Here is a 230,686-nt window from a genome sequence, read left to right on the forward strand (position 1 = left end):
TCGTCCTGAGCCAGGATCAAACTCTCAATTTAAAGTTTAATCATAGCTTACTTACTTAGTAAGTCTTTTTTCAAAAGAATTGCTGGTTTAGTTTAAGTCTAGTTTTAGACTTTGTTTATCTTCTCTGTTTAATTTTCAAAGACCAAGTTTATCTTTGCTGTTTTTCTGACAGCTTTTATATCTTACCACCGTAAGATTTTCTTGTCAACACATTTTTTTGAACTTTTTTAATTTATTTAAAAATCTTTATTCAAAAGTTTGTGTTCATCACTACAACCTTGTCGCAGCGACGTGTTTTATAATAACATGTGTCTTATCTTGTATATATCTCAATTTCAGCCAAATATGTGTATTAGACTTAATTTCCTATGTAATACTTAAAAATAATAAGTATTTCTTATATTGATACACCAGGCACTGTTTCTAAGTATACAGATCAAATATGCCTCATATACTGAATAGTTAATATAACTTTTCCTCGATAATTTCTATATTATAGATGAATATATCCTACCTTCATTATTTAAAAAACATAATAATAATCATTTTTATTATTAAATATACCTTGATTCATAGATATTTTTATAATTTAACGTTATATATTTTAAACAGCTTATCCAATTCTTAAGATTTTCTTAAACATTGTTCAGTACCTTGCATTATACAATACCGTTTCATATACTATAGATATAAAGAAGCTATCCAATAATTAGAAAACCAATTTCTTAATGAATATAGCCTATTCATTAAGTACATTAGATAAAAAAGTTGTTTTTAAGATATTTAAAATTAATAAAGAGGTGATTTAGTGAATATACAGTTAAAGAAAGGTGTTTTGGAACTATGCGTACTTTCTGTATTGGCCAGGAAAGATTGTTATGGGTATGAATTAGTAAACGAAATATCAAAAAACATTCAAATATCAGATGGAACTATATATCCAATACTAAGAAGACTTACAGAGGAAGGTTACTTCACAACTTATCTACAAGAATCTCAAGAAGGTCCGCCAAGAAAGTATTACAGACTAACAGAACTCGGGTACAAGACAAAGCTAGAATTAGAAACAGAATGGTTTAGCTTCTCAAAAAGTGTAAATATGATTATTAAGGGGGAAAATCCTGATGGACAAAAATCAATTTCTTAATATACTTTCAAACGGATTACTTGATTTTCCTGATAAGGAACGCAAGGACATACTTTATGACTACGAAGAACATTTTGACGTAGGCTTAGCACAGGGAAAAACTGAAGATCAAATAATAAACGAATTAGGAGATCCTCACGCTATCGTAAATCAATATAGAAGTAGTACAAATCGAAACTATTATAACGACACCCAAAGCAGCCAAACTTACAATAATAGCAATGTTAATTCTAATAACAAGGCCTTGGCTATAATACTGATAGTATTATTATTACTTTTTAGTCCAGGAATACTAGGAATAATAATTGGAATCCTTGGAGGAATGATTGGTTTAGTTGCTGGAGCTTTTGGAATAGCTATAGCTGGTCTTGCTGTTGCCCTAGGCACTACTTTCGGTTCAGTTTTCGGTATATTTACCATTCCTACAGGTATTGCCGCTTTACCTGCAACTGCTTCTTTATTAATCGGTATAGGAACTTTAGCTCTAGGTATATTGTGCACTATAGGATGCTTCTACCTAATCAAAGCATTTGTAATGCTCATAATTAAATTTGTAAAATGGATAATATCCGTTTTCAGATAGGGATGGTGATAAAATGAAAAATACATTTATGAAAAGATTTTGTATAATGTTAGCAGCTATAATGTTAATATGTTACGGTTCAGCAGCTATAATACTGAAGTTATCTAATTTTAGTATTTCACAATTAATTAATAACGGTAATGACTTTTCTTTTAATATTAACAAAGGGTTCAATTTTAGCACCGGCTTTAATAAATATAATTATGATCTTAATGACGAAATCAATGAAAGTTTAGACGGTGTAGACAACATTCAATTATCTTTTGTAAGTGGTGATATAGTATTTCACGAAAATAATGAAAATAAAATTAAAGTTACTTTGTCAGGTAGTCTGCGAAGTAGCTCTGAATTAACTGCCCCAAAACTTCAATACTCTAAAAATGGATCTACTATAAAAGTTTCCATTCAAAAAAGTTCTTTTTTCGGAAGCTATTCATTAAATTCAAAGGTAGATATATATCTTCCTAAAGATTACTCGAAAAATCTTTCTGTATTATCAGTATCTGCAGATATACTTCTGTCTGATAAAAAGTTTACTAATCTCGAAGCTGTAACTACATCTGGAGATATTAAACTATCTAATATCACAGTAGATTCTCTTAATGTAAAAACAGTTTCTGGTGATATGTCTGGAGCTAATATAACAAGCAACAAGTTTGTAGCAGATGCTGTTTCAGGCAAAGTAGATTTTGATAATTTTGAAGGAGTTACTAAAGCTTCAACTATATCAGGGGATATAACTATAAAGTACGCTAATTTGATAGGTGATATCGATGCTCATTCAACCTCTGGAGATATGAGATTAGGTTTACCTGATAGTAGCTCGTTTACTCTTGATTCCTCATCTACTTCAGGTGATATAAATAGCAGATTTTCTCTAAACAACACCTCTTCCGGTAAGAGAAGCCTAAGCGGTTCTTATGGTAATGGAACTAACAAGTTATCTCTTCATACAACTTCTGGAGATATAACATTAAATAAAAATTAGTATTTTTATAAATTTTAAAGATTGCATATATGAATGTACCATTTCGTAATGAATTTCGGATCGAAGTGGTACATCTTTATTTATGCAGTCTTTTTATTGTATAGGAAAACGATTTTTTTATGCAGGCTAAACCTGAAGGTTTTAATAGCTTTACAAGCCTTTTAAGAATATATAGTAAAAACCAAAACTTATTCTCCTACTAGACTTTCCTTGCATATAATTATTTTTTAGAAGAAAAATAAAAAATATATAGATTTTTTAACAAACTCTTGTTAAAATATACACAAGCAATAATAATTATTTGTAGATAATTTATATTTATTATATGGAGGAAAATAAAATGAAGGTTGCAGTTATAGGTTGTACTCACGCAGGTACCGCAGCAATAGTAAATACAGCAAAGAAATATCCTGATGCAGAAATAACAGTGTATGAAAGAAATGATAATATATCATTTTTATCTTGTGGGATCGCATTGTATGTTGGAGGAGTAGTTAAGGATCCTCAGGGATTATTCTATAGTTCTCCTGAAGCATTAGCAGAACTTGGAGTTAAGACAAAGATGTCCCATGATGTTTTAGATATTGATTTTGATGCTAAAAAGTTAAAAGTTAAAGATTTAAATTCTGGTGAAGAATTCGAAGATTCTTTTGATAAACTAATCATTACTTCTGGTTCATGGCCAATAGTTCCTAAAATTGAAGGTATTGATTTATATAACATACTTCTTTCAAAGAACTTCTATCATTCAAACACAATCATAGAAAAAGCTAAGAAAGCAGATAGAATTGTAGTAGTTGGCGCTGGTTACATAGGTGTTGAACTTGTTGAAGCTTTTGAAGCTAACGGAAAGAAAGTTACTCTAATAGATAGTATGGATAGAATTTTAAGTAAATATTTAGATAAAGAATTTACTGATACTGCTGAGATGGCTTTTGCTAATCGTGGAGTTAAGCTTGCTTTAGGTGAAACTGTAAGTAAATTTGAAGGTGAAGATGGAAAAGTTACTAAGGTTATAACAAATAAAGGTGAGTATGAAGCTGATCTTGTTATCTTATGCATAGGCTTTAGACCAAGTACTGATTTATTCAAAGGAAAATTAGATACGCTTCCAAATGGAGCAATTATAGTAGACGAATATATGAGAACAAGCAAAGAAGATGTTTTCGCTGCTGGTGACTGCTGCTCAGTAATCTATAACCCAACTGGAAAAAGAGAATATATCCCTCTAGCTACAAATGCAGTTAGAATGGGTACATTAATTGCAAGAAACTTAGTTAAACCAACAACTAAACACCTTGGAACTCAAGGAACTTCAGGCATAAAGATTTATGAATACAATATTGCATCAACAGGTCTTACAGAAGAATCCGCAAATGCTGCAGGCTTTAATATAAAAACAACATCAGTCACTGATAATTACAGACCTGAATTCATGCCAACTTTTGATTCCGTGACAATAAAAGTTGTTTATGAAGCTGATTCAGAAGTAATACTAGGTGCTCAACTTATTTCAAAGACAGACTTAACTCAATTAATGAATACTATGTCTGTTGTAATTCAAAATAAAATGACTATTGATGAACTTGCATTCGTAGATTTCTTCTTCCAACCACATTTTAATAAACCTTGGAGTTTGTTAAACATAGTAGCATTAAATGCTAAATAACCGTTAACTAGTATCACAATACTTGTTCTTAATTACTGTGTTGAAATTCAGTGGTCACGCATCCGATGCTTTAATGAGCTTATGCATAACCACTGAATTTCAATAATAAATATTATAACAATAAGAAAACAGGTATCTCATTTCTGAGATACCTGTTTTTTTATTAGCTTAATCTTTTTCTTCTTATAATAACAGCACCACCAGCTATTGCTAAGATTCCAAATACTATAAGTATGTTAGAATCAATAACTGAGCCAGTTTTTGGTATTGTTGCTGGAGTACTAGTCGAAGTTGTTGTACTTCCACTATTAGTGGTTGAACTACTTGTAGTTCCAGTATTAGTTGATCCTGTATTAGTATTACCAGTGTTTGAACCTGTTCCTGTGTTTGGCTTAGTTGGATTTGTAGCCGCTACCTTAACTTCACCATTTAATGAAAGGAAGTAATCACTACAATGAGTTATTGTTATATCTACATAATATAATGAACCCTTCTTATATGCAGTTAATGCATCCCCCACTTTATCCACACTCTTAGCATCAGGATTATAATGATATAAATATATAGGTTTTGATATATCAATTTTTGAAGTATCAACCGGTAATGAAACCACTGCTTTACCTGGTAGATTTCCTTCAAACTTAAATGAGAATATCTGAGAATTACCATCTAATTTCTTAATTGCATCCGCACTTGGTGCAGTAGCATTAAGGCCTAAATCTACACTAGTTTCTGTATTAGTTATATCCTTACCATTAAATGTCCAAGTTACAGCTCCTAATGGAGAGCTAGTATTAAAGCTTGCAAGTACATCTGCACCCTTTAATGCTTTAAATATTGAACTTGAAACTGTTGGTACATTTGTTGAATCTACAGTGATCTTATCTCCTGGTTTTGATTGATCAATCAAACTATCTATATACTTAACTAATGAAGTTGTATCAGCAGTAGTTTGAGCAGTAAGAACGAAACTAATATCTTTTACCGTTGCATTGCCAGTTTTATCAGTTGCAGTGATAGTCAACTTATGATTTCCTAGTGATGAAATAGCAGTAGTTCCATCATAACTCTTTCCATCAAGTTCTAACGCAATGGCAGCATCCTTATCAGTTGTTACCTTTGGAGTAATTACTGTATTAATATAAGTCTTACCATCCTCTACTCCTGAAACAGTTATTACAGGTGATGTTTTATCTATATTTGATATATCTATTGAAGATATAGTAGAATTTCCTGCATAATCTGTTACTTTAGCATATACTTTTCCATTACTTACAATCTTTATAGCATCGCTATAAGGTAAGTAAACATTATTATCAAAACTATATTCAACTTTATCAATATCTTTATCAGAAGAATCAGTTGCTATAGTCACATTAACATCCTTATTAGTTAGCTGAGTATTACTTACCTTCAATGTAGCAGCCTTTGGTGCTACCTTGTCCTTAACTACATTAATGATATCTTGTGTTGTATTTCCAAACTCATCAACAAGTTCAACTTTTATGATACTCTTGTCACTTGTTAATGGTACCGCGTAGCTGAATGGCTTATCTGGTGCTTCACCTGTCGCTGGGTATCTATCATAGGATAAAACTGCATTTCCATTTACAAATAAGCTGTATCCAAAAGTATTATCGTTAACTAATCCTTTTAATGTAATACTGTCTTGATTAGTATACACATTTCCATCAGCTCTAGCCACTGGATTACTTACTACAAGTTTTGGCGCAGTTGAATCATATAATATTTTATATGAATAATTAAATACTACTGTACCAGTATTGTCCTCAGCGTAAACTTTAACTATATTATTCCCTTGGGCTAGTTTAACATCTGCACTAAATGTTAAATCATCTTTTACAGTAACATTTTGATCATTAATCTTGAACACAGGAACTTTATGGTTTACCTTACCTGTTACCGTATATATATCCTTATTTGCATCCTTTGGTGTAAGAACAGCGAATGATGCTAAATTGTCAAAGCTTAATTCAAAAGGATCAGAGTTAACTGAAGATATAACCGTTAAATCCTTTTCTGATACATTTTGATAAGAATCTTCTGCCAATATTTGAACTAAAGTATTTCCATCAACACCAACATTAGCCGTGAAAGTTCCGTCTCCGTTTATTTTAACTGGAACATCATTTGCTGTTAATTTTATTGTTGATGCATCATTTACCTTACCGCTTATTGCAATATTATGCTTATCAGTGTAAATATAGCCATCACTTGATGGAGTTGGTGAAGTAATGCTTATAACTGGTTTTATAGTATCTACAGAAACACTATAATTTTGATTATAAACTTCAGTTCCATTCTTATCTTTTGCAACTATATTTATAGTATTATTACCTTCCTTAAGAGTTACTTCTTCATCGAATAATCCATCAGTATCTAAAGTTACTTCTGAACCATTAATAGTTAAAGTTTTTACATCTGTCTGAACTTCTCCTGCTATTTTAATTTTATTTGTGTTAAATTTATCGCCATTTTGTAGATTAGCTAGATAAACTTCAGGCACTGCACCTGTTTTTACATCTATTCCGTTTATCCCAACATTAGATGCATAATCTGTACCTGCTATCATTATTGAATTAATAGTATTATCCTTTAATTGTAGATCAATTGAAAAGGTATCTTTATCCAAAGCAACCTCTGCCATTTGCTCATCACTTAATACTTCTCCATTAACAGCTATTGCAAATATTCCATTAGCTCCAGTATCATTATCTTTTACTTTCCATTGAAGCTTATAAGTTCCAGTAGGAGCCACCTTAGCTGATGTAATTTCAATTCCAGGTGCTTCACTATCAATTTTTACTGGTAAATCTACAGATTGAGTTGTTGAATTTGCAATATCTGTAGTAGTATTAGCCCTTATATAGTACTGTCCATCTGGTGCAGTATCATATTTACCAGTCTCTGAATTGTATAATGTTCCATCCCAAGTCCCTTGATTATCTATAGTCCCTAGAACACTCTTCGCTAACTCATCTTCTAAAGTATTTTTGACTATTTTATTTTCAGAAGATATTGTTCTTAATACCTTTTTATCTTTATCTAATACTTGTACCTGCAAGGTTTTAGCATTTCTAAGCATGTACAGGTTAGGAGTAACAACATGGTTTTGCCCTGAATCACCTTGTGAGAATGCTGCATTTTTCTTATCCATATTGCCATATCCATCTAATGCATATGCAATAAAGCCTGAAGCTGAATTTATTCCAAGACTTGTTGCTGGTATTCCAAAATGTCCTAAAATACTAGTTGAATCTCCAAATGGATCATCTATAGTTTTTAACGCTGACCAATCTCCATAGAAGCCCATATAAGGAACAACTAATTCTGGTGCATTAGAAGAAGCAAATTTTATGAAGCCTTCTACATAGTTTTGTTTAGTAAAGTTATTAGGTAAGGTTATTGTAACTGTAACTTTTGCAGTTCCACTTGCAGGAACTGTTACTTTACTTACACTATATTTTATACTTGCACCACTAATAGCTTTTTCTGATGGTACTGCAGTTTTAGAGTTAGTAACTTCTGTAAGCACCCCAGTATCGCTTAAATCATAAGTGTAAGCGTCCTTGCCATAATTAGTTAGAGTAAGGTCAAAAGAAGCAGTTTGTCCAATTTGTCTTAAGGCAACTGCTGCGTTACCATTATCATCTGTGATAGTAACTTTATTCTTTATAGCTGACTCTATTTGAATTAAACCTGCTCCTTGTCTTCTAGGAGAATAAGGAACCTTATTATTATACTTATCATACTGAACTTTTGCTGTATTTATAGTAGTCTTTTTAGCTAATTCAACTAAAGCTCTTCCTGTAATATCAGGATTATTTGCCTTAATAGCTTCTACTATCAATGCTTCTGAACCTGCTACATGCGGTGAAGCCATTGATGTTCCACTCATTGATTGATACTTATTATCATTAGCCAAAGACCATATATTTCCTCCAGGTGCTGAAATCTCAGGCTTAAAATCTAATTCTGGTGTTGGTCCCCAGGATGTAAATGCTGATAAATCATTTGCATTTGGATTAACTACTGTTGTATATTTGTCATTAAAGTTTACCAAAAGTCCTTTAGCTATAAGATCTTTTAGCTTTGCTCCAGAAGAGTAAGATACATTTATACATGGAATAGTAACTCCTGGTTTTGCTGCAGTAGTAGGAATAGAATCATCACCTTCTGCATTATAGAAAATAACTCCTATTGCTCCTGCTTTTTGAGCTGCAAGTTTTTTATTTCCAAAAGTACCGCTAACTTTTTGAACTAAAGCAATTTTCCCATCTAATCCTTTGCCAGAGAAATCATCTCCTGTTTCCTCTATAGTATTATTGCCTTGTCCACAATCCACTAGCTGATATCCTGCTTTACTTGTTAATACAGTTATTGGATCAAATTCACTCTTAGAATAAAGCATAAGTCCGGAATCGCTTCCAGCATTAAAATCAAAAGCTGGTCCTGTAATATTTGTATTCTCATAAGAAGCTACAGTAATCGCATCTTTCGATACTCCTGGACTTCCTACAGTTGCCGTGTCAGGTGTTCCAAATAAATTTAAAGGTGGCACATTGTTTGCCGAATCACCTGTAGATGTAGCGGAATTTCCTGCTGATATTACTACAACAGTTCCATTATCAGTTGCATTTTTTACTGCTATTTGGGTTGGATCATTTGCATCTTGAAATCCTGCCACTGAGCCTAAACTCATATTTATTATATCTGCACCATGAAGAACTGAATCTTCTATGGCTGCTATAATATCATCATCATATGCACTTTTACTTCCAGGATTGTTTGTAAATACTTTCATAGCTAAAAGCTGAGCTTCAGGTGCTACACCTCGTACAGTGCTAAATGTATCAACTCCTGACTCTTTACCATTAGAAGCTACAATTCCTGCAACGTGCATTCCATGCATTTCAGTATTTGGATTTTTATCAATAACATCCTCTGTACCATCTGCAAAATTGTATCCATAAGGAACTTTTACAGAATAGAACTTTCCTGGTCCTTTAGGAGTTGTAGATGTTATTTTTGCTTTTGAAGGATCTGTTATAGTAAGATCTTTGTGAGTATAGTCAATACCTGTATCCACAATTGCAACTACCATTCCTTCACCTTTATACCCCAAGTCTTGCCATGTGCTATATGCTTGTGTCAATGTATCAGCAAACTTCATATCTGGATAATATGTTTTTGACTCTGTGACACTCTTAACACCTGAAATAGAACTGATCTTAGAAATATTAGATCTCTTAGTTTCAATACTAAATCCATTAACTAAGTAACCATAAGTTCTTCTTACCTTGGTACCAGTGATACCTTGGACCTTGTTTATGATTGCTGATTGAGAATCCTCAACCTTTTGAATCGCCCCTGTTACTGTCTTATTATTTATTGGGCTAGCTGAAGAAATTCCCTTAGCATCTCCCTCACTTGCTGCCTTACCATCTAGCTGCACTATAACCCTTACTACTTCATTAGGATCTTTACCGTTAATTTTTTTGGTATCATCCTCTTTAGTGTTTGCTAACTTGTCCACTACATTGCTAGAAGTATTAACTTTAAGCTTCTTCTCTGCATTCTGCTTTTTAATACTTTCAATCAATTGCTGCTTAACTTTATTAGCATCTGGCTGATCTGCTGCTTTAGCTTGGATACTACCTATGTTGGTAAAGAAAGATGCAAAAAGTAAAAAAGCAACCAACAAAGAAAGTATCTTCTTATTAGTTTTTCTCAATATATTACCCCCTTTTAATTTATAATAGACTATTATAAAACCTCATAATAACTTGTATTAAAGGTCTTAATCTGCACTTCAAAATGTAAGTTATAACCCTCGCAAACTTTCTATTTCTATGTATAAAAGGTTGCTTTATGGAAATAAAGAACATTTATAGTACATTACAACATTTTATTCCATATTTTACTAATTATCAATACTTATTTCTTTTCTAGGTTATTTTTATTAATTAATCAATGAAATCGATACAATTTTAATACTTTTTACAGTATTATTGTTTTTTATAAAATTATTTTATTTAGACAACCATAAAAAAACTGCTGATGAGCCTTTCATTTGTTAACTTTTTTTGCCAGATCCCTTCCCTAAGCGTATGTAATGAAACCATTGCAGTTAATAAAGAATAAAAAAGCAACCTCATAAAGGTTGCTTTTTTACTAGTAAGTCCATAATGTTGCTTTATTTAGTTGCACTTTGTTGTCTTTAGCTATAAATCTTATATTCTTACTTTCTATACTTGGGAATATTCTTAAAGTAAACACTTCTTCTCCATCATTTATAAATATCTCTAGAGAAGACCTATCTGAAAAAATTTGAAGTTTTAACTTATTACTGATATTTAACTTACACTGCCTTTTACCCCCAAGATACTTTCCTGAACTAGTTCTATCTACAGTAAATAAATTAGTTTTAGAGCTGAAGTTAAGTAGAGTGTATTCCGAATCATCAGCGGAGCATCTTAATTTAATTCCTATATCTTGAGATTCTTCTATATCAAACTCCAAAATTAGTTCATAAACATCACCGTAAAAATTCTCTAAAGTCATTTCACAATTGTTAATATCTACATTTTCCACTGAAACTTTTTCTTTTCTTAGTTTTTCTAATTCTTTTGGAACTCTCTGGTATAGCTTTTCTTCCTTAAGCTCAAGTATTCTAGGTAGTGTAAGCATATGCATCCATCCAAAATCCTTAGTTGGTTGTTCCTCTTCTTCTGGCATCCCCATCCAACCATACATTACTCTTCTTGAAGAGTAGTCTTCACAACTCTGCGGCGCATAAAACTCAAAACCTCTGTCTAACTCATTAAAGCTTCCATGCTCCATAGCTCCTGTCCTATAATCTAACTTACCTGTAAAGTATCCTGCTTGATATCTATTGTTGTATAATATATCTTGCTCTTTAATACCTTGAGGACAAGTTATTAATACGTCCTTATCACCAATAGAAAATAAATCAGGACATTCCCACATATATCCCATAGCTTTGTTTCCATTTATGTTACTGCCCGAAACTACTCCAACTAACTCCCAATCCCTGAGATTCTCTGATCTATATAATAACACTCTTCCTTCTAAATCATCAGTTTGAGCGCCTAAAAGCATATAAAACAAGTTATTTTCTTTCCACACCTTAGGATCTCTAAAATGTGCTGTATATCCTTTAGGCTGAGATTTTATTATTGGATTTTGCATATTCTTTTCTATGTTAATACCATCTTTAGAGCTGGCCATACACTGATAGGATTCTCTATTCCCTTCAGAGTTCTTTACATTTCCAGTATAAAAAATCCTCATTTCATCGTTATATTCTATTGCACTTCCGGAATAGCATCCATGGGATTCATACCAGTTTGCCGGTACCAATCCAACTCTTAAATCTTCCCAATTCACTAAATCTTTAGATCTTAAATGGTACCAGTATTTTAAGCCATGGTTTGTTGAAAAAGGATGCCATTGATAAAACAAATGGTAGTACCCATTAAAGAATACAAATCCATTAGGATCATTAAGTAGTCCTACTTTTGGAGCTATATGAAATACAGGTCTATAATAATCACTTTCAACTACACCTATTTTTTTATCAATTTCTTCTAAGGCGCTGTCTATTAATTTCTTTTCTTCAATCAATATGGATCACCTACCTAAAATCATTAACTTCTTGTAATGTTGGTAAAGCTGCTATTGCTCCAAGCTTAGTGCATACTATTGCCCCTACTTTATTTGCGAAAGCTATTACCTCTTTCATCGTATCAAGGTCTCTCACACTAACCTTAGGCTCTTCTACAGTCGCTAATCTATATAAAACCGCTCCTACAAAGGCGTCTCCTGCTCCAGTTGAATCTATAGATTTTATATTAATGCTCCTTATAATATCAACAAGACTTCCATCTGTAATCATAGTTCCTTCTTTTCCTAGGGTAACTGCTACAATACTATTTCCAATTAAAGCGATTTCTTTTGCAGCCTCTTCTACATTACTTTTCCCTGATATAAGTAATGCTTCTTCATCGCTTACCTTTACAAAATCCGCATGCTTCATGCACCATCTAGATACTTCAACAAACTCTTTAGTTCTTCCACGCCAAAGGTCAGTTCTGAAGTTAGGATCAAAGGAGATAAACGTACCTTTAACCTTAGCTTTTTCCATTAGTTCAGTATAAGTTGCTTTTAAGCTGCCTCCTAATAAAGCTGTTGCGGAGCCAAAATGAATTATCTTACCATTAATAACTTCTATTTGTTCTAACTCACTTAGCTCATAATTTTCATCTGCTCCCCTATTAAATATGAAGTCTCTTTCCCCATTGTCTTTTAAAGAAACAAATGCCAAGGTTGTATTTTGCTTTTCTATAAACTTCATGTAGGATGTATTAACTCCAACAGCTTTAATCGTGTCCTTTAAGAACACACCAAAGGAATCAGCTCCTACACTTCCTCCAAAATAAGCACTTCCCCCTAGCTTTGCAATGGAAGCAGTTACGTTTGCAGGAGCACCTCCTGCTTTCTTGATAAAATTGCTCCCCTCAATCAAACTGCTATTTATATCAGAGCTAATAAAATCTATAAGCAATTCCCCTATGCAAAAAATGTTATTCATAAAATCATACTCCTTATTAAACAAAAGATTAGTTACAGTAATTTACATTTAATTTTATTATATCATAATTGAATTTGTAAACGTACGTCAATTATCATTGAGGTTTATTGCCCCATATCTCAATAATACAATCTTAAAATACATACGATGTTTTAAAATGAAGGTTATATATCATAATTAAGCATGCACCAATTTTAGTGCATGCTTAATCAATACTAAATTGTTATCTTTATAATCTCTTCTAAACTATTTTTATAGCCTTCGTTTGTAACATTAATAGAAGAAAAATCATCAGAATTTGTTATGATTACTGGAGTAATTGGTGAAAAGTTATTTTTCTTTATAAAGTCTACATCAACTTCTGCAAGTAGATCTCCTTGCCTTACTATATCTCCACTCTCTACATAAACCTTAAAGCCTTCTCCATTTAACTTAACTGTATTGATACCTATGTGAATTAGAACTTCTGTGCCTTTTGATGAAGTTATTGCAATAGCATGCTTTGTATCAAATACTGCTGATACTGTACCACTTACTGGTGCTACAACTTTTCCTTCCTTAGGATATATAGCAATACCCTTTCCTATAACTCCTGAAGAGAATGTTGCATCTGGAACATCCTTCAGTTGAACAACATCTCCAGTCATTGGGCTTTTTACAACTTCTATCACTGACTTCTCAATGTTATCTTTTTCGTTTTTACTGCTTTCATCTTCTTCTTTAAAGCCTAGTATAAAAGTCACTATAAATGCTCCCCCAAAAGCTATTAGCATCCCAATGATATAATTAATCATTGTAGAACCTGTTACTAAAGCTATTCCCGGTATGCCAGTTACCCCTATTCCACTCATTCCAACTTTCATTAAAGCAACATAGCCACCACCTAAGGCACCACCAATTGCCGCTGCTATAAATGGTCTTACTAACTTTAAGTTAACTCCAAATATAGCTGCCTCTGTAATTCCTAGTAAACATGAAACTGATGCGGGCATAGCAATGGCTTTCAGCTTCTCATTTTTAGTCTTAAAATATACTGCAAGCGCTGCACCTCCTTGAGCAACATTTGCCATTGCCCATATTGGTAGTAAGAAGTTAACCCCTATAGCCTTGTTTGCTATTAGTCCAGCTTCTACTGCATGGAAGCTATGATGAACTCCTGTAATTACTATGGTTGAGTACAATCCACCAAAAATTAATCCTGCAATCGGTCCTGCTGTGTTATATAAGCCTTGTAATCCAAAAGATATTCCATCACCTAAAAATCTTCCTAACGGTCCTATTATCATAAATGAGAAGAATCCAGTTATCATCAAAGTTAAGAAAGGAGTAAGTAATATATCTAGTACATTTGGTACTACTTTTCTAAGTCCTCTTTCTATATATGACATAATCCAAACCGCAATAAGTATTGGGAGAACTGTGCCTTGATAACCTACCATCCCTATATTAAATCCAAGTATATTTATATACTTTTCGATTCCGCCTCCAACATTCCAAGCATTTTGGAGATTTGGATGTATTAATATTCCGCCTAGCGCTGCAGCTAAAAATGGATTAGCCCCAAACTCCTTAGCCGCTGAAAATGCTATAAGCACAGGTAAGAAAACAAAGGCAGCATTTGAGAACATATCAAGAAGCTGGAATACTCCACTCTTTCCTTCTAGCCAGCCAAATTTTGTACACATACCAAGAACCCCCATAAGAAGTCCTGATGCAACTATTGCTGGTATAATTGGTACAAATATATTGGATAACATTCTTGCAAATCTTTGTAGAGGATTCATCTTCTTTGTAGCAGCTTTTTTCTGATCATTGATTGTTGATTGTTGAATTGATGTTCCTTTTATAAGCTCTTCATAAACTTTATTAACTGCTCCTTGCCCTATTATAACTTGGTATTGTCCAGAGCTTAAAAAGGCTCCTTTTACTCCATCTAAATCTTCCAATTCTTTTGTCTTTGCTAAAGAATCATTATTCAGAACAAATCTTAATCTAGTAGCACAGTGTGTAACACTTTCTATATTCTTCTCTCCTCCTAAAAGAGGTACGATATCTAAGGCTAATCTTTTATAATCCATTGATTCATCCACCTTCCTACATAAGTAATGTAAGCTTAAATTTTAATTTTTAAACAAAAAAAATAACCTAAACTGAAGCAATTTATAGATACTAGATTTATCAGAGCATCTAGTCTACTATTGCTACAATTTAGGTTTTGCCTGCAGTTGTATATTTTTTCTTTACCTTATTATGTGATAGCTTTTTAAGTTCTTTCTTTGCTATCAACACTATAAGGTAAATCTGAATTTAAACTCAGTAACAATCCTAAAGCTTCTATTTAATTTTAGACCTAATTATTCTTAAATTTTCTAAAGAATACAGTTAGCTTAATGAACCTGAAACATATCAACTACTATTTCAATAATAGTTTACGTATTACTTGCAACTGATTTGTCTTTAGTAAGTCTTTGCACATGAAGTACTAGATATACCATTTCTTCACTTGTTAGCTCGTAATCATAAGTAATTTTTATATAATCCCTTATCTTTTTTACGCAAAGATATGATTCATTATATTTATCCTTTACCACTTCATACAGGCTATCGTCTCCTGACAATTCTTGCTTCTTGCTAAACATTCTTTGTGCAAAAAACTTAAGGTGGGTTACAAATCTATGAAAACTCAAAGCTTCCTCATCAACATCTATCTTATAATGATACTTTACTATGCTCAAAATATCTTGTATAAGCTTTGTTATATTCATAGTGTTTGGCATACTTTCACCAAGTGTTGCATTAATTATGTGTAATGCAATGAATCCCGCCTCATCTTCTGGCAAATCAACTCCAAGCTTATATTTAATATAATTAATAGACCATATGCCTATAGAATATTCTTTTCTATATATTCTTTTTATCTCCCATAACATTTCATTTTTTATCGGTAAACCCTTTTTCATTCTTTTCATTGCAAAGTTTAAATGATCTGTTAGAGCTAAAAAGATTACATCTTCAAATTTTTTCTCCAATGTCTTTTCTGCGTATTTTATAATGTTCCTTGATATCTCCACATATTCCATAGGTGTTTCATTTAAGAGACTTTTAAAGCGTTCAGATGCATTTTTACTATCTAGTTTAAATATCTTTTCAATCTTTTTTTCTTCAATTTTATCACCAAACACTTTTTTAAATGCAATTCCCTTACCCATTATTACTTGCTCAATACCATCTTCATCAATAATTGTAACAACATTATTATTTAAAATCTTTTCTATTTTCATGTTATCACTCCGGAGATTGTATTTTATCAACTCATACCCTATTAAGATTGATAATAATAGCATCTTTTATATTCCGCGGAAATATAAAAGACCTAAATTAAAATATGCTGGAAAAACATACTTTAATTTAGGTCTTGCCTACTATGTAGTAACAATCCTAATTAGTTTATTTGATTATGATTTAATTATATCATCGCTGTAAACATTGTCAAGCTATTTTTAAAACTCTCATGGCTTCTGGTGAGAGAATTTAAAAATAATATATTTTATTACGAAGTGGTACATCCATAAACGTATATTTTTCTATTTATATATTTTTATATTTATAAAACTACAATAATATCCATTTAGTTGCAATATCGTAGTACTTTATGTAGACTTATCTCGCATTATAAATATTAAATATTAGTGAATGTAACACACTAAGGGTTTAAATTTTTGTCGTACAAGCCTATACTGAAATTAGGAAACATATTATAAGATGTTATTTATATAGTTCATAACTGGATCATTAAGTTAAAGTATAATGACTCTAGTCCTTACTATTTTCAAAATTAACAATAGTTTGAGACTACACTAATGCATCTTTATATATAAAAAAACAATGTTACTAATAATACTACCATTCGCTGGTATAATAAGTAACTAGGAGGTCTAATAAATGAAAGCTAATCCTATTATAATAATTTCTCTAGATGGTCTTGGAAGAAAAGATTTTGAGTTTTTAAAAACTCTTCCTAACTTTAGTAAATTGCTTAGTTCAAGTTCTTATTCCTATAAGGTTAACAGCATATATCCATCACTAACTTATCCAGCCCATGTGTCAATTGTAACAGGTAAAAAGCCTGCTAATCATGGTGTAATTAACAATATATTATTGCAACCAGGCGTGGAATCCCCTGATTGGTTTTGGTTTAAATCTCAGGTTAACTGTGATACTATTTATGATCTAGCTAAAAAGGAAGGCTATACTACCGGATCAATTTTATGGCCTGTAACAGGTAAGGCAACAATAGATTATAATATGCCTGAAATTTTTGCAAATCGTTGGTGGTTAACTCAACCTATGATATCTTTATACAGTGGAACACCGTCTTATCAGCTTTTAATGAATTTTAAATATGGTTATCTCAGAGAAGGGAAGAAGCAGCCTCACCTAGATAATTTTTCTACTGAGTGTGCACTTTATCTATTACAAAAAGAGAAAGTTGATTTTCTAATGGTTCATCTTACTGATGTGGACACTAATAAACATCATTATGGCACAGAAAATGATGAGGTAACTAATGCTTTAAGAAGACATGATGTAAGACTAGGGAAGATTATGGAGATTCTAAACACTCATGATTGTTATAAACAATCTACTATAGTTGTTTTAGGCGACCACTCTCTTATGGATACAAATAAGGTTATAAAGTTAAATACTTTATTTTTAAAAGAAGGTTATATAACTAAGGACGAAAAAGGAAAACTTCAAGAACCTAAAGTTTACCTAAATAACTGTGATGGTTCAGCCTATATTTATATAAAAGATAATGATATGGAATTGAAAGATAAAGTCATCAAGTTACTTAAAGACTACTCAAGTAACAACGATAATTGTTTAGAAGAAATTCTAAGCGGAGATGATTTAAAAAACTTAGGAATAGACAACAATTGTGCAATTATGTTAGAAGCTAAAAACGGCTATTATTTTTCAAATGATTTAAATGGTGAAACTATAGAAGAAGTTGGAGAAAAGTACGACAAAGCAACTCACGGTTACTCACCTTTTAAAGATGATTATCAAACTTTCTTCTTAATAAGCGGAGAGAATATTAAGAAAGATTTTGATATTGGAGAAATGAGCTTACTAGATGAAGCTCCAACTTTATCAAAGATAATGGGTACTGAACTTCCTTCTCCAGATGGAAGAGTACTCAGTAACATCTTTAAGACTAAGAAGTAATTAATTCAACCTATGTTTAGTGTTATTGCTGAAATTAAGTGGTTATGCAGGAGATGCTATATGAGCGAGCTATTAGAATTAAATGATTTTCTCAGATGGAATGGCTCTAAAAAATCGCTAATCGTTCTTTATTAGTGATTTTTTTACGCATCTGCCTTTTCTGAACGTATGTGAAGAAATTCTGGCAGGCGATATATTTCTACTTTTTACTTTTTAATCAGATAGCATTTTTATTTTATTAAATATAAGATATGAAATATTTATAGAATGCATGGATTATTAAAAAGTAAAACTGTACTGTTCGAACGTAGTGAGTTTACAGTTTTAGCCATGGAATATGATAAAATCATATTAATTCTTTGCGTAAGCTCATTAAAGCATTGGATGCGTGACCACTTAATTTCGCTTCATTAAACATAAAGAAATTAAAAAGCACCACTGCAAAGCCTCCTGCTAAGTAGTGATGCCTTTTCCTTTTTATAATTATTAATAATTCATGTGTGTCATAAAATCATAAAGAATAAAATAGGTTTTATGACACGTATAAATTATTATAATTTCAAGGTTATCTAGAGGTGTATCAGTTCGAACCGAAATGTATTTTTAAAACTCTCACGGTTTCAGGTGAGATAATTTAAAAATAATAAATTTTATTACGAAGTGGTACATCTATATTCTAGTAAATATTATATGTTTTACGCCTTCAATTGATACTAATTTACAGCTTACTCCATAAACTTCTTCTATATTCTTAACATTTATAACATCTTCTGTATTTCCATAATCGAATATTTTGCCGTCTTTCATTATCACTGTATTATCAGTGTAGGTCAAGGCCAAGTTTATATCATGAAGTACAGCAATTATGGTTTTTCCTGAAGCTCTCAGCTTGTTTAGAATATCAATAATTTCTAACTGATGCTTTATATCCAAATTAGATAATGGTTCATCAAGTATTATGCACCTACTATCCTGTGCTATTGCTCTAGCAAGCAGTACTCTTTGTCTTTCGCCTCCACTTATTTCTGTAATCAGCTTATCTTTTAACTCAAAAACTTCAGTTGCTTCCATTGCCTCTTTAACTTTTTTTATATCTTCATTTGTCTCAGTTCCAAGAAAGCTTATCTTATTGTTTCTCCCCATCATTACTACATCATAACAAGAAAACTCCATTTCAAGCACTGTATCTTGAGGCACATAACTTATTATGTCAGCAAATTCTTTAGCTCTTATCTTATTAACATCTTTATTTTCAACAAGAACTTTCCCTTCAGAAGGACTTAGATATTTTATAATGTTTTTTATTAGAGTTGTTTTACCACTTCCATTTGGCCCAACAATAGAATAAAACTTTCCTGCTTCAAAGGTTAAATCTATATCTTTTAATATAGTTGCCTTATTTACATCATATTGTAATTGTATGATATCTATTATAGACATATTCACGCTCTCTTTCTTTTCCAAAGAAGATATATAAAAAATGGAGCTCCAAAAAGGCTTGTAATTGCTCCAACAGGTAATTCTGTTGGAGATAGTAGTATTCTAGCTAAGGTATCACAACCAAGTGAAAATATACCTCCTAAAACAAAAGAAAAAGGAAACAGTTCTCTATGATTTGCTCCAACAATAAGCCTTGCAATATGAGGTATCATAAGTCCTATAAAACCTATTACCCCACTTACAGAAACTATCACAGCAATCATAATTGAACTTACCACAATAATCAGTTTTTTAATCTTATCTACTTCTACCCCCAAAGAATATGCACCTTCATCTCCAGAAGCTATTATATTAAATTGTCTATAAAGTAACTGAAAACTAACTGATATAATTATAACAACAGGCGCAATAATCAATATTTGGCTGTATGATGCTTCATTAAAACTCCCCATAGTCCAATATATTATTCTTTCCATGGCTTCTCTATGTAAAATCATTGAAAGTGATATAATTGAAGAAAACAGGAAGTTTATAGCAACACCTGCAAGTAATAGTGTGTTTGTTGGAAGCTTCTTCCCCACCTTTGCTATGTTATAAACTAAAAGTAGCGAAATAAAAGCTCCTAAAAAAGCAAGAATTGTGGTAAAAGCCATACCGTAAGTTTCTAATCTAAAAACAATGGAAATGGTAGCACCTACCGCTGCTCCAGAAGATACTCCAAGAACATAAGGATCCGCCATTGGATTTTTAAATATCCCCTGAAAAGCAGCTCCACTTACCCCAAGTCCTGCCCCCACTAGAGCTGCCAATATTATTCTTGGCAATCTTATATTAAATATTATCTTTTCATATATTGAATCTATCTTAACACCAATTATTTTTAACCATATTAATCTAACAGCATCACTGGATTTTAACGATGATGAACCTACTGTGATAGAAGCTACTACTAAAACTAGCAGTAATATAAAAAATACTGCTAGTAGTCTTTTTTTCTTCATTCAAATACCTCTTAAAAAGCTTCTGGATGTAATATTTTTGCAAGTGCCTCTAAGCCGTCTGCTTGTCTTGGCCCTTGTCTAACCAACATATTATCGTCTATTTCAAAAACTTTGTTAGCTTTAACTGCAGAAAGATCTTTATATCTATCTGCTTGTATAAATCTCTTTTTAGCATCATATTTATCAGATAATATTATGACATCTGGATTATTCTCAACTATTTTTTCAAAGCTGTAGTTCCATCCCTTAACATCCTTAGCTATATTATCTCCACCTGCTTTTTCTATAAGCTGGCCAACAAAAGTATCTCCACCTGCTGTGAAGTCTTGTTTACCAAAGTCTACAACATAATAAAGTTTAACCTTCTTAGAATCCTTTATTTTTTCTTCAACCTGTGAAACTTTTTTCTTCATTCCATCTACTATCTTTTGTCCATCATTTTTAACTCCTAGAACTTCTGCTGTATCTAAAATATTCTTATATGCTCCATCGAAATTATCTTCTCCATAAAGCACTGCAACCTTAATTCCAAGATCCTCAAGCTTTTTAAGCACTTCCTTAGAAAAATGAGCTCCAGCTATTACTAAATCTGGTTTAAGCTCAGTTATTTTTTCAATATTAGGATTTTCTAACCCTCCGACTTTTTCTATCTTAGAAACTTCAGCTGGGTAATCATCATAGTCTGATCTTCCTACTAAAACGCTTTCCTTCTTTAAGGCAAATATGGTTTCTGTAGCACCTGGTGATAAAGTTACTACCCTTTGTGGTACCTTATCTAAGGAAACCTCTCTATTATATGAATCAGTTATTTTTATACCTTTAACTTCTTCTTTTTTCGTTTCACTCTTTGTGCATGCCATTAGTGAGAACGTAAATACTAACGCAATTATTATGATTGATAACTTCTTTATATTTTTCAAATCTTGTTCCTCCTGAAATTCGATTTATTTATTTAAAAATTCCAAAATAGCGCTGTCTTCGTATACAGTGAGCATACTATAACAACCATGATTAATATTGAATTTATAGAAACCTTCATAATTAAATCCTAAAAGCTCACATAATATTACTTTTATAGTACCACCATGAGCTACTATTGCTATATTGTCCTCTTCATCTGATACTTTTATAATTTCCTTAATTTCTTCACTTACCCTATTATAAAAATCCTTGAAGCTTTCTCCTTCAGGAAATTTAAAAATTCTAAAATCATCTATGAAGCTTTGAAACTGTTCACTATAATTTGTGCTTATATATTTATAATCTTTACCATCCCAAACCCCAAAGTTTATCTCATTGAAGCTCAAGTTTTCTTCAAAGTAAATTTTACTACTTGAAAAATCAAAAATTGCTTCAGCTGTTTTTTTTGCTCTTTCCATTGTAGAATAGTAAACCTTATTTACATTCATATTTTCTAGCTTACTCTTTAGCTTTAGATTCTGTAGTTTTCCTTCCTCACTTAAGGGATAATCCTTAACTCCTTGATATACGCCCTTATGATTACCCTCTGTCTCTCCATGTCTTATTAAAATAAGCTTCATAACATCTCCTTTATGACCACTTAATTTCAATGCTACTCTTAAACATGATCTAATATATATATTTAAATTAAACTTTGTAATAAACAAAAAACTATCAATACAAGCACTTCATTTAACTCAACGCTTGCTCCTAAGATATCTCCTGTTATGCCATCTAACCTCTTTTCGATATACAACCTGAATAATATTGTAAAAATATAGCCTACTATTATAACTATAAGTCCATAAGTTCTTCCCACAGCTAAAGTTATGATTAAGCCCAAGGCCAATGCTATACTAAAGGTTAGTGTAGAAATCTTACCTATAAACAAATCTCCTAAGCCTTCTTTCTGCCTTGCATATCTTCTTTTATACATCAAAAGTGTAGCTAAAGTTCTGCTAATTACTGGAGAAATCAAAAGTACTGAGTATATGTTAACCTTTGAAAGCTCTTGAATTGCTGCAAATTTTAAAAGCATCAGTGCAATAAGCGCCAGCACTCCAAAAGTCCCAACCCTGCTATCTTTCATAATTTCAAGAATTTTATCCTTACTTCTACCTGAAAATATCCCATCAGCAGTATCACTTAACCCGTCTAGATGCAGACCTCCGGTAACAATAATGTGTGATATCATAGCAAATACTGCTGGCAGCATACCATGAAATACCTTGCTTGTAATTATATATACAAATAAATCTATTGCCCCTATTATGAGCCCTACTAAAGGAAAGTATCTTACCGCATCCGCAAAATCCTCTCTTTTCACTTCTAAACTTAAATTTATAGGTATTCTAGTCATAAATTGTATGATCAAAATAAACTTCTTCAATTTATTCCCCCTTAATCCTTACAGGTATACCTGACACCACTAGATAAACTTCATCTGCTTCTTTTGCCAATCTTTGATTTACTCGTCCAGCTATATCTCTAAATTCTCTAGATAGCTTGTTTTCTGGTACTATTCCACTTCCAACCTCATTAGTGACTACAACAACCTTACAATTAAAACTTCTTAGCCCTTTTATTAAGTTATCAATCTCAAAGATAACTTTCTGTTCAATTAAATCATAGTCATCATTACCATCGTCACTTAAACTTTCTAGTAATATATTAGAAATCATTATGGTTATGCAATCAATAATTACTCCATTATAGGCTATATTTTTACCTGATATCTTTTCAAATTCAGCTTGAAAATCTTTATAACTTTCTAGGGTATGCCAATGGCTTGGTCTGTGATCTCTGTGTTTCTTAACCCTAGCTTTCATTTCCTGATCAAAAGGTATTGAGGTTGCAATATATAAAACTTCTGATTCATTTTCAAGTATTGACTCTCCAAAAGAAGACTTTCCACTTCTTGCACCACCGGTTACTAACGTAATCATATTTTTTCCTCCCAAAGCCCTTTATAATCATCTAAATCTACATTACCTTCTTCAAAGGTTGACATTTCATTCATTATTTTTGTAGAAGCTTCTAATATATTGAAAGCTAATGGGCATCCAGATCCTTCACCTAATCTCATGGATAAATCTAATATGGGTTCTAAGCCTAACTCTGATAGAACTAAGTTATATCCTTTTTCCATTGATATATGAGACGGAAACATAAAATCTTTAGTGATATTGTTTATTCTATAAGCTATTAATGCTGCAATTGCAGAAATGAATCCATCTATAACTACCGGTATCCTATACTTTGCTGCACCTAGATATACTCCTACAAGCCCAGCAATATCAAAGCCTCCAACCTTATGTAAAACCTCTATTGGGTCTTTAGAATTAGGGGTATTTACTTCTAAAACTTTTTTTATAACCTTCTTTTTCTTTTCAAAGGCTTCATCAATAAGTCCTGCTCCCCTGCCTACAGCTTCCTCAATAGAGCAACCGGTTAAGGCTATTAGTATTGAAGAGCTAGAAGTGGTGTTTCCTATCCCCATCTCCCCCGTGCCTATAAGGTTATAACCTTCTTTTTTAAGGGTTAAAACTAAATCAATGCCTACTCTAATAGCCGTAAGAGCTTCTTCTCTCGTCATTGCTTCGCCTTTAGCAATATTTGATGTACCCTTCCTTATCTTACGGTTTATTAGTTCACTATGCTTTATTTCTTCATTAACACCTATATCTACAACCTTTAAATCGCAATTGTTATGTCTTGCTAAAACCCCTACTCCTGTTACCCCTTTTATGAAATTTACTGTTTGAGTTGCGGTAACTATTTGCGGAGCTGAGGCTACACCCTCTTCACATACTCCATTATCTGAACACATTATAATTACTGCTTTTTTTGTGATATGGTTATATAATTCACCTGTTATTCCTGATAACTTTATAGCCATTTTCTCAAGCTTTCCAAGACTACCTATAGGCTTTACCAGATTATCCATTCTTTCTTTGGCTTCAATCATAGATTTTTCATATAGTGGCTTTATACCTTCTAATAAACACGATTCCTGCATATTAATCCTCCCCCAGCTAAGACTATTTATCCATGGACTTTACTTTCCTTTACAGCAAAAATAAAAGACCTCCCTAAGGAGGCCTTTATAATTACTCTTCGAATCACTATATCTATATTAAAATAAATAGATAAAACTACTCTCAATATTAATAAAGCTATGTTTACATGAAGTATCTTCATATCCGCATACAAAATGTTCTTGTCTTGTTAACAATATAAATATTATTAGCGTTGTATTGAAGTCTAAATATATGCAAACCTCCTCAACGAAATAACTTTATATCAGTAAACAATTGCTCTATTAACAGTAATTCTTCCACCCCGGAAAATTAGCTTTTCTTATGGCAGGTTTTCTGGCTTTGAATCATCCTACTTTCTGCTCCTTCCCAAGCTCCTTATATAGATATATCAGTTCGAACTAAAAACTATTTTCAAAACTCCTCTGGGTTCTTAGAGAAAAATTTGAAAATATAAATTTTATTACGAAGTTGTACATCCATAGACATCTAAACTTCAACTACAAACTATACCTGCTAAAAGTATAAGCACTGGTATACTTTGAATCTATTAGATAAACATCCTTAACTCAGTGGATTAAAACTTAAATATCATAAGTTTTAGTGCAGATTTTGTCATCATCACAGTAACGGGGGCTGCAAAGGTCTTTCACCTTTTTCCCTTTTAACTTTTATTGAACAAATGTATTTGCCCAACTAAAGCACCAATAAGAACTTATTAAATTGTCAACTAAATTATAGTATTCATATTTATTATAGTCAAGTTTATAGCTTCTTAACTTTTCTTTTCTTAGTATATTGTTTTATTAAGTATACAGCTATTCTTATTATCAAGTAAATTATGAATATATATAAGAATCCCCATATACCGGCTACTATATCTGCAAACTCCATATTTCCCCGTTTAGTTATTTTTTGTTCTATTTCAATACCAAAAACTATTACAAGTAGTACTGTAAAAGTATATATAAAGGATATGGCTGTAATGCTATATTTTGCAAGCCATTTAAATAGCATTTGAGTTCCTGCGAAGATTAAGATACCTATAATTCCTATAATTATAAAATGAAGTTGTTTATCTGTAAGGTTAAATCCAGAGCCCTGTGATTTTTGTATAAAAACATCATGAATATCATTCACTGCTCTCATTAGTGCTTTTATTATTGCTACCATTGATTAACACCCCCTATGTTTAGTCTTATGTTATAGCTAATCCTTAAAATGTTCAAGTAGAAAATTATTGATAAATTATAAATACTATACTACAAAATTTTATACATTTCATATTGAGATATAGGCATCTTCTTAAATCCATTCTTAACTAAGAATCCAAAAGCTTGACTATTATTAACAAAACTAGTAGTAATCATATTTATCCCCAGTTCTTTAACGGCATAATTAATTAAAGATGACCCAACTCCACTGAATCTGTGGTTCTTAGCTACATAAATAAAACTTATCTTGCCTGATTTATTTATACTTATACCACTAACAAGAACATCATCAATAAAGCCTCCATAATAGTATGTATCCTTTGATAAACTTAGAAATTCATAATCATTTTGCCAACTAATATGTCCATCATATTCATCACATATTTCTCTATACTTATCTAAAGTTATATCTTTAATAACCAATTTTTTATTATGATATCTTTTCAAGTTACTCACATTATCATTAGAATAAAAGGATATATCATAGATTTTACTATATCCCACTTTATTATAAAAAGAGATTGCTCTATCATTTCCAACAATAACTTCCAGAAACAATTGACTACACCCTCTGCTTTTTGCAATTTCTTGATGTAATTGAAAAAGTCTTTTACTTATCCAGCCCCCCCTATAACTTGGATGAATTGCTAAGGCCCCACATCTCAAAGTTTTTACTCCATCATATACTTTTATGCCGCCTAGCATTAATCCTACAGGTTTATTACTATCATATACTACAAAAGAATATTCTTTTGAGTTCCCTTCAGCACCAAAGAATCTTCCTTCAAAATCTTCCTTATTAACATTAAGTTTTATTATATAGTCCGAGAATCCATCCTGAAACGCCTTAAATATATCATCAATAGTTACATCTAAACAATTTTTATATTTTATCATATAATTCCCCCTAAGCTGCAAACAAAATTGTATACATAGTATAATTTTAATACTTCTTATAATACTACTACCTAACCATAACTTATTACAAGCAAAAGGCAGAAATTTAAAAATATGTTAATATAAAACAACAAAACCTACCTAAAGTAATACCGATTATTTAAAATAATCAGTAACACATTTAGAGAGGTTTTAAATTTTTTTATTATAAAGTACCATGTTAAAATTAAGTGGGCATGCTCCGATGCTTTGATGAGCTTATGCAAAGAATTAATAGGATTTTTTAATAATTAAGCGTCCTTTTTAAGAACTTCTCTTTCAATTACTTCTATAACTCCATTATCATCATTGCTTTTAGCCATAAATCTTCCATACTTCTTTAACTCCTCAGGTGCATTTACCATAACATAGCTATGATAAGCATTTTGAAGCATTTGAATATCATTAAAGTAGTCTCCAAATACCATGGTTTCCTCATGAGTTATGTTAAATTTTTGCTGAAGATAGTTAATAGCAACTCCCTTATCTATATCTTTTCTGAAGATATCAACCCAGTCTTGTCCTGAAACTGTAACTTGAAGTTCTTCTTTCCACCTCTTATCAATCTTTTTGTATGAGTTCTCGCTTGATCCTTCTAAATCAAAAATTGCTACCTTTAAGAAATCATCTTCTATATCCTCAAAATTATCTACTTGCTTTCTATTATAATAATATTTTTGCAATTCTTTTAAGAATCTAGGATTTGTATCTTTATAATATCCGTACTTCTTGCCACATACTACTGGAAAACAGTTAGGTATTTTATTTACTTCTTTCAAAATTTCCATAATAGTTTCTTTAGGTAATATCTTGGAAAAAAGTTCTTTTCCGTTATGAACAACAAAAGAACCATTTTCTGCTACAAAAAGCATCTTATCCTTAGCCTTGCCAAAGTTATCAGCTAGGGTATAATACTGTCTGCCACTGGCTGCCACAAATATTACACCTCTATCTATTAATTCATCTAAAGTATCAAAGAACCCTTCCGGAAGTTCCCCCTTGCTATTTAGTAATGTTCCATCCATATCTGTTGCGATTAATTTTATCATTAAACAACCTCCATCTCTAAACCCATATATATAGACGATGTTAAATCACCATGTTGAAATTAAGTAGTTAGCCATCTGAAAAAATCATTTAGTTTCCTGCATAGCCAACCAATTTCAACACTATTCTTAAACATAGGCAAAATCTAAATCATATTAATATAAATATGTATTTATACTATGATTTGAAACATCTAATAGTTATTATTTATGAGTATATTTTATCACATATTAAAGGATAAATCTATGGAGGTCCATAAATGCTAGTTCTTCTTCCACTAAAACTTAGTTTCTAGGAATTAATTCTATATTTCCATCTGATAACTTTATTAATTTATTAAAAATATCTTCAAGTGATTTCAGTATATGTATAGCAGAGTTCTTATCTAATAGTTCATGGAAATGCTTATTAATAAATTTTTGTATTCCTCTTAAAAGTATTTCAACAACCTCTTCCGGAAAATCCACCTCAAGGCTTCCTTTTTCAATTCCCTCTTTTATTACACCTAAAATAAGTGGATAACATCTATTAAAAAACTCTTCTTCTAAAGCATTATTTAACTTTAAGTTGCTACTATCTCTCTCAGTATTTGCAAACACAAGGTTACTATTAGTTCCTAAAAACATTGCTTTTAAAATTGCTTCAAGTTTAGGATTAGGATCTAAATTTGAATTATAGATAGTTATTAATGGTACTATATATTCATCTAACCGCCTTTTCAAAAGCTCACCTAGTATTTCTTCTTTTGAAGTAAAATAGTGGTAGAAGGTTCCTTTTGCTATAGATAGGCTATTAACTATTTCATTGATTGAGGTATTGTCATACCCTTTCTCAATAAACAATTCTAGAGACCTATCCATTATTTCGTTTTTTCTTTCCAATGGATCTTTTACAATTCTCTTCATTTTATTTCTAAGACCTTTCTATCTACTCTATCTTTTCCGCAAATTCTATTTACAGCGCCAAACTTACATGCTTTACTACATTCGCCGCAAAGTATACAATCTGAGGATTGCATATTATTATGCTGAACCTTTTCCATAACATTAATACTCATTGGGCAACTTTTATTACAAGCACCACATTTCTTACAATTGCTTGATTCTGTATCTAATTTTAAAGAAGGAATATTAAATTTATTTTTTATCTTATTTCCTGTTATATTCAAAATTGACATTGGACATAAGTAATGGCAAGTAGCTCTCTTACCTAAGATAATAGGCAAAACCGCGAGTAATGTTAATATAGTAAAATACCCTATAACATTCGATATCTTATCTACACTTACATAGCCTTCTGTAAGGTAAAACAAATTCAACTTGTACCCACTATTAGAAATTAAGGCAAAGGCTATTATTGAGATCCAAGTAGCCCCTAGTATATATTTTAAAACCTTCAAACCCTTTATTTTCTTAAGAGGCTTTTCAATACATCTATCTATTATCATCTGCCAAGCACCATATGGACATACGTAAGCACAAAAGGCTCTACCTATAAAAAGTGACGATATTGCCATAACTGACCAAACTAAAAATGCTCCTGATATAAACTTATTAAATAAACCATCAATTATTATGTATGGAGAAAAAAAGTTAAGCGTAATTGGTAATGTAAAGAACATGATTAATAATACTAGCCTTCTTTTATTTTTCATAGTTAATCCCCCTTATATAGATGTGAAGAGTTTTTATATCAAAACTTAATTTATACCTGCTCAAAAATCGCGGTTTCTGTGGATCTTCGTACATGTATAAACTAATAGCTGAGCTAGGAACTTTATATAATATTATACTTCGTTGACCGACCGCCGGTCAATAAGGTGATATAAATTTCTTTTATGCTCACTGAAAATTTTGAAAATTGTTAGAATTAAACTAGTTTATATTCGCTTAACTATGATACAATATTGTTAATTAAAGGATAACTCATATAAAAATAAAGAAAGGTTGATTCAATGAAAATTGCACATTTAGCACTATGGACTAGAGACTTGGAGAGGACAAAAAACTTCTACTCAAAGTATTTCAATGCTGTCCCTAATGAAAAGTATCATAATGAAAAGACAAAATTCAGCTCATACTTTCTATCTTTTGATGATGGTTCTAAGCTAGAAATTATGGAGAAACCCACTGTTCTTTCAATAAATGTTTCTGAAGATTATGAGTGCTTTGGTTATGCTCATGTAGCCTTTTCTGTTGGAAGTGTAGAAAAGGTAGATGAATTGACAAAATTACTGGTAGATGACGGATATACTGTTGTCAGTGGACCAAGAACCACTGGAGATGGCTATTATGAAAGTTGTATACTAGATCATGAAGGCAATAGAATCGAGATAACCGTATAACAAATTAACTGATAGTTATACTTTATTTCTCTCTATTTATAACAATAACTTATTATACGAACAATAAGGTTAAAATATAGAAAACCCCTATATTTTAACCTTTTATTTTATGCACTGTTGAAATTAAGTGGTTAGTCATCCGATTCTTTAATGAGCTTCTCCTACATAACCACTTAATTTCAATAATATTTTTAAACTTAACCCTATTTTATGGTTATAAATTTTAATGCTGCACTATAAAAATTATTTTTCATTACTAAGTTCGATAAATCTTTCTATGTCTTCTTCCACTATCTTTAATGAGCTTCTCCAGAAGTCAACTGAGTGTATATCCACTCCTATAATCTTAGTAACATCAGCTATTTTTCTATCACCTGTAGATGCTAATAAGTCATCATATACCTTTACAAACTCTTCGCCTCTCTTTAGATACTCTGCATAAAGACCTTTTGCAAATAATAATCCGAAAGCATATGGGAAGTTGTAGAAATTATATTCTGCATCATAGTAATGTGGCTTGCATGCCCACATATAAGGATGTAGGTATTCAGGATCTAACCCATCTCCATATGAATCTTTTTGTGCTTGTAACATTATTTCATTTAAATCTTCTGCACTTAATGCACTTTCTTCTCTTCTATTAAATAGCTCACTTTCAAATAAGAATCTTGAATAGATATCTACTATTACTTGAGTACAATCCCCTATTTCTGATTCTAAGATTGAGAAAGCTTCTTCTTTTGTCGCAGTCTTAACCGCAGCTTTTTTAACAATAGTTTCACAGAAAGTTGATGCTGTTTCCGCTATAGGCATTGGATAGTCAGAATTTAATACACTCTTATCCTTAACACATTCGTCATGATATCCATGACCTAATTCATGAGCTAAAGTTACTACATCGCCAAAGTTATTTCCGTAGTTTAAAAGGAATCTACTTTGTTTTATAAAGTGAAGATTAGAGCAAAAGGCACCTCCAACTTTCCCTTCCTTTGGCATAACATCTATCCAATCACTATCAAAAGCTTTCCTAGCAAAATCAGCAAGATTGTCACTAAAGGTTCTGAAGTTATCCTCAACAAACTTTTGACCCTTTTCATATGGGAATTCCATATCTACATCTCCCATAGGTGCAAAAAGTTCATAGAATGGCAATCCATTTTTATAACCTAAAAGCTCAGCTTTTCTTCTCAAATATTTTCTAAAAGCAGGCAAGCTCTCTTTCATAGCAGTTAGCATAGCTTCTAGAGATTCTTCATCCATTCTTGACTTAAGCAAAGTTTCTTCTAATGGAGATTTATAGCCTCTTAGCTTAGCTAAGGTTATAACTTCTCCTTTTATGCCGTTTAAGGCTGCTGCAATACCGTCATCTACTTTTTTATACGACTTCAATTCAGCTTCATATGCATTTTTTCTTACTTTTGCATCTTTATCATATGCCATATTCCTAACAACAGTAAGAGGTAGCGCCTTTACTTCACCATCCACTTCAATATCCACAAGTACAGTTGAAGTTAGAAGATCTCTAAGTTTTGACCATGAATTTGAACCAGTATTTCTAAGTTTAGCTATAAGTGATTCTTCTTTATCACTTAATAAATATTTACTTCCTGCTACTATTTCTCTTAAAAAAAACTCATGTTCCTTCAAAAGACTTGAGGAATTAATTAATTTATCAATATCTTTGACTTCGCCTATCCATTTTTCTATTTTAGCATTTGGCTCAGCAAATCCACTGTTTTTTTCCTGTAAAATATCTGAATACTTAAGTGCTGCTTTATTTTTTGTATCAACACTCAATGTAAGATTAACAAAAGAAAATAGTCTGCTGAACAAACTTTCAACTTCACTAGCTTTGTTTATAAATTCTTCAAGCTTATTTTTCTCATCGTCATGAGACTCACATATACTTCCAGCTAATTTTTCATATAATCCTGATAATTCATCAGCTCTTTTTAAATCATTTAAGAAATCTTCACCTTGAAAAGAACTGTATATTTCCTTTAAACTCCAATTTAACCCCATCATAATCCTCCATTCGCATATCTACCTAAGGTTACTCTATAGATATACCACTTGATAATAAAGTTTATATTTTTAAATTCTCTCACCAGAACCCATAAGAGTTTTAAAAATAGATTTCGAATCGAAGTGGCACATCTTTAGTAACCTTTTCTCTAATAGACAGAATTTTCTTATTTAAATTATAGCATTTCTTTTATATTAATCTAGAGTTTTATTAAATATAATAAATTATTTTTATCGTTATATTTTATTTTTTAAAGGTAAAAAAACAGTATAAAAATTATCCTTCTATACTGTTTCATTATAAAAACTTAAATTATTTCTTCAAATAATTCTTTTAAATTAATTACTTCTATTAAATCAGCGACCTTAGCATATGCTCTTTTTACATGTTCCTCTGAAGGTTCTACTAAATCTGGTACCAGTATACATCTCATTCCACCAGCTACAGCTGCTTCTAAGCCTCTTTCTGAGTCTTCTAGTACTATGGCATTTTCAGGCGCAACATCTAACTTTTTGCAAACTGTTAAGAATATTTCTGGATCTGGCTTACCTTTTGTTACTTCATCGCCACAAATAATTCTATCAAACTTATCAAACACACCTGCTATTTTTAAAAGTTTAGAAGCCCTTTCTCTACTACTTGAAGTAGCTACTGCTTTTTTTATGTTATTTTCTTGTAGATATTCTAGAAGTTCTATAAGACCTTTCTTTATGCCAAGTCCTTCCTCTTCAATTATTCTAGCTACGCATTTACCTTGCTCTGCATACATACTATCAAAAGGAAAGTCTTGTCCAAATACTGTTTTAAACTGATTTGATATAGAAACGCTGTTCATTCCTAGAAGTCCAAGAAGAAATTGCATCGGAATATCATAATTATGTAACTTGCCTACCTCCTGCCATGCTCTCTTAGTAAGTGCCTCTGTATCAAACATTAATCCATCCATATCGAAGATAACTAGTTCTATTCTACCCATATATAAATCCTCCAAATAGCATTTTTATTAAATTGCGTTGAGTGCTGTGTTCAGATCAGTGTATCCTTATAATCCATTACTTTTAGTAATAATAACAAGGAGATTCTTCTTTAATTATATCACTGTTAAAAGATTTAATATTTTCTTATTTTGAAAGTATTATGATTATATGGATTCCTTATAGCTAAATTTATATCTTTATCTAATGTTCTATTTAATAGCATAACTGAAATTAAGTGTTTATACAGGAGATGCTATATGAGCGAGCTATTAGAATTAAATGATTTTTTCAGATGGAGTGGATCTAAAAAATCACTAATCGTTCTTTATTAGCGATTTTTTTACGCATCTGCCTTTTCTGAACGTATGTGAAGAAATTCTGGCAGGCGATATATTCTCACTTTTTACTCTTTAGATAAACAACCTTTTTAGTTTTATAATATATAAAATATGAAATAATTATGAAAAATATGGATTTGTAAAGAGTAAAACTGTACTGTTCGAATGTAGTGAGTTTACAGTTTTAGCCATGGAATATGAAAAAATCATATTAATTCTTTGCGTAAGCTCATTAAAGCATCGGATGAATAAACACTTAATTTCAACAGCACCTTATTTAATATACCTTAACTATCTTAAAGCCTTTTCTTTCTAATTCATCAGTAATTAACTGAACATGTTCGTGCCCATTGGTTTCTACTGTAACCTCCAGTTGAACCTGCATGAAGGCATCGAAGGTTTTAAATTTATTATGATCTAGCTTAATTATATTAGCATTTAAATCTCCTAATATCTGGGACACTTTTTGTAATTGTCCTGGCTTGTCTAAAAGTTCAACAGTAAAGCAGAACTTTCTTCCACGAGATACAAGTCCACGGTCTATCATTGATGCAATTGTTAAAACATCTATGTTTCCCCCACTAATTACACATGCTATCTTTTTGTTTTTTTCATTTATCTTTCTTAAGGCGGCTAAAGGCAATACACCAGAAGTTTCACCTATTAGTTTATGCTTTTCAAGTAATATAAGAAAAGCTTCCATAACCTCTAGATCAGAAACCGTTACTATCTCATCTACATACTTTTTAATAAGTTTAAAATTCAAATCGCCAGGAGTTTTTACTGCTACACCATCAGCTATTGTCTTTAAATTATCTAGAGAAATAACTTTATCATTCTCGATTGACAACTTTACTGCATTTGCACCTTCTGGTTCAACTCCTATTATTTTAATTTTAGGATTGATTAATTTAGCTGCAACAGCTATCCCACTAATAAGTCCGCCGCCACCAACGGGTACTATTATACAATCCACATCTTTTAGTTCATTCAAAATTTCAATTGCTATAGTTCCTTGACCTTCTATAACATCTATATCATTAAAAGGATGCACAAATGTATATCCATTCTTTTCTTCTAATCTCTTTGCTTCTTCATAAGCCTCATCATAGCAATCACCATGAAGCACAACATTTGCGCCAAAGTTTTTTGTAGCTTCAACCTTTATAAGTGGAGTAGCTTTTGGCATAACGATAGTTGCTTTTACTCCTAATCTTTGAGCAGCTAGAGCCACTCCCTGAGCATGATTTCCTGCCGAAGATGTTATTAACCCCTTTTTCTTTTCTTCTTCAGTAAGCTTACTTATTTTGTTATAGGCTCCTCTTATCTTAAAAGCTCCTGTCACTTGAAGATTTTCTGGCTTTATATATATATCATTTCCTGATTCTTTACTAAAAATATTACTATAAACAAGCTTTGTCTCTTTCAATACATCCTTTATCCTATTCGTTGCCTCTAAAAATTGCTCTTTTGTAAATTCATTACACTCCACCATCATTATTTGCCCCCTATTTTGTCTTGTTAAAAAAATTCTAAATTATTAGCAGTAATCTTTATATCTATTAGCCCAACTGTATTCGTATAAAACTACCTGAAAAATAAGCTCGCTCCAATACTTATTGAAGACGAGCTTTGTCTAACTAATTTAAAATTATTATATAAATATTCTATCAAATTTAGAATATTTTGTGAAGTGGAGGATAAAAAAATAAGCCCAATACAATTTGAGCTTATTTTAAGATAACCATCTATTAAATTTTAATTATTCTTTTTATCCATATCTTCAATTATAGTTTCTATGTCAGATAGTACCTCTTCTAACTCTCTGTTAGAATCAACAACATAATCACATCTTATAACTTTAAATGCATTTTTATCATGTTTTATTCTCATATATATTTGTTCATCATAAAGGTTATCCTCATTATACTTTCTTCTACACATCCTGTTATAACGAACCTTTTCATCTGCATTTAAATATATAACTATTATTTCAGCATCCTTTACTTCTTCTTTTAGTTCACGAACACCAACTGGATCAACTATATAAATTGATGCACCTTTACCTCTATATTGTTGCCTGTTTGCCCAGTAATGATTCCCATCAAAATATGTATAAGCTATTATATTAGATTTCTGTTCACTAGTTATAGTACTTTCTATATAAGCCTCATAGTCAACAAATATATGTCCTTTTTCCTCTTCATATCTCTGTTTTCTTGTAGTATAACTTTGTATATAATTATAATCTTTTTTTGAAAGTTCTTCTGCTATAGTCGATTTTCCACTTCCACTTTCACCAACTATACAAATTATCCTATCCATAATTCAGCTTTCCTCTTCTTTCTTAGTGTTATATATTTAACTTTATATGACTCCAGCTTCTATCTATAGATATCGCAAAAATCCTTTAGATCAATTCTTCAAAATCGTTATGTATCTCTAACATTTAATATATATATTATCATAAAAAAGTCGCTGAAGCGACCTTCTTAAGTGAGCTTTTTTAACAGATCTGCCTTTCCGAATGCAGATGAGAAAACTTACAGGCGACACATTGATATTTTAACATGAGGTATTTTTCTTACATAGCACTATTTATTTTTATGTTCATGTTTTCTTTATCAACTACTACTTTATCCACAAAATCACCTATACTATTTGAAAAATCATTTTCAAGTATAAAATCTGCCTTGCTAATTACTGCACTAGCAGACTTCTTTGCTATATTGTTGCCTACATTTTTAATCATAACAAAACTTCCTGGAACTATAATATTTCTTAAACTATTGGACTCACATATAATTAAAGAATTCTTAGGTATAACTGACATAAAATACTCCATACCTTCATCTAAATGACTCTGTAAACATTTTAGCCAATACACTTTCTCTGCACCTGCTTTAAGTAAAAGAGAAGTATCTTTATTGCTGCTAGTACTAACCTCTTCTATGAGTTCAAAATTGTCTTGTATATTTGTGCAAACTCCACAACCATCCCCACCCCTTGGACACTTTCCATCTTTATGTTCAATTGTTGTTATCTTCAATGCGATTATCAAGAACTCTTTTTTAAACTTTTCAATTAGGGCTGTTGCTAGAGTAGTCTTTCCACTATTTCTTCCAGTTGAACCTATAAGAAACATTTGATTAATAGTACTTAGTTGGCTTTCCACTTGAAACACTTCCTTTAAACTAGGATTTCAAATTTCTTAGTTCTCAAATAAAATTCTATCTCCTATAGGTATAAAAATCAAATTTGAACTTCTATAGATAAAGCATCTATAGTAATCTTCTTCAAGAAAATTATTATAGATGCTTGTATTATACGTTTTTAAATTTTTTGATACTTAATAATCACAACCTCTAAACCTTAAACTGATTTGCCAGTTCAGTTAAAGCTTGAGCTGTTCCAGCCTGGCTTTGAGAGGATGTTGATACTTCTGATACTGAATGAGTAACTTCATTAATGCTTATTAATATATCCTCAGAGCTTATTGCTGATTCCGTAGCAGTAGATGATAAATTTTCTAGAGCAAAAGCTACCTGCTCTATAACTTCCTTCATCTGATTTGATGCTGATGCAATATCGCTAGCCATCATATTTACAAACTCAGCATCTTTTTCATATTGTATACCTGTATCCATAAACAATTTATAGGTTGGCTTAACATCATCTTCAAGGTATTTAAGAACATCTTGTCCACTTTTAGATAAGTTTAGGAAAGCCTGTTGAACTCTCTCTATAAGTGAATTTATATTTGCAACAGCTTGAGATGATTGTTCTGCAAGTCCTCTAACCTCATCTGCTACTACTGCAAAACCTTTGCCCATTTCTCCAGCTCTTGCAGCTTCAATTGCTGCATTTAAAGCTAAAAGATTAGTTTGTTCTGCAATTTCTCCTATTGATTTTGCCATAATTCCTATTTCACTTACTACTTTTCCGTCTTCAATTGCTTTTATGATATTGTTTCTATTACTTATGTATATCTTTGTTCCTTCTTCAAGGCTGTTTGTAGCCTTTGCCTTAACCTCTTCTGCTCTCTTCTTTATTTCTACAGCAGATTTAAAGCTCTTTTCTGCCTTATTTGCTAAATCACTTGTTGTATTTCCTATCTCTTGAGTTGACGCACTAATCTCTTCAGTAGTTGCACTTAAATCTTGTATTCCTCTTGTTATCTGTTCAGTAGATTCATTTACCACTTGCATCTTTGATGCAACTTCCTGAGAAGTTGCAGATAGCTGCTCACTTGCAGAACTTATATCGCTACACCCATATATAATTTCAGATATAAGTACCTTCATATTATCCTTAGCTCTATTTAAATCTTTAGCAAGATTTCCTATTTCATCTTTCGAATCAATATCTATATCTGCATCCAATATTCCTTTCCCTAAATCTTCTGCAAAAACTACTACCTTCTTTAGTTTATTTGAAATCATAGTTGCTATAATCAATCCTAATGATAGTGCAATAAGAAATGCAAATGCAGATATAACTATTATCTGGATTTTTGAACTGCTGTATGTATCATTATTTGAGGCATAAATCTGATCTGCTTCATTTATAGAAACAGCACTTAAGTCATTTAAGCTATTAAATAAGCTTTCTCTAATTTTAGATGCTCCCGAGATTTGTGTCATGGCTGACGTATAATCTCCTGCTAAAGCATACTCACTAATCTTTTTTCCTGCCTCCAAATATTGTCTAGAGGAACTTTCTATGTTACCTAATATTTGCTTATCCTTTTCACCATCTTCTTTACTTTTATATTGCCTTATACTTTCACTGCTGACCTTTATTGCTGCAAACATATCATTGCTCTGCTTAGTTAAATCATCAATCTCTTTTACAATTTCATCAGCCTCGCCTGGATCTTTTTTTTCCTTATAAGCCATCTTTAATAAGTCTGTTCTTATATCCGAATAAGCTTGTCTAAACTTATTGATTTGGTTAATATTTTTTAAACTATAATCGTGCATTACAGTAGCGTTAGAATTTATCTTATTCATATCTCTAAGCCCTAAATATCCTATCGCTGCTATAAAAATTGAAATAATAACAACTAAATTCACTATTTTTGTTGAAAGTTTTAAGTTTCCTAACCATTTTTTCATACTGCTTCCCCCAATTCTTGATAAATTAATGCAAACGAATAATCGTTCGTTTTAAAGTAATTTTTTATTTTTCTATACTTTTCCAAAATCCCTCCCAAAGTCTATCTGCAAACTTTTTATCTAAAGGGATATTGTAAATTACGCTCTGCTCAAGATAAGCTAGCATTGCGGCAATATATGTATAAAATAAATTTTCATTACTTTCATTAATTATTCTATTTTCACTTTTCAATTTTGAAAAAAATCTTTCGTAAAACTCTATACTTTTAGAATTGATCATAAAGTTAGAGTATCTATCATTGTTCATAGTTTCTTTAGCATTGGCAAATAATGATGCCTGCTTTAGAAAAAGATAATCTTCTCTATTCTTAGTAAAATGAGAAATTATAGCATTATAGTGCTTGTTAAGAACTTCTTTAGCATCAAAGTCTTCAGTAGCTTCTACATAGCCTGTTACTGGCTTTATTGACATTGAGGCCTTTTTCATACATTCCTCCCATATAATCATAAATAACTCTTCTTTACTAGAAAAATGAGAGTATATAGACGATGGTTTTAGCCCTGATTCAGCTGCTATTTCTTTTACAGTTGTTCCATCAAATCCTTTTTTAGCAAACACTTTTAATGCTGCTTCTTTTATATTTATGTATCCCATAGAAGTCACTTCCTATTATGTATAGTATAATTATTTATCGTGCACTTTTCCCTGAACTTAACAAACGATGAATATTTATTGTGTGGTTATGTTACATAAAATCAATATTATTAACTTACCTATATCTATTACTTAATATAATTTAAATAAATATAAACATGCAACACTAAGAACTTTCATTTCTATTATAATGTCACAAGTAATATATTCTAACTTTAGACATACTACTCTTATTAAAATCTATAAAAACAATTTTTCACCGATTTATCGAAGGTATTGTTTTAAATCCAAATATTTAAGTAGTATGTCCGTCAATAGTAATATGGATGTACCACTTCGTAATGAAACTTATTATTTTTAAATTCTCTCACCAGAAGCCGTGAGAGTTTTAAAAATAGATTTCGGTTCGAAGTGGTACATCTATAGTTATTACATCTTCATTACTTAGATCATACAATTTACAAGGCTAATATAGTAAAGCTTTATTGAATTATCACCCATATATCGCTCTTAATTTTCTCAAAAACCTCATAAGGAAGATACATGTAACCTTTATCGCCAAAATCAGTTCCCCATGAATTTCTTAGAATAAAATACCCTTGTGAGCTTGTTTTCTTCCTTATTAAATCGCATAGTTTTTGCGGAGTACTGTTTGTTGTTGTTGCACCATCAACATATCCTACCAAGAGTACAGCATGACCTCCTAAAATCGTTTCAAAACCTCCAGGCATTGGCACAACTCCATCTTTGCCAACTTTTTCAAAGCTTTCATAAATATTTATTCCAAGCAATACTGGAAGTAAATTAGCTAAAGCTTGCTTAACTTCTTCCATAGTAGTAATTCTATGATATGAGTTTATAGTATATTGGAGTGCATTTTGGTCAGCTATTACTGAAGGCATATCTGTAAATCTTGCAATGTTATAAGGAAATAGATTCTCCTCACACACACCGTATTTTGTTAAAGCTGCACATATATCTCTTATTGAAGCACCACTATCTCCATATATGGTTCCTTCAATCAATCTTTCTTTATAGTAAAGAAACAATCTCGAGAGCTCCACTCTGTTGTTTATAAAATAGGATTTGTTAGCGCATCCTGCATTTGCAGTACATGATCCAAGTTCCCCTTGATCATATATAGACGGCATCTTTTCTCTTAGATCTATTGATTTAGGCAATTGTACAGCCTTTGAAAGAGGGTGATTCTTAAAATAGTAATCTCTTTCATCAACTTTATCTTCTTTTAAGTTATACTTTCTAATTGGTTTATTTTCTTTATTTCTATTTACTTTATCATCTTTAAAACCGTTTGTTTCAGTTGTAGGATTATTCAATATACCTAAAAGTACAAGAATGCTTAAAATTGCAGTTGCAATTTCACTATAATTATTAGGCAATATATTTAATCCAAAGCCCTTACAAACCATAGGAACTAATGCTATTACTGAAATCCATAATCCATAATTTTTCAATCTCGACTTAATATCCATACTTATCCTCCGTTTTCTAACAATGCAGATACTCAATTAATTGTTTATTTAAAATCAATTTAACTTCCCTTACAAAGCTAGTACTTAAAAATCTTATCTACATCAATATTTATCTATAGTTTTTTATCTAAGCTTGTACAAAATATTTTATTGCCCCTCTATATATAATAGTTTTTATAATCTATCTTGCTACACCTTATCTAAGGATTTTATATTTTCGCATTGTATATAGGTAAAAGTCACATATTATAATAACTGTGATTTGGCATTTCAATATTTATCTTTTTCTTATAATAAAAATTAGTTATCTACATCATCTCAGTTAGTATAATTTGCTAAAGAATAAAAAAAATAATTAAGGAAATCAATAATTATGTGCACTTAAATTAGCTAAAAAAATTCTCAAATTTAGTATTATTAATCGACCTAAAGGAGATATTTTTATGAGAGAAAAAGTGAATAAATTAGATACAAAATCAGAACAGGCTAAAGAATTAGGAATAGAGGTTCCAGGGGATGGATATTGGGGCAATACTAGTTCTAAAGTATGTGGAGCAATAGGTGGAGCCGAAGGCGGTAATTTTACTAAAAATGCCGTTCAATCCTTTGAAGAAATGTTGACCAAAAAGAATAAATAATGACTAAATATTAAAAGCACTAATCAATAAAAATTAGTGCTTTTAATATTTAGTCATTATATTATATCTTCTAAAGCTTCGTCTATATAAGGTATTACAATCGTAAATGTAGTTCCTTTCCCTACTTTACTTTGAATTTCTATTTTTCCATTGTGCTCTTTTATTATGTTAAAGCATGCATTTAGTCCTAATCCAGTACCATTTTTCTTTGTAGAATAAAAAGGTGTTCCTATTCTTTTAATCATATCTTTTGGCATTCCATTGCCATTGTCAGATATTTTTATAAATATCTCATTGGAATCTATTCTAAGACCACTGCTAATACGTAAAAGTGGAGATTTAACTTCAGACATAGCTTCCACTGCATTCTTACATATATTCAGCATCACTTGTCTAATCTGAGTTTCATCGCAAAGTATATATCTTTCATCGTAATCAAGATCAAGAACTAAGTCTATTCCTTTTAATAGAGATGATGTTTCAATTATACCTCTCATTGATAATATCAAGTCATTAAAAGAGACTTCTAAAAGCTCTGTTTCTCTTGGTTTAGATAAACTTAAAAAATCAGTTATTATCCTATTGACTTCATCAGTACTAGCATTTATTCTTTTTGCATATTCTTTTATTCTTAAATCTTCAGAATAAATACCTATCAATTGACTACTACCTTTTATAGTTGTTAGAAAGTTCCGAGTTTCATGAACTATAGTAGCTCCAAGTTGTCCTAGAAGCGCTAGCTTTTCTTGGTTAATTAATTTCTGCTGCTTTTCCTTCTTCTCTGTTAAATCTTGTACCATAGAAATTGCACCAATTACCTCATTATCAATATTAAGTATAGGTGAATATGTGCCTGATATTTGCTTATTTACCCCATCTCTAGTTGTCAAGTATCCTTCATACTCTTTGTTAACATCTTTATCTTTATTTACCACTAAAGAACCTTTGGTTTCTATAAAACCAATATCTTTCCTTAACTCATCATAGCTCATTCCAATTAAATCTATATCACATCTATCTATAATCTCTAAGTAAGAATTGTTACAAGCAGTAACTTTATTATCTCCATCTAAAATCATTATTGGAACCGTTATTGAATTTAATATTGCCTTAGTTTGTAAATGTAAATTATCTATTTCTTGTTCCTTTTTTATATCATTAATTAAAGCAAGTGCACCATTTTTTATCTTATACATATTTACAAGTACCTTTACAGCATTTCCAGTTCCATCTATATAAGTGCTTACCATATTTTTGGTTTCTTCTTCATTTTTGTATGCTTTTTCAAGTAATGTTTCTTCTTCTTCATTACCTAATTTAGGTATAACCTTCGATAATTCCTTATTGTTTAGCCCTATTATTGAACTTTTTGCATGCCTAGACAATTCTTCAAACTTGTCATTTACAAAGTCTACTTTATCATTAGCATTGTATGTGTATATAGCAATAGGAATATCATTAAGAATATCTTCTAATCTCTGTCTACTCTCTGCAAGTTTAGTATATGGATATCTTATCATATTTGAGAACACTGCTCTATAAAGAAAATAATAGCTTCCTATTTTAAACACATAAGCTAACACTACATAAAATGAATCTCTATAATTAAATAATATATAACAAAACTCTGAAGGAATTATCATAATAACTGAGAGAAATATATACGTAAATCTTACAAAATGATTTTCTTCAATTCTAAACTTTAGCTTATTTAATGTCACAATAACCAAGGTTATTATTAAAGATTCCAACACAAGTCTAAAACCAGTATTACCTTTTTCATTATATAACTGCGGAATCCATTTATATGTTAAGTTTGATAAATAGGATACAGCTACTATTATGATAATAGTTAAACTAAGTATCTTATATTTATTAATTTTTCTAGAAAAAGGTTTAAATGAAAATATCATTAGAGTTAGTATTTGAATTAATCGAGCCAATAGCCCAAGCAGCACAGATAACTGCCCATTAGCTATATCATATAAAACTATATATTTATAGTAATGTACATGTAATAAATCCAAAATAGAAACAGTTAAAAAGCCAAAACCTAAGATTTTATTTACTTCATTGTCTACTTCACTTTGATACCAAACAATTAAAAATGTAGCGACTCCGATAATAATACTTATTAACTCTAATACTGAATGTATTAATTCTTCATAAGTATTCCAATACCACCTGCATATTATAAATGATACAATTAATGCAGATAATACTGAGTATATACATGTAAAAAATATCCTCTTATATGGTAAATAATTTTTAGTATTATATGTTTTTTCCCTGTTAGCCTCCATAATCAATACCCCTTTAAATACCGCAAAATATTATGAATTTATATGAATCTATTGAAAATTATACCATATTTTTCATCATAATATATGTGATTTTTATAAAAATGTTACTTTTGTAACATAATTCTTTAGTATTTTGTCTTCATTATTTGCTATGATCTTTGTAAATTCTTCAATCAGTAAAAGAAGATCTATGTCTTAATTACGAAAACTTAAGTTTTATCCATGTTCAAAAGTCATGCACCTATGAATTTTAGACATGCATGGCTTAATAATTAAATTTGGAATCCTATATCTCGGTTTGTTACAATCTACCTACAGCAAAATCATAACTTTGTTACATGTAAAAACTCGCTGAAGTGAACTTCTTCAGCGAGTTTTTTTGGCATCTGCCTTTCCGAATTCAGGCAAAGATTTTTTTACTTTATGCTTAAAAATCTATGCTAAACAATTGAACTTACTAGATTTAAGGTTGTCCACAATTATTATCTTCCTGCAGTAATTCAAGAAATTCTGCTACAATATGTGGGTCAAACTGGGTAGAAGAACATCTTTTAAGTTCTTCAATTGCATAATTCATATCTTTCGCCAACTTGTACTCTCTTTTATGAGTCATAACATCAAAAGAATCTACTACATTAATAATCCTAGCAAGTAATGGTATATCTTCTCCCTTTAATCCATTAGGATAGCCAGTTCCATCATATCTTTCATGATGGGATAAAACCTCATCAGCTATATGTGATAGTTCAGGCGTCGATTTAGCTATTCTATATCCAATCTCTGTATGAGACTTCATGATAACCCATTCTTCAGCAGTAAGCTTTGCTGGTTTCAATAAAATTTGCTCTGGTATGCCTATCTTGCCAATATCGTGTAATAGACCTAAAAGCTCCAATTCATCTAGCTTATCTTGAGGCAATCCCATCCTCTTACCTAACTTAAAGCTCATGTTCTTAATTCTCATAGTATGTTCTTCTGTTTCACTATGTTTTTCATGCAAGGTTCTAAGTAAAGAACTAGTAATAGCATTTCTTGTGCTTTTCTTTTCTATAAGTTTATTTCTATACATCCTTTTTTCTGCTATACTCATAACTACTTCAGACTTTTTGTTTTCATCATCCTTTTCAGCATAACCTAAGGCAATACTAATACTTATAGGAAAATCTTTTATATTATCACAAGCCTCTTTAATCTTTGTAATCAAGTTCTCTACGTAATCTTTTTCTCTATCTTTGATTAATATTATAAATTCATCCCCACTCCATCTGGAAACCACATCTTTATAATCACAAATCTTCCTCATCTCATTACTTACATTATATATTAGCTTGTCACCCATTCTATGTCCTAAAGCATCATTGATTAACTTTAATCCATTCACATCACCCATGATTATAAAATATGAACTATGTTTATCTTTATCAATCTCTTCAAATTGCTTTTCCATGTATGCTCTATTACTCAATCCAGTTAGTTTATCAGAATAACTCAAGAACAGAATTTTTTCCTCATATCTTTTTCTCTCTGTTACATCCATTACTATACTTAAAATTCTAGTTGGCTTTCCACAATCATCTTTGCTTACTATCTTACCTCTTTCTGAAACCCATATTATTTCTCCAGTATCTTTAATCATCTTGTAGGTTATATCAAAAAGCTCATCATTATTATCAATATTGGTATATTTATTATTCAAGTACTCAATAAACTCTGGATGAATTTTCGAAAAATGTTCATAAAATAATCCACTTTCATCCTTTGAAATATATCCCAATTCTTGTTTCCACTCTTTATTTAAATATAATTTATTAGCTACCAAATCCAAATCTAAATATCCATCTTTAGTAGCCTCCATTATAAGTCTAAATCTTTCATCCATCTCTTTAACATCATTATTAGCAACTGCTAATTCAGCTACCATATTACTAGTAGAATCAGCTATTTTACTTAATTCATCGTCACCTGCTAATATAAGCCTTAGACTTGTGTCTTTCGTCTTTCTAACCCTTTCAATAAAATCATCTAACAATTTTAATCTTTTTAAAACATATTTATCTAAAATGCGGTTATTTAGAACTAAAATCATAAACAAGGCTGCTATATATAGTAAACCAAATATTTTAAGATACTTTATTGCAAGTGTATGTGCATATCTTTCAACGGACATAGATACGAGTATACTGCTTTCTTCATTTATATCTTTTGTGTTTCTGGATGTATTTATATTATCATAACTTCTACTAATTGAAATTTCACTTAATGAATGACTATTTCCAGGTAAGCCTTCAAATGCTATATTAGCTTTGCAAGTTTTGTTTATATAGCTCATCAAGCCTTTGTCCACATAGCGTCCCATTACTAAGGTTCCATTACTTCTAGCTTTCTCATCAGAAGTAGTGATTGGAGCTTCAGATACTATAAATAACTTATCATAAGCATAGATTGTCCCTGAATCTGCTTCTATCTTATCTGGATTAAAAAACTTCTTGTATCTTATATTGGTTATTTTATCTATTAAGATATCCCTTTCGCTATCCTTAATATCACCATCTAATTCATAGAAAATTTTATTATTTTTATCAAGAAGTATTATAAAACTCAAATTAAGTTGTTGCAGCGACTGATCTACCAGATTGCTCTTAATGTACCCTTCATTCTTATCAACCATAAAGTTATACGTATCATCCCAATGTGCCCAGTCTAAAGATGTCCTCTTAAGCCCTTGCTCTTCTCTATCGAGTATTGAGTCAAAAATACGAAAAGAGTTATTTATACCTGTATCTTCTATATTAACTATAAATTTTAAAAAGACTAAATAAGATATGCAAATTGTAACAGTAACGAAAAGTAAAAAGCTTACTGTGAATATAAATAACGTTTTCATTTTTACGCTCATATGTATCTTCTCCTACTACAGCCTATACTCATGGCAACTTCATCTGTTATTAAAATTGGTATTATATTAACATTATATATCATTTATTAGATAAAGTCTTTTGTTTATAGTAAATAATGCCTCTAATTAATGTCATATACATTATTTAATAATATTTTTTCTAAAATAATTGCATAAAATTTCCTTGAACTATAAAAGGCTGTTTATTAAATTAGCATTATTTAAACAGCCTCAAAGTGTATATGTTTATATGAGTTCATAAATAACTTTGATAAAGTACTTATGAATCAAATCTATCAACATCAAATAATTTTAAATCTTCATTTACTTTACCCAAATATAGCTCACTAAGCATTATTCCTCCTAATATTGCAAATAAGATACCATTTGCCCCATATCCTAAGCAATACCATAATCTAGAGCGATCTGGGTCCTTTCCAATAAACCCTAAATTATCTTGTGTAGATGCAAACGCCCCACAATATCTATATTCTATTTCCACTTTGTGTTGCTTAAATAGATTCTTTATTCTCTGCTCTAACTTATCATAGCTTTTAATACATAGCTGTTCATTAAATATATCAGGCAAAAAATTTATATCCTCTCCCCCTATAATAATTCTATTATCATTAGTGGTCCTAAAATAATTATATGGTACTTCAGTGTCTCTAAAAACTATGCTTTTATATCTCTCTTCTAGGTTGTTAATAGGTTTAGTTGCAAGATTGAACGCAGTAGTTTTAGTACCAAATTCTCTTTTAGTAAATAACTGTGTATTATACCCAGTGGCTGCTATAATGATTTCCCCTCTAACTTTATGCCCATATACAGTTTCAGCGATAACATCATTTTCATTATAGGTAATACTTACGACCTCTGTATTCTCGTATACTTTTAGACTACTCTCGCAGCTTACCCTGAGCAATTCATGCGTGAATCTAAATGGATCAAATTGAGCTCCACCATCTTTACTTAATAAACCAGCCTTCACATCAAATGTAAATGGATTACTTGATTGATCAATAAACTCTACTTTAAAACCATTATCTTTTCTAATTTGATATTCCTCTTCAACTTTATTTTTATCAATTTCTTTAGAAGTATATAAGAAACTATCTACTCTCTTAAAATCACAATTATTACCATACTTCTCTATAAAGTCTTGAATTTCATTAAGAGCCTTTACTCCTAACCTATATGATTTAATTATATTTTCTATGGTTGTATATTGTTTCAATCCCATTATTGTGCTATCAAGTTCGTACTGAAGAAGAGAAGTAGTTATACTAGTACTACCATGACCTACTCTTGACTTTTCTAAGATTACACATTTGATATTATTTTTTGTGAGGTAATATCCTAAAATTGCTCCTGTAACTCCACCTCCAACTATTATTACATCTGTATCTATATCTTCAGTCAAATATTCATATTGCTTAGTTATCTTATTTACTCTAGTAAAGATACAATCTCCTTGAACATACTGTACATTCATAATTCTGCTACTCCTTTTAAATAAAACTTATGTCTCCTATATGTAGTTCCTAGCTCAACTATTAAGTTATACATGCTAAAAGTCATAGGTGCATAATTTTCGAACATGTATAACTTAAGTTTTCGTAATGGAACCCTTTATATACTTCCAATTTTGCATATAAATTTATACATATTCACAGCATAACACCTACCTACTTTTTTCTTCCGATAGATTTTATCCTAAAATAATTCCTATATAATAAACTTATATTATAATGAACTTACTAATAAGTTTTTACTGGATCGTTGGAGGGAACATAAAAATGATTTACCTAAGACCACATCACGGACTTTGTATACAGCACTTTATAGGAAAAGGGTATAGTGATGACTTTATTTCCAATATGAAAAATATAATAAATATACTAGAGGATAGCAGCAACCCTAAAATCACCTTAGTATCTGGTGTAGATGATATCTGTAGCTTTTGTCCTAATAATAAAAATAATAGCTGTTTATCTGGCCAAAAACCTGATTACTATGACATGGCTTGCCTTGAACTATGTGGTTTAAATTTTGGTGACACTATATATTGGAAAGATTTTAAGAAAAAGATACAAGCTTCTATATTTAAAACTAATAAACTTAAAGAAGTTTGCATAAATTGCGAATGGCTTGATATTTGTGAAAACCTTCCTAAGAGGGTTTGAATCCTTACTAAAGGCTCTGTTAAATCACCGTGTTTAATTAAATAGTTAATCATCCGACGCTTTAATGAGCTTACGCAAAGAATTAATATGATTTTGTCATATTCCATGGCTAAAACTGTAAACTCACTACGTTCGAACAGTACAGTTTTACTTTTTAAAAATCCATGCATTCTATAAATATTTTATATCTTAAATTCAATAAAGTAAAAAAAACATCTGATTAAAAAGTAAAAATATATCCTTACCAAAAAATAGAAAAGACACTAAAATAACCCTTAGTGTCTTTTCTAATGTATATATCTAAACTTACTGAAGAATAAGTTTTATTTTCTCACCTTATAGACTAAAAATATTCCATAGCATACTAATATCAGTGCTATTAAAATTCTTATATCAAATATATTTTCACCTAGGAACAACGCTGATAACAAAGTTCCAAACACAGGTATTAAAAAATTAAATACAGATATTAGTCCTACCTTATTATAAGTTAATAGTTGAGTCCATAGTGCGAAAGCCACTGAAGATAGTAACGCCATATATATTAGAAGGGCAGTAGACTTAAGAGTGAACCCTTGCAGCTTTCCGCCTAAAATAAATCCTAATATCGTTAATATAATTCCACCTATGAATAGCTGATAACCAGTAACTATGGATGGATCTGACTTTTGTGTTATTTTCTTTCCGTAAATTGCAGATATGGCAAAAATAAATGTAGAGATAAGTATAAATCCTTCTCCTCTAAAGGAAAAAGAAGCTCCACTACTTGATTGACCATTGAGATTTACAATTATGACCCCAGCAAACCCAACAATACAACCAACTACTTTATTAGCATTTAATCTATCATTTTTATAAATGAAATGAGCCATCAAAATGCTTATAAAAGTGCCTGTACCATTTATAATAGCTCCTCTAACTCCTGTAGTATACGACATTCCAATATAGAAAAAAATATATTGAAGAGCCGTTTGCAAAAACCCAAGTGAAGCTACTTGTCCAAATTGTTTCTTAGTAAAATCAAATATATTTTTCTTCATTATTATACTTAATAACAAAACAAAGGCTCCTGCCATTGTAAATCTATAGCCTGCAAATGTTAGTTTTGATCCTACATCATTAGCGTCTACATTAAATAAACTGTATCCAATCTTTATTGATGGATATGCACTTCCCCATAAAATACAGCATAAAGTCGCTAGCAATATTATGTTTTTTCTATTTGTATAAAACCTACTTTTATCCATTTTGCTTCTCCTATTATATATGGATGCACCACTTCGTAATAAATTTGTATTTTTAAATTCTCCTCTCAGAACCCAGAGGAGTTTTAAAAATAGATTTCTAATTGGACTGGTACATCTCTAATTAAATTCCTTTTATTACTTAAGTATATTCAACCATCAACTTTCTCAGCTAAAGTACTAAAAAGACTATAATAATTATATTATTAAATGTTCGAGAAAAAAACAATAATGACTCAATTTATAATCTATAAAGTATAGAATTGAATGATTGACTATAGTTTATTATAATATAATCTATAATCATTCCATATAGATAAACTACATTGTTATATATAACTACAGTTATAGGAGATTAATATGTCAGAATCATTGATAACCAAAAAAGCTCTTGCTGTTTCTATTAAGGATTTAATGAAAACTATTCCACTATCTAAAATATCTATACAAGAAATTGCAGACAACTGCGGGTTAAATAGACAAACCTTCTATTATCATTTTAGAGATAAATTCGACCTTGTAAATTGGATCTATTATACTGAAGTCACAGAAAGTATATCAAACTGCAGACATTATGATAACTGGACTGACGGTATGTATAGAACTTTATGTTATCTATCTAAAAATAAATCTTTTTATATTAATGCGCTTAATACTCCTGGTCAAAATGCTTTCGATAGTTATTTCTTCGAATTTAGTTATGAATTAATCATGGGGGTTGTTAACGATCTATCCATAGGAATGAAAGTCCCTGATACCAGCAAAAAGTTTATCTGTGATTTTTATACCCATGCTTTTGTTGGAATAATAGTTCAATGGATTAAAGCTGGGATGAAGGAATCCTGCCAAACCTTAGTAGATCAAGTTAAAAATATAGTTGAAGGTAGTATGCTGGGGGCATTGTCTAGATATTAGAGTTTTTAAGTGAATAAATAATTTCACAATAAGTAGAACATACTCTTGAATTTAACAATAAAGGTTTCCAAGCTTTCTTTTTACAGATCACTTGGAAACCTTAAAATTAAACTATTTCATAATCATTGATTTAAGTGCCATAATCTCTTCTCGCAAGTTATCATCTTTCATCATAACCATAGCTGAATTTAGAAGTACTCTAGCATCGTATTGCCCTTTATATATAGGGGTAACTTCCTTATCTAAATCCAGGAATTTATAAACAGCCATTTGTGCAGATCTTGCTGAGTAATCTACTGTAAATACAACATCATCTGGTATTTCAGCAAATTGTCCAAGGAAAGCTAAGTTAGTTGAAGATTCTGGTACTACTTGTGGTCTATCCCCTTTTGATCTTGTTAAAAACTGACTAGTTATAAATGGCATTATACAAGGAATACAGATCGATGTACTCATAATCTTTTCCATATCTTCTTTAAAATTAAGATGATATAAAAGTTCAGTTAATATTTCTTCCCCAGTGCAGTCTATCATTCTCTTCTTTACAAAGTCACCTTCATTATATGGGAATAAAGCATAACCCCAGAAAGCTTGCACATTATCCGGCTGATTTATAAAATGAGGTTGATTGTGTAGCACTATTGACATAAACCAACCTGAGTCCTTAAAGGTCATAAGAGCACCTGTTCCTGGCTGATTTCCTGTATATTCTACTATTTTATCCACCATTGTAGGATCCTTAAGGGTAACTGTGAATGATTCCCACATTGATTCTTCTACTCTTTGGTTGAAGACCTGTGGTCTTCCAAACTCCGGTGATTCCTTAGCAATCTTTTCCCAAAGCTCCCAATCACCACCGACAGTTTTGTCATTTAATGTTGGAGCATTTGTCATAGAACCAAGACTAGCTCCTGCTGTTAAAGAACCAATTGTTACAAAAACAAAATCGCTATCTTCAACTATTATTCTATCTTCTTTATTACCTTTTTTGTAATCAATCCCTACAACAGTCTTTTTATCTTCTTGTGTTTTAAACTCTAAGTTAGTAACTAAGCACTCATACTGAAAATCTACACCTTGAGCTTTCAGCCACTGAGTCATAGGTAGTATTATTGAATCATATTGATTGTATGGTGTACGTCGCACTCCGGATAAATCACTAATTCTTGGTAGCTCATGGAAAAATCTATGAAGATATCTCTTAAATTCTACTGCACTGTGCCAAGGTTCAAACGCAAAGGTTGTAGTCCATTGATACCAGAAATTAGTTTCGAAAAATGATTTTGGAAAACATGATGTAATATCTTTAGTACCCAAGGAATCTTCTGATTGCATTAATATATCTATTAACGCTAATCTATCCTCACGATTAAATCCAAGCTTTGATGATTCTAATATTTTCGCATCATTATCTATTAATCTGGCTTTTGATGATGTATGAATTTTTTTATTAAATGCTCTGAACTCATCCATTATTGAAACGTTAGGATCAGTTAGTGAAGGAATACATTCCATTATTCCAAAGATACATTCATATGCTTCTTCATCAAACATTCTTCCACCACGAATTATATAACCAGTTTCAGGATTGCCATTACCATCCATGCTTCCGCCTGTTATACTACTTTGTTCAAGTATATGAATATTCTTTGCTGGAACGTGACCATCTCTAATTAGATATACAGCTGCAGAAAGAGATGCAATTCCTCCTCCAACTAAATAAGCCTGTACTTTATCTACCTCTAAATTCCTATCAAAATTAAACCTCATCTTTTATCAACCTCTCTTTATCCCATTTTTTATAAGTGCACTTAACTTACTTTTTAGATTTATATATGTACCATTTCTCTTAGAAAAATCTGTGAGAATTCTGAAAAGCACTTCAGCTTCAGTTGGTACATCTTTAATATAATTCTTATTAAAAAGATGTTGAATAATCAATTTTTAAGGTTTGTCTAAAAAACATACACAATATTAAAAGTGTCTGTTTTTTTGACGTTAACCATAAAACGTAAAACAATATACTCCTATCCACTTTTTCTTAGTTAAGTTTATTTGAATATATATTACATTTTAATCTATACTTAATAGTTTACTTTGTAAGATTATTGATTTAGTGCTATAATTGCTTATTGTTATTTAAGATATATATAAGTTTGATTATAGACAACTAGAGCTTTATAAATAGTTTTAGTTTCAGATTTGTCCTTCCTTATGTGAAAATCAAAATAACAACCAAATAAAAAAAGTAAAGTGAGAACACTAATATGAGAAATGAAAAACTAGAAAAATCAATAATTAGAATAGACAATGATATATTATCTATAAATGTAGCTAAAAAGTATCTATCAAATACAGATGAAATAAATGAAGTAATTGCTAGCTTAAATAACAAGAGACAGTTATTGGCTAACGAGATATACTCTGAAGACCATCTATCCTATTCAGAATGTCGCGAGATTATCAAAGAAATGTTAGGTAAGGAATTAGCTCAAGAGGAACAATCTGAATTACTTGAAATGATTAAAGAAAAGTTTGGAAGACAATCTCCAAATGTAAGCAAGAAGAGTAACGGACTTAATGCATGGCTTAAGGAACTTAATATTGAGTTCAGATGGATTGACGATGAGGTAACTGGTTGGAATAAATTAATCATCACTGGCTTTGGTGTATATAAGCAGAAGTAACATTTTTTCTCATACAAATTTTGAAAAGCAGATACGCAAAAAACTCGCTGAAGAAGACTCAGTGAGTTTTTTATTATACCCTATATTGAGTTTTTATAATGAATCCTTAACATTATAAAGCCTCTTTATTTACACTTTTATTTTAAAAATATATAATTATATCATTATCTATTAATTTCCATAAAAACAACTAGCTTCAATTAATTATAATCTATAAAATTAATAAGGTGGTATTAATAATGTATAAAAATATTATATTTGACATAGGAAATGTACTACTGAGCTTCAATCCCATTGAGTACCTAAGTTCAAAAATTCCACATCATGACAAGGTTTTAGAAGTTTACAAAGAATTATTTCAGAGTGAAGAATGGATAATGCTTGATAGAGGTACCATTACTGAAGAAGATGCAAAAAATGCTATAGCAAATAGAAGCATTGATAATGGTGACTTAATAAGACTTTCCTTCGAAAATTGGTATGACCTTCTTACTCCTATTGAACCATCAGTGGAAGTGTTAAAATTACTAAAGGATTCAAATTATAAGGTTTACTTTTTATCCAATTTCCACTTACTTGCCTTTGAGCATATAATCGAAAAATATGACTTTTTTAAACTCTTTGATGGTGGAATTGTATCTTATAAAGAAAAACTTATAAAACCTGAGGAAGCTATCTATAGAAGATTAATAGAAAAATATGACCTCAACCCTGAAGAGTCAATTTTTATAGATGATGTTGAAGAAAATGTTGAAGGAGCTAAAAGTCTTGGAATCAATACCATCCTACTTAAAGATCCAACTCTTCTAAAAGACCATTTAAAAACTTATAATATCCACATATAAACATATATTAAAATAGTGCTGTTAAAGCGCTTCATTGAAGTTAACTGGTTAGCTATAAAAAAACCTCTAAAACTATTGAAATATATCGGTTCAATAAACTAAAGAATAAAAAAGATACTTAATAAGCTAGGATATATCTTAGCTTATTAAGTATCTTTTTTAGGTTTAATACTATTTTATATCTATGATTTTGAATTTTTGTAGTCATCGAATCTACTGATCACATCTGGATTATCTTTTATAAAACAAATATATTTTTCAAAACATCTAGTGGTTTCATCACTCAATGTATGTTCAACTTTTTCTGTTTCTTTTAATATTTTCTCTTCATTTATACCAAGTACTCTTAAGAAAGCTTCTATGGTTTTATGCCTTTTCAATAAAAACTCTCCTAATTTCTTACCTTCATCTTTCAGTATTATTACTCCATACTTTTCATATAATAACAGATTCAATTCACCTAACCTCTGAACCATTCTGGTGGCAGATGGTGGATGCACATTGAGAGCTTCAGATAATTCATTTATTCTAGTAAACCCCTTATCTATGGATAATCTATATATCATTTCTAAGTAATCTTCCATAGAAGCTGTAAGCAAATTTTCTTCATTTTTCATATATTCACTAAAGGTATGAAAAGAGTTATTGTCCAAAATTACTCACCTACTTTTAAGGTTTAAAAAGCCTTAGTAAATTATATGCACTAGATGGTAAAAAAATTACACTAGAGTAACATTTTTATATAATCCTTCATAACTTAAATTAGGTTAAAAATTTTAGCATAGGCTAATTTTTATAATCAATACATTTTTTAAATCATTATTTATCATATTTCATACAGAAGGTGAATTAAATATGAACAAAGAATACTTCATAAAAAACCCTAGTAGTATTGAAGCTACAAGGCCTAGAATAAATAATTTCTTGATCATACTAAAAAAACTTAGAGGAGTCTTAAAGTTTTTTGGTCCTGCTTTTATTGTTAGTGTTGCATATATTGATCCAGGTAACTTTGCTACCAATATTAGTGGTGGATCGATCTTTAATTATAACCTTTTATGGGTTATTCTATGGAGTAACCTAATGGCAATATTTCTTCAAATCATGTCAGCGAAATTAGGTATTGCAACAGGTAAAAATCTAACAGAAATGTGTAGAGACGTATTCTCTAAAAAGGCGAATTGGTTCTTTTTTATAATATCAACCCTTGCAGCAATGGCCACAACCATGGCTGAATTCATTGGTGGTGTGCTAGGCCTCTATCTACTGTTTAGAATACCCCTAAGCTATTCGGTACTATTGACAGCAATAATTACCTTACTGATAGCTTACCTCCAAAAATACGGTCAGCGAGTTGTTGAGATTGTAATAACAATACTTGTAGCTATTATTTGCGTTTCATACACCATTGAATTATTCCTTGCAAAGCCTGAGTGGAATCAGGTAGCTATGCATACTTTACTTCCTTCTATTCCAAATAGCCAAGCGCTTTTAATTGCAGTAGGCATGTTAGGAGCTACTGTCATGCCGCATGTTATATATCTTCATTCCGAATTAGTTCAAAGTCGTAATAGTGAAACCCTTGGAGAAAAAAAGACTCATTTAAAGATGGAAAAAATTGATGTTTTCGTTGCAATGAACATTGCTTTTATCGTAAATGCAGCCATGGTTATAGTATCTGCTTCAGTTTTCTATAGTAGAGGTATAACTGTTGATTCTATAGAGCAAGCTCATAGATCTTTAGAACCACTTTTAGGTACACTTTCAAGTGGTGCCTTTGGTGCAGCATTACTTGCTTCTGGTTTTTCATCATCTTCTGTAGGAGCAATGGCAGGTGAAACAATCATGGATGGCTTTGTAGACGTAAAAATGCCTGCAATCATACGCAGAATAATTACCATGCTTCCAGGAATCCTTGTGATATTAATTGGAGTAAACCCTATGAAAGCCTTATTGATGAGTCAGGTATGCCTAAGTTTTGTACTACCAGTGACAATCATCTGTATGCTAATAATCACCAGTAGAAAAGACTTAATGGGTGCCTTTGTTAATAAACCTATTGTTAAATATCTAGGATGGCTAATAGCAGCAGTTATTATAGTGTTAAATGCTGTTTTAATATATTCTTTACTTATATGATATTAATAAAAAAGATTGCTGAAGCAACTTTCTTCAGTAATTTTTTTGTGCACCTGCCTTTCCTAATATATACGAAAAAAACTTGGCAAGCGAACAAGTTTTATTCTTTACTGTATTCTTTAAAAGGTTATGCACTCACTTGAAACTTCTAGATTTAGACGGCATAAAGATTTTATGTTTTCCTTCACAATAAAAAAAGAGCTTACAACTACACTGAGTTATAAGCTCTTTCACTATAAATTAATTATATTTACTTACCCTATCTCTTCAAGCTTGTTCCGTTAGTAGCTATAACTTCTTTATACCAATCGAAACTCTTTTTCTTGTATCTTTCTAGAGTACCACTTCCATCATCATGTCTGTCTACATATATAAAGCCGTATCTCTTTTTAAGCTGAGCAGTTGACGCACTTACTAAATCTATGCATCCCCAAGTGGTGTATCCCATAAGCTCAACACCATCTTCGATTGCTTCTGCTACTTGAACTAAATGATCATTTAAGTAATTGATTCTATAATCATCATTTACAGTCTTATTTCCATTTTCATCAGTTATTAATTCATCCACTGCACCTAAGCCGTTTTCAACTATAAATAATGGTTTTTGATATCTATCATATAATTGATTTAAGATATATCTTAATCCTTCTGGATCTATCTGCCATCCCCATTCTGAAGCTTTTAGATATGGATTTGGAACTCCTGAAAGAATATTTCCTTCTCCCTTTTTATTCATCTCTGGATCTGCAGTTGCACAAGAACTCATGTAATAGCTGAAAGAAATAAAGTCTACTGTATTCTTTAATATCTCTTTATCGCCTGGTTCCATTTTAATTTCTATGTTGTTTTCCTTGAATATTCTATTCATGTATCTTGGATATTCTCCTCTTACATGTATATCTGCAAAGAAAAGATTTTCTCTATCTTGTTCCATAGCCTTAAGTACATCACTTGGCTTTGAAGTTAATGGATAGTTAGGAACTCCAAGAATCATACATCCAATCTTAAATTCTGGATTTATCTCGTGTCCAACTTTTACTGCTAATGCACTAGCAACTAGTTCATGATGCATTGCTTGATATAAGTCTTGCTTACTCAACTCTTCCTTTGGAGTCCATATTCCAGCACTCATGTAAGGTGCATGAAGTGCTGAGTTTATTTCATTGAAAGTAAGCCAATACTTTACCTTGTCCCTATATCTTGTGAAGATAGTTCTTACATAGTTTTCGAAGAAACCTATAAGCTTCCTATTAACCCATCCATTATAGTTTTTAGCTAGAGCTAGTGGAGTTTCATAATGAGATATAGTAACAAGTGGCTCAATTCCATACTTAGCTAATTCATCAAAAACATTATCATAAAATTGTAATCCTTTTTCATTAGGTTCTTTATCATCACCATTTGGGAATATTCTTGACCATGCAATGGATAACCTAAAAGTCTTAAAGCCCATCTCAGCAAATAGCTTTATATCTTCTTTATATCTATGGTAGAAGTCAATACCAATAAGCTTCATGTTATCTTCTGTAGGTTCTTCAGTAAGAGGTCCCATAATTCCTCTTGGTGCTATATCTTGTGTTGATAAACCTTTACCGTCTTCAATGTATGCACCTTCAAGTTGGTTTGCAGCAGTAGCTCCGCCCCATAAAAATCCTTCTGGGAACTTAATTTTGTTTTCCATATTATATTCCTCCTGTTTTCTATGTATGAGTTTTACATTAACACTCTATATTGTTTGAAAATATCTTTGTTGCTAGCTTATAACTTAAGATCTTTGATTCAAGATTAAGTTTAATGCTTTAACCATAAATACAATCATATATCTATATAAATACGCTTCTAATTTAGGATATAAAAAAACCTAAACTAATATCAGATTTCTTAATAAGACACCTCATATCAATTTAGGTTTTGCCTGCCTAGCAGTTACAATCCTACAACAATGTTCTATTTGTATATATGCTATCATAGTTGTCCAAATGAAGTCAACGGATTTTCAAATTGAGAAAATTATTGTAGTACCTTACTTACAATAATATAGAAAAATCAATCCTCGATACAATAACAACTTATTAAGTAACTTAATATTTTATGAACTTGCACTTTTATTAAAATTACCTACCTTTTTTAAAATTACTAGCTACAAACACAACAAGAAACAATTGTGTAATCGAAAGTATCATCATCGAAAATCCAATTTGGATATGATACTTTATTGTCAACAATGTGATTAAAAACAAAGCTAGTAATATTGAAATTTGTGCGATAATATATATTATAATTTTAATCTTCTTATTCATAATTCTCCTTAAAAATCATTTAATCATTTGCTAACTTTACAATTGTTACATATTATGTAATTACTTTATTCTTAAAATTATTTTCTCATCTCTTTAATGTCTGGATAATGTTAGATTTTATTTTTTAAACTATTTAAAAGATTAGAATTGATATCTACTACTAAAACGCCCAAAAATAGTCCTATAGAATTTATTATATTTCTATCTATAATATTTAATTTAAACAAAAAACTAGTAGCAATTATGAGAACTATAATTAAGAAAACACATACAGTATTAGCTTGTCTTTTAAATTTAATTTTAAAAACTATCTTTAATACAGAAAGAAAATCTATAAATTTGCAAACAAAATTAGAAATTAAATAACTCATTATTATCACTGTTATTGGTAAAAAGTAATTCATTATTTCCACTCCCCTATTCTCATTTTATAGCTTCCCCTTCATGCTTTCTATTGAATAAAATTAGTGACAATACTCTCTTTCATGTATAAAGCTTAATACATCATTTCTGATTCTACTTTTATTTAGTACAATGCCAGAGTGACCGCACTTGTATACATATCTCTTTGGCTTGTCCCAGTTAGTCCATAATATATCACTATCTTTATTCATTATGTATTTATCATAATATCCTGAAACAAGAAGTATTTTATCACGATCAATCAAAGGTTTCTTCAAACTTGGATTTATAATACTCCAACTTCTTTTTAACTGTTCTTTATCAAAACCATTTTTCATAAAATCTTCTTTCACAAACTTCCCTACTATAGTTTCATAGGCAGTAAAATGTAAGTCATTGGCATAAAATAATGAAATTAATATATCAATATTTTCTTCTACTTCGCATAGTAGATTAGATATCATACCACCTAAGCTTAGACCAATGATAATTACTTTGCCGCATTTTTCTTCTTTTATGCATCTTATTAAAGCTCTAATATCACTAACGGACTGCTGTACTGATTTAAGCGTTCTATTTACGTTAGCACTAAAAAAGTATTCCCCGCTATACACAGCTTCAGCAGGGCATCTTTCCATATGGAAAGGCAATATATAACTATAAATATCATAGCTTTCTTCAATAAAACTGCTTAGAAACACATTTTCTAATCTATTTAGCTCTTCAGATCTCCAGCCATGTATCAATATAACACTTGTATTTTTAGGCTCATCTTTACACAAGTTATAATAAAAGATAGAATCAGCATTGATATCTCCATTATCTATTTCACTTGAAAACTTTAATTTTCCCTTTGAATATCCACTTTCAATTTTATTTTGCTGAAAATGAATTTCTGGCAAATTGGGTCTAGTATAAAATTTCTTGTAATCACCATCAATTAACGAAAACTCTTCTTCATTAAAGTAAAATTGATCTGTTTTACTGTATTCTTTATGCAAACAACTTAATCCGTAGCTATCTGCTATCTTTGCTATTATACCCCTCAAAGTTTACTTCTCCTTTATGTTCCTTAAACTGTATTAGTAATTTGTGCATATCAATAAATGCACCACTTTATCCTGTTTATTTTCTTAAGCTTTCCTCTTATGATTCAGAGTAGTTTTTAAAAAAAGTTTTTCAATTGATTAGGCGCATCTTTATATAATTTTACCATAAATAACAAAAATGGTCGTATATTTTTTATACAACCACCTTTAAGGTTTATAGCTCAATGTTTAACTTACCTTTTACTTATCAGCTTCCTGCAACTGTGGCAATTTTCCCATCTGACTAATAACCATATCATAATATCGTCCTTTTTTCTCCATAAGGCTTCTGTGATCGCCTCTTTCTAGTATAGTTCCACCACCAATAACCATTATATGATCTGCATCTCTAATAGTAGATAGACGATGGGCTATTAAAAAGCTAGTACGGTTTTTCATAAGCTTCGTTAAAGCTCTTTGAATATCTTTTTCAGTCTTTGTATCAACGCTGCTTGTTGCTTCATCAAGTATAAGTATAGGACTATCACATAACACTGCTCTTGCTATGGAGATAAGCTGCCGTTGTCCTTGGCTTAGGTTATCAGTAGCACCAGACACCATAGTTTGATAGCCTTTTGGAAGCTTATCAATAAAATCATGAGCATGTGCTATTTTTGATGCTTCTATAACTTGCTCATCCGTTGCATCTTTTTGTGAATATCTTATGTTATCCATTATAGTACCAGTAAATAAACAAGTATCTTGAAGTACTACTGAAAAACAGTTTCTTAAACTATCTCTTTTTAAATTAGTTATTGATTCACCATCAATTAAGATATTTCCACTATCTGCATCGTAAAAGCGAGTAAGAAGGTTAACAATTGTAGTTTTTCCTGCTCCAGTTTCACCAACCAGTGCTACTGTCTCTCCAGCTTTAACATTAAAGCTAATATCTTTTAAAATAGGAGTATTTTTGTTGTATGAAAAACATACATTTTCAAAAGAAACTTCCCCTTCTGGATTTGCAATTTCAATAGCATTTTCTATATCTGCTGTTTCTTCTTCATGATCCAAAATCTCAAAAACACGTTCAGCTCCTGCAAGTGCTGATTGAATTGTGTTAAACATACCAGCAACAGAGTTAAGAGGCTGAGCAAATTGCTTTGAATAACTCAAAAAGCTAACAACTGTACCAACAGCTAACCCATACCCTACTGACAATATTCCGCCGACGATAGCTACTATTGCAAAAATAAAATTGTTGATAACATTCATAAGAGGCATCATATAACCAGCCCATGTTTGAGCTTTACTGCTGCTTTCAAATAACTTTTCATTTATTTCTTTAAACTGTTCCAATACGTCTTGCTGCTTGCCAAAGGCTTTTACCATCTTTAACCCAAGTATATTTTCTTCAATAACTCCATTAAGTGAGCCAAGACTTCTCTGTTGAGCTAAGAAGTATGAGCGGCTTCTCGATGCAATTAGACGAGTCAAAAGCACTACTAGCGGAATACATAACAAAACTACAAAGGTTAGTGGAACATTTAGTGTAATCATAACCACAAAGGAGCCTGTAAGGGTTAAAACACTTGAGATTAACTGAGTGGTTGTCTGCGCGATAGTAGAACTGATATTATCCACATCATTTGTAATTCTACTCATTGTATCCCCATGAGAACGTGTATCGTAAAACTTAAGCGGTAGCTTTTGCATCTTCTCAAAAAATTCTGTACGTAGTACAAGTACTAACCTTTGTGAAACCTTAAGCATTATGACTCCATTGACCCAAGATATAATACAATTGGTTATATACAAAGCTATAATTATCCATAAAAATCCTACAAGTGTTTTTGTATCTACTGTTCTATTAGAAATCTTGAAGGTATTAAAGGTTTTTCCTATAAAATAAGGTATCGCTACTGAAATTACTGATGAGAATACAGTAAGCACCATAGCTACAAAAATTGTCTTAGCCCATCTCATATATATCTTTATGATTCTACTTAAGGTACCTTTTGCATTTTTAGGCTTTGCAGTAGGTGCAAATCTATTAGGTCCACCACCACCTGGTCTTCCTCCAATAGATGGCGCCTTTACTTCAGGTCTGGAAATTTGTTGTGCCATAGCTTACACCTCCTTGCTGCTTTCTATTTGTGTCTTATAAATATCTTGGTATATCTCACAAGTCTGCATAAGTTCAGCATGAGTTCCATATCCAACTTTAACACCATTGTCCATAACCAAAATCTTATCAGCAAACATAGCTGTTCCACAGCGTTGAGTAATAGTAATTACAGTCTTTTTAGTTATCTTAGGGTTAAGATTTTCTCTGACCTTAGCTTCAGTTACTGCATCTAATGCACTTGTTGCATCATCTAATATAATTACTGAGGAATCTTTAAGTATTCCACGAGCTATTGAAAGACGCTGCTTTTGTCCACCAGAAATGTTAACACCAGCGCTTCCTAAAATACTTTCATAACCATTTTGCATATTTTCAATAAAGTTTGCCTGTGCCTTATCTACAGACTCATGTATTAATTCATCACTAGCTTCTTTATTTCCCCATCTGATATTCTCAGTTACAGATCCTGAGAAAAGCATTGGTTTTTGAGGCACTATAGAAATATTGTCTCTAACAGAATCAATATCTAACTTCTTTATATCTTGTCCATTAACTAATATGGAACCACTATTTATATCATAGAATCTCAAAAGCAACCAAGCTATAGTAGACTTACCACTACCAGTTGGACCAATTATAGCCAAACTTTGCCCATCTTTAATTGAAAAAGATAAATCCTTTATAGCTGGCACTCCACTACCACTAGGGTATGCAAAGGTAACATTTTTAAACTCTATATCACCATTTAGTTCTTTCTTTTCTCCACTATGATTGAAATCTTCCTCACTATCAAGAACTTCTTTTATACGTACAGTAGATGCTTTAGTTCTTACGAAGGTATTAAATATATTTGTTATCATAATTAAAGATGTAAGAATTTGTGCCATATAAATAGTAAAGGCTGCAATATCTCCAGGATTAGCAAGTTTTGAAACAAACATTCTGCTCCCCATTAAGATCACAATCACCGTACCAATTCCAACGGTAAGTGTAATTAGTGGCGAAGTTAAAGTTACAATCATCTGTGAAGCTACGCCTTTTTTCATGAGATTTGTGTTTGCAACTTCAAACTTCTCTGTTTCCTTATCATAAGTTCCAAAAGCCTTAACTAAACGTACTCCAATAAGATATTCCTGAACTACTGAGTTAACTTTATCCATGGCTTGTTGCAATTTATAAAAACGTGGATAGCTTAATTGCATGCTTACTATAATAAGTATGGCTACCACTGCAACCACACTATAAATAATAAGACTGAGCTTAAAATTAAGTAAACTTGCAAGCACAATACTTCCAATACAGGTTATAGGCGCTTTTAGAAAAATTCTCATGATTCCATTTACAAATTGAGTAATTTGTGAGGTATCATTTGTCATACGTGTTATAAGTGATCCACTTTCAAGCTTATCTGCACTTAATTCAGAGAAATGAACAATCTTCTCAAATAGATCATATCTTAAATCTGCTCCCATACGTTGCGATACCTTACTTGCCAAAATATTTCGTGTAACAGCAAAGCATGCACCTATCATAGTTACTAAAACCATAAGTGCTCCCCAATAATAAACCTTTGAAAGAGATCCTTGCTCTATACCCGTATTAACTATATTAGACATAAGGGTTGGACCAAGCAAATCACATACTGCCTCAAGGGCAACGCAAAAAACAGCAGTCAAAAAAGGAATCTTGTACTTTTTAAAATACTTGCTGTATAAATTCATTAAATATATACCTTCTTTCATCTATAGAGTTCAAACTTAAATAGTTAATTTGTACATATTCAAAGATATTTGTACACTCTTTAAACAAATCTAAATTCCACACATTATTATACTCCTTGTTATTAGTGATAAAAACAGCTTGTATCTATAGTTATAGGTTTTCATATGTTAATTTTTTGTTTCTAAAATTATTTTATTAGCTACTGAAGTAATATATGGATGTACCACTTCGTAATAAAATATATTATTTTTAAATTCTCTCACCAGAAGCCGTGAGAGTTTTAAAAATAGATTTCGGTTCGAAGTGGTACATCTATATTATCCGCATTACTAACTTTGGCAGATCTATTATGAATTCCTAATCCAGTTATTGTAAGACTATAGAAAATAAAAATGAAGGACTCTCTCAAAATATATAAAAGCAAAAGCCATGCATATTAAAGAAAATCAATTTTCTTATATACATGGCTTTTATTCATAAAAATCTATAAACGTCTGTTTTGTAATATCTTCTTATCTCGCTTTTCAATTTTAATATATATTTAATATTATTAAAATTAAGTGGTTATGCAGGAGATGTTCTATGAGCGAGCAACTAGAATTAAATGATTTTTTCCGATGGAATGGCTCTAAAAAATCGCTAATCGTTCTTTATTAGTGATTTTTTTACGCATCTGCCTTTTCTGAACGTATGTGAAGAAATTCTGGCAGGCGATATATTTTCACTTTTTACTTTTTAATCATATAGCATTTTTATTTTTTTAAATTTAAGTCATAAAATATTTATAAAAAGTATGGATTATTAAAAAGTAAAACTGTACTGTTCGAACGTAGTGAGTTTACAGTTTTAGCCATGGAATATGAAAAAATCATATTAATTCTTTGCGCAAGCTCATTAAAGCATTGGATGCATAACCACTTAATTACAGTTAATATTAATAACTCTATTCTTGTTTCATTGTATTTCTTAAATTCTCGCTTGAAGTATTAATTTTATTCATTAAATTAAATATATTATCTATATTTGAGTCGTTTTCCTCTATAGTCGCAAGCATTTCTTCAGTAGCTGCGGAATGCTCTTCTGCAATAGCTGCCATACTTTCAGATTCTTTGCTTACTTTATCAAATATAGCCTTTGTGTTTTCAATAGCTTTAAGTTCTGTTGATATATTCTTATCAATTTCTATAAAGGCTTGTTGAATCTTTTTAAAACTTTCATTTACTTCTTTTGTGATTGTTTCTCCAATCTTAGCAGCATCATTTCCATTTTGTACTGATTCTAAAACCTTTTTAGTCTTATTATTTATTGTGTTTATAACTTCATTAATTTGCTTAACTGTATCTGCACTTTCCTCTGCAAGTTTTCTTACTTCATCTGCCACTACTGCGAAGCCCTTACCTGACTCTCCTGCTCTAGCTGCTTCTATTGCAGCATTTAGTGCTAGTAAGTTAGTTTGTTCTGCAATTTGCACAATTGATGATAAAAAGTTATTTATAATATCCATATTGTCCTGCAACTCAGTTACTGTAGAAACAGATTCAGTTACAGCAGTACTTATTATATTCATCTGTTTGTCCATTTGTATTATCTTTTCAGAACCCTTAGATACTAGCTCACTTGTCTTATGTGAAATATTTCCCAATTGCTTTGAAATCTCTTGGGTTTCTAAAACCTTTGAATCTGCAGTATTCATCATATTGCTTATCTCATTTATAGCTGTGGCTTGTCCAGTCACTCCTGTAACTACTTCATTAACAGTGTCAACCATTGTTTCACTTATTTCTTTAACGGATTGTAAATTAGTAAAACAGCTTGATATGTCTTCTCCTAGAGCTACTGTATTAGTATTTATTACTCCCATAGTATCTTTTAAATCTTCTAGAGAACTCCCTGCCTTTCTGGCTTCCTCCCCAGCTAATTTGATCATATCTTTTCCCCATTTAGTCATGAAATAAATTATTAAAGCTATAAAGTTTACAATTACTAATTGTATAATAGTATTAACATTAAACTGTCCTATAAATGCTAACTTACCAATTACAGATAAATTTGCTAGAAGTGCACTTATTATAAATATAGTTGAATTTAAATACAATGCAGAAATACTTATCGGTAACAGAATTAGATATATAGAATTTACATCTGATGTAGAGTTAGCTGTAGATAAACTCATAATAATAATTGTTATGTATGCAACGAGAATCTCGTATTTCTTTTTAATGATTGAAAAAACAGAAAATGCCAAAATTATTGCTATCACTCCTGCAGTAGCAAAAAGCGCAGGAGTTTTTAAAAATATACCCAAAAATACTAAAAGTGCAAATAGCAAGGTTATAATCCCTGTTACTACCTTATTTACTTTTTTCAGATGCTCTTTCATAAATCCTTGTCCTTTATTGACCATCAAACCCTTTTCCATTCCGTTCATCTCCTTAATTATCATGTGTTATATTGTTTATATTGTTTATATAAAGCGGTTTTCTAACCTCTATATATTACTAAACATATTTGCTACATTTCCACTTATTTTGTCATTAATATGTATATTATATCAAAATATATCATAAAATGCCTTATTTAAAATAATTTTTTATACTTACTTCAGTAAAAATGTTATTACATAAAAAGAGAGGGAGAATCTTCTTCCCTCTCTTATAAGACTAATATCAAAGTTTAAATAAAATTAATTTCCTCTAAATACAACTTACCTTTATTTACAATAATCTTAATTTTAGATTCACTAGCTTCTTCAATTGAAATTGGCTCTATTGCCTTCTTATCCTTAATTGTGTCTAGATTTAGCATACATAATTCTCTGTCATCTTGAATTATAGATATATTTACAGGTTCATCACAGCTATACACAAACGACATACTACTTTCACTAGAAGTATCGTTTATAGAGTATGTCACAAATTCACCACTTTGTAACTCCAATACAAATCTGTCCCACAAGCAGTCAAAAACAAATCTTCTTTCAAGCTGTTCTACAGGTATTGCCTCTATTATTTTCATTCCGGTGTTATATCTGTACTTATACATATTTCCTTCTTCATTTAGCCCACTATATGACTTTCCCTTGCCAGGAAGCTCATCAAAATCAGTTGCACGAACTGTACACCCTGGAGTTCTAAATACATGGCTTCTGACTTCGGAATTATATTTACAGTTCTCTACCTTTATATTTTCTAAATAGGCATTTAATATTTCAGTAGCTTCTTCGTAGCCTGGATGTGCTTCCCCCTCAATGTATCCTATAATCTTGTCCCAGCCCTCAGGCAATTCTACGGAATATGGAGAGTTAGTGCAGCTCATCTTTTTCCATGGCCATAGATTATAGCCAATATTTAATTCTGCAGCTAGTGGATATAAAGCTGTATACCATTGATTTATATTTTCTCCTGTTTCACCAAGCCATAATGGCACATTCAGTTTATTTGATACTTCTATGAATTCCTTCAATGAATCTATTTGTGGTAAGCAAGCATATCTATGGAAATGTATCACCATGTTATCATCATATTTCTTATAAAATATACTTGTATCAGTTGACCAATGATGGCCTTCAATTGAAAGTATGTGTCTTGTATCAATTTCTCTAATTGCTGAAATAACTTCCTCGTAGAACTTAACAAGCTTTGGTAGCAAATAGTCTACACTTTTAACTTGTGGAGATCCTGGTCTTATTGGTTCATTTAATAAATCATAACCTCCAACAATCCATCTATCCTTATATCTCTCGGCTAACTTCTTCCATAAACTAATTGCCTTATCCCAGCTATCTTTGTCTGTAAATAGTCTAGGTATATCATCAATACAATCATCTATATTTGCACCAGTTTGTCCACCAGGGGCACCATGCAAATCTAGAAAAACATATATTTTATATTCTTCACACCAATCTATGCATTGATCTAAAAGTTTGAAACCCTCTTCTTTCCATACTATCCCTGGCTCATCTTCCATTAGCACTCTCCAGTTAAAAGGAATTCTTACAGAATTATATCCTTGTTCTGCCATAAGCCTTATATCTTCTCTAGTTATGTAATGTTCTCTAAACTTTTCCCAAAATTCTTCTGAATATTTACTTCCAGTTAACTCTCTTATTACACCTTCTATACGGTGTGGTCTATCGAATCTTATATTTTTAGCCTTCCACATATATCCTTCTTGAAGAAGCCAATTTCCAAGTCCCCATCCAGCCAGTATGATTTCTTCTCCATCTTCATTTACTATCGATTTTCCTTCTGCTCTCAAAAAGCCTTTTACTCTGCTATTGCTAAATTTTTCGTTCATATTTATTTCTCCTTTTATTCTGAATTTATTACTAGTAAATATCATTAGTATTTATAAATTCAATTATTAATTGTAATTGTTTTCACAGAATCCAATAATCAAGTCTCCAATTTAAGCTCTTTAATTTATGTCTCAAAAACTATTTTTCACACTAATGTATGGACCTCAACAACATAATTATATTAATAATCTTCTGCAAACCAAAGTAGCTTTTATTTGGATTAGGGGGCTTTTTTTAGTTAAATATAATAAGCTTCATTAACTTTACTCTTTTTAGAATAAAACAAATGAAATAAGCAAGTAATATTACCTTAAAAACTTTGTAATTCTATATAAAAAAGGATATGTGAAGTAATTATTCACATATCCTTTCTATTAATACATATATAGTTTATTTTACTGTTAGAACAAATCCATTTTGAACTAGATAAGGATCAGTTGCTTCAATATTTCTCATAGTTAGATTAGTAAAGGTAGCTGCTCCATTATTTGTATAAGTATAGATAGCTTCACCTAAATGTGGTTGTGAGAATCTTGAAGTTGTAATATTGTCTTTTCCTGTTCCATCTATAGTGATATTGTTGAAGTTAATATTAGAGAAACCACCACTATATCCAAATTGTATTGCATCTCTTTGAGCATTTATTATATCTATATTTGAGAAAGTAATGTTCTTAATACCTGTATTTGAAGCTTCTAAATCTATAGCTCCTCTTTCTCCATTGTAGCAATCCTTACTTGTACCTGAGTTTATTATTGTAGTATCTGAGAAAGTAATTCCTGTATTATTTTCAAAGTGATATCCAGGGAATACTGTGTTTAATCTGATACCTGATCCCATAAAGCAATCCTTAATATAATTGTTAGTTGCTTTGTGTCCTGAACCTCCGAAGATAGCTATTGCAGCTGCACGCCAGTTATTTTCGATTGTATTGTAGCTGAAAGTGTTGTTTACTTCCATTGGAGCATTCATAGTGCTGTCTGGCCACATAGCTAATCCATCATCACCATTATTTCTTACGCTGCAGTTTTGAACTGTAGAGTTTTTAGTACCTTGACAGAAGTTAATACCATCAGCTAAATTATTTCGAACACGTCCATTGGATATTATTAATCCATCTGCAGGTATAGCTGGAGTATGAGCATAATCTGCTACCCAGAAACCGCACTCAAAATGTTCTTCCCAGAAGTCATGTATACGAGAGTTAGTGCCGAAGTTATCCATAAATGCTTTGTAGATTGCATTTTGGTTATATCTAGTTCTAAGCATAGAATTCATATATACATTGCTGAAATCAATTGTTCCAGTAACTCTTAAAGATATACCACCACTTGCTGAGTTTGGTGATGTGAATTGAATATTGGTATACCACATTCCAGCACCTGTGATAGTTATATTATTTGCATTTATAGTCCACATACCACCTAAATTGAATTTACCTTCAGGGATATATACGGTCTTTCCTGAAGAAGCTGCTGCACTTACACAAGAATTAAAAGCAGTAAGGTCATCAGTAGAATCATTTGGTGTTGCACCATAGTCTGTTACTGAAAGTGCATTAGCTGGTTTTGAAATTGCTACTGGAACTGGCTCGATTTCTAAGAAGTCAACTCCATATTCAATGCTATCACCATTTGTCTTTTGGATCCTTATCTTGTCTCCAGCTTTAAGAGCTGTAGGAAGCTTAAAGTGAGTTTCATCAAAACGGAACGCAGCTTGGCCACCATTTGGTGCATCTGCTGGCTGGTCACTTGTGAAGTACTGCCATGAATAGTATGAAGTTAGTGATATAGTACTAACCTTTGTTCCATTTACATAACAATCTAATGACCCATTTAGTCCCATTCCATCTGCTGTGTCAGGCATTGTAAATCTCATATCAACTCCTGCACCGCCTTGGTTTACTGTCCATTCAACATAAGAACCATTGGTTGGTAGAGCTACATACTTCTGATTTGAAGCCTCTGAAGCAGTAAGTGAATAATCAAAGGTTGGAGCTGTACGTAATACTGCACCGCCTCCTAAAGTACCATCTTCAGATTCATATCTTGTATAAGGTACTGTTGCCCCACGACTTCCTGGTGCTGGTGGAGTTGTTACAACCATTTGAGTTCCGCTAGTATATGAATTGTTTGTTTCATAGATTTCTGCAAAAGCATTTGTATCATCAGCATTTGCTGAAACTGCATAGGTTCCTGCTACTGCGGTATAGCTTGCAGTTACTGTAGCTGTGGCACCGGTTGCTATAGATGCTGTAGTTGAACCAGTAACTTTTGTACTTCCTATATTAAAGCCAACAACATTTGTTACTCCTGCAGTTGTTGCTGCACCTTGATTCTTAACGGTTGCTGTTAATGTAACTGTGTTTCCAGCTTGAGGGTTTGTTGGGCTCCATGATACGTTGGTTACCACTAAATCTGGTTTAGTTGGTGCTGTAACCACTAATTGTGTAGCACTTGTATAAGAATTATTTGTTTCATCGCTTTCAATTATTACATTTGTATCATCTACGTTTGCAGTAGGCGTAAAGGTTCCTGCTACTGATGTCCAAGTTCCAGTAACTGTAGCTGTTCCTCCTACTGGAATTGATGAAGTAGTTGAACCTGTCACCTTTGTACTTCCAATATTGAAACCAACAACATTGTTTACTCCTGCTGTAGTCGCCGCAGCGCCTTGATTCTTAACATTTGCAGTAAAGGCAACCGTTTGTCCAGCTGTTGGATTAGTTGGCGCAAAAGTTAAGCCTGTTACTACTAAATCTGCTTTAGCTGCAGTTGAAGTATTTACAGTAATATAATCTATATTTACATTACCTGTATCTGTTGAATCGTATTTATAAGCTACTGTATTATTTCCTGCATTTAAGGATAAGGTTTCTATTTTATCTCCCCAAGTGTTCCAATCAGCTAATGCTGGTAATGAGGTTTGTCTTACTTTACTTCCATTAACATAAACACTTAAAGTCATAGGATTACCATTGTATGCATTTGCATATCTTAAATCTACATCATAATAACCTGCGGTTGCTGTATTAACAGTAAATAATGCCTGTGAAGATCCTGATGTTTGAATTCCATCTACAAATCCACTTCCTGAATATCCAGTATGATCAGAATTTATTTTTGCTCCACCTGAAAGCACAGCAGTTTCACCTTCATACTTATTTCCACTTGGTGGTGGTGTAGTAGAGGATACGGTTATACTTTTATCTAAAGTATTATTGCTTTCATTTGATTCGGCTATTAGGCTTACATCATCTATGAAAGCTCTAACAGTATGAGTTCCACTTGTAGCAGTCCAAGTTGATTTTCCAGATGGACCTCCATTTGCTGTTAAGGTAGCAGTTCCTCCTGCTGGTATTGATGAACTAAAACTATCACACCAGTTAACTTGGGTTCCATCTACAAGCAAGCTAAGTCCATGCTTAACTCCAGATGGTGTTGCTGCAGTTCCCTGATTTTTGATTACTGCACTAAAAGTAACTTCATTATTTGTTGCAGGGCTTGCAGGATTCCAAGTTATATCTGTAACAACTAAATCAGGATTACCTGTTGTTGTTTCAGGACCATAAACTTCAAATTCAGCTACTTGTCCTCCAGTAGCACCACTATTAGCAGTAATATTTAATCTAACATATCTCTGGCTTGTACTAGAGAAATTTATTGTTACAGAATTACCTGTTGCAGGGTCAAAGGTATAAGTAGTTGATGCAACTAGAGTATTATAAGTTGAATTGTCTGAGCTTCCTAGAACTGATAGAGTTTGAGTTCTCTTTGCCCAAGCACTGTCAGGATTCAGTTTTAATACAACCTTGTTTACAGACTGAACTGCTCCAAGGTCAACTGTTAAAGTACTTGGATATGAAGCCCCCTCCCAATAAGTATTTACATTTCCGTCATTAGCATTGGTAGCTACATAGGTTTGAGTATAATTGTTCGCAACCATGGATTTGCCAATTGCTAAGTTCGCTGCATCTGCAGCATAAGATGTCTTTGAAAGTACTAAACTTTGCGCAAACACTACAGTGGTTGCCAAAAAGATAGTCGCTAACTTTTTAAAGACTCTTCTCATTTTTTTACCTCCATTTTAAATTTTTAATCTTAATAATTAAACTTATAATTATATGAACTTCGCTCAATTAACTATAAATTTAAAAATTAGCATTTTAATATTTGTTTGAATTCATGAAATTTAATCCAAGCCTCTTAATTTATCAGATTGAACAGGTATATCCATAGATGTACCACCTCGAACCGAAATCTATTTTTAAAACTCTCACGGGTTCTGGTGAGAGAATTTAAAAACAATAAATTTTATTAGGAAGTGGTACATCAATATAAAGCTGCGAACATATATGATTTGTCATTTAATATAGAGAGCGTTAGAGGTATTGTAGAATTGTAACTTTTATATTTAAAATATAATTAGATATAAGCTATGATTATTGAATAAATGTATTAAATTCTCGTAAACGATTTAATAACATAACTATACTATTTTATATATTCTAAAGAAAGTAGACTATTATGCTAATTGGTTTGCAATACTACACACTTTTTCAAACTATATGAAACCATTTGTTTTTTTATTAGACTTATCATATCAGTTACCATATAATTACGATTCAATTATCAGACTTTTTTAACAATATATAGATAAACATGTTAAACTACAATTAAGAGTTTTATGATCTATTTATAATTGACTATGTTTAATATTTTGCAATAGTTTTTCATTTTCTGAAACTTTTAACATAAGCCCCCTAATCTGCTATATACTTTTCTCATCAGTAAATAAACTAAATTATATTATTATAAAAAAGATATCAACACTATATAAATACTTAATTTATAAGGAGGCCAACATGAACAAGAGATTTCCAAAGAACTTTTTGTGGGGTGGCGCTACTGCAGCTAACCAATATGAAGGTGGCTATAATGAAGGTGGAAGAGGTCTAGCTTTAAGTGATTTAATAACTAATGGTAGCAACTCTTCACCTAGAAAAATCTACTATATCGATAAGCAAGGAAATGAAAACAGCATTATTTTAGGAATGTCCTTGCCTAAAGGTGCTAAAAGCATATTAAAAGAGAATCAATACTACCCTAGTCATAAGGCAACTGATTTTTATCACCATTATAAGGAAGATATTAAATTAATGGCTGAAATGGGGCTGAAATGTTACAGGATGTCCATCTCTTGGACTAGAATATTCCCTAATGGTGACGATGCTTTACCCAATGATGAAGGACTAAAATTTTATGATAGCGTATTTGATGAATTATTAAAATATGATATTGAGCCAATTGTAACTCTCCTTCATTTTGATATGCCTAAGCACTTAGCAGATGTTTACGGTGGTTGGGCTAATCGTAGATTAATTGATTTTTATACAAAATATTGCGAAACAGTTTTCACAAGATATAAAGATAAGGTTAAGTACTGGATTACAATCAATGAAATTAATGTTCTTGGTGGTTATTGGACATTAGGTCTGACTTCAACAAGTGAAGATTTGACAGAAGTTAATGTTGAAAAAGGAGCAGGAATACATATAAAACTACCTGACGAAGAAGCTCGTACTAAATTCCAAGCCTTACATCATTTAATGGTGGCTAGTAGTTATGCAAATAAAATCGGACATGAGATTAATGCTGATTTCAAAATAGGCTGTATGTTAGCTTTGAGCGGAATCTACCCTGCAACCTGCCATCCAGACGATGTATTTGGTTCCTATGACTTTAGAAGAAGAGCTTATTTATACGCAGATGTGATGCTAAGGGGTTATTATCCTAGTTACAGTCAGGCTATCTTTGATGAATATAACTTTACTTTACAAAAATCTGCCGGAGATGATGAAATTCTTAGAGATTTCCCTAGCGACTACTTTGCATTTTCTTATTACCGTACTACAACCTACAATAGAAATGGTGCTAAAACAGTTACCACCGGAGGACAGCAAGGTGACTCTAATCCTTATTTAGAGGAAACTCCTTGGGGCTGGCCAATAGATGCTAAAGGTCTTCGATTTGTTCTAAATGAGCTGTATGATCGTTATCAAAAGCCATTATTTATAGTCGAAAATGGTATGGGCAATATTGATGCGATTGAAGATGATAATTCCATCAACGATGATTACAGAATAGACTATCTCGAAAAGCATATTAAAGAAATGTATGATGCTGTAACTATCGATGGCGTAGATCTGATGGGCTATACCTGGTGGGGTCCAATAGATATCGTCTCAGCTGGTACTGGAGAAATGAAAAAAAGATATGGCTTCATTTATGTAGATATGGATGACTTAGGAAACGGCTCTTTAGAACGTAAAAAGAAAAAATCCTTCTATGCTTATAAAAATATCATTGACACTAATGGTGAATGCTTGCATTGAAAATGCATTTAGAATTAACCTATATATTCAAGAGAAAACTTAATTAGCCTTCTATTAATAGTATTCAAAACAAACTCTTTTTTACACCTAGCTAAATATGCACATTGAGTCAAAATATATGATATTCATATACTGATTCAATGTGCATATTTGTTATGATTTTTTACTGTGTACATATAAACATCTAATCAAATTAACTTTAACAAATAAAAATCCTGTTTATTTACAACTTTTTTAAAGAAGTATATTCCATTATATCCATAATAATGGTACAATGTTTATAGATAGTTAACTAAACAGTCACACTTTTGAGATTTTACTATATCAATATTATACTAAACCAACTATATATAGTAAAACTTCATACACACTAACTTCCGTATCATTATGATACCTTTCTAGATATTTCAATCATAAATCCTATTTTCATTCTTTAATAAAATACAGACTAATTTTATAAAAGTCATTAAGTTTCTACTTTCTCTAATAAAATAGAAATCTTCTACTATTTAATCACGGCATTAATTAAAACAGTGTATTCATTCAAGGCATGTAATCTTAAAGGAATAGAGGTGATGTAAAAATTAATTTTTGCAACATGCCATTATAGGGTTCCAGCTCAATTATTAATTTATTCATGTCAGAAAATCATCAAATAGCAGGATTTTCAAACAAGTATAAATTAAATTTCCGTAGAGTGACCCTATTGAATGCACCATGAAATATAAAAATTTACAAAATTAATGTAACTATATAAACAACATCCCTTAGAAAACGTTTTCTAAAATATTAAAATTTGGAGGTATATTTATGTTTAAAAAACTCTTAATAGCATTCTCTATGTTAGCTATGCTTATTTGTCCACTATCTACCGTTAAGGTTTTAGCAGCTGACTTTACCAACGGAGTAGATGTGTCTGGAAGTACAGCAACCATATGGCTTAAATCTTCTGTAAATACTACTTGGGCAGATGTCCACTATACAGTAAATTCAGGAGCTCAACAAAATTTAAGAACAACCTACAACAGTTCTTCAGGCAGATATGAACAAAATGTTACTATAGCCCCTGGTGATGTCATTAAATACTCATTTACATACAATAATGGCACACCTGCATATGATACTGCATGGTTTAGTTATACTGTTGGTTCTACCAATCCTACACCTACTACTGCAGCTGTGTTTTATCAAGATATTAATTATGGCGGAGCTTCTGTCTCTTTACAACCAGGTAATTATACCCTAGCACAAATGAACGCAGCAGGAATTCCAGATAACTGGATGTCATCGCTTAAAGTACCTAGTGGTTGGACAGTTGAAGCTTATGATAACGACAATTTTACAGGAACTAAATGGACTTATACTGCAAGTTCTACTTGGGTTGGTACTGATGTTAATGATAAGATGACTTCAGTTAAAATTTACATCGGTTCACCTACTAACCCTACAACACCACCACTTAAATCTGGCTTTGTTACTTTACAAGTAAACAATCAAACAAATGGTAAATATTCAAATGATCAAGTTTACTGGGCTATAGTAGGACAAGATCCTATAACTAAAAAGTTCGTCCATGTAGACTCAGCTGGAAATCTTATTCCTATGCAACTTTCAGATAACGATGCTGCTGGTCACCTAACTAAAACAACTCCTGATGGTACTTTCAATTATACAAATTACTTCTATAAAGCTAGTCAACAAAGTTATGCTTATATTCCAAGAATAATAGGTGCAAGAATGTATATAAGCTACGGAGAGCCTCTATATATAAAAATAAATCAAGCAGCAGATGGCTTAATAGGTTATGCTGGACCAAATCTCGCAAACACTTCAGATCCTAATACTGGTATCATGTTTGAATGGGCTGAGTTTGCATGGACTGACTCTGGATTATGGATAAATACAACAAGAGTAGACCAATTCTGCTTCCCATATAATATACAATTAGTAGGAAACAGCGGATATAACAGAACAGGTGGAGATATAGGTACACGTGCTGATTTAATGACTGCTTTCCAAAATTCTGTACCTACTGAATTCAAATCATTAGTTAAGTCAGATAGAATTTATGCACCAGCATCTGGACTTGGTACCTTTACTGCAGATAGAGCTAATGCTCATTACTTCGATAACTATATAAATGATGTTTACAGCTATTATACAAGTCATGAATTAACCTTTACATGTGATCGTGGAACTTATAGCGGTCACGTAGTAGGCACCGACTTTGTCTTCAAAAAAGATAATGGAGCATATAATCTTTATATACACGGAAAACCAACTACACAAGAAGTTTTATTAGGCAATGGCATATTTGATGGTGGAAATGATGATGAAAAAGCTATCAAAGCTCAAGTTTGCGCAGCCTTCAATAGACATGTAATGCTTGATCCTGCACATTGGAATAACTCAAGCTACTTCTATCAAGCTGCACCTGCAAACTACTTTGCGAAATTCTGGCATGAGCATGCTTATGAAAACAGAGCATATGGATTCTGCTATGATGACGTTTTTGACTTCAGTAGCACATTACAAGCTCCAGATCCTAAGTATGCAATAATCAACGTGGGCTGGTAATGAAAAACTTCTGAAAACATTGAAATATCAAAGTTCAATAGACATAAAAACTTTATAATTTCTATACAGTAAATAAAGGATATCGCATTAGTATTTTTTAACTGCTAATGCGATATCCTCTTTTATTATATTGATTATTATTTTTAAAATATTATTGTAAAAGTTGATCCCTCCCCTAATTCGCTATTAACAGAGACTTTCCATCCATGTTTTTCAACAATTGTTTTTACAATCGATAGGCCAAGTCCTGCTCCTCCAGTTTTACGAGAACGGGATTTGCTAACCCGATAAAAAGGTTCAAAAATGTGCTGCAACTCATAAGCAGGGATTCCATTACCTGTATCTTTTATTGTAATCTTTCCTACTTCCCCTTCACGCTTTGCTTCTATGACAATCTTTCCTCCATCTTTATTATACTTTGCTGCATTTTCTATAAGATTGAAGAAAGCTCTATATACTAAAATTTGATTTCCCTTAACAGTTTTAAGACCGCAGATGAGTTCTGTCTCAATATTCTGATTCTCTATCACCGGAATGAGCTCGCATATAATTGCTTCAAACATACTCTTCAAATCAATAGGAACAATCTCAAGTTGATCATTCTCATCATAAAGCTTCATAAGATCATCTACTACCATTATTAATCGCTTCACATTTCTTTCGATCGTTTCAAAAGTTTCTTCATAATCTGAAGCCGCTGGATTTTTATCTAAATGAAGTACCTGAATACTAGCATTGATTGTAGAAAGAGGAGTTTTGAGTTCATGAGCAGCATTAGCAGAAAAACGTTTTTGTTTTACAAAGGACTCTTCTAACCTATCAAGCATAGCATTGAAAGAATTACTTAGCATTCCTACCTCATCCTTTGTGTAAAGGTTTGGAATACGTTTCTGTAAATTCTCCTCACCAATTGTTGAAGCTGTTTTACTAAGTTCATGAATTGGTCTGAGTGATTTACCTGCTACAACATATACTAGAACCATTCCAAATACAGAAACACCTGCAAGTATAAGCACATTTACAATATCGAACTGTTTCTTAGCAGCTGTTAAAACTGCCACCTTTGCAGAAGGTACTGCTATAGCCACGTCACTTGGATGCAATTCAATATCTCCACTTATAGGTGCTTTCTCTACAACTCCATATGGACTCGCTAGTGTTACATTATTTAATTGAGTATGAGCATTATAAGATGCCCCCAGTGTTAGGATTATAGAGCAGAGTAATAAGATGGCGCCTGCTAGTAGTGTAATTCTCATTCTTAAAGATATCCTACTAAAAACTTTCATTCCTCTCCCTCCGTAATCTTGTATCCTATACCACGAATATTTCTAATAAGATTCTGATTACAATTTACATCTACCAGTTTCTTTTTTATTGAATGGATATGATACTTCAATGTGTCAGGATATAAATCTGCCTCACTGTCCCACACATGATCAATAAGTTGTTTTGTACTAATCACCTGTCCTTTCTTTAACATCATATATTCTAGTATGGAGTATTCCTTTTTGGTCAAATTTAGTTTAATCGATTGGAATGAAACCACCTTTGTGGACATATTTAAATATACTCCTCCACAATAAAGTTCATTTTCCTGCTGGATATATGCCATACGAGATAAATTTCGTATTCTCGCCTCTAATTCCAAGAAATCAAAAGGTTTTGTCAAATAATCATTAGCTCCCATATCTAGACCTTTTACTTTATCATCAATTGCACTTCTTGCAGAAAGAATTAATATTTTAGCCTTTTTATCCTTTTGCCTTATCCTCTTTAATACTTCTAATCCTTCAATTTTCGGTATATTTAAATCAAGTACTATCACATCATATTCATTTATTTCATAGTAATCCAGTGCTTCTTCTCCATCATAAGCTGAATCAACAGCATATCCACACTTTAATAGTCCTCTTGCGACAATTTTGGATAACTCTTCTTCATCTTCTATAAGTAATATTTTCATTTGCTTCCTTTCTTAACACATAAGGTGAACAGCCTATGACCATTCACCCTATTTATATATTTTATATTATTTTGCAGCTGTAGTGTTGTTCCCAGAGAATTTAGCAATTTCCTCTGGTGTTAACTGTCTAACAACTGTAGCTGTACCTTTTTCAACATGTGTCAAATCTAAATTTCCTGGAACAGCGGTTAAGGATACATTTGCTTCTGTTTTAGCATTCTCTCCTCCACTGATATTAATGGTAGCACCATCAACAACCTTATAAGTACCTAGTTTAGCATCTATTTTAGAAATATCCACATGTGCTGCCGGAGTAAGAGTTACACCATTAGAAGCTGCAAACGCTGTAACACCTCCTAGAGACATTACTGTTGCAGCAGTTAACCCTATAATAATCTTTTTTTGCTTTGTAAATAACATAATTATTTTCTCCTTTCTATTGTGTATTTATTTTATTAAGATTGCAATCTGTAAACTTAGTATATCAACCCAATAGTTGAGAAATAGTTAGTTTTTACACTATTATCAATTTAATTTATGAATTAAGAAACCCTTAGTAACACTAATCTTCAAAGCTTAGCCAAACTTCCATAATTTTATCAAGCTACACCTGCAAATTACTTTGCAAAATTCTGGCATGATCATTCTTATGAAAACAGAGCATATGGCTTCTGCTACGATGATGTTTTTTACTTCAGTAGCACATTCCAATCTTCATATCCTAAATATGCAATAATTAATGTAGGCTGGTAATAAAAATCTTATGTTTTTTATACAGTAAACAAAGGATATTAGGGGCAAAGCTCTTCTAACACTGGTAAATTTACACAAATTTCAAGCATCTTATCTTGTAAAAATGCCTCTACACTCCCATCCATCTGTTCAGCTAGGAGTTTTACAATCGCTAGTCCAAGTCCTGTACTTTTACCTCTTGCTTCATCTACACTATAAAATCGATCAAAGAGTTTTTTCACATCAATTTGTTCAGTATTCCTTACAAGATTTTTAAAAGATATACTTACAGTTTTTTCACTTACTATTTTTACTTGTATATTACTAGCTGAATGTTGAATACAATTTTTAATCAAGTTTCGTATAATCCTTACAATCATTTCTTTGTCCGCAAAAATAAATATTGGATGCTTTTCTTCAAACTGGACTTCCAACTTGTTTTCTTCAAAAAGATTTATAGATTCTACAAGACACTCTGACATTAGGTTCGTAACATTTATCTTCTCCATTTTAAAAATCGGTTCCGTATTCACAAGATAGCTATATTCAAAGAAGTTTTCAATTAATCTCCCTAGTTCATCTGCATGCTTTTGTGCGATTTGAAGCTTTTGAAATTGTTCTTTTGATAGAGTCCCTCTACCTATAAGCTGTTGATAACCTTTAATAGCAGTAAGTGGTGTCCTCAAATCATGTGATATATTTGCAATCATATCTTTAAAATACTTCTCTTTCCTAATCAAATCAACGCGACGAGTCTCATCTTCTTTTAGACATCTATTGATATTAGAAACCAATGTATTTAATTCTTTATTAATTAGCTCTAAGCTAATACTTTGATGTGTATCCTCTTTTAGTCGCTTGATCAACTGCTGGTTAATATTTTTTAATTGCAGTTGCAAAAATACTATATATAAAACTAATAACAGGACCACCATGCTCAATACTACAACTGCAATTATCAATATTTTCACCACCAATTTAATCTATGGATGAACCACTTCATAATTGAAGTGCTTCATCTTTACTTAATTTCTGATTTTCTAAAACCAATGTGTGCAATAGTAAATATCACAGCCATAAACATAACACTGGCACCAATAGCCTTAAAAAGCACACCATATGCTGTACTTGATACAACAAAAGAGTAATTCCCTCCATACGGCGTGCATGCTAAAATGTTGTGGAAGACCTGAGAATTATCACCTAATCTTATAAGCTGTGCAGACAAGATCGTAAAGCCATAATAAATAACAACTACTAAAACAGGCTTCTTAATCACAAGTGCAAGTGGTATACATATGCTTAGTTGCGATAAATATACGATTACCAACGTTACTATAGCAGCAATTAGCTTCCATAAAACTACTTCAGAAAGACTTTTACCAGACTCTACTGTTAGCAAGTTCAAGAACCCTACTCCTACTGACCCCATACTGAATTTATAACCTGTACCCATAGCAATAAGCACAGCAATTATATATGGAAGTAAAATAAACACCAAGGAACCACAAAAAACAATTATCTTTCCAAACAATACAGAAATCCTACTATTTCCAGTTGCGATTGCTTCATGTATTATTTTATTATCAAAATCTCCACAGATAAAAATTGCTGCTATAGTTGCTCCAAGAATACTCATCATATTTACGTCAGAAAACAAGAATCCTATTCCGTTCATACTTTTATCAATTTTGCCTTGTTGTATTAAATATGCCATGGTAATCATCGTCACAGCACTTAATGTTGTTATACCAAATAAAACTTTTATTGCCTTGGACCTACTTATCTTAAATAAATCAGCTATGATTAGATTATACATTTCTGCCACCCCCTACAATAGAGATAAAGTAATCTTCAAGAGTATCTCCTCCACTTGAAAAGTTTGTAATTATCATTCCATTTTCAAATAGGACTCTTGCAACCTTTTCTTTTTGATCTATATACTCATAAAGCTTAACAGATTTGTCAGGCATTACTTTATAGTTCTGAGTATTTAGTTTCATCTCTAAAATACTTACTAACTTTTCTGGCTCTAAAGTACTTATAAGAAGATGATGCCTACAACACTCTTCAAGTTGTGTTAGGGTTAAAGTCTGTTTAATCTCACCTTGGTGTATAATAATATAATTTGTTGCTGTTTGGTATAATTCAGGAAGATTATGACTTGAAATCAATATAGTCATTTGTCTATCTTCACATAGCTTTTTTATCAGATTTCGTATCTCAACAACTCCTATCGGATCAAGCCCATTTATCGGTTCATCCAGAATAAGTAATTCAGGTTGTCCTAGAAGTGCTATAGCAATTCCTAGTCTTTGCTTCATCCCAAGAGAAAAGTCTTTAGCCTTCTTTTTTTTAGTATCACTAATCCCCACCAGTGATAGCAGTTCATCTTCTACTTCCTTGTTAGGAATACCTCTCATGATTCTATGAAGTCTTAAATTCTCTTTTGCTGTCATATTTTCAGAAAGGCTTGGATATTCTATCATACTTCCAATCCTTTTTCGTTCCTTTTGCAAAGATTTTTCTCCAGTGTGCCCAAAAAGCTCAACACTTCCTTTAGTAGGAAAAGCTAGTCCTGTAATAAGTCTCATAAGGGTAGATTTTCCGGCACCATTTTGTCCAATTAGACCATATATTTTTCCTGTTTCTAAGGTTATCGATACATCTTGTAAGGCTTTAACGCCATTATATTCTTTTGTCAGGTTATTTGTTTTTAAAACAAATTGTTTCATATTTATTCACACGTCCTTTCTAAAGGGTTCCTGTGTTGAAACTTAATTTATACTTGTTAGAAAATCTCTGCTTCTGGAGATTTTCAGGCATGTATAAATTAATAGTTGCGCTAGGACCCCTACATCTTCAAGTCTAAGGCTCAAAGGTTTAGAAAAGGTTAAGAATCCTCATTTAATTATAAAGAAATAGATAATTTATTCTTTATACAATCGATATCCTAGTCCCCACACCGTTTCAATATACTTCTCTTCACAATCTGCTTTACTTAACTTATTGCGCAAGTTACTAATGTGAGTTTTAACCGCATTATCATCACCTAGATATTCTTCCTGCCAAATTGATTCATATAAATTTGCTTTTGTAAAAACCTTGCCTTGATGCTTTATGAGCATTTCTAATATCATATATTCTTTTGCAGTAAGTTCAATTTCAGCACCATTTACACAAACACGCTTTGCACTATCATCAAGCGATATCCCTTTATATTTAAACACTTTAGCTTCATGAATCTGCTTACTATAGCGCCTCAAATTAGATTCTATCCTAGCCACTACCTCACCTAAATCAAAAGGCTTGGTGATATAGTCATCTGCTCCTAGTCTCAAAAAATCTATCTTAGTACCAATCATATCCTTTGCAGAAATAATGATAACAGGAACATCAGAAAACTTTCGTATTTCTTTTAGTATTTCGTCTCCACTTTTGTAAGGCAACATAATATCAAGCAGTATTAAATCAAAGTTACAATCTTTAATTTTATTAAGTCCCTCTATACCAGTATAAGCTGATTGTGCTTCATAACCTTCATCTACTAGAGATTCAACCAGCATATGATTTACATCTTCATTATCCTCAATAACAAGAATAGAATTCATCAAATATTTCTCCTATCTTCACAATCATCTTGTCTTTTTGAATATTAACCATATTATACCATAGAATTTATCATTTACTTCACTTCTTTCCATTAACCTTCAAAACTTAACCATACCTCCATAACCTCATCTAATTCTCTATTTAATCCTTCTTTTCTCAAATAAAGCTTATTGAGATCATCATAGTGTAACCCTGAATTACTCATCTCTAAATCAATATCATTTATTTCTTTTTCAAGGTTTTCAAGCTTTCTTAGAGTTTTCTCTTTTTCAACTTCTCTTTTCTTGTTTTCATCTATACTTTTTACCTTCTTTGGCTTCTCGGTTTTTACCACCACTTCTTCAACCGCCTGTTGCTTAAACTTTTCTCTTTCGGTTTTATAATAATCATAATTTCCAAGATAGCTCCTAAATCCATTATTCTCAACAGAAATTACTCTTTCTCCAATCTTATTTATAAAATATCTATCATGGGATATAAAGAATATAGTTCCTTTGAAATCTTCTAGAGCTTCCTCAAAAGTTTCTATAGAATCAATATCCAGATGATTAGTGGGTTCATCTAATATTAGAAGATTTATATCTTCGTAAAGCAGTTTAGCAAGCTTTAACCTAATTTTTTCTCCACCAGATAAATGTTTAACCTTTTTAAATACGCTACTACCATAAAACATAAATTTCGAGAGATATTCTCTTGCTTTTCCCTCTAGTATATAGATATCATCCCTAAAGCATTCAAGTATTGTTAGTTCTTCATTATCAAAAATAATGTTTTGAGGTAGGTATGCTGCCATTACACTAGCCCCCAGTTCCACCTTACCAGAATCCGCTAACTCTTCTCCTAACAAAAGCTTTAGTAAAGTAGTTTTTCCGCATCCATTAGGTCCTATAAGCGCTACTCTTTCACCATAGTTAATCAGTAACTCTGCATCATTAAAAATCACTTTATCTTCGTAACTTTTAGACAACCTTTCAGCCTTTATAGTTTCATTACCTGATCTTCCAGTAGCCTTAAAGCTTAACTTCATATTTTGCTTATCAAGCACTGGCTTATCAATTTTCTCTAGCTTATCCAATCTTTTTTGTATACTTTCAGCCCTTCTAAAGAATTTGTTATTATCAGCCCTCATTGCCCAGTCTCTCAAATCCTTCACTTGTTTTTCCATAGCATTTATCTGTTTTTGCTGTTCTCTAAACTGCTCAAACTGTATTCTCATATTCTCTTCTTTTTGTCTTACATAGGATGAATAATTGCCCTTGTAGGTCATGGATTCCATATCTTCAATCTCTACAATCTTATTTACTACATTGTCTAAGAAATACCTATCATGAGACACAATTATTACAATTCCCTTATATACATTAAGATAGCCTTCTAGCCATTCAATAGAGTCCATATCTAAATGATTTGTAGGCTCATCCAAGAGCAATATATCTGGGTTATCTATTAGAAGCTTTCCAAGTACCACAGTGGTCTTCTCTCCGCCACTCAACAAACTAAAATCCTTGTTTAAGAAGCTCTCATTTAATTTTAATCCTGTGCATACCTTTCCTAGCTTTTCCTCTATCTCATATCCTCCTTTCACTTCAAACTGCTGCACTAAAGTACTATATTTTTTCAACGCTCTTTCAAGCTCGTCATCACTGAGCACTTTCATTTCTTCCTCGAGCTTACGCATTTTTCCCTCTATATCATGAACTTCTTCAAAGGCTAAGTTCAATACATCAATAACCCTCAACCCCTTATCATATTGAGGAATTTGTTCAAGATACGCAACGGTAGCTTCTCTTGGTAAATTAATAAACCCTTCATCATATCCGTAACTTGAAGTTTGAGGATAACCTGGATAGTAGTTCATTGGTTCTATTCCAGCTATTAATTTTAATATAGTGCTCTTTCCACTTCCATTTGCTCCTACTATACCAACCTTTTCTCCTGAATAAACTTCAAAGGTTATATTTTCAGTTACTTGAGTAGCTTCCATATATTTTTTTACACCATTTAACGATAATTCAAACATAAATATTCCTTCTTTCATCTATAATCTAGACTACTCTTTCTATGAATAGGCATATACAATAGCTCTTTTTAGGTTAAAACACTGTGTTAAAATTAAGTGGTTATTCATACGATGCTTTAACAATATTCTTAAACACAACTGAAGCTAAAAAGAGTTATAATTATAAAAACTATTTTTTACTAAACGCTAAAAAGGACCATAAGAAGATTGTTCTTCTTACAGTCCGAAATTTGCTTTTATTATAATTTATCTAGATTAGATTCATATTGAGCTATACAGTTATGCTAGTTTTCCAAGATCCAAGCTCAAAGCTTATACTATAAAAACCGCTATAAACATAAATCAATACATATACTAAGCAAAATAAAATTCATATTAGATCAATATCATCACAAACATTATCTTATTAAGCTTATATATCTAATCATCAACTCCCTAAAGAAGCTCATATAAATATCTCAAAACATTATTGAAATATTAGACAAATAAATTAAAATATCTATTTCAGTAAAGTAAGTTACCTTCCAAATGCCTTATTCCATAAAGAGTACAACAACAAGACCTAACTATAATTAGGTAAATTAAAACTCATTACAAAATAACTATTAATTTTTAATCAAATTAATATTAGCAATTAGCTGGTGTCATAACTTACTTTCCCCTTTCAATAACTTTTTTCTTTATAATATCATATTTTGAAATTTGTGTAAATAGATTTTCAGTATATGCTTCTTATTATCCAAAGGACCATTCCACAATACTTATTTCATCTTTCCCTAAGGGCCTTATTCCGTCAATTACGCATTCTTCTATATCATCAATAATTTCATCACAACTAGCTATTTCATCAATGTTCTCAGCTCTTGAAGTACCTTTTTTCTTTTTATTCCGCTTTATCCGCTTTCTACTTTCCGTAGTATTTACATTATATTCTAGTAAATTACCTCTATCAGTACTATCCTCTATGCCACCATTGACAGCCACAATATCTTTATTATTATTCTCTAATATTTCTACATTATCATTTTCATAATCTTCTGTATCAGCAGTTATATTTTCACTGTCTTTATAATCATATTTCCCCTTGTTTTTCTCTTCACTATCCACTGCTTGTCCATCAAATCCTTCAGGTTTGATTACTTGTACTTCATCACTGCAACCTTCATTTAACTGAACAGCAGCATTCTTTACTTCAGCGGTTTCGCTGCTCTTAGATATTTCTTTCTTCTTTGCCTTGATATTTTGATGCTTAGCAAAATTTTTCACTCTGTATATATTACTATCACTCAATTCTATCATTTCTAACTCAATAAATACCTCTAACGCAAGCTTGATTTGAGAAGCATCCCTGTTAAATTCTATTGCCAATGTTTCTATTGTATATGGAATATTTTTTGAAAGAAACATATCCCCTTCTAAATTAACTTTTCCTGCAAGCAAAACTAGCCTATTCCATATATAATGAATAACATCTCTTTCTGGCTTCATGTCTATTATTTTAAATTTAGTATCCTCATACATATCAACTCTGAACTTTACATATTTTCTTTCTCTCATAAATCTCATTCTCCTTAAAACTTTATTTTTATTTATTGCCATCAGATATCTTGTTATATCTTTTAATTGGTATATATGCTTTAGGAGAAGAGATTACAGTATTATTTAAAATTTTTGTTGGTGGAAAAAGGCTGTAGAGAAAAATAAATTTTCTCTACAGCCTTTCAATGTTGACCTATAAATATTTTTTTAATTTTTTTATATTATTTATAATTAAGTCTGCTTCATCTAATTCACCTTCAAGGGGAAATCCATAGCTACAGCCAATGGTATATATATCATTTTTCTTTCCGGCTTCTATGTCCTGCATTCTATCTCCTATAATGACCATTTCTTCAGGATATCTGTCTTTGATCTTACTTAATATCTCATACTTTGGTATGAAATTATATTCCTCTGAGCAAGCTAGCTCTTCAAAGAAGTCTCCAAGACAAAATAATTCTCTGTGACAATCCCTATAGATTATTCTACAATTGCTTATAAACACTAATCTGTATCCTCTACCCTTAAGGTATTTAAGAGTTTCGATAGCTCCTTCATAAAGTTCTGGCGCACCACTCTCAGTCAAAGCTCTCATTTCTTCACGAATCATTGTACTGCATTTATTCCTTATATCATCATCAAGTCCTGGCATGAAGGTTTTCCACATCTCTTGAGGATTAAACCCGAGCCAATAACTTATTTCTCTATCAGACCAATCCCTCTGCTCCGCAGCCCCCAATCTAACAAGATATGCGTACGCTTTTCTAAATGCAGGTCCATATATCTTTATACTATTATGCAAAGTACCATCATAGTCAAAGAAGATAGTCTTGATGTTCTTAAAAGGTATCAAATTTAACACTCCCTGATACTAAAACTGTTTAAGCAGGTTTGCCATTTCAATTGCTGTAACTGCTGCGTCGTATCCCTTATTTCCTGCCTTTGTTCCAGCTCTCTCAATTGCTTGCTCTATTGTGTCAGTAGTTATTACACCGAATATCACTGGAACTTCTGTTTCCAAAGATACACTTGCAATACCCTTTGATACTTCACCGGCTACATAATCAAAGTGAGGAGTTGCCCCTCTTATTACGGCACCAAGACAGATAACTGCATCATAATTATTTGATTTAGCCATTTTCTTTGCTGCAAGTGGAATTTCAAATGCTCCTGGAACCCATGCTACTTCAATTTCGTTTTCTTCCACACCATGTCTCTTTAAGGCATCAAAAGCTCCTACTAAAAGCTTTCCTCCGATGAATTCATTAAATCTGCCTACTATAATACCGAACTTTAATCCCTCTGCTACTAATTTTCCTTCATATATTTTCATTTTAAATTCCTCCATTTTTTTGAATTTTATTATTAAATTTATAGCTTTTTAACTTTTATAGGTTTATTACTTAATATTTTTATCTTCATTGAAACTTAATATATGTCCAAGCTTTTTCTTTTTAGTTTTTAAGTAATACTCATTTCTTTCATTGTGGTTCATTTGTATTGGGACCCTATCCACAATTTCTATTCCATATCCGATAAGCCCTGAGATTTTCTTCGGATTATTGGTCATAAGTTTTACCTTTTTCACTCCAAGATCTGAAAGAATCTGAGCTCCAATACCATACTCTCTTAAGTCAGCTGGAAACCCCAAGGCAAGATTTGCTTCTACAGTATCCATCCCCAAATCTTGTAATGCATAAGCCTTGATCTTATTTATAAGACCTATCCCTCTTCCTTCTTGTCTCATGTAAAGGAGTATTCCGCGGCCTCTTTTTTCTATTTCTTTCATAGCTTCAGCAAACTGTTCTCCACAATCGCATCTTAAGGACCCAAAAGTATCGCCAGTGAGACATTCAGAGTGAACTCTTATAAGAACTGGTTCGTCGCCCGAAATATCACCTTTTACTAGAGCTACATGATGTTCCCCATTTAAAGTATTTTCGTAGCCTACCATTTTAAACTCACCATATTTTGTAGGCATCTTTGCCTCTGTTTCTCGCTTTACATATGCATCATTTTTTCTTCTATAATTGATTAGATCCGCAATTGTAATTATCTTAAGGTCATGTTCCTTTACATATTCCATAAGCTGCGGAAGTCTAGCCATAGTTCCGTCTTCATTCATTATTTCACATATAACTCCTGCTGGACAAAAGCCTGCCATTCTTGCTAAATCAACAGCCGCCTCTGTATGTCCAGCTCTTTTTAACACTCCGCCCTCTTTAGCTTCTAATGGAAACATATGCCCAGGCCTCTTAAAATCCTTTTCTGATGAATTCGGATCTATAACTTTCAATACTGTAGCAGCTCTTTCATAAGCAGATATTCCAGTAGAAGTTTCAGCAGCATCTATGGATACCGTGAAAGCAGTTCCATGCGAATCTGTATTTTTCTCCACCATAGGAAGAATGTTAAGCTCCCTTAATCTTTCTCCAATAACTGGCATGCAGATAAGGCCTCTACCAAACCTCGCCATAAAGTTTATAGCCTCTGGTGTCACTTTTTCTGCCGCTATAATAAGGTCTCCTTCATTTTCTCTATCTTCATCATCAACTACAACAATCATTTTTCCTGCCTTGATATCTTCAATAGCTTCCTCAATAGAATTAAATTTCATTATTTCCAATCCTCCTTTAATCTTTATGCAAATCCATTTTCACTTAAAAAGTTAAGATCTATATCTTTTTTTACTGGTGCATTCCCTTTAGCTCCAAGGAACTTCTCAATATATTTTCCTATCATGTCGCACTCAAGGTTTACCTTATCCCCAATTTTCTTACGAAGCAATGTAGTCACGTCCTTAGTGTGGGGAATAATAGAAACCTTAAATACTGAATCATCTACATATGCCACTGTAAGGCTTACGCCATCTATTGCAATAGAGCCTTTTTGGACAATATATCTTAAAATATCTGGTGAAGTACCAACTGTAATCCAGACTGCATTGTCTTCTCTCTCGTAATCTTCTATAGTTCCCATTCCATCAATGTGCCCGCTTACAATATGTCCTCCAAGTCTGTCTCCTACACTTAAAGCCCTTTCAAGATTAACTTCATCACCGGGTGAAAGATTTTTCAAATTACTTCGTCTCATGGTTTCTGCCATTGCATCTATTGTGAATCTAGAACTGTCAAAGGATGTTACAGTAAGACATACACCATTGGTACAGATGCTATCACCTAACTTTACTCCTTCTAGAACAGTTTTAGCTTTAATAATTATACTTGCTGATTTTGCAGACTTAACAACTGACTCAACTCTACCTATTTCCTCTACTAATCCAGTGAACATTAAAAACTAAACCTCCTTTTAAATATCCCCCTCTATCAAAAGGGGAGCTTTGTGGTTATATATTTAATAAATACTTCATTTAGCTTTCTTCCTTCATCTTCAAGAATACCAGTAACTACTTCTATACCAGCCTCTTTAAGAATTTTTATTCCTCTCCCAGATACTAACGGATTAGGGTCTTCCACTGCTATAATTACCTTCTTTATCCCCTTTTCCACTATCGCATTGGCACAAGGCGGGGTCTTGCCATAGTGAGAGCAAGGTTCAAGAGTAACATACATAGTTGCACCTTTAACATCCTCTGTAGCATTTAAAAAGGCATTAATCTCCGCATGATGACTTCCATAAACCTCATGATACCCCTCACCAATTACTCTGCCATCCTTTACTATCACTGCACCTACCATCGGGTTAGGACTTGTGTATCCTTCCCCTTTTTTAGCCAATTCAAGCGCTCTCTTCATGTACTTAATATCCATATCATCACTCCAATCAGTTACTAAAAATTAAAAAGGTCGCTGAAGTAATTTTCTTCAGCGACCTTTTAATGCATTTGCATTTACAAATTTATATATGGAAGAACCGACAGGTGAATAAACTTTATTTTTTACTGTATAGGCATAAAAATGCTTCTAAAACCATTAAAATATCTAATCTTAGCTAAGTTAAAAACTTTATACTATGCTTGATTATCAAATTACCTGCACTATACATTAAAAAAGCCCTGAGAAATAATTCTCAGGGCGCTAACAATCCACAAAATATCCTGATTACAAAATGCTATGTCAAAAAGGCATAGACTTATGCATCAAGAGTATACTACTCATCTTCTTCCATCCAGACTTTACTGTCGGCCTCGGAGTTTCACCGAATCAACCTTACGGCTCGCGGGCTATACCGCCGGTAGGGAATTACACCCTGCCCTGAAGATATATTTAATTTTTACAGCCTAACTTTATCACAATGAAATAAATATGTCAATATAACTATTCTTTTCTTACTTCATCAATATAATCCATTATCAATTCTAAATATCAAGTTTTTTATAAGTATCTCAAGTGAGAATACCATAACGTAACATGGAAATTTATTCGCTTTAAAAAGCTTCAAGGATTTTAATTTATACTTAGTATAAAGATATATTATAATTTTTTATAACTCCTCATTGCAAAGATATAAGCAACAACTATTATTCCTACACACCAAGCTAGGGCAACCCATATATCATTTCCTACTGGTTTGTTTGCTAATAAATTACGAATAGCTTCTACTATAGGAGTTACAGGCTGATTTTCTGCAAAAGCACGTACTGCTGAAGGCATAGTATCTGTTGGTACAAAGGCAGAACTAATAAATGGCAAGAAGATAATTGGGTAGGCGAATGCCCCTGCACCATCTGGTGTTTTAGCAGCAAGTCCTGCAATTACAGCAATCCAAGTTAAAGCAAGTGTAAATATCCCAAGAATACCAAATACCGCGAGCCATCCTAAGATTCCTGCTGAAGAACGGAAACCTATTAATAACGCAACAATTATAATCACTACTATAGAAATTCCATTAGAAATTAATGAGGTTAATACGTGTCCCCATAATACTGTAGACCTAGCAATAGGCATAGAGTGAAAACGTTCAAAGATACCATGTTGCTTATCTATAAACAAACGGTAAGCTACATATGCAATACCACTACCAATAGTCATTAACATTATACCTGGTAATAGATAATCAACATAATTTTCTGTGCCAGTTTTAATCGCACCACCAAATACATAGACGAATAATAGCATCATAGCAATTGGCGTAATACATACTGTAATAATTGTATCCATACTTCTAAAAATATGACGCATAGAACGTCCAAACATGACACTTATATCTTTTAAAAAATACTTATTTGTAGATTCCATTTATTTCTCCTCCTTCTTCCCAATGATTGTTAGAAATATTTCTTCTAATGTAGGTTGTTTCTCAACATATTCAACTTTTGCAGGCGGAAACAACTTTTTTAATCCCTCTAATGTATCTAGAGCAATTATTTTTCCACCATGAAGGATAGCTATTTTATCTGCAAGTTGCTCTGATTCTTCTAAGTATTGAGTTGTTAAAAATACTGTAGTTCCTGCAGCTGCTAACTCTTTTACAATCTTCCAAACTTCTAAGCGAGCTTCTGGATCAAGACCTGTCGTCGGCTCATCTAGGAAGATAATCTTTGGATTTCCCACAAGACTCATTGCAATATCAATTCTTCTTTTCATACCTCCAGAGTAAGTGCCCACTCTGCGGTCTGCTGCCTCTGACATAGCAAAACGGTTAATTAACTCATCTGCTACTTGTTTTGGATTTTTAAGGTGTCTGAGTTTTGCTATCATTTGAAGGTTTTCACGTCCAGTCAAAACTTCATCAATAGCGGCAAACTGCCCAGTAAGACTAATAGAACCTCTAATGTTTCCTGGTTTTTTTTCAATATCAAAACCATTTATTAAAACACTTCCAGCATCTGCTTTAAGTAAAGTAGCCATGATTCTAATTATCGTTGTTTTTCCGGCTCCATTGGAACCAAGTAATGCAAAGATGCCTCCTTGCTCTACTTCTAAATCTATTCCTTTAAGTACTTCTACATTTTTGTAAGATTTTTTTACACCTTTGAGCTGTATGATATTTTTCTTCACTTTCTTTTCCTCCTCTATAATTACAGTAAAAAAGAGCCGATAACTATGATTTCACTCACATGTTATCGGCTCTGCGTCTTAGCGTCTGGCTCTTTAATAACTGATACCTTAAGTTGTTTTACATTGATTATTGTTTCCTGTTTACACTTAGGACAAAATAGTGGAAAGTTTTCAAGAACCGTATCAGCCCCAATCTTGACCCTTGTTTTGTTGCCACATACTGGACATAATATCCACTGGTATTCACACATTCTAACATCCCTTTACTTGATATTTTTGTTGACTACTATAATTTTAATGCCTACAAACATTAAGCTGCTTTTAATGTTCTTCACTTTTGCGAGAGGCACAGACCTTTCACTTCAATTGCTTTTTCAATCCCTCCATATATCTTTTACTTTGTTTTATCCGTAACCTTTTTCATAGCCTTGCTAACTTTTTGGTCAACAGATTCCTGATAGATATCAGCATAAGTTTTTGAATCTTTAATAAGCTCATCGCAGAAAGCCGCTACATCACTACCCGTAACCTCAAGCACACCCTTCCCTAAAGACGCACCTTCTTCAAAAAGATCTATGATCCCTGATAATAAACCTATACCGTCTGTTAGTTCAACAGGACCCACCTTAAAAAGATATTTTTGAATTTCTTTATAAACAATTTGGTAATCCTTTGGGAGCCCTTTTACACGTGCCACATGCGCTCTCCACTCTTTTTTGCCTTCAATGATATCTTGTATACTCATCTTATCCTCCTATTTGCCTAATTTTTTAGCGATATTATTGTTAAGTTGCTTGCGCCACTTGTCGCGATAAGAATTTGCCCCTTCTTCACCAATCAATGCTGAACAGAAGCCTTTGATATCGTCTCCCAAAGCATCTTGTACATTCTGACCATCCGCAGCGGTTTCTTCTAGCAGTCCAAGCACACCGTCAAGAATTGGCATAAGGTTGCGACCGGTAAAATCTGAGTGCTGCCAAAGATTAGTCTTAATTTTTTCCCATGCCGCTTGATAATCAACCGGTAGATTTTTCGCTCGTGCTTCAAAACTTTTAAATTCTTTAGTCATGTCGCTTCCCGTAATCTTTTCCCAAAAACTCATTACTTTCTCTCCTTTAATTCATTGATTTTTGATGATACAAATTCCCACTTTTCCCAAAACCTCTTCAATTCCTCACGTCCTGCATCATTAAGAGTGAAAAACTTTCGTGGAGGTCCCATATCAGATGGCTTCTTCGTAGTTTCCACCAGCTTGTTTTTCTCTAGCCTCACCAATATTGTGTAGACTGTGCCGTCTACAACATCAGAAAATCCCAGTGCATTGAGCCTCTTAGTAATCTCGTAACCATATATCTCCTCATGGCTGATTATTTCAAGAACACAGCCTTCTAGTACACCCTTTAGCATTTCTGTAATATTATCCAAATGTATCACCTCTTCACTATCTAGTATTACTTGTATTCAGTATTACTTACTACCACTATATAGTATCACGTAGTAGTAGTAACGTCAATATTATATTTTTATTTTTTATGTTTATTTTAATTATTCAAATATAAACTTATACTTTATATGTTGAAGCAATTACTTTATGAAATTTATGATGATTAGTTGAAAAACAAGATGCTTTTTTGAAAAAAACATAAATGAGCAAACAAAAAAGGCTGGCCAATAACCAGTCTTCCTTTTATGTAGGGTATGCTCTTGAGTGCTCAATAGATATATTTAGAATCTCATTTTTACCATGAATAATAAATACAATATAACCGGTAATCCTATAATAGCAGATAGTATTGCAATTACAGTATTTACTTTTTTCTCATCTCGTAATATAAATACTAAAAACTTATACCCTAAAATACCAATCCATCCACCCAAACAATTTAGAATTATATCATCAATGTCTGATACTCCTATTCCTAAAAGACCTTGAATGATTTCAACAAACAGACTCACAGTGAATATAAATAAAAGATTTTTAAATACTCTTTTATCTTTTTTTAATAGTATCAAATATACACCTAGAGGAGTAAAAATAACTATATTCCCAACCACATTCCCGAAAGCAAATTTTCTTAAATTATCAGAGCTGCCAGATATATATTCTATTATACTATGAAAAGGAATGAGATTGATTGACCTAAATAAAGTCCTTTGACTACTAAATAGCTCTAAGATTGAAACTCTTGATAAGAGCAATATTTTAATTAACAAAAATATGTAACAAATGAAAACACCATATAAAAACACTTTTTTGATTCGTTCTAGTTTCTTCATAATTCCTCCATTTTTCATTTCATGACTATTTTTTCTCTGCAATGCAAAAGCCTGTCCAATTCAGTAATTTAATTTTACCTAAATCAGCCAGTCTATGCTTGAATTTTTTCTTACGAATTTCTTAAGTTTTCTTAAGTAGTTTTATCTCAATATTGAGAACACAAAAAAGTTAAACTTTTGGTACTGAACTTCTAGCTAATAATTCATATTCATTTTTCATGTCCTTGCTTTATAATAAAGGGACTATTGTAGAACGAATTTTCAACTCATTCTACAACAGTCCCTTTATAAACAATATTATATTTTTTTCAAAGCATTAATTAGAATAAACGCTAAAGCTCCAAAGCTAGCTGCAACAAATAGTGTGGTGCTAGGGCTAAAATATCTTGTCATAACCCCTGCACCTGCTGGAACTAGCAAGGATGACACCCCAGTAAACATACTAAGTGCAAAAAGCTGACCTGTTGCTTTCATCTTTTCGCTGGTTAACCCATATATTAAGGTTTGTGAGGTAATCATCACTAATGGAGTTGTTAACATTTGAAATGCACTTAATACAATAATCTGAGTTATGCTACTGCTCATTCCCAATAAAATAAATTGTATAGTCAGAGCCAAAGCTGAGACCTTCAAAAGAAAGTAATTGTTAAACTTTCTTAAAAAGTAACTGCCACATAAATATGTTGGAATTTCTATCATAGATTGAATTGACCACTTATAGCCAATTTGTAAATCAGTAGCTCCAAGTGCCAGCATTTTATCTACAACCGCTGTATTATTGGTTATAATAATGCAGTACATTAAGAAAAGTATAAAAACTAATAAGCTGTACCTTTTATTTAGAATAAGTTCTTTTATATCAGCTAGTCCTAATTTTCCAGTGCTTTTGTCCTTTTGTCTGTCTACATCCTTTATAAAATGCAAGACTCCTAGAGAAAGGATACATAAAATTAGGATTCCATTACTTACGCCGCTATAACCAAATCTTGAAATGATGGAGGATAAAATAATACTGCCAGTTGCCCACCCCATCGATCCAAAAGTCTTTATAAATGAAAGGTTCTTTCTTAAATGTTTATCAGACCCAAGTACCCAAGCATCACACAAACCGCAGGTTGTATTTACTAGTCCACCGCTAAATGCTATTACAATCACATGATATATAAAAAATTGTGTTTCCATGCTGTAAAACAAGTAGGTTGAAACCGCATAAATCATCAAAGCTACTACCACAAACTTCTTTATTGATCCATACTTGTCGCAAAGAAATCCAAACAGTATTTGAAATACAATGGTAGTAAATGCATAGGAGGATAAAAGTATCCCCCTTTGCATAGAGTCATAGCCAAGCTTAGATAAAAATGGCGTAAATTGTGTCATAGCAAATGAGAATGCCATATATAGAAATATATATGAAAATGCATATAAATATTTTTGTTTACTTTTTTCCACTTCGTTACCTGCTGTCTCTATTTTTGGATATACCACTTCGTAATAAAACTTATTATTTTACATTCTCTCACCTGAAACCACGAAAGTTCTAAAAATTGATTTCCGTTCGAAGTGGTACATCTATAGAATTATTTAAGCTTACATTCTATAATGCTGCTTTCAGCTGTAGTTACCTGCTCACCAATAGCACATTTATTTAGGTCACACTGTTGCTCTCCTACTATGATTACCGGTGTAATAAGTGATATTCCTTTTGATTCAATGAAAGCACGGTCTATTTTTATGATGGGAGTTCCCAATTTCACTTTCTCATTAGCTTCTGCAAGTATAGTAAAACCTTCACCGTTTAGAGAAACAGTTTCAAGACCAATGTGAACGAGAATCTCCAATCCATTCTTAAGCTTCATAGCAAAGGCATGTTTAGAAGGTACCACTGTAGTAATTACACCATCACAAGGTGCACATACCACATCTCCAGTTGTATCAATAGCGACACCATCACCAAGCATCTTCTCAGAAAACACGCCATCCTTCAAATCCTCTAGTGCTACACATCTACCGCTAACCGGCGCCTTAATTACACAATTTGAACTTGTCTTCTTAAAAAAATCAAGCATACCAAATACTCCTTAATCTATTCCTATATTTTAAACTGTGCTTACTTTAACTCTGGCCAATAGCCTTTATTAGCTTCAATTAAATCGTCTAATATAAGCTTTGCAACCTTTGAACTTGGTACAGTCTTTGACATAGTAATAGCTTGCCATAATTTTTGGTAGGAACCTTCAACCCAAGCTTCAACTGTTAATTTTTCAGCTGCAACTTGCTGCTCCATTAAACCCTTTTGGAAGGTTGGGATAGGTCCCATTACTAAAGGTTCATATCCATCTCTTCCTACAATACAAGGTATTTCAACCATAGCAGTACTGTCAAAGTTTTCGATTGACCCCTTATTTTCAACTATTAAAAGCATTCTTTCCTTTGTGTTATATGCAAGAGCTCTTGCTAGATCGATAATATAGGAAGAGTGTTCTGTTGCTACCTCGAAGTAACCCTTTGCAGTTCCTGCTTCAGCAATCTTTCTGCAAGTTGAAAATACTTCTACTTCTCTTCGATCCATAACTTCATTTGCTCTTGTATAATCTTTATTGGCATGTTCTACAGTCTCATCTGCCAATAAATAATATTTCAAGTAGGTGTTAGGTAAGGTTGTTGGTTCAATTTCAAGAAGGTCCTTTGCAGCTCTCATTGCTTCAAGCCAGCTTTCTTCCTTATGCTGACCAGCTGGATAGTCTTCCTCATAACCACGCTTACTAACATGTTCCTTGATTTTTTCCATCAGATCATTTCCGTCTTTATCCACAATACTTGTCCACCAGCCGAAATGATTTAGGCCATAATACCTTACTTCCATCTCTTTTCTGGATTTTAGCTTTAATACTCTTGCCATTATTTCTTCAAGACAAACTGGCATATCACAAATATTTATAATTCTTGAGTTTGGTCTTAATCTTCTAGTTGCTTCTGCTACAATAGCTGCAGGATTTGAATAGTTTAGCATCCATGCCTTTGGTGAGTACTTTTCCATATAATCAATTAATTCAATTATAGGTCCAATTGATCTCATACCATAAGCTATTCCACCTGGTCCGCAGGTTTCTTGTCCAACTACATCATATTTTAATGGAATCTTTTCATCCATTTCACGCATTGCGTATTTTCCAACTCTAAGTTGAGCCATAACAAAATCTACATCTGTAAATGCTTCTTCAGGATCTGTTGTATAAGAAAAGTCAACCTCTGGTGCTCTTTCTGCAACGATCACTTTACAGGCTTCAGCTAGAACCTTTTGTCTCTCTTCATCGTTATCATACAATTTAATTTGTCTAACTGGAAATTGCTCCATATTTGCTAACAAAGTTGCTACGATACCAGGTGTATAGGTACTTCCTCCCCCTGCAATAAGCACTGAATTCTTCTTCATATTTTCAACCTTCTTCCATTAATAGTATTATTATATAGATCAATCACTTCTTATTTAAATTTATATTTTCAAATTCTCATCGTTTAGTTTATTTATATACAGTTAATAAATTTTCAAACTCTTCTCTTACAGAAGGAACAGATAATCCAACTATAACTTGAATTGCATCTCCGTTATTAACCAAACCATGTGCACCTGCTTTTTTAAATTCTCCAGCTGGAGCAATTTTAGCTGGATCCTTTACTGTAAGTCTTAATCTTGTTGCACAGTTAGTAACATCCACTATATTTTCTTTTCCTCCTAATAACTCTAGGAAACTTGCAGCCTTTATGGCATTTTGATTTAATTTCTTACCTTTTCCGTCTTCTTTCATAGCGTTATATTCTTTTTTAGAATATAACTTTGTTTCTTCTTCATCAGTCTCTCTACCTGGTGTTTTTAAGTTCAATTTTTCAATTAAGAACCTAAATACAAAGTACCAAATAAATGAGAATATTACTCCGATAATAACTTGAGTTAAATATGTGTTAAAGTGGAATTTTCCTAGTGGTATCCAGTTTACTGCAAACCAGTTAATGATACCTCCTCCAAAGTCACCAACAACTCCAAATTGAAAGGCTATTGTAGAAACTGTTGCTGCTAATAAAGAGTGAACTAAGAATAATACTGGAGCTATAAATAAGAAAGTAAATTCTATTGGTTCTGTTACACCAGTTAATATAGCTGTTGTTGCAACTGGAATCATTAATCCTAAAACAGCTTTTCTCTTTTCTGGTTTAGCAGTTTTTAAGAATGCAAAAGTTATACCGATAGAACCAAATACTTTCGACATACCTGATAGTGAGAATCCAACTGGATACATTTCTTTTAAAGATTTTGAAGATGTAGCAAATTCCCCTAAATGTTTTACCCAGTAAGCAGCTGTACCTCCAGGTACAATCGCATTATCATATACAAATGGTGAATAAATAAAGTGATGTAAGCCAGTTGGGATTAATATTCTTTCTAGGAAGGAATATACCCAAACTCCCACAGCTCCTGAGGAGATAAAGAATCCTTGCATAGAACGAATACCTATTTGCACCTGTGGCCATAAAATTGCGAAAGCAAAGGCAAGAGGAATCATTACAAAGAATCCTACCATGTATATAAATGTTGAACCCTTAAATATACCTAAAGCTTCTGGTAATTCTATATCGAAATATTTATCATGAATATAAATTACGATTCCTGAAATAATTAAAGCTCCGATCATACCAGTATCTAAGGTCTTAATACCTGCAATCATTGTTAGTCCACTTGAACTTCCTGTTGCAGCCTTCATATCAACTCCAAAGCTTGAACCCCAATAGGTTAAAATTTGTGATAGGAAATAGTTAAATGTAAGATAAATAACAATTGCTTCTAAACATGCTCTTGCATTTTGTTTTTTTGCGAGTCCTATTGGTAAACCGATTACAAAAAGTAGTGGAAGCTGCATGAATACTGTCCATCCACCTTGAGCTATGATATTCCAAAACTTAGCCCAGTTTCCATCTGGATTAGCCAAACTTCCCATAACTGCTGTATTAGTGAATAGAATTGCAAACCCAACCACAATACCTGCAAAGGCAAACAGTAGCGTAGGAGTGAACATTGCTCCACCAAAACGCTGAATTTTTTTCATCATTATGAATTACCACCCTTCAATTTTTTTCAGGCCCGATAGGTATATAATAACTAGATTATATTTCCTTTTCAATACTTGTAACCGTTTTAGGTACAATGTATCAATCCTGTGTTTAATCACATTATCTGTGATTTTTCACAGTACTCTCTTAAGAGAATAAATAACCTCTAAAACCATTGAAATATCTGCATTTAGCTAGCTTAAAATTTTTATGCTTTCCTACGAAAAAGATAAGTTCTTTTCCATTATACTTTGTGAAGACCTTGCTTTCATGACAGATTCCTTTACAGAAAAAAAACAGTTTCCTTCATATTAAACGAAAAAAACTGTCTCTGGTACGTACTTATTTATTTTCTCTTAATTTTTTATAAATATTATAATTAACAAACAACATCTCAACAATAATACGTAAAATTACTGTTGATTCATAGGATCTATGGTCATTATTAATGTTCACTACTGATGTTGTAATATATATATTCTCATCACTTAAACTAGCAAGAGTATTATCCTTTAATTTTGTAATAGACACTACTTTTACATCAAGAAGCTTTAGCTTTCTAGCTAGTTCAACAACCCTGCTGGATTCACCGCTTAAGGATATTAAAATAACTAAATCACTTGGTTTTACCAGACTAAAGAAAGCCGGATCAATACTTAAGCCTTCAAAATCATAAATACAATCCCCGCCATGTAAAAACATTCTCTTTAATTCTTTACCAACCTCCATTTGGATATCCCCTGAACCATGTACAAATACTCTATTTGCTTCATATATTAGTTTACATACTGCACTAAAATCTTTTTTCAATATATCATTTATAGCTTTTTTATAGCCTTCGCATATAACCTTAACAGGCTCAGTTTCCATCTCTACATGCTCACTAGTCTCCCACTTTAAATACACCTTTAATTCACTAAACCCCTTCAAGGAAAGCTTTTGAGCAAATCTTAATATAGTCGTCCTTGACACATTGCATAAGCTGGCTAGTCCCTCAATACTTAGGTCACTGCATTTCTTTTTGTTATTTGCGATATATCTCCATATGTGAAAGTCATTAGGCGTTAAATCATCATAGTACTTGTTCACTAATTCTTCTAACTTCATTTAAAAGAGCCCCCCATAATCCTGTCATATGCTATATATCCTGTATTTTATCACAAATTTCTTCGGTAAAATATAGATTATTTAATAATACGTTAAATTTCATATAAGCTATATTATACAGCAGATTTATTGAATACATATTTATCTATTTATGGGGGAACAAAAAACTTCTTCATCAAGCCTTTTTTAAACAATTCATCCTACAGAGAGGCCTTACATATTACCTTAATAATAGCATCACTCTAAGGTACCGTACTTGTTCAATATTAAATAGAAGCTTGCTATAATGCATTATATGTGCCTTATCCATATTTAAAAACTTCACATTTCCAGTACATTCATGCAAGATTTCATTTTGTTTTATAGCTCCTTTCTTTCGTTTCATTAGATAAATCTGAAGCAACTGATGCCTCTGTGTCGTGAAACGATGACATCCATCCCCAATAATAAGGGAAATATGCTTGGAAGTAGCTTGCAAAGTATTTTGTCAAAGCTGCGTAAGACTCTTCATTGTACTTTTTAAGCCATTTGTTTTTTCTGTCTTTCATGTTGATCTCCTTATATTATAGAGTAGTAGTTCTTAAATCCCCTCTCCAAGGGATATTCATCCATAACCTACATCTGCATAAACGTTATATTCTTTTATTCCTTTGCTATCTACAGTATAAGTCCGAACTTCAATAAATAAAAATATATTATAATATATATATACATAAGCATTTATATATTGATTGGCGCTAAAAAAGCTCACTGAAGCGACCTTCTTCAGTGAGCTTTTTTAACGCATCTGCCTTTCCGAATATATGAGGAAAATTTGGCAGGCGAATAAGTTTTATTTTTTTACTGTTTAGCCATAAAAAACTTCTAAAGCCATTGAAATATCTAAGTTTAGCTAGTTCGAAAATTTTATAGTTACATATACAGTAAAAAGGCGCACCAATTTCTTGGTACGCCTTTCTGACTATAATTAAACTGTAGTATTGAAATATTGCATTACATATCCACGAAAATTTCTGGCCGCTTTAGAAAAATATCGTTGCTCTTTCCATGCAAGTCGCAGAATATTCTTAAAATCAATCCCATCAATCTTAAGTAAAACAACAGGCAACTCCTTTTTTTCCTCCTCAGAACACGGTAAAAAAGACACACCAAGTCCAGCTTCGACTAAATTGATAACCGCTGTAAATTCACTGCACTCACAGATGATATTTGGCACAAATCCATTCTTTTTGCAAAGTTCATCACAAAATTCTTGCTGGCTATAATTAGCTCTTAATCCTATAAAGGACTCGTCCCTCAAATTCTCGAAAGAAACTGTTCTGTAACTAGCAAGGGAGTGTGATGGTGGTACTGCTAAATAAATGTCTTCCTCCGCCAATTTCATAGTGGATATATTAGAAGGCTCATCAACAGTATTGATAAAAGCAAAATCAATTTCATCTTTATCCAATAGATGAAGCTTTTCTCTATCATCACCTAGCTGTGTAATATGAAAATTTACCTTTGGATAAAGACGTGCAAAGTTGCCTATGAAATTACCGAATTCTTTATTCAAAGATGTAGTTGCAAAGGACACAGAACCAATTTCACTTCCGGATAGATCGGATATCTCCTGTCGCCCTTCCTCAACTTCTTTCAATATTCTATTAGCCCGTTTTAAAAATGCTTTCCCATATTCATTCAAAACAATATTACGTCCTGTCCGATTAAACAAAGGAACTCCCAAGTCCTCTTCCAACTTAGCAATCATGGCACTTAAGGCAGGTTGAGCGATTTGCAACACACCGGCGGCTCTTGTCATATGTTGCATGCGAGCCACTGTTTGAAAATATTTAATTTGCAACAAGTCCATAAAGGGTCTCCTATTAATATTATTTTTATTATAAATTAACTAATTTCAATAAATATTTATATGTCATACAATAACATGGCTGATAAAGATTATCAAGCACATCTAAATATCCAAGCGCATGTGTACTCATCCTCAACTCTCCTTATAGTAGACTGTATTAATATTTTTAATAAATATAGAAATAATAGTAATTAAATAAAATCATACTTTGAAATTTTCACTTAAAGTATAACTTATAAATATTCAAATACATATTTAAAGGAATTAAGGTGATATCATGAAAAGAATATTAATTACTGGCTGTGGTTCTGGTCTTGGACGTGAAGCAGCTTTTGCCTTAGCTCATAGAGGTCATTGTGTGTATGCAACAACTCATACCGATGAACAAGCAGATAGAATAAGCCTTTTAAATAAAAAATATAATCTTCCACTTGAAAGCTTTAGATTGGATATTTTAAATAGTGATGATAGACTGAAGGTAGCTAATCTTGAAATTGATGTTTTAATAAATAACGCAGCTATTGGCAATTCTGGTTCAGTGGCTGAAGTAGATACCAATGTGTATAGAGATACTTTTGAAACAAACGTTTTTTGCCCAATTGAATTAACTCAACTTGTATTAAAGCAAATGATTTCTCGAAAAAAAGGAAGGATAATTTTCGTCTCTTCTTTGGCTGGACGATCACCTATTCCTTTTTTATCTCCTTATTGTGCAACTAAATTTGCTTTAGAATCCATCGCTCCGTCTCTAAATGAAGAACTTAAAGAACTTAAAAATGTTCATATTCCAGTTATTTTAATAGAACCTGGAAGTTATGCTACTGGATTTAATCAAAAGAATATATCAAAGCAATTTAATTGGATGAAGATTAATTCTTATTTTAAAGATAATTTACGTTCATTGGAAAGCAAACAATATATGTTGTTCAAACTTACTGAATCCACTAACTTTGATTCTATTATATCTAAATACATAAAAGCAGTAGAAGACAAACATCCAAGGGAAAGATATATATCACCTTCCAGTCAAGGCGCTTTTATCAAAGTTAAAAATATATTTAAGAAAAAATAATATAGTTCAAGATGAACCACTTCAATCCGAAATCTATTTTCAAAACTCCTCTGGGTTCTGAGAGGAGAATTTGAAAATATAAATTCAACTATGAAGTGGTTCATCTATATCTCAAAGGAAATAGTTTAACTTAAGCTATTTCCTTTAATTTTTGCGTAAAGCTTTGTCTTACCTTTATTTCTTATTTCCATAGCTATAAGCATAAGTAGCATTATTGCTACTGTAAACATAACCTATTAATAAAATAATAAAAGTGGTGATATTTATGTACCCATATGAATTATTCTCACAATACAATAATGCCTATCCATATGCTTACTCACATTTTCAAACACCTTGGTACAACAGTACTAATTTTATCTATCCCTTATACTGGAACAACTTTCAAAGAAACGATTCCATCTCGTCAGGAATAACTACTTCAGCATTAGAGTTATCAAACAAAATTCGTGGATTATGGGAACAACATACTGTGTGGACAAGAGCCACCATCGTCAGTATGGTATTCGACTTGCCAGATGTAAATTTTGTTACTAACAGGCTTCTTCAAAATCCTGAAGACTTTGGAAATGCTTTTAGAGTGTACTACGGCGACAAGATTGGCTCAAAGCTTAGAGATCTGATAAAGGAACACCTTGTAATTGCAGCACAGCTCGTGAAAGCAGCTAAAGCCGGAGATACCAAAGCTGAGGCTGAAATTGAGAAAAGATGGTATGCCAATGGCGATGAGATTGCCGCTTTTCTTGCAAGCATAAACCCTTATTGGTCCGAAGAAGCTTGGAAAATGATGTATCGTACACACCTTGGACTAGTTAAATCAGAAGCTGTTAATCTACTTACTAAAAACTACTCAGCTGAAGCCTCTGTATATGATGAACTTGAAAGGCAAGCCTTGGAAATGGCTGATATGATGACACAAGGTATTATTAACCAGTTTGCAAGAGATTTTATATAACATATTATAAAGGACAAACGATATTTTGCATCGTTTGTCCTTATTTTTTATTGTCTGCTTATGTCATTAGCTAATAAAACTTTTGGCCCTTACCATCAAGATAATCTGTATCTATCTCTGTGGAAAAAATGTCAAGCAAAGCTGTTCTAAAAACGATTCTGGTGAATAACCACGCACATCCTTTTGGAATATATAGGAATCACCTTTTAATAAAGCATATACCAACATATCCGCCCTAAAGACGTTGCTTTGTTCGTTCTGTTCACTTGCAGTCATCTCGCTTAATAATTTGACGACTATTTCATGCATTTTATTGTATAGCGGAGTCTGCGTTATGGAATTAGATCTATTGTTGATTGAGCTACCATCAATCTCTGTCAACAGTTGGTGATTTTTATCGCCAAAATAAATAAATAATCTGAGAACCTCTTTCAAACGCTGACCAGGCGCATCGGTATGGTGTTGTATCAAATATTTATCAATATCTTCAAAAAACTTAACAAAATTGTCTCTTTTTAAATCTAAACACAACTCACTTTTATTTTTGTAGCGACGATACAGAGTCCCCGGACCGATTTGTGCTTCAATAGCAATTTGATTCATACTAACCTCTTTAACACCATATTGCTCAAAAAGTTTCTGTGCCGACTCCAATATTCGCTTACGATTTTCCGCGGCATCACGACGTTCAGTCCTTTTGTTTATGTCTTCTGTGCTTTTCACTCTATCACCTCCTGCTGGAAAACTTCTTAATGGCTATTGACAAAAGGAGACTTCTCCGTTTATTATTAACAGGAGAGTTCTCCGTTTATTTTCAAAAAGATATTTTTATTATATCATATTTGAAAGAATTATATAGATTTAAAAACGAATCAAAACATTCAAATGGATTCATAATACATGATGAACTATAAATGAGGTTATTGTTCATCTTATAGTAAATAGAAATGCTTGCTATGACTTGTTCTGTCAAAAGCAAGTTGACACAGATGTTCATAAAAAAAGAGGAGGTTTCATATGAAAGCTGCAGTTATTAATAATTTAGGAGATATTCCAAGATACGAAGATTTCCCTGATCCTGTTTTAAATGATGGTGACGTTACTGTTAAGGTAGAGGCTGTAATATTGGATTTTGCAGTCAAAGCCCTTGTATCAGGTGATCACTTTGCCAGCAAACAATTCTATCCAAATTTACCCGCCGTTGTTGGTCATGGCGGTGTAGGTTCTCTAGAAGATGGGACACTTGTGAGTTTTCGAGGCATAAAGCCTCCATATGGTTCTATGGCGGAAAAGGTAGTGATACCAAAAGCTTACGCAACTCCAATTCCACAAGGCGTGACTGCAGAGCAGGCAGCAGTTATTCCATCTGCAGCATTAAGTTCTCTCGGCCCTCTTAGATATGTCGCAAAGCTTCAACCAGGTGAAACTGTGCTGATTAACGGTGCTACCAGTGTTTCAGGTATGCTTGCCGTACAGATTGCAAAGTACCTTGGAGCAGGAAGAGTTATCGGAACAGGAAGAAATCCAGTATCAGGAGAAAAGCTGAAGGAGTTAGGGGCGGATGCCTTTATTAACCTTAACCAGCCGGATGAGAAAGTAGTGGAAGCATTAAAAAAAGAAGCCATAAGCGGCTACGATGTTATACTTGATTATCTCTGGGGCCACCCGGCAGAAGTTATAATAAACTCATTTACTCCAACTGCGCTCGGTGCACCAATTAAAAGAACTCGTTTCGTTCTCATCGGAGGATTAGCAGGATGGACCTCACAAATCCCAGGTCAAAGTTTAATAACTTCAGGCCTTGAGATTTACGGAATGATGGGTGCACTGACCCCACCTGATGCTCTTGTTGAGGGTACTAAGCTTGTATGGGATATGATAAAACAAGGTAAATTAAGCATGGACATTGTAAAGTATCCTCTTAAAGATATTGAAAAAGTTTGGAACATGGAGGAACATGGTAAGAGGATAGTTATTGTTCCGTAGATCTCAAATTAAGATGATATAAAATCTCAATACCCTGAGATTCTTCGGGATTTCTATCTTCTGATCTAGGATATATTTACTCACAGAAACGCCTGTCTGTTTTTTGAATAAACGTGATAAATAACTATTTAACTCCACCCTCATAGCAGGTGGAGTTTGACTTCGCACATACTTAGTTTCTCTGTTGAGAAACTCGTATAAATGTGCTCAGCAGACTAAATCCCAATAATGCAAAAATGACATGTGGCAAGGCTGCCACATGCCATTCTTACCTTATTAATAAACTACTGTTCCTTCACCAATGAAAAATCTGATAAAGTTATGGTTGATGTAGGAGTAGTCACCCCATCAATCAGCCCCATAGATACTACCATTGTTATATTCGTATCAGTAGGATCATTCACTGTAAACTCAGCTACTACATCTTTCGTCACATCTTTTGTTAAAGCAATATCTGCTCCACCATACCAGCCATATGTTGCTGTAAGCATAGCCAGTTTAATTGTTCTTGCTTCTGTTGAATTAGCCTTAAAGGTTACTTTATATTTCCCTCCCTTTTCCAGCGTAATTCCACTCTGCTTGAGCTGAACATTCCAGTCAGCTGATCCTACATTGGTTATACAGTAAGTTGCCTTGTTATCTGTAAATGCTGATGTTGCCTGTCCTGGTGCAGTAATTGCACTTTCCCAGCCATCACTGCCAGTTGCAAAATTAGAATTCTTCAACAAATTTTCTTCAACAGGTGTCACCGGTACCACTGGTGCATCAATCTTTTCCAGGTTAATATTATCAATACAGATCTGATGCTGGGTTGTAATCTGAGTTCCACCTACAGCACCCATAGAGATACTTAATATGGACTTAAGATCTGTTGGTTTCTTCATCTGGAAATCAATTGTAAATGTCTGATAATCATTTGTCAGATTTACAATTTTCTCTCCGGAATATGGGTCCCAGTTATTATCAGCACTGCCATCTCTCTGAATTGCAAACATCAGCTTTCTGTTCAAACTTGATTTTGCTTCCAGAGTAAGTCTGTACCACTGGTCTTTATCCAGTTCCACATTATTCTGCTTTAACTGAATCTTCCAACCCTGATCTCCTGTATTTTTAATGGTAAAAGCTGCTGCATTTTTCTCTGTTAGGCTGTCTACTACATAAGTTGCGTCTGCACTCCCATCAACATATGGATCATATCCTGCCAATCCTGCATTAAAGCTTCCGTTCTTAATCAGTGTATCCTCAACAATACGAATCTCATCTAAATAATAAACGCCCGGTTCGTTGATTGTAAATGCAATATCATTTACCCCGCTTGTAGCTGGCATTTTGAATTTATAATTATAGAGATTATTTTTTCCATTAAGTGCAGCATCAAAAGTCTTACCTGCGACTGCTGCCTGAATGTCCTTACCAGATTCTCCCTCAGCTTTGAAACTCAATGCATAATTTGTACCTGCTGTTAATGCAAGTCCGTTCTGTGAAATCACAACCGGATTCGCATCTGTTGTTCCTTCTGGAGCCTCAATCTTTAATCTTCTTCCATCCTCTAATGGTGTTACAGAAGCCTTACCATTTGCTGCCTTGATATTCCAGAAGCCCAGATGATTTATTCCTTCCTGGAAATTAGCATTGTAAACGTAGTTACCATCTGCAAGTACTGTTTTCGCTTCATTAGAGCCATCAGACTGTGAAATCTTCTTCAGCGTTACATTGGTGATATGGATATTCGCGGTGGAACCTGCATTACCCATATTAAATTCCATACGCCCGTTTGCATCATCATCCTGTTTCATGGAAAAATTAAAAGTATATGGACTCTTTTCTGTTGTTAAGTTAAGTCCTGTATCAGCCATATAACGCACATAACCATTATTTGGTCCTGTCACGGCTACCTTCATTGCTCTGGCATCATCTGCCCATGCATCAAACGTAACCTGATAAGTTCCACCCTTTTTCAATGGAATATTAGGCTGTACCAGCTGTACACTGTAATCTGCAGTTCCACCATTGGTGGTATTAATATCAATCTTGTTATTATTTATTTCCGCCTTTGCCTCTCCTCCTACAGCTGTGATGAATTTCCAGTCTTTATCATCTGTCAGATTTTCTTGGGTTGCAAAATTACCATTGATAATATAGTTTCCATCTTCAGCCGGGTCTCTAAAAGTGACACTGTTTTCAGGTTTTGTTACATTTTCATCATAACTATCCTTCTGATATACTTTTACATAATCAATACTATAAGCCTGATTCTCAAAATCTGTAGTTTCATCTGGATTTCCAACCCAGCTTCCACCAACTGCAAGATTTAAGATCATATAGAATTGCTGATCAAATGGAGCCGGGTAAGTAATCTCTCCCTGACCTTCTGTTCTGGAATACCAGTTATCTTCACTATGGTACATAACTCCATCCATATACCAGTTGATCTTACCTGGAAGCCATTCTACAGCAAAGTCATGATACGTATCAGAAAATGTATCATTACTTAATGTAGTGGTTCCCTGAGATTGATTATGAGGATTACCATAATGAATGGTTCCATATACTTTCGATGTATCTTGTCCCATTACTTCCGCCGCATCAATCTCGCCACATCTTGGCCATTGACCATATTTATTCTCATCTGTAGGCATTAACCAGAATGCTGGCAGATATCCTTGTCCTTTAGGTACCTTGAGTCTTGCCTCAAAAATACCATACTTAAAGTCTTTTTTATTCTGTGTATTAATACGACCTGATGTGTAGGATGTCACTCCATTCTCATCAACAGTTTTGATTGGTTTTATTACTAATTTGCCGTCTTCCAAATAGATATTTTTATCAGAATCAACATATTTCTGTTTTTCTGCATTTACCCATCCGGTATCATGTGTTTCTACGTTCCAGTCATCTCTGTTTAGTGTTGTCTCATTAAAATCATCCTGCCACTTTAATTTATAACCTTCATAAGACAATTTTTGTACAACCTCTCCCTGATTCTCAAATGTCATCGTTACTAACAGAGTTACATTCTTTCCAGCAACTGTAATGTCTTTGGTTGCTGTGATTGTCTTGGTTGCTGTGCCTGTTTCTGCTGCATAGGCTCTGCTCATACAAATATCTGGAACCACTGCACCAATCATTGTGATTACTAAAAGAAATGTAAATAATTTTTTACCCTTTTTCTTCTTTACAGCAAAAACAATTAAGCCTGCACTTATGAGCACAATGCCTACCCACAATTCTTTATGCGTAAAGATGCCAGTCTTTGTATTATTTGCGTTCAGTCCTTCCACTTGGTCTGACTTTTCCGTTGGTGATACAACGCTTGTTTCTGGATTTTTCGTTGGTGATTCAACGCTTGTCTCTCCATTTTCCGGTGTTGATACAACGCTTGTTTCTCCATTTTTCGGTGTTAATACAACGCTTGCTTCTGCATTTTTCGTTGGTAATACAACACTTGTTTCTGCACTTTTTGTTGGTAATACAATACTTGTTTCTGGATTTTTATTTGGTAATACAACACTTGTTTCTGGATTTTTATTTGGTAATACAACACTTGTTTCTGGATTTTTATTTGGTAATACAACACTTGTTTCTGCCTTTTTCGGTGTTAATACAACACTTGTTTCTGATGTATGTCCTCCAGCAATCTGTGCGATGGTATAGATCCGCTCTCCCGAAGAACCTTTCCCATCCTCTGTTACATACCCTTCCGGCATCTGTACTTTGATTTCAATATTTGTCAATGGATTTGTACTAAGATTATTCACCTTGACAATTTCAGTGATATTATCACTGTCTGAATATTCAGATTTGTCCGTTTGCACCGACAATTCCGGCTGTCTGTTTGTATCTTCAGCAGCAAATACATTTATCATCATTGTTGCCATAAATAAAAATACAACCGCTACTATTTTACTTATTTTTGACACATCTACTCCCCCTTCTCATCAAACTATGCTTTTTTACTATACGCCATTATATTAGATCTATATCTTAGAGTTCTAAATTGAGCTTCTAAAAATGAGTTACCATTGCTTACTCTAGGTCTAGAATATTATGATAAAATGCCAAGAAACTCTAGTTTAGCCTTTAATGTATAAGACTTCATTATATGATGCCAAGTAATTTCTTGTCCTCTTAGAAATAATAATGCTACATCTTTAATTGCTTGTACTATACTAAATCCTTCTCCATGCCAATTGTCTGGCAAATGTTCTTCTACATCATGGAAAAAAGCATCAATTCAATCATATCCATAAAAATATGAATTTTCATCAGACCATTGATTTATTTTAATTTTTTATACTAAGTTTTTCTTTTATATATATCATGTGCTTTTCCCAGTGCTTCGTATGCATATCCTTTAGATTCACCAGCACTAATAATGATATCCTTTACAATTAACTCATCATTAATCCTATTTCCTCCTACTATTAAATTTAACTTCTATAATTTAAGTAATTTCATCTTATACTAAAGTAGAATTACAATTAAATGATAAATTGTCTATTTCCTCATAGTATTCTTTTAAAAACTCATACGGAATTTGAACCAATATAACATTATTTATTGATAAATTTTGAGTGGAATGCACCTCATTTAAATTTATTACCATTAAATCATCCTTGGTTAATTCATATTTTACAGAATTAATAAATACATCTAATCTACCTGCTACTACATACAATATTTCTACCGTGCTATACCAATGCTTTGGTATTACTTCTACAGGTATTTTTGTATATTTATAGTTGTGTAACTTTACTGGAATCCCGTCATTAACCTCAATTTTTTCGTGTGTAAACTCCCTAAATATATCTCCTGATTCTTAGTTATTAAAGCGATAAGCTCCCCACCAATCTCGAATTAAATCTTTTAATCTTACAGTTTTCCTAGTCTTATAATCTATTAATATTTCCATTTCTCGTTAGAATCGCACTTGCTACACTACCCACCTCAATGAAATGTGAAATTATTCTTGATTTTTGAACTTTTCTTGACTTTTTATATAATATTTTTCATATCTCTTGTTCCATTTACTTACCTCCTTTAATTTCTAATGTAATTATTAAACAAGTACTTTTCAGACAATCAATATATAATTATATTAAATTAACTACCTTTTTAGAGGAATAGTATAAAGTTACGATAAGATAGTAAAAAGTTACTGATATTACGAGTTAAAATAGGCTGTTGGACGGGTTGAGTCTACCTCAGTCAGATAGGTGATATCTTGCACTTCACAAAGAAGGAAATTACTTGTATTATATTATTGCACTAAATGGAGTTCTAACCTGCAAAACTAGTGATTATTCAGTTGTTAGCAGTCTTGGTAGCATTAATGGCAAAGACCTAAAGCAGCAGTTCCTGAAACTCCAACTGAATTATTAAATAAGTACGCAACTCACCAAAACCTTGATTTTATGTTCTAATTTATAAAAAAAGGTTGTGATAAATCAACTGGTGTAGCTAAACCAACTCAGATTTTAGGAATCACTAAAGATGAGATAATTGAAATTGGTGATGCTGTTAATGATATAGGGATGATAGGGTATGCTGGTTTAGGAGTAACAATTGGAAATGCTCAAGAAAATATTAAAGAAATTGGGTGCTTTGTTACGAAAAGTAATGAAGAGGATGGAGTTGCTCACGTTATTGAAAAGTTTATATTAAGCGAGTAAACTTTTATTATCAATTTAATAAAAATTGGTGAAATAATTGAATGTGCTGCTCCAGTGTCTATTATTACATCATTTACAATAACTTCCTTACCATCATGAAAAAGAACTAAATCTGTGAATAATAAGCCATGTTTAAAGGTCAAATTAACCATCTACATTTTCTGTAGCTTTTAAAAAATCTCTTGCTTCCCAACACCCCTCAACCCCGCATTTCTTAGTGACCGATTAAAATAAAGTTCTTGCTTTTCCCTTGCCTCTATTCTCCCTTAATCCTACTCTCCTAATCTCTTAAAGCTTGCCAAAAGCAAATGTTTATTTTAAAAATCAGAAGATTATTTGAAAGAGCAGGGGATATTTAGAGGTCTACAGTTTCCTTTTCAGCTTAACTACCGTCTCCACGTGTGTTGTCATTGAATTATGATACTAATACGCAGAAATATTAATTTTGCATAAAGATATACCCCCTAAAATCAAGGGGGTCGTAGATCAATCCATATTTCTGTACGTTAAAACTCAAAACATATATAACTTAAAGTTCCATATGCATAGCTTTGGTGTAAAAGCTTCGGCTTATCTCTGTTACCGCTTCCCATGGCTATAAACATAGGAACTATGTGCTCCTCACGTGGTACTGCCCTTTTTGCATAGGGTGCTAACTGTCTGTAGTTAAACAAGGTCTCCTTATCATTATTTTCTACCTTTTCAATAAGCCAGTCGTCAAATTCCACTGCCCATCCTTCTGCTTTTTCTGAATTCCAGTTAACTGTAGCAAGATTATGAACAGTTGAACCGCTTCCAATTACTAAGATATCTTCTTTTCCCAGATCCCTGATGTCTCTTCCTATTTCATATTGCTTTTCCATAGCGAAAAATGGATTTATTGATACTTGAACAATGGGTATATCAGCTTTCGGATACATTAAATAAAGTACATCCCAGGCACCATGATCAAGACCTCTGTTTTCATCAAGCTTGCTTTCAATATCATTAGTCCTTAGCATAGATTGCAGTTTTACAGCTACTTCTAAAGAACCTTTAGCAGGATATCTTATAGAATATAATTCTTTTGGGAACCCATAAAAATCATATATCATATCATAGGTATTGTTTAAATATGAAATTGTTGTAATTTCGCTTTCCCAATGCGCTGTAAATATGACTATAGCTTTCGGGGTTAATTTTTTGCCTAAGTCTTTAAGAAAATCAGTATAATCGTTTTTTTCCACTACTAGTGTCGGTCCACCGTGGCATAAAAATATTGAAGAAATCATTTTTTCACTTCCTTTTGTCTCTCATCATTCAACCATCTAATCACATCATTTATATTTTTTAGAGAAACTTCATGTCCGGAAGGATATGTTTTAAAGATTACATTTCTACTTCTCTCTCTAAAAAATTCATAATTATCTTTACCAATATCCAGAGGAAATATTGGATCAAATTCACCATGTGAAATAAATACTGATACATCTTCAACTGATTTTATCTTATATTCTTCCTTAACAAATCTTGGTATATATCCGCTTAAAGCTGCAATACCTTTGACTTTGTTACCCATAACAAGCGCCAAAGACATCGAAAGAATAGAACCCTGGCTAAATCCTAATAAATACTGCCTATTATTATCAATGGGATAAGCTACTGCCGCATTGTGTATAAATTCTTCCAAGCTTTTTACTGCTTTATCAAAGGACTCTCTGTCCGGATTTCCATAACCTTTTATAGAAAAATAGGCAAAACCTCTTCCTTGGATTATAGAACCTCTAATTCCTATAAGAATAAAATCATTTTTAAGTTCTCCTATTAAACTAAGTATATCCTCTTCATCACTTCCCATACCATGCATGGCGTAAATCACTGGGTATTTCTCTCCTTCTTTAATGTTGCGGGGAAGATAAATTTTATATGTAAGTTGACCATCCATAAATACTCCTCCATTATTCACTAAGCTACAGTATTACAATTAGCTATTTAATATTTGTCCTACAATTAATTCAACGAATAAAATTGTATAAAGCCTATGTAAAAAATACATAGGCTTTTGAAAACCAATTATTTAACATCTTTGTGTGAACCATCACAGTATGGAGGATTCTTTGTCTGCTTGCATGCACATAGATAAGCAGTTCCATCCTTTTCAGCAGTAAATGCCATAGGCGTAAATGAAGTGCCTTGATGTGATCCATCACAAAATGGCTGCTCGCCGCTCCTTCCACATGTACAGTAATAATAAGTTTCTCCCTTTTTGAGCTCAACAGGAATAGGTAATTTTCCTGCAACTACAGGTTTTTCCATAATTATCTCTACTTTTTAACCCTTCTATTTAGTAGATCTTACTAAATATGCAAATACCCCACATACCTAATACAGCCTTTCTAACAATTATTCATTTAACTTATATTTTACCACTTGCCTAAATTCATATGTCCTGCAAGTTCAGTCTTTGATCTCTGCTTAATAATCCATGCTTCATTTTTAGCTTGATTAAAGGCAGCTACACATTTAGGATCTAGGTTGTCTTCTATACCTTCCTTGCTAAGAGCTATTATCTTCTCAGATAAAGTTATAATTTCCATGTGTATTGCATTTGTCTTGTCTGAACGGTATATCTTTTCAGCAGCTTCACTGCTAAGCTCCTCAAACTTATCTGGTCCTACACCGCACTTAGGACATTTTTCTGGAGCAGCCTCACCTTCAAATATAAATCCGCAAACTGAACATTTAAATAATTTTTTCATAACTTTCCTCCTGCTAATTTAATATTTTTTTAGAATATCTTTAATTCATTTCATATATATTATTTATTAATAATTATTATTTTATATTTTTATTATTTCGCTTATTCATTGCAATGTCAATATATTTTAATAATTTTTTAAAACTGTTTAGTATTTATTAGTATTCTATCCCTTAAATAAAAATATTATTTAATTTTATATTGATATGCACACCCCTTTATCAAAAATCCATAGGAGTGTGCATGACCAATATAAAAATTAATAAATCTAAACTGCAAACCTTAAAATTTCCCACTCACTTTTCTCAAGAAACAGCAAAAGCCCCTGAAATCAAGGGCTTTCTATTGTATCAATATTATAAGTCGAGTGGAATCAAACCCACTTGATATTACTATGTATCCTCAAATTTATATATCTACTACTAAACAACTCTATCATTCATATAAAAATACGCAAAGCCTATACCTTAACTCAAATACCTTTAATTCTGCGAATTTATTAGGCTCCTTTAAGTAAAAATCCCCTCAATCAGTCCGAGGGAACATAAAACACACTTCAATATTCAGTTAAAAACCTTCAAAGCCTTTGATATCAACCTATTTTTTCTCTATCCTAGCTACACATTCCACATGTGACGTCTGAGGAAACATATCTACAGGTTGAACTTCAACGGTTTTGTAGCCTAATTCTTCAATTATCGCGAGATCCCTAGCCAAGGTACTTGGATCACAGGAGACATAAACTATCCTCTTTGCATCTATTGATGTTATTGCTTCTAATAGCTTTCTGTCGCAACCCTTTCTAGGTGGGTCTACTACTACTACATCTGCTTTTATTCCTTTTTCTATAAGATCAGGGATTACCTTCTCCGATTCACCGGTATAGAATTCTACATTGTTTACCGAATTTTCCTCCGCATTTATCCACGCATTATCTATAGCTTCTTTTATTATCTCTACCCCATATACCTTCTTAGCCTTTTGAGATAGGAATAGTGTTATGGTTCCTGTTCCGCAGTAAGCATCGAAAACAGTTTCTTCTCCTTTTAAGTCTGCAAATTCTAAAGCCTTAGAGTACAAAACTTCGGTCTGAATAGGATTTACTTGAAAGAAGGATAATGGTGATATATTAAATTTAAACTGTCCTATATAATCACTTATAGTATCCTCACCCCATAAAGTTACGGATTCTTGTCCAAGTATTACATTAGTAGCTTTACTGTTTATATTTTGTATTATGCTCTTAATTCCAGTTATATTGTCCTTTATTAAGTTTATAAACTCTTCTTTATGAGGCAATGCCTTTCCATTGGTCACAATTACAACCATAACTTCATTTGTTTTAAAGCCTCTTCTTATCATTATATGTCTTAGGACTCCACCTTCGTCATAATTTCCATCTACGAAGTATGGTCTAACTTTATAGTCCTCAATCCACTTTCTAGTAATCCTTACTACTTTATCAGCAACTTCATCTTGTATATGACAGCTTTCCATATCTATTATCTCATGACTTCTTGGAGCGAAGAATCCTATGGCTAACTTTCCACTTTGAAGCCCAATTGGAAGCTGAACCTTATTTCTATATCTATAAGGATGCTCCATACCTACCGTATCTAATACAATACTTTCATCTAGCTTACCTATCTTTGTCATACAATCTTTAACTCTCTCAGTTTTAAAGTTAAGTTGTTCTTTATATGATGTATGCTGAAGTCTGCACCCTCCACATCTCTTATATATAGGACAAACCGGTTCCACTCTCTCTTTTGAGCTTTCTAAGGTTTCTATAACCTTACCATAAGCGTAGTTCTTTTTTACCTTTATAGCTCTTACTTTTACTTTTTCACCTTTTAAAGCACCTTCCACAAACATAGTAAAATTGCCTTCTATTTTACCTATGCCTTCACCCTCATAACCTTGTGCTACTATATCTACAATATATTCTTTATTTTTTTCTATCATTAAAATTCACCTCAGTGTAATTTCTTTATAATTTCCATTATTGTCCCATAATAAAGAGTTTATAAACATTTATCATATAAACCCTAAACCATGCATACTTATAAATTGTCCTTTATATAAAGGATTATGTCAATATAATTTATTAATACTAATTTTAATATTAAAAGGCTGAGGATATCAGGTTTACTCTAACGCCTTCTTCATCCCATAATTAAAGATAAAACACTTCAATCCCAAATCTATTTTCAAAACTTCTCTGGGTTTTGAGAGGAGAATTTGAAAATATAAATTAAAATATGAAGTGTTTCATCTATAGATGTACCGATTGATCTGATAATAAAAAAATATAGTTTAGCCTTAAATAGTATATTTATCTTGAAATAATATATACAATATTAATCTTATCTTTCTACAAAAGTTTCACACTGTGTGCTTAATTGGCTTACTGAATGCTCTCCATTAATAAGAACATTTGGGGCATGGCAATTTTCATTTTCGTTATAGACACATCTTACAGCCCCACATTTTATTCCAGGACTCACTGCTATCTCATCACCAGAAAATACTTGCATAAGTTCACCAGTATAGTTGGTGTTAGTCATGCTAATAACTGCATTTTTGAAGTTTTTTTCTGCAAAAGTAGAGCATATTGTTCCTTCTGAGCTATGTGCATTATTCCCTTTTATGTGAATTACTCCAGCAGTACAAAAAGCACCTGTTACGTTATTTACACAATTTTCAGCATTACAACTAAGCTTCGCCATATTAATCTCTCCTTTTTACAATATAATTATAGTTTTATCATTTATATTGTAAAAAATTCATTTTTTATTGGAAAATAACGGTTAAGTGTTCTAATATACTACCAAAAGATGTATAATAAACCTAAGTAAAGGATTTCACGCTTAAAAAATATATATAGCTGATCTATACGAAATCTTTTAGGGTATTAAGGGGGGAAGTATATTTGATGGTTATCTTTATTTTAGCTATAGCAGCAGTAATGATGATTAGTGCGTTGGCTATAAAAATTTTTATTTTATTCAAATATTTCGAACAGAAGGAAAACGAAGCTGCAATAACGCAACAAGATGGAGTTTTCACAACTTCTAAAAGCTTAAATGAAAAAGGAATCTTTTCTGACAATCAAGTAGAGGAAATAATTTCTCAATATAAAAAGTCTGAAAGTACAAGAAAACTAAACGAAGAAAAAGAAGCTTTATTAAAGTTAAAGGATATGAAAATACTATCTGATGAAGAATATAACGAAAAGATGTTTATATTAGAAGACTTATACAAGTGCGGAAAAATATAAATAAAAAATCGCTGAAGCCACCTTCTTCAGTGATTTTTTGCGCATCTGCCTTTCCGAATGAATATGAGGAAACTTACATGCAATAAATTCATGTTTTTTATTCTTTAAATCACATTATTTTTTAAGTCAATACTCATTTTTATCCACAGATACAAGTGAGTTATAAATTCCTAAAGAATAAAAAAGAGCACCTATGTTACTTAGGTGCAAGATTTACAGGATCAGTTGCCATTATATCCCTATTATTATTTTCACATATAAAAGAAAAAATATACAGAAAAAAAGAAAAAATTTATTTTTAACTTTGTAAATTTTTTGTTAACAAAATAAATATACTGATACTTTTCTGTAAATTTTCTTATTGTAACAATTATATTCTTAAATCTAAAAACTTAGAGAAATAAAAAAATGAGTGCTATTTGCACTCATTTTTATGTTAAAAATTATTCAACAACGCTTATCTTTAATATGTTTGTTGCTCCAACTTGATCAACAGGAACTCCAGCTGAAATTACTACAGTGTCTCCACTATTTAATAAACCTCTAGCTTTAACTGTTTTAACTGAACCTTCTATTATCTCATCAGTAGTTGTAGCTTTTTCAGCAACTATTGGGTATACACCAAAGCTTAAAGCTAACTTCTTAGCAACTCTTTCACTTGGAGTAACTGCAAATATAGGACAATCTGGTCTGTTTTGAGAAATTCTCATAGCTGTAGCACCAGTTTGAGTTGAAGTTATTATTGCAGCAGCCTTTAATTCATGTGCAGCATTGCAAGCAGCTCTGCTTATAACACCAGCTATTGCAGGCACATGTTTCTTAGCTGTTGAAACTGCTAATTCATAACTTAACTTCTTTTCAGTTTCTTGTGCTATTCTAGCCATTGTTTGAACTGATTCTACTGGCCAGCTTCCATTTGCTGATTCCCCTGAAAGCATTATAGCATCTGTTCCATCAAGTATAGCATTAGCTACGTCTGATACTTCTGCTCTTGTTGGTCTTGGGTTTCTCATCATTGAGTCAAGCATTTGTGTAGCTGTTATAACTGGCTTTCCAATTGTGTTGCATTTTTCAATTATAAGCTTTTGTACTGAAGGTACTTTTTCTATTGGAATTTCAACTCCTAGATCTCCTCTAGCAACCATTATTCCATCAGAAACAGCTATAATTTCATCTATGTTGTCAACACCTTCTTGATTCTCAATTTTTGAGAATATTTGAATATCACTTCCGCCATTTTCTACAAGAACTTTTCTTATAGCTTCAACGTCAGCAGCTTTTCTTATGAATGATGCAGCAACAAGATTAACTCCTACTTCACATCCAAACTTAAGGTCAGCTATATCCTTTTCTGTCATAGCAGGAAGCTTTATAGCAACTCCTGGTACGTTAACACCCTTATGAGTACCAACAACACCAGTGTTCTTAACAACACAGCTTATTTTGTTTCCTTCTACAGATGTTACTTCAAGTCCAACAAGACCGTCATCTATTAAAATCATGTTTCCTGGCTTAACATCATTTCCTAGTCCAGCATAAGTAACTGAACATTGAGTTGTGTCTCCAACTACATCTCCACCTGCATAGATTGTGAATTCTGAACCTACAGTTAATTCAACTTTACTTGGTTCAAACTTTCCAGTTCTTATTTCTGGTCCTTTAGTATCAAGCATAACAGCGATTTGCTTATCATACTTCTTAGCTAATTCTTTAACTGAATCTATTCTTCCTTTATGTTCTTCATGGTCTCCATGGGAGAAGTTGTGTCTTGAAACATTCATTCCTGCTTCAATAATCTTTGATAAAATTTCCTCTTTTTCACTAGCTGGTCCAATTGTACAAATAATTTTTGTTTTTCTCATGAAAATACACTCCCTCTTTCTTTTTAAACCCCAAATACATGTTGTTTAGTGACATCTAAATTTATCTTTAGCGTCCTGATCTATCTATTAAAACATGACATTGATTTACCTACATGTTAGTAAAAGTTCACTAACTATTATAGATAAATCAATTAAAAATTCACTTACCCTAAAAGTGATTTTCAATTTGGCATGTATAATATACTCTTAGTATTACTCTAAAAAAATCGCTAATGCGCTTTTTATTGATGATTTTTTTTGCGCATCTGCCTTTTCTGAACAAGTGCCCACAAATCTTGGCAGACAATAAATATTTGTTATATAAACAGTATTTTCATTTGCGTATATATAAAGCTTTAAACCCTAAATAAAACTTTAAACAGACGCAAACTACATTCTATCATATAATTACCTTAAAATGAAATATATTTTAATATGAAAGTGCTGCAGCTATATCATAAAGCTCATTATCAAACTTTCTTTCCATAGCTAAAGCTTCATCTATATCCATATCCATTATTTCGTTGTTCTTTATACCAACAACTCTACATGTTTTACCTTCTAGTAGTAACTCAACCGCTCTAGCACCCATTCTTGATGCAAGAACGATATCTGATGCTGATGGACTACCACCTCTTTGTATATGTCCAAGTATTGTAGCTCTAGTTTCTAGGCTTGTAACTTCTTCAATATGCTTAGCTAACTCATCAGCTCCACCAACACCTTCTGCAAGAAGTATAAGGTTATGCATCTTTCCTTTAGCCTTACCTTCAAGTATTGTTTTGCATAATTCGTCTTTATCAAATCCTTTTTCTGGAACTACTATAGCTTCAGCTCCACCAGCAAGACCTGCATATAAAGCTAAATCTCCACAGTGTCTTCCCATTACTTCTACAACAGAAACTCTTTCATGTGATGTTGAAGTATCTCTTAATTTGTTTACTGCATCTATAACTGTATTTAAAGCTGTATCAAAACCTATAGTATAGTCTGTGTAAGCTAAATCATTATCTATTGTTCCTGGAAGACCAATTGTTTTAACACCAAGCTTAGATATAAGCTTAGCACCTGTGAAAGATCCATCTCCACCAACAACTACAAGTGCATCAACACCATAAGCTTTTAATATATTTGCAGCTTTTTTTCTTCCTTCTTCTTGTTTGAACTCTTCACATCTTGCAGTTCTTAGGATTGTACCACCTCTTTGGATAATGTCAGATACGCTACTTCTATCCATCTTGAAAAGCTCTCCATTTATAAGACCTGCGTAACCTCTTTTTATACCCATAACTTCTAATCCATTATGTAAAGCCATTCTTACTACTGCTCTTACAGCAGCATTCATTCCTGGTGCATCTCCACCACTTGTTAAAACAGCGATTTTTTTCATAATATTTCCTCCTCCACACATTGTGGACGCTTTCAGTCCCACCCGTGCTAAATATTACCCACATTTATTAACTAGATTAATTTTACATAAAGTACGAAGATTTTTCAATGTCAAAATTAGAAAATTAGTCAAAATATATTTATAAAGTTTGTGATATTAGCATTTGAATATTCTGATAAATTTTATTATCTGTACTCCAAATAAATTCATCCAAGTAAATTCTAACTAATATTTTCACAATTTTCAATGTTTTTGTGTTGAAATATAGAAATAATTGACGAAACATTAGGGATTGATACAAATTATTATATCCTTTTTGTGCTTTTTTTATATCTAGTTAAAAAATTAATCAAATCCTTTAAGTTAACTTTAAAAAAATTTCAAAAAAAGTCTAAGGAACACTATAAACTTACCGTTTCCTTAGACTGTTAAATTTATTTAACAATTAAATATATTAGTATCACTTAAAGAGTATTATTAAAATTAAGTGGTTATACAGGAGATGCTATATGAGCGAGCTATTAGAATTAAATGATTTTTTCAGATGGAGTGGCGTTAAAAAACTGTACTGTTCGAACGTAGTGAGTTTACAGTTTTAGCAACGGAATATGACAAAATCATATTAATTCTTTGCGAAGGCTCATTAAAGCATCGGATGAATAACCACTTAATTTTACCCAACAGCTTTAACAGCACCTAAAATTAATCCACAACTTTTATATTTTCATCCCCAAAATATCCCCTTAATGTTGATAATATATCCCCATCTAGTGATACCCAAAGATCTTTACTTAATCTAAAGTTTTGTCTTTCTTTTTCCGAAAAAATATAAACTGGCGTATCTCCTTTAAAAGGTTCTAATATACTTTTTAAAAGCTTATTCACAGTTCTAGCTTTTTCATTGTCCTGAACTCTTATATATATTTTTGAAGAATTCAGCTTTTCTAGAGGCTGTATTTCCTCACATATGAGCTTTGGAAGCTCATCTTCTTTTAAACTTACTCGTCCCCTAACAACAACAAGAGAATCTTCATTTATAAGGCTATTTACTTTCTCTAAGGTCTTAGGAAATACTATTACTTCAATTATCCCACTAAGATCTTCAAGTTTCATAAATGCCATAATTGTATTATTTCTAGTTACTTTTCTTGATACTTCAGCTATTATACCACCAAGAACAACTCTCTCACCATCACTTACGGATGCATTCACTATAATTTTAGAGTCTATTGCTTCTCCCAGAGTATCCTCTTCTAAAACTTGATTGTGAGAAAGTAGTATTTTTTCAATCCTCATGGAAGTCTGAAGTTTTAAACTCTGAGCATACTCATCTAATGGATGTCCTGTGATATAAAGACCTGTCATTTCTTTTTCCATAGCTAAAAGATATTTTTTATCAAATTCTTTTATCTCCGGATACTTTATTGTTGGTGTATCTAAAACAGAGCTATCTTCATTTCCAAATAAACTTATTTGTCCATCTATATTTCTTTTCCTCTGATTCCCTATACTATCTAGTACCTTTTCATAAACTGCAAGAAGTCTTGATCTAAACAACTTGAAGCAGTCAAAAGCACCAGCCTTTATAAGACTTTCTGTTGCCCTCTTATTTATAGTAGTAAGATCTACTTTGTTTGCAAAATCAATAAGTGATTTAAAATGTCCTTTTTCCTGTCTTGATTTTACTACACTATCCACAACATTCATTCCCACATTTTTTATAGCTGCAAGTCCAAATCTAATGGTATCTCCTTTAACAGTAAATTTAGAGTAGCTTTCATTTATATCTGGTGGCAATACTTGTATTCCAAGACTTTCAGCAAAGTTAATATAGTAAGCTACCTTTTCATTTATACCCATAACTGAATTTAACATAGCAGCTATATATTCCACCGGATAGTACTTCATAAGGTATGCTGTTTGAAATCCTACTACTGCATATGCAGCTGCGTGACTTTTATTAAATGCATAAGAAGCAAAATCCATCATAGAATCAAATATCTTATTACCTATCTCTTCAGAGATACCATTTCTAAGACATCCTGGAACTTCAATTTCTCCGCTTTCATCAACAATTCCATAAATGAAGTTTTTACGTTCTTCTTCCATAACCTTATGCTTTTTCTTAGACATAGCTCTTCTAACAAGATCGCTACGTCCCATTGAATATCCGCCTAGCTTTCTAACTATCTCCATAACCTGTTCTTGGTATACCAAGCAACCATATGTAACCTTTAGTATCGGTTCTAAATGTGGAGTCAGATATGTTATCTTATCAGGATTCTTCTTATTCTCTATGTATCTTGGTATTTCAGCCATAGGACCTGGTCTATAAAGTGATATTCCGGCTATTATATCCTCCAAAGAATCTGGTCTAAGTTCCTTCATAAATGAGGTCATACCTGCTGATTCTAATTGGAATACACCAACTGTTTTTCCTTCACCGAGCATCTTATACACATCTTTATCCTCAAAATTCACTTTGTCGAGGTCTATGTCTATACCACGGTTCTGTTTAATCATATCCACAGCATCTTTCATTACCGTTAAAGTTCTAAGACCTAAGAAGTCCATCTTTAAAAGTCCAAGTTCTTCAAGAGTACCCATATCAAACTGTGTTACTATATTATCTTCATTTCTTTGTAATGGTACATACTCTACCAAAGGTCTAGAAGCAATTACAACTCCGGCTGCATGAGTAGAGGAATGTCTTGGTAGCCCCTCTAGCTCTCGGCTTATATCTATTAATTCTTTTACTCTTGCATCATTATCATATTCGCTTTTCAACTCAGGATTTAAGTTCAATGCCTTCTCTATAGTTATACCAAGGACTGTAGGTATCATCTTAGCTATTTTGTCAACTTCACTATAGGAATAGTTCATGGCTCTTCCTACATCTCTTATACAGCCTCTTGCAGCCATAGTACCGAAGGTTATAATCTGCGAAACATTCTGTATTCCATACTTTTCTACCACATAATCGATGACTTCCTGACGTCTTTCATAACAGAAGTCACTATCTATATCAGGCATGCTTATTCTCTCTGGATTTAAGAATCTCTCAAACAGCAAACTATATTTAATTGAATCTATTTTTGTTATTCCAAGTGTATATGCTACTAACGAACCAGCTCCAGAGCCCCTTCCTGGTCCTGTAGGTATTCCATTGTCATTTGCAAATTTTATAAAGTCCCAAACTATTAAAAAGTAGTCTACATATCCCATTTGATTTATAACAGATAATTCATAGTTTAATCTATCTATATAAATCTTAGCTTCTTCATTCATTTGTCCAAACTCTAGTATTCTACTTAAATTAAATTCCCTATTTAAAAAGTCGCTAAACACTTCATATCTTTCAATAAGCCCTTTAAAGCAGACTTCCGTCATATATTGAAACGGATCTGTTCCTTCAGGCAATGGAAATTTAGGAAGCTTTGATGTATGAAATTCATAATCAAAATTACACTGCTCAGCTATCTTTTGGGTGTTTTCCAACGCCTCAGGAACATAAGAAAACATATCCCACATCTCTTCAGATGACTTTAAGTAGAACTGATCTGACGGATACCTCATTCTATTCTCTTCTTCTACAGTTTTACCAGTCTGTATGCAAAGTAAAACATCATGAGATCTGGAATCCTTTTTTTCTATATAGTGAACATCATTTGTTGCTACAAGAGGTAAATCTAACTCTTTAGCCAATTCTATATTCATATCATTAACTTTTCGTTCGTCATCAGTTCCATGATACTGTACTTCAAGATAAAAACCATCTTTAAAGGTTTCCTTGTAAAATAATGCAGCTTCTTTTGCTCTTTCTTTATTTCCATTTAATAAATTTGATTGAACTTCTCCACCTAAGCAAGCACTTAGTGCAATTAAGCCTTCACTATGTTCACTTAAAAACTGGTGATCTGTTCTAGGCTTGTAGTAAAAGCCATCAGTAGATGCTTTTGATACTATCTGCATCAAATTTTCATAACCTTTTTCATTTTTTACAAGAAGAACAAGATGATATGTTTTATTATCTGAGTCGATATTTTTTATATACATTGACTTAGGCACTACATAAACTTCGCAGCCTAATATAGGTTTTATTCCTGCGTTCTTTGCGGCTTTATAAAAATCAACACATCCATACATTACTCCATGATCTGTTATAGCTATACTATCCATTCCAAAGTCTTTTGCCTTAGCTACTACTTTATCTATCTTTCCTGATCCATCTAGCAAGCTATATCCAGTATGGAGATGAAGATGAGTAAATTTCTTATCACTCAACACAGCATCCTCCTTTTTGTTTATATTAAATAACTTTTCAATCTAATTCTCAATAAATACTTTTTAATTTAGGCTATGTTTAATTTCAACACGGTGCCTTAACAGCACCTTAATTTAATGAAAGTCTAACCTCGTATTTTATCTATTTTTATGAAAAACTATTCTTATTAAAAGTATCGTGTAACTATTATAACTCTACTTTATTAACCTGTACATAAGCAGTAACTTCTCTAAACCTATTTGCCGCCTCTTCTGGAGAAATAGTATTTATATAAACTTCTGTGCTCATCTCAAAACCCGCAAAAAAACTTCCTCTTGGCAATATATCAACATAGAAATGCTGGCAACAATTACTATCCTTATAAATGTAATAACATATATTAAGAGGTATATCCCCTAAACTTATATATATTATCTTAAATACATGTTCAAATAATTTTGAAAGTTCATCTATTCCATTATCACTGAATATTTCTTCAAAAGAACCTATATGTTTCTTATATGCTATTCTTATTTGATATTGAACGTAAGATCCATAAGGAGCATAAACTATATAATTATCTCTATCCAATATAATTCTTTCTACTGCAAGTAACTCTGATTCAACTTCTTCACAAACCTTACAATAGTTATCATCCATCAACTTACTTTGAGGAGTAAAATTTAAAGCAACAATCTGAGAATGAGGATGCTCTAACGAAGCCCCACCTTCCCTACCATAATTTTTAAAAATCTGTAAATACTTTATATCATTATCACTAAAACATTTATCAGCTGCATCCTTATACGCTGAAAATATATCTCTCCACTTTTCTGCCTTATATTGACAGAGCTTTTTGTTGTGATTTGGGGTTTCAATAACAACATAGTGATACCCCTTAATTGTATCACCATCTTCTATTACAGTAGGATATTTATTTTTAACAACTCTAACACTCCAGTTTTCATCCCCTATTTTTGATATTTCATATGGTGTTTCTTCTTCATTCCCTTTACAGAATGGACAATCGCTATGCTTGTATTGTAATTTATAATTCACCTTATCTTCATGTCTATTCCTATTATCAATAGGTCTCGCTCTTCTATTTGTAGCTATTATCACTTGCTTTCCAGTTAGATTATCTATTCTTATTTCATTCATATAAATCCTACTCCTTATAATTATGGACATTTCTATATATCTCCATTGCTAAAACTAGGTTATTTTCAGGACTATTGTTTAAATTAAGTGGTTATACGGGAGATGCTATATGAGCGAGCTATTAGAATTAAATGATTTTTGCAGATGGAATGGCGTTAAGAAACTGTACTGTTCGAACGTAGTGAGTTTACAGTTTTAGCCATGGAATATGACAAAATCATATTAATTCTTTACGTAAGCTCATCAAAGCATCGGATGTATAACCACTTAATTTTAATACACTACTTTGAACAATGCCTGAATCTACATTATCAAGTGTTCAGAAAATAAAAAAATTGCTATTATTACATTATAGCAATTTTCTCAACTTTCATGAATTTAAGTATTTATTTTACACTTTTATCTTCTTTAATTTTATTTATTCTTTTATATATTTTTAGACCAACAAAAGCTATTCCACTTAATATAACTAGATATGGTAAGGCACTTGCTATAAGTAGTACAAAGTCCTTTAGCAATCCTCCTAAGGATATAATTGATTGCTTAAAATTATAAACTAACTTTTCTCCAAATCCTTTAGGAGCCTTATCTAAAACTTTTATCTCTTCAACTTCGTTTATATTAATAGTTAAAGATGAAAATTCCACTAAGTTATCCCACTTCTTCAGATTTCCAGTTAAAGATTCTATTTGGTATCTTATATTAGCTAGCTGTTGCTCTATTTCAAAAACGTCCTTAAGAGATCCTGATTTTTTTAATAGCTCTAAAAGCCTTTCCTCCTGAATTTTTAAAGAATTGACTCTTGCCTCTGTATCGAAATAAGAGGATGTAATATCCTCACCCTTTATAGATTTATATATAACTGTTCCAAAATTGCCTGCATCATTGATAAAACCATCAAATTTATCCTTAGGTACTTTCACTTGAAGCTTTGCATTTCTAGCTACAAATTGTTCTTGCCCCACTGTTTGCTTCCCATCAACTGATGAATTTTCAATATATCCACCTAACTTTTCAACAGCTTTGGTGATTGAGCTTATACTTTCATCAAACTTTAGACTTTGTATTGTCAGTTCTCCACTTTTTATTATCTTTCTTTGTTCTGCAGCTTTAACATCATTTTTTTCATTACTATCCGCATTACCTTTACTTTGATCAGAACTTGCTTCGTTACCAGTTCCAGTTGCCTGCCCCACATTACTATTTTTTACATTTGCAGCTTCATCACTGGTTACACTTAACTTTCCATCACTGCTACTTTGAGGTGCACTACTACTTGATTTAGTTGTACTCATGTCTTTCTTAGAAGCAGAACAAGACGTCAGCATTACTGATGAGCCTATGATTAAAGCTGCAAGGATTTTAAAAAGGACCTTCTTTCTCATAACACTACCCCTTTATATTTTATTTACGACTAAATATCCTTTAAAGATATACCACTTTGATCCAAAATGTATTTTTAAAAATCTCAAGGGTATTGGTGCGAAAATTTAAAAATAATAAAATTTCTTACTAAGTGGTATATCAATAAGACCAATAATCATCAGAATCAATATAATAAATTCTGAAAATTCTCAAAATAAAACCATTTCACTTCTATATACGATTTTATTTTAATAAAGACACAATAATTCCAAAATTTATTAATATTTTATTAACTTGTTCATACTTTTTTCAACATCTCATTTTCCTGTACAACAAAAATAGGATTCAGTATAAAAATTTCATCTTTATACTGAATCCTATAACTTTTTTTAGTTTATAAAGGCTATGTTTAAGAATATTGTTTAAATTAAGTGGTTACGTAGGAGATGCTATATGAGCGAGCTACTAGAATTAAATGATTTTTTCAGATGGAATGGCTCTAAAAAATCACTAATTGTTCTTTATTAGTAATTTTTTTACGCATCTGCCTTTTCTGAACGTATGTGAAGAAATTCTGGCAGGCGATATATTTTTATTTTTTACTTTTTAATCACATAGCATTTTTATTTTCTTAAATTTAAGATATAAAAATTTTTTAAAAAAATGGATTATTAAAAAGTAAACTGTACTGTTCGAACGTAGTGAGTTTACAGTTTTAACCATGAAATATGAGAAAATCATATTAATTCTTTGCGAAAGCTCATTAAAGCATTGGATGCGTGACCACTTAATTTCACACCACACGCACATATAGGAACATACCTATTTTAAATCTGACCAGATCTTATTTCATCAGCAATCTTTTCTATCTTTCTTAGTCTATGGTTTATTCCTGATTTACCTACAGGTGGATCTAACATCTCACCTAATTCCTTCAGTGATTCATCAGGATATGATAATCTGAGTTCTGCAACCTCTCTAAGATTCTTAGGCAATCTTGCGAGACCTATCTGTCTTTGTATAAGTTTTATGCTCTCAACTTGTCTTACTGCAGCATTCACAGTCTTACTTAGATTTGCAGTTTCGCAATTAACTAATCTATTTACGTTATTTCTCATTTCTTTCATGATTCTTATATTTTCGAGTTCTAGTAAAGAAGAATGAGCACCTATAACATTTAAAAGATCTACGATTTGTTCACCTTCCTTGATGTAAACAATATAACTATTTTTTCTTTGAATAACCTTTGAGTTAAGCCCAAAGGTATTGATTACATCTCTCAAGTCTTCTGCATATTCTAGAGAGTGAGTAACAAGTTCAAGGTGGTAGTTTTTCTCAGGATTACTGATGCTACCTCCCCCAATAAACGCCCCTCTAACATAAGCCTTTCTTTTTTCTTCATCAGAAACAAGATCTTCGTCTATTCTATAATCAAGGGTAGTCATGCCATCTACTTCTCTTAAAATACCAGTTTCCTTTAAAAGTTCTTTAACTCCCATCTCCTCAGTTATAAGAACCATATAAATATTATTCTTTTTTAATGAATTACTTCTCTTTACCATTAGCCTAGAATGTATAGTGAAGTGATCCTTTAGAATTGTAAAAACAAGTCTCGCACAAGCCGGATTCTCTGTGGTTATCTTAAAACTTATCTGTCTACCACTAAAAGCCAAGGTTCCGCTGACTTTCATGATTGCAGATAACTCAGCTAGTGCCTCAGCTTTGCTTAAATCAGTATATCTGCATATTTCTCCTTTAACCTTTGATGAAAATGACATAAGTACCCCTTCCTTGCTACTTTTCCTTTAATCTTTGTGATAAGTACATATATTCTAGTATCTTTTTTCTATCATACAGTAATTTCTTTTCCATTACTGTCTGCATTATTATCTCAGCTAATTTTTCTGAATCATGCCTTATAAGCCCTTTATTAATATTTACGAGGTTAGCTTTTACTACTTCTACCCCCATCCTTTGTAATTCCGCTAAATCCAATTCAACTATCTCTGATCCATCTTCTAAGTATCTTTTCTTAAGTTCATCTGATATATTGTCCACATTAGCAATTACACAATCAACTGTATCTTTTCCACAATAATCATTTAAAATTTTTATATGATCTGATACCTTAAATCCATCTGTTTCTCCTGGTTGGGTCATTATATTAGATACATAAATTTTAAATGCCTTGCTTCTCTTAACAGCATAAGTTATTTCTTTTACTAACATATTAGGAATGACACTAGTATACAGACTTCCTGGCCCTAATACAATGGCATCAGCCTCTCTTATAGCATCTAGTGCATCATCTAGAGGCTTTGCATCTTCAGGTATTATAGATAACTTCTTTATTCTAGTTTTATTTTCATAGGCAATCTCAGGTATCATTGATTCGCCTTCAACAATCTGCCCGTTAGCTAATTCTGCTTTAAGCTGCATATTTTCCAAAGTCACTGGCAGAACCTTACCAGTTACAGCTAATACTGAACTCATTTTTTGAACTGCATCTTCAAAATTATCAGATATTCCATCCATGGCTGCTAAAAATAAATTACCAAAGCTTTGATTTTTTAACCTACCATCTTTAAATCTATATTGAAGCAAATCCTCCATAAGTGGTTCTGTATCAGCTAGCGCTAATATACAGTTTCTTATATCTCCAGGAGGAAGAATTCCTAAATCTTCACGTAAATCTCCAGAACCGCCACCATCATCTGCAACAGTGACTATTGCTGTAATATTAGATGTATAATACTTCAAACCTCTAAGCATAGTAGAGAGTCCAGTACCTCCACCTACAACTACAATCTTAGGTCCCTTTACTAAGAGCCTCTTTTCATAAATAAGATTTTCTATCTTTTCGTTATCAAAAGAGACCTTTATATATCCTTTATTCATTAACGCTATTACAGCTCTTATACCTTCTGTTACTGACACATAAATTATAAAAATTCCTGTTATATTTAAAAAAATAAAAAATACCTTATATGGGATATTATAAATCTTATGCTGCACGAGTTCATTTAGTCCAAAAGCTATAAATAGAATACCTAATATTGCATACACAATCCATCTCTTAAGTTTAATTCCTGGCTTTAACCAATCTATTAACCTCATAGCTTCTTAGCTCCTCTGTTGACATCTTCGTTAACATCTCTATGCTCAATAGTAGCCTTAAATCCATCATTATTTAAAGTTTCATATATTGCATTAGCTATAGCTACTGACCTATGTCTTCCTCCAGTACAGCCTATAGATACAATAAGTTGTCTTTTACCTTCCTTTACATAGTTAGGAATTAAAAACTTAAGCATATCCTCTATCTTTGACATAAAATCTTTAGTCTCAACCTTTTCTAATACATACTTCTTCACTGGCTCATCATTTCCTGAGAAAGGTTTAAGCTCTGGTATATAAAACGGATTAGGCAAAAATCTTACATCAAAAACTAAATCTGAATCCATAGGTATACCATATTTAAATCCAAAAGATACTACGGTAATTGACAATGGTCTTTCAGTTGTAGTACCACTACCATATAAAAGATTTAACTTTTCTCTTAAATCTCTTATAGCATATTTAGAAGTATCTATTATGTTGTCTGCTCTATCCTTTATTTCTCTAAGCTTCTTTCTTTCTTCTTCTATTCCATTTATAACTCTTCCATCTGGAGCAAGCGGATGGCTTCTTCTAGATTCTTTGAATCTTTTCACAAGAATATCATCTGAAGCTTCTAAAAATAATATCTCATATTTAAGTTCATTTTCTTTTAGTGAATGAAGTGTTTCAAATAAATCATCAAAGAATATTCCACCTCTTATATCCATTACAAGAGCTATCTTATCAATCTTCCCATCACTTTGCTGACACGCCTCTGCAAACTTACATATAAGCTTTGGAGGTAAATTATCTACGCAAAAGTATCCCAAATCTTCTAAACTTCTTGTTGCTTCTGTCTTACCTGCTCCAGAAAGACCAGTCACTATTACAAATCTCATAAATATCCTCCTTGCTAATTTCTTTCGGTTCCTAACTGAGAACCTGTTCTAATCTTAAAACTATCTAAGGATTAAAGTGGCACATCTTTTGATGTACCACTTTATAAGCAAACTTATATCTTCTTAGTCTCTTTTGAAAACATTGAAGTGCTTGAAAATCACTTAGTTACTTAACCGGCACATTATGCTTAACTGTTAACTTATCCATTGATTATTTTATTTCTTACCATAAGATTCAAATTTCAATTATTAATATATATAATCCAAAATTCTCAAACATGAATTTTGAAAAATATATTAACAAAACTTACTTTAATGAGCTTTATAATAAACACTTATGTTAAAAATTTAATCAATATGCTTATATATCTAAATGAGAATTATAAATTATATAAAATGTAAAATCATTAAAACAATGACTTTCCCATAAGTATAATTTAAACTTACTTAATATAGATATCTTTCTATATTAAATTATATCACAAATTATCACTTTTATAGATATACAATTTTCAAGTTAGGCTATGTGTTTAAAATTACCACAATTTATTTATGGCTTTAATCTTGTTCTGTCTCTTGGAAACAAAGTAGCTTCTCTTATATTATTAATCCCTAAAAGTTGGGCTGTTAGTCTTTCTAACCCTATTGCTAATCCTCCGTGTGGAGGCATACCATATTTAAAGGCATCAAGATAAAAATTAAAGTCTTCTGGATTTAATCCTTTATATTTAATATTTTCTATAAGCTTTGAATATTCATGAATCCTTTGACCTCCTGTAGTTATTTCTACCCCTCTAAATAGTAAGTCAAAGCTTCTAGTTCCAAATTCTCCTTTAGGCATTGTATACATAGGTCTTTTACTTCTTGGATAATCTGTAATAAATATAAACTCTGAATTAAATTCTCTTTTTGCATATTCACATATCTGCTTTTCTGCTGAAGGGTCTAAGTCTGTAGTAAGGCCATTACGTGAATATTTCATTTTCAGTATTTCTATTGCCTCTGATAAAGTTATTTGTGGTATTTCTTGTTGTATTTCCGGTACCTGAATACTTAACATATTAAACTTATCTCTAAAATTCTCTTCTATCTTGGAAAGTATGGATTTTAACATCCTTGTTTCTAACTTAATAAGTTCTTGTTCATCTTCTATAAAACATAATTCTAAATCCATGCTAACATATTCATTGATATGTCTTGATGTATTATGCTCTTCCGCTCTATAAACATGACCAATCTCAAAAACTCTTTCATATCCTGACGCAACCATCATTTGTTTATAAAATTGAGGACTCTGAGCTAAATAAGCTTGCTTCTCAAAATAATTAACCTTAAATAATGCAGTTCCACCTTCAGCTCCCTCGGCTACAAGTTTAGGTGTATATATTTGAGTAAATCCTTCATTGATTAAGAACTCAGCAAATCCCTGCGAAAGCATCGCTTGAACTTTAAATATATAATTATTATTCTCGTTTCTTAAGCTTAGTACTCTATTATTTAGTTGAGTTTCTAGATTACTTTCAATTTTACTGGTATTAATAGTTATAGGCAATTCTTCCTCTACTAAATTGATTGTATTAATCCTCTCCACTTGAAGTTCAATATTCCTTATAGAATTCTTTCCTTCTACTACAGTTCCCCATATTTCTAGTACTGATTCTAACTTTATTCCTTGTATTTCAAACTTATCATTTTCTACCACACACTGAATCATACCACTTCGATCTCTAACAACTAAAAAGCTCACCTTACTCAAGCTTCTTATTTTATGCAACCATCCTTGAATTTTAACTCTTTCTCCACTTTTAAGTTCACTGATTAATGTCCTTTCCATTAATACTTCCTCCTCTTTATTTAAATTTGCTATACACCAAAAAAGTCGCTGAAGCGGCCTTCTTCAGTGAGCTTTTTTACGCATCTGCCTTTCCGAATGAATATGAGGAAAATTTGGCAGGCGAATAAGTTTTATTTTTTTTGCTGTATAGCCATAAAAATTTCTAAAAGCACTGAAATACCTAGGTTTAACTAATTTGAAAATTTTATAATTTTCTATACAGCAAAAAATCCCTTGAATAAATTCAAGGGACGTTAAATACGTGGTGCCACCCTATTTAACTCTATAATAAGTTAATCAATGGTTAAAATTATACTAAGCACCAGAAACTACTAGGTTTACTTAGCATAAGGACTATATACCTTAATATATAGTAAAACAAAAAAACTCACTCCAAAAGGAGCGAGTTTTATACTCACGGTACCATCCTAATTAACTTAATAAAAGCTATCTCTACAATATAACGGTCTTTACCCGGCTCAACCTACTTAAATAAATTTTTCAGTCTTGCATCTCAGAGATGTCCTTCAAAATGTAACTCAACATGGGCTCACACCATCCCCAATTCGCTTAAGTTATTATTGCACTTTTACTTTTCTCTTCATTGATTTTATTTTTATTGATTATACATCACTTGTTATAAGTTGTAAAGATGTATTTAAATTACAAGTGAAATATGTTTTAATTAATATTTAATATATCTTATGTACAATAATCTAATCAAATACTCCTTTCTTAAAATTTTTATCGAAATCAAGAAAAACTTTTATTATAATATATTTTAATTAATATATAGCTTAAAGTTAAATATCATTGCAAATCATCTTAAGGTCTTGGAGTATCTATTCTTTTTCCCAGCAACGGAAATAATAAATAAAATTCCTGGTATAATGAACTGTAATGGCACATGTACATATAGAGGCACAATCTCTAATCCTATATGAAAATGTTGTATTGGATTAACCATTAAGAAGTATGATAAGAATATCATTATAATCCCAAGGATTACTATAAGAATATTTCTATGCTTTAGATCTACTTCAAAAACAGTCATGGTCATTTCTACAGAGCAATAAAAAAATATAAGAATTTTATAAAATCCACCTAGCATCAAAAGCAGTATAGCCAGAACATCGAGCCTTTGTATAAATGTTCCAATCTGTATACTCCCTACTGTTTTTAATACGGGAAATATAGATATCTCTACAATAGTAGCTGAAATTATTGCCACATTAATAGCTGATGTTAATGCTAATATTAAACCGCTAATTATATTTGAAAAAAGCGCTGTTTTTCTTATCTTGTGCGCATCCTTATCGGTTACATTACTATATATATTCATAAAAGTAATGGTTTCACCGTAAGGAACTGCTATAGCTAGTGGAAATAATACCTTTATAATTGGACCCCATCCATATTCTAGAACAGGTTCTAGTCTTTCTAACTTAGGAAGTTTATTGATAAATGCAAATCCAAAAAGTATTACTACAGTAAACATAACTGTTTTGTATAAAAGTACAGCTCCTCTTCCCATTGCTTCTATACCTAAATAAACACAATATATAACTGGAATGCTCATAATAAATATAATCATTATATTTGGGGTCTGTGGTAATGCTGTTGATTTTATAATAATTCTGAAGTCATTTATTACTCTATTTGCTGTATACAAAAAATATGCTATGTATAATAATGATATAAACTTACCCAAACGTTTCCCTAAAAGTTCCTCTAATATCTTTCCTAAGTTATTTCCTTCAGTTTTATTAAATATATTAACGTACATAAAGGTCAATATGGTGCCAAAGGTCATGCCCATCAATATTACAATCCATGCATCTTGTTTTGCACTTGTGGCTAGAGGTATAGCTATCGCACTTCCAAGTTGGAATAAGATCATCATCCTAAGAAATTGTCTCGAACTTATTTTACTATTCATAGCACACTCCTTAATGCGAAGGCTTTAGTGATTTCGTAGTAGTTCCAGTACCTGTAACTTCTACATCAATATCATACTCAACAGGGAGAGTAGGAAATTTCTCATTCCAATCCTTTGAAATATTCTTCCATAAATCAAATCTCTCATTCTTAATCACTTCACCAAATCCAAAGATATCTGTTTGGAATTGAGTTTGTATCTCTGATGTGGATTTGCTAAATCTTAATTTTAAGTATTCTTCAGTCTTTTTTTCTATTTGGGTTACTGTAGTTGGCTTATCAATAGGTATAATGCCCATAGCTTCGGTTATAGATGCTTTTATCTTTATATTTACTTTTATCTTTGGTTTTCCCATTACTTCTTCAACTATTATCTTCCTACTCAATTTTTCAGCAGAAAGGTTAACAAACTCGTTAGGATCCACCCATGGAACTATTATTAAAAATCCTTTTGAATCCCCTAATAAAATATTTATTAACGTACTCTGAGAATCATTGAGCCACCCTACCAGCTTATCACCTTTAAATGCAGCTATCGGACCAACTTGTATATTCGTTGGAACATCTACATTTTCTATATTATTTATGTTCATTCCTATATCACTTTTGCCATGTACAAATATGCTTGTGAGAATTGGTTCAGCGCCGTCCTTTTCCAAGCTTTCAATAAATTCAAATAATTTTATAGTAGCAGTCGCAGCCCATATTTTTTCAGACACCTCTAAAGAGAAGAAAATTTTATTTGCAGGAATTCTCTCCAATGGAGTTAGTATATTAAGCGCCTCTGTTGCTTTTTCACCTTTTACTACAGTTATATAAAAATCGCTTCTTATCTCTGTATTTCTTAACAAATAGTCTAGGGTCTTTCCAACACCTTCTCTAGCTAAATCTTCACCGAATACTAGCAACCTTAAGTGTCCTAAGAATATGTTTCTAGGTATCTCTAGGCTTAATCTTCTTACGGCTTCCTCTATAGTCTTACCTTCCATTCTATAAGTTGTGACAGGTGTTCCCACTGAATTTTTATTTAAAGCAATTTCTCCTGGGTTTAGTATTTGAACTGTCACTAAATATCTATCATCTTCTTTATCTATGCCTAAGGCTGTTACAATAGATATCTGTGAAGGTTCTCTAGCTCCCCAGCATCCTACAAGATTTATACTTACTAAAATTGCACTTATTATTTTAAAAATTACTTTCATAGCCATCACTTCTTAAATATATTTTTAATTATCATTTTAATAACTTTAGTCACCTTAGAATCATTAGCTATATTTTTAGGCGCCATAGTTTTTGGCGCCATAGGTTCCATATAAGGAGTTCCAAAACTTTGTATACTACATAGATGAAATACTATAACTATTATTCCACTAATTATTCCAGGTAGCCCTAAGGTAGCTCCAAGAATTAGTATTGTATATCTTAATAATCTTGATGCATTTGCCATAATATAATTAGGGCATACATAAGTTGCAATGGCGGTTAGTGCAACTAATATTATTAATATTGGTGAAAAAATACCTGCTTCTATAGACGCCTGGCCTAGAATCAATGCTCCTACTATAGATATAGTTGGTCCAACCACTCTAGGCATTCTTACAGCAGCTTCTCTTAAGATATCAAATATTATTTCTAAAATAAAAGTTTCAAAGGCTATTGGAAAAGGAACACTGAGCCTTTGTGCCGCTATGCTTATATATAATGCTGTTGGAATCATCTCTTGATGAAAGGTAAGTATAGCGCAGTATACTCCTGGGGTTAATAGAGCCATCACATAACTTATAAATCTAATTACAAGAATAAAACTCCCCATATAATTTCTTACATAAAGCTCCTCTGTTGTTTGAAAGAAATTAATAAATACTGATGGAAGTACTGATACAAACGGCGTACCATCTACCACTATAGCTATCTTTCCTCTCATTAAAGCTGTAGCCACAAAATCTGGCCTTTCAGAGCTATATATGGTTGGAAATGGTGAAACTTTGTTTCCTTCTAGATAATCTTCTATAATTGAGGTTCCAACTACAAATTCTATATCCAACCTTTTCAATTTGTCTCTTATTTCATCAACAATCTTTTCATCAGATATTTTTTTTATATAAACCAACGATAAATCTGTTTTAGAATTTGTGCCTAAGCTAAATTCTTCGAATACTATATCTTTATTTTTTACTCTTCTTCTTATAAGGGCTGTATTTGTTCTTAGAGTTTCAGTAAAGCCTTCTTTTGGTCCCTTAATTACGGTCTGAGTACTTGGTTCTTCAATGCCTCTTTGAGCCCAATTCTTAGAATCTATTGAAATAGCTTTACTACTGCTATCTATTAGTAAAATAGTTTCTCCAGACAATATACTTTCATATATCTTTTCTATATCAGTTACTTCGTCAATCTCACCAAAAGCCAATGAATGTCTTTTTATAAGTTCAAACCAATCTATATTATTACTGCTAGGTAAACTTATATCAGACACTCTTACATCCAGCATAAGTGCTTTTAAAATAAGACTATTTACTGTGTCATTATCAGAAAGTCCATCTATATATATTATTGATGCACTAGTCTTCTGATCTTTTCCTATAGCAAATTCTCTAATTACTAAATCATTGCTTGACCCAAGTACATTTTTTATGGCAGCTAAATTTTCTTGAAGTTTAGAACTTATCTCATTCATAATATCAACCACCAAATACTGTTATTTATAATTAAATTGCCCCAAAAAAAGAGCTTATATACTATCAATAGTATATAAGCTCTTTTAGGCTAAACCTTATTTAGCCTCTTCACCAATAATTCTAACTTCTGGATGAAGTTCCACATTAAATTTATCTTTTACAGTAGATTGTACATAATGTATAACAGCCAATACATCTTCTGCTGTAGCATTTCCCTTATTTATAACAAAACCTGAATGTTTCTCAGAAACACCGGCCCCCCCAATAGTAAAGCCTTTAAGTCCCGCATCTTGAATTAATTTTCCTGCAAAATAACCTGGCGGTCTTTTAAAAGTACTTCCTGCAGATGGGTATTCTAAAGGCTGCTTTTCTTCTCTTCTAGCTGTTAATTCATCTACTCTTCGTTTTATAGACTCATGGTTACCAACTTTTAATTCAAAAGTAGCACTAATAACTACAAATCCTTTTTGCATAACAACGCTTGACCTATATCCAAGTTCTAACTCATCTTTGGTTAAAACTTTTATTTCATTTTTATCATCTAAAACAATCGCTTCTTTTATTACAAATACAATTTCACCGTCATAAGCTCCTGCATTCATAAATACCGCACCACCGACACTTCCTGGTATACCACAAGCAAATTCAAATCCTGTTAAACTATTTGCTAAGGCTTGTTTAGATACATCTGCTAAAAGTGCTCCGCATTCTGCCTCTATTTCAGTGCCGTTAACTGCTATCTTATTAAGTTTGCAAAGCTTTATCACTACACCTCTTATTCCCCCGTCTTTAACAAGGATATTAGAGCCGTTACCTATAATAAAATATGGGACATTATGTTTTTTACATAAATCAATAGTCTTTTTCACCTGTTCAACATTGTTAGGATTAACTAGTATATCTACTGGTCCTCCAACTTTAAAATATATGTGCTCACTCATAAGAGAATTTAGTTCTATATCTTTTCCATCATAAATACTAAAAAGCAGCTTACTAAACTCTAAATACTTATTCATTATTAAAACTCCTCATGATTTTATTAAATACGCTCAATTAAATAGTATAAAGTAATTATTGCCCTTTAATCAAGGCTTAAATCAGAAAGTTTGCCTTTTTTCTTTAAGTAAATTAAAACTTTATTTTTATCTGTGTTTAATATCAACTCTTCTGGTACCTTTGCTTCTTCTATTATCTTATGTGAAATAGGAAACTTGCCTATATCTAATGATACATGAGCGTCAGAGCTTAAGACAATCTTAACGCCATATTCAGCACAAATCTTTGCAATTTTTATGCACGTGGCTTCACTACCAGGCCTTGACTTAAATGAACTATTATTTATTTCTATTATCTTATCTTCAGCCTTGGCTTTTTTCACAACTTCTTCTTCATATATAGGAAAATAAGCATTTCCCATATGTCCCATAATATCTATTAAAGGATTATCCATAGCATTTATCAATGCCCTTGTATTCTCCTCTCTGGTTCTCGGAGTTATACATACATCATGAAGACTGGCTAATAGGATATCCAGACTCTCTTGTGTCCTTTTAGGGATATCTAAATTACCATCAAAATCAATTATATTAGCTTCACATCCTCTTAGATGGATTACTCCATAAAGCTCTCTTGGAAGTGTCTTAATATTATTGAAGTAGAATAGATGAGGACCTCCAGGCATATTAGGGCCATGATCTGTAGTTGCTAACACTTCGATTCCGTTTTCTGATGCCCATTTTATATTTTCTAACCATGTAGTATATGCATGACCGCTTACAATTGTGTGTGTATGTGTATCTAAAACATACTTCATATAGTAAACACTCCTTCTTAAATTATTTTTTTGATGCAAAATATCCTTTTATACTTTCAGCTGCTTTTTTATCTATACTAGGAGTATCAAGCAATTCTTCAAAAGAAGCATTTTTTATATTTTCCACACTTCCAAACTTCATAAGGAGTTCTTTCCTTCGTTTTCCACCTACATTAGGAATATCTTCTAATACTGAATGCAATGTCCTCTTATCTCTAAGAGAGCGATGGTACGTTATTGCAAACCTATGTACCTCATCTTGTATCCTAGTTATCATATGCATCAAATTTGAACTTCTACTTAAGATAAGTTCCTCATTATTATATATCAAACCTCTAGTCTGATGCTTATCATCTTTTACCATGCCACAAACAGGAATATCTATTCCAAACTTCTCCAATACTTCAAGAGCTACATTTACTTGTCCTTTTCCGCCATCCATCATAATTAAATCTGGAAAACTTGAGAATTTGCCCTTAGAAAACTCTAAATTTCTTTCTTGTATAGCCTTTATTTCCTCGAGACCATGAGAAAACCTTCTTTCAAGAATTTCTCTCATACTATCGTAGTCATTAGCACCTTTTACTGTTTTTATTTTGAATCTTCTATAATCCGAATTCTTAGACTTACCTTCCTCAAAAACAACCATAGTTCCTACAGAATCAACCCCTTGAATATTTGAAATATCATAGGATTCTATTCTCATAGGCATACTTTCAAGATTTAGTAGCACTGCAAGTTCTTCAAGCGATACTCTATTTATTTCCTTATCCTTCAATATTTTGTCTTTGAATTGTTCAAGAGTCATTTTGGCATTGTTCTGGACCATTTCTAGCATATCTTTCTTGTCACCCTTTTTAGGTATCTTTATCCAAACCTTAGATCCCTTTTTAATAGTCAAAAACTCTTCCATTAAGTCAATATCTTGTATGTCAGGTACATAAACATTTTTAGGTAGCTGAGCTGTTCCACCATAAAAAGAAGTTACAAACTCAGATATTATTTCCGAAACATCATCATTTGCTTTGTCTTGGAACATAAAATGTTCTCTTCCTGTAATCTTTCCTTCTCTAAGGAAAAATACTTGAACACAAATATCTTTTTCATCGCTATAAACATTAATAAAGTCCTCGTCAGCTTCTCTCGCTGTAAACATCTTCTGCTTTTCACTTATGAATTCTATTGATAATATTTTATCTCTTAGTTTTGCAGCTTTTTCAAATTCTAAGTTTTCAGAAGCTATATTCATTTCACTTCTTAAATTCTTTATAAGCTCCGTATCCTTACCATTTAAAATATTGGTTATATCATCAATCATCTTCCCATACTCAGCTTTAGATACAAATCCACCACAAGGTGCATTACATTGTTTTATATGGTAGTTTAAGCATGGTCTAGTTCTTTCTCCATCTTCCAATATGACTCTCTTACAGGTTCTTAAAGGGAATATCTTTTTTATCATTCCTATAGTTTCATATACAGCAGGAACATTTGTATAAGGTCCAAAATACTTATTTCCATCCTTTGCATAATTCCTAGTTACATACACCCTCGGGAAATCTTCATTAGTAGTAATTTTTATAAAAGGATAAAATTTATCATCCTTAAGAGCTATATTATACTTAGGACTATATTTCTTTATAAGATTACACTCAAGGAGTAAAGCCTCCATTTCTGAATCAGTGACTATATACTCAAACTCAGAAATATTTTTAACCAAAGCCCTAGTTTTTTCAGAGTGATTCTTAGAGTTTTGGAAGTACTGTCTAACTCTATTTTTTAATACCTTAGCTTTACCAACATATATTACTTCCCCTAGGGAATTTTTCATTATATAAACCCCAGGTTTATCTGGAAGTATTTTAAGCTGATGTTCAAAATCAAACATTTATTGTACCTCCTAATTATGTATTTAATAAATTTTAGCTATATTTAAGACACTTAATTTCACACCATGCTTAAATTTTAAATATAGAAATAGTTTTAGATAAACAAATATACGTATATAAAATATTGTTTACCTAAAACCTTATTTATCGTTTTTTATTTATTTAATGCAGCCTTCATTATAGAACCTGCTGCTTGTGCTGCTTTCACACCACCAGCGCCACCACCTTCTATAATTACAGCAACTGCTACTTGTGGATTATCCGCTGGTGCAAATCCCACAAACCATGAATGAGGAACACCATCCTGCCCATTTGGTAACTGATAATCTGCAGTTCCAGTTTTACCTGCTGCACCAGTTCCTCCAAAAGCAGTCTTCCAGCTAGGGTCCCTAGGCATTCTCTCATCAACTATATATTTCATATAACTTTTTATAGTATTTGATGTATCTTGAGAAATAACATTTCTAGCAACCTTCGGAGAATTCTTACTTAGAACTTCTCCATCTTTATTTATAACCTCATTAACTAATTGTGGTTCCATCATTATTCCATTATTAGCTATAGTACTTGCTACCAGTGCCATATGCATTGGTGTAGCCAAAATACTGCTTTGTCCGATACCTGATTGAGCTATACTACCCTTTTCATTACTTTTTAAAGTAGGAAATCTACTATCTTCCAATGTAATGCCATCTGCTGGAATATCTTTGTTAAAACCAAACTTCTCTGCCATTGTTTTCAATTTGTCATTTCCTAACTCTAGTGCTAAGTTACCAAATACAAAGTTTGATGAAACTGCTAATGCTTGCTTTAAACTAAGAGTACCATATACATGGCCATCCAGATTACTTAAGGACTCCTTAGAATTAAAAACTATCTTACCAGTATCATTAAAAGTCCTATTGGTTACACCCGGTAAATTATCTATAGCCGCCGCTAAAGTCACAATCTTAAAAGTTGATCCTGGAGGATACATTCCCATAACCGCTCTATTTATAAGTGGTGAATCCTCATACTTTCCCGCATTTGCTTGCTTCATAACCTCATCCAAGTTATTTGGGTCATATGAGGGCTTAGAAACCATCGCCAATACTTCTCCCGTCTTAGGATTTAAAACTACTACTGCACCTTTGTTGTCACCAAGAGCATTGAAAGCTGCTTTTTGGATTTTATCATCTAGAGTAGTAATTACACTGTTACCAACTTTATCTTCTGTCTTATTTCTATTATTAAAAGCTTCTACTACGTTTAATGATTTTACAAATGTTTTGAGTGTTACACTGTGATAGTTGGTAAGCTGTTCATCATACTTACTTTCAAGTCCTGTTATTCCAAACTTAGGGTTTACATATCCCAGTACTTGAGAGTATATTTCGCCACCCTTATACTCCCTATTCTGAGTCAACAAGTCATTTTTAGATGAAGCTGTTAAAGGGTTCTTATTTCTATCATATATAGTACCTCTAAGAACCTCATTCCTTTTAGCCCACAGTCTCTGATTTTGTGGTTTAGCAGCAATTTCACTAGCTTTAAATAATTGAAAATAGGCAATATATGAAATTAGGGCTAAGATCAAAACCAGATAAACAACCAATACCTTTTTTATACTGTTTGATAAATCTTTCATCTTTTAGCCCTCCTCTGAAATCTTTTGAAGTATTCCTAGTGCAAAAAACATAGTCATCATTGATGTTCCGCCATAACTCACCAATGGTAAAGTAATTCCTGTAAGAGGTATTACTGAGAAAACTCCACCTATTATAACTAACACCTGCATTACTATCATAGCACTAAATCCTACTGCATTTAACTGGGAAAATTTATCATCAGTGCTAAGTGCGGCTCTCATGCCCCTATAGAAGAGCAAGAAATAAAGTAACATGATCCCTATACCAAAAATAATTCCAAACTCTTCACATATAACTGCAAAGATAAAGTCTGATTCTTTTACTGGTACAAAACCTGGATACCCTTGTCCAAGCCCAGCCCCAAAGAAGCCTCCAGAAGATATTGAAAACAATCCTTGAACTATCTGATAACTTTGATCATTTGCATACTTCCAGATATCTTTCCATATTATAACCCTCTTTCGTACATGAGAAAAAAGATTATAGCTGGCCACTGCACCTGCTGAAAATAGCAATAAACATGTAATAACATATTTTAATTTATCCGTAGCTATAAAAAGCATAGTAACTGATATACCAAAGAATATTAAAGCTGACCCTAAGTCTTTTTGAAGTACCATGCAGCCTATCACTGCCATTACAACTGCGGCCGGCTCTACAAGCTGCTTAAAATCTTGAATTATATTCTTTTTATCCTCATAGTTAGATAAAGCTGCGGCTAGGTATAATACGAAAAATATTTTTCCTATTTCGGAAGGCTGAAAACCAAATCCTCCAAACTTAACCCAGTTTTTAGCTCCATAAACTTCAGTACCTATAAAAAGTGCCATAGGCATAAATACAGCTGTTATTCCAAGATATATGTATTTATACTTAGTAAAACTTCTTAAATCAGGCAGTATAACAACTATCAATATATAAGCAGTAATCCCAACTATAAACCAGATTAACTGCTTTACTGCAAATTGAGGATTTATTCTATATAGCATAGCTATACCTATAAAAGATAGGATAGCCGAAAAAATCAGTAAAAATTTATCTCCATCTGGAAAAAATCTTCTTATTATAAAATGCGCATAAGCAATTAAGATTATTATTATACCACCCATTACTAGCGCTCCTATATCAATAGGATTCTTCAATAATGCTAAATCCCCAAATAGCGCTATACATAAAAGATATGATATCAATAATAATCTCTTTTCATACTTTATTGAACTCATTTGACCACCTCAAGCCTAAAAACTTTATTTTCTTTAGTCGATAACTCTAAAAATAGTACTACCAAATCTTATTTCATCTTCAACCCTTAACTTTACTCTTCCGCTAATCTTGTTGTCATTCACAAAGGTTCCATTTGTACTATTTAAATCTTCTAAAATAAATTCATCATTTCTCAAATATAACTTTGCATGATGACCTGATACAAATTGATCATTTAAGACTATCGAATTATCTTCTCTTCTTCCTAATGTTATGCTATCCATCACAGGTATAACTGAACCCGGCTTAAGTTGGTGATTATCTAAAGCTTTTATAACTTCAATTCCATGGGTCTTCTTTGCCGTCGAAGTTCTTCTCTTCCCACCAGTTTTAACATCCTTGTACATTATTTTTAGTGCATAGTAGATAATTACATAAAGTATTATTATAAATATAGCACCAAAAACTGCACTCATTATCTTTTTAAAATCCATATCTTCACCTCAAACTTTATTACCCAAGATTATCCTATCTTTTATTCTCTTCTTTCTCCATATTGATTATACAATAAATTATAACTTAAATCATGACAAATTATAATTCATACGTTTTCACTGAAAAAATTTATATTTTCTTAAGATTTTATACTTATATTTTTACTCCATAAATTAACTTACACATAAATCTCTGAATATATTCTCACAATAAATTTTTATTCTTTTTGTTTAATAAAGTCCTATAAATTTAATGTTTTTACTGTATAATATATTTGTAACACATTATATTGATGCCTTTTATTTAAAAAATCGCTGAAGTGGCTTTCTTCAGCGATTTTTTTGCGCATCTGCCTTTCCTAATGTACATGAGGAAAATCTAACAATCAAATAAGTTTTATTCTTTACTACATAGCCATGGATGTACCACTTCGTAATGAAACTTATTATTTTTAAATTCTCTCACCAGAAACCGTGAGAGTTTTAAAAATAGATTTCAGTTCGAAGTGGTACATCTATAGATGAACCACTTCATAATTAAACTTATATTTTCAAATTCTCCTCTCAGAACCCAGAGGAGTTTTGAAAATAGATTTCGGATTGAAGTAGTTCATCTTTATATAAGAATCTTATATTCCTTTTGCAGTAAAAAAGAGCTGATAAAAATTTTATCAGCATCATAGTATTTCAATATCTTTTCTTTCACTTTTTAGGTTTCCTATCTTTTGACTTCTTTTACTCAACTCTTGGTAAACTTCATCAACCTCAATTCCCATATCAGCCATTAAAACTAAAGTATGATATAACAAATCGCATATTTCACTTATTCCATTTTCTTTGCTATCATTCTTGCCTTCGATTATTACTTCAGTACACTCTTCTCCAACCTTTTTTAATATCTTATCTCTTCCTTTAGAAAATAGATAATTTGTATATGATCCTTCCATAGGATTTTCTTTTCTGAATTTTATAACTTCGTAAAGTTGCTTTAATTCATCTTCCATATCTACTTCAAGCCCTCCTTTATTAAATATAACCCTTACCTAAAATACCACACATACTTTGTATTATAAGAATTATAGGACCATCACAACATAAATTTTTATAACGTCCTATAACTAATATAAACTATGTTAGCTTACAAAAGCTTTCTATAAAAACAAGTTCTTTCGCCAGTATGGCAAGCAGCACCTTTTTGTTCAACCTTGATTAACAAAGTATCTTCATCACAATCAATATATATATCCTTCACTACTTGAAAGTGCCCTGAGGTTTCGCCTTTGTTCCAAAGTTTATTTCTAGATCTACTGAAGAACCAAGTAGTTTTTGTCTCTAAGGTTTTCTTATAGGATTCTTCATTCATATATGCAAGCATTAATACTTCACCATTAGTTGCATCTACAATAATTGCTGGTACTAAGCCCTTTTCAAAATTTGGTTCCATTGTAACTCCTCCAAACAGCTTACTTTACCTATATTCTAATTTCTATTTCATTTTCTCTTAAATACTTTTTAACCTCACTTATAGCTGCTTCCTTATAGTGAAATATGGAAGCGGCTAATGCAGCATCAGAATTTGTATTCTTAAATACATCTCTTATATGCGACATACTTCCACAACCTCCAGATGCTATTACAGGGATGTTGACAGTGCTACAAATAGCATTTAAAAATTCTATATCATATCCATTCTTTGTACCATCGGCATCCATACTTGTCAAAAGTATTTCTCCAGCTCCTCTTTTAGCTACTTCTTTAGCAAAAGTTATGGCATCAATACCTGTATCTATTCTTCCACCGTTTATAAATACATTCCACCCACTACCGTCTTCTCTCATCTTGCCATCTATAGCAACAACAATACACTGTTCACCAAAAAGTTCTGCACCGTCAGAAATCAACTTAGGATTTCTTATGGCAGCTGAATTAATTGAAGTCTTATCAGCACCAGCTCTCAGTATTGCCTTTATATCTTCGATTGTACTTATTCCACCTCCTACTGTTAAAGGAATAAACACTTCATTTGCAGTTCTTTCAACTACATCTAACATTGTTTTTCTGCCTTCATGACTAGCGGTTATATCAAGGAAGACTAATTCATCTGCACCTTCATCATTATAAAACTTAGCTATTTCAACAGGATCACCTACATCCTGCAATCCAACAAAATTTATCCCCTTAACCACTCTACCCATCTTTACATCTAAACATGGTATTATTCTTTTCGTGATCAATTATCCCACCCCTTTCTACGTAAAATCTAGGTACTGTTAAGTACCTGTTGAAATTAAGTGGCTATACATCCGATGCTTTATATCAACTTAATTTCAACAACATTCTTTGACATCACAAGACTTAATTTTTTGTAAGTGCTATAGCTTCATTTAAATAAAGATTGCCTGAATAAATAGCTTTTCCAGTTATAGCTCCATAAATATCTAATTTCTTTAACTCATTTATATGACCTAAATCCTTTATTCCTCCAGAAGCTATTATATTGGCACTAGCTACATTTTCTTTTAAGGCCTTAAGCATATCTAAATTAGGGCCTTCTAGTGTTCCATCCTTTGAGATATCCGTAACTATAAATGTTTTTACTCCAATGCTTTCTAACTCTTTAGCAAATTCTATATAGTTTTTTTCTGTTACTTCAACCCAGCCCTTAATTGCAACTTTTTCATTAGCAGCATCTATTCCTACTGCTATCTTTTCATCATATTTATCAACAGCTGATTTTAGTAATTTACTATCGTTAATTGCTGAGGTTCCTAGTATAACTCTTTTAACTCCTATTGAAATCAAATTATCAATAGCTTCAATTGATCGTATGCCGCCACCTACTTCTATAGGTACATCTACACTTTTCACAACCTCTTCTATTATTGATAGATTTGCTTGATTGCCGCTAAAAGCTCCGTTAAGATCAACAATATGGATAAATTCTGCTCCTTTATTCTCAAAGGACTTTGCTACCTCAACCGGATTCTCTGCAACTACATGAGTTGTGTCTTCCTCACCTTTATAAAGTCTCACACACTTTCCATCTTTCAAATCTATAGCAGGTATTATTATCACTTTATCAGCCCCTTCAAGTTCTTCAATATATTAAGCCCTACATCTCCACTCTTTTCAGGGTGAAATTGAAACCCTATTACATTATCTTTTGAAACCACTGCTGGAACATCTACTTCGTATTCAGCATAAGCATTTACGTTAGTTTTATCAGTCTGCGCGTAGTATGAGTGAACGAAGTAAACATAACTACCTTCATCTATTCCTTTTAAGGTATCACTTGGGACATTGAACTTAAGTCTATTCCATCCCATATGAGGAACTTTTTCTTTTATATCAAATTTCTTTACATGTCCATCTATAAAACCCAATCCTTCAGTGTACTTAACTTCATCACTAGATTGAAAAAGTAACTGCATTCCAAGACAAATACCTATAAGGGGCTTTCCTTCTTTCACTTCTTCCTTTAAAAGTTCATCCAGTTCTCTTTCCCTAAGATTCTTCATTGCAGCTGGGAAAGCTCCTACACCTGGAAGTATTATTCCACTGCTGGACTTTATCTCATCTTTACTACTAGTTATCTTAGATTCTATACCTAAACTCCAAAGTGCCTTCTCAACACTTCTTAAGTTGCCAATTCCGTAATCTATTATTGAAATCATATCTTCACCTCATTTCATTTATATATAGATGAACCACTTCATAATTTGACTCATATTTTCAAGCTCTCCTCTCAGAACCCAGAGGAGTTTTTAAAATAGCTTTCGGATTAAAGTGTTTCATCTTTAGATAAACTACAATACACCTTTTGTGGACATAACACCTTTTATCTTTTCATCATAAGAAGTTGCTTCTCTAAATGCTCTTCCAAATGCTTTAAATAGTGCTTCAATCATATGGTGATTATTCTTTCCATATAACACTTTACAATGTAAAGTTATTCCACAATTAGCTGCTACAGCTCTAAAAAATTCTTCTGTCAGTTCCACATCAAAATTACCTAAAGTCTTGCTTGTATCAATAGGCCCATCAAATACCAAGTAATCTCTACCACTTAAATCTAGAGATACCAAGGCCAATGCTTCATCCATAGGAACATAGGATGTTCCATATCTTTTAATACCAGCTTTATCGCCTAGAGCCTCTCTCATTGCCATCCCAAGTGTTATTCCAACATCTTCTACAGTATGATGCCCATCTATATAAAGATCTCCCTTTGCTTTTATCTTAATATCCATAAGAGAATGTCTACACATCAAAGTGAGCATATGATCGAAAAATCCTATTCCCGTGTTCACTTCATATTTACCTTCTCCATCTATTTTCAAACTAACCTCAATATCTGTTTCACCAGTTTTTCTTTTTATATCTGACTCTCTCATATTATTTATCCCCTAGAAACTTATTTATTGCCTCAAGTAAAATCCTGTTCTCATCACTATTTCCAACAGTTATCCTTATGCAATTTTCTAGTCTTCCTTTTCCAAAAAATCTTACTGAAACTCCTTCATCTTTAAGGTATTCGTAAAGTTCTTCCGCCTCTTCAATTTCAATTAAAATAAAATTAGTACCGCTAGGATAAATCTTAAAGTTTATTCTCTCAGATAAACTTAGCAAACTTATTTGCAACGAAGATTTCTCTCTTAGAATCCTTGAGATATTATCTTCTATTACCTGCTTATTTTCGTATATTAGGGCGCCTATTTCTTGAGTGATGGAATTTACATTGTAAGGCGGTTTTACCTTGTATATCTCCATTAATAATGCTGAGTTAGTTATTAAAAATCCTAACCTCAAAGCTGCTAACCCTATTTTTGATGCAGTTCTGAGTATTATTAAATTATCGTAATTGTCTATTTCATCTATTACTGTATTTCCATAAAACTCAAAATAAGCTTCATCTATAACAACTATAGAATTTACTGATGTTATGAGTTTTAATATATCTGCTTTTTTAACAATTCCACCTGTTGGATTATTGGGCACTGAGACAAACACAACTTTAGGTTTCTCATTGTTTACAAAATTAATAAAGTCATCAATATCTAAGGTAAAATCTTCATTCAAATCATATTCAAGAACCTCCGCACCATGCAAAACTCCATAAATCTTATACATTGAAAAATCTGGATTTAATTTAACTATTTTATCTCCGCTATTTACGAAAGTGTTGCAAACAATTGATATAAGCTCATCAGATCCATTACCTATCATTATCTTTTCTTTATCAGCTCCTGAGTAGTAGCCGTAAACTTTTCTTAACTTTTCTCCAGTTGGATCAGGATATCTATTTATCTTTATATCCTTAATGACATTAATTATCTCTTCTTCCAGCTGCTTTTCTATATTAATAAAACTTTCATTGGCATTTAAAATCACTTGGCAATTATTCACTTCTGCTTCATAGGGTTTAAAATCACTTAGATCTTTTCTAAACAAACTATTCATTGTCAACCCTCACTTTTATGGAATTTCCATGAGCGTCTAAACCTTCTGCCTTAGCTAGAATCATTATATCTTCACTTAATTCTCTAAGAGCTTCTTCTGTATAATATATATAACTAGATTTTTTTATAAAGTCATCTACAGATAAAGGTGAAAAAAATCTTGCCGTTCCATTAGTAGGTAGAACGTGGTTTGGACCAGCCATATAATCACCTAAAGGTTCTGGGCTATATTGACCTAGGAATATTGAACCTGCATTTTTAACTTTTCCAAGATATGCTATAGGGTTTTCAATCATTAACTCCAGATGTTCTGGCGCAATAGTATTTGCCATATCTATGGCTTCCTCTAATGATTTAACAACTAATATTCCCCCATAATTCTTAAGTGAAGCCTCTATAATTTCTTTTCTATTTAGATTCTGAATTTGTACATTTATTTGTTTATTAACTTCCTCTGCTAAAGTTTTGCTAGTTGTTATAAGCACAGATGAAGCAAGTTTATCATGCTCAGCTTGAGACATTAAATCCGCAGCTAAAAACCTAGCATTAGCTTTTTCATCACATACTATAGTTATTTCACTAGGACCAGCTATCATATCTATATCCACCTTGCCATAACAAACCCTCTTTGCTAAAGCAACATATATATTTCCTGGTCCTACTATTTTATCAACCTTAGGAATAGTGTCAGTTCCATAAGCAAGAGCTGCTATAGCTTGAGCTCCCCCAACTTTATATATTTCACTTACTCCAGCGAGCTTAGCAGCTACTAGTATATTAGAATCTATACTTCCATCTTTCTTTGGTGGAGTTACCATAACAATTTTTTTTACTCCTGCTAGCTTTGCTGGAATTACATTCATAAGAACTGATGATGGATAAGCTGCACTGCCTCCAGGAACATATACTCCTACCTTCTCTAGAGGAGATATTTTTTGCCCCATGATTACTCCATTTTCCTCAGTGCTTACCCATGATTGTCTTATTTGCTTTTTGTGAAAGTATTCTATATTTGTTATTGCTTTTTCTAAGGCGTTTTTTATATTGTCAGATACTTTATTAAAAGCATCTTCTATTTCAACTTCGCTAACTTTTAACTGATCTAATGTCACTCCATCAAACTTTTCAGTGAAAGCTTTAACTGAAGCATCTCCCTCTTTTCTCACAGAACTTATTATGCGCTCCACTGCTTCTAAAGCTTCTTTGCTATCCTCTTCGCTTCTTCTTCGCATTAATTGAAGAAACAGCCCAATAGAATCATTATCTTCATATATTTTAATCATTATTAGCTTCTCCTTCACTTGAATTCAAAAAATCTTCAATCTTATCTACTAAATCCAAAACTATATTCTTTTTCATTTTCATACTAGCCTTATTGACAATTAATCTAGCACTTATATCACAAATCTTATCGAAGATTATGAGACCATTCTCCTTTAATGTTGTTCCTGTTTCAACTATATCTACAATGGCATCTGCTAATCCTAAAATCGGGGCAAGCTCTACTGAACCTTCAATTTTTATTATCTCAACATCTTCACCCTTTTCTCTAAAGTAATCATGTGCTACCTTAGGGTATTTAGTTGCTATAACCTTTCTTTTAAAGTTAGGAATAAATCTATAGCTTTCTAATGATGCTAAGGCAAAGAAACACTTTCCTTTATTTAAATCTATCACTTCGTAAAAATCAGGTGTATTTTCAAGTATAGTATCTTTTCCGACTATCCCCATATCAACTACTCCATGCTCTACATAGGTTATAACATCCTGTGCCTTTGCTAAAACAAATTCCACAGGATAGTTGTCACTTTTCAATATAAGCTTTCTCCCCTTATTTTTGAGCTCAGTAGTGTCTATACCTATACCATCAAAAATTCCTATAGCATCCTTCTCTAGACGTCCCTTAGTAAGTGCTATTCTAATATTTTCCATTTTTAAACATCTCTCCTATAAATACTCCAGTAGGGCTTAACCTATATTCAATAACTTCATTTCTGTTAACTTTCATTATCCTGTTTATCCCTTTACCCCTACAATAATCAGCCACTTCTTCAAAACTTTCTTGTATATTAAGCTGCCAATTTCCGTTAGCCTTATTTAATGAATTCATTATTTTTATAGCATTAGCATAAGAGTCTTTTTCAAAAAATATTACACCTGTTATTTCATCAGTTTTTTCGGTTTTAGTTTTTTCATATATAAGCTTTTGTATAGCATCTACATTTATAGCTAAACCTGCTGCTGCACTTTCTTCTCCAAACTCTCCAACCAAACCATCATATCTTCCGCCGCTTAGTATTTCTTCTCCTACTTCTTTTGTGTAACCTTTAAATATAGCACCTGTGTAATAATTAAAACTTTGAATCATAGCTAAGTCTACTGAAACATACTCTGAATATCCTAAGGATTCTAAAGTATTATATATATAACTTAAATCTCTTAATGCATTTATAGCCTTTTCCGACTTTACAAGTTCTTGTGCTTCATCAATTACATCTTTTCCTCCAAACAGTTGAGGTAAAGCTCTCAAAATTTTATATTGATCTTCGTCTAACTTACTTTTCTTTTTATTTAAAAAAGAATATAGTGATCCTAGATTTTTATTCATTATCAGGTCCTCAAGCTCACTAACTTCTTCGCTATCGAAATCTATGACCTCAAGGATTCCTTCAAAGAACTTACACTGTCCTATTTCAATCTTGAATTCTTCTATCCCTATTTCTTTTATAGTATTAATAGCAGTTATAAGTAATAGTATTTCTGCTTTTATATTTGAAATACCTATTATTTCAATTCCACATTGAGTTATCTGATTATTTTTACCGTGATTATGCTCATTAGCTCTATATACATCCCCAACATAGCTAAGCATAGCAGTTCCACCCTTAATCTTAGTAGAATAGACTCTTGCAATAGGAATTGTTAAATCAGGTCTTAAGGTAAGTATTCTTCCCTTAAAATCAATTAATTTATATATCTTTTCATCTTCTATTGGATGATTTGAAAAATTAAAAACATCATAGAATTCTAAAGTTGGTGTTTGTACCTCATTAAACCCAAAGTTCTTAAATACTTTTCTACTTTTTGATATTACGTCATTTTTTATTTCACATTGATCAAATAAAAGATCTTGAGTTCCTTCAATAGCATAATTTCTCCATATATTCATTCTATAGCCCACCTTTTAATACTTCATTACTTTAACCAAGTAAAACATTAAAACTCTAAATCATTAAAATAATACTACTATAAAAATAATTCTCTGTCAATATAAGGTTATACTTTTTCATAATAGAATCCTAATAATTATTTACTTTTTTAATAAATTTAATAATTAGTTGTGATATTTAAAATTAAAATATTAATTTATAAATATGGTACTGATTTTAAAATTTTCCGCATTTAAATCACTATTTTGAAAGTAAGCCTTCAACCATTGGATGCCTTAATGATTCTTACGCAAATAATTAATGTAAATTTCTTTATAGTTATATAATTCCTGTATTTCTATATATTAAACCGCCCATAAAGGAATTAATTCTTCATGGACGGTTATATTAATATCATAAGGAATGTAGCAATATAAAAAACTGAAGTTGATTTTAACTGCAGTTTAGTTCAAAAGCACCAATTAATCTTACTGTCATTTGAAACACGGATCTGAAGTATGAACACTTTGATGATGCAATATCTCAAAACCCTCGAGGGTCCTGACCTATGAACTTGAAACAAGTGTCGATGTTAATCGCGCTTAATCAAGATGATTGATTATCTAACTTGTGCCTAAAATATTGTTTACATTCCTTTTAATATATTAAAGGGTTCAGTATTAATACTGAACCCTTTAGTGTAATAATTATAAATATTTTTTTAGATATTTACCTGTATATGACTCTTCATTTTCTACTATCTTCTCTGGAGTACCAGTACACAATATAGTACCGCCTTTGTCCCCACCTTCTGGACCAAGATCTATTATATGATCTGCACATTTTATCATATCAAGGTTGTGCTCAATAACAACAACTGTATTACCCGAATCAACAAGTCGTTGAAGTATTTCTATAAGCCTGCTTACGTCAGCCACGTGTAGTCCTGTTGTTGGCTCATCTAATATATATAAAGTCTTTCCTGTACTTCTCTTTGAAAGTTCATATGCGAGTTTAATTCTTTGCGCTTCTCCACCAGATAACTGAGTTGATGGCTGACCTAGCCTTACATATCCAAGTCCTACATCATGAAGCGTCCTAAGTTTGTTATGTATTCTTGGTATATTTTCAAAATAATCGAGTGCTTCTTCAACTGTCATATTTAATACATCGTCTATATTCTTACCTTTATATTTAACTTCTAGTGTTTCTCTATTATATCTTTTACCCTTACATACTTCACATGGAACATATACGTCGGATAAAAATTGCATTTCTATTTTTATTATTCCATCTCCACTACATGCCTCACATCTTCCACCTTTAACATTGAATGAAAATCTTCCTTGTTTATACCCTCTCATCTTAGCTTCAGTTGTGTTAGAAAATAGTTCTCTTATTATATCAAAAGTACCGGTATAAGTAGCTGGATTCGAACGAGGAGTTCTTCCTATAGGACTTTGGTCTATGTCGATTATCTTATCAATGTTTTCATACCCTGTTATTTCTTTATGCTCTCCAGGAATAACTCTAGACTTATTTACAATTTTATAAAGTCCCTTGTATAGTATTTCATTAACTAAAGTACTCTTACCTGATCCAGACACCCCAGTAACCATAGTAAGTGTTCCAAGTGGAAACTTAGCATTTATATTCTTTAGATTGTTCTCTTTAGCACCTTTGATTGTTATAAAGTTACCATTACCTTTTCTTCTCTCACTAGGAATATCAATTTTCTTTCTACCAGTAAGATACTGGCCAGTTATCGACTCTTCAGTATTTTCTATTACATCTATCGGACCGGCTGCAATTATCTGTCCTCCGTGTTCTCCAGCACCAGGGCCTATATCAACTATAAAGTCAGCTTCTCTCATAGTATCTTCATCATGTTCAACTACAACAAGAGTATTGCCTAGGTCTCTCAAATGTTTTAATGTTGCTATAAGTCTATCGTTATCTCTCTGATGTAGCCCTATACTTGGTTCGTCTAAGATATACAACACTCCCATAAGCTGAGAACCTATTTGAGTTGCTAGTCTTATTCTTTGAGATTCTCCACCAGATAAAGTTCCTGAATTTCTTGCTAGGTCCAGGTAATCTAGTCCAACATCAATTAAAAATTTTAGTCTTGAATTTATTTCTTTAACTATTTGCTGGCTTATTATCTTATTCTTCTCTGAAAACTCTATAGAGTTTATAAAATCTAATTCATCTCTAATACTTAATCTTGTGAATTGATTTATGTTTTTATCCCCTACAGTAACAGCTAAAGCTTCTGGCTTTAACCTAGCACCTTTACATTTAGGACAAGGATTGTTGCTCATATATTGCTCAATGTCAGTCTTTATGATGTCAGAGCCAGTTTCCATATATCTTCTCTTTAATGAATTTATTTCTCCATCAAAGGCATGCTTATATCTTCCCAAAATTCCTTCTTTAGTATAATCAACTTCTACTTTTTCTCCATTAGTTCCATATAGCAATAATTCAACTATATTTCTAGGAAGGTCTTTAATAGGAGTTTTTAAATCAAACTTATACTTTTTCTCTAAAGCTTTAAGTACAGCATAAGTCCAAGCTCCTTCTGCTAATCTTCCTTCTCCCCATGAAGCTATAGCACCATCCATAACGCTTAAATCTTTATTAGGTATAACTAAATCTTCATCAATCTCCATTAAGGTTCCAAGACCATCACAGTGATCACACTTTCCAAAAGGTGAGTTAAATGAAAACAATCTTGGTGCCAATTCATCTATACTTATCCCACATTCTGCACAAGCAAATTTTTCACTAAAAAGTATATCATGCTCTCCTAATATGTTTACTATTACTAATCCCTCTGCTAGTTTTAACGCAGTCTCCAAAGAATCAGTAAGTCTGCTTTCTATGTCTGACTTCACGACCAATCTATCTATTACAGCTTCTATACTGTGTTTTTTATTCTTTTCTAAAATCACTTCATCTTCAGAAAGATCATATATTTCACCATCTATTCTTGCTCTTACATACCCATTCTTTTTTATATTCTCTAGAACTTTCTCATGAGTACCTTTTCTACCTCTAATTATAGGTGCTAATATCTGTATCTTTGTTTTTTCCTCAAAATTCATAACTTTATCCACTATTTGATCTATGGTCTGCTGAGTTATTTCTTTACCACACTTTGGGCAATGAGGCACACCAACCCTAGCATAAAGCAATCTTAAATAATCATATATTTCAGTAACAGTTCCTACCGTTGACCTAGGATTTTTGCTAGTAGTTTTTTGATCGATGGATATAGCTGGTGACAATCCCTCGATTGACTCCACTTCTGGTTTATTCATTTGACCTAAAAACATTCTAGCGTATGCTGAAAGAGATTCTACATATCGTCTCTGCCCTTCAGCATACAGTGTATCAAAAGCTAATGATGACTTTCCTGATCCTGATAAACCTGTAAATACTACAAGTTTATCTCTTGGAATTTCTAAGGATACGTTCTTTAAATTATGTACTTTTGCACCTTTTATTACTATCTTATCCTTCATCTCATTTCTCCTTACTTACATATTGAATCCTATTCTTAAGTTATCTATTCCTCTAAACTGACATACTACTTCAATCATTAGACTCCAAATAATGCTTTCGATGATCTTACGAAGCATTATTTGGATAAATTTCAATTTGAAGTAGTATGTCTATAGATGTACCACTTCGTAATAAAATTTATTATTTTTAAATTTTCTCCCCAGAACCCGTGAGAGTTTTAAAAATAGATTTAGGTTCGAACTGGTACATCTTTATATATTCTAGTCAATATTATTAATGCTATTCTTTTTTGAACATAAGTTCGCATGTAACTATTTTAATTCTTTACAATTTATAAGTCAACTTTTAGTTATTAATTTTTACAAACAAAAAAGCATAAATCTACCAATACCAATTGATAATATTCTAAAGAGTTTTATTTTTAGTTTCATAATCAATTAGTTTATACTTTAGGCGATATTAAAGCACCGTGTTGAAATTAATTGGTTAATCATCCGACGCTTTAATGAGCTTACGCAAAGAATTAATATGATTTTGTCATATTCCAATTAAGGTTATCTAAACTAATTTATTATAATCAAAAACCTCTAAAGCTTATAATAAGCTTTAGAGGTTAAAACTAATGTATTTAAAATCAATTGTTTATAGTTTTAAAATAGAACCTAGTTTCCTCATTTATATAATCTAAAAGAAACAAATCTTCTTCCAATACCTTCCCAATAACATTCACTCTATCATCCTCTGGTAATGCTTTAATTGTTATCTGAAGTTCTCCCATATATCTCATATAACCTTCGTTATCTAAAGTTACGGAGCCTATCTCTCTATTTACACAATTGTCAGCTTGTATGACCTCATCACTTATAAGCAAGCTCCTGCTTTCAACTGCTCTAATTACATCTTCAGCACAATCTGCTCTATTAGTATAACAAGGAAATTCCATATATCTTTTTGTAATATAACTTTTTGCAGAAAGCGCTACTCTTAGTTCAATACAGCCATCTTTAATAGCTCCTACTGATACTATTTCATTTTTACTAGGACTTCCATCTCCAAAAAAAATATCATCTACTCCTAAAGCAATTAAATGTCTAGCACTTGTATATGGGTCTAAATATCTATGAGCTTCAAGTGTAGGAAGCCCCTCATAAATCGGTCCCCTTTTTCCTGATAATGAAGGAATAAATGCTGAAATCTTAATTCCATATTTTCTTAACAACTGATTTTTTCTTATAAATAAAGTTTCAGATATTCCTGTATTCTTTCTAGGATAATAGTTATGACATGCTTGAATATTTCTATAGTTAGGAGTATATTTTTCTAACTCATCAAAAAATCTTTCTGTTACAGTTGATGCATTAATTTCTACTTTAAATCCAAACTTATTTCTACTTAAATCTGCAATGAATTTTTCAGAATATCCAAAATCTAATCTTAAAACGTCTATTCCTAAATCCCTAACCCTTGCTAAATCATCCTTATCTATTTTAAGAAATTTATAAGCATTAGGAGAAATATCAGCAACTATCTTCATATTTAACTTATTCGCTAGCTTTGACACTTCACCAAACTGTTCTAATACGATATCGTAATTGGCTTCTGGTATATGGAAAGATGTAAAAATTCTATCAAAGCCATTTTCCTTAGATAATTTTATATTATTCAGTATACTATCTAAAGAATACTCCATACCTAAAAATACAGATATTCCTTTTCCCATGATTACTTCCTTTCCTAATACATAGAATATTATGGATGTACCACTTCGTAATAAAATATATTATTTTTAAATTCTCTCACCAGATGCCGTGAGAGTTTTAAAAATAGATTTCGGTTCGAAGTGGTACATCTATAGATAAACTACTTCATATTAGAACTTATCCAAATAAAGATTCGTAGAACCATCGAAATCTTTATTTGGAGTTTAATGACTGAAGTAGTTTATCAGTTCAGCGGAATAGATAATCCAGTTCCATCTAATAGAACTAAGTCATGCCTCTGTTAACGATTAATGGTAACAGGATTATCAGATATAAATTTCATTTGGAACTAGTTTATCTATATATTTTAACTTCAATATTTAAATTATAATTCTACTCCTCGACAGGATCATCAAAACCAAGTAAATAGGTAGCTATAAATCCTGCAACATAAGCAACGATCAATCCCACAACAAATAGTATTGGTTTATTAGTTATTGCGGCAAGAGGTATACCTGATAGCCCCATTGATGTTGAACCAACTTTAAATAAAGCTTGTGCTGCCCCACCGAAAGCTCCACCTATACATGCTCCTATAAAAGGTTTTCCAAGAGGTAAAGTAACTCCATATATAAGGGGTTCTCCAACTCCCATCATTCCTACTGGAAGAGCTGATATTATTGTTTTCTTAAGTCTTTTATTCTTAGTCTTAAAATATACTGCTATTGCAGCACCTACTTGACCTGCTCCAGCCATAGCTAGTATAGGAAGTAAAATGTTAATACCTGCAGTTTTAAGTAGATCAACATGTATTGGTGTCAATCCTTGATGTAATCCAGTCATAACTAATGGTAAAAATAATCCACCTAATATAAAACCAGTAATTGCTCCACCACCAGATATAGCAGTTTTAGCAGCATATCCGATTCCATCTGATATCATTCCACCTAAAGGTTGAAGTGCAAACAAAGCAGCGAAAGCTGAAATAAGTATTACTGCAAGAGGAGTTAAAAATAAATCCAATGTTTCTGGAATAACTTTTCTCAACTTCTTTTCTAACCAGCTTGAGAATGCAACTACCAATAAAACAGCAATTATTCCGCCTCTTCCAGGTAGAAGTGCTGTACCTCCTATAGTAACTTTTGCTAAGTCCGGATGAGATATTATAGCTGCCATAGCACCACCAAGCATAGCTGATCCTCCGAACTCTTTAGCAGCATTAACACCTACAAACAAATTAAGTCCATAAAAAACTGCATTACCAGTTATCTTTAATATTCCTCCAATAGTTGTATTACCATAGTTAGGATCTATCTTTAAAACAATGTTTAATATTGCAGTTACAAGTCCACAAGCTATAAAAGCTGGTATTAAAGGTATAAAAATATTAGATAATTTCTTTAAAAACAATTTAAATGGAGTTGCATTTTTCTTATTTATCTCTTCCTTTAAAGCTTTAGCATCATCCACTTCTCCTATGCTAATTCCAGTGATAGTTCCAAAAGCCTCAGTAACCTTATTTACTCTGCCAGGTCCTAGAATAATTTGAAGTTGTCCTTGTTGTTCTACTACGCCTAATACACCTTCAATCTTTTTAATCTCATCAACTTTACATAAAGAGGCTTCATTAATTCCTAGTCTAAGTCTTGTCATACAATGAGCAACTGAAGATATATTGTCTTTTCCACCAACGTTTGTCAGTATTTGCTCCGCAACGCTTTTTACATCAATGCTATTATTCATAAAATTTACCCCCATTCTTTTTATATTAAGATTCCAAACTCTTTAGAGCTCTTGCTACATATCCTTTATTACTCTCAAGTACACACTCAGCATCCTTTTTCTGTAATCCTGACATAATCATAAGTATAGATAATTTAACATCATACCCAGTATGCTCAAGTACAGCTATAGCCTCTTCCCTAGCAACCCCTGTAGCTTCTATCAATATCCTTTGTGCTCTCTCTACTAACTTCTCATTTGTAGATTTAACATCTACCATTAAATTGCTATACACCTTGCCAATCTTAACCATAGCACCTGTGGACAACATATTAAGCACCATTTTTTGAGCTGTACCTGCCTTCATTCTTGTAGAGCCAGTAATCGCTTCTGGTCCTACTACAGGCGCTATCGATATTTTAGCAATTTTTGAGATGCTTGAATCTGGATTGCATGTTAGTCCTATAGTTATTGCACCAAGTAAGTTAGCATACTCCAATCCACCTATTACATATGGCGTTCTTCCGCTTGCTGCAATACCAACTAAAATGTCTCTTTCATTAAAACCTATATTTTCTAGATCTTGTACACATAATTCTTTTGAATCCTCAGCCCCCTCCTTTGATTTAAATATTGCGCCATATCCTCCAGCTATTAACCCTTGTACCAGATTTTCTTTCACGCCATATGTAGGAGGGCATTCAGATGCATCTATAATTCCAAGCCTTCCCGAAGTCCCTGCTCCACAATAAATTAATCTTCCACCACATTGTAATGCATTGGATATGTAATCAACCGCAATAGCTATGTTCTCTATTTCTTTTTCAACTGCAAAAGCTACTTTCTTATCTTCTTCATTAATCATTTTTAACATTTCAATAGTAGATACCTTGTCTATATTCCTTGTATCGGCATTTCTAGTTTCTGTAATCAAGTTTCCCAAATCTAATCTCATCTCTTATCCTCCCGAAAACATTTACCTTATATCTATAATTATACATACAAGAAACTTTGTTTCAATGTTTTCTTTATTAAAACGAAATATTATTTCAATTATTATTAATTTATCTTTTCTACTCTACTATTTTTATTTCTTTCCCAATTTATGTATGCACTAATTATTAAAGTTCAAAATCATTAATATAACTCTGTCAGTTGATTAACTTTTTTTTACTGTATGTATCAAAAGGCTGTCAAAGGCGTTGAAGTTGCCATGCTTAGCCAGTATTAAAATTTTATATTTTCATATGCAATAAAAACAGCGTAGCTCTATAAAAGTTTTAAACTTTTTATAAAACTACGCTGTTTCATTTGTATATATTACTATTCCTTAAGTGGTTGCACAATCTTTTTAGTTTCTCTTAAATGGTGTTCTGTCAATTCAAAGTTCTCTTTTGCTATACCCAAATATATTATATCTGTTATAAGTAGCTGGGCAAATCTAGAATTAATAGCACCTATTCTTAACTCACCTTCATTATTTGGTAAAAATATAGATATATGAGATAGAGATGCTAATGGAGTTTTTCCCCATTTTGTTATAGCGATACATTTTGCTCCATTATCTCGTGCTCTTTTTACCGCAAGGTTAACTTCCTTAGTTCTTCCACCATATGATATAGCTATAACAACATCTTTTTCTGTTATATGTACCGAAGTTGCTAGACCTAAATTACTATCTAAACTAAACACACATCTCCGATTTATTCTTAAAAGCTTCTGCTGTAGATCCATCGCTACCAGCGCTGATGCTCCAACTCCAAGTAAATATATAGTCTCTGCTTTTTTTATGGAGTCTAGTGCCTCTTGTAAGTTTTTAAAATTAATTAATCTAACGGTCTCTTCTAGAGTGTTTTGTACTCTTCCTTCTATCTTCTGAACCATCTCTTCTACCGTATCATCATGCTTTAAGATTGTATCAATTTCTTCATCATTAAAGGATTGAAGACTTTTAACAAGTTCAATCTTTAATTCGCCAAAACCGTCAAAACCTAAACTCCTAGAAAATCTAACTATAGAGGCAGGTGAGGTCTTGGTTAATTCTGCCAGATCCTGTGTTGATATATTTATTACATCCTTGCTATTTTCAATTACGTAATCTGCTATTTTCTTTTCAGTTTGTGTGAAATACTCATAGTTTTGTCTAATCTTTGTAATGCAGCTCATAAAATCATCACCTAATCCTAAACTTTCTTCTTTAATCCATTTATTAAGTCTCTTAATTCTGCTGCTCTTTCGAACTGAAGATTCTTAGCTGCATCCTTCATCTCAGCCTCATATTTTTTAATAAGTGTCTTAGGATCTTCATTAACTTTATTTTCTTTACTAACTTTATATTCTGTCTTGTCTTCAGCTACCTTTGTAGCTTCAATTACTTCTCTTACGTCCTTTATTATAGTTGTTGGTACAACGCCATGCTCTTCATTGTACTTCATTTGTATCTCTCTTCTTCTGTAAGTTTCTTTTATAGCCTTATCCATTGATCTAGTAATATTATCTGCATACATTATTACCGTACTCTCTGAATTTCTAGCAGCTCTACCTATAGTCTGTATAAGAGATGTCTCAGATCTTAAAAAACCTTCCTTATCAGCATCTAATATAGCAACTAGTGCCACTTCAGGTATATCTAATCCTTCTCTTAACAAGTTTATACCTACTAGTACATCAACTTCTCCCAATCTTAAAGATCGTATTGTTTTCATACGCTCTATAGTTTCAACATCAGAATGCATATAAGTTGTATTTACACCTAAATCCGTAAGATATTTTGTAAGGTCTTCAGCCATTCTTTTTGTTAATGTTGTGACTAATATTCTAAATCCTTTAGATATAGTTTTTTGGATTTCAGCATATAAATCATCTATTTGTCCTTCAACTGGTTTAACAACAATCTCTGGATCCAAAAGACCTGTAGGTCTTATAATTTGCTCAGCTATATTAGTAGCATGATCAACTTCATATTGTGCAGGAGTTGCAGATACAAAAACCACTTGGTTGATTTTTTTCTCAAATTCATCAAACTGTAATGGTCTATTGTCATAGGCACTAGGCAATCTAAATCCGTATTCAACTAAAGCAGTTTTTCTTGATCTGTCGCCACCATACATAGCTTTTACTTGTGGCAAGGTAACATGACTCTCATCAATAAACAGTAAGAAATCCTCTGGAAAATAGTCTATCAATGTTTTTGGAGGAGTACCTGCAGCTCTTCCATCCAATATTCTCGAATAGTTTTCTATACCACTGCAATATCCCATTTCTCTTATCATTTCTATATCAAAATTAGTTCTCTGCCTCAATCTTTGAGCTTCTAACAATTTATCTTGTGCATTTAATTCTTTAAGTCTAATCTCAAGTTCATCTTCTATTTGTTTTATCGCTGCATCTACTTTCTCTTTTGAAGTTGCAAAATGGGATGCTGGTGATATTGATATATGATTTCTTTCTCCAATTATCTTTCCAGTAAGAACATCAAATTCTCTTATTCTATCTATTTCATCACCAAAAAATTCTATTCTTATTCCCTTGTTTGAATATGAGGCAGGTATAACATCTAGAGAATCTCCTCTAACCCTAAAAGTTCCTCTGGCAAAATCAATATCATTTCTTTCGTATTGAATTTCAATTAATTTTTTTATTATTTCATCTCTTTCTTTAACCATTCCAGGCCTTAGAGATATGGTTAATTTGGAGTATTCCTCAGGATCTCCTAATCCATATATACATGAAACTGACGCGACTATTATAACATCTCGTCTCTCTAACAATGCTGAAGTAGCAGAATGCCTAAGCTTATCTATTTCATCATTTATGGAAGCATCTTTTTCTATAAACGTATCTGTTTGTGCTACATATGCTTCAGGCTGATAATAATCATAGTAGGATACAAAATATTCAACAATATTATTAGGGAAAAATTCTTTAAATTCTTCGCATAACTGAGCTGCTAAAGTTTTATTATGAGCTAATATCAATGTAGGTCTCTGAACTCTATGTATTATATTAGCCATAGTAAAAGTCTTACCTGATCCTGTTACTCCAAGAAGTATTTGACCTTTTTCACCATTATTTAATGAGCTGACTAAACTATCAATTGCCTGCGGTTGATCTCCCATAGGCTTAAACTTGGATACTATTTCAAATTCTGGCATACTAATACCTCCGTACATACTTTCGTATTCTTATTTTATTCTTTTAGTCATTTTAAAGTCAATAGGTAAAAAGAGTTACTATTTCGAACCATAATATATTTTTTAAACTCTCACGGCTTCTGGTGATAGAATTTAAAAATAATAAGTTTCATTACAAAGTGGTACATCCATAGGAATTCTATAGCTTTAATAAAAAGAAAGGGTATGTTTAAGAATATTATTGAAATTAAGTGGTTATGCGGGAGATGCTATATGAACGAGCTATTAGAATTAAATGATTTTTTCAGATGGAATGGCGTTAAAAAACTGTACTGTTCGAACGTAGTGATTTTACAGTTTTAGCCATGGAATATGAAAAAATTATATTAATTCTTTGCGAAGGCTCATTAAAGCATCGGATGCAAAACCACTTAATTTCAACACGGTGATTTAACAGCGCCAAAGAAAAAAACAAGATCCTACAAATATAGGACCTTGTAAAGTTATTTATCTTTATCTTTAAGTTTATCTAGAATATCATTAAAACTTTGTTTATCATAATTTATCATATCTTTATTGTTGACAACCTTAGGGACCAATATAACTCCAAATCTTTTATTTTCAATTTGATTAATAAGTATATTTTTTATAGATCCTTTTCTATTTTTCAACCTTATGTCTACACTAACATAACTTTCTTTTATTAGCTTATATGCATGTAATTCATTGATTACTTCTTCTTCATTAATAGCTAATATTTTATCTCCACTCTTCACACCTGCTATATAAGCCGGTGAACCTGGAGAAACATCTAAAACTGATACACCCTCATCATCGCTTATAAACATTGGTTCTTTACTTTGCTCTGCTTTATTCTGAACCCTTAGCATAAATTCATGCGCTACTGGCATTAATATAAGACCTACTATTTGGAACACAATGCCAATATTACCAAGTTGTCCAACTACAATCATACATAATCCGTAAACTAGTATTCCAATCCCAGAATTTCTTGCCTTCTCTTTCTTGTCACTTGCAAAAGTTATCGAAGAATATCCTACAACCCCATAAAATGGAACCAAGGATATAACAGCGGTTTCCATGATCTTCTTAAAACTTCCACTTTGGATAAGAGGCCACCAACTCGGATTGGCTATTTCTACTGTACCTGTATCAACAACACCTTTTATAAGAATTATTAATGCTATAGGAATCGCCCAATGTCTCTTTAGCGCGAACCCTCCAAGAATTCTTCCCTCTTTATTAGTAAACACAGGAATAGCTCCTTTGGCACCGTCAAAACTTACTAGTATACCTTCTACAATATGAAGTACACCTACAAAAGTAATCAAAGATGTAACATTAATATTTAGTGGTGCTACTATGCCCATTGAAGCGTAAATATAGTTTAGTACAATTGCTACAATTCCAAGTATTGCAGCTGAGTATGAAAAACAAAAAAATCTCGGCTTATAAAACATCAGTAAAAGTGATACTATAAATAAAATATCAATTCCAGAGTTTTTATCAAATACAACACCTAAGTAAGTAAGTATTACACTTCCTAAAGCTCCCGCAAGTATCCCTAATACTATCTGTGATAAAGTAAGTTCTAGGGGAGAGTTAAAACTCTCCCCTAATATCATCTTTTGCATAAATGAATTTTTTCTATTTTGCATGTAGAACATTACTGCAAGTAATGTTAATATCAAGGCATATTGGGGGTCCACAATTGCATAAGCTAAAGATCTAAGTGTATATATCGCTAAATCCATGTGGATATCCTCCTATTTCATCTTTTCTTGTAATACCTCAAATGCTTTTTTATATTGAGGATCCTTTGATCTGTCATAAGGTTTTGAAAGCAATTCTTTTGGATATTCAACCACAATATCAGGTTTAATACCTTTTTTATGAATATTTTCTCCGTTAGGAGTATAGTACTTAGAAATTGTAACTTTTAAAGCTGTTCCTTTTTCTAAAGATGGCATGTATTTCTCCTTGTATGGAGTATCATCACTAAATACAACTTGAACTACACCCTTACCAAAAGTTGTTGTTCCTATAAGAGTTCCAACTTTATAATCTCTTATTGCACCCGAAGTTATTTCAGATGCACTAGCTGAATTACCATTTACTAGTACTACTAGCGGCATACCTACTGCAATACCACCTTTTGATTCACTCTTATTTTCATTCTTATATTTATCTATTGTTGATACTATAGTCTTTCCCTTAGGAATAAAATTTGATACAACATTTACGCACTCATCTAAATATCCACCAGGATTATCCCTTAGATCAAGTATCAAACCCTTCATTCCCTTATCTTCAAGTTCTTTAAGCTTTTTAGTAAAATCATTCGATGTATTTTCTTCAAAGCCAGCTATCTGTATATATCCAGTTTTGGCATCAATCATTTCACCTTTAACTGAATCTATTTTAACTACATCTCTTGTAGCCTTAATATCAAAGGTTCCTCTACCTTCTCGAGATATAGTTAATTTCACTTCTGCTTTTTCAGTACCCTTCATCATAGAAACAGCCTTATCTAATTCTTTCCCAGTTACAGTAGTATCGTTAACTTTTAAGATAAAGTCTCCTGGTAATATCCCCGCCTTTTTCGCTGGCGAATTATCAAACACTGTAGAAACTGCAATTTTATCATCCTTAGCCTCTACCTGTATACCAAGTCCCATATAATTTCCTTTACTTTGCTCCGAGAAACTTTCATAATCCTTTTTATCCATAAAAACTGTATACGGATCTTCCAGAGCTTCTGTCATACCTTTTATAGCTCCTTCAACCAACTTTTGGTCATCTATTGCACCATCATAGTTTTTATAAAGGATATCTCTTACTTCAAATAAAGATTTAAATTTAGATACGTCACTTACTCCTTGAAGTGATGCTGCAACTTCTTTATCTTTTAGTGCAGGTGTGTAACCTCTAAATGCGGCTAAATTGCCAAGATAAAATGATCCTGCATTAGTGGCTATAAGGGCTATTATTATGATAGCTACTATACCTACTCTCTTAGTATAGGTCCTTTTCTTATCTTTACTGTCATTAACCATATGTATTCACCCTTTCTGAGCAACTGTCTTCCTCTAATTATATTCTTGTCTTAATAATTTATTCTATTCCTACTTTTAAATTATACTACCAAGAACTTCCTTAGTGCAATAATACTTGCAAGAGTACCAATTAAGGCTCCAGAAATAACAAACTGCCAGGACATCATTGAAAAAACATATGCAGGATTAATTAAATTTACAGTAATAAGTTGAGTTGTGATCTTGGCATATATTTCTTTATAAGCAAAGAATAATAATACATTAGATACTACAGCACCAACAACACCTATTACTACACCTTCTAGTATAAACGGCCATCTTATGAACCAATCTGTTGCACCAACAAACTTCATTATACCAACTTCTCTTCTTCTTGAATAAACAGTAAGCTTTATTGTATTCATTATTAGGAATAAAGATACTCCTATTAAAACTACAAATATAACTATTCCTACCCATCTTATAGTCTTAGCGAATGCCGCTATCTTATTTATTAAATCTTGGTCATTTCCAATACTTTCTACACCTGTCATACTCTTAACTTGGTTAATTACTGTTTGAGAATACTCAGGCTTATCTAATTCAACTATATAAGAACTTGGTAAAGGATTCGATTTATCATCATCATAACCAGTAAGTAGATCTGCATTATCTTTAAGTTGCTTCTTAAAGTTGTCTAATGCCTCTTCTTTCGATTCATACGTAACATCTTTTACCCCTTCAGTTGCTCTTAATTTTACTTCTATATCTCTTTGATCACTTAAGTTTATGTCTTTTACTAAGAATACTTTTATTTGAACTTTTGATTCTACACTATTTACTGCATTATTTATATTTAAAGCTGCAAGCATAAAAACTCCAAAAACAAATAACGTTGCTAAAACTGTAGCCATAGATGCTATACTTATAGTCCTGTTTCTTCTTAAACTCTTAAATGCGTCTGATATAAAATATTTTATCGTACTAATCTTCATAGATATACCTACCCTTCATTTCATCTCTTGCTATACTACCTCTTTCAATGGCAATAACTCTTTTCTTCATTGCATTTACTATATCCTTAGCATGAGTAGCCATAACTATAGTAGTACCCGCCTTATTTATATCATCTATAAGCTTCATTATTTCTTTTGCAGTTTCAGGGTCTAAGTTACCCGTAGGTTCATCGGCTATAAGGACTTGAGGGTTGTTTACTATAGCTCTTGCTATAGAAACTCTTTGCTGCTCTCCACCAGATAGTTCATTAGGAAACATTTTATACTTATGTGATAATCCAACTAAAGAAAGCACAAGCGGTACTCTTCTTCTTATTTCCCTTGATGATGCCTCTACAACTCTCATTGCAAAAGCTACATTTTCGTATACATTCAATGTAGGAATTAATCTGAAGTCTTGAAATACCATTCCAATTTTCCTTCTATAGAAAGGAACTTGTCTTCTTTTGATAGATGCAAGATCTGTTCCATTCATAAAGATATTTCCATCAGTTGGCTCAATTTCTTTTAGTAACATCTTTATAAAAGTTGATTTTCCTGCTCCACTTGGCCCAACAAGGAATACAAATTCTCCTTGTTCTATTTGAACATTAACATCTGATAACGCTTTTACATTATTATTATAAACTTTGTTTACATTTTTAAATTCAATCATATAGACAACTCCTTAAAATTGTTTTTTCGACGGTAATTTATCTAATGCTACAAATACACAAAATTATTATAACATAAGTACTAGTGTAGTTGCGGCTGATTTTATGAATTCTTTATTAACTTGCCTTAGGGAATTATAGGAAAGATTGCTGTAATTGAGATATACTCTAAGATTCAGAATAATTATTTTTTTTATTTTTAAAAACAATTTTAAATCATATTCACTTATTTAACAAAAATTCCTTGAAGTTCATTCCTTAACAGAAGATACTATTCTTCATCTAAATCTCTAAACCCTTCTCCTAAAACTTCTCTTGAATCAGTTACAGTTATAAAAGCATTACGATCTAACTCTCTCACCTTGTTTTTTAACACTATAAATTGCTTTCTATTTACTACTGTGAAAAGCATAGATGTTTTTTCTTTGGTATAAGCTCCTCTTATATCTAGATATGTACATCCTCTTCCTAAGTCATTCATTATAAATTGAGCAACACTTTCACTAACACTACTTATTATAAACACTGCTTTAGCTATGGTGAAACCCTCAATTACACTATCAACTAATGTTCCAGTTAAATAAACACTTATTAGGCCAAACATACCCTTATCTGCTCCAAAGGCATATATAGCTAGTAGTGTAACTATAAAATCTGATATTAAAAGCGCCTTACCAATATCAATATGAAAATATTTATTCAGTATTTTAGCTATTATAGATGTCCCTCCAGTAGAGGCATTTTGATTAAATATAATGGCAATCCCTACAGCTTGAATTGCACTTCCAAACACTACTACAAGTATATAATTTTCAGTAAATGGCTTAGGTCCAATAAATGTGTCGAAAAACCATAGTAGTCCAGATAATGCAAAAGTCGCATAAATACTTTTTGCTCCAAATCCACCGCCTATAAAAATAAATGCTATTATAAATAAAAATACATTAAATATTATCATAAGGGTACCAACAGATATTCCAGTAATGGCATTAATAACGATGGCGAGCCCAGATACTCCTCCCGCTGCTATATCATTAGGGAAAAAAAAGTACTCTAGTGATATCGTTATTAAAAAAACTCCAATTGTTATATATAAATATTTCTTGAAAGTTTTCATCATTCGTTCCTCACCAACGCTATATTAGCTTTATATATTATTTATCTCTTTAAAACCTTCTCCTAATACTTCATGAGCTTCTCCAACAGTTATAAAAGCTTTTGAATCTATACTTTTTATATATTCTCTAAGTTTTATAAATTCAGCTCTTGCAACCACCGTATATATTATAAACGTTTCCTTACCTGTATATCCCCCAACACCTTTTAAGAAGGTGCATCCCCGTCCAAGTTCATTCATTATAAATTGACCTATTTCTTTATTTTTGCTACTAATTATAGTTAATTGTTTAGATGTATTAAAGCCTTCTATAACTCTATCTATAGCTATACCATTTAGAATGACCGATAATAGTGCATACAATCCTGCGTTTAAGCCAAAGGTAATAGCCGCCAAAAGAGTTACTATAAAATCAACGGAGGATAACGCCTTACCTATATCCACATGAAAAAACTTATTAAGTATCTTAGCAATTATATCTGTCCCACCAGTTGAGGCATTTGCATTAAAAACTATAGCCATTCCAATAGCGGATAAAAATGTTCCAAATATTGCAGCTATTATCAAATCATGCGTAAGTGCTTGAGGATGAAAAAACTTTTCTATAATCCACATTATTAAAGAAAGTCCAAAAGATGCATATATTGTTTTAGCTCCAAAATTTCCTCCTATAAATATAAATGCAACTATAAATAAGATTATATTCATAATCAGCACAAGAGTTCCTGTAGTTGCATAAGGAATATAGTAATTAATAACTATAGCTAAACCGGTTACTCCACCCGCAGCAAGATTATTTGGTGCGTAGAGATATTCTACCGCTATAGCTACCAAAAGTATCCCTATAGTTATGAAAAGATAGTCTTTAAAAACTTTATTTTGCATCTCACAACTCCCCCTAATGTTTTAATAAATATATAATCTATTCCACTTAATGTATATTTTAAGGTTATTTCATTAGAATGCCCTAGTTATCTATTAAATATAAATTTGTTCTGAATATAACAAATTTACACTTTTACTTTGTTCTTATACATATACAATCTTATTTTCTCTAAAACAGAACTTTTTTATCCATTATACATATCTTTAAAACCTTGTCCTAAAACTTCATGAGCTTCACTTACAATTATAAATGCATCTTTATCCATAATTTTTATATAAGATCTTAATCTTATCAATTGTGTTCTATCCATCACACAATATATGACCTCTTTATCAGCATCAGTATATCCACCTTTTCCTGTGAATACTGTGCAACCTCTATTAATTTCGTCTATTATATACTTCTTTATAACTTCACTTTTATTTGTAAAAACAGCAACCGACTTTACTGAATTAAATCCTTCAATGACTTTATCTATTATTATTCCATTTAACATTACACAGACTATGGCATACAATCCTTTATTGAGTCCAAAAGCTATAGCACACAAAACAACTACAATTATATCAACTGCTTGCATGCATCTTCCCATGTCCCAATGAAAAAACTTATTTAATATTTTAGCTAATATATCTGTTCCCCCTGTAGATGCATTTTGGGAAAACACTACTCCAAGTCCAATTCCAAGTAAGCCTGTCCCTATTATTACTGCAAGCATTGGATCTGTAGTTAATGCATGAGGTTTTAAAAACTTCTCAATGATCAACATTGAAACTGAAAGACCAAAAGCAGCATACAGAGTTTTACCTCCGAAGCCTCCACCTACCACAAAAAAAGCAATTATAAATAAAACTATATTCATAATTATCATTAATATTCCCATAGGCAAGGCTGGAATATAATAATTTATAACCATGGCAATACCTGTTATCCCTCCACCTGATATATTATTAGGAACATAAAAATACTGCACAGCTATAGAAACCAGTATAAATCCAATTGTAATGACTAAAAATTCTTTTAACTTTTGTTTCAAAATCATTCCTCCTCATAATCCTATGTTATATAACTCTACTATTTACATTAGAAACTGTTAAAACACTGTGTTCAAATTAAATATGCTGTAATTTAATAAGCAAAAAACAGTATAGGATCTCCTATACTGTTATATTACCTGATTTACATGAAATATTCTAGCATTTTCTTTTGATTGCTTTCTTTTTAACGCTTTATCTCAACAACGCGTTTAACTGCACTAGCAATATCTTCAGCAGTAAGACCATATGCTTTTAAAAGTTCGTCTGGTTTACCACTTTCTCCAAAAGTATCTTTAACTCCAACTCTTATTACTGGTACTGGGAAGCTTTCGCTTAATACTTCACAAACTGCTGATCCTAATCCACCTATTATATTATGTTCCTCAGCAGTTACAATAGCTCCAGTAGATTTTGCTGCACTTATAATAATTTCTTTATCAATAGGCTTTAAAGTATGAATATTTATTACAGCAACATCTATTCCAAGCGGCTTTAATATCTCTTTAGCTTCTAGTGCTTTTTCTACCATTATTCCAGTTGCAATTATAGTAGCATTAATTCCTTCTGCAAGCTTTACGCCCTTTCCTATCTCAAACTTATATTGTGCATTATCATTTACCGTAGAAACTGCCATTCTACCTAATCTCACATAACATGGACCTACATACTCAGCGATAGCCTTTATAGCAGCCTCAGTTTCAATATCATCAGCTGGGTTAATCACTATCATATTAGGTATACTTCTCATTAATGATAAATCTTCTATAGCTTGATGTGAAGCCCCGTCTTCTCCTACAGTTAAACCTGCATGAGTAGCACAAATCTTAACATTTAAGTTTGGATAACAAATAGAGTTCCTTATTTGTTCAAATGCTCTTCCAGCAGCAAACATAGCAAAGGTACTTACAAATGGTACTTTGTTGCAAGTTGAAAGACCAGCTGCAACTCCCATCATATTTCCTTCAGCTATTCCCATATTTAAAAATCTTTCAGGAAAAACAGCTTTAAAATCTGCTGTTTTAGTAGATTTTGATAAATCTGCATCTAAAACTACAACTTGTTCATTAACTTTTCCTAGTTCTGCCAAAGCCTTTCCATAAGCTTCTCTTGTCGCAACTTTTTTAGCCATTAGTTTTCCCCTCCGATCTCATTTAAAGCTTGTTCACATTGTTCCTTATTTGGCGCTGTGCCGTGCCATCCAGCTTCATTCTCCATGAATGAAACACCTTTTCCTTTTACAGTTTTGCATACAATTACTGTAGGTTTTCCTTTAGTGTTTCTAGCTGTATCTATAGCACTTATTATTTCTTCTATATCATGTCCATCTATATTAATGACATTCCATCCAAAGGCTAAAAACTTTTCGTCTATTGGAGCTGGATTCATTACTTTTTCAATATCTCCATCTATTTGAAGTCCATTATAATCAATAAAAGCTGTTAAATTATCAAGTTTATAATGAGCAGCAGACATAGAAGCTTCCCAAACTTGACCTTCTTCAAGTTCACCATCTCCTAATAAAGTATACACTCTGTATTCTTTATTATCTAACTTGCCTGCAAGAGCCATTCCAACAGCTGCCGATATACCTTGTCCTAAAGAACCAGTAGACATATCAACACCTGGAACATCATTCATGTTTGGATGTCCTTGAAGCATTGATCCTAGCTTTCTTAAACCTTTTAATTCTTCTACAGGAAAAAATCCTTTTCTCGCAAGTACACTGTATAGTACAGGAGCTGCATGACCTTTTGATAGAACAAACCTATCTCTATCTTCTTTTCTAGGATTTTTAGGATCTACATTCATCTCCTTAAAATAAAGAGTTGTTAGTATGTCTGCTGCAGAAAGTGATCCACCAGGATGACCTGATGCTGATTCTGTCAGCATAGTTATAATATCTTTTCTTATAGTCTTAGTAATTTGTCTTAATTCCTCAACTTTATTACTCATATTAACCTCCTATGTCCTGTTCTTCTTAGATCTTCTCTTAAGTCTAATATAGATTAACCAATCTATTTTATTTTTGCATTCTTAAATTCCTTTAATTTAATCAAAGAAATTTTTAAAAATGCTCATTAGTTCTAAACTGTCTAAATATTCAACTGGCTTATCTAGATATTCTTCTTTAGATTAAGTAAGTCATACTAATTATACCATTAATATCTTTAATAATCAGCCAATAGTTATTTTATCATAACTTGGCTTAATTGGATACACTTATTTCATATTTTTGCGCACATTGGTACTACTTTTGTTATATGTGCTATACAATTGCTGTTTTACATCGTATTATATAATACATATATAACATTATTTTTTAATATTATTGCTAGAATTAAGATTGAAGAAAATCATATTAATTCTTTGCGTAAGCTCATTAAAGCATCGAAAGAATTACAGCTTAATTTCAAAGTATATATCAGGAGCTCTTCGTCTAAAGGCTAAGTTTAATAATATTATTGAAATTAAGGTGTCACTACCGGAGATGCTATATGAGTGAGCTATTAGAATTAAATGATTTTCGGAAATGGATTAGCGTAAAGAAACTGTATTGTCCGAACGTAGTGAGTTATACAGTTTTAGCTACTACATTGGAGAAGATCATATTAATTCTTTGCGAAACTCATTAAAGCATAGGAGGAGTGACACCTTAATTTCAAAGCATATATTCATCTAAAAAAACAAAAATCCCTAGTTTTTTCAAACTAGGGACAATATCTAATCTAGAGCTAAGCTTATTAGCAAAGCTTTATTAACTTTTTTCATATCATCATCAGTCATATGACCAATCTTCTCTTTTAGTCTCTTTTTGTCTAAAGTACGTACTTGTTCTAGTAGTACAACGGAATCTCTATTAAGTCCATACTCTTCTGATGATATCTCAACATGTGTAGGTAGCTTAGCTTTATTTATTTGAGAAGTTATAGCTGCTACAATCACAGTTGGGCTATATTTATTTCCTATATCGTTTTGTACTATTATTACTGGTCTTATGCCACCTTGCTCCGATCCTACTACAGGACTTAGGTCTGCATAAAATATATCGCCTCTTTTTACACTTATAACCGTCATTACATATATCACACTCCGAATAGCCATGTCTCATATTCAATAGTATCTTGAAGGTCTGATGCAACACCAAGTTCGGCAAGCTCTATGTTAATACTCGCCATCTCTTCATAGCCTTTTTTCATTAATAAATAAAATGATGATTCTTTTTTATCCTCATTATATGATATTAAATTTGCATCATTTAATTGACTATATTTTTTATATTTTTTTTCTCGTGCACCGTTTTCTCTATTCTTTGAATATGACATGATTCTCCCATCTCCTCAGAGTTATAAAAAGAATGATATATGTATAAGTAAATTATAGCAAATTATGTCACAATGTCAAAGAATTTTCATCTTTAGCTATTCTCTTTTTACTTTTTTTTACAATTATTTTCTGTATTTGATATTTTTTATTATATTTATATAAATACATAAAATAATTAAAGTTATTATCATTGAAGTATAAGTTAAAATTTCAATGTTTTAAAACCCACAACCATATCATATGTACATACTTTGGGAAATTACTTAAATAATATAAACTGGTAAAATCGTATACTATTAGTTATTAATTTCCTCAAGTACTTGATTTCTTATGTTTACTACTAAAGATCAAATAACTTTTTATCCAATTTATTTGACTTTTTAAAATTACTGTATTCTATCTTTCCTCTCTCACTTCCATTCTTATCATATATTAACAATTCTTTAGGTGTCTTTGATTCACTGTCTATTATCAGTACCTGTTTGTCCATATTTTGATTATTGTTTAATATTGAAAACTCAACAATCAGACATCTTATCCCATTTATATCCTTATAGTAATATTTAATTTCTTGATCTAGCACAATATACTTTCCAACTTCATCTATAAAGGCTAATTTATAAAATTCATCAGAGTTCTTGTCCACTTCATATTGTCTATTAGTACTAGTATCCTTTACATATATCTTATTTTGTTTATACAGATATATTCTTCCTTCTTTAAAATCAACTCTAGTTCCTTGTTCTTTGTCATAACATTGGGTAGTTTCATACTTTACTTCACCCCTAGAACTTATAGAAGTGTAAGTGACATCTGCAGTATATGACTTTATCTCTTTGATTTCATCTAATATTTCTTCTGGAGTAATATTATAAAACTTTTGATAAGCAGCAAATATTGAAACTGCTGCTATTATTATAAATAGTAATATTAATAATAGTCGATTTCTTTTCATAAATCCTCCTAAATTATGACTACATTAATACTATTATTAATCTAATAGCAGTTTTATTCTATTTTAATTGCATTTCTTTTATTGCTGAGGGGATATTTTCAATAATATGGCTGGCATTTACGCAATACATTGATTTTGATAAACATTCACCAATATATCCATGCACATATGCTGCGGCTGCTGTAGCTTCAAGTGTACTAATCCCTTGAGCTATAAAGCTGGTTATTATTCCGGTTAAACAATCACCCATTCCACCTGACGCCATAGAACTATTTCCTGTTGGATTTATGTAAGTTTTATTGCCATCAGTTATTATTGTATTATAACCTTTTAAAAGTACAACTATCTTGTACTTTCCAGCAACTTCTTTAGCAACTTCTAACCTATTTTCCTTGATATAATCCCTTGAGTAGCCAGTTAAATTTGACATTTCACCTATATGAGGTGTAATTATAATGGAGCACTTCTTATCCTTAAGAATATCTTGTTGACCCTTCAACACATTTATACCGTCAGCATCTATAACAATAGGACATGTAGAATTATATATAACTTTTTTTAAGAGCTCTAATGTAGTGGAACTATCACCCATTCCTGGGCCTATAGCTATGCAATCACTCTTTTTGATATGATTATCTAACTGTTCTTCATCTTCATAACTAGAAGTCATTGCTTCTATAAATTTACATGATAATATTTGTTGTAGATCTTTCGAAGTACTTAATGTAACTAAACCAGCACCACTTCTTACAGCACTGTTAACAGTAATGTATGCTGCGCCAGAAAAACCCATGGAACCTGCTAGTACTAATACTCTTCCATAATCACCTTTATACCCATACTTATCTCTTTGAGGTATGTGTTTCTTGACTAGTTCCTCAGTAATCATGAAAATATCCTCACTGTGATTATCAATTACAGATTCAGGTATTCCAATGCTTTCAACCACTACTTTTCCAGTATACGTACTTGTTCCCCAAGTTAAAAAACCTTTCTTTAATAGCTCAAAGGTTATAGTTTTATTTGCGTTAACACAACTCCCCATTACCTTACCACTATCACAATTCATTCCAGAAGGAACATCAATAGAAACTATGTATTCACTATTTTCATTTATAACCGAGATTATATCTATATAAAGTTCTGATAGATTTCTAGATAACCCCGTTCCAAATAAGGCATCTATTGTTATATCACTATTTACTAAACACTCTCGAAGCTGAGAACAATCTTCCATATTATTCAAAGGATAGATCTTGATTCCCAAATGTTTTAATATATTATAATTTATTAAGCAATCTTCTGATAATTTATCATTTAAATTAACCAAGAAAACATCAATATCTTTTCCTAAAGCCTTAAGATGCCTCGCTACAGCCAAACCATCTCCACCATTATTTCCACTTCCACATACTATTACAAACTTTTTATTCTTATGTAATTCCAAATTGCTTATAATCTTTAATGCTGCATTCTCCATAAGAATAATACTAGGTATACCTATTTTTTCTACGCAATACTTATCTATACTTTTAAGGGTAGATGATGAACCTACTCTCATTAAATCATCCCTCCAATACAGCAAATGCAATTGCATCAGTTTTGCTATGAGATATACTTACATGAATTGATTTTACCCCCTTAAGCTCTGCTATGATTTTAGCTCGCCCATATAAATTAACTTCTGGCTTTCCTATTCCGTTTCTCACTATTTCTATATCCTTTAATTGAAATCCTCTTATTCCTGTGCCTAATGCTTTACTGATAGCTTCCTTTGCAGCAAAGTTTCCTGCAACAGACTCCATCCTCATCCCCTTCTCTCTAAATAAAAGCATCTCATTTTCACTATAGACCTTGCTCATAAAGGATTTAGTTCTCTCTACAGCCTTTTTTATTCTATCTATCTCAATTATGTCTACTCCTGTACCAATAATCATATGCTCACCCCTAAATATATTCAGAACAAGTTCTATAATCATATTTGCTCTAGTAATATTTTATATCTTTAAAAAGATATTTCAAAGTTATAGCAGAGATAAATTAGAATTTATCGAAAGATGAACCATTTAATCCTTAAAGCAGCAACTTTCTATTGTACTATTATCCAAAACCCTTGGACATGGATTAATTAAAGTTCATAATTAATCCATGTATTTAGAATATGACAAAATATTAAGGAAAGTATTCATACTTTCCTTAAGAAAAAGGATATATTAATTTGCTATAGATAAACAGCATGTACTGAAATCCCCTAATAACTCATCTACTCTTTCTCCTAGAATGTCAATTAAGTGAATCGGTGAGACTTGATTTTCATAAACCAAACTTAATAACTGGTGAACATTATCATATATTGGCGAAATCTTTTCTATGCAGTCTCTTTCTATATTGACCATATTATTGTTATGATCATAATCTGTTCTTTCTATTTCAATGCCGTATACTGCGCTACCTCTAAAATCCGTCTTTATTAACCTGTAAGAATAGTTATATTCTTTGTCGTCAAAATTGACTTTTCTCCATAAATTTTCAACAACCATCATAAAATTACCCCCTTAAGCCTTATAAACAAATGTTATAGAACTCATAACAATATCCTAACACTAATTATTTTATTTTTGTGTCAAATGATGGTTTGTCAAAAATTTTTTTCTCTTTAAATTATGACAGAATATATAAAGAATATACTTGCCGTTTCCTATAAATGTATTTTATGATATTTATATTCCAGTATTATTCACATAAAATAGACAAAACTTGACGAAACTCTGTCTTTCTTGTAGATATTTTAAATTATTTTATTAATTGTTTTAATGTAACATTAATTCCTAGGTATCTACACATATCTTCCACTATTAAAAGTGCTGCTATTTTCAAAGGTAAATTCTCTATTGATTCATCATCAAGATTCAATGTCTTTTTATAAAATTCTCCTAAATCTTTTTTATATTTCATTTCCATATATATTTCATCTAATATCTTTACAATAACTTCATAGCATACTTGCGCAAAATCCTTTTGTACACTTTCGCTATTATTGATTACTGATTTAACAATATAATTCAACTTTTTATTTCCATATTTATTTTCTACTTCGGCTAAAAACCTATCACCTATATATGTTCCTAATAGATCTTCATCAAAAATAGCTATTTCTCCATCTGTATTAAAAAACATTACAAAATCTGCAGCTAAATTCCCTTCTTTCCTTAGTTCACTTATCAATCTACTCATCTGACTGCTAAATCCACTAGTATATTTTGCGTCCAACAAAAAATAGGATAACTCTCTAGAAGAGGCTACCCTTACAAAATCAGAAAAATTATTATATGTTTTTTTCATAAAATCATTATTTTTCATTGTTTAACCTCCCTTACAATTCAAATAGTATTTTTATCCAAAGGAGATTATTTTATTCAACATTTTATATCTTCTTTATTTCTTTAATCTTGTTTTTTAAAGTTTTATATTTTCCTCTAGTTTCATCGATCATTTCATCACTTACTTCATGAGTTGAAAACTTAGCTTCATTATAACAATCTACTATATATTTAAATTCTTCATCACCATCTATATATGGCTTCGATATATTTAGCAATTGATTTGCTGTCATGCTTTTTTTGAATATGTTCTTTCTGTAAGTTTCCTTTTGTATATCATAGAACATCTCTAGAATCTTCCCTTTTCGACCTGTCCAATTGTTTTTAATTGAATTGTCTTTCTTCTTAAAAGAATCGTCTAAACTTTCTCTCTCAATTCCAAACAACTGCTCCTTTGATTTATGTTTAAACTTTCTTCTATTTAAAATAAGCTTAAACATATATAAAATTATTATAACTATGCCTATAAAAAAGAGAATCTTAATAACACTTAATATGAATGTATTATCACTTTGTATTAGCTTCTGATCTTCATAAGGTATGTCAGTCATTTTAACACTTGCATCACTCATATTTTTATTCTGGAACAATAGTTGTATTACTTTCATTGGATACATTAACAATAATGAAAAAGCATATAAAATTTTAACAATTATCCACTGAATCTTTTGATACAATATCCCTAAAGTCCCTATTGCTAAACTATAGATATATGGGTTAAATAAAACTAATGATAATACTAGTATAAATATATATGACTTAACTCTTCTTGAACTTGCAAGTTTATATTGAAACGCTCTTGATGCTCTTAAAAGAAGTATTCCAGTTAAAAAAAACAATATATAGAATGGATATAAAAATGTAGTAACTTGTTTAGATTCAAACAAAGTAAAAAACATACCTATTAGCAATCCAATAACTAAACTCTTTAATCTATTTCTATAAAAATCTCTTGTTATTGATATACCATCAGCTGATAGTAGCAATAGTTCTTGAATAATTACTATCATCTGCAAGCTTAGGTTTCCACTTTTTCCAAAGATACCGTACAGAATTATAAAATACAGTAAATTGTGTATTGCTATTATTAACTTATATTTATTAGTATTATTAATCATATAATAAAACAAAAACATAAATACTACGGTAATTAGATATACATAGAAACTAGGATTTACTCCACCTATGGAGTTTAGGATGATTGACGAAATAACAAAAGCAAAAGTAGATACTAAAATCCCATAAAGTATCTTTATAAAATTATATAAATTCATTATCGCCCCTCCCCACTTAGATGAAGTCTTTCAATGCCTGGAATATTAACATCACCTTTTTCAGATATATCAATAAGCTTAATTAGTATACCTTTGCTTCTTAATGCGTTTATTATAGCTGCTATTTCATTGTCCATATAAGAAGTAATCAGTATATAAACTGTATTTATATCAAACTTTTCCTTCATATTGTAAAGATATTCATGGAATGCAAATTTAGTGTTTATATCTATCCTTGAACAATATTCTAAGAATCTCTTAACAGATGTAGAAGACCCTGTCATTTCATTGCCATGCTTCCCAGAATAACTCACTATTTGTCCATTAGTCCATACTCCTGTAGCAATTCCACTATTTATTACTTCCACTCCTATTGTTGCCATCATATCTATTCCTTCTTCTAACTTATGACCGTTATATACATTCCAGAAAGGATTAGTTGTCTGTGTATTAAATAAAAAAGTAATTTGCCTATCTGAGGTAAAGTCATATTCCTTTACCATAAGTTTTCCTGTCCTCATGGAAGAGTTCCAATGGATATCCTTCATTCTATGATCAGTGGTGTACTCTCTTATTCCTTTTATATATAGCGGATCCTGAAATATCCACCTTTTAACTATTATATCTCCAATAAGACTATTATTATTAAATGCTATTTCAGATAGTTTCCTTAGCTTAGGATAAACTAATATTTCAACAAAATCTTCAAGTTCCATAACATCTTCAGAAAACCCAAAGATATCACCTACTGATACCTTTATAGTCCTTAAATAATATACTCCTCGTTTTTTTGACGAAAACTTGTAATTAAATTTAAGCCTTTCCATAGCCCCAATATTAAAAACATTGGAATAATACTTTGCATCCCCTATCTTTTCGCCATCTATTTTCCCTACCCGCTCTAATTCAAATGGAACTTTCTCCTCCACATGAACAAACGGGATGAAAATTTTTGAAAAGTTTTCAAAATACATAGTCGCTGATATTTCTTCTCCTTGATATACTGACCTTTTATCAATTTTTCTAAATACTGATAAATTCTTAAAAGCATTTCTTCTAATTTTTTCAGCTATAATTGAAAATACTGCTATAGAAAAAACTAATATTAATATACTACTCACATCAACACCTCACTGATTTACAGCTTTTCTAATGGAGTCTCTATTTTATTTAATATATCCTCTAATACTTTTTCCTGCGAATCACTTCTAGAAGATCCAATTGATGATCTTGTAGTCAAACGATGAGCGATAATACTTATGGCTATACTCTTAATATCTTCAGGTATTACATAATCTCTTCCACTAATAGCAGCTAACGCTTGTGCTCCTCTCATTAAGTTCAATGATGCTCTTGGAGATGCCCCCAATTCAATATCATAGCTTTTTCTTGTTTCAGAAATAATATCTAATATATATGTTTTTATTTCCTCACTTACAGTTATATTTGAATACTGCTGTTGGACATATTTTATTTCATCCATAGATATTACTGATTCTAATTTTTCTAAAGGATCATCATTCATATATTTATTTAATATAGCTCTTTCTTCCTCGTATTCTGGATATCCCATTGATAGTCTCATAAAGAATCTATCCATTTGAGCTTCAGGCAATGGAAATGTACCGAATTGTTCAATAGGATTTTGAGTTGCTATTACAAAGAAAGGACTGTCAAGCTTTAAAGTATTTCCTTCTATAGTTACTTGTCTCTCCTCCATACACTCAAGTAAAGCTGACTGCGTTCTAGGTGTCGCTCTGTTTATTTCATCCGCTAACACTATATTACTCATTAAAGGGCCTTTTTTAAGTTCAAATTCTGCTGATTTTTGATTATAATAATATATTCCAGTAAGATCTGATGGTAATAAGTCTGGAGTAAATTGAACTCTTTTAAATGTACAATTTAACGTTTTTGCCAAAGCCTTAGAAAGTTTAGTTTTTCCTAGTCCAGGTATGTCCTCAAGAAGAACATGGCCTGAACAAATGAAGGCTACAATTATTTTATCTATTTTCTCTTCTTTTCCAACAATTACTTTCCCAATATTATTTTGAATCTTTTCTCTAAATGATACAAATTTATTATTATCCATTAGTTTCAGATAACTTATTGTTATCTTTCGCCCCCTTCTATATAGCTTGGTATATATAATTATACATATACTATTAAAAAATTTGCAACTTTTAGAATCGTTTACTTCTGTACAAAATACAAAATTTTCAAAATATTAAGTTTTTAATTAAAAAAACTTCTAAACCTGTTGAAATCTATAGGTTTTAGAAGTCATAAAAATTCTACATTTTATTTTATAGCAAAAAAACGAAAAAAGCCGATTTACACAGCTTTTTTCGTTTAATATCTCACCTAAATTCCCACAAATACCATAATTGAAGAAACGGTTATATATTTGTATACGTTATCATCAACTACCTTAATTATATCATATTTCATAAATATTGCAACATTATTTAGTTACTTTTGTATAAATGTAGTATTATTTATTATCCTCTCCAACTATTAACTTATCTTAAGCCTGAATATGTCTAAATATAAATACGTATACTAACTTAAAATCCAGCATAAATTTCGAAATAAACTTATAAATTATTATAAGTTTATTTAAATATTCACAATAATATCGCACTTAAATTAATATACTAAGTTAACTTTTTACAGTATAACCTCATATTTAAGTGATAGTTGAGACCTTCAAAACTGAAAATATATTGCAAAAATTGTTAAATTTTTATCTTTACAAAAAATATGATTAGTGTATAATATATTTATAACAAATAATAATTATTAATTAATAAAATATGTATATTAATATAGATAGTTGAGGAGAGTGATCTTAATGCGTTCTTTAGAAGTTAAAGATGATATTCATTGGGTAGGAGCTTTAGATCCCGATTTAAGAATTTTTGATATTATAATGTATACTCCAAACGGAACAACTTATAACTCATACGTAGTTAAAGGTAGTGAAAAAGTAGCTATATTTGAAACAGTTAAAGTTCAATTTTTCGATCAATATATAGCTAGACTTAAAAGTTTAAATGTTGATATAAATAATATAGACTATATTGTTGTTGATCATACAGAGCCTGATCATGCTGGATCAGTAGCTAAACTCTTGGAACTTTCTCCTAATGCAAAAATAGTTGGATCTGCTCCAGCTATAAAATTCATGCGTAAAATTGCCAATACAGACTTCAAAGCAATTGTAGTTAATGATAAAGACACTATAAGTTTAGGTAATAAGACATTAACATTTATATCTGCTCCATTCTTACATTGGCCAGACTCTATATACACTTATATAAAAGAAGATAAGGTATTAATAACATGTGATTCATTTGGTAGTCATTTTTGCTTTGAAGGAGTGTTTGATGACTTAATACCTGCAGAAGATCATGATAGGTATATGGAATCTTTAAGATACTATTATGATTGTATAATGGGACCATTTAAGCCTTTTGTTTTAAAAGCAATCGAGAAAATAAAAGATCTTGATATAGACACAATTTGCACAGGCCACGGTCCAGTTCTCAGAACAACTGCATGGGATATAGTTAATTTATATAAAGAATGGAGCACACCTGCTTCACCAAGAGAAGATGGTAAGAAAAAAGTTACTATATCATATGTTTCAGCATATGGTTATACTGAACAATTAGCCCACAAGATAGCAGAGGGGATTACTTCTACTGGAGCTTATGAAATTAAAATATATAATGTAATTCATCATGATATGAAAGACATTGTTGCTGATATTAGTGATTCTGATGGTATCCTATTTGGTTCACCTACAATAGTTAGTGAGTTATTAGAACCTATCAGAGATGTGCTATCAAAATTAAACCCAGTTATACATGGTGGTAAAGTAGCAGCAGCTTTCGGTTCCTATGGATGGAGTGGAGAAGCTGTTCCAAGGATAGAAACAAGATTAGAAGAACTTAAGATGAATATTTACGGACCAGGATTAAAAATAAACTTCAAACCTTCTGAAGAAGACTTACAAAAGGCTTTTGAATTTGGAGTTGGTTTTGGAGAAACTGTTCTACAAAAAAAAAAATCTGAATACATCCCCAACAATAAACCAACACTAGAAAAAATTGAGGACCCAACTGGAGAATTAAAACTTTGGAAATGTGTTATATGTGGTGAAATATTCGAAAGTGAATTGCCACCTGAAATCTGCCCAGTTTGCGGTGCTGGAAGTGATCAATTTGTAGAAGTTGAAAGAGAAAATGCTGCATCTGTTGAAGAAAACAATGATAAATATATCATTATAGGTAATGGTGCAGCTGGCTTCTACGCAGCTAAAGCAATAAGAGAAAATAACAAAAAAGGCGAAATTACAATTGTATCTAAAGAAGAAGTAAGATCCTATTTTAGACCTCAATTATCAGATTTGATTACTAAAGATATTCCTGAAAATAAGTTCTATATAGCTCCTGAAAAATGGTACGAAGAAAATTCTATAAGACAACTACTTGGAGTTACAGTTACAGATATTATATCAGATGATAAAGTTATTAAATTGGATAATGGTGAATCCTTAAATTATGACAAGCTAATACTTGCTAACGGAAGTTACAATTTCATTCCTCCTACAGCAGTTATATCTCCCAATGGAGATAAGCTAGATGAATTAAATTCATTTAACTATTCTAAAATTAATGGAGTATATACAATTAAAGATGTTAATGATACTTATGAAGTTAAGAATGCTTTGAAGGATTCTAAAAATGCAATAGTTATTGGTGGTGGTTTATTAGGTTTAGAAGCAGCTTATGAAATATCCATGAAAGGTACTAATGTTACTGTAGTGGAGTTCTTACCAAGATTACTTCCTAGACAGTTGGATGAAGATGGTTCTAAGCTATTTAAAGATATAATTGATAAATCCGAAGTAAATGTTATCTTAGGGGAATGCTGCAAAGAAGTTATCGTTGAAAATAATACTGTGACTGCAATTAAACTAGCTAGTGGAAAAATCCTGAACTGTGACTTGCTCCTATTCTCAGTAGGCGTAAGACCACATTGTAATTTAGCAAAGCTTGCTGGCGTAAATATTAACAGAGGTATTTTAGTTAATGATAATATGGAAACAAATGTACCTTCAGTCTATGCTTGCGGAGACGTTGCAGAACTTAATGGTATAGTATATGGTACTTGGCCTGCCGCCATTGAAATGGGAAAGGTAGCAGGAACTAATGCTGTTTCAAGCTGTAAATCATTTAATAAATTTGTTTCATCTGTTATGTTTAATGCTTTAGGAGCTCATGTATTTTCCGCTGGTTCTGTAGATTTTGCGGATGACTCACTTGAAGAAGTTGCTAACAATGTTCCTAAAGATCAGTATAGTAAACTATTCTTTAAAGATGATAAACTTGTTGCAGGTATACTTATCGGCGGACTAGGAAAGGCAACTAAAATTCTATCTGGAATAGGTAAAGGAATATCTAAGTCAGATGCTTTATCCTCAGGTTTGATATCTTAATATAGATGAACCACTTCATAATTAAATTTATATTATCAGACTCTCCTCTCAGAACCCAGAGAAATTTTGATAATAGGTTTCGGATTGAAGTGTTTCATCTTACTATCTTTTTATAAATAGAGTTTTTATATGATGAATTTTAGATAAAGATAAATAATATAATTTTTTTATTGCTTTATTTATAAAAATAGAAAGGTAAAGATTTTTAAATCTTTACCTTTCTATTTTTTAGTTGTTATCTTCATTTACTACTTCATCATCATTCTCTATATTCTTTCGATGCCCAACAAATCTAAAGTCTTCAGCCACTACTTCTGCTATGTATTTTTTATTGCCATCTTTATCTTCATAGCTTCCCGTTCTTAGTCTTCCACTTAGACTTATTATACTTCCTTTTTTCATATATTTACAAACAACTTCAGCTTTCCTTCCCCAAAGGGTAACAGGAATTAAATCAGATTTTCTTTCCCCGTCTGAAGATTTAAAGTTTCTTTCTACAGCAATGATAAATTTAGTATATATTTTCTCGCTGTCTTCAACTAGTCTTAGTTCAGGGTCTCTTATTAATCTTCCTAATAAAACAATTTTATTCATATTTTAACCTCCTGAAAATTCATATTGTAAATTCTAACCATTCAGGAGATTTTTATACATATTTAATTAATCACTTAAAATAATTCTTTTACCACTCTATTGCTCTGCGAGAACAGCATTTATTTCTCCACCTAATAATAATATTAATGAAGTTATAAATAACCAGGTCATAAGTATAAACACCGCCCCAAGACTTCCATAAAATCTTGAATAATTACTAAAATTATTAACATAGTAGGAAAATAAATATGATACTAATAACCACCCAACTGTGCTCACAACTGCTCCAGGAAGAACTTCAGACCATCCTAGTTTCCTACTTGGAGTAAAATGGTATAACGATGCAAATACTAATATCATCATAGATATTAAGAACATAAATCTAACCATATCCCACATAAATTTTATGGTTTCATCGAATGGAAATCTAGCCATCAAAAATTGTCCAATTAAATCTCCAAATACCATAAGAAATAATGTTATAACTATCATTAGTGCAAACACTATTGTACATAAAATAGCTATAGAGGTTACCTTAAAATATGATCTACTCTCCTTTACCTCGTACGCCTTATTTAAACCTTTTATAACTCCACTAAATCCAGAAGAAGATGTCCATAATGCAAGCAACAAACTTATCCATAGCAAGTTTTTTTGCTGGACTTCAACTACTTCTATTACTGTAGATCTTATTAGATTAAATGCACTCACTGGTAAAACTAAACTCAAGCTTGATAAAATTTGTTCACTTTTTAAGCTACTCATTCCTACAATCGTCATTATAAACATCAAGAATGGAAAAAATGAAAGTATTAAATTATATGCTAGCTGAGAAGCTAAAGCAAAGATATCATCATTCATCACTTTTTTTATAAGTGTTTTTAAAATATCAGTCAAACAACCTTTTTTTACTAAACAATCTTTTTTCATTAGACCACCTTTTTTAATGCTCGTAATAATAATATATTGTTCTGATATGTATTATTATTACCTATAATATTTAAATTATATATGGCAATTTATATCTAACGTGCTATCAACTATATAGATGGACCACTTCGAACAGCAATCTATTTTTAAAACACTCACGGGTTCTGGCGAGAGATTTTAAAAATAATATATTTTATTACAAAGTGGTACATCCATATAATAAAAAAGTCACTACTTTCCACTAAATACTATGCGCTTTCTTAAAAAATTTACTTATAAATGCTCTTAGTACTTTATCTTTTGTTATATATAAAAGTACTAAATAATATAGTACATTAACTGCTACTGCTATGAAGAACACTGGAACAACTCTATTTGTTATCATTCTTATCCCTAAAGTTATAGGAATAAACATCAAAGAATATATGAGATACTTAAGCTTCTCTAGCCTAAATAAATGTAGCTTTACCTTGAGAATAAATATTGAATATATTAGCTCCATACTAATTAGTAGGAAATTAGCTAATGCCGTTGTATAAATAGCCGTAACTGCTGAAAATATACCGAGTTTAATTAGAGTTATATTAAATATCAAATTCATTATACCTGCCGCTAATATGAATAATACAAGTCTTCTTTCTCTTCTTTTTACATATAATATTTGATTAGTAAATACAGATTCAAATGCCGAAGTTATCATAAACAAAGCAAAACCTTGTAATACAGGGATAGTGTCAACATACTTTGCACCACCATAAATAAGCACTATTTCTCTTGCTACAACAAATATACCTAATGCAGCTGGAAATATGAAAGCAAATAGATTTTCACATACCTTATTTAAAAGATTGTGATATCCGTCTTGATCATCTTTTGCAATAATGTTTGCCAATCTCGGTATTGTTACATACACAACTGATAATATTAAAGTATTTACCATAGATGTTATATATGAAGATAAGGTATAGTATGCTACAGACCTATCATTAACATAACTTCCTAGCATGACTCTATCAAGCTGTATATAGAGCATATTAGCATTTCCCATCACTAGAGACATTAATAGATATTTTATATGAATATTTAATTTTATGCCTTTAAAGTCAAATCCTATCCTTTTCTTTATATAAATAAAACTTACAAAGTAATTTAAAAGAGTATATGCATTTATTATTAACGTATATATAATATAGTCTTTTTCTGTCCTAACAAAAGCAAAAAGGCAAACAAGATATAAAATCCTAACAATTATTGTTTTTATAGCTATAAAATCATAATTTTCTAAAGCTTCATTCGCCCATTCAATATAAAATACATTTGCAAATATATTGATAGAATACAACATTAATACAGGATACTTTATAGTTCCTCCGTACTCCATATTGGTAAATATAATGAATATGCTTAAAACTATTATATTTGCTATAACTCCTATAACAAACAAACTCGTAAATACCGTCCTAAGCTTTTCTTTATCATTCCTTATTCTGCTCATTTCTCTCAAACCATACTGATAAATTCCAAAGGTCGCAAAGATATAAAAATAATTATATATAGCATCTGCGTGATTGATCATTCCCATATGATCATCACCTATTACTCTGTAAGCATAAGGTCCAATTATTAATGGCACAATTATATTAAAAGTACTTAATAACACTTTAAAGATTACATTTCTTGTTATAGATTTATTCTTTTCCATTAGCTTAACCTTCCGTAATTAAAAATAAAAATTTATTCTATACAACAAGTAATTATATTTTATAGTAGTGCTATTGTCCATTAATAAAGTGTTACATTTATGAATAAATTAATACTTATAGCTGAACTTTATTGGAGTATCATGTTGAAATAAAGTGGTCATGCATACAATGCTTTAATGAGCTTACGCAAAGAATTAATATGATTTTGTCATATTCCATGGCTAAAACTGTAAACTCACTACGTTCGAACAGTACAGTTTTTAACGCCATTCCATCTGAAAAAATCATTTAATTCTAATAGCTCGCTCATATAGCATCTCCTGCATAACCACTTTATTTCAATAATATATCAAGCATAATCTGTAATTAAATCTCTGTACTGTGGTCATGTCCTTGTAATTTAAAACTTTTCTATTTTATTTATGTAATAGTAAGTAGTATAATTTACTTGTTATGTAAATATTAATTTATACATGATTTAAAAATCCAAAACCTAATGTTTTCAAAGCTACTACGGGTTATGGGCATATAACTAAAAATATAACTTTATTAGATTTAGAGAGGATGAATTGTATGATAAATACTATAGAAAATCAATTTTTAAAAATAAGCAGCTCAACTCATGGTGGTGAGCTTCACAGCATATTATCAAAAATAGATGGTACAGAATTCCTTTGGAATGGTGATGAGGCTTTTTGGAAATACCATGCTCCAATTCTATTTCCTATTGTAGGAAAAGTAAATAATAACGAGTACTCAGTAGATGGGCTTAAATATACGCTTCCTCAACATGGCCTTGCCAGAGTAAAGGATTTTGCGCTAGTAGAAAAAACTGAGAATTCTTTTACATATGAATTACAATATTCTGAAGAAACCTTAAAAGTATTTCCTTTCAAATTTTCACTTAAAATCATATATTCTTTATTTGAAAACACTTTAAACATTAATTATGTGGTAAACAATATTGACTCTAAAGATATGTTTTTCTCAATAGGTGCACATCCTGCTTTTATGTGCCCTTTATTAGAAAGCGAAACAATGGATGACTATTATTTCGAGTTTAGTGAAAATGAAACAAGTTCTTTAATGCCACTAAATAGTAACGGCTTTTTTAAGAGAGAACAGATTCCATTTTTAGAAAACGAAAAAATAATTCCTTTATCCAAAGAATTGTTTAAAAATGATGCATTAGTTCTAAAAAACTTAAATTCAGAAGTAATTTCCTTAAAGTCTAAAAATCATTCTAAATCACTTGATTTTAACTTTTCAGAATTTCCTTATCTAGGACTTTGGTCAAAGCCATCAGGTGCACCTTTTGTTTGCATTGAGCCGTGGCTTGGACATTCTGATTTCGAAGACTTTACTGGAGACTTTTCACAAAAGGAAGGAATTTTAAAGCTTGCAGAAAGCGAAACCTTCTCTTGTAATTATTCAATAAAGTTTAATGTCTAATAATATAAGCAACATGTTTTTAATGAGAGAATAAAAAATATAAGTTCTACTACCAATCGATGCCTATATATATAGTTAATATTAAAGTGGTACACCAATATGAAATGGTGTACCACTTTATCATTTAGCTTCTGTATTCCAAAATTCTTGTAGCTCAGCTTTCAATGAATTTGAGTCCTTTATAATATTATATTTACTTACCCATTCCCTTGGCATCAAACTCATATATTTATTAGTAGCAAACCTGTCATCAATAAGTAAGACTGCCCCTATATCTTCTTCTGTTCTAATAACTCTTCCAGCAGCCTGAAGTACCTTATTCATACCAGGGTAGGTATAAGAATAGTCATATCCTGTAGCATTATCATCGAAAAAGTTTCTTATCAATTCTCTTTCAGTGCATAGTTGAGGAAGTCCAACACCAACAATTACAGCACCTATAAGCCTGTCGTTTGTTAAATCTATTCCTTCAGAAAATATCCCACCAATTACACAAAAAGCTATCAGGGTATTTTGCGGATTGTTACTAAATCTATTAAGAAACTCTTCTCTTTCCTCTTCATTCATTTCTCCACTCTGTAGTAAAATGGATAATCTTGGATATGTTTTTGTAAATTCTTCATATACATTAATCATAAATGAGTATGATGGCAAAAACACCATATAATTACCTAATTTTGAACTTGTAAAATTATATATATAATCAACTATACCTGTTATATTCTTCTCTCTATGCTTATATCTTGTAGACAGTTTCACTATATTTAAACTCATGTTCTCTCTATTAAAAGGTGAGGCTAACCTAAGTTTATAACTATGCTCATTGCCTCCCAATATATCAATAAAATAATTTAACGGCGTCAATGTGGCAGAAAATATTATTCTACTACTTGCTCTCTCCATTGAACTTATCATCTTATTTCTAGGATAAATGCAAAATAATTTTAATATAACCTTTTTATTTGAGCAATCTACATAGCTTATATAGCCATCATCATAACCCTCTCCTATACTTATAAAAGAATTCAATTGAAAATACAGTTCTAATATATTCTCGTAGCCTTCAGTACCTCTGCTCTTGATTAAATACTCATCACATTCCTTCAGAAAACTTCTTATCAATGGATATATTTCTTTAGGATTTTCATCAAGCACCAGATGATCTTCTTGTATTTCTTCTGTCCTTCTTCTCAGCTCAATCATGAAAGTATTCAATGCATTAAGACTTTTATGCATTCCAGGTAATTTACCCTTAGCTATTTTCTTACAATCCATTATCTTACCTTTATCTATTTCAGCTGAAAACATTTCTCTTGAACGTTCTACCAAGTTATGTGCCTCATCAACTAAGAAAATATATTTTTCACTTACATCCTCAAAAAATCTTCTTAAGTATACCTTAGGATCAAATGCATAATTATAATCACAAATTATAGCATCACATGAAAATGTTAGATCTAAAGAAAATTCAAAAGGGCATACCTGGTGTTTCATAGCATATTTCTCAATTATACTCCTTGTTAATGAATCCTCATTTGTTATTATATCTAAAGTAGCCTCATTTACTTTATCATAGTAGTTCTCAGCATACTTGCATTCTTCTGGATTACATGCCGCTCCTTTGTTAAAACATATTTTATCTTTTGCAGTAATTGTAATTGATTTGCAACTTAAACCCTTTTCTCTTAATCTTTGAAACCCTTCTTCTGCAACTGTTCGAGTTATAGTTTTAGCAGTAAGATAAAAAATTCTATCTCCATGTCCTTCAGCTAATGCTTTTACTGCAGGAAATATAGTTGATATTGTTTTCCCTATACCTGTAGGAGCCTGAACAAATAAGGTATCTTCTTGCTTTATTGTGTTATACGCAGCAACTGCAAGTTCTCTTTGACCTTTTCTATAGGCATTAAAAGGAAAATTAACTTCATAAATGGAATTATTTCTTTTCTCCTTCCATTCAATCTCCCTCTCTGCCCATAAACAATATCTCTCTACCACACTCATAACAAAACTTTTAAGGTCGAATTCACTAAAACTTTTTCTTATGGATTTAACTTCATTTGTACTCAGTTGATAATAGCTAAGTTGAATATCAATCTTATCAAGCTTATTATCAGCCAAATAAAAGTAAGCATAAAATTTAGCTTGAGCCCAATGAAGTGGATTATAATCTTCGTCTATAATAATTAAGTTGCTATTAGTACTCTTTATTTCCTCAATGATACTGATGCTACCATCCTTAATTATCCCATCAGCTCTTCCTTCAATAATGATATCGAATTTATCAAATTGAAACTTATGTTTCATATATACTTCTTTTTGATAATCTGAAAGTTCCTTTTCATTTTGCTTTTGAAGCTTCTGATGAGCTTTAATACCTTCTTGAGCCCTCGACCTGCTCATGAATCTATTATCTATACTTCCCGTTCTAAGTATAAATTCTACTATGTTCCTAACTGATATTTTAATATCCTTTTTTTCCATATATTCATCCTTTTTCTCAACGATGCAACTTTAGTGGTATAATTAAAACACGATAAGTTAATTATAGAATAACAAATGTGTATGTCAAAGGGAGATTTTGCAACATGAATTTAAGTCTTTTAAAAAGATATGTCCCTGTTTTATTTGTAGTTATATGCGGTGTTTTTGTTGGGATATATCTATCTTTCATATATGATAATCAAAATGCAAGTGCTACAATAATTAAAGTTAGGTCTTTTTCACTAAAACAACACACTTCACTTAACTCCAAAGCATCATATAATGGATTAGTCCACGTGATTGATTATGATACTTCTATTGTAATTGATCTTAGATATGCTACAGATAATAACTTCACTAAGAAAAAGGTTTATCCAAAAGATATATGCCTTCTTCAGAAAGGTACTCTTGACAAGCTCATTGCAGCAAATAATGAGTTTAAGACTCTTGGGTACAGAATAAAAATATGGGATGCATACCGCCCGCCAGAAGTACAGCAATATTTTTGGAGCATAGTTCATGATACTCGCTTTATTGCAAGCCCTTACGCAAATTGGTCCAGGCACAATAGGGGAGCTGCAGTTGATATAACCTTAGTCGATGAGAACGGAAAAGAAATAGAGATGCCTACTGGTTTTGATGAATTTAGTACCACTGCATATAGAAATAGTACTTCTATGAGCATAAACGCTAGAAATAATATGAATTTACTTACTTCCATTATGGAAAAACACGGTTTTGATCCTATACAAACTGAATGGTGGCACTACGATGATAAGAATGCCGACAATTATCCAGTTGTAAATTTATCTTTAAGTGATATACAATAATAAAAATTATATACTGGTCTAGATAGTAAAAAATATGCATGCACAAATTCTAAAATTTTGTGCATGCATATTTTTCAACCAATAGGAAAAATTTATTCAGCGTGATATTCATTCACTAATTTTTGAACTAACTTTTTAATTACACTTGCTTGTGCTATAAGGGACATCACCATTAAAAATATTCTTATTCTTTCTTCATCTGATGAAGCTAGCTTCAAGTTTTTCACGAAATCTTCTATCTTCTGCTCATTTAACAAAGGTGCTTTCAAAAAGTCATTAAAAGTATCTGTTTGAACTTCAGAAAATACTTTATACGCATCTTCCCATGATATTATATCATCAGTTCTGTCATTTATCTCATTAAATGCTAGTCTAAATACTTTCTTTATTTCCTCTGTTGTTAGTAATGGCCTCATGTAACTTAGAAGCATCAATTGTGCAAGGTGTAACTTTGTATAGCCTCTCTTTTTTCCATCCTCTGGTTTAGTTATTACTTCACTTTTTATATAGTTTTGAACAATATTGTTTGTATATTTATCATCTATAAACTTATCATTTAAATAATCAATAACTTGCGATAAAAATAAATCATATTTCGGTAACTCATCATAAGAAACCATACTGTTCTTTGACATTTCTTCTGCTAATTCTATTACATAGCTTAAATCGAAACTCTTGTCGTCCATAATAACACCTCTAAATATAATCAATTTACTTTATCTTTTAATAATATTATATAGTACATATAAACCTATTACAAGTTTATTCTACCTATTTATTTTCCCTATTTATAATTATTTATTATGTATGGATGTATCACTTCATATTTAATCTTATCCAAATAAAGATTAACAGATCGATCGAAACTTTTATTTGCTATTTGAGATTTATTGTTAGTAAAATATTTAATTATCGTATTTTTCCACACTAATCCACAGTTATTCACAGGTTATGAACAGTATATGTTGATAACTTAACACAACATATTGTGTTTGTATTCAAAATGTAATCTTTTCTGCACATTATCCACAATTCTCATGTGGATAACCTGTTTATTACATGTGGAAATACTGCTAAAATAATCTGCTATTCAACAAATTATTTTATTTTAATACATTTAAAATATTACATTATTTTTACAGACTAATTACTTTTTGCATTTATTAATTATTTGCCCTAATAGTAATTTGTTAATTTTATAATATTATTGGGTTATTTCCCATATAAATATAAGCAATTTTTATTTTTTTTACATATACTATTAATATAGAAATAAAACTATCTATCACAAATAGATTAATTTCGACAATACTAATCTACTATTCCAACAAATTACTTTTTTTATTTACCAATTTTATTTTTTAACAAATACTCATTTTTTTCAATAATTTGCTATTAATTTCTTTAAAAATATTAATTTAATTATTTATTATTGAAGATATAGCAAATTTATTGCGGAATTATGTATTTTTAAAGCTAATTAGCGGTATTGACTTTTGAAAAAAATGGTAGTATATTATGGATATAAGTTTACTGAATAAAACTTTTGTAAAAAACTTAAAAATGTTATCAATTAATATTGACTTTATATTACATTTTTGCTAGTATTATAATATAATTTGTCGAAAGATGTAGGATATGAGGAGGAAACAAAAATGAAATCAACAGGTGTAGTTAGAAGAGTAGATGAGTTAGGAAGAATAGTTATTCCTATAGAATTAAGAAGAACTTTAGACATAGCAGAAAAAGATGCTCTAGAAATATATGTAGATGGTGAACAAATAATTTTAAAGAAATATGAACCAGCTTGTATATTCTGTGGAGATGCAAGAGATGTTGTAAACTACAGAGGAAAGAATATCTGTAAGAACTGCTTAGTAGAACTTAAAAACGATAACAAATAATTATATATAGTTTTAATTTTCACTTTAAATAAGCGCTTCGACTCCCCTTGAAGCGCTTATTTTTTTTGCATTATATGAAAACTTATAATTAAAACCCAGTATATCTAGCTATTTTATTTATTTTATTAACTTTTACATATACAAAAAATTTCAAAACTTTACCCACTACATATTGGTAGAATATTTATAAACTTCTGATTTAGGAAGTTTTCGTTCCTTTGCCACCATTTTTATCGCTTCTTTCTTTTCCATACCATTATTTATATTTCTTAAGATATGTTCTTCAATACTTAAATCTTCCCATGTTGCTTTTTTTTCATTTTCAATAGCTTCTTTAGATTTACCTTCTAAAACCAATACAAATTCGCCCTTAGGCTGCTTATTTGAAAAGTATGAGATGGCTTCGCTAATAGTAACTCTCACAATTTCCTCATGAAGTTTAGTGAGCTCTCTGCATATAGCTATTCTTCTATCTCCAAACACTTCTTTCAAAAAGTCTAATGTACTTAGTAATCTATGAGGAGCTTCATAGAATATTATAGTTTCACTTCTATCCTTAAGCGTATCAACTACTTCCATCCTATCCTTGTTTTCTCTAGGTAAAAATCCTCTAAACATGAACTTAGTGGTATCAAAACCCGAATAAACCAATGCAGTAGTAGTTGCAGTAGCCCCAGGCAACACTTCAAATTGTATATTCTCTTCAATACACCTTTTCACTAGTATTTCACCTGGATCTGATATCCCAGGTGTACCAGCATCTGATACAATAGCAACAGATCTTCCTGAATTAATTATACCTATTATATCTTCACTCTTGCCATACTCATTATGTTTATGGTAACTAATTAGGGTTTTTTTGATCTCATAATGATTAAGAAGTTTTAAAGTTTGCCTAGTATCTTCTGCTGCTATTATATCCACTGTCTTAAGAACTTCTAGAGCTCTTAATGTTATATCTTTTAAATTCCCTATTGGTGTAGGAACTAAATAAAGCTTTGTCATACTTATTACCTTCTCCCATAGATTTTTTCTATTTCGTCACTGTACTGTCCATTGTCATTATATACATAAAGAGGGGCTTCCCATCTCATAAACTTTCCACCATCTCTCTGACCCTCTACTAAAACTATATTAGGCTCTCTTGTTGTATTAGGATGAACCATCCTAACTCTTTTAGGCTCAATTCTATGCTTTCTCATTAAACCAAATATATCAGCAAGGCGTTCTGGTCTGTGTACCATATAGAATCTACCATTATCCTTAAGGAGCACTCTTGCTGCAATTATCACATCTTCTAAAGTACATAATATTTCATGTCTTGCAATAGCCGTCTTATCACTTGGATTAATTATCCCTGAACTAGCTAATTTATAAGGCGGATTTACAGTAACAACATCGGCTTTCTTTATACTTTTTAAAAGTTGTAAGTCCGTTAAGTCTCCACATATAAAATCCATCCTATCTCCAAGTCTATTTATCTTAATGCTTCGATTAGCCATCTCTACCATTTCTTCTTGAACTTCAAGTCCAGTTATGCTTAAAGCCTTAGTCTTTCCAGCCAATACAAATGGTACTATTCCTGTACCTGTACACATATCTATAACTCTGCTGTTATTTTTTACATTCGCAAAGTTAGCTAATAGAACCGCATCTACGCCAAACCTAAATCCGTCTTTTTTTTGAATTAAGTGTATTCCACCTAATTGTAAATCATCTATACTCTCATCTTCATTTACAATCTTCTTTATTTCATCTTCATTTATATTTAACATTATGTTCCTCTCTCTTTTTAATTTGATATATGGATGCACCACTCTACAGATCTACCTAATCTATATCATTGCCATATAACACATTTATATATTATACCTAACAATATCAAATATTTAAACAGATCATTTTATCATAAGGATTTCATATGTTACCTTAACTTTAATCATTAGATTACAGTACTCAAAAAGAATAACTTACAGAAACTTAATCTTCGCAAATTTATTATAGAATTAATTTCAATATTTATAATATCCATTCACATAGTAAATATATCTTGCATATCTATATATTGGCAAGCGGATAAGTTTTATTTTTTACTGTATTACCTAAAACATTATGTTAAACTCTTCAGATTATTACGCTTAACTGTCATTTAGAATTTATAATTTCATATACAGTAAAAAATCCAATGAAGTCATATTGACCTCATTGGATAAACTATTTACTAACTAAGCTCTCATTTTTAAATAATAATTATTGAACTCTTCTTGATGCAACATAACCGTAGATAGGTCCTACTTTTACATCTTCACCAGTTCTAGGTGCATGAATCATTTGACCACCACCTACATATATACCAACATGTTCTGGTCTTGATGCAGTTCCTCTTGTAAACACCAAATCACCTGGTTGTAAATCTGCGTAAGACACTGCAGAACCAACATTTATTTGATCATATGTCGTTCTTGGAAGGCTAACTCCAAACTTTCTAAATACATAACTAGTGAACCCTGAACAATCAAAAGAACTTGGTCCAGTAGCCCCCCATGCATAAGGAGTACCTAAGTATTTATAAGCTTCTGATAAAACTGAAGAAGATGCAGCCGGTACAGCTCCTCCTCCTCTACTGTATACTGGAGTTGTAACTGTAGTTTTACTTTTTACTGTATCTTTAGCCTGTTCGATATATTTTACTATTTCACTATCTAAATCAGAACTTACTACAGTTTTTCTCACTTGTCTTAACATATCTATAGCAGAATTCAAGTCAGAAGTTGAACTTGAAGCATTTTGTATTATAGATACTGGATATTGTATAAGCATGCTCTCAGATTGTTTTAAGTCTTGAGCAACTTTCTTTTGTTGTTCTTGCAAATCCGCAACCATTTTAAGCTGATCACTCTTCTTAGCATTTAATTCATCTAACTGATTTTGAGTACTTTCATTTAGTTTAGCTAATTGATCATTTTTTGTTTTTAACTCACTTACCTTATCATCAAGCTTTTGCTTTTGATCTTTTAACTCAGTTATGATTTGCTTATCTAAACTCATAAGCTTTCCAACAGCTTCCATCTTGCTGACGAAATCACTAAAATCTCTTGAACTTAAAATTACTGCTAAATAACTTTCCTGTCCTCCAGTTTTGTAAATAGCTCTCATTCTTTCTCCAAAAACTTCTTCTTTGGCATCAAGGTCTGCTCTAGCCTTATCAATCTCATCCTGAGTACTTTTAATTTGCTTTTCTACGCTTTTAATTTCATTCTTATTCTTATCAATTTGTATTACTAGTGGTTGTATTTGGTCATCTAATGCATCTATCTTATCAGTCAAATCACTTATCTTATTTTTTACATCAGAGTATTTGTCTCTACTATCTTGTATTTGTTGCTTTTGATTATCAGTAAGTGGCTCCGCATGTGCCTGTACACCAATCCCAAATACCAAACTGAATACGATTAACGTTGATATAGCTCTCTTATTCATGCGTATTCTCAGTTTACACATATTATATAAAATACTATAACATACGCAAACTGCTCCCCCCCTATCATTGTTTTATACTAAAATTATAACATTAAACACTTTTCGATAACAATATAAATATTTACCAATTTGTTACCTTTTATGTTTTGTTAACAATTTGTTAATCCTTTTACCTCCTAAAACTGCTATATAACTGGACAAATTGTATATCCAGACTAAAATTATAATTTTTAGTTAACACTTATAATATAGTTGTTTATAAGGGTATTTTTTATGCATGCCTTTTATTGGGTAGAATACCAATCAATATTTATGTATAACTTAGCAACATAATTGGAACTTTAAAAACATTAGAGAATTTTTTTCATTATAACCCACTTTATATAAATTAATGATATTTACTTCATAATAAAAGCGGCTTATGTACTTTATATACCTAATGAATATTAAATTCTTGAAATAGTTAGTCCAATAGTATTAAAATAGTGTTATGCGTAAAATCAAATAACATTAGTGCAAATGCATTAAGGAGGAATTTATTTTGTATAGATTTAAGGAAGTAAACCCTTCACATATAAATGAGTTTAATTCCATTAATAAAAAAGGGCATATATTTCAAACATCGTATTGGGCTAGTATAAAAAAAGAGTGGACTCCAAAATTCATTGGAGGTTTTGATGAAGATGATAACTTAGTTCTGTGTGCTACTATGCTTCTAAGAAAAGCACCATATGTAAATGCTTATATGGGATACATGCCTAGAAGCTTTACTTGTGATTATAAGAATAAAAATCTTTTAATAGAATTCACTGATTTCATAAGAAGTTATGCAAAAGATAACAAGATATCTTTCATAACTATAGATCCTGATATACATTTATCCGAAAATGAAAAACTTTTAATCGAAGGCGAAGAAATAAAGGACTTTCTGAAGAGTTTAGGTTTTAATAACACAGATTCAAAAAACTTTGAAGCAATTCAACCAAACTTTGTTTTTAGACTAAACCTGCCTCAATTAGAGGATAAGGAGCAGGAAAAAAAGGATGTCTTTAAAACTTTTTCAAATAAAACTAGATACAATATAAAGGTATCTGAAGATAGAGGTTTAACCGTAGAAGTTTATGATAAGAATAATATCTCTGATGAAGTATTATCAAGATTTCATGAGATAATGGTTACAACCGGAAAAAGGGACAACTTTATAGTACGTAAAAAAGACTATTTTAAAGATATGATTGACAATCTCTCACCTTATTGCAGATTATATATGATTAAATATAGCTATGAAAAGGACTTTTCTACTGTCAATGCAAAACTACAGAAACAAGAGCAAGTACGTGAAAAAGCACTAGTTAAGATTGATGAGTTGAGATTAAAATTATCAGAAGAAAAAGATGAAGATAAATCTGCTAGAATTCAAAAGAAAATAGATGACCAAGATGCAAAGCTAAAAGAATCTGAAAGACAAATAGATGGATTTAAAACTCGACTTAAAGAGATCGAGCCATTCAAAGGTCAAGAAATATATCTTTCAGGATCTATATACCTTTACTATGGAGGTAAGGCTTGGTACCTTTACGGTGCTTCAGAAAACATTTTAAGAGATACTATGCCAAACTTTGCTATGCAGTGGGCTATGATAACAGATAGTATTGATTTAGATTGTTATCTATACGATTTTAGAGGAGTTTCTGGAGATCTTAATCCAGAAAACCCATTGTATGGTTTATACAAGTTTAAAAAAGGTTTTAATGGAGACTTTGTAGAGTTTATAGGTGAATTTGATCTTGTTATAAACAGCTTCATTTACAATCTATATAAGAAAGCATTCCCTAAATTTAAAGAAATAAGAAATAAAATAATGAATAAGAATCAGTAACAACTTAAATAGAGCAAAAAAGCCAGCCTTTTTAGTAATTTTAATATTCTAAAAAGGCTGGTTTCTTTATTTATTAAATTTCACTGTTATATTAACAATTTCACTTCTGCTTCCTAGTCTAATCGGAGGCCCCCATGTACCATAACCTGATGAGACTATTACATTTAAGTCCTTTTTCTTTAGATACCCGTAATCAACCTCAAATATTCTACTGGTTATTAAGTTATTAGGGAAAAATTGTCCCTTATGAGTATGACCTGATACCTGTATATCTACATCATTTTCCTCAGACTCTTCTAGAGCTGAAGGTGTATGATCAATTAATAAAACAGGTTTTGTCTTATCTACATTTTGTAATATGTCGTCTATGCTCTTTCTCTTTTTTTCAGATCTATTTATAGAAATATCATCTCTTCCAACTACATAAAACTGATTATTAATTTCCTTAACTTCATCTCTTAGCACTTGAACTCCATATTCACCTAATTCTTTAGTTATAGTTTCTTCCTCGCCTCTCATAATATCGTGATTACCAAGCGCAGCATAAGTTCCATACTTTGAATTAATATTCTTAAATTCAGCTGCCATATTGCCATTTATAAAAGGTTTTACTTCTGTATCAACTATATCTCCTGCAAATAATACAATGTCAGGATTTAACCTATTAATTTCCTCTACCATCGTACTTGCTCTCTTACCATCTATAAGATTTCCTAGATGTATATCAGAAACCATAACAACATTTAATTTATCCATTCCTTCTACATTTTTATTGATCTCTAATTCATATTTTTTTACATAAGAATGACTCCCGTTCCATGTCCCATATATCATCACAAATGCTATAAATAAAACTATCATCAGAGTTGTAACAAAAAGCAAGTTATTACTTCTCCTCATATTTGGTATAAATGAATATCGTCTGTTAATGAATGCAATTATATCAACAACAGGCAATATAATTATCAAATAAAAAAATATCCCTATCCAATATACTCCTATTAAATTAAAAATATCAAAAATCTTTCCTGACACATAATTACCTAAAAGCATAGTCACAATATAAGCTACTGCTACAACCCAAAATACGCCCCAAAATATAATACTATTTACAGGAATCTTTACTGCAATCCCTTTATATATCCTAGTGCCAATATAATAATTGCTTAAAGCATATATACCAAAGAATGCTATAATGAATAATACTATTTTATAGTTCAAGTGAACTGCCTCCCATCATAACGTTTAAAATCCCTATATTTAATTTCAACGTATATATTGATGTATTACATAATAATAAATTTAAAATAAGAGTTACCTTGTCAGGCAACTCTAACTTATTACGTACTATTTTATAAATCTCTTACTCATTTTTGCTTGTATCACTGAAGAAGAAAGCATTATCACCAAAAATAACCCGATCCAAACCTTAGTCAAAGACGGTAAGAAATAGTCTAATCCTCCAATTACAACTCCAATTATACCTAGTATTAAATTAAACTTACCATTAAATGCAATGTACCCATTTATATCCTTTGCATTACTTCTTTCAACATTCTTCCTTAATCCTTTACTAAAAAGTACAAGTACTCCAAAAATTATATATACTATACTTGCTATTTCTATTATTATAGTTGTCAGTTTCATTAGTAATCCCTCCATCTAATATAATTCCAATAATTATATATTATACAACATAAAATATTATATTTATATCCTATATTTTTCATTTTGTATGTTGACATAAATATAAAAGTGCTTTATAATTAACAATGTGCCACGGGGTGTAGCGCAGATGGGAGCGCGCGTGGTTTGGGACCATGAGGTCGCAGGTTCGATCCCTGTCACCCCGACCAAAAAGGAATTGTATTTATACAATTCCTTTTTATTTTATCTTTGTATTTATAATATTTAATATATCATCAATAACTTCACCATACTGCTTAACTTTTTCTGTTAAATCACTATTTTCTTTTAACAATCTTTTATTTTCGTTATTTTTATCTTCTAACATTTTATCAAAACTTTCAATAATTGAAGAAAACTCTTGATATCTCGTTCTTAAACTATCTATTTCTTCTGAAAAGCTATTTAATTTCTCTTTAACATTCTTTATGGTTTCTTCGTCTTTTGATGTATTTTCCTCTTCTGGATCTTCATATATCTTATTATCTTCAAATCTATCAACAACTGTAGTTCCTTCCATAGCAAACATCAATTGCAGTATCTTTAATCCATAATCTTGAGAAGCTGCCCAATTGCCTGAAAGCTCTTCTACATATTTAACCTTTCCAGTTAAGTATGAAAAATGCCTAGGATCTGAAGTATTATCGCTGGGATAGCCCTCTGCTCCTGCATATAGGGCTAAATGATCTAATTGTGCTGACACTCCGTCCTTCCAGCTTGCAAACTTAACAAAAGAGTCAGCAGTATCATCTCTACCACTTGTACTCTTTAATCCAGCCGGATTTTTATAACTTTCATCTATACTACCTTCAAATTTTCCAAATCCAGTTTCTAAGGCAGCTTGTGCATAGGCTATTGTAGGGTTTATGTTTCCGTGAAATGGATATAAGGACCAATATAAATCCGCTAAAGATATAAATAGATCAGTTGCTTGATTATTTTTTGCCCACTGCTTAGCTTGGTCCTTCAAACATGCTGTTTTTGATATTAGAGGTGTAAGTTTATTGTCATTAGTATCACTTGAATTAGTACTGTCTTTATACGGTTTTCCTATATAGTCTAAAAATCCTTTGGCTATTGAAAGAGCAACTTTATCCTTAAAGCTATCTTCTCTCAACAATGCTTCTTCACTAGAATTACTTATAAAACATGTTTCCACCAATATTGCAGGCATATTAGTTTCTCTTAATACAGCAAAGTTTGCAAATTTAACTCCCCTACTACTTAAATTAATTCCATTCACAAGATTATCCAATACTCTTTTTGCTAATAACTCTCCTTCTCCACCTTTTACTAATGCATATACTTCTGTTCCATTTGCAGACTGAACATCTGCACTATTTATGTGTATACTTATAAAGTACTTACAATTAGCATCATTAGCTAACTTTGCTCTTTCTGAAAGCCCCAAATAGGTATCATCATCTCTTGTTTGTTCCACTGTAACCCCTTGTTCTTTTAGAATCTGTCCACATTTTTTGGCAATATAAATATTACATTCTTTTTCCTGCAAACCTGTTGGTCCTATGGCACCAGGATCTCTTCCACCATGACCAGCATCCAACACTAAATCTATCATATATAAATTCATCTCCATATAATATTCAACTATTATATGTATATTTAAATAACTGTATATTATTAATTATTTTTTACTTTTTCTCTCTAAATTCTCATAAAAGTTTTCTTCTTTTGATGCAGCTTTACATAAAGATATACAAAAAAGCACAACTACCACTGAAAAAGCTATTGCTATCATATAAAACATGAATATCACCTTTTCTTTAAATAATTTAGAAACTATAATTTCATATTATGGTTATAATTAGTATCTGCAATTCAAATTAATTTATTCGCATAAATTCATTATTTTTTACAATATATGCTTACATTCAATGAATTAATTAACATTATAAAGAAAATAATATTAGTATATTTGTCATAAATATAAGCATATTTATTATATTTACCATCTTAATAATTAGGAGGAGTTCTATGAAAAAAGAATATGAAGCTTTGTTCAAGAAAATTGTTAAGGCATATTATGAAGATGACTTTGATAAAGTGGTGAACGACATAATCAACGACCCTAACTTTGATAGAGAAGAAGCAAAATCTATTATATCTACGTTATGTGGAGTGGATGTTGATAAAGATGATAATTACCTTTATAATCTAAAAAAAGCTATAACTGATTATAAGGTAAAAGAGAGGATAGTTGAAAAAGTTGGTAGTTGTACAGATCATTGTAAGGATAAAGACTCAGGACTTACAAAATGCCAATTAGCTTGTCCATTCAATGCTATCGTTGAAGACAAGAACTTTGGTAATACTTATATAGATGATACACTTTGTGTTGAATGCGGACTATGTATTGATGCTTGTGATAGCGGTAATTTCATCGATAGGATAGAATTTATTCCAATCATGGAATTATTAAAAAACAACAAAAAGGTAATAGCTGCAGTAGCACCAGCTATTTCTGGGCAGTTTGGTGATGACGTAACCTTAGATCAACTTCGCTCTTCATTTATAAAACTTGGTTTTTCAGATATGGTTGAAGTTGCATTTGCTGCTGACATGTTAACTATAAAAGAAGCTGCTGAATTTGATAAACACGTTAACAAAGATGGCGGATTACTTATAACTTCTTGTTGCTGCCCTATGTGGGTTGGAATGTTAAAGAAAGTTTATAGCGATTTAGTAAAAGATGTATCGCCTTCAGTCTCACCAATGATTGCTGCCGGAAGATTAATTAAGACATTAAATCCTGATGCTAAGGTAGTCTTTATAGGTCCTTGCATAGCTAAAAAAGCTGAGGCAAAAGATAAAGATATAGATGCCGCAATCGACTATGTACTAACCTTTGAAGAGTTAAAGGGTATTTTTGATACCTTAGATATTAAGCCCGGTGAATTACACGGCGTTCCTTCCATTGAGTACGCTTCAAGAGGTGGTAGGCTTTATGCCAGAACTGGTGGAGTATCAATAGCTGTTTCTGAAGCAATTGAAGAACTTTTCCCAGAGAAACACTCTATTTTTAAAGCTGTTCAAGCAAATGGAGTAAAAGAGTGCAAAGAAATCCTTGAAAAAGCTCAAGCAGGTGAAGTTGATGCAAACTTTATAGAAGGTATGGGGTGTATAGGTGGCTGTGTAGGTGGACCAAAAGCTCTAATTCCAAGAGAAAATGGAAGAGAATTTGCTAATAAGGTCGCATATGATTCACCAATAAAAGTTGCTACACATAGTGACATAATGACTCAAGTATTAAAAGAACTTGAGATAAACTCATTAAAGGATTTTCAAGATAAAGAAAAAATAGAAATATTCGAGAGAACATTTTAAAGACTATACAGAACGAATTACATCTTAAAAACCACTATCAAATTAGCTTATACGCAATATTATGATAGTGGTTCTTTTTCTATTACTTCACTTCTCAGTTTTATATATCTCACTGGCAGTAATTGTGAGATTCTCAACATTGTATCTTGGATTACACTATATTATGGATGTATTTATAGGAATCCTTATAGGCACTTTAATCACCTGCCCACTGAATGTCAATATGTAAATCTTACATTGCTATATTTATTAATTTGCACTAAAATTATTATACAAGCTTCTATAGATAAGCTATTAATTTCGAACACCATTTCAAGTAGACCCTTATGATAATGGTATTTAAACATTTTATTATAGTGAAAATTGTACAACCTGAATTATTAACTTGGAGATTCTAACGGTTGTATTTGTGAAATTAATGAATTTTAATGAGGTGATTTTTAATAATGTTTAAAGATATAAAAGCAGCAATATTTGATTTAGATGGCACTCTAATAGATTCTATGTGGATATGGGAAAAAATCGATACTGATTATTTAACAAATAAAGGTTATGCAAAGCCTGAAAATCTTAAAGACGAAATAGGCCACCTTAGCTTTGAGCAAACGGCTATTTACTTTAAAAATAAATTTAACATCTCAGATACAGTTGAAGATATAATGAAAGAATGGCACTCTATGGCTGTTGCACATTATACTAATGATGTAAAATTAAAACCTGGCGCAAAGGATTTTTTAATGAAGCTTAAGTCTTTAAACGTTAAAATAGGACTTGCTACATCAAATTCTCAAGAGTTACTTAAGGCCGCACTAGAAGCTAATGGAATATATGAACTCTTCGATACCATAACAACCACCGATGAGGTTTCACGAGGCAAAAACTTCCCAGATGTGTATCTCTTATCAGCTGAAAAATTAGGGGCTAATCCTAATGAATGCGTAGTTTTTGAAGATATTCTTCCTGCAGTTCAAGGCGCTAAGGCAGCCGGCATGAAAGTTGTAGCTGTCTATGATGATTCTTCAAAAGACGATAAAGAAAAGGTAATTTCTTTAGCTAACAACTATATTGAAAGTTATTTAGATATTGTTATATAAATTTCTTCGACTTATACAAGCATATATACTGCACTATTGAAAACTCCAGATTTTATACTGGAGTTTTTATAATTTTGTTATTTTTAACAATTAAGTGTTTTATTAATGTTCTAATTAGGACAAAATATTAGAAATAAGACGTTTTTATAATAGTTGAGTTATGGATTTACCAATTCCAATCAAAATCTATTTTTAAAACTCTCAAGGTTTCTGGTGAGAGAATTTAAAAACAATATATTTTATTACGAAGTGGTAAATCCATAGGAACTCTACAAAAGAAAGGTATACTAATGAAATCTAAAAATTCTATTACTAAAAATATTTTTTATAAATTATTACTGAACATATTTAATATAGTGGTTCCTCTTATAATAGGACCATATGCCGCTACAGTAATTGGACCGAAGTACTTAGGCAGGATATATTATAGTGAAGCAATATATTATTACTTTTTAATAATCGCAACCTTTGGTATATATAATTATGGGCTTAGGGAAATTAGCAGGATTAGAGATGACAAAGAGAAACTCTCAAAATTATTCACTAGCTTATTTTTAATAGGGGTTATATCTAATACAGTTTCACTAATTATATATATATCATTTGTACTTATTCATTATTCATCACAACCTCAACTCCCAGTACTCCTAATATATAGCTTTACACTATTTAGTAACATATTTTATGTAGAATGGCTATGTGAAGCAACTGAAAGCTTCAATTTTATAACTATAAAGACAATCATACTAAGAATATTTTATATAGTACTTCTACTATTACTCGTTAAAAAATCTTCGGATTATTTAATATATGCAGCCTTAAATTCACTATTAGTTTTCTTCAATTATGTTTTCAGCTTTGTTTACATAAAGAAGAATATAAAATTTAATTTTAATGATCTACAATTAAGAAAGCATATTAAACCACTAATAATCATTTTAATTATGTCAAATGCTTCTATTCTCTATAATCAGCTAGATAAATTATTACTTGGTTCCTATGTAAGTGAAATATCTGTTGGTTATTATAATATAGGTCAGATATTATCAAGCATAGTGAATACCATGCTACTTTCTATAATACTTGTTACTATACCTAGATTATCAAATGTTATTGCATCCGAAGGGGACGAGGCTTATGAGGGCTTATTAAATAAGATAACCAATACCTATCTAGCCATTCTCTTTCCTGCTGCAATAGGTATGTTGGTATTATCCAAAGAGATAGTATTACTATTATACAAAGCAGCTTATCTTGAATCTGTGAATGTTCTTAGGATATTTAGTGTATTTATAATATTAAGCGGACTCGATTTTCTACTAGTTAATAGCATTTTCTATGTAAAAAAACAAGAAAAACTTGCTATGATTATAGTTACATTTTTCGGTTTAATAAATTTGATATTGAAGATAATACTAATTTATAGCAACCATTTAAATCATATTACTACCATAGCTTCTACAACTACTGTAGAATTTGCTTTAGTAGTAGTAGAATATACAATCATAAAAAAGCTTCTTAAAGTTAAGTTAAAATTAATCTCATCAGCCAAAGTGAGATACTTACTTATTTCACTTTTATTTATACCATTATCTTTTATAATAAAGTTATTAATACATAACATTATATTAATAATACTTATCACTATGTCTTTGTGTACATTAGTTTACTCATTAATTCTACTTTTCCTTAGAGATGAGTTTTTGCTAGAAGTACTAGAAAAGTTTAGAATTAAACTAATTATAGATAAGCTTAAACGATACAAAAAATAGTGTACTTGATAGTGAATTAACCTTTTTAGCTCATATGCGTTTCCGAATGCACATAAGGAAAATCTTACAAGCAAATAAATTTCTTTTACTGTCTAGAAATAAAAAACTTATAACTCCTCTGAAATATCTAGTTTTATCAAACATAAAAACTTTATACTTTTTACAAAATAACAAGGAGTCTACAAACAGGTAAACTCCTTCTTACTTTTAATCCTAAAAACAACAAGTTATTATACGTAATTTAAATTTTATTTATCAGTTTTCTTGCGTATACAGCTACTTTGCTATTAGAATCATAAATAATAGCTACCACCCCCCACGCTATAAAGATATATTGAAATGGGAATATCTGCAACTGAGTTCTTAAAAACCAGCCACCATATTGTATCTTATAAATTAATATAAACCCAACAAACATAAAGAAGGTTGTAATTACAAAACTTATATCTTTTCTCGATGCTTTAATCATACCTAGTGCCATTATTGGAAAAGTCACTACTAAAAATATTGTTTCTGGATACATAATACGTAATATCATATATTTAGGTGAATTATATATTGTGGCACCAATATTTATTAGAAAATCCAAGTTAACTAGACTTAATATCACACCAGAAAAAGTCTTTGCTATTCCTTGAGATAATATGTACCCTTTAATCATATTAAATATACTGAATCCATACAACCTTGAGGACATAACAATTAATCCATAAACGATGACTGCCATAGAGATCAATATTGCTATTATATTGATCTTTCTATTAGTTAAAAATCTTACTATTAAATATAAAGTTGTTAGCATTAAGGTCAATAACAATGCATATCTTCTTAAAAACCATAAACTCATTGCCAATAGTATAAATCCTGTTATACTAAATATCCTATTTTTAAATTTATCACTACATACTATGATGTAAAATAGCAAGAATATATTAATAGATATAACTATATCTCGCAAGGCAAAAGCAGAGAAAACTGCAAAAGTTGGCATTATTGCTATAAGAACAGAACTCATCTTGGCTATATTCTTATTATTAGTAATTATATAAACAAAATTAAATATCAATAATACAAAAATAACGCTCACCAATATATTTATAAGTTTAACAGTTATAAATATATCGCTATTGTTTATAAATTTTATAAAACCTATAAAGAAATTATAACCATATTGATCAATGCCAGTTATAGTTTTCAAATTAGGCCATTTAAAATTTACAAGTGATTGGTATATGTAATCTCCAGTAGAATAATAAAATATTTCATCTGTCTGTGTATATGATAAAAATGTTCTGTACTTTATAAAATTATAAGACATTATTGCTACAGAAACTAAAACTCTTAATATTAAAGCTAACCATGCTATTTTAATTAATGAATTTTTATATTCCTTATTCTTTTGTATTATATTCGCAATTATTGAAAAAGAAATAACAGAACATAATAGAATTGCAAATTGCCCAAAAGCTGTAGCTCCTATAAACAAAATTACACTAGTGATAAAGGATATATTCTCATGATTAACTTTTATATAAGCTACATTAAATAAAATTATTAAAGCAATTGAATAGAGTATTGCTTGCATAACACTTATAATAATTGTGCTTAACCTTGCATCTTTGTACTGTATTTCATTGTTATCTAGCGGTGATACATGGAAAACCTTATTATTCTCATTTATTGTTTTCACATAATCATCATAAACATTATTAATTTCTTTATCGCTCACACCATTAATTGAATTAAATCTAATTCTATACCTAGCTTTAACGCCCTCCTCAGGTAAAATGTTTATTTTAAATTTTGATTTATATTTTTCGCAAAACTTATCATTTAGGATATTCATATCTTTTATCAATGTTTTATCCACATTATCAGAAACATTATTTTTACTATCAACAGTATATAGCTTAAACCTTTTATATTGCTCTACATTAGTATTTCTTAAAAAACCAAATATTACTGATAAAATGCACATTACTAAAATGCAAAAAACCATTTTGTATGTTTTGTTATTCATTACTTTCCCCTTTGAGTTTAGTAATTTCTTTCTTTAAGCCACTTAGTATTTTATCCTCGTCATCTTTACCAAATTTATCTTTTTTTATTAAAATGCAAAAGTTATCTTCAACTTCTTTATTATCTTTATAGATAACATTCACATCGTATTTTGATAAATCACTTATTTCGGATCCAAAAGCAATTGCAATAACAGTCTCATCTTCCCCAATTATATTTTCCAATGGTTTATATACATAGGGTTTATTGTTATCTTTCCTATAGTTATCAATCCATACGGAAGTGTTAGGCGTAAATAATAAAAGTTTATTAGTAAATTGATTATTCTTATCATTGAAAAATCTTTCTATATCTAAATAGGTTAATCTAATTCCATTACCTTTCTTAGTTATTGAGTATAACTTTTCCTTTCTTACTTTGTAGATATTATACTGCTTTTGTTCTTCTGTACTTATACATGAATTGTACTTCAACTTTATATCTGAATTGCTCTTTTCATCAGTTGTAATGTATACCGGTGTATTATCAACTTTTATACCATTATAGATAGCCATAATCATATCTGTTCTATCATTATTAGAAAATACGCTTATACTCTCGCCTACCACTTTACCGCTTGGTTTTACATTTATAAGAACGGCAACAAAAAATACTATTGTAAATATAATTAATACTGTTCTGTTACTTTTCATACTCTTCTCCTAATAAGTTTGTCTTAACACTAGTTCTTCCAATTTAATTGTTCTTTAGTTTTCTTTTAATGATTATTTCCTATTTATTTACTTATATACCTATACACTCATAAAACAATCAGAATAAATTATGTTTTAGCTGTTACTGTATCAAGAGTTTTAATATTTCTAAAAATAAAAAATGCTAGTAGAATTTTATTTTTTACTAGCATTTACTCTATTTATCTTTTTTATATAGTACCCAGCCTAGTATACTAGCTACAGACCAGTACTTTTTATCTATAAGTTCATTTTTTAATTTCACCAAACCAGATTTTTTATGGAAACCGAATCTGAAGTAATTAGCCTTATATCTAATTAAAACCTTACTAGGCAATTTATAAGATGATATTAAGTTATACGCATGAACGGTTCCATTTATATTTTTTAGTCTAACCTTAAATGAGTTTTTGCTTAATCCATCTTCTTTATATTCACATTGATAAACCACCTTATTAACCCATCTCATTTTATAGCCTTGCTCAGCAATTTTTAAGAAAACTACAATTTCAGTCATAAAGTTCTCGCCTTCAAACACTGGAAATTTATATTTCTTAAATATCTCGGTAACATATATCTCAGCCTTGTCCTGGGTATACCCCATATAAAATGAGAAGTCAATATAATTGGCATCAATGAATTGTTCATTTAATGTTTTTGTAATAGATTTCTTATCAAATCCGCCTTTTAAAGCTCCAATTCCTGAATACTCACTTCTTTCATTAACAGGTATACTATTCCACGCATCCACTATAGTTTTTAATGCATCTTCTGTTAATATATCATCTGAGTCAACTACGAAAAAAAGTTCACCCTTTGCTATATCCGCCCCTTTATTCATAGCAACATGCTTACCCATATTGGCTGACTTTACATATATAATCTCAATCAATCTATCAGCTTTTAATTTTTCAACTATCTGCTCTGTATTATCAATAGATCCGTCATCATATATTATCCATTCAAAATTCTTATAGGTTTGCTTTATTAATGACTCATATAAATTAGTTAATAGTTCACCTCTATTATAGGTAGGAGTAAATACAGTTATATCTTTAATCATTTTAATTCCCCCAATTTAATAAGGTACTTTACTTTTATTTTCTTATTGCTTTCTTTAATCTGTACATAGCACAAATTAGTGGTATCTCTAAATATAAGTGAGCATATTGAGACATCTTAATCATAAAATTATTAATCCAATTGTTACCTATATAATTTTTTACATAGTAAGTTTGAGATTTCATATAAATCTTATAGTCGAGCTTCTTCTTCTTTACATTTGATAATTCATTGTCTTTAACATCATGCTTATGTATATAGGACTCAGTAATCAATATTGCTGATTTCAAACCTCTTTTTTTTATTTTTCTGCCTAGTATATCTTCCTCAAAATATAAAAACACATTTTCGTCTAAATACCCAAACTCTTTAAAAATATTATTTTTCATGATAAAAAAGGAACCTGGCATGACTTCAGTATATCCGATTTCACAATCATCTTTATCAAGCTCTATCTCACTATATGATTTTGATATCTTTAATACCTTTGATAATAAGCTACTGTTAGCCAATATCAGACTCTTAACATCATTGACTCTCCATCCCAAATTATTAAAAACTAACTTACCATTTAATAGAGTTACTCCAGTTATCCCAGCTAAATCGTTTTTTTCACTTAATTTATTGCATATCTTAGTAAGCATTGCTTTTGTATTTAAAAAAACGTCAGGGTTCATTATTCCTATATATTTAATATCGCTGAAACTTTTAGTAGCAAATCTTATTCCTTCATTATTACCGTACGAATATCCACCATTTCTTTCCGTCCTTAATAAATAAATATTATCAAATGAAGATAACCTTTTAGATATTTGTTCATAAGAATCATTTGGGGAATTATTATCAACTACAATAATTTTAGCATTTATATTTAAACTTATAAGATTATTTACGCATTGAATTGTCATGTCATAATTTTTATAATTTAATATTATTAGCGCAAGTTCTTGAAGAATGTTATCACCCATTAGTATACTCCTTTTAAATAGCCTCCACATTTAAATAGATATTTTACCATAAACATTTTTTTTATAGTCCCTAACACCTTTTATAATCATTTTAAGCTTTCTTTTTTTATCTTGTTCAAATAGTATCACTTTCAAAATTTCTGTATAAAAAGCCCTTTTATCAACCTTTATAAATTGACTTTCTATTCCCTTGTATTTATTCCATAAGTACAATCTATTCCTAGTCATATAGTATCTTCTAATATAGTTATGATTGGTATATCCGGTTTTAAGTAGAAGAAGATCTTTTTCATCAGCATTTCCGCAACGATGCAATAGCTTCGCACCATTTGTTTGAATTAATTCATAGTTTAGATTTTTTAACTTGAAGCAAAAATCAAAATCAACACTATCAATAAACAGCTTTTCTTCAAAATAATCAACTTCTTTAAAAACCTCTGTTTTCACTAAATTACCAGATGTAATACACACATCGATTTGTTTATATGACCTATCATTCAAATCAGATTCTTTATCATTTTCAGAAATCTCAGTGTATCCTGTTTCTATATGAACAGTAGTTAAACTAACAACCTTATTCTTTTTTTCATCATCTAAAGCTTCATATGTATTAAGCATGGCTTTTACCATATTTGAAGTTGAGATACTATCATTGTCCATAGTTACTACCCACTTGGCCTTCAATTCCTCTGCTCTCTTAACACCACTATTTAGAGCAGTTGCAATTCCAAGGTTCTCGCTATTATATATAACTTCGGTTTTCTCTCCACCTTCTAGAGCTTTCAATACACTAATAGTTTCTTCGTCTGATCCATTATCTACAATTATAACTTTATTCACCTGATCAACTATTGAATTAAAACATTTTAAAAAATCTTCACCAATATTATAAGTAACAATCACGCAACAAACATCATTGCACATATTTTTCTCCTAACTCTACAGTTTTCATACTTTTATTATTTAGATAACTCAATATATCTATAAATCAGTATTAATACTAACTATCATCACTACTTTCAAATGAGCATTATCGCAAAATTTAATCAATAATGTTAACCATTTTAACTCTTTTTATAATACCCCACATACACTAATATAAAAAAAGTCGCTGAAGTGACCTTCTTCAGTGAGCTTTTTTAACGTATCTGCTTTTACAAATCATTTATAATTATTTCCCATTTAAATCAATTTAATCATAATAATAAAACTTTACGCAACAGATTTAATACTAAAATATAAAGCTTATTACTAGACTAAAATATCCTAATAATAAGCTTTAATTTTAAGCATATAAACTTCAATCATTTTAATTATTACATTTTAAAGTTTATTAATTAGCTTTTTAACCGTTCTTGCTAATCTACTATCAGAATCGTCAACCATAGTAACCAATCCCCACGCTATAAACATGTATTGGAAAGGGAATATCTGTAACTGAGTTCTTAAAAACCATCCGCCATATTGCATTTTATATATGGCTATAAAGCCTACAAACATAACTATTATAGTAATTACAAAACTAATATCTTTCTTTAATCCTTTAATAAATCCTAAGCACATAATAGGAAAAGATAAAATTAAGAATATTGTCTCAGGGTATATAATTCTTAAAATCAATGATTTTGTCGATTTGTAGATAGTTTCACCACTGTTTATTAAGAAATCTAAGTTAACTATGCTTAGAATTATTCCTGAAAGGAATTTTAATATTCCTTGTGATTCCACATAAAATTTTAGCATGATAAATATATTAAGAGCATAAATCTTGGATGCAACTACTACTAAACCTACTGCTAGTACTAACATAGACACCAATATGGCTATAATATTTATCCTTTTACTTCTTAAAAATCCTATTACTACATATAATGCTACTAACATTAGTACCAATAACAAAGCATAATGTCTTAAATACCATAATGCAATCATTAAAAAGAAGCATATAACAATATTTCTTATCTTGTTTGTTGATTTGTTCATTAAAATAACTTCATATAATATTAAAAATATGATTATTGAAATAAAAATATCTCTTAATGCAAAAGATGAGAATACTGCAAATGTAGGCATTACAGCCATCATTAAAGCACTTATTTTAGCAACATCATAATTTTCTGTAACACTGTACACAAATTTAAATATTAATAATACAAAAATAACACTAACTAAGATATTTATAATTTTAACACTAATAAAGATGTCACCATGATTTATTAACTTAACTACGCCCATGAATAAATTGTACCCATATTGATCTATTCCAGTTATAGCCTTAAGATTTGGCCAAGCAAAGTTAACCAAGGACTGGTATATATAATCGCTAGATGAATAGTAGAATATTTCATCAGTTTGAGAATATGAGAACAAAGTACTATATTTATAATAATTGTACATAAGCATTGCAATAGTAACTAGTACTCTTACTACTAAAGCCAATACCGATAATTTTATTAGAGTTTTTTTATATTCTTTAGTCTTATTTATTATGTTGTGGAATATTATTACTGCAATTCCTACTGCTAATACTGCAGCAAATAAGTTAAACACTGTAGATACCAAAAATACTACTATGCTTAAAGCTCCAAGTATATTTTCATTTATGTTTAATGGCTTTATTATTCTATATAAAAATAATAATACAAGTGAATAAAGCACAGCTTGTACAATGCTAATAAGCGTAGAATGAAGCTTTATATTTGTGTATTCAACATTATCATACTCAATTGGTGAAATATGAAAAACAACACTACTGTTTTTCAACATATTAGCATAATCATCATAAACCTTACTCATCGCTTGACCATCTAATCCACCTTCCGAAGTGAACATTATTCTATATCTTGAATTAATCCCCTCTGCTGGCAATACATCAATTTTAAAATTACCTTTATAACTTTGGCTAAAGTTTTTATTAAGTATATTTAACTTTTTTAGAACTGCTTTATCAACAGAATCAGAAACATTGTTATCAGCATCTATTGAATATAACTTAAAAACCTTATATTGTTCAACGTCATTTTTCTTTAGAGCCCCTACTAATACGGACAATATAGAAATCACTATAATACAAAGAATCAACCTGTATTTATAATTAATCTTATTTACCATTACTTTCCCCTTTAAGATTATCAATATTCTTCTTTAAATCACTATATATTTTTTCCTCTGTATCTTTCTTAAAAACACTCTTTTTTATTAGAATACTCAGAGCATCTTTAATTTCATTATTATCTTTATTAATAATATTTACATCATAATTAGACATATTGTCTATTTCTGATTCAAATAAAATACCTGTAACCGTTTCATCATCATTTATTATCTTCCCTACTCTATCGTATATATAAACTTTACCATTAGTCTTTTCACTGTCAAACCAATGGCTTGTGTTAGGCGTAAATAGTAAAATATCATTATTAAAAGAATTCTCACTACTATTTAGATATTTTTGAACATCCGAATAACCTAGCTTCTTTCCAAATCCTTTTTTGCCTACAGAATATAAACTTTCCTCTTTTAAATTGTATATATCATACATAGCTTTTTCTTCAACTGTTACTGCTGATGCGTATTTTAACTTTACATCTGAGCTATCTCTCCAATTTGTACTATTTGTTACGGAAATATTATATTTGTTTAAAACATTTTGTAAGGTTAAATTCATTTGTGGGCTACTTAAATCAGAAAACACAGTCACTTTCTTAGTTTCATCATTTCTATTAGGTAATATATTTATTATGACTGCAGCTAAAAAAACTACAGTAAAAAGTATTACAATATTTTTGTTTCTTTTCATATACTTCCCCTGCCTAACACTATCTCATAGTAATCTTCCAATTTGTTAATATAATCGTTGATATTATATTTATTTTTTAAACACTCGTATGCATTATTTGCTATCTGAGTTCTAACATCTTCATTTTCATATAGATAAACCATGCTTTTTACTAATTCCACTTCCGATCTTTCTTGTAGCATTATACCATTCTTTTTATTTTCTATTAACTTAGCAAGTCCTGCAACTGGTGTTGAAATAACCGGTTTTTTCATTGCCATGGATTCAAGAACTGCAATAGGTAACCCCTCTCTAACAGATGGCAACACAAAGCAATCAAAAATATTCATATATTCATATATATTTTTTTGATATCCTGCAAAGATTACCTTATCTTTAATTTGTAATTGATCCACAAGTTTTTCAAGCTTTTCTCTTTCTTCCCCATCACCAACAATCAACAGGCAAGCTTTCTCATTATTCTTGGCTACTTTATAAAAACTTTGTATCAATAAATCTGCTCCCTTTACTGCTATAAGTCTTCCTAAGAAACCAAAAACAAATTTATCTTCACTTATTCCTAGTTGCTTTTTCAATTGACCTTTGTCTCCAACTTTAACTTTCTCAAATTCATTAAAATTGAAAGCATTATCCAAATACACTATTTTATTTTTATTAGCATCATTATTATTTTCTTCATAATACTCTTTAACTAACTCCGAACATGCTATCGATAGATTGTATCTGTTTCTAAAAAAGCCATCAATACTCTTCATTATCTTATTGCTTTTCATCCACTGATAAGTAACATGTATATGTGATATAACAGGAACTTTGTATTTTTTTGCTGCTATATACGATGCTATGGATGGCTTTACATCATGTCCATGAACCAAATCTATATTATGTTCTTTTATAAGTTTACCTAACTTATTAATTTCTAATGGGTTTAGCCTATTTATATCTATTATAAAACTTTTAATTCCCTTTTCTTCATAATACCTTTTTAACTCCTCACCTGAGCAAACCGCATAACATTCATATTTTTCGTTAAGATTTGTACTAATATCAGCAATAACCTTTTCTGCACCACTTAATCTTCCAGTAGCTACGACATGAAGAATTTTTATTTTATCCATAGTATCCTCCCGTATTTGTATATAATATAAATAATTTATCCTGTTATAAAATATAATTTGAAATTGTTTAAATATATAACTATTAATGTTTTTTTGTACCTATTCCAAATCTGCTTAAAATAGTAAAAATAGTTTCATCTTTTATAACGTATAAAATGAAAGCATATAAGCTCCCATTTATTAGCATAGCTACTATAGCAATAAAAAGCAAATTATTAATATATAATTTAATTAACATAGTTATCGGAATAAACATAAGCGATATAATTAGATATCTTACTTTATCTAAACTCAAAAGATTAAAATTCACTTTCATTTTAATTTTAATAAAACTATACTCTAAAATTACTAAAACTATATTTGATATTAATGTGGTTATAACTGCCGTTTCTGGTCTTAATATACCTAGTTTTAATATTATTACTTTTAAAATTATATTGATTAATCCACAAATAATTAAGAAACCAACTAAATATTTTTCCTTACGCTTTACATAAATTATCTGATTAGTTAGAATATATTCTATTCCCATTGAAATTAAAAATATGCTAAATGCTCTTAACACTGGTACAGATGGTAAGAACTCACTCTTTGCATAAAGCATTATTATTTCCTTTGCTAAAGAAAATAATCCGATAGCAGCTGGAAACATAAATGCAAAATAAAATTTTGATACTTTATTTAAAAGATTTAAATAATTCTCTTCACTTTCTTCAGAAATATTGGATAGTCTAGGTATAGTAACATATACTATTGATAATAGCATTGGGTTTATTAGTGTTATTATCATCTGGCATATATTGTAAAACCCAACTTCACTTTCTCCATTATATATTCCCAGCATTATTTTATCAAATTGTGTATAAAGCATATATGCATTGGATATTAATAAAACAAAAATTAGAGGTTTTATATGTTTAAATATTGACAAACCGGAAAAATCAAATCCAATTCTTCTTTTTATATATATAAAACTGGTAATATTATTTAAAATAAATGTAATTGTAGTTAATGAAACATAAACATAAAAATCACTTTTATTTTTAACTAAAGTAAATAATAGAATTATGTTTATTATTCTTATAATTATTGTCTTAAAAGTAATAAAATCATAATTTTCTAAAGCTTCATTTACCCATTCTGTATAAAGTGAATCTTGAAGCATGGTTATACTAAAAATTAATAAAACAAAAAATTGTGGTTTCCCATTAAAATTTAATAAAACATAGCTTAAGTATATAACAAATACTGTCACATGTGTTATTATTCCAAACAAGAAAAGGCTTGTGAATGTCTTGTTAAGTTTTTCTTTATCATCTCTTATCTTACTTAATTCTCTTAATGCATAATTGTATATACCAAATGAAGCAAATATCATAAAGTAATTATATATACTTTCTGAATAAGCGATTCTACCCATTAATTCTGGACCAAACACTCTTATTGGATAAGCTCCTATTATTACTGGAACTATTATATTGAATATTCTAAGTAATATGCTGTATATAGTATTTTTCGCTATAGATTTACTCATTGATCTTCTCTCCAAGACTTTATCATTAATTGAAATTTCACTCACATTAGAGAGTGAACAATTAAGAACAGTTTTTAATTCAATTATCAAATCTTTATATATAGATTCTTTACTATAAATAAAAAGATATACAAAATGTATATCTTTCTTAATTAATATAACAATAATAGGCCTTAATATCAACAACTATACTATTATTAATCATTAAAACTTAGCTTTCATATCTATAGTAGAAAATTCATCCATAGGAAAACTTACTGGCATTCCTGTCAGTCTAGACTTATAAGCTGCTAATATTATGGACATCGCTTTTCTTCCTTCTACTCCATTTACATAAGGCTCTCTATTTTCCTTAACCGCCTCAATTACATCCTTAAATAAAGGTGTATGTCCAAATCCGTATACTGTATCTGGGTCTTTTTCAAGTTCTTTAGATGTATCTCCTTCATCTTCCACTTCCTCAAATCTCCATACATCCACTTTATTAACTGCTAACCCTCCAATTGAAACCGTGCCCTTTTCTCCAAATATATCTAATGTTTCCTTAAGATTTTTAGGATATACACAAGCACTTCCCTCTATTATCCCAATAGCCCCGTTTTTAAATCTTACTAAAACAGCGCCAAAATCTTCACCATCTATATCCCTCATAAATGTATCGCATTGAGAATAAACTGATTCAACTTCTCCACCAAGCATCCACTGTAACAAATCTATATTATGTATACATTGATTCATAAGGGTCCCACCGTCTAGTTCCCATGTACCTCTCCAAGGTGCTTGTTTATAATAATCCATGTTTCTATTCCAAAGTATTCTAGCTGTCCCATTAAGTATTCTACCAAACTTATTATGTTCTACTGCACTTCTTAGTTTTTGTATAGAAGTATTAAATCTATTTTGGTGGCTTACACATAATTTAACATTATTCTTGTTAGCACATTCGATCATTCTATCTGCATCTTTTATAGATAACGCTATAGGTTTTTCGCATATTATATTTAATCCCTTATTCATGCAATCTATAGATATCTCTGCATGATATCCACTTTCTGTAGCTACAGTAACAATATGAATTTCTTCGTTAGCTATCATAGCTTTGTAATCTGTATAAACCTTAGGCAGTTCATCCTCTGGACAAAGCTTCTTATACTCATTTGCTTTATTAATTGCATTTTCAAGTACTATATCACATACAGCAACGAGTTGTCCTTCTTTCCTATTATTAGCTATTGCTTCTACATGTTTATATGAAATTCTACCGCATCCTATTATCGCAAATTTATATCTACTCATTATATTATTCTCCCCTTTTAATATATTTCTTTAAAACATCCCTACCATTACTACCATAACATTTCTTTTCATGCAAATAAATCATAATTTGTTCATACACTCCATTCCATCTACTTACCTGAGGATTGAATCTATCGAAAGAAGAGTTATGCCAAAGAAGGGTAAATACCCCATTATAATCTTGCACTTGATTAATTAATAATTTTACCTTTTCAGTTGCCTCATCTAATCCATAACCACTGTATCTGCTGTCCATTATCGAAGTTTCCATAACTATTAATGGTATTTCCCATATATCTAAAACTCTATTTTCCAGTATATCAAATGGCTTATACGGATGGCATATGCCACATCTAAATCCTTCTGAATCTGCAAAACTTAGTGTACAATCATACAAAAAGCCCAATTTTTCTTGTATCCTCCAAGTAAAAGGAGCACTAAATCTTAGAAAATGTTGTCTTATCCCATATTCTTCTGATTTAACAATACTATCTAGGTTTATTTTTTCATCTTTCATCTTTATGTAATCATTATAGCTATTAAAACTTCCGTGATACCCACACTCAAATCCATCTCTTTCAAGATTATCAATTAAATCTATCACTCTTTTATCATTGTATATATATTTATTATCAAAGCTTGTCTCTCCACCAGTCATAAAATAGAAAGTTGATGTAAAGCCAAACCTTTTTTCCAAATCCATAATATATTCAAAGGTCCAGTAAGGATCTTCTTTATAATCAGACTTACTCTTAACATAATTCGCTAGATTTTTTAAAGATAAAGCAATCTCTTTATTTTTTACCAAAAGTTTAACTGAATCTTTTAGTGCTCGTCCCAAATTCGTATACTTTTGTATCCAATCTACATCATGTGTAAAGCAGGCAGCAAAGCTATTATCTCCCCAATAATGTTTTCTAACAAGCGAATTATCAAGTTTTTTTAATAATGCCCATATGAGTTCTATTTGTTCATTTACTATAGGTCTATCTAAAAAGTTATTTTTATATGCTAATGATTCTTTTGCTGAAAATCTATTATATATCTCATCATCACTTTTGTAATTTAACACAACCTCTTCATATCTCGATAGCATAAAGAATATATCAGATACAATATCAATATTAGAAGTAATCTTATTGACTTCTTGTTTTATAAATAGCTCAGCATCATCACTAAAAATTGATATTATATCTTTTTTATTTTTTATATTATAATCAAGGTTATATTTTCTTACACTTTGAGGCACTGAGTCAGCTTCTAGATATCTCTGTGAGAATAACTTATTCGAATTTTCAATTATAACTTTCTTATCAAGCTTATCAATAAAACTTAAATATTTCTCACTGTCTTTATAAACTATATTTACATTACAAAAATCAACTTCAGTATTTAAATTAATATCATTGTCAGTATAAAAATAAATCTCTATTCCAAGAATCTCTGATACAGTAGAAAAAACATATTTTATCTGTTTTTTGAACTTATTATTTTCAATAAAAACTCCAACCATAATCACTTACCTCTAAGTTTATTGTATAGTTTATTCAAGCCATCACTGTTGTTATATATATCTTTAATTATTATTTTTATAAGGCTTTTTTTGCCCATATACTTGCTTATATTAAAATATGCCTTTTGTTCAGCCCCAAAAGACCTAAAAAATCTTTCTATATCTTCTATCATACTACCCTCAAAATCAAACTTTTTAGTGACTTTGGAACAGTATTTTATGGCCTCCCATATAAGAAGAGTATTAGCTTCAGAATATCTAAAGTTAGGATCACTAGCTCCCATTAAATAATAAGCCGAGTTTTCATCCCATACTACAAAAACAGCAGAATGAACATTTCCTTCACCATCTTCTGCAAAAAGAATTTTAACACATCCATTAACGGAACAGGCATCATAGATTTGTTTAACAACCTCTAAACTATAAGGAATCTTCATATTCTGCCTGTTAAACGTCATAGTATTAAGCTTATAAAACTCCTCAATATTCATATCCTCTTTTATATTAACAATCTTCTCAGACTTTCTTATTTGATTTCTAGTTTTTGAATCTATATTACTGAATATATTATCTATATCATATAAATCCTCTATTACATAGGTATATCGCGTAGTCTGAGTAAAACCCTTCCAATAAAAAGGTAGCCAATTTGATACTCCGTAATCAAAATTTTGATTATATTGTTCTAGCTTTAATTCACTCAACTTATCGATGATACTATTCATTATATCTTTTTCATACGCCAGTTTCTTTGCATACTTCTGATGGATTGGATACCCAATCCAAACACCATTTTTTTGAGTCAATACTGGCTGTACAATTGATTTCTTACCTTTGCTATCTCTAACATAGTAAGGTAACGTTCCAACTATCTTTCCACCTTTATCTACTATTATAACATCCCAATTTGACTCTCCACATACCGCATCCATCCACCAATCTTTAGAGAATATAGGAATAGTTTTTTCTATCTTGCAAAGTTCTCTGTACCTCTCTTTATCAGTCATTAGATTCCCTCCTATATCAGATCAATAGCTTTCATTGCATTTTTTATATTTTTTATGTTTTCTTGTTTATAAAACCTTTGCGACACTTTAATAACATCATCTTTATTAACTATAGCGGTATCATTTATAGCCTTTACAAGCTCATAAGGTTCATTTACGTATCTTGTATACTCAGATTCAGTAAGTAGATCCCTAAGGTTGTCCTCACTAAGGTTATCAATATTAATTAGTATATTAGGCGTACCAAAGGATAAAGCTTCTATAGCACAAGTGGAATATACTGTAAGATGTAAGTCACAGTATCCTACTGAATGATAAAAATCTATGTTTTCTTCTATAATAACATTTTGAGGAAAATTATATTTACTGAAATCTTTATTAAAGTATCTAGGTATAAACATATATAATATTTCATTATCACTAGCTGCAGCAGTCTTAATAAAATCTATTAATTTTTCTTCTATAGTTATTTGGGATGTGACCACCACTATTTTCCTATATTCATTTCTAATCTTCGAAAAATACCTTATAACCTTATCATTTTCTTTACTATCTCTTATAACATCTTCGATATAATAGTTTCCTATGGAATAAATATTATTACTTTCAATATAATTATTGCTTATTATATCTTTAACATAATCTCCAAATACAAATATATAATCGCTAAATACATCTTTTCCTATTGGTTTGAAGATATTGTAAGCATAGTGATTGCTATTTATAATCCCATGTTGAAATTCTACTACCTTTATGTTGTTCTTATGAGCGCTAAAAATAAGAGCTTGATGCATTAAATTATAGTAGCAGTTAACAAAAACCGCCTTACATTGCTTTGTTTTTAAGAAATCATCAAATACTTCAACATATTTAAAAAAGTTATTAATTATACTAATATAATCAACTCTAACTCCATAACTTCTCTCAATTTCATCAAGTATAGAGCACTGATCTATTTTTACATCTACCTTTTTAGTAACTTTCTTTATATCAAATAGGCTAGTGCTAATATAATTCTTGTGATAATATTCGCTATTATTTTTATGTTTTGAATCTATACAGTTAAGGCATATTAAAGACTCGCTACCAAACTCCTTAATAAATCCATGTGCTATTTTATCTGAAACTTTTGAATCTATAGTACGTTCTTCTAGTCTATCAGTAAATATTATATAAGGATAATTACTGAAATACTTATGTATATTCCAAATACTATTAGATACTTTGCTTAATGCCCTAGTATATTTACTATCTACCACATTGCTATTAGTACTACTTCCACCACCATTAATAACCATATTCTCATAGGAATTAGCATAATGCCATCTTAAAATCTGCCATACCCTAAGTTCATTAGTAGCAATATCTTCAACTTTATAATTCAATTCTACTTCTTTTAAAAAATCCATTGGTTTCATCATTACATCCACCTTACTTAGTTTTTGATACGAAACTCTTTAGCTTTTTTATTAATAGATTTACTTCTTTTTTATATAGCACCGAAAGAAAAGCAATTACAACTATAGCTATTAATAATTTAATCAAGAAAAAGTATATAAATGAAAAGCTTCCTTCCAAGAAACAAAAAGATGAAACTATCATAAATAAGAAAGTTATTAAATATAATTTAACATAATTAAAACCTATCTTTTCTATGAATGATGATATTATAAGTATTAGTACACTTGCCATAAACATTGATATTAAACTAGCAGCGGCTGACCCAACAGTTCCATACTTAGGTATTAGTAAATAGTTTAAAACAGAATTGGCAATGGCACTAAATATAGTTCCTATTGAAACAAACTTAGTTCCCTTTTTATTATAAAATAGTGGATTAACAAAAAAATAGTATAATCCATTAAAAACAAATGCAAATGTAATTACTGGAACTACCTTCCACCCATCTCCAAATTCAAACTTTTTACTTATTAAAATATTTATCACTTCTTGTCCAAAAAGTGATATCAACATAGCCAAAAGCCCATAAGCTACGACAACATATTCAGTAAATTTTACGACGACTTTCTTTCCTTCCTTCCCACTGTTCATCTTATCAAAAAACCAAGGAACATAGGCCTGGTTAACAGCTGTGGTAAGTATATTCATGATATTACCAAACTGAAAGGCTATATTGTACGATCCTGCTGCTTCTGTAGATTGCATCTTATTTAAGAACAGTCTATCTATCATTGAGATCATCCATCCTGAAAGTGAATGCGGTATCAATGGTAGTGAGTATCTCAGTGATTGTTTCAAATATATCTTATTTATTTTCAATTTAACTTTTGGTATAAAATTTATTAAAGTATATACAAAAAATATTATATCTGTAGTAGCTAAACCTAATAGAACTCCTGCAGCTCCTAATTTAAAGCCTACCACATATGTAATTGTCAAAAGTAAATTTATAGTGAAATAGCTCAAATTATTTAAGCCATATTGTTTTCCATTTTGTTCTGCCTGTAAAGTACTCTGAAATATATTATAAATTGGATTAAGAGTTATAGAAATAAGTGCAATTGCAAAATAAGGGAAAAAGCTTATGCCATCTACAAAAGGCGAAATTATGTATCTATGAAATGCAAATATTATAATACTCATAAATATGCTATTCATTGAAACAAATAATATATTTGTTCCCCAGAATTCTTTTAATTTTTCCTTGTCATCTTTATAATCAAAATAATATCTCGAAATAGCTCCATTTAACGATAACATATAAAAAACAGTAAGTAGACTAACAACAGCTTGAACTACACCAGTTATTCCATAATCAGTCTTAGTTAAATACGAAGTATAAACAGGTAAAAGAAATAACCCTATACATTTTTGTAATATAGATACGACTGTATATATCCCTGAATTTGCAAGCATCTTTTTAGTTGACATATATTTCTCCTTTATGTTTTAATAGGATATCTTTAGCGATATCCTATTATATATGGATGTACCACTTCATAATAAACTTTATATTTTCTAATATGACTCTCAGATCATAGAGGCATTTTGAAAATAGTTTTCAGGTTGAAGTGATACATCTTTAGAAATTAATTTTAAAGTAATACAATATTTTCTTTGTTTTCTACATTCTTAGTTGCGTTTTTTGTATCAAATATGACCTTAGCATTTTTTTGTACATAATTATAATCCATATTTGTATGCATAGTAGTTATAACTACTATATCTGCATCTCTTAAGACCGTCTCTGTTAAATCGGCTATACCTTGATGTTCAACACCCTTATACTTATAAGAAGATACATAAGGATCATAGAATGATATATCAGCACCTTCATTTTGGAAGTTTTCTATAACCTTTAATGCAGGGCTTTCTCTGTAATCATCAATATCTTGTTTATAAGCTACTCCAAGAATTAAAACCTTAGAGCCATTTATAGGTTTCTTATATTTATTTAGTATCTTTCCAGCTCTCTCTATTACATACTGAGGCATATAATTGTTTATCTCACCTGATGTCTCTATAAGTTTAGTATGATAGTCATATTCCCTAGCTTTCCAAGTAAGATAATATGGATCTAATGGTATACAATGCCCGCCAAGCCCTGGACCTGGATAAAATGCTTGAAAACCATATGGTTTTGTCTTAGCAGCATCAATAACTTCCCATACGCTTATACCCATCTTCTCACAAATAATAGCC

General features: G+C 31.3%; 186 protein-coding genes, 1 tRNA gene, 2 pseudogenes, 2 riboswitches and 1 other annotated feature (1 of these 192 cut by a window edge). Of the genes and pseudogenes, 31 read left to right on the top strand and 158 right to left on the bottom strand.

From position 1 onward, the window contains the following. Positions 1–808: 808 nt before the first annotated feature. The 4 genes from OCU55_RS17740 to OCU55_RS17755 all read left to right on the top strand — a co-directional run bounded on the left by OCU55_RS17740 (position 809) and on the right by OCU55_RS17755 (position 4,387). Positions 809–1,147, top strand: a complete 339-nt coding sequence (locus tag OCU55_RS17740) for a PadR family transcriptional regulator (protein WP_183275721.1) — start codon at positions 809–811, stop codon at positions 1,145–1,147. Beyond that, complete coding sequence (locus OCU55_RS17745) at positions 1,125–1,730, top strand: DUF1700 domain-containing protein (RefSeq protein WP_261853633.1); 606 nt, start codon at positions 1,125–1,127, stop codon at positions 1,728–1,730. The genes OCU55_RS17740 and OCU55_RS17745 overlap by 23 nt, the downstream gene beginning before the upstream one ends. Before the next feature lie 13 nt (positions 1,731–1,743). Then, positions 1,744–2,718 (top strand): DUF4097 family beta strand repeat-containing protein, encoded by a 975-nt coding sequence (locus OCU55_RS17750; RefSeq protein ID WP_261853634.1) that lies wholly within the window; start codon positions 1,744–1,746, stop codon positions 2,716–2,718. A 340-nt stretch (positions 2,719–3,058) separates the two neighbouring features. Further along, positions 3,059–4,387: an FAD-dependent oxidoreductase gene (locus OCU55_RS17755; RefSeq protein WP_261853635.1), complete on the top strand. Its 1,329-nt coding sequence runs from the start codon at positions 3,059–3,061 to the stop codon at positions 4,385–4,387. A 163-nt stretch (positions 4,388–4,550) separates the two neighbouring features. On the opposite strand, the gene OCU55_RS17760 is transcribed toward OCU55_RS17755, so the two are convergent. From OCU55_RS17760 to licT, 5 genes are all read right to left on the bottom strand, one after another. After that, positions 4,551–10,142 (bottom strand): S8 family serine peptidase, encoded by a 5,592-nt coding sequence (locus OCU55_RS17760; RefSeq protein WP_261853636.1) that lies wholly within the window; start codon positions 10,140–10,142, stop codon positions 4,551–4,553. Positions 10,143–10,582: 440 nt separating this feature from the next. Beyond that, complete coding sequence (locus OCU55_RS17765; RefSeq protein ID WP_261853637.1) at positions 10,583–12,055, bottom strand: glycoside hydrolase family 32 protein; 1,473 nt, start codon at positions 12,053–12,055, stop codon at positions 10,583–10,585. 10 nt (positions 12,056–12,065) lie between these two features. Continuing rightward, complete coding sequence (locus tag OCU55_RS17770) at positions 12,066–13,022, bottom strand: carbohydrate kinase family protein (RefSeq protein WP_261853638.1); 957 nt, start codon at positions 13,020–13,022, stop codon at positions 12,066–12,068. Between the two features lie 215 nt (positions 13,023–13,237). Beyond that, positions 13,238–15,100: a sucrose-specific PTS transporter subunit IIBC gene (locus tag OCU55_RS17775; protein WP_261853639.1), complete on the bottom strand. Its 1,863-nt coding sequence runs from the start codon at positions 15,098–15,100 to the stop codon at positions 13,238–13,240. A 351-nt stretch (positions 15,101–15,451) separates the two neighbouring features. Beyond that, positions 15,452–16,303 (bottom strand): BglG family transcription antiterminator LicT, encoded by an 852-nt coding sequence (licT, locus tag OCU55_RS17780; RefSeq protein ID WP_261853640.1) that lies wholly within the window; start codon positions 16,301–16,303, stop codon positions 15,452–15,454. A gap of 661 nt (positions 16,304–16,964) precedes the next feature. Here licT and OCU55_RS17785 point away from each other — a divergent pair. Continuing rightward, entirely contained in the window at positions 16,965–18,251 is a 1,287-nt protein-coding gene (locus OCU55_RS17785; protein ID WP_261853641.1) for an alkaline phosphatase family protein, read from the top strand. Between the two features lie 669 nt (positions 18,252–18,920). On the opposite strand, the gene OCU55_RS17790 is transcribed toward OCU55_RS17785, so the two are convergent. The 12 genes from OCU55_RS17790 to OCU55_RS17845 all read right to left on the bottom strand — a co-directional run bounded on the left by OCU55_RS17790 (position 18,921) and on the right by OCU55_RS17845 (position 29,541). Then, complete coding sequence (locus OCU55_RS17790) at positions 18,921–19,691, bottom strand: ABC transporter ATP-binding protein (protein WP_261853642.1); 771 nt, start codon at positions 19,689–19,691, stop codon at positions 18,921–18,923. A 2-nt stretch (positions 19,692–19,693) separates the two neighbouring features. Next, positions 19,694–20,692, bottom strand: coding sequence for a FecCD family ABC transporter permease (locus OCU55_RS17795; protein WP_261853643.1), 999 nt, complete (start codon positions 20,690–20,692; stop codon positions 19,694–19,696). Between the two features lie 11 nt (positions 20,693–20,703). Then, positions 20,704–21,612 carry an ABC transporter substrate-binding protein gene (locus tag OCU55_RS17800; RefSeq protein WP_261853644.1) on the bottom strand — a complete coding sequence of 303 codons (909 nt, stop codon included), beginning with the start codon at positions 21,610–21,612 and terminating at the stop codon, positions 20,704–20,706. A gap of 24 nt (positions 21,613–21,636) precedes the next feature. Further along, positions 21,637–22,233 carry an alpha-ribazole phosphatase gene (cobC, locus tag OCU55_RS17805; RefSeq protein WP_261853645.1) on the bottom strand — a complete coding sequence of 199 codons (597 nt, stop codon included), beginning with the start codon at positions 22,231–22,233 and terminating at the stop codon, positions 21,637–21,639. A 62-nt stretch (positions 22,234–22,295) separates the two neighbouring features. Beyond that, on the bottom strand, positions 22,296–23,042 hold the full coding sequence (gene cobS, locus OCU55_RS17810; RefSeq protein WP_261853646.1) for an adenosylcobinamide-GDP ribazoletransferase: 747 nt from the start codon (positions 23,040–23,042) through the stop codon (positions 22,296–22,298). 1 nt (position 23,043) lies between these two features. Beyond that, positions 23,044–23,598, bottom strand: a complete 555-nt coding sequence (gene cobU / locus OCU55_RS17815) for a bifunctional adenosylcobinamide kinase/adenosylcobinamide-phosphate guanylyltransferase (protein ID WP_261853647.1) — start codon at positions 23,596–23,598, stop codon at positions 23,044–23,046. Beyond that, positions 23,595–24,671, bottom strand: coding sequence for a nicotinate-nucleotide--dimethylbenzimidazole phosphoribosyltransferase (gene cobT / locus OCU55_RS17820; RefSeq protein WP_261853648.1), 1,077 nt, complete (start codon positions 24,669–24,671; stop codon positions 23,595–23,597). The genes cobU and cobT overlap by 4 nt, the downstream gene beginning before the upstream one ends. A 328-nt stretch (positions 24,672–24,999) precedes the next feature. Then, positions 25,000–25,414, bottom strand: a riboswitch (cobalamin riboswitch). Positions 25,415–25,455: 41 nt separating this feature from the next. Beyond that, positions 25,456–25,863 (bottom strand): hypothetical protein, encoded by a 408-nt coding sequence (locus OCU55_RS17825; protein WP_261853649.1) that lies wholly within the window; start codon positions 25,861–25,863, stop codon positions 25,456–25,458. An 89-nt stretch (positions 25,864–25,952) separates the two neighbouring features. Then, the gene (locus tag OCU55_RS17830) at positions 25,953–26,801 is read right to left on the bottom strand and encodes a GNAT family N-acetyltransferase (RefSeq protein WP_261853650.1); all 849 of its coding nucleotides are present in this window, start codon (positions 26,799–26,801) and stop codon (positions 25,953–25,955) included. 290 nt (positions 26,802–27,091) lie between these two features. Then, positions 27,092–27,889, bottom strand: coding sequence for a Cof-type HAD-IIB family hydrolase (locus OCU55_RS17835; protein ID WP_261853651.1), 798 nt, complete (start codon positions 27,887–27,889; stop codon positions 27,092–27,094). Positions 27,890–28,171: 282 nt separating this feature from the next. After that, complete coding sequence (locus OCU55_RS17840) at positions 28,172–28,792, bottom strand: TetR/AcrR family transcriptional regulator (protein ID WP_261853652.1); 621 nt, start codon at positions 28,790–28,792, stop codon at positions 28,172–28,174. Continuing rightward, a complete protein-coding gene (locus OCU55_RS17845) occupies positions 28,789–29,541 on the bottom strand; it encodes a 4Fe-4S binding protein (RefSeq protein WP_261853653.1) in 753 nt (250 codons plus the stop codon). Before OCU55_RS17845 ends, OCU55_RS17840 begins: the two co-directional genes overlap by 4 nt. A gap of 300 nt (positions 29,542–29,841) precedes the next feature. On the opposite strand from OCU55_RS17845, the gene OCU55_RS17850 reads away from it, so the two are divergent. Then, a complete protein-coding gene (locus tag OCU55_RS17850; RefSeq protein ID WP_261853654.1) occupies positions 29,842–30,231 on the top strand; it encodes a VOC family protein in 390 nt (129 codons plus the stop codon). A 243-nt stretch (positions 30,232–30,474) separates the two neighbouring features. On the opposite strand, the gene OCU55_RS17855 is transcribed toward OCU55_RS17850, so the two are convergent. From OCU55_RS17855 to OCU55_RS17890, 8 genes are all read right to left on the bottom strand, one after another. Continuing rightward, positions 30,475–32,253: a M3 family oligoendopeptidase gene (locus tag OCU55_RS17855; protein WP_261853655.1), complete on the bottom strand. Its 1,779-nt coding sequence runs from the start codon at positions 32,251–32,253 to the stop codon at positions 30,475–30,477. 311 nt (positions 32,254–32,564) lie between these two features. Further along, entirely contained in the window at positions 32,565–33,233 is a 669-nt protein-coding gene (locus OCU55_RS17860) for an HAD family hydrolase (protein WP_261853656.1), read from the bottom strand. 616 nt (positions 33,234–33,849) lie between these two features. Beyond that, positions 33,850–35,070, bottom strand: a complete 1,221-nt coding sequence (gene ilvA, locus OCU55_RS17865; RefSeq protein WP_261853657.1) for a threonine ammonia-lyase — start codon at positions 35,068–35,070, stop codon at positions 33,850–33,852. Between the two features lie 260 nt (positions 35,071–35,330). Then, entirely contained in the window at positions 35,331–35,897 is a 567-nt protein-coding gene (locus OCU55_RS17870; protein ID WP_261853658.1) for an AAA family ATPase, read from the bottom strand. A gap of 259 nt (positions 35,898–36,156) precedes the next feature. After that, complete coding sequence (locus tag OCU55_RS17875; protein ID WP_261853659.1) at positions 36,157–36,747, bottom strand: hypothetical protein; 591 nt, start codon at positions 36,745–36,747, stop codon at positions 36,157–36,159. A 190-nt stretch (positions 36,748–36,937) separates the two neighbouring features. Beyond that, the gene (locus OCU55_RS17880; RefSeq protein ID WP_261853660.1) at positions 36,938–38,689 is read right to left on the bottom strand and encodes a methyl-accepting chemotaxis protein; all 1,752 of its coding nucleotides are present in this window, start codon (positions 38,687–38,689) and stop codon (positions 36,938–36,940) included. Between the two features lie 64 nt (positions 38,690–38,753). Continuing rightward, on the bottom strand, positions 38,754–39,344 hold the full coding sequence (locus OCU55_RS17885; RefSeq protein WP_261853661.1) for a TetR/AcrR family transcriptional regulator: 591 nt from the start codon (positions 39,342–39,344) through the stop codon (positions 38,754–38,756). Positions 39,345–39,826: 482 nt separating this feature from the next. Further along, positions 39,827–40,837, bottom strand: coding sequence for a C1 family peptidase (locus tag OCU55_RS17890; RefSeq protein WP_345795601.1), 1,011 nt, complete (start codon positions 40,835–40,837; stop codon positions 39,827–39,829). Positions 40,838–41,280: 443 nt separating this feature from the next. Here OCU55_RS17890 and OCU55_RS17900 point away from each other — a divergent pair, with 443 nt between their 5' ends. Beyond that, entirely contained in the window at positions 41,281–41,475 is a 195-nt protein-coding gene (locus OCU55_RS17900; protein WP_261853662.1) for an alpha/beta-type small acid-soluble spore protein, read from the top strand. A 56-nt stretch (positions 41,476–41,531) separates the two neighbouring features. Here OCU55_RS17900 and OCU55_RS17905 read toward each other — a convergent pair whose 3' ends face one another. From OCU55_RS17905 to OCU55_RS17915, 3 genes are all read right to left on the bottom strand, one after another. Further along, positions 41,532–43,778 carry an MASE3 domain-containing protein gene (locus OCU55_RS17905; RefSeq protein ID WP_261853663.1) on the bottom strand — a complete coding sequence of 749 codons (2,247 nt, stop codon included), beginning with the start codon at positions 43,776–43,778 and terminating at the stop codon, positions 41,532–41,534. A 463-nt stretch (positions 43,779–44,241) separates the two neighbouring features. Beyond that, entirely contained in the window at positions 44,242–46,674 is a 2,433-nt protein-coding gene (locus OCU55_RS17910; RefSeq protein ID WP_261853664.1) for an HD domain-containing phosphohydrolase, read from the bottom strand. Positions 46,675–46,954: 280 nt separating this feature from the next. Continuing rightward, the gene (locus tag OCU55_RS17915) at positions 46,955–48,169 is read right to left on the bottom strand and encodes an NAD(P)/FAD-dependent oxidoreductase (protein WP_261853665.1); all 1,215 of its coding nucleotides are present in this window, start codon (positions 48,167–48,169) and stop codon (positions 46,955–46,957) included. Positions 48,170–48,473: 304 nt separating this feature from the next. Here OCU55_RS17915 and OCU55_RS17920 point away from each other — a divergent pair, with 304 nt between their 5' ends. Beyond that, entirely contained in the window at positions 48,474–48,860 is a 387-nt protein-coding gene (locus OCU55_RS17920) for a DUF1284 domain-containing protein (RefSeq protein ID WP_261853666.1), read from the top strand. A 323-nt stretch (positions 48,861–49,183) separates the two neighbouring features. Here OCU55_RS17920 and OCU55_RS17925 read toward each other — a convergent pair whose 3' ends face one another. Next, on the bottom strand, positions 49,184–50,107 hold the full coding sequence (locus tag OCU55_RS17925) for a DMT family transporter (protein WP_261853667.1): 924 nt from the start codon (positions 50,105–50,107) through the stop codon (positions 49,184–49,186). A 357-nt stretch (positions 50,108–50,464) separates the two neighbouring features. On the opposite strand from OCU55_RS17925, the gene dhaS reads away from it, so the two are divergent. After that, positions 50,465–51,019 carry a dihydroxyacetone kinase transcriptional activator DhaS gene (gene dhaS, locus OCU55_RS17930; RefSeq protein WP_261853668.1) on the top strand — a complete coding sequence of 185 codons (555 nt, stop codon included), beginning with the start codon at positions 50,465–50,467 and terminating at the stop codon, positions 51,017–51,019. A gap of 111 nt (positions 51,020–51,130) precedes the next feature. On the opposite strand, the gene OCU55_RS17935 is transcribed toward dhaS, so the two are convergent. Further along, positions 51,131–52,789 carry an oleate hydratase gene (locus OCU55_RS17935; RefSeq protein WP_261853669.1) on the bottom strand — a complete coding sequence of 553 codons (1,659 nt, stop codon included), beginning with the start codon at positions 52,787–52,789 and terminating at the stop codon, positions 51,131–51,133. Positions 52,790–53,286: 497 nt separating this feature from the next. Here OCU55_RS17935 and OCU55_RS17940 point away from each other — a divergent pair, with 497 nt between their 5' ends. Both OCU55_RS17940 and OCU55_RS17945 read left to right on the top strand, forming a co-directional pair. Further along, complete coding sequence (locus tag OCU55_RS17940; protein WP_261853670.1) at positions 53,287–53,706, top strand: hypothetical protein; 420 nt, start codon at positions 53,287–53,289, stop codon at positions 53,704–53,706. Positions 53,707–53,945: 239 nt separating this feature from the next. Then, on the top strand, positions 53,946–54,551 hold the full coding sequence (locus OCU55_RS17945) for an HAD family hydrolase (RefSeq protein ID WP_261853671.1): 606 nt from the start codon (positions 53,946–53,948) through the stop codon (positions 54,549–54,551). Between the two features lie 182 nt (positions 54,552–54,733). Here OCU55_RS17945 and mntR read toward each other — a convergent pair whose 3' ends face one another. Continuing rightward, positions 54,734–55,204 carry a transcriptional regulator MntR gene (gene mntR / locus OCU55_RS17950; RefSeq protein WP_261853672.1) on the bottom strand — a complete coding sequence of 157 codons (471 nt, stop codon included), beginning with the start codon at positions 55,202–55,204 and terminating at the stop codon, positions 54,734–54,736. 202 nt (positions 55,205–55,406) lie between these two features. Here mntR and OCU55_RS17955 point away from each other — a divergent pair, with 202 nt between their 5' ends. Then, positions 55,407–56,690 (top strand): Nramp family divalent metal transporter, encoded by a 1,284-nt coding sequence (locus tag OCU55_RS17955; protein WP_261853673.1) that lies wholly within the window; start codon positions 55,407–55,409, stop codon positions 56,688–56,690. Between the two features lie 259 nt (positions 56,691–56,949). Here OCU55_RS17955 and OCU55_RS17960 read toward each other — a convergent pair whose 3' ends face one another. From OCU55_RS17960 to OCU55_RS17995, 8 genes are all read right to left on the bottom strand, one after another. Continuing rightward, the gene (locus OCU55_RS17960; protein WP_261853674.1) at positions 56,950–58,371 is read right to left on the bottom strand and encodes a glycoside hydrolase family 1 protein; all 1,422 of its coding nucleotides are present in this window, start codon (positions 58,369–58,371) and stop codon (positions 56,950–56,952) included. A 729-nt stretch (positions 58,372–59,100) separates the two neighbouring features. Continuing rightward, positions 59,101–59,394: a hypothetical protein gene (locus OCU55_RS17965; RefSeq protein WP_261853675.1), complete on the bottom strand. Its 294-nt coding sequence runs from the start codon at positions 59,392–59,394 to the stop codon at positions 59,101–59,103. Positions 59,395–59,454: 60 nt separating this feature from the next. Continuing rightward, the gene (locus OCU55_RS17970; protein WP_261853676.1) at positions 59,455–60,441 is read right to left on the bottom strand and encodes an alpha/beta hydrolase; all 987 of its coding nucleotides are present in this window, start codon (positions 60,439–60,441) and stop codon (positions 59,455–59,457) included. A 240-nt stretch (positions 60,442–60,681) separates the two neighbouring features. Continuing rightward, on the bottom strand, positions 60,682–62,547 hold the full coding sequence (locus OCU55_RS17975; protein ID WP_261853677.1) for an ABC transporter ATP-binding protein: 1,866 nt from the start codon (positions 62,545–62,547) through the stop codon (positions 60,682–60,684). 3 nt (positions 62,548–62,550) lie between these two features. Beyond that, positions 62,551–64,269 (bottom strand): ABC transporter ATP-binding protein, encoded by a 1,719-nt coding sequence (locus OCU55_RS17980; RefSeq protein ID WP_261853678.1) that lies wholly within the window; start codon positions 64,267–64,269, stop codon positions 62,551–62,553. A gap of 944 nt (positions 64,270–65,213) precedes the next feature. Continuing rightward, complete coding sequence (locus tag OCU55_RS17985; RefSeq protein WP_261853679.1) at positions 65,214–66,689, bottom strand: methyl-accepting chemotaxis protein; 1,476 nt, start codon at positions 66,687–66,689, stop codon at positions 65,214–65,216. A gap of 254 nt (positions 66,690–66,943) precedes the next feature. Then, complete coding sequence (locus tag OCU55_RS17990) at positions 66,944–68,566, bottom strand: glycoside hydrolase family 5 protein (RefSeq protein WP_261853680.1); 1,623 nt, start codon at positions 68,564–68,566, stop codon at positions 66,944–66,946. A 391-nt stretch (positions 68,567–68,957) separates the two neighbouring features. After that, positions 68,958–72,638, bottom strand: coding sequence for a CARDB domain-containing protein (locus OCU55_RS17995; RefSeq protein WP_261853681.1), 3,681 nt, complete (start codon positions 72,636–72,638; stop codon positions 68,958–68,960). A gap of 793 nt (positions 72,639–73,431) precedes the next feature. On the opposite strand from OCU55_RS17995, the gene OCU55_RS18000 reads away from it, so the two are divergent. Further along, positions 73,432–74,961 carry a glycoside hydrolase family 1 protein gene (locus OCU55_RS18000; protein WP_261853682.1) on the top strand — a complete coding sequence of 510 codons (1,530 nt, stop codon included), beginning with the start codon at positions 73,432–73,434 and terminating at the stop codon, positions 74,959–74,961. An 810-nt stretch (positions 74,962–75,771) separates the two neighbouring features. Further along, positions 75,772–77,538: a glycoside hydrolase family 64 protein gene (locus OCU55_RS18005; protein ID WP_261853683.1), complete on the top strand. Its 1,767-nt coding sequence runs from the start codon at positions 75,772–75,774 to the stop codon at positions 77,536–77,538. A 143-nt stretch (positions 77,539–77,681) separates the two neighbouring features. Here the strand turns inward: OCU55_RS18005 and OCU55_RS18010 are convergent, their stop codons facing one another. The 3 genes from OCU55_RS18010 to OCU55_RS18020 form a co-directional block, all read right to left on the bottom strand. Continuing rightward, a complete protein-coding gene (locus OCU55_RS18010) occupies positions 77,682–78,827 on the bottom strand; it encodes a sensor histidine kinase (protein ID WP_261853684.1) in 1,146 nt (381 codons plus the stop codon). After that, positions 78,824–79,504 (bottom strand): response regulator transcription factor, encoded by a 681-nt coding sequence (locus tag OCU55_RS18015; protein ID WP_261853685.1) that lies wholly within the window; start codon positions 79,502–79,504, stop codon positions 78,824–78,826. Before OCU55_RS18015 ends, OCU55_RS18010 begins: the two co-directional genes overlap by 4 nt. A gap of 66 nt (positions 79,505–79,570) precedes the next feature. Next, positions 79,571–79,924, bottom strand: coding sequence for a hypothetical protein (locus OCU55_RS18020; RefSeq protein ID WP_261853686.1), 354 nt, complete (start codon positions 79,922–79,924; stop codon positions 79,571–79,573). Between the two features lie 186 nt (positions 79,925–80,110). On the opposite strand from OCU55_RS18020, the pseudogene OCU55_RS24080 reads away from it, so the two are divergent. Beyond that, positions 80,111–80,257, top strand: a pseudogene (locus OCU55_RS24080) (beta-1,3-glucanase family protein); the annotation flags it as partial. Positions 80,258–80,295: 38 nt separating this feature from the next. Here the strand turns inward: OCU55_RS24080 and OCU55_RS18025 are convergent. The 26 genes and pseudogenes from OCU55_RS18025 to OCU55_RS18150 form a co-directional block, all read right to left on the bottom strand. After that, complete coding sequence (locus OCU55_RS18025) at positions 80,296–81,207, bottom strand: sensor histidine kinase (protein ID WP_345795602.1); 912 nt, start codon at positions 81,205–81,207, stop codon at positions 80,296–80,298. Between the two features lie 50 nt (positions 81,208–81,257). Next, positions 81,258–82,055 (bottom strand): ABC transporter permease, encoded by a 798-nt coding sequence (locus OCU55_RS18030; RefSeq protein ID WP_261853688.1) that lies wholly within the window; start codon positions 82,053–82,055, stop codon positions 81,258–81,260. Then, positions 82,048–82,971: an ABC transporter ATP-binding protein gene (locus tag OCU55_RS18035; RefSeq protein ID WP_261853689.1), complete on the bottom strand. Its 924-nt coding sequence runs from the start codon at positions 82,969–82,971 to the stop codon at positions 82,048–82,050. The genes OCU55_RS18030 and OCU55_RS18035 overlap by 8 nt, the downstream gene beginning before the upstream one ends. Positions 82,972–83,166: 195 nt before the next feature. After that, positions 83,167–83,847, bottom strand: coding sequence for a response regulator transcription factor (locus OCU55_RS18040; RefSeq protein WP_261853690.1), 681 nt, complete (start codon positions 83,845–83,847; stop codon positions 83,167–83,169). Between the two features lie 92 nt (positions 83,848–83,939). After that, a complete protein-coding gene (gene abc-f / locus OCU55_RS18045; RefSeq protein ID WP_261853691.1) occupies positions 83,940–85,868 on the bottom strand; it encodes a ribosomal protection-like ABC-F family protein in 1,929 nt (642 codons plus the stop codon). Between the two features lie 735 nt (positions 85,869–86,603). After that, positions 86,604–87,425 carry a phage replisome organizer N-terminal domain-containing protein gene (locus OCU55_RS18050; RefSeq protein ID WP_261853692.1) on the bottom strand — a complete coding sequence of 274 codons (822 nt, stop codon included), beginning with the start codon at positions 87,423–87,425 and terminating at the stop codon, positions 86,604–86,606. Between the two features lie 175 nt (positions 87,426–87,600). Further along, the gene (locus tag OCU55_RS18055) at positions 87,601–88,260 is read right to left on the bottom strand and encodes an HAD family hydrolase (protein WP_261853693.1); all 660 of its coding nucleotides are present in this window, start codon (positions 88,258–88,260) and stop codon (positions 87,601–87,603) included. A gap of 18 nt (positions 88,261–88,278) precedes the next feature. Beyond that, positions 88,279–88,740, bottom strand: a complete 462-nt coding sequence (ribH, locus tag OCU55_RS18060; protein WP_261853694.1) for a 6,7-dimethyl-8-ribityllumazine synthase — start codon at positions 88,738–88,740, stop codon at positions 88,279–88,281. A gap of 66 nt (positions 88,741–88,806) precedes the next feature. Then, on the bottom strand, positions 88,807–90,024 hold the full coding sequence (locus tag OCU55_RS18065; protein ID WP_261853695.1) for a bifunctional 3,4-dihydroxy-2-butanone-4-phosphate synthase/GTP cyclohydrolase II: 1,218 nt from the start codon (positions 90,022–90,024) through the stop codon (positions 88,807–88,809). 23 nt (positions 90,025–90,047) lie between these two features. Next, positions 90,048–90,698: a riboflavin synthase gene (locus OCU55_RS18070; RefSeq protein ID WP_261853696.1), complete on the bottom strand. Its 651-nt coding sequence runs from the start codon at positions 90,696–90,698 to the stop codon at positions 90,048–90,050. Positions 90,699–90,736: 38 nt separating this feature from the next. Continuing rightward, a pseudogene (gene ribD / locus OCU55_RS18075) lies at positions 90,737–91,177 on the bottom strand (bifunctional diaminohydroxyphosphoribosylaminopyrimidine deaminase/5-amino-6-(5-phosphoribosylamino)uracil reductase RibD); the annotation flags it as partial. 342 nt (positions 91,178–91,519) lie between these two features. Continuing rightward, a riboswitch (FMN riboswitch) is annotated at positions 91,520–91,633 on the bottom strand. A 207-nt stretch (positions 91,634–91,840) separates the two neighbouring features. Next, entirely contained in the window at positions 91,841–92,605 is a 765-nt protein-coding gene (locus OCU55_RS18080; RefSeq protein WP_261853697.1) for an ABC transporter permease, read from the bottom strand. Continuing rightward, positions 92,606–93,367 carry an ABC transporter ATP-binding protein gene (locus OCU55_RS18085; RefSeq protein ID WP_261853698.1) on the bottom strand — a complete coding sequence of 254 codons (762 nt, stop codon included), beginning with the start codon at positions 93,365–93,367 and terminating at the stop codon, positions 92,606–92,608. 62 nt (positions 93,368–93,429) lie between these two features. After that, entirely contained in the window at positions 93,430–93,618 is a 189-nt protein-coding gene (locus OCU55_RS18090; RefSeq protein ID WP_261853699.1) for a cysteine-rich KTR domain-containing protein, read from the bottom strand. Between the two features lie 143 nt (positions 93,619–93,761). After that, positions 93,762–94,112 (bottom strand): DUF1048 domain-containing protein, encoded by a 351-nt coding sequence (locus OCU55_RS18095; RefSeq protein WP_261853700.1) that lies wholly within the window; start codon positions 94,110–94,112, stop codon positions 93,762–93,764. Positions 94,113–94,121: 9 nt separating this feature from the next. After that, positions 94,122–94,469 (bottom strand): DUF1048 domain-containing protein, encoded by a 348-nt coding sequence (locus OCU55_RS18100; RefSeq protein ID WP_261853701.1) that lies wholly within the window; start codon positions 94,467–94,469, stop codon positions 94,122–94,124. Continuing rightward, positions 94,469–94,792 carry a PadR family transcriptional regulator gene (locus OCU55_RS18105; RefSeq protein ID WP_261853702.1) on the bottom strand — a complete coding sequence of 108 codons (324 nt, stop codon included), beginning with the start codon at positions 94,790–94,792 and terminating at the stop codon, positions 94,469–94,471. Before OCU55_RS18105 ends, OCU55_RS18100 begins: the two co-directional genes overlap by 1 nt. A gap of 300 nt (positions 94,793–95,092) precedes the next feature. Then, complete coding sequence (locus tag OCU55_RS18110) at positions 95,093–95,644, bottom strand: VanZ family protein (protein WP_261853703.1); 552 nt, start codon at positions 95,642–95,644, stop codon at positions 95,093–95,095. A gap of 297 nt (positions 95,645–95,941) precedes the next feature. Further along, a complete protein-coding gene (locus OCU55_RS18115; protein ID WP_261853704.1) occupies positions 95,942–97,096 on the bottom strand; it encodes an MFS transporter in 1,155 nt (384 codons plus the stop codon). A 128-nt stretch (positions 97,097–97,224) separates the two neighbouring features. Continuing rightward, positions 97,225–97,713, bottom strand: a complete 489-nt coding sequence (locus tag OCU55_RS18120; RefSeq protein WP_261853705.1) for a PTS sugar transporter subunit IIA — start codon at positions 97,711–97,713, stop codon at positions 97,225–97,227. Between the two features lie 41 nt (positions 97,714–97,754). After that, positions 97,755–99,080, bottom strand: a complete 1,326-nt coding sequence (locus OCU55_RS18125) for a 6-phospho-alpha-glucosidase (protein ID WP_261853706.1) — start codon at positions 99,078–99,080, stop codon at positions 97,755–97,757. A gap of 88 nt (positions 99,081–99,168) precedes the next feature. Continuing rightward, on the bottom strand, positions 99,169–100,749 hold the full coding sequence (locus OCU55_RS18130) for an alpha-glucoside-specific PTS transporter subunit IIBC (protein WP_280923810.1): 1,581 nt from the start codon (positions 100,747–100,749) through the stop codon (positions 99,169–99,171). A gap of 343 nt (positions 100,750–101,092) precedes the next feature. Then, a complete protein-coding gene (locus tag OCU55_RS18135; RefSeq protein WP_261853707.1) occupies positions 101,093–101,857 on the bottom strand; it encodes a MurR/RpiR family transcriptional regulator in 765 nt (254 codons plus the stop codon). A 350-nt stretch (positions 101,858–102,207) separates the two neighbouring features. After that, positions 102,208–102,405: a hypothetical protein gene (locus tag OCU55_RS18140; RefSeq protein ID WP_261853708.1), complete on the bottom strand. Its 198-nt coding sequence runs from the start codon at positions 102,403–102,405 to the stop codon at positions 102,208–102,210. Between the two features lie 56 nt (positions 102,406–102,461). Further along, entirely contained in the window at positions 102,462–102,608 is a 147-nt protein-coding gene (locus OCU55_RS18145; protein ID WP_261853709.1) for a hypothetical protein, read from the bottom strand. A 216-nt stretch (positions 102,609–102,824) separates the two neighbouring features. Next, on the bottom strand, positions 102,825–103,709 hold the full coding sequence (locus OCU55_RS18150) for a LysR family transcriptional regulator (RefSeq protein WP_261853710.1): 885 nt from the start codon (positions 103,707–103,709) through the stop codon (positions 102,825–102,827). Positions 103,710–103,986: 277 nt separating this feature from the next. Between OCU55_RS18150 and OCU55_RS18155 the strand changes: the two genes are divergently transcribed. Both OCU55_RS18155 and OCU55_RS18160 read left to right on the top strand, forming a co-directional pair. Then, positions 103,987–104,781, top strand: a complete 795-nt coding sequence (locus tag OCU55_RS18155) for an SDR family NAD(P)-dependent oxidoreductase (RefSeq protein WP_261853711.1) — start codon at positions 103,987–103,989, stop codon at positions 104,779–104,781. Positions 104,782–105,046: 265 nt separating this feature from the next. Continuing rightward, positions 105,047–105,736, top strand: coding sequence for an acetylglutamate kinase (locus tag OCU55_RS18160; RefSeq protein ID WP_261853712.1), 690 nt, complete (start codon positions 105,047–105,049; stop codon positions 105,734–105,736). A gap of 111 nt (positions 105,737–105,847) precedes the next feature. Here OCU55_RS18160 and OCU55_RS18165 read toward each other — a convergent pair whose 3' ends face one another. Then, complete coding sequence (locus OCU55_RS18165) at positions 105,848–106,459, bottom strand: TetR/AcrR family transcriptional regulator (RefSeq protein ID WP_261853713.1); 612 nt, start codon at positions 106,457–106,459, stop codon at positions 105,848–105,850. Between the two features lie 294 nt (positions 106,460–106,753). Between OCU55_RS18165 and OCU55_RS18170 the strand changes: the two genes are divergently transcribed. Continuing rightward, positions 106,754–107,722: a quinone oxidoreductase family protein gene (locus OCU55_RS18170; protein ID WP_261853714.1), complete on the top strand. Its 969-nt coding sequence runs from the start codon at positions 106,754–106,756 to the stop codon at positions 107,720–107,722. Between the two features lie 284 nt (positions 107,723–108,006). On the opposite strand, the gene OCU55_RS18180 is transcribed toward OCU55_RS18170, so the two are convergent. The 3 genes from OCU55_RS18180 to OCU55_RS18190 form a co-directional block, all read right to left on the bottom strand. Beyond that, positions 108,007–111,642 carry a carbohydrate binding domain-containing protein gene (locus tag OCU55_RS18180; RefSeq protein WP_261853715.1) on the bottom strand — a complete coding sequence of 1,212 codons (3,636 nt, stop codon included), beginning with the start codon at positions 111,640–111,642 and terminating at the stop codon, positions 108,007–108,009. Between the two features lie 125 nt (positions 111,643–111,767). Beyond that, a complete protein-coding gene (locus OCU55_RS18185) occupies positions 111,768–111,923 on the bottom strand; it encodes a hypothetical protein (RefSeq protein ID WP_261853716.1) in 156 nt (51 codons plus the stop codon). 258 nt (positions 111,924–112,181) lie between these two features. After that, a complete protein-coding gene (locus tag OCU55_RS18190) occupies positions 112,182–112,529 on the bottom strand; it encodes a cupin domain-containing protein (RefSeq protein ID WP_345795604.1) in 348 nt (115 codons plus the stop codon). Positions 112,530–113,148: 619 nt separating this feature from the next. Here OCU55_RS18190 and OCU55_RS18200 point away from each other — a divergent pair. Then, a complete protein-coding gene (locus OCU55_RS18200; protein WP_261853826.1) occupies positions 113,149–113,394 on the top strand; it encodes an HAD hydrolase family protein in 246 nt (81 codons plus the stop codon). A gap of 506 nt (positions 113,395–113,900) precedes the next feature. Here OCU55_RS18200 and OCU55_RS18205 read toward each other — a convergent pair. The 6 genes from OCU55_RS18205 to OCU55_RS18230 form a co-directional block, all read right to left on the bottom strand. Beyond that, the gene (locus OCU55_RS18205; RefSeq protein WP_261853717.1) at positions 113,901–114,665 is read right to left on the bottom strand and encodes a DODA-type extradiol aromatic ring-opening family dioxygenase; all 765 of its coding nucleotides are present in this window, start codon (positions 114,663–114,665) and stop codon (positions 113,901–113,903) included. Continuing rightward, positions 114,662–115,318 carry an alpha/beta hydrolase gene (locus tag OCU55_RS18210; protein WP_261853718.1) on the bottom strand — a complete coding sequence of 219 codons (657 nt, stop codon included), beginning with the start codon at positions 115,316–115,318 and terminating at the stop codon, positions 114,662–114,664. Before OCU55_RS18210 ends, OCU55_RS18205 begins: the two co-directional genes overlap by 4 nt. 128 nt (positions 115,319–115,446) lie before the next feature. Then, a complete protein-coding gene (locus OCU55_RS18215) occupies positions 115,447–115,689 on the bottom strand; it encodes a CDGSH iron-sulfur domain-containing protein (protein ID WP_261853719.1) in 243 nt (80 codons plus the stop codon). A 107-nt stretch (positions 115,690–115,796) separates the two neighbouring features. Continuing rightward, positions 115,797–116,132 carry a rubredoxin-like domain-containing protein gene (locus OCU55_RS18220; RefSeq protein ID WP_261853720.1) on the bottom strand — a complete coding sequence of 112 codons (336 nt, stop codon included), beginning with the start codon at positions 116,130–116,132 and terminating at the stop codon, positions 115,797–115,799. 596 nt (positions 116,133–116,728) lie between these two features. Next, positions 116,729–118,096 carry a 23S rRNA (uracil(1939)-C(5))-methyltransferase RlmD gene (gene rlmD / locus OCU55_RS18225; protein ID WP_261853721.1) on the bottom strand — a complete coding sequence of 456 codons (1,368 nt, stop codon included), beginning with the start codon at positions 118,094–118,096 and terminating at the stop codon, positions 116,729–116,731. A gap of 401 nt (positions 118,097–118,497) precedes the next feature. Continuing rightward, the gene (locus tag OCU55_RS18230; RefSeq protein WP_261853722.1) at positions 118,498–118,860 is read right to left on the bottom strand and encodes a DUF1540 domain-containing protein; all 363 of its coding nucleotides are present in this window, start codon (positions 118,858–118,860) and stop codon (positions 118,498–118,500) included. A gap of 203 nt (positions 118,861–119,063) precedes the next feature. Here OCU55_RS18230 and OCU55_RS18235 point away from each other — a divergent pair, with 203 nt between their 5' ends. Further along, positions 119,064–119,411: a hypothetical protein gene (locus tag OCU55_RS18235; RefSeq protein ID WP_261853723.1), complete on the top strand. Its 348-nt coding sequence runs from the start codon at positions 119,064–119,066 to the stop codon at positions 119,409–119,411. 443 nt (positions 119,412–119,854) lie between these two features. Here the strand turns inward: OCU55_RS18235 and pyk are convergent, their stop codons facing one another. The 43 genes from pyk to OCU55_RS18450 form a co-directional block, all read right to left on the bottom strand. Further along, complete coding sequence (gene pyk / locus OCU55_RS18240; protein ID WP_261853724.1) at positions 119,855–121,273, bottom strand: pyruvate kinase; 1,419 nt, start codon at positions 121,271–121,273, stop codon at positions 119,855–119,857. 430 nt (positions 121,274–121,703) lie between these two features. Beyond that, positions 121,704–122,663 (bottom strand): 6-phosphofructokinase, encoded by a 960-nt coding sequence (gene pfkA / locus OCU55_RS18245; RefSeq protein ID WP_261853725.1) that lies wholly within the window; start codon positions 122,661–122,663, stop codon positions 121,704–121,706. A 702-nt stretch (positions 122,664–123,365) separates the two neighbouring features. After that, positions 123,366–126,947 (bottom strand): DNA polymerase III subunit alpha, encoded by a 3,582-nt coding sequence (locus OCU55_RS18250; protein ID WP_261853726.1) that lies wholly within the window; start codon positions 126,945–126,947, stop codon positions 123,366–123,368. A gap of 187 nt (positions 126,948–127,134) precedes the next feature. After that, complete coding sequence (locus OCU55_RS18255) at positions 127,135–128,118, bottom strand: galactose-1-phosphate uridylyltransferase (RefSeq protein WP_261853727.1); 984 nt, start codon at positions 128,116–128,118, stop codon at positions 127,135–127,137. A 356-nt stretch (positions 128,119–128,474) separates the two neighbouring features. Beyond that, positions 128,475–129,473: a DUF4349 domain-containing protein gene (locus OCU55_RS18260; protein WP_261853728.1), complete on the bottom strand. Its 999-nt coding sequence runs from the start codon at positions 129,471–129,473 to the stop codon at positions 128,475–128,477. 807 nt (positions 129,474–130,280) lie between these two features. Further along, positions 130,281–131,231, bottom strand: coding sequence for a DNA-binding protein WhiA (whiA, locus tag OCU55_RS18265; protein WP_261853729.1), 951 nt, complete (start codon positions 131,229–131,231; stop codon positions 130,281–130,283). A gap of 16 nt (positions 131,232–131,247) precedes the next feature. Then, entirely contained in the window at positions 131,248–132,570 is a 1,323-nt protein-coding gene (locus OCU55_RS18270) for a gluconeogenesis factor YvcK family protein (RefSeq protein ID WP_261853730.1), read from the bottom strand. Then, positions 132,567–133,451, bottom strand: coding sequence for an RNase adapter RapZ (gene rapZ, locus OCU55_RS18275; protein WP_261853731.1), 885 nt, complete (start codon positions 133,449–133,451; stop codon positions 132,567–132,569). The genes OCU55_RS18270 and rapZ overlap by 4 nt, the downstream gene beginning before the upstream one ends. 550 nt (positions 133,452–134,001) lie before the next feature. Beyond that, positions 134,002–135,285 carry an aspartate--tRNA(Asn) ligase gene (gene aspS / locus OCU55_RS18280; protein ID WP_261853732.1) on the bottom strand — a complete coding sequence of 428 codons (1,284 nt, stop codon included), beginning with the start codon at positions 135,283–135,285 and terminating at the stop codon, positions 134,002–134,004. Between the two features lie 395 nt (positions 135,286–135,680). Further along, positions 135,681–135,899 (bottom strand) — a binding site (T-box leader). Between the two features lie 206 nt (positions 135,900–136,105). Continuing rightward, a complete protein-coding gene (locus OCU55_RS18285; RefSeq protein ID WP_261853733.1) occupies positions 136,106–137,224 on the bottom strand; it encodes a GerAB/ArcD/ProY family transporter in 1,119 nt (372 codons plus the stop codon). A 10-nt stretch (positions 137,225–137,234) separates the two neighbouring features. Beyond that, positions 137,235–138,425, bottom strand: a complete 1,191-nt coding sequence (locus OCU55_RS18290) for a Ger(x)C family spore germination protein (protein WP_261853734.1) — start codon at positions 138,423–138,425, stop codon at positions 137,235–137,237. Between the two features lie 5 nt (positions 138,426–138,430). Next, positions 138,431–139,897, bottom strand: a complete 1,467-nt coding sequence (locus OCU55_RS18295) for a spore germination protein (protein WP_261853735.1) — start codon at positions 139,895–139,897, stop codon at positions 138,431–138,433. Positions 139,898–139,993: 96 nt separating this feature from the next. Continuing rightward, positions 139,994–140,914 carry a UDP-N-acetylmuramate dehydrogenase gene (murB, locus tag OCU55_RS18300; protein ID WP_261853736.1) on the bottom strand — a complete coding sequence of 307 codons (921 nt, stop codon included), beginning with the start codon at positions 140,912–140,914 and terminating at the stop codon, positions 139,994–139,996. A gap of 65 nt (positions 140,915–140,979) precedes the next feature. Next, positions 140,980–141,711 (bottom strand): phosphatase, encoded by a 732-nt coding sequence (locus OCU55_RS18305; protein ID WP_261853737.1) that lies wholly within the window; start codon positions 141,709–141,711, stop codon positions 140,980–140,982. A 22-nt stretch (positions 141,712–141,733) separates the two neighbouring features. Continuing rightward, positions 141,734–143,599, bottom strand: a complete 1,866-nt coding sequence (gene uvrC / locus OCU55_RS18310) for an excinuclease ABC subunit UvrC (RefSeq protein ID WP_261853738.1) — start codon at positions 143,597–143,599, stop codon at positions 141,734–141,736. A gap of 155 nt (positions 143,600–143,754) precedes the next feature. Next, on the bottom strand, positions 143,755–145,227 hold the full coding sequence (locus tag OCU55_RS18315; protein WP_261853739.1) for a peptidoglycan D,D-transpeptidase FtsI family protein: 1,473 nt from the start codon (positions 145,225–145,227) through the stop codon (positions 143,755–143,757). 3 nt (positions 145,228–145,230) lie between these two features. Then, on the bottom strand, positions 145,231–146,451 hold the full coding sequence (locus tag OCU55_RS18320) for an FtsW/RodA/SpoVE family cell cycle protein (RefSeq protein WP_261853740.1): 1,221 nt from the start codon (positions 146,449–146,451) through the stop codon (positions 145,231–145,233). A gap of 33 nt (positions 146,452–146,484) precedes the next feature. Next, complete coding sequence (locus OCU55_RS18325) at positions 146,485–146,925, bottom strand: FHA domain-containing protein (RefSeq protein WP_261853741.1); 441 nt, start codon at positions 146,923–146,925, stop codon at positions 146,485–146,487. A 677-nt stretch (positions 146,926–147,602) separates the two neighbouring features. Further along, positions 147,603–147,929, bottom strand: a complete 327-nt coding sequence (gene hisE, locus OCU55_RS18330) for a phosphoribosyl-ATP diphosphatase (RefSeq protein ID WP_261853742.1) — start codon at positions 147,927–147,929, stop codon at positions 147,603–147,605. A gap of 134 nt (positions 147,930–148,063) precedes the next feature. Then, entirely contained in the window at positions 148,064–148,369 is a 306-nt protein-coding gene (hisI, locus tag OCU55_RS18335; RefSeq protein WP_261853743.1) for a phosphoribosyl-AMP cyclohydrolase, read from the bottom strand. Positions 148,370–148,397: 28 nt separating this feature from the next. After that, positions 148,398–149,159: an imidazole glycerol phosphate synthase subunit HisF gene (gene hisF / locus OCU55_RS18340; RefSeq protein ID WP_261853744.1), complete on the bottom strand. Its 762-nt coding sequence runs from the start codon at positions 149,157–149,159 to the stop codon at positions 148,398–148,400. A 121-nt stretch (positions 149,160–149,280) separates the two neighbouring features. After that, positions 149,281–150,000 (bottom strand): 1-(5-phosphoribosyl)-5-[(5-phosphoribosylamino)methylideneamino]imidazole-4-carboxamide isomerase, encoded by a 720-nt coding sequence (gene hisA / locus OCU55_RS18345; protein WP_261853745.1) that lies wholly within the window; start codon positions 149,998–150,000, stop codon positions 149,281–149,283. Beyond that, positions 149,997–150,599 (bottom strand): imidazole glycerol phosphate synthase subunit HisH, encoded by a 603-nt coding sequence (gene hisH, locus OCU55_RS18350; protein WP_261853746.1) that lies wholly within the window; start codon positions 150,597–150,599, stop codon positions 149,997–149,999. Before hisH ends, hisA begins: the two co-directional genes overlap by 4 nt. Before the next feature lie 132 nt (positions 150,600–150,731). After that, positions 150,732–151,319 carry an imidazoleglycerol-phosphate dehydratase HisB gene (gene hisB / locus OCU55_RS18355; protein ID WP_261853747.1) on the bottom strand — a complete coding sequence of 196 codons (588 nt, stop codon included), beginning with the start codon at positions 151,317–151,319 and terminating at the stop codon, positions 150,732–150,734. 1 nt (position 151,320) lies between these two features. Then, positions 151,321–152,385 (bottom strand): histidinol-phosphate transaminase, encoded by a 1,065-nt coding sequence (gene hisC, locus OCU55_RS18360; RefSeq protein ID WP_261853748.1) that lies wholly within the window; start codon positions 152,383–152,385, stop codon positions 151,321–151,323. Beyond that, the gene (gene hisD / locus OCU55_RS18365) at positions 152,378–153,667 is read right to left on the bottom strand and encodes a histidinol dehydrogenase (RefSeq protein WP_261853749.1); all 1,290 of its coding nucleotides are present in this window, start codon (positions 153,665–153,667) and stop codon (positions 152,378–152,380) included. Before hisD ends, hisC begins: the two co-directional genes overlap by 8 nt. Next, positions 153,660–154,316 carry an ATP phosphoribosyltransferase gene (gene hisG / locus OCU55_RS18370; RefSeq protein ID WP_261853750.1) on the bottom strand — a complete coding sequence of 219 codons (657 nt, stop codon included), beginning with the start codon at positions 154,314–154,316 and terminating at the stop codon, positions 153,660–153,662. The genes hisD and hisG overlap by 8 nt, the downstream gene beginning before the upstream one ends. Further along, on the bottom strand, positions 154,303–155,553 hold the full coding sequence (hisZ, locus tag OCU55_RS18375; RefSeq protein WP_261853751.1) for an ATP phosphoribosyltransferase regulatory subunit: 1,251 nt from the start codon (positions 155,551–155,553) through the stop codon (positions 154,303–154,305). Before hisZ ends, hisG begins: the two co-directional genes overlap by 14 nt. Before the next feature lie 687 nt (positions 155,554–156,240). Continuing rightward, positions 156,241–159,063, bottom strand: a complete 2,823-nt coding sequence (gene uvrA / locus OCU55_RS18380) for an excinuclease ABC subunit UvrA (RefSeq protein ID WP_261853752.1) — start codon at positions 159,061–159,063, stop codon at positions 156,241–156,243. Between the two features lie 635 nt (positions 159,064–159,698). Beyond that, positions 159,699–160,784 carry a DUF871 domain-containing protein gene (locus tag OCU55_RS18385; protein ID WP_261853753.1) on the bottom strand — a complete coding sequence of 362 codons (1,086 nt, stop codon included), beginning with the start codon at positions 160,782–160,784 and terminating at the stop codon, positions 159,699–159,701. A 373-nt stretch (positions 160,785–161,157) separates the two neighbouring features. Continuing rightward, the gene (locus OCU55_RS18390) at positions 161,158–162,507 is read right to left on the bottom strand and encodes a PTS transporter subunit EIIC (protein ID WP_261853754.1); all 1,350 of its coding nucleotides are present in this window, start codon (positions 162,505–162,507) and stop codon (positions 161,158–161,160) included. A gap of 25 nt (positions 162,508–162,532) precedes the next feature. After that, entirely contained in the window at positions 162,533–163,441 is a 909-nt protein-coding gene (gene murQ / locus OCU55_RS18395) for an N-acetylmuramic acid 6-phosphate etherase (RefSeq protein WP_261853755.1), read from the bottom strand. Positions 163,442–163,809: 368 nt separating this feature from the next. Beyond that, positions 163,810–164,652, bottom strand: a complete 843-nt coding sequence (locus OCU55_RS18400; protein ID WP_261853756.1) for a MurR/RpiR family transcriptional regulator — start codon at positions 164,650–164,652, stop codon at positions 163,810–163,812. Positions 164,653–164,669: 17 nt separating this feature from the next. Further along, positions 164,670–166,640 carry an excinuclease ABC subunit UvrB gene (gene uvrB, locus OCU55_RS18405; protein ID WP_261853757.1) on the bottom strand — a complete coding sequence of 657 codons (1,971 nt, stop codon included), beginning with the start codon at positions 166,638–166,640 and terminating at the stop codon, positions 164,670–164,672. A gap of 482 nt (positions 166,641–167,122) precedes the next feature. Next, positions 167,123–168,394, bottom strand: a complete 1,272-nt coding sequence (locus tag OCU55_RS18410) for a PDZ domain-containing protein (protein ID WP_261853758.1) — start codon at positions 168,392–168,394, stop codon at positions 167,123–167,125. Positions 168,395–168,406: 12 nt separating this feature from the next. Then, on the bottom strand, positions 168,407–169,696 hold the full coding sequence (locus OCU55_RS18415; RefSeq protein ID WP_261853759.1) for a S41 family peptidase: 1,290 nt from the start codon (positions 169,694–169,696) through the stop codon (positions 168,407–168,409). A gap of 80 nt (positions 169,697–169,776) precedes the next feature. After that, a complete protein-coding gene (ftsX, locus tag OCU55_RS18420) occupies positions 169,777–170,670 on the bottom strand; it encodes a permease-like cell division protein FtsX (protein WP_261853760.1) in 894 nt (297 codons plus the stop codon). Then, positions 170,660–171,346: a cell division ATP-binding protein FtsE gene (gene ftsE / locus OCU55_RS18425; protein WP_183275600.1), complete on the bottom strand. Its 687-nt coding sequence runs from the start codon at positions 171,344–171,346 to the stop codon at positions 170,660–170,662. The genes ftsX and ftsE overlap by 11 nt, the downstream gene beginning before the upstream one ends. Before the next feature lie 269 nt (positions 171,347–171,615). Further along, positions 171,616–172,464, bottom strand: coding sequence for a YitT family protein (locus OCU55_RS18430; protein ID WP_261853761.1), 849 nt, complete (start codon positions 172,462–172,464; stop codon positions 171,616–171,618). 27 nt (positions 172,465–172,491) lie between these two features. After that, positions 172,492–173,346 (bottom strand): YitT family protein, encoded by an 855-nt coding sequence (locus tag OCU55_RS18435; protein WP_261853762.1) that lies wholly within the window; start codon positions 173,344–173,346, stop codon positions 172,492–172,494. Positions 173,347–173,531: 185 nt separating this feature from the next. Beyond that, complete coding sequence (locus OCU55_RS18440) at positions 173,532–174,383, bottom strand: YitT family protein (RefSeq protein WP_427847072.1); 852 nt, start codon at positions 174,381–174,383, stop codon at positions 173,532–173,534. A 185-nt stretch (positions 174,384–174,568) separates the two neighbouring features. Continuing rightward, positions 174,569–175,513, bottom strand: a complete 945-nt coding sequence (locus OCU55_RS18445; protein ID WP_261853764.1) for a transketolase family protein — start codon at positions 175,511–175,513, stop codon at positions 174,569–174,571. Then, positions 175,513–176,337, bottom strand: a complete 825-nt coding sequence (locus OCU55_RS18450; RefSeq protein WP_261853765.1) for a transketolase — start codon at positions 176,335–176,337, stop codon at positions 175,513–175,515. Before OCU55_RS18450 ends, OCU55_RS18445 begins: the two co-directional genes overlap by 1 nt. A gap of 542 nt (positions 176,338–176,879) precedes the next feature. Here OCU55_RS18450 and OCU55_RS18455 point away from each other — a divergent pair. Beyond that, positions 176,880–177,017: a hypothetical protein gene (locus tag OCU55_RS18455; RefSeq protein WP_261853766.1), complete on the top strand. Its 138-nt coding sequence runs from the start codon at positions 176,880–176,882 to the stop codon at positions 177,015–177,017. A gap of 88 nt (positions 177,018–177,105) precedes the next feature. Here OCU55_RS18455 and OCU55_RS18460 read toward each other — a convergent pair whose 3' ends face one another. The 10 genes from OCU55_RS18460 to OCU55_RS18505 all read right to left on the bottom strand — a co-directional run bounded on the left by OCU55_RS18460 (position 177,106) and on the right by OCU55_RS18505 (position 185,409). Next, the gene (locus tag OCU55_RS18460; RefSeq protein ID WP_207752977.1) at positions 177,106–177,459 is read right to left on the bottom strand and encodes a type II toxin-antitoxin system PemK/MazF family toxin; all 354 of its coding nucleotides are present in this window, start codon (positions 177,457–177,459) and stop codon (positions 177,106–177,108) included. Positions 177,460–177,467: 8 nt separating this feature from the next. Beyond that, positions 177,468–177,707 (bottom strand): hypothetical protein, encoded by a 240-nt coding sequence (locus OCU55_RS18465; protein WP_261853767.1) that lies wholly within the window; start codon positions 177,705–177,707, stop codon positions 177,468–177,470. 341 nt (positions 177,708–178,048) lie between these two features. Then, entirely contained in the window at positions 178,049–178,663 is a 615-nt protein-coding gene (locus tag OCU55_RS18470) for a germination lipoprotein GerS-related protein (protein WP_261853768.1), read from the bottom strand. Positions 178,664–178,721: 58 nt separating this feature from the next. Then, positions 178,722–180,224 (bottom strand): NAD(P)H-hydrate dehydratase, encoded by a 1,503-nt coding sequence (locus OCU55_RS18475; RefSeq protein WP_261853769.1) that lies wholly within the window; start codon positions 180,222–180,224, stop codon positions 178,722–178,724. A gap of 4 nt (positions 180,225–180,228) precedes the next feature. Then, positions 180,229–180,600, bottom strand: a complete 372-nt coding sequence (locus OCU55_RS18480; protein WP_261853770.1) for a holo-ACP synthase — start codon at positions 180,598–180,600, stop codon at positions 180,229–180,231. Between the two features lie 276 nt (positions 180,601–180,876). Further along, positions 180,877–181,206, bottom strand: coding sequence for a DUF6514 family protein (locus OCU55_RS18485; protein WP_261853771.1), 330 nt, complete (start codon positions 181,204–181,206; stop codon positions 180,877–180,879). A 250-nt stretch (positions 181,207–181,456) separates the two neighbouring features. Beyond that, on the bottom strand, positions 181,457–182,023 hold the full coding sequence (locus tag OCU55_RS18490; protein WP_261853772.1) for a hypothetical protein: 567 nt from the start codon (positions 182,021–182,023) through the stop codon (positions 181,457–181,459). A gap of 64 nt (positions 182,024–182,087) precedes the next feature. Continuing rightward, positions 182,088–183,317 (bottom strand): hypothetical protein, encoded by a 1,230-nt coding sequence (locus tag OCU55_RS18495; RefSeq protein WP_261853773.1) that lies wholly within the window; start codon positions 183,315–183,317, stop codon positions 182,088–182,090. Further along, positions 183,317–184,438, bottom strand: coding sequence for a DUF58 domain-containing protein (locus OCU55_RS18500; protein WP_261853774.1), 1,122 nt, complete (start codon positions 184,436–184,438; stop codon positions 183,317–183,319). The genes OCU55_RS18495 and OCU55_RS18500 overlap by 1 nt, the downstream gene beginning before the upstream one ends. A gap of 17 nt (positions 184,439–184,455) precedes the next feature. Further along, entirely contained in the window at positions 184,456–185,409 is a 954-nt protein-coding gene (locus OCU55_RS18505) for an AAA family ATPase (RefSeq protein WP_261853775.1), read from the bottom strand. Between the two features lie 762 nt (positions 185,410–186,171). On the opposite strand from OCU55_RS18505, the gene OCU55_RS18510 reads away from it, so the two are divergent. Beyond that, positions 186,172–188,823, top strand: a complete 2,652-nt coding sequence (locus OCU55_RS18510) for an FAD-dependent oxidoreductase (protein WP_261853776.1) — start codon at positions 186,172–186,174, stop codon at positions 188,821–188,823. A gap of 228 nt (positions 188,824–189,051) precedes the next feature. Here the strand turns inward: OCU55_RS18510 and OCU55_RS18515 are convergent, their stop codons facing one another. From OCU55_RS18515 to OCU55_RS18525, 3 genes are all read right to left on the bottom strand, one after another. Further along, a complete protein-coding gene (locus OCU55_RS18515; protein WP_261853777.1) occupies positions 189,052–189,417 on the bottom strand; it encodes a single-stranded DNA-binding protein in 366 nt (121 codons plus the stop codon). Positions 189,418–189,513: 96 nt separating this feature from the next. After that, entirely contained in the window at positions 189,514–190,347 is an 834-nt protein-coding gene (locus OCU55_RS18520) for a YihY/virulence factor BrkB family protein (RefSeq protein WP_261853778.1), read from the bottom strand. A 241-nt stretch (positions 190,348–190,588) separates the two neighbouring features. After that, positions 190,589–192,049, bottom strand: coding sequence for an oligosaccharide flippase family protein (locus OCU55_RS18525; protein ID WP_261853779.1), 1,461 nt, complete (start codon positions 192,047–192,049; stop codon positions 190,589–190,591). Between the two features lie 574 nt (positions 192,050–192,623). Between OCU55_RS18525 and OCU55_RS18530 the strand changes: the two genes are divergently transcribed. Next, positions 192,624–193,502, top strand: coding sequence for an aldose 1-epimerase family protein (locus OCU55_RS18530; protein WP_261853780.1), 879 nt, complete (start codon positions 192,624–192,626; stop codon positions 193,500–193,502). 120 nt (positions 193,503–193,622) lie between these two features. Here the strand turns inward: OCU55_RS18530 and OCU55_RS18535 are convergent, their stop codons facing one another. Beyond that, a complete protein-coding gene (locus OCU55_RS18535; protein WP_261853781.1) occupies positions 193,623–195,986 on the bottom strand; it encodes an ATP-dependent DNA helicase in 2,364 nt (787 codons plus the stop codon). Positions 195,987–196,090: 104 nt separating this feature from the next. Here OCU55_RS18535 and OCU55_RS18540 point away from each other — a divergent pair, with 104 nt between their 5' ends. Then, complete coding sequence (locus OCU55_RS18540) at positions 196,091–196,816, top strand: M15 family metallopeptidase (protein WP_261853782.1); 726 nt, start codon at positions 196,091–196,093, stop codon at positions 196,814–196,816. Between the two features lie 92 nt (positions 196,817–196,908). On the opposite strand, the gene OCU55_RS18545 is transcribed toward OCU55_RS18540, so the two are convergent. Continuing rightward, a complete protein-coding gene (locus tag OCU55_RS18545; RefSeq protein WP_261853783.1) occupies positions 196,909–197,502 on the bottom strand; it encodes a DUF1836 domain-containing protein in 594 nt (197 codons plus the stop codon). A gap of 969 nt (positions 197,503–198,471) precedes the next feature. On the opposite strand from OCU55_RS18545, the gene OCU55_RS18550 reads away from it, so the two are divergent. After that, positions 198,472–198,720: an AbrB/MazE/SpoVT family DNA-binding domain-containing protein gene (locus OCU55_RS18550; protein WP_261853784.1), complete on the top strand. Its 249-nt coding sequence runs from the start codon at positions 198,472–198,474 to the stop codon at positions 198,718–198,720. 165 nt (positions 198,721–198,885) lie between these two features. Here OCU55_RS18550 and rsmI read toward each other — a convergent pair whose 3' ends face one another. The 3 genes from rsmI to OCU55_RS18565 form a co-directional block, all read right to left on the bottom strand. Further along, positions 198,886–199,731 carry a 16S rRNA (cytidine(1402)-2'-O)-methyltransferase gene (gene rsmI, locus OCU55_RS18555; protein WP_261853827.1) on the bottom strand — a complete coding sequence of 282 codons (846 nt, stop codon included), beginning with the start codon at positions 199,729–199,731 and terminating at the stop codon, positions 198,886–198,888. After that, the gene (locus OCU55_RS18560) at positions 199,731–200,495 is read right to left on the bottom strand and encodes a tRNA1(Val) (adenine(37)-N6)-methyltransferase (protein WP_261853785.1); all 765 of its coding nucleotides are present in this window, start codon (positions 200,493–200,495) and stop codon (positions 199,731–199,733) included. Before OCU55_RS18560 ends, rsmI begins: the two co-directional genes overlap by 1 nt. 475 nt (positions 200,496–200,970) lie before the next feature. Further along, entirely contained in the window at positions 200,971–202,200 is a 1,230-nt protein-coding gene (locus tag OCU55_RS18565) for a C40 family peptidase (protein WP_261853786.1), read from the bottom strand. A gap of 541 nt (positions 202,201–202,741) precedes the next feature. On the opposite strand from OCU55_RS18565, the gene OCU55_RS18570 reads away from it, so the two are divergent. After that, a complete protein-coding gene (locus OCU55_RS18570; RefSeq protein ID WP_261853787.1) occupies positions 202,742–204,079 on the top strand; it encodes a lipid II:glycine glycyltransferase FemX in 1,338 nt (445 codons plus the stop codon). Positions 204,080–204,145: 66 nt separating this feature from the next. On the opposite strand, the gene OCU55_RS18575 is transcribed toward OCU55_RS18570, so the two are convergent. Together OCU55_RS18575 and OCU55_RS18580 are read right to left on the bottom strand one after the other, a co-directional pair. Next, the gene (locus OCU55_RS18575) at positions 204,146–205,300 is read right to left on the bottom strand and encodes a metallophosphoesterase (protein ID WP_261853788.1); all 1,155 of its coding nucleotides are present in this window, start codon (positions 205,298–205,300) and stop codon (positions 204,146–204,148) included. Positions 205,301–205,426: 126 nt separating this feature from the next. Next, positions 205,427–205,726, bottom strand: coding sequence for a hypothetical protein (locus OCU55_RS18580; protein ID WP_261853789.1), 300 nt, complete (start codon positions 205,724–205,726; stop codon positions 205,427–205,429). 133 nt (positions 205,727–205,859) lie between these two features. Here OCU55_RS18580 and OCU55_RS18585 point away from each other — a divergent pair. Next, positions 205,860–205,935, top strand: a tRNA-Pro gene (locus OCU55_RS18585). Between the two features lie 29 nt (positions 205,936–205,964). Here the strand turns inward: OCU55_RS18585 and OCU55_RS18590 are convergent. After that, positions 205,965–207,344 (bottom strand): N-acetylmuramoyl-L-alanine amidase, encoded by a 1,380-nt coding sequence (locus OCU55_RS18590; protein ID WP_261853790.1) that lies wholly within the window; start codon positions 207,342–207,344, stop codon positions 205,965–205,967. A 66-nt stretch (positions 207,345–207,410) separates the two neighbouring features. After that, positions 207,411–207,533 (bottom strand): hypothetical protein, encoded by a 123-nt coding sequence (locus tag OCU55_RS18595; protein WP_261853791.1) that lies wholly within the window; start codon positions 207,531–207,533, stop codon positions 207,411–207,413. 227 nt (positions 207,534–207,760) lie between these two features. On the opposite strand from OCU55_RS18595, the gene OCU55_RS18600 reads away from it, so the two are divergent. The 4 genes from OCU55_RS18600 to OCU55_RS18610 all read left to right on the top strand — a co-directional run bounded on the left by OCU55_RS18600 (position 207,761) and on the right by OCU55_RS18610 (position 211,976). Then, positions 207,761–209,110 (top strand): [Fe-Fe] hydrogenase large subunit C-terminal domain-containing protein, encoded by a 1,350-nt coding sequence (locus OCU55_RS18600; RefSeq protein ID WP_261853792.1) that lies wholly within the window; start codon positions 207,761–207,763, stop codon positions 209,108–209,110. A 61-nt stretch (positions 209,111–209,171) separates the two neighbouring features. Then, positions 209,172–209,339, top strand: coding sequence for a phosphatase PAP2 family protein (locus OCU55_RS24085; protein WP_427847074.1), 168 nt, complete (start codon positions 209,172–209,174; stop codon positions 209,337–209,339). A gap of 217 nt (positions 209,340–209,556) precedes the next feature. Then, positions 209,557–210,204 (top strand): HAD family hydrolase, encoded by a 648-nt coding sequence (locus tag OCU55_RS18605; protein ID WP_261853793.1) that lies wholly within the window; start codon positions 209,557–209,559, stop codon positions 210,202–210,204. Positions 210,205–210,494: 290 nt separating this feature from the next. Further along, complete coding sequence (locus OCU55_RS18610; protein ID WP_261853794.1) at positions 210,495–211,976, top strand: oligosaccharide flippase family protein; 1,482 nt, start codon at positions 210,495–210,497, stop codon at positions 211,974–211,976. A gap of 241 nt (positions 211,977–212,217) precedes the next feature. On the opposite strand, the gene OCU55_RS18615 is transcribed toward OCU55_RS18610, so the two are convergent. The 15 genes from OCU55_RS18615 to OCU55_RS18685 all read right to left on the bottom strand — a co-directional run. After that, positions 212,218–213,996 (bottom strand): hypothetical protein, encoded by a 1,779-nt coding sequence (locus OCU55_RS18615; RefSeq protein WP_261853795.1) that lies wholly within the window; start codon positions 213,994–213,996, stop codon positions 212,218–212,220. Beyond that, positions 213,989–214,687 carry a hypothetical protein gene (locus OCU55_RS18620; RefSeq protein WP_261853796.1) on the bottom strand — a complete coding sequence of 233 codons (699 nt, stop codon included), beginning with the start codon at positions 214,685–214,687 and terminating at the stop codon, positions 213,989–213,991. The genes OCU55_RS18615 and OCU55_RS18620 overlap by 8 nt, the downstream gene beginning before the upstream one ends. A gap of 217 nt (positions 214,688–214,904) precedes the next feature. Then, complete coding sequence (locus OCU55_RS18625) at positions 214,905–215,789, bottom strand: glycosyltransferase family 2 protein (RefSeq protein WP_261853797.1); 885 nt, start codon at positions 215,787–215,789, stop codon at positions 214,905–214,907. Between the two features lie 34 nt (positions 215,790–215,823). Then, complete coding sequence (locus OCU55_RS18630; protein ID WP_261853798.1) at positions 215,824–216,756, bottom strand: glycosyltransferase; 933 nt, start codon at positions 216,754–216,756, stop codon at positions 215,824–215,826. Positions 216,757–216,786: 30 nt separating this feature from the next. After that, the gene (locus OCU55_RS18635; RefSeq protein ID WP_261853799.1) at positions 216,787–217,680 is read right to left on the bottom strand and encodes a glycosyltransferase; all 894 of its coding nucleotides are present in this window, start codon (positions 217,678–217,680) and stop codon (positions 216,787–216,789) included. A gap of 399 nt (positions 217,681–218,079) precedes the next feature. Continuing rightward, complete coding sequence (locus OCU55_RS18640; protein ID WP_261853800.1) at positions 218,080–219,867, bottom strand: hypothetical protein; 1,788 nt, start codon at positions 219,865–219,867, stop codon at positions 218,080–218,082. Next, positions 219,857–220,555 (bottom strand): hypothetical protein, encoded by a 699-nt coding sequence (locus OCU55_RS18645; protein WP_261853801.1) that lies wholly within the window; start codon positions 220,553–220,555, stop codon positions 219,857–219,859. The genes OCU55_RS18640 and OCU55_RS18645 overlap by 11 nt, the downstream gene beginning before the upstream one ends. After that, on the bottom strand, positions 220,552–221,673 hold the full coding sequence (locus OCU55_RS18650) for a glycosyltransferase (protein WP_261853802.1): 1,122 nt from the start codon (positions 221,671–221,673) through the stop codon (positions 220,552–220,554). The genes OCU55_RS18645 and OCU55_RS18650 overlap by 4 nt, the downstream gene beginning before the upstream one ends. 82 nt (positions 221,674–221,755) lie before the next feature. Further along, positions 221,756–223,207 carry an oligosaccharide flippase family protein gene (locus OCU55_RS18655; RefSeq protein ID WP_261853803.1) on the bottom strand — a complete coding sequence of 484 codons (1,452 nt, stop codon included), beginning with the start codon at positions 223,205–223,207 and terminating at the stop codon, positions 221,756–221,758. Positions 223,208–223,411: 204 nt separating this feature from the next. Then, the gene (locus tag OCU55_RS18660; protein WP_261853804.1) at positions 223,412–224,503 is read right to left on the bottom strand and encodes a Gfo/Idh/MocA family protein; all 1,092 of its coding nucleotides are present in this window, start codon (positions 224,501–224,503) and stop codon (positions 223,412–223,414) included. A 4-nt stretch (positions 224,504–224,507) separates the two neighbouring features. Next, complete coding sequence (locus tag OCU55_RS18665; RefSeq protein WP_261853805.1) at positions 224,508–226,016, bottom strand: polysaccharide deacetylase family protein; 1,509 nt, start codon at positions 226,014–226,016, stop codon at positions 224,508–224,510. A gap of 2 nt (positions 226,017–226,018) precedes the next feature. Beyond that, positions 226,019–227,023 carry a GNAT family N-acetyltransferase gene (locus OCU55_RS18670; protein ID WP_261853806.1) on the bottom strand — a complete coding sequence of 335 codons (1,005 nt, stop codon included), beginning with the start codon at positions 227,021–227,023 and terminating at the stop codon, positions 226,019–226,021. Positions 227,024–227,034: 11 nt separating this feature from the next. Beyond that, positions 227,035–228,444: a hypothetical protein gene (locus tag OCU55_RS18675; RefSeq protein ID WP_261853807.1), complete on the bottom strand. Its 1,410-nt coding sequence runs from the start codon at positions 228,442–228,444 to the stop codon at positions 227,035–227,037. Between the two features lie 10 nt (positions 228,445–228,454). Then, positions 228,455–229,915, bottom strand: coding sequence for a lipopolysaccharide biosynthesis protein (locus tag OCU55_RS18680; RefSeq protein ID WP_261853808.1), 1,461 nt, complete (start codon positions 229,913–229,915; stop codon positions 228,455–228,457). A 164-nt stretch (positions 229,916–230,079) separates the two neighbouring features. Continuing rightward, positions 230,080–230,686 carry the final stretch of a nucleotide sugar dehydrogenase gene (locus OCU55_RS18685; protein WP_261853809.1) on the bottom strand. It continues 713 nt past the right edge of the window, so 607 of the gene's 1,320 nt are visible here — the last part of the coding sequence; the start codon falls outside the window, past its right edge — the gene reads right to left on this strand; the stop codon is at positions 230,080–230,082.

This window comes from Clostridium folliculivorans, assembly GCF_024341905.1.
Lineage (GTDB): Bacteria > Bacillota > Clostridia > Clostridiales > Clostridiaceae > Clostridium_AR > Clostridium_AR folliculivorans.

Coding starts and splice junctions, on each gene's coding strand:
- OCU55_RS17755 (WP_261853635.1), top strand. CDS start 3,059: ATGAAGGTTGCAGTTATAGGTTGTACTCACGCAGGTACCGCAGCAATA.
- OCU55_RS17790 (WP_261853642.1), bottom strand. CDS start 19,691: ATGTCTATAATAGATATCATACAATTACAATATGATGTAAATAAGGCA.
- OCU55_RS18285 (WP_261853733.1), bottom strand. CDS start 137,224: ATGAATAGTAAAATAAGTTCGAGACAATTTCTTAGGATGATGATCTTA.
- cobU (WP_261853647.1), bottom strand. CDS start 23,598: ATGATTACGTTAGTAACCGGTGGTGCAAGAAGTGGAAAGTCTTCTTTT.
- cobC (WP_261853645.1), bottom strand. CDS start 22,233: ATGAAGCTTATTTTAATAAGACATGGAGAGACAGAGGGTAATCATAAG.
- OCU55_RS18615 (WP_261853795.1), bottom strand. CDS start 213,996: ATGAATAACAAAACATACAAAATGGTTTTTTGCATTTTAGTAATGTGC.
- pyk (WP_261853724.1), bottom strand. CDS start 121,273: ATGAGAAAAACAAAAATTATTTGTACAATTGGACCAGCTAGTGAAAAA.
- OCU55_RS18545 (WP_261853783.1), bottom strand. CDS start 197,502: ATGGACGACAAGAGTTTCGATTTAAGCTATGTAATAGAATTAGCAGAA.
- OCU55_RS18460 (WP_207752977.1), bottom strand. CDS start 177,459: ATGACGGTTATAAGTGTAAAAAGAGGCGATATATTTTATGCAGACCTA.
- OCU55_RS17770 (WP_261853638.1), bottom strand. CDS start 13,022: ATGAATAACATTTTTTGCATAGGGGAATTGCTTATAGATTTTATTAGC.
- OCU55_RS18650 (WP_261853802.1), bottom strand. CDS start 221,673: ATGGATAAAATAAAAATTCTTCATGTCGTAGCTACTGGAAGATTAAGT.
- OCU55_RS17900 (WP_261853662.1), top strand. CDS start 41,281: ATGAGAGAAAAAGTGAATAAATTAGATACAAAATCAGAACAGGCTAAA.
- OCU55_RS17910 (WP_261853664.1), bottom strand. CDS start 46,674: ATGAGCGTAAAAATGAAAACGTTATTTATATTCACAGTAAGCTTTTTA.
- OCU55_RS18465 (WP_261853767.1), bottom strand. CDS start 177,707: ATGTCATATTCAAAGAATAGAGAAAACGGTGCACGAGAAAAAAAATAT.
- OCU55_RS18475 (WP_261853769.1), bottom strand. CDS start 180,224: ATGAGAGTAGGTTCATCATCTACCCTTAAAAGTATAGATAAGTATTGC.
- hisG (WP_261853750.1), bottom strand. CDS start 154,316: ATGGAAAATATTAGAATAGCACTTACTAAGGGACGTCTAGAGAAGGAT.
- OCU55_RS17915 (WP_261853665.1), bottom strand. CDS start 48,169: ATGAATGTACAGTATGTTCAAGGAGATTGTATCTTTACTAGAGTAAAT.
- hisB (WP_261853747.1), bottom strand. CDS start 151,319: ATGAGAGAGTCAGATATAAAAAGAAAAACTGGTGAAACAGATATTGAG.
- hisE (WP_261853742.1), bottom strand. CDS start 147,929: ATGGAAGATGAATTAAAGCAACTTTACGAAGTTATAAAATTCAGAAAA.
- OCU55_RS18550 (WP_261853784.1), top strand. CDS start 198,472: ATGAAATCAACAGGTGTAGTTAGAAGAGTAGATGAGTTAGGAAGAATA.
- OCU55_RS18400 (WP_261853756.1), bottom strand. CDS start 164,652: ATGAGCTGCATTACAAAGATTAGACAAAACTATGAGTATTTCACACAA.
- OCU55_RS18305 (WP_261853737.1), bottom strand. CDS start 141,711: ATGAAGTATGTTTTAGATACACATACACACACAATTGTAAGCGGTCAT.
- OCU55_RS18635 (WP_261853799.1), bottom strand. CDS start 217,680: ATGTGCAATGATGTTTGTTGCGTGATTGTTACTTATAATATTGGTGAA.
- OCU55_RS18140 (WP_261853708.1), bottom strand. CDS start 102,405: ATGAAAGACAGAAAAAACAAATGGCTTAAAAAGTACAATGAAGAGTCT.
- OCU55_RS17825 (WP_261853649.1), bottom strand. CDS start 25,863: ATGGTAGCAATAATAAAAGCACTAATGAGAGCAGTGAATGATATTCAT.
- OCU55_RS17835 (WP_261853651.1), bottom strand. CDS start 27,889: ATGATAAAATTAATCGCAACAGATATGGATGGAACATTACTAAATAGC.
- OCU55_RS17995 (WP_261853681.1), bottom strand. CDS start 72,638: ATGAGAAGAGTCTTTAAAAAGTTAGCGACTATCTTTTTGGCAACCACT.
- OCU55_RS17925 (WP_261853667.1), bottom strand. CDS start 50,107: ATGGATAAAAGTAGGTTTTATACAAATAGAAAAAACATAATATTGCTA.
- OCU55_RS18565 (WP_261853786.1), bottom strand. CDS start 202,200: ATGAATAAGAGAGCTATATCAACGTTAATCGTATTCAGTTTGGTATTT.
- OCU55_RS17795 (WP_261853643.1), bottom strand. CDS start 20,692: ATGAAGAAAAAAAGACTACTAGCAGTATTTTTTATATTACTGCTAGTT.
- uvrA (WP_261853752.1), bottom strand. CDS start 159,063: ATGAAGGATAAGATAGTAATAAAAGGTGCAAAAGTACATAATTTAAAG.
- OCU55_RS17750 (WP_261853634.1), top strand. CDS start 1,744: ATGAAAAATACATTTATGAAAAGATTTTGTATAATGTTAGCAGCTATA.
- OCU55_RS17855 (WP_261853655.1), bottom strand. CDS start 32,253: ATGGGGTTAAATTGGAGTTTAAAGGAAATATACAGTTCTTTTCAAGGT.
- OCU55_RS18120 (WP_261853705.1), bottom strand. CDS start 97,713: ATGCTTGATTTTTTTAAGAAGACAAGTTCAAATTGTGTAATTAAGGCG.
- OCU55_RS17785 (WP_261853641.1), top strand. CDS start 16,965: ATGAAAGCTAATCCTATTATAATAATTTCTCTAGATGGTCTTGGAAGA.
- OCU55_RS18675 (WP_261853807.1), bottom strand. CDS start 228,444: ATGATGAAACCAATGGATTTTTTAAAAGAAGTAGAATTGAATTATAAA.
- OCU55_RS18655 (WP_261853803.1), bottom strand. CDS start 223,207: ATGAGTAAATCTATAGCGAAAAATACTATATACAGCATATTACTTAGA.
- OCU55_RS18030 (WP_261853688.1), bottom strand. CDS start 82,055: ATGTATAATCTAATCATAGCTGATTTATTTAAGATAAGTAGGTCCAAG.
- OCU55_RS18295 (WP_261853735.1), bottom strand. CDS start 139,897: ATGAATGAGATAAGTTCTAAACTTCAAGAAAATTTAGCTGCCATAAAA.
- pfkA (WP_261853725.1), bottom strand. CDS start 122,663: ATGAAAAAAATCGCTGTTTTAACAAGTGGTGGAGATGCACCAGGAATG.
- OCU55_RS17935 (WP_261853669.1), bottom strand. CDS start 52,789: ATGAGGTTTAATTTTGATAGGAATTTAGAGGTAGATAAAGTACAGGCT.
- uvrB (WP_261853757.1), bottom strand. CDS start 166,640: ATGCCAGAATTTGAAATAGTATCCAAGTTTAAGCCTATGGGAGATCAA.
- ilvA (WP_261853657.1), bottom strand. CDS start 35,070: ATGATGGTGGAGTGTAATGAATTTACAAAAGAGCAATTTTTAGAGGCA.
- OCU55_RS18625 (WP_261853797.1), bottom strand. CDS start 215,789: ATGATTAAAGATATAACTGTATTTACTCCTACCTATAATAGAGGTGAA.
- OCU55_RS18080 (WP_261853697.1), bottom strand. CDS start 92,605: ATGGAATCTACAAATAAGTATTTTTTAAAAGATATAAGTGTCATGTTT.
- OCU55_RS17890 (WP_345795601.1), bottom strand. CDS start 40,837: ATGGATATTAAGTCGAGATTGAAAAATTATGGATTATGGATTTCAGTA.
- OCU55_RS18645 (WP_261853801.1), bottom strand. CDS start 220,555: ATGAAAAGAAACAAAAATATTGTAATACTTTTTACTGTAGTTTTTTTA.
- OCU55_RS18020 (WP_261853686.1), bottom strand. CDS start 79,924: ATGTTATTTACAAAGCAAAAAAAGATTATTATAGGGTTAACTGCTGCA.
- hisH (WP_261853746.1), bottom strand. CDS start 150,599: ATGATTTCAATAATAGATTACGGAATTGGCAACTTAAGAAGTGTTGAG.
- whiA (WP_261853729.1), bottom strand. CDS start 131,231: ATGTCATTTTCATCAAAGGTTAAAGGAGAAATATGCAGATATACTGAT.
- OCU55_RS18315 (WP_261853739.1), bottom strand. CDS start 145,227: ATGAAAGATTTATCAAACAGTATAAAAAAGGTATTGGTTGTTTATCTG.
- aspS (WP_261853732.1), bottom strand. CDS start 135,285: ATGGAAAGGACATTAATCAGTGAACTTAAAAGTGGAGAAAGAGTTAAA.
- OCU55_RS18445 (WP_261853764.1), bottom strand. CDS start 175,513: ATGGCTAAAAAAGTTGCGACAAGAGAAGCTTATGGAAAGGCTTTGGCA.
- OCU55_RS18110 (WP_261853703.1), bottom strand. CDS start 95,644: ATGAAGAAACTAGAACGAATCAAAAAAGTGTTTTTATATGGTGTTTTC.
- OCU55_RS18390 (WP_261853754.1), bottom strand. CDS start 162,507: ATGAATAATAGCATTGATGTAAAAAGCGTTGCGGAGCAAATACTGACA.
- OCU55_RS18135 (WP_261853707.1), bottom strand. CDS start 101,857: ATGAAGTTAGAAGAATTAGTGAACAAGTACTATGATGATTTAACGCCT.
- OCU55_RS17905 (WP_261853663.1), bottom strand. CDS start 43,778: ATGGAGGCTAACAGGGAAAAAACATATAATACTAAAAATTATTTACCA.
- OCU55_RS18660 (WP_261853804.1), bottom strand. CDS start 224,503: ATGAGTAGATATAAATTTGCGATAATAGGATGCGGTAGAATTTCATAT.
- OCU55_RS17880 (WP_261853660.1), bottom strand. CDS start 38,689: ATGAAAAAATGGTTAGGAAACTTAAAACTTTCAACAAAAATAGTGAAT.
- OCU55_RS18510 (WP_261853776.1), top strand. CDS start 186,172: ATGCGTTCTTTAGAAGTTAAAGATGATATTCATTGGGTAGGAGCTTTA.
- OCU55_RS18450 (WP_261853765.1), bottom strand. CDS start 176,337: ATGAGTAATAAAGTTGAGGAATTAAGACAAATTACTAAGACTATAAGA.
- OCU55_RS18640 (WP_261853800.1), bottom strand. CDS start 219,867: ATGGTAAATAAGATTAATTATAAATACAGGTTGATTCTTTGTATTATA.
- hisI (WP_261853743.1), bottom strand. CDS start 148,369: ATGGAACCAAATTTTGAAAAGGGCTTAGTACCAGCAATTATTGTAGAT.
- OCU55_RS18015 (WP_261853685.1), bottom strand. CDS start 79,504: ATGAAAATATTACTTATAGAAGATGAAGAAGAGTTATCCAAAATTGTC.
- OCU55_RS24085 (WP_427847074.1), top strand. CDS start 209,172: ATGATAGTGGTTCTTTTTCTATTACTTCACTTCTCAGTTTTATATATC.
- OCU55_RS17975 (WP_261853677.1), bottom strand. CDS start 62,547: ATGGCACAACAAATTTCCAGACCTGAAGTAAAGGCGCCATCTATTGGA.
- ftsX (WP_261853760.1), bottom strand. CDS start 170,670: ATGAAGATTAGTACGATAAAATATTTTATATCAGACGCATTTAAGAGT.
- OCU55_RS18170 (WP_261853714.1), top strand. CDS start 106,754: ATGAAAGCTGCAGTTATTAATAATTTAGGAGATATTCCAAGATACGAA.
- cobT (WP_261853648.1), bottom strand. CDS start 24,671: ATGCAGGAATCGTGTTTATTAGAAGGTATAAAGCCACTATATGAAAAA.
- OCU55_RS18065 (WP_261853695.1), bottom strand. CDS start 90,024: ATGAAATTTAATTCTATTGAGGAAGCTATTGAAGATATCAAGGCAGGA.
- OCU55_RS18290 (WP_261853734.1), bottom strand. CDS start 138,425: ATGAAAGTAATTTTTAAAATAATAAGTGCAATTTTAGTAAGTATAAAT.
- OCU55_RS17955 (WP_261853673.1), top strand. CDS start 55,407: ATGAACAAAGAATACTTCATAAAAAACCCTAGTAGTATTGAAGCTACA.
- OCU55_RS18230 (WP_261853722.1), bottom strand. CDS start 118,860: ATGGCGAAGCTTAGTTGTAATGCTGAAAATTGTGTAAATAACGTAACA.
- OCU55_RS18255 (WP_261853727.1), bottom strand. CDS start 128,118: ATGTCCATAATTATAAGGAGTAGGATTTATATGAATGAAATAAGAATA.
- OCU55_RS18665 (WP_261853805.1), bottom strand. CDS start 226,016: ATGGTTGGAGTTTTTATTGAAAATAATAAGTTCAAAAAACAGATAAAA.
- hisD (WP_261853749.1), bottom strand. CDS start 153,667: ATGATTAAAATATATGAAGATAATGATTCTATTGGGCTGTTTCTTCAA.
- OCU55_RS18325 (WP_261853741.1), bottom strand. CDS start 146,925: ATGGATTTTAAAAAGATAATGAGTGCAGTTTTTGGTGCTATATTTATA.
- OCU55_RS17830 (WP_261853650.1), bottom strand. CDS start 26,801: ATGATAAAATATAAAAATTGTTTAGATGTAACTATTGATGATATATTT.
- OCU55_RS18610 (WP_261853794.1), top strand. CDS start 210,495: ATGAAATCTAAAAATTCTATTACTAAAAATATTTTTTATAAATTATTA.
- ribH (WP_261853694.1), bottom strand. CDS start 88,740: ATGAAAATATATGAAGGAAAATTAGTAGCAGAGGGATTAAAGTTCGGT.
- OCU55_RS18600 (WP_261853792.1), top strand. CDS start 207,761: ATGAAAAAAGAATATGAAGCTTTGTTCAAGAAAATTGTTAAGGCATAT.
- OCU55_RS17940 (WP_261853670.1), top strand. CDS start 53,287: ATGAGAAATGAAAAACTAGAAAAATCAATAATTAGAATAGACAATGAT.
- OCU55_RS18090 (WP_261853699.1), bottom strand. CDS start 93,618: ATGTGTGAATACCAGTGGATATTATGTCCAGTATGTGGCAACAAAACA.
- OCU55_RS17990 (WP_261853680.1), bottom strand. CDS start 68,566: ATGAACGAAAAATTTAGCAATAGCAGAGTAAAAGGCTTTTTGAGAGCA.
- OCU55_RS18130 (WP_280923810.1), bottom strand. CDS start 100,749: ATGATGAAAAAAATTCAGCGTTTTGGTGGAGCAATGTTCACTCCTACG.
- OCU55_RS17850 (WP_261853654.1), top strand. CDS start 29,842: ATGAAAATTGCACATTTAGCACTATGGACTAGAGACTTGGAGAGGACA.
- OCU55_RS18515 (WP_261853777.1), bottom strand. CDS start 189,417: ATGAATAAAATTGTTTTATTAGGAAGATTAATAAGAGACCCTGAACTA.
- OCU55_RS18040 (WP_261853690.1), bottom strand. CDS start 83,847: ATGAATTCTATTCTTGTTATTGAGGATAATGAAGATGTAAATCATATG.
- OCU55_RS18070 (WP_261853696.1), bottom strand. CDS start 90,698: ATGTTCACTGGATTAGTAGAGGAAATAGGTAGAGTTGAGTCAGTTGTT.
- OCU55_RS17985 (WP_261853679.1), bottom strand. CDS start 66,689: ATGGAAAAGGGTTTGATGGTCAATAAAGGACAAGGATTTATGAAAGAG.
- OCU55_RS18100 (WP_261853701.1), bottom strand. CDS start 94,469: ATGAGTTTTTGGGAAAAGATTACGGGAAGCGACATGACTAAAGAATTT.
- OCU55_RS18605 (WP_261853793.1), top strand. CDS start 209,557: ATGTTTAAAGATATAAAAGCAGCAATATTTGATTTAGATGGCACTCTA.
- OCU55_RS18430 (WP_261853761.1), bottom strand. CDS start 172,464: ATGATGAAAACTTTCAAGAAATATTTATATATAACAATTGGAGTTTTT.
- OCU55_RS18010 (WP_261853684.1), bottom strand. CDS start 78,827: ATGAAAGTTTTTAGTAGGATATCTTTAAGAATGAGAATTACACTACTA.
- rlmD (WP_261853721.1), bottom strand. CDS start 118,096: ATGATAGAAAAAAATAAAGAATATATTGTAGATATAGTAGCACAAGGT.
- murQ (WP_261853755.1), bottom strand. CDS start 163,441: ATGAGATTAGATTTGGGAAACTTGATTACAGAAACTAGAAATGCCGAT.
- OCU55_RS18000 (WP_261853682.1), top strand. CDS start 73,432: ATGAACAAGAGATTTCCAAAGAACTTTTTGTGGGGTGGCGCTACTGCA.
- OCU55_RS18410 (WP_261853758.1), bottom strand. CDS start 168,394: ATGGATTTAGCGATATATACACTTAGATCTTTAGCTTATGCAATTGTG.
- OCU55_RS18525 (WP_261853779.1), bottom strand. CDS start 192,049: ATGGAAAAGAATAAATCTATAACAAGAAATGTAATCTTTAAAGTGTTA.
- OCU55_RS18560 (WP_261853785.1), bottom strand. CDS start 200,495: ATGTTAAATATAAATGAAGATGAAATAAAGAAGATTGTAAATGAAGAT.
- OCU55_RS17745 (WP_261853633.1), top strand. CDS start 1,125: ATGGACAAAAATCAATTTCTTAATATACTTTCAAACGGATTACTTGAT.
- OCU55_RS18210 (WP_261853718.1), bottom strand. CDS start 115,318: ATGGATGGTCAACTTACATATAAAATTTATCTTCCCCGCAACATTAAA.
- OCU55_RS17840 (WP_261853652.1), bottom strand. CDS start 28,792: ATGAAGAGAATTGTAAAAGATCCATTGGAAAGAAAAAACGAAATAATG.
- murB (WP_261853736.1), bottom strand. CDS start 140,914: ATGAATAAGTATTTAGAGTTTAGTAAGCTGCTTTTTAGTATTTATGAT.
- hisC (WP_261853748.1), bottom strand. CDS start 152,385: ATGAATAGTTTGTTTAGAAAAGATCTAAGTGATTTTAAACCCTATGAA.
- OCU55_RS17885 (WP_261853661.1), bottom strand. CDS start 39,344: ATGGGATACATAAATATAAAAGAAGCAGCATTAAAAGTGTTTGCTAAA.
- OCU55_RS18670 (WP_261853806.1), bottom strand. CDS start 227,023: ATGACTGATAAAGAGAGGTACAGAGAACTTTGCAAGATAGAAAAAACT.
- OCU55_RS18270 (WP_261853730.1), bottom strand. CDS start 132,570: ATGAGGTTAATAGATTGGTTAAAGCCAGGAATTAAACTTAAGAGATGG.
- rapZ (WP_261853731.1), bottom strand. CDS start 133,451: ATGAGATTTGTAATAGTGACTGGTCTTTCTGGAGCAGGTAAGACAGAA.
- licT (WP_261853640.1), bottom strand. CDS start 16,303: ATGAAAATAGAAAAGATTTTAAATAATAATGTTGTTACAATTATTGAT.
- OCU55_RS18590 (WP_261853790.1), bottom strand. CDS start 207,344: ATGATAGATTTAGTGTTGGATGCTGGTCATGGTGGAAGAGATCCTGGT.
- OCU55_RS18620 (WP_261853796.1), bottom strand. CDS start 214,687: ATGAAAAGTAACAGAACAGTATTAATTATATTTACAATAGTATTTTTT.
- OCU55_RS18630 (WP_261853798.1), bottom strand. CDS start 216,756: ATGGGTGATAACATTCTTCAAGAACTTGCGCTAATAATATTAAATTAT.
- OCU55_RS17870 (WP_261853658.1), bottom strand. CDS start 35,897: ATGGATAGGATAATTTGTATAGTTGGTGAAAGTGGAAGTGGAAAATCG.
- OCU55_RS18520 (WP_261853778.1), bottom strand. CDS start 190,347: ATGAAAAAAGATTGTTTAGTAAAAAAAGGTTGTTTGACTGATATTTTA.
- OCU55_RS17960 (WP_261853674.1), bottom strand. CDS start 58,371: ATGGAAAACAAAATTAAGTTCCCAGAAGGATTTTTATGGGGCGGAGCT.
- hisZ (WP_261853751.1), bottom strand. CDS start 155,553: ATGAATATATGGAGAAATTATGCTATTGAAGGAACTCAAGATCTTTTA.
- OCU55_RS18480 (WP_261853770.1), bottom strand. CDS start 180,600: ATGATTATTGGTACAGGAGTAGACATAATTGAGATAGATAGAATAAAA.
- OCU55_RS17945 (WP_261853671.1), top strand. CDS start 53,946: ATGTATAAAAATATTATATTTGACATAGGAAATGTACTACTGAGCTTC.
- OCU55_RS18215 (WP_261853719.1), bottom strand. CDS start 115,689: ATGGAAAAACCTGTAGTTGCAGGAAAATTACCTATTCCTGTTGAGCTC.
- OCU55_RS18535 (WP_261853781.1), bottom strand. CDS start 195,986: ATGGAAAAAAAGGATATTAAAATATCAGTTAGGAACATAGTAGAATTT.
- OCU55_RS18540 (WP_261853782.1), top strand. CDS start 196,091: ATGAATTTAAGTCTTTTAAAAAGATATGTCCCTGTTTTATTTGTAGTT.
- OCU55_RS18160 (WP_261853712.1), top strand. CDS start 105,047: ATGTACCCATATGAATTATTCTCACAATACAATAATGCCTATCCATAT.
- OCU55_RS18595 (WP_261853791.1), bottom strand. CDS start 207,533: ATGTTTTATATGATAGCAATAGCTTTTTCAGTGGTAGTTGTGCTTTTT.
- ftsE (WP_183275600.1), bottom strand. CDS start 171,346: ATGATTGAATTTAAAAATGTAAACAAAGTTTATAATAATAATGTAAAA.
- OCU55_RS18485 (WP_261853771.1), bottom strand. CDS start 181,206: ATGATGGTTGTTGAAAATTTATGGAGAAAAGTCAATTTTGACGACAAA.
- OCU55_RS18260 (WP_261853728.1), bottom strand. CDS start 129,473: ATGAGAAAGAAGGTCCTTTTTAAAATCCTTGCAGCTTTAATCATAGGC.
- OCU55_RS18435 (WP_261853762.1), bottom strand. CDS start 173,346: ATGCAAAATAAAGTTTTTAAAGACTATCTTTTCATAACTATAGGGATA.
- OCU55_RS18470 (WP_261853768.1), bottom strand. CDS start 178,663: ATGAAAAGAAATCGACTATTATTAATATTACTATTTATAATAATAGCA.
- OCU55_RS18095 (WP_261853700.1), bottom strand. CDS start 94,112: ATGAGTATACAAGATATCATTGAAGGCAAAAAAGAGTGGAGAGCGCAT.
- uvrC (WP_261853738.1), bottom strand. CDS start 143,599: ATGTTTGATTTTGAACATCAGCTTAAAATACTTCCAGATAAACCTGGG.
- OCU55_RS18125 (WP_261853706.1), bottom strand. CDS start 99,080: ATGAAGAAGAATTCAGTGCTTATTGCAGGGGGAGGAAGTACCTATACA.
- OCU55_RS17980 (WP_261853678.1), bottom strand. CDS start 64,269: ATGAATTTATACAGCAAGTATTTTAAAAAGTACAAGATTCCTTTTTTG.
- OCU55_RS18035 (WP_261853689.1), bottom strand. CDS start 82,971: ATGAAACAATTTGTTTTAAAAACAAATAACCTGACAAAAGAATATAAT.
- OCU55_RS18490 (WP_261853772.1), bottom strand. CDS start 182,023: ATGAAAAATAATGATTTTATGAAAAAAACATATAATAATTTTTCTGAT.
- OCU55_RS17860 (WP_261853656.1), bottom strand. CDS start 33,233: ATGGGTAGAATAGAACTAGTTATCTTCGATATGGATGGATTAATGTTT.
- OCU55_RS18505 (WP_261853775.1), bottom strand. CDS start 185,409: ATGGATAATAATAAATTTGTATCATTTAGAGAAAAGATTCAAAATAAT.
- OCU55_RS18415 (WP_261853759.1), bottom strand. CDS start 169,696: ATGGTTAATGACAGTAAAGATAAGAAAAGGACCTATACTAAGAGAGTA.
- OCU55_RS18150 (WP_261853710.1), bottom strand. CDS start 103,709: ATGGACTTGTTGCAAATTAAATATTTTCAAACAGTGGCTCGCATGCAA.
- OCU55_RS18530 (WP_261853780.1), top strand. CDS start 192,624: ATGATAAATACTATAGAAAATCAATTTTTAAAAATAAGCAGCTCAACT.
- OCU55_RS17965 (WP_261853675.1), bottom strand. CDS start 59,394: ATGAATTACTTTTTACCAATAACAGTGATAATAATGAGTTATTTAATT.
- OCU55_RS18220 (WP_261853720.1), bottom strand. CDS start 116,132: ATGAAAAAATTATTTAAATGTTCAGTTTGCGGATTTATATTTGAAGGT.
- OCU55_RS18495 (WP_261853773.1), bottom strand. CDS start 183,317: ATGAATTTATATAATTTTATAAAGATACTTTATGGGATTTTAGTATCT.
- OCU55_RS18580 (WP_261853789.1), bottom strand. CDS start 205,726: ATGAAACTGACAACTATAATAATAGAAATAGCAAGTATAGTATATATA.
- OCU55_RS18005 (WP_261853683.1), top strand. CDS start 75,772: ATGTTTAAAAAACTCTTAATAGCATTCTCTATGTTAGCTATGCTTATT.
- OCU55_RS18320 (WP_261853740.1), bottom strand. CDS start 146,451: ATGAGTTCAATAAAGTATGAAAAGAGATTATTATTGATATCATATCTT.
- abc-f (WP_261853691.1), bottom strand. CDS start 85,868: ATGTTTGAATTATCGTTAAATGGTGTAAAAAAATATATGGAAGCTACT.
- dhaS (WP_261853668.1), top strand. CDS start 50,465: ATGTCAGAATCATTGATAACCAAAAAAGCTCTTGCTGTTTCTATTAAG.
- OCU55_RS17775 (WP_261853639.1), bottom strand. CDS start 15,100: ATGGATTATAAAAGATTAGCCTTAGATATCGTACCTCTTTTAGGAGGA.
- OCU55_RS18155 (WP_261853711.1), top strand. CDS start 103,987: ATGAAAAGAATATTAATTACTGGCTGTGGTTCTGGTCTTGGACGTGAA.
- OCU55_RS17920 (WP_261853666.1), top strand. CDS start 48,474: ATGATTTACCTAAGACCACATCACGGACTTTGTATACAGCACTTTATA.
- OCU55_RS17845 (WP_261853653.1), bottom strand. CDS start 29,541: ATGAAAAATAAAAGAAGGCTAGTATTATTAATCATGTTCTTTACATTA.
- OCU55_RS18385 (WP_261853753.1), bottom strand. CDS start 160,784: ATGGGAAAAGGAATATCTGTATTTTTAGGTATGGAGTATTCTTTAGAT.
- OCU55_RS18050 (WP_261853692.1), bottom strand. CDS start 87,425: ATGAGAGAAAGAAAATATGTAAAGTTCAGAGTTGATATGTATGAGGAT.
- OCU55_RS18205 (WP_261853717.1), bottom strand. CDS start 114,665: ATGATTTCTTCAATATTTTTATGCCACGGTGGACCGACACTAGTAGTG.
- OCU55_RS18680 (WP_261853808.1), bottom strand. CDS start 229,915: ATGTCAACTAAAAAGATGCTTGCAAATTCAGGGATATATACAGTCGTA.
- OCU55_RS18455 (WP_261853766.1), top strand. CDS start 176,880: ATGAGTGAGCTATTAGAATTAAATGATTTTCGGAAATGGATTAGCGTA.